This window comes from Enterobacter cloacae complex sp. 2024EL-00711, from assembly GCF_047529885.1.
GTDB lineage: Bacteria > Pseudomonadota > Gammaproteobacteria > Enterobacterales > Enterobacteriaceae > Enterobacter > Enterobacter ludwigii.
In genome coordinates this window covers 115077-340633 of record NZ_JBLIZC010000005.1, presented here as the reverse complement: position 1 = coordinate 340633, position 225557 = coordinate 115077, and the positions used below count along the sequence as shown (strand labels likewise).

Sequence of the window (225557 nt, the reverse complement as noted above, 5' to 3'; positions counted from 1 at the left end):
CAGGAGGGCGTGAATATCATCCCGTCGGCAAAACTGCGTGAAATCGCACAGGGCGAGGCGTAAACTCCCCCGGCTAATAACCTACTACTCTCCGGGGAATGCTATGACTGGTCAGTCTTCATCTCAGGCGGCTTCACCTGTTCAATGGTGGAAGCCCGCGCTCTTCTTTCTCGTGGTCATCATCGGCCTCTGGTATGTGAAATGGCAGCCGTACTACGGTAAAGCCTTCACGGCCGCCGAAACGCACAGTATCGGAAAATCTATTCTCGCTCAGGCTGATTCCAGCCCGCTTCAGGCGGCGTGGGATTACGCCATGATCTATTTCCTTGCCGTCTGGAAAGCCGCGGTACTGGGCGTCCTGCTGGGCTCGCTGATTCAGGTGCTTATCCCGCGTCACTGGCTGGTGAAAACCCTCGGTCAGCCCCGCTTTCAGGGTACGCTGCTGGGGACGTTTTTCTCCCTGCCGGGCATGATGTGCTCGTGCTGTGCAGCGCCTGTGGCCGCCGGGATGCGTCGTCAGCGCGTCTCGATGGGCGGTGCGCTTGCTTTCTGGATGGGGAACCCGTTGTTAAACCCGGCGACGCTGGTGTTTATGGGCTTTGTGCTGGGCTGGCATTTCGCCTTTATTCGTCTGGTGGCCGGGCTGCTGACGGTGCTGGTCGTGGCGACCCTGGTGCAACATCTGGTGAAAGACAAAACCGTAGCGCCTGCGCCAGTTGACGTGGATATCAGCGAACCGCAGGGCGGCTTCTTCGCGCGCTGGGGCAGGGCGCTGTGGCAACTTTTCTGGAGCACCATCCCGGTCTATATCCTGGCGGTTCTGGTGCTGGGCGCGGCGCGCGTCTGGCTGTTCCCGCATGCGGACGGGGCTATCGACAACACGCTGCTGTGGGTCGTTGCAATGGCCGTTGCCGGTTGCCTGTTCGTGATCCCAACGGCCGCTGAAATTCCCATTGTTCAGACCATGATGCTGGCCGGGATGGGCACCGCGCCTGCACTGGCGCTGCTGATTACCCTGCCTGCAATCAGCCTGCCGTCGCTTGTCATGTTGCGTAAGTCCTTCCCGGCGAAAGCGCTGTGGCTGACCGCGGGGCTGGTGGCGCTGAGCGGAGTGATGGTAGGAAGTATTGCACTGGTATAAAAAAAGCCCGGTAGCGTTACCGCTTACCGGGCTTTCTGTCAGACGTTCTGGTTACTTGATGTAGGTGAAGGCGGTGGTGACGTGTTTCACGCCGCTCACCCGGCTGGCGATATCGGCCGCCGCTTTTCCTTCACGGTCGGTGACCAGACCCAGCAGGAACACTTCGCCGTTTTCCGTTGTCACTTTCACGTTTGAGGATTTCACCTGGTCCGAGCCCAGCAGCTGGGAGCGTACTTTGGTGGTGATCCAGGTATCAGACGACGCGGTACCCAGGCTGATTGGCTGCCCCTGACGGATTTCATTGAAGACTTCCGTGGTGCCCTCAACGCCCATTGCGATCTGTTTTGCGCGGCTGGAGAGTTCGGTATTCGGCGACTGGCCCGTCAGCAACACTTTGCCCTGATAGGCCGTGACGTTGATACGCGCTTCTTTCTTGATTTGTTCGTCTTTCGACAGCGCACTGTTGACGCGCAGCTCCAGCGTACCGTCATCGACCTGTGTCCCTACGGAACGCGGGTCGGTTGCCGCTTTAGTACCAACCGCGGCGGTACCCACGACAGCCGCAGCGATACATCCCTGAAGCAGTAATGCAGACATAAGGACTGCGAGGGTCGATAAAGCCTTCATAAGAACTCCTTAATCATCCTGGTGAGGGAAAAGCGTGTTATCGATCAAATCGCATAAGCAGTTCACCGTGAGCATATGCATCTCCTGAATGCGCGCGCTACGGTGAGAGGGAATGCGGATTTCCACATCCTGCGGCCCAAGCAAACCCGCCAGCTCACCACCGTCATAGCCTGTTAAGGCAACGATAGTCATGTCGCGGGTGACGGCGGCTTCAACGGCTTTGACAATGTCCCGGCTGTTGCCGCGCGTGGAGATTGCCAGCAGAACATCTCCGGCATGACCCAGGGCTCGCACCTGCTTTGCGTAAATCTCATCATGCAGACGATCGTTAGCAATCGCTGTTAAGACCACATTATCGGTATTAAGTGCAATGGCGGGTAAACTCGGTCGTTCTGTTTCAAAACGATTGATCATGCTGGCAGCAAAATGCTGTGCGTTGGCGGCTGAAGTGCCATTGCCACAACAGAGGATTTTGTTGCCGTTGAGCAGGGATTGCACCAGCGTCATGGCGGCACGAGAGATAGCGTCCGGAAGGGCTTCCGCCGCTGCAATCTGAGTCTGGATGCTTTCAGTGAAGCACACTTTAATTCTTTCGAGCACGTTATCCCTTTTAAATCTTAATTATGCGTCTTCGCCAAAAGCGTTTTTCAGCCATTCGATCGCATTGCCGGTGAAGGCTACCACATCGAACCGGCAATCCACAGTATCAAAACTCCCATTATGGCGGGCAAGCCACAAGTGGGCAGTCTGTAATAATTTATGTTGTTTGGCGAGCGTCACGCTGGCGGCAGCGCCGCCAAAACGGGAAGACTGTCGGTAGCGAACTTCTACAAACACGATAACCTCACCGTCTTTCATGATGAGGTCGATTTCGCCGCCACGTCCGCGAACGTTAGCGGCGATAAAGTGCAGTCCTTTGCCTTCAAGCCAGCGACGCGCTTTTAATTCCCACGCGTCACCGGTCTCTTTACGGCTTAACTGGCCGGGACGATTTGCCCCTGCTGGTAATTGAGCCATGATAACTTCCTGTTAATCACACAATCCTGAGTGGCCGTCAGATCGCCGGTATTGCCGTTAAGCTCAAAGCCCGGCACCTGACGCATCTGGGTAAAGTGGTTCGCCAGCGCCCAGGCATCGACACCCATGGCATACAGACGTGCCAGAGAGTAGTCGTTGCGGACGGTGCTCAGCGCCTGCTGCATCAGTGCCGGGTTGCTGCCTGCGAGCATGGGAATCTCGCTGTACTGCAGGCCGTCCATCTCCAGACGGAAATCCGGGCCGGCGGTACCTTGCGCGCTGCGTGAACTGGCGTACAGCGTTGCGCCGCTCTGGCTACCGTTACGCATTGCAATCATCGGTTTGATGAAGGCGATTTCCTGCGGGGTGGCAACGATATACGCTGCATCCACTTTACCGCCACCGCTGATCTGCGCGTCGGTGGGTGGCGCAGGGATCGACAGACCGCCAATGGTCACACTCTGCTGCTGCGGCAGGCTTGCGCTGACCGGGCTGCCGTTGAGGGCAATGCCCGCTCCGCCATTGACGCCCGCGCGCAGTTCAGACGCGGAGCCGAATTTCTGCTGCAGCACAATACCGCCGCCCAACTTCTGCCACTCATCGGCAAAAGCATTAGCAACGCGATCCCCCAGCGTACTGCGTGGGATGAGCAACAGCGGAGCCTGTTTACCCTGCTCGTGAATATGACGCGCCGCATCGCGGGCTTCATCTTCCGGCGACAGCGCGAAGTAGCAAATATTGGCACGGTTCTGAACCTGCTCTGGCTGGTTGAGTGCCAGCACGTTCAGCGTGGTATTGCTCTTCATCAACTCTTCGACATTGTTTTTCAGCAGCGGGCCGACAACGATGCTCGCACCATCCTGTTGAACCTGCGCCAGTACCTGGTCAAGTGGCTTCGAACTGGTGTCGTAGATTTTCAGCTCAGCACCCGGGTTCGCGCTGGTGGTGGCCACCGACGGTGTTTGCGCGACAGGTTGTGCCGTTTGTTCTGCGGGCGGTGCAGGCTGAACGTTCTGCGGTTGAGGTTGTTCAGACGCGGTGTCAGTCGCCGGGGCTGCTTGAGTTTCAGCCGGCGCCGGCGTGGCGGGCGGTGCAGGCTGAACGTTCTGCGGTTGAGGTTGTTCAGACGCGGCGTCAGTCGCCGGAGCTGCTTGAGTTTCAGCCGGCGCTGGCGTTGCCGTCGTAGGGGCCGTTACCGGGTTCTGCATCGTTCCCTGTGCCGGCGTCTGCGCGGTGGTCAGGTCACTGGTTTCAGCGGCGGAAGGGCTGACCACGTCGTTCACGTTTGCCGCCTGTGCTGCCTGGGTCGGTACTGCGCTGCCCGTCACTGGCGTCGTGCCGTTTTTCGCGGCTTCAAAACCCTGCTGAATAGTGCGACCGAATACCGCCGCCTGACCGTTTAAGGGCAGAAGGAGTGCAATCTTGCTGGTCGAGGCCGGCTTAAAGTTCTGCACGTTTACCAGCTGCGTCGGCAGCATTTTCGCGCCCGGATTCTGCGGGTAGCGGGTCTGCCAGTCAGTGATACCGGCTTTCAGCATCTTCGGATCGTTGCGGTTGTTAAACCACATCTGCTGCAGATCCAGCCAGCCCTGCAGGACGTTTTCATCTGCATTGATCACCAGTGCACGCGCCTGCTCCTGCGTCATAGAGGCCAGCGCCTGCCACGTGGCATCGATATTTTTCTGCTTATCAGCCCCGCCGAGCAGAGGCTCCTGGGCGATCAGCGCACGGAGCAGCGTCAGGGAAGGGCGGCCCTGTTCAGCGGTAATGCCCGCCTGCCAGAAGCGAGCCTGCTGATTTTTGTCCAGCGCGCTCACGTCGATATCCCCGAGGATCTTTTTCGCGGCATCGTAATCTTTCAGCGCGACTTTCAGCTCGGCAGAGAGCAGGCTCTGCTCACGACGCTGAACATCATTCAGATCTTTTGGCAACTGGTTGAACAATTCGGCAGCCTGCTGGGTTTTCCCCTCTTTCAGCAGTGCACGAATGGCGAGTAATTGCCAGTTGGTCTTGGTATCATTTGAACTCTGCGACATTTGTTGCAGATAAAAGCCAGAGTCAGCCTGAGCAGAACCCTGCAAATGGGCGGTGCTCTGGTCGGGTGCCTGGGTGCCACAGCCTGCAAAGATCAGGGCTGCCAGCAGGAGCGGCACGCTGCGCGTGGCTTTTTTTCGAAGAAACGTTAACGGTACCATACTGTATCCAGTGATTTTTTTTACGCAATGCTCAATATTAAATCGGCAATACGGACGAAACAATGAAACAACACGAAACGGCAGATAATTCTCAAGGCCAGCTCTATATTGTACCTACTCCTATCGGGAATTTATCTGATATTACCCAACGTGCGCTTACCGTATTGCAGGCTGTTGATTTAATTGCCGCTGAAGATACCCGACACACAGGCTTACTGCTCCAGCACTTCGCCATTAGCGCGCGTTTGTTCGCGTTACACGATCACAATGAGCAACAAAAAGCCGAAACGCTGGTGGCGAAGCTGAAAGAGGGGCAGAACATTGCCCTGGTCTCCGATGCGGGTACGCCGCTGATTAACGACCCCGGCTACCATCTGGTGCGTACCTGCCGTGAAGCCGGGATCCGCGTGGTGCCGTTGCCTGGCCCATGTGCGGCTATCGCGGCGCTGAGCGCTGCGGGTCTGCCTTCCGACCGCTTCTGCTATGAAGGTTTCCTGCCTGCCAAATCCAAAGGCCGCCGCGACGTGTTAAAAGCGCTGGAAGCTGAACCGCGCACCCTGATTTTCTACGAATCTACGCATCGCCTGCTGGAAAGCCTGGAAGATATGGTGACCGTCTGGGGGGAAGCCCGCTACGTGGTGCTGGCACGCGAGCTGACCAAAACCTGGGAAACCATTCACGGCGCACCGGTAGGAGAGCTGCTGGCGTGGGTGAAGGAAGACGAAAACCGCCGCAAGGGCGAGATGGTGCTGATTGTCGAAGGACATAAGGCGCAGGAGGACGCATTGCCTGCCGATGCGCTTCGTACACTTGCGCTGTTGCAGGCTGAACTGCCGCTCAAGAAAGCGGCTGCGCTGGCGGCAGAGATCCACGGCGTGAAGAAAAACGCACTGTATAAGTATGCGCTGGAGCAGCAGGGGTAATATATCGGCCCGGCAATCACGCCGGGCCAGTTTATTTTACTTCGCGGGAATGGCCTCGTACACCAGCGTTTCCAGCGGCTGCAGCGTAATCACCACGGCCTTTTGATACTCTCCTGGTGCGCTTGTGTTACTGCCGTACACGGCGTTCAGACTGAACTGCGCCATGCCCCCTGTTGGGATTTCAAAGTCTTTTGCCAAATCCAGATAATAGCTTTGCGGCTTATCTGACGGGTTTCGCAAGCCCAGAATGGCTTTGTCTTTGCTCCAGGAGGCCCAGCCGTAAACCTCAAGCGCCGTCGGGTCACCACCGATCCAATGCGTATCCACCAGCACGCTGGCGTTATTTCGCGCCCATTTTGCTGCCTGCGCCAGGGTGTCCCATTTCACCTTATTCAGCATTGATGGCGTGATATATAACTCCTGCAGTTGCGTCCCTGTGGCGAAGTAGCTCCAGACCTGATCGGCAAAATCGCTGTCCGTTTGCACCTTCTCCAGTCCGTAATAGGCATTTTCCGCGCTAACTATCCCGTGGTACATCAGCGAGTTCAGCGGGAACAGTGGGCCTTTACGCACAATAGAGCGGTATGTTTCAGCATCGCGGTAGGTCATCCACTGCTGTACCGGCGTGCCGGGGCCGTAAAGGTTGATGTCATCCCCCTGACGCCAGATGGAGTCGGCATAGAACAGCCAGGACGGGCTGGCGTCGGTACCGGTCGTCAGGTTGATAAACAGATTGGGGTTTGCGCTGCGCATGTTATGCAGCAGGGCGATAGACGCATCAAAATCGGACGCGAACTGGCTACCAGTAATATGTGAGTTGGCGTTGCCCATCCCGTCGAGCTTAAACGAGGTGATATGTTCGTTTTTAATCAGCTTGATGATCTGCTCATTGAAGTTTTTGAAGTAGCGCGGGCCCGAGAGAGCCAGCTTTCCGTCTACCGTTTCAAAGCCGTACTCTTTGGCGTGGGAGACGCGAATATCGCGCGGCTTATTATAACCTCCCCACGGTGAGAGCCACAGCCCGACGGAGCTGTGCAGACTGTCCGCTTTTTCCCTGACCTTACCAAAGCCGTGGCTGAAGGCCGGGCCAAACAGCCAGCGTCCGGTACGATCGTCCCAGCCATCGTCCAGCAGGAACGCATCCAGCGCCACGCCGCGTCCGGTGAAAAATTCTTTATTCCACTCATCCATCCGCCCCAGCACATCCTGTTCGGTGTAGGGGTTAAAGAAGCCGATATCCATCCAGCTGTTATAGTGCAGATAGGGTTTGTACGCCCGTGGACGCACGGCGTCGATAAACTGGTTTACGCTACGGCGCAGCTGGCTGGTTTCTGGGAACGTACCAAAGTAGGTGGTAAAGCTGACCGGCGCGTCAGGCTGAACCGGCGTTTTCAGCTCCACGTTCAGATTGGTCGTCGCTTCATAGGCATACGTATTCACGATTGGCTTATCCGGCAGGATAAAGAACGAATCAGCAATAATGGGCGAGCTGTTGATGGCGCCATCAACGTACGGCGCCTGAGACTGCTTTTTCGTCGGGAAGAAGGTGATTTTCGCCACCTCTCGCGGCTGGCCGACGGCCGCAATGGTGTAATCAATACTGGCATATTTTCCCTTCACCAGATTCAGCTTCACCGTCACGTTAAAATCCGGACGGGTGAAATCAATGACAATCGCGTTGTCCTGTTTTTCTACATGCTTAATTGTAAAGTCTGCGGTATGAATTTTGGTCTCATCCGGCAGGGTCAGAAAGAACAGCTCCTGCGGCGTGAGCGGATGGTTAGCCGTTTTGTCTTTCACTACCACCGTTGAACTGGCGTCATCAAACGAGAGGGCAATGGAGTCGTTATCGAGCGCGTATTGGGCTGCCGCCGCGCCATGAGAAACACACAAGGCAAGCATCGAGAGTGTGAGCACTTTTTTCATCAGGGTAAGATCCTTATTAGTAATGCTTCAGCATTCGGGTGATGGACTGCTCCAGCCAGAAGCGCTGGGTGCCGAAATTAATGCGCAGGTAGTGTTCGCCGTTTTGGACGTAGTGGCTGCCATCTTCGAGGACGACGCCAGCCTGATGGGCGAAATGTCGGGTCAATTCAGTGGCGCTACGTTCATCTGCGCTGACGTCAACCCAGGCCAGATACGATGATTCCGGGTTCATCATTTTCCAGGCCGGGAAGTGGGTCTGGATGGCCTCTGCCAGATAGCCAGCGTTACGGCGCAGATAACCGTTCAGCGCGTCGAGCCACGGCAAACCATGCTGGTAGGCAAGAATAATTCCCCATATCCCGAATATATTGGGTGAGGTGATGGCGTTCTTCTCAAGCTGGTGGCGAAAGCGCTGGCGCAGGGTGGCATCCGGAATGATGGCGTAGGAGGTTTTCAGCCCGCCAAGGTTGAACGCTTTATTCGGGGAGGTCAGCAGGATCAGATTGTCCTGTGCCGCGCAGCCGGATGCCAGACAGCTGACGAAATGACCGTCCAGAATATGTTCGGCGTGGACCTCATCAACCACCAGAAGGGTGCCGTAGCGTTGACAGAGGTCTGAAACCTGGCGTATCTCATCGGCGTGCCAGATCCTGCCGGAAGGGTTATGCGGCGAGCAGAAGAACCACAGTTTTGGACGGTACGTTCTGAGCTGTTCTTCCACCAGATTAAAATCAAGCTGGTAGCGATTTTCCCTCACGCACAGCGGGTCTGCCAGTATCGCTACCCCCTGACGCTGGGCGGCCATGGCAAACGGATCGTACACCGGTGTGTTCATCATCACCGCGTCGCCAGGTTTACAAAACGCCTGAACCGTATAATGCAGCGTGGAGACGGTACCGTACGTCAGCGTGATCCACGATTTATCGACGTCAACCTGATGTCGTTCGCGCTGGAAGGCGATAACCGCATCGTAAAATTCGTCAAAGCACCAGGTGTAGCCGAAGGTGCCATGCTCCACGATGCGCTGGAAACCTTCTGTCACGGCAGGTGGGGAGGTGAAATCCATATCGGCAATCCACAGCGGGATAAAGCCTTCAGGCACATCACCAAAGCGCGAGCGGACAAAGGCGTGATCCCATTTTCGACACCGGTCGCTTTTACGCTCAATGATTTCGTCAAAATTAAACACCACAACCCCCTGTTAAATTAAGGCTTCAATGCCGGTTTTTACGCTTTGCACCTGCGGGCCTATGATCACCTGGACGCTGTGCGCATCCAGCACCACAACCGACAATGCACCGGCCTCTTTTAACGCCTGCTGGTCGATGAGACTCATGTCTTTCACCACCAGACGCAGCCGGGTAATGCAATTATCAAGCGACTCGATGTTCTCTTTACCGCCGAGCGCATGCAGGATAAGCCCATGATCGTATTTCGATTTTCCGCGTGCCCGGGTATTGGCCCCGACGGCCTGCTGTGCACCCTGGGTGTCCACTTCACGGCCCGGCGTTTTAATATCGTGTTTGAGGATGTACCAGCGGAAGACGAAGAAGTAGAGGGCAAACCAGGCAATGCCTACCGGGAATACCAGATACCATTTGGTCGACATCCCTTGCATGACCCCGAAGATAAGCAGGTCCAGAATGCCGCCGTCGGTGTTGCCGATGGTCACCCCCAGCAGAGCCATGACCATCAGGGCCAGGCCCGACATCACAATATGGAAGGCGTAAAGGGCAGGAGCGATAAACAGGAACAGGAATTCAATTGGCTCGGAGATCCCGGTGACGACGGAGACCAGCACGCCGGAGAGCAGCAGGCCTTTAATCACCGGGCGGTTTTCCGGGCGGGCCGTGCGATAGATGGCGTATGCCACCGCCGGTAAGCCGAAGATAAAGGTCGGCATAAAGCCCTGCGACAGGAACGCGGTAACGTGCGGGCTGAACGGCAGACCCGCTTTCAGTTCGGCGTAGAAAATGTTCAGCGCCCCGGCGACTTCATGACCATTGACCATTTCAATACCGCCCGCGGGCGTAAAGCGCACCATCGCCAGCAAAATATGGTGCAGGCCAAAGGGTTTGAGCAGTAGTACCCCCACGCCGTAGAGGAACGGGCCGAACACGCTGGTGCTCTGGATAATATGGCCAATCCCGGTAATGCCCAGCGCAACGTACTCCCACAGCAGGGGAATAAACAGCCCCACCAGTGAGAGGGTGAGGGCGGTGATAATCGGCACAAAACGAATGCCGCTAAAGAAGGCGAACGCGTCATGTAAAACGGTGTCCTGAAAACGCTCGTGCAGGAAAAAGGTAATGACCCCAACCACGATACCGCCCAGCACACCCATCTCCAGGGTTTGAATGCCCAGCACCATCGATTGCCCGACTTGTCTCATGGAGGCGGCATCGGCAAGCTGGTGGGTCGCAATCAGGTAATAATTGATGCTCATGTTCATCAGCATATAGCCAACAAACCCGGCAAAAGCGCCCACTGCTTTGTTGCGTCTGGCCAGCCCCATTGGGATCGCCATGGCAAACATGAGGGGAAGATAGGTAAAGGCGAAGCCGCCAACCATGGCAATAAAGCCAAAGGTGAGCTGAGTTAATTCGCCGCCCAGAAAGGGGAAACTTTTGAGGGTGGAGGGGCTGGTAACAGAACTACCGATACCCAGCAATAACCCCATAAAGGCCAGAAGGGAGACCGGGAACATAAAGGTCTTTCCCAGGCTCTGAAAAAACTCCCACGCTTTCGATTTAAACGACTTTTCCTGTGTCATGTAGGGACTCCTCGGAATTATTTATCGTAATGGAAGGCGCTGTCTGGCTTAAGGACGCGCCTTCATATTTGCGAGGCTTATAGTTATTTTTGAGATACTGATGTTCTATGCGATGAGATCAGGCTTCCGCCGTGAGCAGCAATCGGTTCGCCGAGCCGCACACGGTGATTTTGCTTCTGACCACGTCTTTCATGGCATCCATGCCAACCCGCATGTAGAAACGCGGATCGTTGCCCTGCGGGTTCTCAGCAAACCAGGCCTTAACGGCGCCAGAGAACGCAATTTTTAGCTCGGTTGCCACGTTCACTTTGCAGACGCCCAGCTCTATGGTGCGGCGAACATCGTCATCCGGCACATCACTCGCCCCGTGCAGCACCAGCGGTACGCTCACCACGTCGCGGATTTCAGCCAGCCGCCGGAAGTCGATTTTTGGCCGTTTGGTATAAAGACCGTGAGCGGTTCCGATGGCCACGGCCAGGCTGTCGACGCCGGTCAATGCAACGAAGCGTTTCGCTTCCTGCGGGTCGGTCAGAAACGCGCTTTCAGCGTCCACGCTCATGTCATCTTCCACGCCGCCCAGGCGGCCCAGTTCGGCTTCAACGCTGCAATCGTTGAGGTGGCAGAAGTCGACCACTGATTTCACCAGCTTTACGTTTTGCTCAAACGGATAGTGGCTGCCGTCGATCATCGCGCTGCGCACACCCGCGTTAACTTTGCGACGAATGTCGTCGAGCGATTCGTGATGATCGAGGTGCAGCGCCAGCGGCATGTCGTAAGTGGTGGAGTACGCGCTGCACAGGGCGTAGATCTCTTCCAGGGCAATGTGCTTAAAGGTGCCCGGCGTGCCCGCGAGGATCACCGGCGATCGCATTTCACTACACACTTCGAGGATCGCCTGGATCGTCTCCGCGTTATGGATATTGAACGCCGGTACGGCGTAGCCTTTCGCCTGGGCGTCCAGCAGAAGATATTTTGTCGAAATAATACTCATGATCGGATCCTCTTAAGCCTGCCACGGATGAATAACGACGCCCTGCACGACACGGTTAACCGTGCCGCTGGCGGACGGTGTATCCGGGGTATTGCCCACACGAAGTGACTGGGACAGGGCAAAGACCTGGGCGTACATCAGGAAGCAGAAGGCCTGCTCCATATCGATAAACGTGCGGGCAGGGGGCAGCAGGATATGCGGGCCAGCCTCAACGACCGGATCGGTTTCGGCGGCAATGGCCACCACGCGCATGGCCTGACGATCGCGGCGCAGCTCAGCAAGCAGATCCAGATCGTACTGCCGCGTATAGGGGTGGCTGGAGACAAACACCACCACCAGTGTTTCGCGATCCACCAGCGATTTAGGGCCATGACGGAAACCGGTTGGGGAATCGTAGAACGCCGCCAGCTTGCCTGCCGTCAGCTCCAGCACCTTCAGCGCCGATTCACGAGCGGCCCCCTGCAGCCCCCCGCTTCCCAGATAGACGATCCTTTTCCACGGATCGTTGCCAAAGACGCTCTGGCTGAAATCGCCCAGTGACGTGAGGATCGTCTGGCAGCGATCGGCCACATCGCGGAAGGTGTGGCTGTTGATCGTTTCCGGGGCGAAGACTGCCAGGCAGCTTGCCATCATGGTGGTAATGCTGCTGGTCATCGCGAACCCGCGATCGTGTGTTTCGGCAGGCATCAGCAGCGCATATGCGTTATCGCTGTTTACCGCGGTCTGATAAAGGCTTCCCGCCTCATTACAGGTGATCGACAGGTGGTAGCACTCCGGCACACACTGGTTTGCCAGTTCAACGGCGGCTACGCTTTCCGGACTATTGCCGGAACGGGCAAACGACACCAGCAGCAGCGGGTGTGCGGCGCTCAGGTAGTCCATCGGATTCGTGACCAGATCGGTCGTCGGTACGGCGGTAATGTTTTTCCCGGTGTGGCTGGCGAGCCAGGGCGCAATGATGTCGCCGATAAAGGCCGAGGTGCCTGCCCCCGTCAACACGATCCGTAGCTCGTGCTTGCGCAGCAGCGGCGCCAGGAAGTTATCGATCGACGCGCGCAGGTTATCGATATTGTTGAGTGAGCGGATCCAGCTGGCAGGTTGCTGGCGGATCTCTTCTTCGGTCCATGTGCCGGTGGTGGCGGTAGTGTTGGTTTCTGACATAACTCAGTCCTTAGTCGTGTGAATTCCACATCAGACGCTGGCAAACGTGTCGCTATCTTTCGTTTCGTTTCACTTGTTCACTTAAGCAGTTAAATAAAATCTATAGAAAAGAAATCGAAAGTTCAATGAAAGAAAAGAAATAAAACGAAAAGTGTGATCGGCAAAGAAAAGGCAATGATTAAGGAAAGGAAAAGAAAGACCTTGCGATCGCTTGCCGCAAGGCCCAATAACGAGATAATGAAAGGTCTAAAGGGGGAGAGCCAAACCCTGGATCCAGATCTGCTGAAGGTGGAAACCTTCATCCAGCGCAATCATATTGGCACGCTTGCCCGGTTTTAATGAACCGAGCTGGTGATCAATACCCAGCAAGCGGGCAGGGTGCAGCGAGGCCATATGGATCGCATCCGCTGGCGTTATTCCCGTTTGCGCCACCATATTGCGCACGGCGGCATCGAGAGACAGCGTACTGCCTGCAAGCCCACCGGAAGCGGTGCGTACCACCCCACCGTGCATGTTGACCTCGTCGCCACATAGCCTGTAACGTCCGTCGGGCATCCCTGCGGCCTGCATGGCATCGGTAATCAGAACGATTCGCTCTTTGGCACAGCAGGTGCACAGCCGCAAAGCACCCGGGTGAACGTGATGCCCGTCGGCAATCAGTTCCAGCCATGCCCGCGTGTCCGTCAAGCCTGCACCGACCATACCGGGTTCACGATGATGGAGCCCGGTCATGCCGTTATAACAGTGCACCAGCCCATCAGCGCCCGCCTCGAAAGCGGCAAGCGTTTGATCGTACGTCGCGGCGCTGTGGCCCAGCATGACCCGTATCCCACGCTGCTTAAGGTGGCGAATGGCCTGCAACGCACCGGGTTTCTCAGGTGCCAGAGCGACAACCCTGAGGGTGTGTTGCGATACTTCAATCAGCGAGTCCAGTTCGCTGACATCCAGCTCACGAAACAGCGCCGGCGGATGTGCCCCTTTGTTCTGTGGCGTAAAGTAGGGACCTTCAAGATAACTGCCCAGTATCTGCGCGCCAGGCCCCCCGGACATGCAGCGCCGGGCGATGCGTGCGAGCGCCCGGTGGACAGTCTCCAGCGGTGCGGTGACGGTCGTCGGTAAAAAAGCCCCTGTGCCTTCACGCGCTTTATGCATCGCCAGCGTGTCCAGCACCTCTGGGGCATCATCCATCACGTCCACACCCGCGCCACCGTGAACGTGGGTATCGATATACGCCGGGCAAAGCTGGTCGGCATCCCGGGCATGCACGCCAGCTGGGATCGGCTCGATGGCGGTGATAATTCCGCTCTCCATGCGTAGCTGGTGATCCTCCAGCCAGCCCTGCTCGGTCAGCAGACGACGCGCGCGCAGCACCTGACTCATATCCCTTCCTCAGCGGGGGCTTCCTCACGACAGCGCCCCAGCTCATCCACCAGGCTGGTCAGGCCGCGATGCCCGCATTCCAGGGCCTGCAGACGAAAGGCTTCGCTGCTTAACCCGTCGCGCTCCAGTACCATCTCAAGTAACAGCTGCAGGTTTGTACCGGTAATCACTTCGCTGCCGGGTCTTTTCATGGCGAGCGTTGATGCCACCCGAAACGGCGTCCCCCCGAGCAGATCGGTGAGAAACACAATATCGTGCTGCCCGTCCAGTTCACTGACTGCCTGTTCAAGCTGCGCGGTCAGCCGCGCGGTGGTGGAGCTTTCAGGAAAATCGATGGCGATAAACTGCGGCTGCTCGCCGAGGATTTGCTTCATCGCCTGTTCAAGCCCGCTGGCAAACCCGCCGTGACCCGTCAAAATAATGCCTAACATTGCGACCTCTTTGCTTTACAGGAAGTGACAGAACTTACCGACAACCCCCAGCACCACGGTGATACCGATCAGGCGCAGTGGGGTCCAGCCGCGACGAACCAGCCAGAACATGGTCAGGGTATAGACCAGCGGCAGGAAAGCGGGCATCAGTTTGTCGATAACGTCGGCTTGCAGCTTGACCACCGCATCCCCGGCCTTGATTTCAAGCGTGGTGTTGAGACGTACGTAGGTTGCCACCAGCGCGCCAATGACCGTCATCCCCACGATGGAGGCCGCGTGGCCGACCTTTTTGGTATTGGCTTTAATCAGCGGGATGGCAGCCACACCCATCCGGTAGGCGTAATGTGCCAGGCCAAAACGCAGGCCAAGATGCACTACGTTAAACAGCACAATAAAGACCACCGCACCCAGTATGGAGCCTTGCAGGGCAAGGCTTGCGCCGATCCCGCCGCAAATTGGCAATAGCGTAAGCCAGAACATGGCATCGCCAATGCCGCCAAGCGGTGCCCCCACGGCGATCTTGGTGCTCTGGATACTGTTGACATCCTGCTTGGAGCGCTCCATCGCCAGGATGATGCCAATGACAAATGTCACCAGAAATGGATGCGTATTGAAGAAGCCCATATGGCCTTTCATGGCGCGGGCCAGATCCCGCTTGTTGGTATGGATCTTTTTCAGCGCGGGCAGCAGGCCATACAGCCAGCCGGAAGCCTGCATACGTTCATAGTTAAACGAGGCCTGCAGCAGCATCGAACGCCAGGCGACACGGTTAATATCCTTTTTCGTCAGCTCGGCACCAATATGTTGATCTTCATAGACGTTTTCATTCACGCCCGTGAGCAGCGTCTCTTCGTGTTCAGAAACGCCAGGCAGCGTAGTTTGATTAGATGCCATCTTCGAATTCCTCTTTCTGGGCTGCAGGTGTCGCCGGTTCAGGCGATTTACGCATCAGGTCAATCAGCGCCATTGCCAGCGCGGCCGCGGCAATCGCCAGCACCGGCAGTTTCAACCAGGCTGCGGCAACAAAGCCGATGATAAAGTAAGGGATATAGACGTTTTTCATCATGATTTTCAGCAATACGGCGAAGCCAATTGCGGGCATGATGCCGCCGGCGACGCCGAGGCCGTCAATCAGACGTTCCGGCAGCACATCAATGGCGGTTTTCGCGTGTTCAGCGCCAAAGTAGATCGGCAGGAAGGCACACAGAAAATAGAAGATACCGAGCGCCAGCAGTGCCAGATAGTTGACCCTTTCGATGCCGTTCGTGTCCGCATTGGCTGCCATGCGGTCACAGCGGGACATCACCCCGGACATGACGGAGAACAGGAAAGTGATCCCCATCTGTACCGCAACCGCAAACGGGACTGCGACCCCAACGGCGACATCCGGCTTCACACCGGTGCTGATCGCGAAAGTAGTGCCGACAATCGTGCCAATAATGACGTTTGGCGGTTGCGCGCCGGCCAGCGGAGCCAGCCCCATCCAGACCAGCTCCAGCGTACCGCCAGTTAAAATACCGGTGTGCAGATCGCCCAGAATGAGGCCAACCAGCGGGCCGAGCACCACCGGGCGGTGCATGTGTGTTAACCCGTTAAACATATCCAGGCCCGCGATAAAGGCGAGAATGCCCAGCGCGAATGCCTGCAAGAGACTAATTTCCATTGTGAATCCCTCAGAGCAGTTTAAAGAGATCCAAAGCAGTCTCAGTCGGAACACCCTGAACGAAGCATTCCACTCCGGCGGCTTTCAGGCCGTTAAATGCGGCGATATCGTTCGCATCGACAGAGACCGTTTTGGCAATTTGTTTTTTGCCACTGGCGTAATGCAGGTTTCCTACGTTGATACGGGTGATGGGCACGCCGCCTTCGACCAGCGTCAGAAAATCCGCGGGTGATTTGCAGACCAGCAGAATTTTCTGGCGCTCGGCAGCGCGATGAATGTTGTCGATCACTTTTTGCAGCGACCAGAAACGCACGGCGATCCCTTCTGCGAGCACCATCTCCATCAGATTTTGTTGAACCGGATCCTCAGCGACTTCATCATTAGCGACCAGCACCAGGTTGGCCCCCGCAAACCCAACCCATTGCACACCTACCTGACCGTGGATCAGGCGTTCATCGATGCGGCATAAAACAATGTTTGGCATAGCGCTTTCCTCTTTTTAATTATGCGTTTTGAGTCGTTACGCCTTCGCAGGCGGCATGGTACTGCTGGAGTATGTCCTGAATGTGGTCGAGGATGAGGTCCCGTGGTGTCGACTTGAGAGCACCCTCGCGAACTTTGCTGTACTGCAACGGCAGGTACTGGCTGATCAGCGGCAGCGGGATCGGTTCGTCTGCCAGGTTGCGTACCAGTCGCGCAAAGGCTTCGTCAATCTGGCTGTCCGGCCAGTAATAGCGCACCCGATCGGAGTAGCTATACCCGCGTGCCAGGCGTCGCGCATTGCCATCACCGTGATAATGGCTTTGCCAGTATTCGGGGCGATCGAGCATCACGTTTTCCAGGACATGACGCAGGCCCGAACAGGCTTTTGCAGGCAGCAACTCTTCTTCAATGGCGGCCAGCGAGAACAACGCTTCACGCAGGGCAAAGGTCAGTGCCGGGCCAACTTTGAGGATGGCGAAGTGATCTTTCACCAGCTGGCGCAGCGCCTGCGGTGTCTGGTAGTCGGTAGAGTGCGCTTCAAATATCAGCGTGTCGTAAGCTTCAACCATATGGCTCAGGGCGACGGCGTTTTGCGGTTGATAGTCACACACGTGTGCGTGGTCAAACTCAACGCCAGGCTGAACCACCAGGCCAATAATGCGTGGCCAGATGTCGCTTAACCCTTCTTTCTCGAACGCGTGGCGGTGAGCTTCAAGGGTGGCACGCGCGGCTTCAGGGGTCGTGACGGCAAGCTCGGTGAGCGTTTCATGCGCGCCGCCCGGAACCGGCACTTCCGTACCGATGACATAGACCAGGTCAGCGACATCAGCGTGCGCCAGGCTGGTTTTCTCCGCAATTTTCGCCAGGCGCGCCGCGCGCTCGGCAACGATGGCGTCGGTTAACGGTACTGGATCGTCTTCGCAGGACATGCTGCAGTCGAGGTGGATCTTTTTAAACCCGGCGGCGACATAGCTTCTGATCAGATCTTCGGCATTCGCCATCGCCTGCCGGGCAGGCAGGTTTTGCCAGCGGTTTGGCCCTAAATGATCGCCGCCGAGGATCAGTTGCGATGTCGGGAAACCAAGGGATTCCGCGAGCTTACAGACGAACCCGTGAAAATCGGCGGGCGTCATACCGGTGTAACCGCCAAATTGATCCACCTGATTAGAGGTGGCTTCAATCAGCAGCGGCGTGTGATGCAGTTGGGCGTAACGAATTGCGGCTTCAAGTACCAGTGGATGTGCGGAACAAACGGCATAAATCCCGTTCGCATTCCCCCGTTTATGTTGTTCCACCATTTCTGTCAGATGTTTCACTTTCCTCTCCATTTCGGATGGTGATGGTTTTCATCTTTCGTTTTGTTTCATTTAATCCTGCATCATGGTGGTATAAAAATAAAACGAAAGATAATAGTTTTCCGATCTGTTTCACAAAAGAAACATAATGAAAGGTTTCAGCGACGAGAGAGTGCGCTGACTGGAAGCAGGCAGGGCTTGCATTCCCATAAAAGAAAGGCGTTAATAGACAAAACGAAATGAAACGAAAGACCATTTATTAAGGAGCTCGCATGAGCAGCACCGATTCATCCGCGGAGAAGCGCGTCACCGGCACCAGTGAAAGGCGAGAGCAGATCATTCAGCGGTTGCGGGCACAGGGAAGCGTGCAGGTTAACGATCTTTCTCATTTATATGGCGTTTCCACGGTGACGATCCGTAACGACCTGGCGTTTCTTGAGAAGCAGGGCATTGCCGTTCGTGCTTATGGCGGAGCGCTGATTTGTGAAGGCAATGCGCCTGGCACTGAACCCTCCGTGGAGGACAAAAGTTCGCTCAATACTGCAGTTAAGCGCAGTATCGCGCAGGCGGCCGCCGCGCTGGTGAAGCCGGGTCATCGCATCATTCTGGATTCCGGGACCACGACGTTTGAAATCGCCCGTATGCTGCGTCAGCACACGGATGTGATTGCCATGACCAACGGAATGAACGTGGCGAATGCATTACTGGAAGCGGAAGGGGTGGAGCTGCTGATGACCGGTGGGCACTTGCGCCGCCAGTCGCAATCCTTTTACGGCGATCAGGCTGAGCAGTCCTTACAGAATTACCACTTTGATCTGCTTTTTCTGGGGGTCGACGCCATCGACCTCGATCGCGGCGTCAGTACCCACAATGAAGATGAAGCCCGACTGAACCGACGGATGTGCGAGGTGGCAGAACGTATTATCGTGGTCACTGACTCCAGCAAATTTAACCGTTCGAGCCTGCATAAAATCATCGATACCCAGAGAATCGATATGATTATCGTCGATGAAGGGATTCCGCCTGAGAGCCTGGAAGGGTTGCGTAAGAGTGGGATAGATGTGGTGTTGGTGAAGGGATAAGTTGCCCCCTCTCTTCGGGAGAGGGGGAAAACGGTCACGTCACCGGTGCCGGGTTAAACACCGCCAGCTGGTTATGTAATCCCCATTGATCGGAGAACGTCTTCTTACGGCCGCTTGCCACGTCCAGAATGAAGTGGAACAGCTTCCAGCCGACATCCTCGATACTCTCTTCGCCAGTGGCAATGGTGCCCGCGTTGATGTCCATTAGGTCATACCAGCGGTTTGCCAGCTCGGTACGGGTGGCCATTTTAATCACCGGTACCGCCATCAGCCCGTACGGCGTGCCGCGCCCGGTGGTAAAGACCTGTACCGTAATGCCGGACGCCACCTGCTGTGTGCCACAGACGAAGTCGCTGGCAGGGGTCGCGGCGTAAATCAGGCCGCGTCTGGTGGGGCGCTGGCCCGGGGAGAGCACTTCAACTATGGCGCTCTGGCCGGATTTGGCAATCGAGCCGAGGGCTTTTTCCACCACGTTCGCCAGACCGCCTTTTTTATTGCCCGGAGAGGGGTTGGCGCTGCGATCGGTTTGTCCCATGTCGAGATAGTTATCGTACCAGGCCATCTCCTCAAGCAGGCGTTTGCCCACCTCTTCATTGATGGCGCGTGGGGTGAGCAGATGGATGGCATCACGCACTTCGGTCACTTCGGAGAACATCACCGTGGCGCCACAACGGACAAACAGATCCGAGGCATAGCCCACCGCCGGGTTCGCCGTGACGCCTGAAAACGCATCGCTGCCGCCGCACTGAGTGCCTATCACCAGCTCTGACGCCGGGCAGGTCTCGCGCTGGCGCTGGTTCAGTTTTTCCAGATGGCGCTCCGCCACCTGAAGGATATCGTCAACCATTGAACGGAATCCGACGTGATGCGCATCCTGTAAACGAACAATGCTGGCCTCGTCGACCGGAATGGCATTCACATCTTCGGTGCCCTGCAGCAGACGCTCTGGCTGCAGCTTTTCGCAACCGAGACCAATGACCATCACTTCACCACCGAAATTCGGGTTCAGGGCGATGTTATGGATGGTACGAATCGGTACCACGGCCGCCGGAGCATTGATGGCCACGCCGCAGCCGTACAGATGGTTCAGACCTACCACGCCGTCGACATTCGGGTATTTCGGCAGCAGGTCGCGCTCAATGATTTTCACCACGTAATCCACCACGCCTGCCACACAGTGCACGCTGGTGGTGATACCGAGTAGATTCTTGGTGCCTACGCTGCCGTCCGCATTCCTGTACCCTTCGAATGTGTACCCTTCCAGTGGGGGCAGTGGCTCAGGAACCCGGGTGGCCAGGGGGAGCGTGTTCAGCGGCGGCGCTTCGGGTAGCTCAACCAGCGACTCCTCAATCCAGCTCCCCTGAGGAATAGCGCGAACCGCATACCCGATAACTTCGCCATACCGCACGATTTCACCGTGGGCCGGGATATCCACCAGAGCGACTTTATGCCCCTGCGGAATATGTTCAGTCAGCTCCAGCCCATCCGGGAAACGAGTGCCCGCTTTTAGACCGTTGTCGTTAACAATTATCGCCACATTATCCGTGTCGTGAACTTTGATATAGAACGCCGTCGGCGACGCTTGTCGAATTTCAATGTCGGCCATTGTTCAATATTCTCCAGCAAAATGTCTGATAGTAAATGCAGCCAGGGGATTTTTATTTTCTTATCGCAGAAATAAAGACGCGGCTTGAGTCAATAAAGAATGTCAGGAGACGAGATATCAAAATGTGATCCCGATCGCTCCTTAAACCCGGCGAAGATGCCACCCGGCCAGCAATGCCTGATTCTGTGCATCAGCGCCCATCGCGTTGTGCATATGCTCAAAATATTATCAAAATACGTCGCAATGCTTGAGCATTAAAACAATGTGCTGCCGTGACGTGAAGATTATACTGAATGACGATTTTATAACGCCTAAATTATGTCAGGAAATAAATATAACGCTGACGCTGCGTCTGAAAATATAAATATGAACCTGAATAAGACTGCGGAATTAAAAAGGTAAACGCGATGAATAATGATATCTTCCCGAATAAGTTTAAAGCGGCCCTCGCGGCGCACCAGATCCAGATTGGTTGCTGGTCCGCGCTGGCAAGCCCCATCAGCACCGAAGTACTGGGCCTGGCCGGTTTCGACTGGCTGGTGCTGGACGGCGAACATGCGCCGAACGATATCAGCACCTTTATTCCGCAGTTAATGGCGCTCAAAGGGAGCCATAGCGCGCCGGTGGTTCGCGTCCCGACCAACGAGCCGGTAATCATCAAACGTCTGCTGGATATTGGGTTCTACAACTTCCTGATCCCGTTTGTGGAAACGGAAGAGCAGGCGGTGCAGGCCGTGGCGTCAACACGTTATCCGCCGGAAGGGATCCGCGGGGTCTCCGTTTCCCATCGTGCCAACATGTTTGGCACCGTCCCGGACTACTTCACACAGTCCAACAGCAACATCACCATCCTGGTACAGATTGAGAGCCAGCAGGGGGTCGATAACGTCGACGCTATCGCTGCCACCGACGGTGTGGATGGCATCTTCGTTGGCCCAAGCGATCTTGCTGCGGCATTCGGCCATCTGGGCAATGCGGGTCATCCGGAGGTGCAGCGCGCTATTCAGCACATCTTTGCCCGTGCCAACGCGCACGGCAAACCGTGCGGCATTCTGGCGCCGGTTGAGGCTGATGCCCGCCGCTATCTGGAGTGGGGCGCGACCTTCGTTGCCGTCGGTAGCGACCTTGGCGTATTCCGCTCGGCCACGCAGAAGTTAGCGGACGCCTTTAAAAAATAACCATCATTGAGGAAACGAATTATGACGCTGAAAGTGGGTTTTATTGGCCTTGGGATCATGGGTAAACCCATGAGTAAAAACCTCATCAAAGCAGGTTACTCCCTGGTGGTTGCAGACCATAATCCGCAAGCCGTGGCCGAGGTGATTGCCGCAGGCGCAGAAACCGCAGCACACGCCAAAGCGATTGCTGAGCAGTGTGATGTCATTATCACCATGCTGCCAAACTCCCCGCATGTGAAAGAGGTGGCCCTGGGGGAGAACGGCATCATTGACGGTGCCAAACCCGGCCTGGTGGTGATTGACATGAGTTCTATCGCGCCGCTGGCAAGCCGTGAAATCAGTGAGGCGCTAAACGCGAAGGGCGTCGATATGCTGGATGCCCCGGTCAGCGGCGGAGAGCCCAAAGCCATCGACGGCACCCTGTCGGTGATGGTTGGCGGCGACAAAGCTGTTTTCGATAAATACTACGACCTGATGAAAGCCATGGCGGGATCCGTGGTGCATACCGGCGATATCGGGGCGGGTAACGTCACCAAGCTGGCAAACCAGGTGATTGTGGCGCTGAACATTGCCGCAATGTCGGAAGCGCTGACGCTGGCCACCAAAGCGGGCGTTAACCCAGATCTGGTGTATCAGGCAATCCGTGGCGGCCTGGCGGGCAGCACCGTGCTGGATGCTAAAGCGCCCATGGTGATGGATCGTAACTTCAAGCCTGGTTTTAGAATCGACCTGCACATTAAAGATCTGGCGAATGCCCTGGATACCTCCCACGGCGTGGGCGCGCAGCTGCCGCTGACCGCCGCCGTCATGGAGATGATGCAGGCCCTGCGCGCGGATGGTCTGGGCACTGCCGACCACAGCGCGATTGCGTGCTACTACGAAAAACTGGCGAAGGTGGAAGTCTCTCGCTAATAAAAACGGACGCGGGAACGCGTCCGCTATTTTTGCCGAGTGCGGTAACAGGCGACAACTATGAAAATCGTAATCGCGCCAGATTCCTGGAAAGAAAGCCTTTCTGCCTCCGGGGTTGCTCAGGCGATTGAAAAAGGATTTCGGGAAATTTTCCCCGATGCACTTTATGTTTCGGTGCCGGTTGCTGACGGCGGGGAAGGTACGGTTGACGCGATGATCGCCGCCACCCAGGGCACAGAACAGTATGCTAGGGTCACGGGCCCGTTGGGTGAACAGGTAAACGCCCGCTGGGGCATGTCCGGCGATGGCAGCACGGCATTTATTGAGATGGCCGCCGCCAGCGGTCTGGCACTGGTCCCGGCCACCCAACGTAACCCGCTCGTCACCACGTCCCGGGGTACCGGGGAGCTTATTCTCAGCGCGCTGGATAAAGGTGCCCGACATATCATTATCGGCATTGGCGGCAGTGCCACCAACGACGGCGGCGCCGGAATGATGCAGGCGCTGGGGGCCACGCTCCGCGATGCCAACGGTACTGAAATGGGTTATGGCGGCGGCAGCCTGATGGCGCTCAACAGCGTCGATCTCTCCGGCCTCGACGCCAGGCTAAAAGATTGCACAATCCACGTCGCATGCGACGTCACGAATCCGCTGGTTGGCGAGAGAGGCGCTTCCCGTATCTTTGGCCCGCAAAAAGGGGCGACAGAGGAGATGATCCTCACTCTCGACGCTAACCTCAGCCACTATGCCGATGTGATAAAAAAATCTCTGCGAATTGACGTGAAGCAGGTTCCCGGTGCGGGTGCCGCGGGAGGCATGGGGGCGGCCCTGATGGCCTTCCTCGGCGCGGAACTGAAGAGCGGTATTGAGATTGTCACCCAGGCACTTAACCTCGAAGAACATATTCACGACTGCACGCTGGTACTGACGGGCGAAGGGCGCATTGACAGCCAGAGCATTCAGGGCAAAGTGCCCGTCGGTATCGCCCGTATCGCCAAAAAATACCATAAGCCGGTGATCGGCATTGCCGGCAGTCTGTCCCGGGATGTGGGGGTCGTGCATCAGTATGGCATCGACGCGGTATTCAGCGTGCTGAGCTGCGTCGAGTCGCTGGAAGAGGCTTACCGTGGGGCGTTTGACAATATTTACCGCGCCTCGCGCAATATCGCCGCCACTTTGCAGATAGGGATGCACACCCAAGGGTGACAGCAGGGCACAAACCCTCTATACTGCGCGCCGAAGCTGACCAGACAGTCGCCGCTTCGTCGTCGTCCCCTTTCGGGGGGAGACGGGCGGAGGGGAGGAAAGTCCGGGCTCCATAGGGCAGGGTGCCAGGTAACGCCTGGGGGGGAAACCCACGACCAGTGCAACAGAGAGCAAACCGCCGATGGCCCGCGCAAGCGGGATCAGGTAAGGGTGAAAGGGTGCGGTAAGAGCGCACCGCGCGGCTGGCAACAGTCCGTGGCACGGTAAACTCCACCCGGAGCAAGGCCAAATAGGGGTTCACATGGTACGGCCCGTACTGAACCCGGGTAGGCTGCTTGAGCCAGTGAGCGATTGCTGGCCTAGATGAATGACTGTCCACGACAGAACCCGGCTTATCGGTCAGCTTCAACTTCTTACAAAACCCCGCTACGGCGGGGTTTTTGCTATCTGCACTAAATGAGATGAATGACTGTCCACTCCGCTTTCTATGAAAGAACGCGGCTTATCGGTCAGCTTCAACTTCTTACAAAACCCCGCTTCGGCGGGGTTTTTGCTATCTGCGCTAAACGAGATGAATGACTGTCCACTCCGCTTTCTATGAAAGAACGCGGCTTATCGGCCAGCTTCAACTTCTTACAAAACCCCGCTTCGGCGGGCTTTTTTTTATCGGCCTTAGAAATTGCAAGCAAGTGCCACCCGATGCATCGCTCAAACGACATCAATTATCATATTTGCGACATTAAGCACATTTCACTGCTTTCACCCCTTCAGCCTCTTTTTCACATCTGCTGGCGATCGTAATCACAAAATTTCGCGCTAAATAATCCTGATTCTGCAGTATTGTTAATTTGTTATGAATGTTGCTTTTATGATCGTGAATGTTTTCTTATTTGATATATGTATATTGAATTCAAAAACATTTAGCTCATGAATGTGTGATGCATTCCACTGTTTCCCGAAAGTCAGCAAAATCACCCCAGACAAATTTGATAAATTGAAAGAATGTTTTAAACGAATTACGGTTATTTATTAATCTTTAATTGCCTGAAAGATAGTCTTTATCGATTTTTTTAACGCCGAAAAATTTACCTGTGTTATCGCCATAAAATAAATTTATTACTGCTCTTTTTGTTGATCAATATCAGCGTTATGGCGTATTTATTTTAATGTAACTTATTGATAGTAAGGTGTTTTAAAGGGTTGTCGTTATGCTGATTAAGGGTGTGAAAAAGCAAATTGTGAGTAACAGCACATACCCCCGTCAGCCATATTGAGTAGAATCCACCCCGTCATAGGGAAATAAGCGCAGAATATTATGAACACTATTATTCTACCGAAAACACAGCACCTCGTGGTATTTCAGGAAGTCATTAAAAGTGGCTCCATTGGTTCTGCTGCAAGACAACTGGGCCTGACGCAACCTGCCGTCAGCAAAATTATCAGCGATATCGAATCTTACTTCGGCGTTGAAGTCATGGTGCGCAAAAACACCGGCGTTAAACTAACTGCGGCAGGCCAGGTATTACTCTCGTACTCTGAGTCGATCACCCGTGAGATGAAAAACATGGTGAGCGAGATTAACAGCCTCAGTTTCAGTACCGTCATGGATGTCTCATTTGGTTACCCGTCGCTCATTGGCTTCACCTTCCTGTCCGAAATGATCAAAAAATTCAAGGAAGTGTTCCCGAAAGCGCGTGTCTCGATGTACGAAGCTCAGCTGTCCTCTTTCCTGCCGGCCATTCGCGACGGTCGGCTGGATTTTGCCATCGGCACCTTAAGTGATGAAATGCTGCTGCAGGATCTTCATGTCGAGCCGCTGTTTGAGTCTGAGTTTGTCCTGGTGGCCAACAAATCACGAACGTGCACCGGCTCGACTACACTGGCATCACTCACGGATGAACAGTGGGTGATGCCGCAAACCGATATGGGCTACTACAAAGAACTTCTGACCACCCTGCAAGACAATCACATCAGCATTGAAAACATCGTCCAGACCGATTCCGTCGTGACCATTTATAACCTTGTCCTGAATGCCGATTACCTGACGGTTATTCCCCGCGACATGATTGCGCCATTCGGTTCCGACCAGTTTATTGTACTGCCGGTGGAAGATGAATTACCCATAGCGCGTTATGCCGCGGTGTGGTCAAAAAATTACAGAATTAAGAAATCGGCGTCAGTATTAGTCGAACTGGCAAAACAATACGCGTCACTGACCAGTGAAAGACGACGATGATTAAATAACCCTCTGATAACGCGTTAACCTTTTTAAAAACACCCAGAGCTTATTTTATCCGTGCTCTGATACCCTGACTTTGCCTGAAGAAAATGAATTATTATAACGAGGATATTATGCATATTACCTACGATCTCCCGGTGACCATTGAAGATATTCAGGACGCCAGAAAACGACTGGCAGGCAAAATATATAAAACCGGCATGCCGCGCTCAAATTATCTCAGCGAACGCTGTAAAGGTGAGATATTCCTGAAGTTTGAAAATATGCAGCGTACTGGCTCCTTCAAGATCCGCGGTGCGTTTAATAAATTAAGTTCGCTGACCGAAGCTGAAAAACGTAAAGGTGTCGTTGCCTGTTCTGCAGGCAACCACGCGCAGGGCGTGTCGCTCTCCTGTGCAATGCTCGGTATCGACGGCAAAGTGGTCATGCCGATGGGCGCGCCGAAATCTAAAGTCGCCGCCACCCGTGACTACTCGGCTGAAGTGGTGCTGCACGGCGAAAACTTCAACGACACCATCGCCAAAGTCAGCGAAATCGTGGAGTTGGAAGGGCGCATTTTTATCCCGCCGTATGACGATCCGAAAGTGATTGCCGGCCAGGGCACCATTGGCCTGGAAATTCTCGAAGATTTGTATGATGTGGATAACGTGATTGTACCCATCGGCGGTGGCGGTTTAATTGCCGGGATTGCAACGGCCATTAAATCCATTAACCCGACCATTAATATTATCGGCGTGCAGTCTGAAAACGTACATGGAATGGCCGCATCGTATCAGGCAGGAGAAATCATTAACCACCGCGTTACCGGTACATTAGCCGACGGATGTGATGTGTCTCGCCCGGGTAAATTAACCTTCGAGATTGTTCGTGAATTAGTCGATGACATTGTGCTGGTCAGCGAAGACGATATTCGTAACAGCATGATTGCCCTCATTCAGCGAAATAAAGTGGTTACAGAAGGTGCTGGCGCACTGGCCTGTGCGGCGTTATTAAGCGGCAAGCTTGATCACTATATTCAGGGTCGTAAAACCGTCTGCATTATTTCCGGCGGCAATATCGATCTCTCCCGCGTATCCCAAATTACCGGCTTCGTTGACGCATAAAGGATGACCTATGAGCAACACAGAAAGCATTATCGTTGGCCAGACAAAAACGTCCTCCTGGCGTAAGTCTGATACCACCTGGACGCTTGGCCTGTTTGGAACCGCCATTGGCGCAGGTGTGCTGTTCTTCCCGATTCGCGCAGGCTTCGGCGGCTTGATTCCTATCCTGCTGATGCTGGTTCTCGCTTTCCCGATTGCGTTTTATTGCCACCGGGCGCTGGCGCGCCTGTGTCTGTCCGGCAGTAACGTATCTGGCAACATCACCGAAACGGTGGAAGAGCATTTTGGTAAGACCGGTGGGGTGGTGATCACGTTCCTCTACTTCTTCGCCATTTGCCCGCTGCTGTGGATTTACGGCGTCACCATTACGAACACCTTTATGACCTTCTGGGAAAACCAGCTCCAGCTGCCCGCGCTTAACCGCGGCGTGGTGGCGCTGTTCCTGCTGCTGCTGATGGCCTTTGTTATCTGGTTTGGTAAAGACCTGATGGTGAAGGTGATGAGCTTCCTGGTGTTCCCGTTTATCGCCAGCCTGGTGCTGATTTCCCTGTCGTTGATCCCTTACTGGAACTCGTCGGTGATTGACCAGGTCAATCTGAGCGATATCGCGTTTACCGGGCATGACGGCATTCTGGTGACGGTCTGGCTGGGGATCTCCATCATGGTCTTCTCCTTCAACTTCTCGCCCATCGTCTCCTCGTTTGTGGTCTCGAAACGTGAAGAGTACGAACCCGAGTTCGGTAAAGCGTTTACCGAGCAGAAATGTTCCAAAATCATCGGTCGCGCCAGCTTGCTGATGGTCGCGGTGGTGATGTTCTTCGCCTTTAGCTGCCTGTTCACGCTCTCGCCGCAGAACATGGCCGATGCCAAAGCGCAGAATATTCCCGTGCTCTCTTACCTGGCGAACCACTTTGCGACCATGTCAGGCACTAAATCAACGTTTGCCACGGTGCTGGAATACGGTGCCTCCATCATTGCGCTGGTCGCTATCTTCAAATCTTTCTTCGGCCACTATCTGGGCACGCTGGAAGGGCTGAACGGCCTGATCCTGAAGTTCGGTTATAAGGGCGATAAGAAGAAAGTCTCCGTAGGCAAACTGAACACCATCAGCATGGTATTCATCATGGGGTCGACCTGGGTCGTTGCCTATGCTAACCCGAACATTCTCGACCTTATCGAAGCCATGGGGGCGCCAATCATCGCCTCTCTGCTGTGCCTGTTGCCGATGTATGCCATTCGTAAAGCGCCGGCAATGGCGAAATATAAGGGCAGACCCGAGAACATCTTCGTCACGGTTGTGGGCCTGCTGACCATCCTGAACATCGTCTACAAACTGTTCTAAACCCTGGCTCAGGAAGAGCGGAGTAACACCATGATTGAGTTTCCGGTTGTATTGGTTATTAACTGCGGATCGTCCTCTGTTAAGTTTTCAGTACTCGATGCCAGTAGCTGTGATGCCCTGATGACGGGCATTGCAGACGGGATTAACACTGAAAAAGCCTTTATTTCCGTGAACGGGGGTGAGCCAGCCAGACTGGCTCACCATGACTACGAAGGGGCGCTGGCAGCCATCGCCCTGGAGCTGGAGAAGCGTGACCTGATGAGCAGCGTGGCCCTGATTGGCCATCGTATTGCGCACGGCGGCGACCTCTTCAGCGAGTCGACCCTTATCACGGAACAGGTTATTGAGCAGATCCGCCAGGTTTCCTCGCTGGCGCCGCTGCATAACTACGCCAACTTAAGCGGCGTCGAGGCAGCCGAACGCCTGTTTCCGGGCATACAGCAGGTGGCGGTGTTTGACACCAGCTTCCACCAGACGCTGGCCCCGCAGGCCTATCTGTACGGGCTGCCGTATCGCTATTTTGAAGAGCTTGGCGTGCGGCGCTATGGCTTCCACGGGACGTCCCACCGCTACGTTGCCGGGCAGGCGCATGCCTTGCTCGGGATTTCGCCTGAGGACAGCGGGCTGGTGATTGCCCATCTCGGCAACGGGGCATCCATCTGCGCGGTACGCAATGGTGAGAGCGTGGATACCTCCATGGGCATGACGCCGCTGGAAGGGCTGATCATGGGGACCCGCTGTGGCGACGTTGATTTCGGCGCGATGGCCTGGATAGCCCAACAGACCGGACAGTCATTTGAGGATCTGGAACGCGTCGTCAATAAAGAGTCCGGCCTGCTGGGGATCTCGGGAATATCCTCCGATCTGCGAGCCCTCGAAAAGGCCTGGCATGAGGGACATCAGCGGGCACAGCTGGCGATCCAGACCTTTGTTCACCGTATCGCACGGCATATTGCCGGGCACGCGGCATCGTTACACCGCCTGGACGGTGTGGTGTTCACCGGCGGGATTGGTGAGAACTCCAGACTGATCCGCACGCTGGTGGCGGAACACCTGGCCGTCTTTGGCATCACCCTCGATGAAGCCAAAAATGCCCTGCCGTGCAGCGCAGGTGAGCGTGTGATCACTACCGATTCGTCCCGCGTGGCCTGCGCGGTGATCCCAACCAACGAAGAAAAAATGATCGCGCTGGATGCCCTCCGTCTTGGGAAGGTCACTCCGGCTGCGGCTTATGCCTGACAGAGCGAGAAATTCATGAAAGTAGCAATCGATACGCGCGTTGCCCCTTACAGCGACGCATGGGCCGGGTTTCGCGGTGAAGAATGGAAAGACACCGTCAACGTGCGCGATTTTATTCAGCATAACTATACCCCTTATGAAGGCGACGAAACTTTCCTCGCGCAGGCGACGCCAGCAACGACGGCGCTCTGGGAGAAGGTAATGGTGGGTATTCGTCAGGAAAATGCCACCCATGCGCCGGTGGATTTTGACACCAACATTGCCACCACCATCACGGCCCACGGACCGGGCTATATTGACCAGCAGCTGGAGACGATCGTCGGCCTGCAAACCGATAAGCCGCTCAAACGTGCGCTGCATCCGTACGGCGGGATCAATATGATCCGCAGTTCATTCGAAGCCTATGGCCGTGAGATGGATCCGCAGTTCGAATATCTCTTTACCGAACTGCGCAAAACCCATAATCAGGGGGTCTTTGACGTTTACTCCCCCGAGATGATGCGCTGTCGTAAATCAGGCGTGCTGACCGGGCTACCGGACGGCTACGGACGCGGGCGCATCATCGGCGATTACCGTCGCGTGGCGCTGTACGGCATCCGCTATCTGGTGCACGAGCGTGAGCGCCAGTTCTCGGATCTGCAGGGCAAACTCGAACGGGGTGAAGATCTGGAGGCGACGATCCGCCTGCGTGAAGAGCTGGCGGAACACAAACGCGCACTGCTGCAGATCCAGCAGATGGCAGCGAACTATGGCTTCGATATTTCTCGCCCGGCGATGAATGCGCAGGAAGCGGTACAGTGGGTTTACTTTGCCTATCTGGCCGCAGTGAAATCCCAGAACGGCGGGGCGATGTCGCTGGGACGCACGGCCTCGTTCCTGGATATTTATATCGAACGCGATATCGAGGCGGGTCGCCTGAGTGAGATCCAGGCGCAGGAACTGGTCGATCATTTCATCATGAAGATCCGCATGGTGCGCTTCCTGCGTACTCCGGAGTTCGATACGCTCTTCTCCGGCGATCCTGTCTGGGCCACCGAAGTGATTGGCGGAATGGGGCTGGATGGTCGCACGCTGGTCACCAAAAACAGCTTCCGTTACCTGCATACCCTGCACACGATGGGACCTGCACCGGAGCCAAACCTGACGATCCTGTGGTCCGAACAACTGCCCGTCGCATTCAAGAAGTACGCTGCACAGATGTCGATCGACACCTCGTCGCTGCAGTATGAGAACGACGACCTGATGCGCGTGGATTTCAACAGCGACGACTACGCCATTGCCTGCTGCGTCAGCCCGATGGTGATCGGCAAGCAAATGCAGTTCTTTGGCGCCCGCGCTAACCTGGCGAAAACGCTGCTGTATGCGATCAACGGCGGGGTGGATGAGAAGCTGAAGATCCAGGTCGGGCCGAAAACCGCGCCGCTGCTGGATGAGGTGCTGGATTACGACACCGTGATGGCGAGCCTGGAGCACTTTATGGACTGGCTGGCGGTGCAGTACATTAGCGCGCTGAATCTCATTCATTACATGCACGATAAGTACAGCTACGAAGCCTCGCTGATGGCGCTGCACGACCGGGACGTTTACCGCACCATGGCCTGCGGTATCGCCGGGTTGTCGGTGGCGGCGGACTCGCTGTCCGCCATCAAATATGCCACGGTAAAACCCGTACGCGACCATACCGGCCTGGCGGTCGATTTTGTGATTGAAGGGGACTACCCGCAGTACGGTAACAATGATGACCGCGTGGACAGCATTGCCTGTGACCTGGTGGAACGCTTTATGAAGAAAATTCAGGCGCTGCCGACCTACCGCAACGCGGTGCCGACCCAGTCGATCCTGACCATTACGTCGAATGTGGTCTACGGCCAGAAAACCGGCAATACGCCGGACGGACGCCGCGGCGGTACGCCATTCGCACCGGGCGCGAACCCGATGCACGGACGAGACAGGAAAGGGGCGGTGGCCTCGTTAACCTCCGTCGCTAAGCTGCCGTTCACCTATGCGAAAGACGGGATCTCTTACACCTTCTCCATCGTGCCTCAGGCGCTGGGCAAGGATGAGAGGGTGCGCAAAACCAACCTTGTCGGGCTGCTGGACGGGTATTTCCACCACGAAGCGGCCATTGAGGGGGGACAGCACCTCAACGTTAACGTCATGAACCGGGAGATGCTGATGGAGGCGATTGAGCACCCGGAGAACTATCCCAACCTGACCATTCGTGTCTCAGGGTATGCGGTGCGCTTTAATGCGCTGACGCGCGAGCAGCAGCAGGACGTGATCTCAAGGACGTTTACCCAGGCACTGTGATCGTCGTCTGAAACAGGCCCCCTTTGGTTAAGGGGGCTTTTTTGTCCGCGGAACATACAAAAATGTTTATATAATTACTCACACATCTTCATCCGCTTCTGAAAAACAATGCGCCTGCTTTTCCCCTGAAACAGTATGTAAGGACAGTAAGATGATGAAAATGACCCGTATCACCCTGGTTGCTGCCTCGCTGGTGGCGTGCAGTTTTGCCGCACAGGCCGCTGACGTTGAAGCTGCCCCCTCTCCGGCGCAGGATCCGCTGGTGCAACACCTCAAGCTGAGCAACGATCAGATTAAGAAGGTCGACGCGCTGCATCAGACGCTGGAACAAAATGTCAGCAAGATCCCGATGACCGGCGTGAAAGACGGTGCGCTGATCGAGATGTTCCAGACCGGGAAATGGGATGAAAGCACGGTGAAAAACCAGCTTGCCGCGTTCAGTAAAATTGAAGAGCAGACCCGCTATTACCGCGTCAAATACTACTTTGATGTCAGCCAGGTTCTGACAGCGGAGCAGCGTAAACAGGTGAAAACCGATATGGCGAACGCGCTGGCTAACTGATGACACACCCGCGCATGTCGCGGGTTTTTTATTTCTTGATCGGCGTCACTTTTAGAAAATTACCTCCATTATTCCTCATCTAAGAGTATTTCTTTCTCTCGCTTGCGAAAAGCCTTATAAATATTGTGACTTTTTTCTCCCGCTCTCCACGTATGATTTGTCCATTCCAATAACACACACCTGCAGCAGTCTGGCTCATTATCGCTGGTGGTCAGAATCCCATAAAAACAACTGGTTACCCTACAAAATAAGCGAGTGCCTTATGGATACGGCAACAAACAGCAGTGTGATTGTGAACGATTCACCCGCGGCAAAGCGGGCAGGGATGAGTGAAAGCGAGTGGCAGGAGGCCATTAAATTCGACAGCACCGATACGGGTTGGGTCATCATGAGTATCGGAATGGCCATCGGCGCGGGGATTGTTTTTCTCCCGGTACAGGTGGGGCTGATGGGACTGTGGGTGTTTCTGCTTTCGTCAGTGATTGGCTATCCGGCCATGTACCTGTTTCAGCGGCTGTTTATTAACACGCTGGCAGAATCGCCGGAGTGCAAAGATTATCCAAGCGTCATCAGCGGCTACCTCGGTAAGAACTGGGGCATTTTATTAGGTGCGCTCTATTTCGTGATGCTGGTTATCTGGATGTTCGTCTACTCCACCGCCATCACCAACGACAGTGCTTCCTATTTACACACCTTCGGCGTGACGGAGGGGCTGCTCTCTGAAAATCCGTTCTACGGTCTGTTCCTGATCTGCATCCTGGTGGCGATCTCCTCCCGTGGCGAGAAACTGCTGTTTAAAGTCTCTAGCCTGATGGTGCTGACCAAGTTATTTGTGGTGGCGGCGCTCGGGTTGTCGATGATTGGCCTCTGGCATTTAGCCAACGTGGGCATGCTGCCACCCGTGGGGCTACTCATTAAAAACGCGATTATCACGTTGCCGTTTACCTTAACGTCGATTCTGTTTATTCAGACATTAAGCCCGATGGTGATCTCCTATCGTTCACGCGAAAAATCGGTTGAAGTGGCGCGCCATAAAGCGCTGCGGGCGATGAACATCGCCTTCGCGATCCTCTTCGTGACGGTCTTTTTCTACGCGGTCTCGTTCACCCTGGCAATGGGGCATGATGAGGCGGTCAAAGCCTACGAACAGAATATTTCCGCACTGGCAATTGCCGCGCAGTTTATCAGTGGCGACGGTGCCGGCTGGGTCAAAATTGTCAGCGTTATCCTGAATATTTTTGCCGTCATGACCGCGTTCTTCGGCGTGTACCTGGGCTTTCGTGAAGCGACGCAGGGCATTGTGATGAACATTCTGCGCCGCAAAATGCTGGCAGAGAAAATCAACGAAAACACCGTACAGCGCGGCATCATGCTGTTTGCCATTCTGCTGGCATGGAGCGCGATTGTGTTAAACGCGCCGGTACTGAGCTTCACCTCTATTTGCAGCCCAATCTTCGGCATGGTGGGGTGTTTGATTCCGGCGTGGCTGGTCTACAAAGTGCCGGCGCTGCACAAATATAAAGGCGTGTCGCTAGTGATCATTATCATCACCGGTCTGCTGCTGTGTGTTTCTCCTTTCCTCGCGTTTTCTTAAGGGCAAACAAGGTCGTAACGATGTCAGAGCAAACTCAATCTTTATGGAATCAATTTATTCGGGCGGTGCAGGAGGAAGTTAAACCTGCACTGGGGTGTACCGAGCCGATCTCTCTGGCGCTGGCTTGTGCGATGGCCGCGGAGCTTCTGCCGGGTGACGTCACACAGATTGAGGCGTGGGTTTCACCGAATCTGATGAAAAATGGCCTTGGCGTGACGGTACCTGGCACCGGGATGGTCGGGTTGCCGATTGCGGCGGCACTGGGGGCCATTGGCGGCAACGCGCACGCCGGGCTGGAGGTACTGAAAGATGCCACTGCCGATGCGCTGGTGCGTGCCAAAGCGCTGCTGGACGCTGGCCAGGTGCAGGTCAAGCTGCAGGAGCCGTGCGATGACATCCTCTACTCCCGCGCCTGCGTTCACGCCGGACAGGCCTCGGCGATGGTGACCATCGCCGGTGGGCATACGCGGGTGGTGGAGATTGTCTGTCAGGGCGAAACCCGCTTTACGCTTGATTCTCAACCCGACGAGAGGAATGACGACCCGCTGGCGGTACTTTCAAACGCCACGCTATCGCAGATCCTTGAGTTTGTGGAGCAGGTGCCGTTTGACGCGATCCGCTTTATCCTGGCTGCCGGACAATTAAATGATGCGCTCTCCCGTGAAGGTTTAAGCGGAAAATGGGGGCTGCACATTGGCGCGACGCTCAATAAGCAGCGCGCTCGCGGATGGATAGCGCAGGATCTGGGCTCGGATATTGTCATTCGCACCAGCGCGGCCTCGGACGCCCGAATGGGCGGGGCGACGCTGCCGGCAATGAGCAATTCCGGATCGGGCAACCAGGGGATCACGGCCACCATGCCGGTTGTGGTGGTGGCGGAACATGTCCAGGCGGATGATGAACGTCTTGCCCGGGCGCTGATGCTTTCACACCTTTCGGCTATTTATATCCACGCCCAGCTTCCGCGCCTGTCGGCGCTGTGTGCGGCTACCACGGCGGCGATGGGGGCGGCGGCAGGCATGGCCTGGCTGATGGGCGGAAGCTATCAGACGCTCTCAATGGCAATCAGCAGCATGATTGGCGATGTCAGCGGGATGATCTGCGATGGCGCGTCCAACAGTTGTGCCATGAAGGTCTCAACCAGCGTCGGCAGTGCCTGGAAAGCGGTGATGATGGCGCTGGATGATTCGGCTGTAACGGGCAATGAAGGGATTGTGGCGCACGATGTGGAGCAGTCGATCGCGAACCTGTGTTCGCTGGCGTGCCGCGCCATGCAGGCGACGGACCGGCAGATTATTGAGATTATGGCACGTAAAGTGTAACGGTTTCCTCTCTCCCCGCCGGGGAGAGAGGATTATCGGGTGTTAAACCGGTAAATCAATTAACAGCGCGCGCAGCGGCGAATCAGCAACCAGCGTGATATTCGCTTCGTCGCGAATAAACGCCCCGTCACCGCAGGTGAGCGCTTCTTTCTCTTCCGTATGCGTCACCGCATGCACCGTACCGTGAATCGATTGCAGATAGGCGCGCGGACCATGAAGCTGGAAGCTCGCCTGTTCCCCTTTCTTCAGTTCGATATGGTGCAGCCACACCTGCTGGCGCAACTGCAGGCTGCCTTGACTGCCGTCCGGGGAGGCTATCAGCTGCTGCCTGTCGCCCGTCAAATCTAACTTCTGTACCAGCGGGTTTTCCCGCTCAGGGCAGGCATCCAGCCACAGCTGCATACGGGTCAGCGTTTTATCTTTGCTGAGGTTATGCTCGCTGTAACTGATGCCCGGCTGCGTTGAGATTAATAATGCTTCGCCGGCCTTCGCCTGGACATGATTGCCCTCGCTGTCGCGGTATTCTGCTTCGCCTTCCAGGATCAGGTTCAGGATATCGACTTTCGGGTACGTACGCGGCTGGAAGGACGCGCCTGGGGCGAGCACTTCCTGATTCAATACGCGCAATGAAGCGTAACCGAGCAGTTTAGGGTCAAAGTAGTGTCCAAAGGAAAAGGTGTAGCGGGCCTGCAGCCAACCGAAATCGGCTTGTCCGCACTGTTTAGCTGTTCTTGTCGTAATCATAAACTTGACCTCTCTTTACACTAAACAATGGTAAAGGTATGGACGCTTCATTGTTAGCCAGATATTCTGCCCGGTATGTTCAAATTTCCTGAATGAGAACGAGATGGCTAAAGAGAGAGCATTGACGCTTGAGGCGCTTCGCGTCATGGACGCAATTGATCGGCGTGGCAGTTTTGCCGCGGCGGCAGATGAACTGGGGCGCGTTCCGTCTGCGCTCAGCTATACCATGCAGAAGCTGGAGGAAGAGCTGGACGTGGTGCTCTTTGACCGCTCCGGTCATCGAACAAAATTCACTAACGTCGGACGGATGCTGCTGGAGCGTGGTCGCGTCCTGCTGGAAGCGGCGGACAAGCTGACGACGGACGCCGAAGCGCTGGCGCGCGGCTGGGAAACTCATCTGACGCTGGTGACGGAAGCGCTGGTGCCCACCGAGGCGCTGTTCCCGCTGGTGAACCGGCTGGCCGACAAAGCAAACACCCAGTTATCGATCATCACCGAGGTGCTGGCCGGGGCCTGGGAGCGACTGGAGACGGGCAGGGCGGATATCGTCATTGCCCCGGATATGCACTTCCGTTCCTCATCTGAAATCAACTCCCGCAAGCTCTACAGCGTGATGAACGTCTATGTCGCCGCACCGGATCACCCGATTCACCAGGAGCCGGAGCCGCTCTCGGAAGTGACGCGGGTGAAATACCGCGGGGTTGCGGTCGCAGATACCGCGCGCGAGCGTCCGGTGTTAACGGTGCAGTTGCTGGATAAACAACCGCGTCTGACCGTCACGTCGCTTGAAGACAAACGCCAGGCATTGCTGGCAGGCCTGGGCGTGGCAACGATGCCGTATCCGTTTGTCGAAAAAGATATTGCAGAAGGGCGGCTACGCGTGGTCAGCCCGGAGTACACCAGCGAAGTGGACATCATTATGGCGTGGCGGCGCGACAGCATGGGTGAGGCCAAATCGTGGTGCCTGCGCGAAATACCCAAGCTCTTTGCCCATCACAACAAATAAAAAATCGAGCCCGGTACGCGAAACGCCACCGGGCTTTGTTTTATGCGTTGAGTTTTGGATCGGGCCCGAAGCGGTTTTCGCCCGGCGTGCCGGCCTGACAGTTGAAGACCAGAATGACCAGCCAGCCCACAATCGGGATCAGCAGCAGCAGTAACCACCAGGCTGAACGATCGGTATCGTGTAGCCGTCGGAACAGTACGGCCCATGAGGGAAGCAGGACCAGCAGGCCGTAAATCGTGGTGAGAACACCTTCACCGCCGGCTCGTTCCCAGCCGAGAATTTTATCGATAATACCCAGCACCATGATGAGGATGAAGTTCACCAGAACGAACATCCAGTACTCTTTACGGCGAGCGCGGCCACCAAATCCAATGTAGTTGCGCAGTACTTTTAAATACCAGTCCATTTTCCTTGCCTCATTAGTCAGTCAATCACTTGTTTTTTAAGCGATCGAGGTAAGGATAGATGGAGATTGTGAATTAAAAAAGGGCATCAATTGATGCCCTTGATATTTATCCGAAACGCACGTCGCGACCATGCGGTTCATCCAGGTCCTGCCACGGACCCACAGAGATAATACCCGTCGGGTTGATGGTCTTATGGCTGCGGAAATAGTGGGTGCGGATATGGTTGAAATCGACCGTTTTAGCAATGCCCGGCATCTGATAAATATCGCGCAGGAAACCGTACAGGTTCAGGTAATCGCTGATGCGGTGTTTATCACACTTGAAGTGGGTGACATACACAGGATCAAAGCGAACCAGCGTTGTCCACAGACGAATGTCTGCTTCCGTCAGGCGGTCGCCCGTCAGGTAGCGATGCTGGCCGAGGATCTGCTCAAGACGCTCCAGCGATTCAAACACTTTTCCCACTGCGTCGTCATACGCTTCCTGGCTGGTGGCAAAGCCGGCCTTGTAGACACCGTTATTCACGTTGTCGTAAATCCAGCTGTTCAGCTCATCAATCTTATCGCGCAGCTCAACCGGATAGTAATCCCCGGCGCGGGCCCCGTGGGCATCAAACGCGGTGTTGAACATGCGGATGATCTCTGCGGACTCATTGCTGACAATGGTCTGGTTTTTCTTGTCCCACAGCACGGGTACAGTCACGCGTCCGGTGTAGTGCGGATCGGCGCGCAGATAGAGCTGATAGAGAAAATCGTGGTGGTAGAGGTCATCACCGGTGGCGGCCGGGAAATCACTGTCAAACGTCCAGCCGTTTTCCAGCATCAGGGGGTTGACCACCGAAACCGGAATTAAGGATTCGAGTCCTTTCAGCTTGCGCACAATCAGCGTGCGGTGCGCCCACGGGCAGGCCAGAGAAACATAGAGATGATAACGGTCTTTCTCAGCCGCAAAGCCGCCTTCGCCGCTTGGGCCCGGTGCGCCATCGGCGGTTAGCCAGTTACGGAAGGCCGAAACAGAGCGCTTGAAGCGTCCCCCGGTGGATTTGGTGTCATACCAGACATCCTGCCAGACGCCGTCTACGAGTTGTCCCATTTTTTACTCCTCCGTCAATAAGCAAAAGCGAGGAGATATCTCCTCGCTTTGTGTTCATTCAGTATAGCGTGCTTACCACTTCTTATTCAGAACGCGGTCGATGCTGTATGCGCCTGGGCCAGTGATGGCCAGCAGCAGGAAGCCACCCGCGATGGTCAGGTTTTTCATGAACATCAGAGAGTTCACGCCTTCCGCAAAGTTGCTGTGGAAGATGAACGCCGTCAGCAGGGTGAAGCCTGCGGTAAACAGTGCCGTGGTGCGGGTCAGGAAGCCGAACAGTACCGCCAGGCCGCCGCCGAACTCAAGGAGAATAGTCAGTGGCAGCAGGAACCCGGGAACACCCATGGCTTCCATGTATTGCTGCGTGCCCGCATAACCGGTGATTTTGCCCCAGCCTGCGGTGATAAACAGAACCGGCATCAGAATACGCGCTACCAGAACACCAACATCTTCTAATTTTTTCATTTTACTCTCCAGGAAACCACATCAGCGGCTGAACTTTATTTGTGTGCAAATTCGGGTAGATACCGCGTCTTTGCTGTCGATGGAGAGGAGTGTAAACGGGGCAGATGGGAATTGTTAGCAAGGAAAACTGTCAATCTTCTTCAAAGATATTGAGTAACGGGGGAGGGGGAAAGTGTGCCGGGTAAGCGAAACGCTACCCGGCATAAGAACTAACGCAGCTGTTGTTGACGAATCGTCGCTTTCACCAGACGCCAGGCGCTCCAGGCACCAAAGCCGCGGCGGGCCCAGCGGATCAGCATATTTGGATGACGAACCGTCCAGATAGCCATCACGCTGCTTCCGACCAGCGCCCATGAGCGCAGGCTCAGGAAGGTATTCCAGCCCCGGTCAAAACGACGCGTCGCGTCAACCCAGTCGCGACGACTGGCAGACAAATCCAGCCGTTGCTGCTGGATCTGACTGAGCAGGAATGCTTTTCGCTTCTGACGTTCGGCTTTATCGCTCACGGCTTGTCATCCTCCAGCAGGGCGCGATCGTTGGCCAGTTCCTGGCGCGTATGGCGCAGGAAAGTGGATTTGCGTGCTTTACGCATCGTCCATATGCCGCCAATCAATGCCGCAACCAGCAGAACAACGGTGGTGGCAATCATCGCGTTGAGTCGATATTGCGGGTCAATGGCCCAGATGATTAACACCATCAGGCTCATCAGACCAAACGCGGCGAAGAGCATGGTAAGCCCGAGCATCAGCAGCATCTGGAAAAGGTTCGCTTTCTCCTCTTCCAGTTCAACCACTGCCAGCCGGACGCGCGTTTCGGCAATCCCGACCAGCGTCGTCAGAATACGCTGGCCGATGCCGAGGACGTTGTTAGCAGGCCCTTGTGCGTGACGAGGATCTTCCATATTAACGACGCGTCAGCAGGACACCCAGTACCACACCTACCGCGGCACCAATCCCTACACCCGTCCACGGATTATCGCGAACATATTCGTCCGCGCGAGCTGCCGCTTCGCGGGTCTGTTTCGCCAGTGCATCACCGGTTTCACCCAGGCGATAACGGCTCTCTTTCAGCGCCTGCTCAGCTTTGCTGCGCAGTTTGCTGACCTCTTCTTTTGACTTATCTGCAGAGGAGTTCAGCACCTCTTCCAGGGTATCGGCCAGGGATTTCAGTTCAGCGCGCAGATTTTCAGACGTCGTATCTTTTGACATGATTCTCTCCTGTTGAGATTTCCGTTAACTCAATAATCGCGAGCTTCCAGCGCTTTCAGGTCGTCCTGCGCTTCTTTCAACTTCTTCTCGCGCTTAGCAATTTTTTCCGCATCCCCTTTCTCTTTCGCTTCCTGCAGGTCGTGACGGCGCTCGGCTATCTCGTCCTTCTGTTCAGCGATTTTTTTCTGGTGATCGGCACGTAGCTTGCTGTCAGAACAGTTCGCTTTCACTTCGCTCAGCGCTTTTTTGAGACCCTCAACACGATGCTGATTGTTATGCTTTTCGGCATAACTGATCTCACGCTGAATATCCTGTTCTTTCTCCTGACAGAGAGAGTTGGCGAAGGACGCTGTGCTTAAAGAAAAAAGGGCCAGAGCCAGAGTAATGCGGAATTTCATTATCGAAACCTTCCATTGTGTTGCGGCGTGAGCCGCTATCCAGAGTCAAGCGGAGTACATACATGGGGTGCTCCGCGTACTTAAGCATAGTAAGTAAACGGGGGATTCACCAAAGTGAGTGAAAAGATTCGGAATCCTGGTAATTATCCAAATCTATGCGACGAATCGCGAATCAGTGACAGCCAGGCTGCAGGCTGGTTGTCATCTTCCTGCTGGGCAATGATATAACCGTGCGGCAGCGTACGGTCGAGCACCACTTTCGCGGCGGCACTCTGCGCGCGGGAATCAAACTTAATCAGTAAAACATCGTCCTGCGGGGTGATGCTCTTAAAGCGGATGCCGTTGGCATCAAGATGATGCCACACCGAAAAACCGTCAGGCACGCTGACACCCTGACTCACCGGGCGAATGGCCAGCGTCGATTCCTGATGCGAAAGCGTCGTCCAGGCCAGGAACATGAGGCTGAGCAACCCCAGGGCAATCATGGCCACGGCAAAACGGCGCACGGCAAGCGGTGAGATAACCATCGTTAACCTCTGGCTCCGTATTTCTTCTTCCACAGCACCACCAGCGAACCGACCAGACCAAAGACCAGCAGAACCACCGGTAACAGCATCAGGCAGGACATGAGCTGATCTTCATATTTCATGAAGACCGGCGTTTTGCCCAGCGCATAGCCCAGCGTGGTCAGGATCAGAACCCACAGCAGGCCGCTCATCCAGTTGAAGAACTGGAAACGGGTGCTGCTTAATCCGGAAAGACCCGCAATGGTAGGCAGCAGGGTGCGTACAAAGGCGATGAAGCGGCCAATCAGGAGCGCGGAAAGCCCGTGCTTATGGAAAAGATGGTGCGCCCGCTGGTGATAATGCGCAGGAAGGTGGGAGAGCCAGTTCTGCACCAGACGCGTATTGCCCAGCCATCGTCCCTGGATATAGCTCACCCAGCAGCCAAGGCTGGCGGCGATGGTCAGTAATAAAATGGTTTGCGGAAAGGCCATTGCCCCTTTGGCACACAGCACGCCGACGAGCACCAGTAAGCTGTCGCCAGGTAAAAAGGCGGCAGGCAGTAAACCGTTCTCAAGGAACAGAATCATAAATAAGACGAAGTAGAGCATGCCAATCATGGAAGGGTTGGCCAGCGTTTCAAAATCCTGCGCCCAGAGGGCATGCAGTAGTTGGGTCAAAAGTTCCATTCAGTGTTCCTGGAAATCGGTTAACGTCACGCCTGTTATCCGGGACAAACAGCACGGCGACATTGTTGTGATTTCATTATGGTCGCTCGCGGACACATTGAGGTGTGGCCAACACTGTTCCCTGTTAATTGGCTGGTTAGCAAGCACTAACTTACAAAATAACGAATTGAATCCAATTGTAACAAAGCCCAAGGTTCTGCGTCACAGAATTTGCAGGGGTGAGATGATTTTGGCGTAAGCCATGGAGGGGAGCGAGGGGATTTACAAAGGCTGACACTATATATGTTTTGCTTACCCACCTCTCCCAGAAGGCGCAGCGAAGCGCCTGCCAGCGAAAAGGTAAACTATTTTGCCGCACTGGCTGCCGTATCGAGATGAACGACAGGATTATCGGCAAAAAGATAGCGGTCAGCGTTAAATTCGAAGTCATCGCTGGTTTCATTGAACAGCATCTGCTTGGTGTTTTCCAGGTGCTGCCACATCGCCAGTTTTGCCGCATGGGGATCTTTGCGAATCAGCGCTTTAAGGATCTGATCGTGATCGTCGCACCAGTTATCCACGGTGCGGGAATCGATGTGATCGTGCAGTTTTTTCCAGTACGGGTTGTGAACGCGCTGAGTCCACATTTTTTCCACGATTGCCGCCAGCGCCGTGTTTTGCGTTGCCAGCGCGACCTGAACGTGGAACTGCAGATCCCACTCTGAATCACGGAAACATTTTTCCTTGCGCGCGTTTTCCTGGATTTCCATCAGCTTCATGATGTCCTGCTTGGTCACCTGGGTCGCTGCAAATTCCGCAATATTGCTTTCGATAAGCTGGCGCGCCTGGAGCAGTTCAAACGGACCGTAGCTGGCGAATTCGAGACTTTCGTCGGCGACCGGGGAGTGTTTCGGCTGATTAGAAATCACGTGAATGCCGGAGCCTTTGCGAACTTCAACGTAGCCTTCCACTTCCAGCATGATAATCGCTTCACGCACCACGGTGCGGCTTACGCTTTTTTCATCAGCGATAAAGCGCTCTGCGGGGAGTTTATCACCGACAAGGTAGACACCTTGCTCGATGCGATCTTTCAGCTCGGCAGCAAGTTGTTGATATAAACGACGTGGTTCGGTGATTTCCATATGCGCTCCAGGCAGGGTACGGCGGATTATTTGTTATACCACTTTTGCGTGCCAGTCTCCAGATTTTGCCATGAAAAAAGCCGCCCGGAGGCGGCTTCTGTGACAGCAGGAGGGGCGCTAACTTTGCGTTGCCGGTCCCCCCAGGGACTCTTTTAGCACCTCTTCTGCCGACTTACTTTTCAGCACCGTCCAGATAACCACTGCACCCATCAGGTCGAAGATAGCCAGTACGGCAAACAGCGGGCTGAAGCCGATAGTGTCCGCCAGCGCACCCACCACCAGAGCAAACAGGGTGCTTGCTGTCCAGGCAGCCATACCGGTCAGGCCGTTAGCGGTAGCCACTTCGTTACGCCCGAAGACGTCAGAAGAGAGCGTAATCAGCGCACCGGACAGTGACTGGTGAGCAAAACCACCGACGCACAGCAGGGCGATTGCCACATACGGGCTGGTGAAGAGGCCGATCATGCCCGGGCCAATCATCAGCACTGCGCCCATCGTCACGACCATTTTACGGGAAACGATCAGGTTCACGCCAAACCAGCGCTGGAACAGCGGTGGCAGATAACCGCCAACGATACAGCCGAGATCGGCAAACAGCATTGGCATCCACGCGAACATCGCAATCTCTTTCAGGTTAAAGCCATAGACCTTAAACATGAACAGCGGGATCCAGGCGTTGAAGGTCCCCCAGGCGGGTTCGGCGAGGAAGCGCGGCAGGGCGATACCCCAGAACTGACGGGTACCCAGAATCTGCCAGACCGTCATTTTTTTGCCGTTGTTGGTCTGATGCTGAGCTTCCTGACCCCCAATGATGTATTCGCGTTCGTCTTCAGACAGTTTTTTCTGATCGCGCGGGTGTTTATAGAAAATCAGCCACGCCATGGCCCACGCAAAGCTCAGTACACCAGAGATAATGAACGCCATCTGCCAGCTGTGCATCACGATAGCCCACACCACCAGCGGTGGTGCAATCATCGCACCGATGGAAGAACCGACGTTGAAATAGCCGACGGCAATAGAACGCTCTTTCGCCGGGAACCACTCAGAGCTGGCTTTCAGCCCGGCCGGGATCATTGCCGCTTCCGCCGCACCTACCGCACCACGTGCCAGCGCCAGACCGCCCCAGCTGCCTGCCAGCGCCGTGGCGCCGCAGAAAATAGCCCAGGCGATGGCGAAGAAGGCGTAGCCGATTTTGGTCCCGAGAATATCCAGAACATAGCCTGCGACAGGCTGCATGATGGTGTAAGCCGCGGAATAAGCAGCAATGATGTAGGAATATTGCTGAGTGGAGATATGCAGCTCTTCCATCAACGTCGGGGCTGCGGCTGCCACGGTGTTACGTGTCAGGTAGCCCAGCACGGTGCCTAACGTCACCAGTGCGATCATATACCAACGTAACCCTTTAATTTTACGCATCTAAAACCTCATCGTTATGTTAATTCCGTGCCTTGCACGGCAACCTCTCGACCGTGTCCGGGAGCGGTTGTGTAACGGGAGGGGCTTAACCGGGAGATGTCCCGGAACGGCCCGAACCTTGCCATAAGTAAGCGTGCATAAGTCGGTATCCGTACCGTTAAAACCGATGTTTTCACACCGGGAATGCATTCCGTCGGCTTAGTGTTTGCGACGGCGAAAAGATAACTTGTCATACAACTTTAAAAGGTGAGTGACATCACAAATGCATGATTATTTGTAGGGACATTATGTGTTACGGATAAAGCCAGTTCTGGCGCGGCCTGGCGAAGGGTTTACCTCATTTGAGGTAATTAATTTGTCTGCGTTTATTGATCTAACTCACGAAAAAATGTTCTGTCTCTGGAAATTGGTGTGATAACTTTGCAGCATCTGAGCATAAGCTTTCTGACGCTCTCGTTACGAGGAAGACGATAATGACACCGTTTATGACCGAAGATTTTCTGTTAGATACCGAATTTGCTCGCCGCCTGTACCACGACTACGCCAAAGACCAGCCAATTTTCGACTACCACTGCCATTTACCGCCGCAGCAGGTTGCCGAAAATTACCGTTTCAAAAACCTGTATGACATCTGGCTGAAAGGTGACCATTACAAATGGCGTGCGATGCGCACCAACGGCGTGGCGGAGCACCTGTGTACCGGTGATGCAAGCGACCGCGAGAAGTTTGACGCCTGGGCGGCGACCGTTCCGCACACCATCGGCAACCCGTTATATCACTGGACGCACCTTGAGCTGCGCCGTCCGTTCGGCATCACCGGAAAGCTGCTCTCCCCGGCTACCGCCGATGAAATCTGGGATCGGTGCAATGAATTACTGGCGCAGGATACCTTCTCCGCCCGCGGCATCATGAAGCAGATGAACGTGAAGATGGTGGGGACCACTGACGATCCGATTGACTCCCTGGAACATCACGCGGTGGTCGCCCGCGATACCTCGTTTGATATTAAAGTGCTGCCAAGCTGGCGTCCGGATAAAGCCTTTAATATCGAACAGGCGACGTTCAATGATTACATGGCGAAGCTGGCGGAAGTGTCTGACACCGACATTCGTCGTTTTGCAGACCTGCAGAGCGCGCTGACCAAACGTCTGGACCACTTCGCGGCACACGGCTGTAAAGTCTCTGACCACGCGCTGGATGTGGTGATGTTTGCGGAATCAAATGAAGCTGAGCTTGATAGCATTCTGGCACGTCGCCTGTCCGGTGAATCCCTGAGCGAGCACGAAGTGGCACAGTTCAAAACGGCGGTGCTGGTCTTCCTCGGTGCGGAATATGCTCGTCGCGGTTGGGTGCAGCAATACCACATTGGTGCCCTGCGCAATAACAACCAGCGTCAGTTTAAACTGCTGGGCGCGGACGTGGGCTTCGACTCCATCAACGATCGCCCGCTTGCGGAAGAACTCTCTAAGCTGCTGAGCAAACAGAACGAGCAAAATCTGCTGCCAAAAACCATCCTCTACTGCCTGAACCCGCGCGATAACGAAGTGCTGGGTACCATGATCGGTAACTTCCAGGGTGAAGGTATGCCAGGCAAGATGCAGTTCGGTTCCGGCTGGTGGTTCAATGACCAGAAAGACGGGATGGAGCGTCAAATGACGCAGCTGGCGCAGCTGGGTCTGTTAAGCCGCTTTGTGGGCATGCTGACCGACAGCCGTAGCTTCCTTTCTTACACGCGCCACGAATATTTCCGCCGCATTCTGTGCCAGATGATTGGCCGCTGGGTGACCGCGGGTGAGGCCCCTGCCGATATTCAGCTGCTGGGCGAAATGGTGAGAAACATCTGCTTTAACAATGCGCGCGACTACTTCGCCATTGAACTGAACTAAGGCCGTTTGAGGTTGATATGCAATACATCAAAATCCATTCGCTGGATAACGTTGCCGTCGCGCTGGCGGATCTGGCCGAAGGTGAAGTTGTCACCGTTGATAACCAGACGGTAACCCTGCGTCAGGCGGTGACTCGCGGGCATAAGTTTGCCGTGAAGCCGATCGCCCAAGGAGACAACGTTGTTAAATACGGTCTCCCGATTGGTCATGCGCTGGCGGATATTGCGCCGGGTGAGCATATTCATTCCCACAACACCCGCACCAATCTGAGCGATCTGGACGAGTACAGCTATCAACCTGATTTAGCGGCGGAAGAAGCGCAGGCGGCGGATCGCGAGGTACAGATCTACCGCCGGGCGAACGGTGAAGTGGGGATCCGCAACGAGCTGTGGATCCTTCCCACCGTCGGCTGCGTGAATGGGATCGCGCGTCAAATCCAGACACGTTTCCTGAAAGAGACCCACGACGCCGAAGGTACGGACGGTGTGCACCTGTTCAGCCACACCTACGGCTGTTCTCAGCTTGGCGACGACCACATCAACACCCGCACCATGCTGCAAAACATGGTCCGCCACCCGAACGCGGGCGCGGTGCTGGTGATTGGTCTGGGCTGCGAGAACAATCAGGTGGATGCGTTTCGCGACACGCTGGGTGAGTTTGACCCCGAGCGCGTGCACTTTATGGTGTGTCAGCACCAGGATGATGAAGTGGAAGCGGGCATTGAGCACCTTCACCAGCTGTATGAGGTGATGCGTCACGACAGGCGTGAGCCGGGCAAGCTGAGTGAGCTGAAGTTTGGCCTGGAGTGCGGCGGGTCTGATGGCCTGTCCGGGATCACCGCGAACCCGATGCTGGGCCGCTTCTCAGATTATGTGATCGCCAACGGCGGTACGACGGTGCTGACAGAAGTGCCGGAAATGTTCGGCGCTGAACGTATTCTGATGAGCCACTGTCGCGACGAAGAGACGTTTGAGAAGACCGTCACGATGGTGAACGACTTCAAACAGTACTTTATCGCCCACAACCAGCCGATTTATGAAAACCCGTCTCCGGGTAACAAAGCGGGCGGGATCACCACGCTTGAAGAGAAGTCTCTCGGTTGCACGCAAAAAGCGGGGGCCAGCCCGGTAGTTGATGTTCTGCGCTACGGTGAACGTCTGAAAACGCACGGTCTGAATTTGCTCAGCGCACCGGGTAACGATGCGGTTGCGACCAGCGCGCTGGCCGGCGCCGGCTGTCACATGGTGCTGTTCAGCACCGGGCGCGGGACACCGTACGGTGGCTTTGTGCCGACGGTCAAAATCGCGACCAACAGCGAGCTGGCAGCGAAGAAAAAACACTGGATCGACTTTGATGCAGGCCAGTTAATCCACGGCAAAGGGATGCCGCAGTTGCTGACGGAATTCGTGGATACCATTGTGGAGTTTGCCAACGGCAGACAGACCTGTAACGAGAAGAATGACTTCCGCGAACTGGCGATCTTCAAGAGTGGCGTGACGCTGTAAGTGTAGTGCGGTTGATGCCCTCACCGCTGTGGAGAGGGTCAAATACTAAAACGGCAACCTTCGGTTGCCGTTTTGCTTTACGTTTTGTCACCGGGTTTTTGTTTACCCGCGTAACGCGTTCTTCGCTAAACGCGCGTCTTCCGCCTGGCATGCCGCTGCGGTGAACAGCACGTCCGTTGAGGAGTTCAGTGCGGTTTCGCAGGAGTCCTGCAATACACCGATGATAAAGCCGACGGCCACTACCTGCATGGCAATCTCATTCGGGATACCGAACATATTGCACGCCAGTGGGATCAGCAGCAGCGAACCACCCGCCACACCCGATGCACCACACGCACACAGCGACGCCACCACGCTCAGCAACAGCGCCGTGGGCAGATCGACCGGAATGCCCAGCGTATGCACAGCCGCCAGCGTCAGCACGGTAATGGTAATTGCCGCACCCGCCATATTCACGGTCGCACCCAGCGGGATGGAAACCGAGTAGGTGTCGCGATCCAGATTCAGCTTCTCCGCCAGCGCCATGTTAACCGGAATGTTTGCCGCAGAGCTGCGGGTGAAGAACGCATACACACCGCTCTCGCGCAGGCAGGTTAACACCAGCGGATACGGGTTACGGCGGATCTGCCAGAACACCAGCAGCGGGTTAATTACCAGCGCAACCAGCAGCATGCAACCAATCAGTACCACCAGCAACTGCGCATAGCCCAGCAGTGCGCCAAAGCCGGTGGTCGCCAGCGTGGAAGAGACCAGACCGAAGATCCCGATTGGCGCAAAGCGAATCACAATTTTGACCATAAAGGTCACGGCGTTCGACACGTCGTTGACCAGGTTTTTCGTTGTTTCGTTGCCGTGACGCAGGGCAAAACCAAGACCGATCGCCCAGACCAGGATGCCGATGTAGTTAGCGTTCATCAGTGCCGTAATCGGGTTAGAGACCATGCTCATCAGCAGGCCGCGCAGCACTTCCACAATACCGGATGGCGGGGTGATATCACCCGCAGCGCTGGTCAGGTGCAGCGAGGACGGGAACAGGAAGCTGAAAACGACGGCTGTTAAGGCTGCAGAGAAGGTGCCCAGCAGATACAGGAACAAGATAGGGCGAATGTTGGTTTTTTGTCCGTGTTGATGATTGGCAATTGACGCCATGACCAGCATCAGCACCAGCACCGGTGCCACGGCTTTCAGTGCGCCAACGAAAATGGTGCCAAGCAGCCCCGTCGCTTCCGCAGCCGGTTTTGACACCATTGCCAGCAGAATCCCCAGTACCAGCCCTACCAGAATTTGTTTAACGAGACTGCCTTGCGCCAGGCGCGCAAAGAGACCAGTTGATTGTGTGCTCATAAAAATTCCTAAGTGAAATTGCGTTCCATCCTTTATGTGCTCTAAGTCACATTTATGTCCGGATGTAAGAAAATGTTTGCCTGGTTGAGTATAGGGAAACCGGATGCGGAGGGAAGCGTAAAATGCTGCATTTTACGTGTTGCGTCATAGTTTTTAACTATTCATTTACAAAAGTGTGCTGACCCTCTCCCTGGGGGAAAGAGGGCCAGCGTAAAGGCAGCAGGAAGGACCGTAATTACTCCACCTGTTGCTTCTTATCGTGCTGATGATTAACCCAGGTATTGATAAGCAACGTCACGATCAGAATGCCAAACACCACACCGAGCGAGATAGCGATAGGGATGTGGTAGAAATCGACAATCAGCATCTTGATACCGATAAACACCAGGATCACCGACAGACCATATTTCAGCATTGAGAAGCGCTCAGCCGCGCCTGCCAGCAGGAAGTACATGGCACGCAGACCGAGGATGGCGAACAGGTTAGATGTCAGCACAATGAACGGGTCAGTGGTGACCGCGAAGATAGCCGGAATGCTGTCTACCGCGAAAATCACATCGCTCAGCTCAACCAGAATCAGCACCAGCAGCAGCGGCGTGGCAAAAAGCAGGCCGTTCTTACGCACGAAGAAGTGCTCGCTCTCGATCTTGTCGGTCATGCGCAGATGACCACGGATCCACTTCACCAGCGGACGGTCGCCAATGGCGGAGCCATCTTCTTTTGCCAGCGCCATTTTGATCCCGGTGAACAGCAGGAATGCGCCGAAGACATACAGCAGCCATTCGAACTGCGTAATCAGCCAGCTTCCGGCGAAGATCATAATCGTACGCAGGATAATCGCACCCAGCACGCCGTACACCAGCACGCGACGCTGCAGGGCCGCAGGCACGGCAAAGTAGCTGAACAGCATCAGCCAGACGAAGACGTTATCGACCGCCAGGGCTTTTTCAATCAGATAGCCGGTGAGGAACGCGAGCGCCTGAGGATCGGCAACCGCGCGGCCTTCCGTTGAGGCCAGGTACCACCAGAAGGCAGCACAGAAGAGCAGGGAGAGGGTGACCCACACCAGTGACCAGGCCGCAGCCTGTTTCATGGTCATGCCATGTGCGCCGCGACGCCCCTGCAAAAAGAGGTCGATCGCCAGCATGATGAGCACGACAACCGCGAATCCGCCCCACAACATGGGAGTGCCGACAGAATGCATACTATTTTCCTTACACATAAAAAACAAAAACGGCCATGGTCAGAAGACGATAGCCGTTAGCTTTTTATGCATAGACCTCGCCTTCCGGCAAGGTCTCACTTACAACCAAAAAGACGGGCTTTTTGGTTGCCCGGCGACCGGATGCGGTTTTGCACGCATCGTAATGACGATCCACCGGCAAGGAAGTTACTCCCCTTTGCAGGTAACAAAATATGTCAGACCAGTGATTTCGTCAATGGTCTGCACCGTTTCATTACACAGCTTTACGCGATAGCTTCTGCGCCCACGCCATCTGCAGGGAAGACCACGCCGGTTTGACGGCGGATCTCGGTTTGCAGTTTCGCCGTGGTGCGGCTGACCGCCAGCCCAGGGTGATTCACTTCGTTGTCTTCCACCAGACGGGCGAAGACCTCTGCCTCATAGAGCATAGTGTTAATATGCTGAGGCTGCGTCAGCTCCTGCGCTTTGCCGCCGCGTGGGACAATGCTCAGCTTCTGACACTCGGAAATCTTCTCGATAACCAGTGAGCCCGCTTCGCCCTGAATTTCGCTGGGCAGAACGGAATCGCTCACCTTGGAGTGCTGCAGCGTAACGCTGAAATCACCGTAATCCAGCACCACGATGCCGTGCGCATCCACACCGCTTTCCAGCAGGCTGGCCGTGGCGGTGACGCCGTGCGGCTCGCCCCACAGCGCCACGGCAGAGGCCAGACAGTAAAAACCGATGTCCATAATCGAGCCGTTAGAGAAGGCCGGGTTAAAGGTGTTCGGGTTTTCACCGTCCAGATAACGCTGATAGCGCGACGAGTACTGGCAGTAATTAATAAACGCTTTACGCACTTTGCCAATCTTCGGCAGAGACTGCTGTAACAGCAGGAAGTTTGGCAGGCTGGCGGTTTTGAACGCTTCGAACAGTACCACCTGATTGTCGCGGGCAAGCTGAATCGCGGCTTCCACTTCCTGAATGTTCGAGGCCAGCGGCTTCTCGCAAATCACATGTTTTTTATGGCTAAGAAACAGCGACGTTTGCGGAAAGTGCAGGGAGTTTGGGCTGGCGATGTAGACCGCGTCAATGGCGTCACTTTGCGCCATCTCATCGAGCGACGTGAACAGATGTTCAACCAGATAGTCGTTCGCGAAACTCTGCGCCTGCTCCAGGCTGCGGGAATAGACTGCGGTGAGCTTAAATTTGCCGGTTTCATGGGCGGCGTCGACGAACTGGCGGGTGATCCAGTTCGTGCCAATAACTGCGAAACGTATCATAAACGTTTACGTACTCCGTAGCAGGGAACCTTTAGCCACTGTAGCACGTGATTATTGCAAAACCAGTGCGCTACTGCGCATTACTCTTTAACGATAAATGCGTAAGCCATAAACGGGTATCGAACTCCAGCTGGTGGTACTGCGGCTCCATATGGCAGCACAGGGAGTAGAAGGCCTTGTCGTGCTCTTTTTCCTTCAGGTGTGCCAGCTCATGCACCACGATCATCCGCAAGAACGCTTCCGGCGCGTGACGAAACACGGTAGCAACGCGGATCTCCGCTTTCGCTTTGAGCTTGCCGCCCTGAACACGGGAAACGGCAGTGTGCAGGCCGAGCGCGTTTTTCAGCACATGGATCTTGTTGTCGTACATCACCTTATTGATGGGTGGCGCGCTCTTCAGATAGGTGTTTTTCAGATCCTGGGTATACTGCCAGAGCGCCTTATCGGTCGCGAAGTCATGTGTACCCGGATAGCGTTTTTCCAGCACCGCGCCCAGCTTTTGCTCGGCAATTAAGCTGCGAACCTGAGAAAGTAAGTTCTCCGGGTAGCCCTGGAGATAAGTTAGTTGGTTCATCAACGCCCCAATTTGACAATAAAACGGGTATACTCACGCACCCTTTTCAGGGATAACGCCGAAATTTTACCATTCAGGAGGGCCGATGAGCCACTTAGACAACGGTTTCCGTTCACTCAACCTAAAACGTTTCCCGGAAACGGACGACGTTAACCCGCTTCAGGCGTGGGAAGCGGCGGATGAATATCTGCTGCAACAGTTGGATGACACTGAAATCAGCGGCCCGGTTTTGATCCTGAATGACGCGTTTGGCGCGCTGGCCTGTGCTCTGGCAGCACACACGCCTTACAGCATCGGTGATTCCTACTTGAGCGAGCTGGCGACGCGGGAAAACCTGCGCCACAACGACATCGACGAATCCAGCGTTAAGTTCCTCGACAGCACCGCGGACTACCCGCAGGCGCCGGGCGTGGTGCTGATCAAAGTGCCGAAAACAATGGCGCTGCTGGAACAACAATTGCGCGCACTGCGCAACGTCGTAACCCCACAAACGCGTATTATCGCGGGGGCCAAGGCGCGTGATATCCATACCTCAACGCTGGAACTGTTCGAGAAAGTGCTCGGCCCAACCACCACGACGCTGGCCTGGAAAAAAGCGCGCCTCATTAACTGTACTTTCAGTGCCCCCGAACTGGACGACGCGCCAGAAACCCTGAGCTGGACGCTGGAAGGCACTGACTGGACAATCCACAACCACGCGAACGTCTTCTCCCGCACCGGCCTTGATATCGGGGCGCGTTTCTTTATTGAAAATCTGCCGGATAACCTGGAAGGCGAAATCGTCGATCTGGGCTGTGGTAACGGTGTGATTGGCCTGACGCTGCTGGCGAAGAACCCTGAAGCGAGCGTTGTATTTAGTGATGAGTCGCCGATGGCGGTGGCCTCCAGTCGTCTGAACGTTGAAACCAACATGCCGGACGCGCTGGATCGCTGCGAGTTTATGATTAATAACGCGCTGTCGGGCGTTGAGCCGTTCCGCTTTAATGCCGTGTTCTGTAATCCCCCGTTCCACCAGAAACACGCCCTGACGGATAACGTCGCCTGGGAGATGTTCCACCATGCACGCCGCTGCCTGAAAATTAACGGCGAGCTGTATATCGTGGCGAACCGTCACCTGGACTACTTCCACAAGCTGAAGAAGATCTTCGGTAACTGCACCACGGTTGCCACCAACAACAAGTTCGTGGTGCTGAAATCCGTCAAGCTGGGTCGCCGCCGCTAACGCGGGGCGCTGAGTTTACACCGGCCTGCCTCGCGTGCAGGCCCGGTGAGCGTTGCGTCACTCAGAGACTCAAGGCCAGCGTTGTGCCCTGCGCAATGGCGCGTCGCGCATCCAGCTCCATCGCCACGTCGCATCCGCCGATCTGGTGTACCGTTTTTCCCGCCTCACGCAGCGGATCCACCAGATCGCGCTTCGGCTCCTGACCCGCACACAAAATCACATGATCCACCTGCAGCAGCTGCGGCTCACCGCCGATCAGCACGTGCAGCCCCGCGTCATCGATCTTCTGATAGCTCACCGACGGTATCATCTTCACCCCGCGAGAGAGCAGGGTTGCGCGATGGATCCAGCCCGTGGTTTTGCCCAGGCCTTCACCGGGTTTGCTGGCTTTACGCTGCAGCATGACGATCTGACGCGGGCTTTTCGGCAGCTGTGGTCCTTCCGGCCGCAAGCCGCCGGACTGGTTAAGGCTGGTGTCGATACCCCATTCCACGCAGAAGTCGGCAATGTTCTGGCTGGTGGGTTCGCCGGGCTGACTTAAGTACATCGCGGTATCGAATCCGATCCCGCCGCAGCCGATGATCGCCACTTTTGCCCCCACCGGCGCTTTGTCACGCAAAACGTCCAGATAGCTCAGGACTTTCGGATGATCGATGCCCTCGATCGCAGGCCTGCGTGGTGCGATCCCGCTCGCCAGGATCACCTCATCGTAATCCATTACATCCGCCGGATTTACAAACTGGTTGAGGCGCAGATCCACGCCCGTCAGGTCGATCATTCGGCGGTAATAGCGCAGGGTTTCGTAAAATTCTTCTTTGCCCGGGATCTGTTTGGCGATATTGAACTGCCCGCCAATCTCAGCGGCGGCATCGAACAACGTCACGCTGTGGCCGCGCGAGGCGGCATTCACCGCAAACGCCAGACCCGCCGGGCCGGCACCGACCACGGCCAGGCTTTTTTTATGCACCGCCGGGAAAATCGGCATTTTGGTTTCGTGGCAGGCGCGGGGGTTGACCAGACACGAAGTGACCTTGCCAACAAAAATCTGATCCAGACAGGCCTGATTACAGCCGATGCAGGTGTTAATCTCATCTGCACGCCCGCTCTGCGCTTTGGAAAGCAGCTCGGCATCTGCAAGGAACGGACGTGCCATGGAGACCATGTCGGCATCCCCGGCGGCGATCACATTTTCCGCCACCTGCGGGTCGTTAATGCGGTTAGTGGTCACCAGCGGGACAGACACTTTCCCTTTCAGCTTGCGCGTGACCCAGCTGAACGCCGCGCGTGGCACCGGCGTGGCGATGGTCGGAATACGCGCCTCGTGCCAGCCGATACCGGTATTGATGATGGTCGCGCCGGCGGCTTCAATCGCCTGCGCCAGCTGCACGGTTTCGTCGAACGTCCCGCCGCCTTCCACCAGGTCGAGCATCGACAGGCGGTAGATAATAATAAAATCCGCCCCGGCACGTTCACGCACGGCGCGCACCACTTCCACTGCAAAGCGCATGCGGCGCGCGTAGTCGCCACCCCACTCATCGTCGCGCTGGTTAGTGCGGGCCGCGAGGAATTCGTTGATCAGGTAGCCTTCCGAGCCCATCACCTCAACACCGTCATAGCCCGCTTCACGCGCCAGTGCCGCACAGCGGGCGAAGTCGTCAATCAGCGTCAGGATCTCATCGTGGCTGAGGGCATGGGGCGTAAAGCGGTTAATCGGGGCCTGAATGGCCGACGGTGCGACCAGATTCGGTTGATAGCTGTAACGCCCGGTGTGCAGGATCTGCAGGGCAATTTTCCCGCCCTCCCGGTGAACGGCGTCAGTGACCACGCGATGATGCGGCAGCTGGCTGGCGTCGTTCAGCACCGCACCGCCTTCCATCCCCACGCCAGAAGGCGCAGGGGCCACCCCGCCGGTAACAATCAGCGCCACCCCGTGACGTGCACGCTCGGCATAGAAGGCCGCCAGACGTTCGGCCCCGTCCGGATGTTCTTCAAGCCCGGTATGCATTGAGCCCATCAGCACGCGGTTTTTAAGGGTGGTGAACCCCAGATCGAGGGGGGCAAATAACGACGGGTAGTGGCTCATAGTCTCTTCCAGTGTAAAATTATTGTTATGTGGTCGGATGAGTTACTAATTTAGCCAGCGATGAGTAAAAGGGAAAAGGGGAATGCGGCGATTGTGATGGGATTCAAATATTGGTGTGGCCTGATGCCCTCTCCCTGAGGGAGAGGGGGCGTTATAGCTCTCAGGGAGAGGGGGCACGTACTAAGCCCGGTGCCTGCCACATCGATGTCGTCAGTCCGCTGTCCACCAGCCCAAGCTGGTCGGCATAAACGGCCTGCCACTTCTGCATCATACCGTCATACAGCTCCCGGTGCGCCGGGTTCGGCGTGAACTCGCGGCTCCATTTCACCAGCCGTTCGCCTGTCGCCGCCATATCCGAAAACAGCCCGGCTCCCGTTCCGGCAGCAATCGCACAGCCCAGCGCTGTCGCCTCTTTCACTTGCGGGACGCGCACCGGCAGACCGGTCACGTCGCTTAAAATCTGGCTCCACAACGCACCTTTCGAGCCACCGCCTGCAAACACCAGACCGTCGAACGTTACCCCTGAGAACCGTGAGATCTGCGTCAGGTTACACGCCGAGACAATCGCCGCGTTCTCTTCCAGCGCACGGAACAGCGTGGCTTTGTTGCATTTTTCCGGGTCGATGGAGAGGTTAATAAACGACGGCGCGGCGTGATACCACTGCTTGAAGTGCATAGCATCTGAGAAGATCGGCATCACACCGTGTGAACCGGCAGGCACGCGGCTGGCCATCTCCTCAAGCAGGGAGTAAGTGTCCATTCCCATCCGCTCCGCGATGAGTTTCTCTTCCGCGCAGAAGGCGTCACGGAACCAGCGCATGGTCAGGCCGGTAAAGAAGCTGATCGACTCCGCCTGCGCCATGCCGGGGATCACATGCGGATTCACGCGGATGTTCATCTCCGGGTCGGTGCGTACCTGCGGCAGGTTGACCACCTGCTGCCAGAAGGTACCACCCAGCACGGCCGTTTGCCCGGCCCGCACGACGCCTAACCCAAGACAGCCAAGCTGCACGTCGCCACCGCCCATCACCACCGGCGTGCCTTCGCGCAGGCCGCTCTGCTGTGCGGCATCTTTGGTGATCGCACCGAGCACGGTGCCGGTCTCCTTCACCGGAGAGAGGATATCGGCACGCAGCCCGGCCATGTCGAGCAGCGCCGGACGCCAGTCGCGGGAGAAGAGATCCAGCATACCGGTAGTCCCGGCATTGGACGGATCAACGGCCAGCTCGCCGGACAGTTTTGCCGCCAGCCAGTCGCTTATCATGGTGATCGTGGCGGCTTTGCGGTAGATGTCCGGACGATGGTGCGCCAGCCACAGCAGGCGCGGCATGGCGCTCAGGGCCAGGGTCTGGCCGGAGACGTCATACACTTCGGATTCAAAACGGTAGTCGTGAATCTCTTTGAGTTCGGCTACCTCGCGGCTGGCGCGGGCATCGACGTTGGCGCACGCCCAGATGGCGTCGCCGTTGCGGTCATACAGCACGATCCCCTCGCGCATTGAGCAGCAGGCCACGGACTGGATATCCGCTGCGCTCAGGCGGGCGCGCTCCAGCGCCTGATGAATACACTGGCAGGTGAGCCGCCAGTTAATGTCGAGATCAAACTCCATCGAGCCCGGCACATTCTCCACGCTCAGGTGTTTCCACTCGGCCTGGCCAACGGCAACCTGGTTGCCCTGCAAATCGAAAATTACGGCGCGAACGCTGCCTGTCCCTGCATCTAACGCTAAAAGGTAACTCATGAGCATGCCTCGTGTCAGGCGCAGGACAGGCTCTTAGCTCGCCAGAGCCAGCACCGCGCGGGCTGTCGTCTCCTCCGTCACCAGGCCATTAATACGGCGGCCTTTGAGTGCGGCATAAATCGCATCGGCTTTCTCTTCACCTCCGGCCACGCCAACGATGGTGGGCAACTGCGCCAGTTCATCGAGCGTGACGCCCAGCAATTCCCGGTGGATCTCCAGCTCGTGCACGCATTCCCCTTCGGCGTTCAGGAAATAGCCGAGGATATCGCCTACCGCCCCTTTGCGGGCGTACATCAGCTGTTCACCTTCGCTGATATAGCCGGAGCGCAATATGGTGGCGTCCCGGCGCTGGTTCACCGAACCAATGCCTACCACCGCCACATCGGCCGCGGCGGCGGCGAGGATCACGTCCCGCACGCTGGATTCACGTTTTAAGATCCCGGCCACTTCGGCGGAGGAAACGCGAAGCGGGGCGGGGATCATGCTGACGCTGCAGGCGGCATCAAGCTGACCGATGCCCGTCATATACGGCCCAACGCCGCCGGAGAGCGTCACCAGGCGGATCTGCTGCGAGCTGATAAAACCGCTTAAGTGCTGCAGGCTGCTCATGGTGGTTTCACCAAATCCCACCGCCAGCAGCTGGCCGGGCTCCAGCACGCCCATCAGCGATTGCGCTGCGCCAATGCCCAGCCGGACATTCATGGGCGGGGTATTCAGGGCCGGCAACACGCGAACCAGCTTGAGCCCGAAGCGCTGCTGCAGCTCGGTTTCCAGCGCCAGACACCCTTCATAGCGGGAGTTGATCTGCACGCGGATCACCCCGGACTGGCGTCCTTTCTCCAGCAGACGCGAGATCTTCAGGCGCGGCAGTCCGAGCCGCTCGCCGATGTCGTTCTGGGTTAATCCGTCGTGGTAGTAGCACCAGGCGACGCGGGCAACCAGTTCTTCTTCCGCCAGCGCCAGCCCGGCAAAACGACCTTCTTCCGCAGTGCGTTTATCGCTCATAATTGAACTCTTATAAAAATTTAGATCATATGTTCGTGATCGCGCAGAAAGAAAGTGTGAACCACGCGACAAAACAGATCTTTTAGATTGATTTGTGTCTGTGTGGATCTTAATCGATAAATTTGTGATCCCTGCACGGTTCTAAATATAGTTCACCGTCTACGCTTTTGAACATTATTAAATCTAAAAATCATTTGTTCAATAGCGGAGCGATAATGACGCCACTTATCGAAGCACGTGATATCAGCAAGCAGTTCTCCGGCGTACCGGTCCTGAAAGGTATTCATTTCACGCTGCTTGCGGGTCAGGTGCATGCGCTGATGGGCGGTAACGGCGCGGGAAAATCGACGCTGATGAAAATCATCGCCGGGGTGGAAACGCCGGACAGCGGTGAACTTTCGGTTGACGGCCACGCGTTTGCGCGGCTTTCGCCCGCGCAGGCCCACAGGCTGGGGATTTATCTGGTGCCGCAGGAACCCCTGCTTTTCCCCAATCTGACGGTGCGGGAAAACATCCTTTTCCGCCTGCCGCGTGAGGCCGGTATGGGGGTACGGCTGGCGGAGAAACTCCAGCAGCTGCAGTGTCAGCTCAATCTTGATGCCACCGCCAGCACCCTTGAAGTGGCGGATCAACAGATGGTGGAGATCCTACGTGGCCTGATGCGTAACGCGAAGATCCTGATCCTTGATGAACCCACGGCGTCGCTCACCCCGGGGGAAACCGAACGGCTGTTCCGCCAGATCCGCGCGTTGCAGGCGCTGGGCGTCGGCATTGTTTTTATCTCGCACAAATTACCGGAGATCCGCCAGCTGGCGAGCCACGTCTCGGTAATGCGCGACGGCGCGATCGTGCTCAGCGGTGAAACTGCACAGTTCGACGATAACGCCCTGATTGCGGCCATGACGCCGGTGAGCCGCGAAAAAGGATTAAGTGATGCGCAAAAACTGTGGCTGGCACTGCCGGGCAATCGCCGCACGCAGCCGCAGGATTTCCCGGTGCTGCGGGTGGAAGAGCTTACCGGTGAGGGGTTTATCGATCTCAGCATGGAAATCTATGCCGGGGAAATAGTTGGCCTCGCCGGGCTGGTCGGCTCCGGGCGCACCGAGTTTGCGGAAACGCTGTATGGGCTGCGCCCGGTGCGCGGCGGGCGAGTCTGGCTGGAAAATCAGGAAATAACCGGCGAACCCGTGGCGGCACGGCTGGAGAAAGGGCTGGTCTACCTGCCAGAGGACCGACAGGTTTCCGGCTTGTTCCTGGATGCGCCGATTCGCTGGAACACCGTGGCGCTGAATGAGCCCTCGGTCTGGCAGCAGCGCAAACGGGAGTCGGCGGTGGTGGAGCGCTATCACCGGGCGCTGGGGATCAAGCTTAACCATGCGGATCAAACCGTGCGCACGCTCTCCGGCGGCAACCAGCAGAAGGTGTTGCTGGCGCGCTGTCTGGAGGCGAATCCGCTGCTGTTGATCGTCGATGAACCGACACGCGGAGTGGATGTGTCGGCGCGGGCTGATATCTATCAGCTCATCAAAAGCGTGGCGGCGCAGAACGTGGCGGTGCTGATGATCTCAAGCGATCTGGATGAGTTCCCCGGGCTTGCCGATCGCGTGCTGGTGATGCACCAGGGCGTGCTCAGCGGCGAGTTGTCCCGGCACGCGGTCAGTCTCGACAGAATGATGGCGCTGGCATTCGGAGGGCAGTCATGAAGACCTTACTGAAAAATCGCGAACTGAGTGCGTTCATCGCCATTCTGGCGTTGTTCGCGGTGCTGGTGGGGCTCAATCCGGCCTATTTCAGCCTGCAAACGCTGGGGATGATCTTCGCCAGTTCGCAAATCCTGATCCTGCTGGCGCTCGGCGCCGCGCTGGTGATGTTGACCCGCAATATTGATGTTTCCGTCGGCTCTACCGTCGGGCTGTCTGCCATTGCCGTGGGGGTGGCTCTGAACAGCGGCTACACCCTGCCGGTATCGATCCTCTTTGCGCTGTCGATTGGCGCACTGGCGGGAGCATTTAACGGTTTTCTGGTGGTGGGGCTGCGTATTCCGGCAATTGTGGCCACCCTCGGCACGCTGGGTCTCTATCGCGGGGCGATGCTGCTGTGGACGGGAGGAAAGTGGATTGAAGGGCTACCGCCGAGCCTGAAATCGCTCTCTGAACCTGCCGCTATGGGTATTTCACCGCTCGGAATGGGCGTGGTGTTTTTAGCCGCGGTCGGCGCATGGACGTTGTCGCGCACCGCCTTCGGACGCGATTTCTACGCCGTGGGCGACAACCTTGCCGCCGCACGCCAGCTGGGCGTGGCGGTGAACCGCACGCGAATGATCGCTTTTACGCTGAACGGCATGCTGGCCGCGTGTGCGGGGATTGTCTTCGCTTCGCAGATTGGCTTTGTACCAAACCAGACCGGCAGCGGGCTGGAGATGAAAGCCATTGCCGCCTGCGTACTCGGGGGGATCTCTCTGCTGGGCGGTACCGGGACGCTTATTGGCGCCTTACTGGGGGCTTTTTTCCTGACTCAAATCGACACCGTGCTGGTGCTGTTCAGGCTGCCCGCGTGGTGGAATGACTTTATCGCCGGGCTGGTGTTGCTCGGTGTGCTGGTGCTCGACGGGCGCTTGCGCCAGGCGCTGGCCCGGCATCAACGGGCACTTAAGTACAGCCGCTTCCAGCCCGGTAACAAAGGGGGGAAGCATGTCACCCCGTTTACGAAACACAAAAAAGAGGTGGCGTAAATGAAGCTTAACTGGGAAAGCGCGCTGCTGATATTACTGGTGCTGGAAATCCTGCTCTTTGGGGCCATCAATCCGCGCATGCTCGATATCAACATGCTGCTGTTCAGCACCAGTGATTTTATCTGCATTGGCATTGTGGCGCTGCCGCTCACCCTGGTGATCATCAGCGGCGGCATTGATATTTCTCTCGGTTCGACCATCGGCCTGTGTGCCATCGCGTTGGGGGTGATGATGCAGGCGGGCTGGCCGATGGCGCTGGCCATACCGTTGACGCTGCTGCTCGGCCTGCTGTGCGGTCTGGTCAACGCTGCGCTGATCCACTACACCGGCATCAGCCCGCTGGTTATCACCCTCGGCACGCTCTATCTCTACGGCGGCGGCGCACTGCTGCTCTCCGGCATGGCGGGGGCGACCGGTTACGAAGGTATCGGTGGCTTCCCGGACAGCTTTACCGCGTTCGCTAATCTCACGTTCCTGGGGTTGCCAATCCCGCTGGTGCTGTTCGCCGTGATTACCGTCTTCTTCTGGCTGATTACCCATCGCGGACGCTTTGGCCGCCATCTGTTTTTGATTGGACAGAACCCGCGCGCGGCGCGCTATGCGGCGCTCTCGGTCAACGGGATGCCCTACGCCCTGTATGGCCTGGTGGGCGTCGCTTCGGCCATTGCTGCGCTGGTAATGGTCTCCTATTTCGGTTCGGCGCGTTCGGATTTGGGACGCGATTTACTGATGCCTGCACTGACCGCAGCGGTCCTCGGGGGCGCCAATATCTATGGCGGTTCGGGGTCGGTAATCGGTACGGCCCTGGCGGCGTTGCTGGTGGGGTATCTGCAGCAGGGTTTACAGATGGTCGGCATCCCCAACCAGGTGTCGAGCGCGCTGTCAGGGGCGCTGTTGGTTGTGGTGGTGATGGGACGTTCACTGAGTTTGCACCGTGAATGGGTGCGCTCTCTCCTCACAAAACATACCCGGAGCGTAAGATGAAAACAAAACTGATAGTCCTGGCGATGGCACTCAGCTTCGCGTCGGCACAGGCCGCGGACCGCATCGCCTTTATCCCCAAGCTGGTGGGCGTTGGCTTCTTTACCAGCGGCGGCAATGGCGCGAAAGAGGCGGGTAAAGATCTCGGCGTGGACGTCACCTACGACGGCCCGACCGAGCCCAGCGTCTCAGGCCAGGTGCAGCTCATCAATAACTTCGTTAATCAGGGCTATAACGCCATTATCGTTTCGGCGGTGTCGCCGGATGGCCTCTGCCCGGCGCTGAAGCGCGCGATGCAGCGTGGCGTCAAAGTACTGACCTGGGACTCCGACACCAAACCGGAATGCCGCAGCATCTACATCAACCAGGGCACCCCGGCGCAGCTCGGCGGCCTGCTGGTCGACATGGCCGGTAAACAGGTCACCAAACCGAATGCCAAAGTGGCGTTCTTTTACTCCAGCCCGACCGTTACCGACCAGAACCAGTGGGTGAAAGAGGCGAAGGCCAAAATCGAGAAAGATCATCCGCAGTGGCAGGTCGTGACCACGCAGTTTGGCTATAACGATGCCACCAAATCGCTACAAACCGCCGAGGGGATCTTAAAAGCGTATCCGGATCTGGATGCGATCATCGCTCCGGATGCCAACGCCCTGCCGGCGGCGGCGCAGGCGGCGGAAAACCTGAAGCGAGAAGGGGTGGCGATTGTCGGCTTCAGCACGCCTAACGTGATGCGTCCGTACGTAGAGCGCGGCACGGTGAAAGCCTTCGGCCTGTGGGATGTGGTGCAACAGGGCAAAATTGCGGTCAATGTCGCCGATCGGTTGTTGAAAAAAGGCGATCTTAACGTTGGCGACAGCGTGGACGTGAAAGATATCGGTACGCTGAAGGTCGAGCCGAACAGCGTGCAGGGCTACCAGTATGAAGCGAAGGGCAACGGCATTGTGCTGCTGCCGGAGCGGGTGGTGTTTACCAAAGAGAACATCAACAAATACGATTTCTGACGGGGGAGCAAATGGCTGATTTAGACGACATCAAAGACGGCAAAGATTTTGGCATCGGCACACCGCAGCAGAACGTGCCGTTTACCCTGAAGGGGTGCGGCTCGCTGGACTGGGGAATGCAGTCCAGGCTGGCGCGCATCTTCAACCCAAAAAGCAACCGCACGGTGATGCTGGCCTTTGATCACGGCTATTTCCAGGGACCGACGACCGGCCTTGAGCGTATCGATCTCTCTATCGCCCCGCTGTTTGGGGAAACCGACGTGCTGATGTGCACCCGCGGTATTTTGCGCAGCCAGGTGCCTGTCGCCACCAATAAACCCGTCGTGTTGCGCGCCTCCGGCGGCAATTCGATTTTAGGGGAACTTTCCAACGAGTGCGTGGCGGTGGCGATGGAAGATGCGCTGCGCCTGAACGTCTGCGCGGTGGCGGCGCAGGTGTACATCGGCAGTGAATTTGAACATCAGTCGATCAACAACATCATCAAACTGGTGGATGCCGGTGCGCGCTATGGCATGCCGACCCTGGCGGTAACGGGCGTTGGCAAAGAGATGGCGCGCGACGCGCGGTATTTCTCGCTTGCCAGCCGTATCGCGGCCGAGATGGGGGCGCAGTTCGTCAAAACCTATTATGTCGACGAAGGGTTTGAAAAAGTAACCGCCAGCTGCCCGGTGCCGATCGTGATTGCAGGAGGCAAAAAGCTGCCGGAGCACGACGCGCTGGAGATGTGCTGGCGGGCGATTGACCAGGGGGCGTCCGGGGTGGACATGGGCCGCAATATCTTCCAGTCCAGCGCCCCGCTGGCCATGCTGAAAGCGGTTAAAAAAGTGGTACATGAGAACATGAGCGCGCGGGACGCGTTCCAGTTCTGGCAGGAAGAGAAACAGGGAGAAGCAAAATGAACGTGACATTAGTGGAAATCAACATCAAACCCGAGCGGGTCGATGAGTTTCTGGAGGTGTTTCGCGCTAACCACGAAGGGGCGATTCAGGAGCCGGGCAATCTGCGCTTTGATGTTTTACAGGATCCGCGCGTGAAAACCCGGTTCTTTATCTACGAGGCCTACAAGGATGAAGAGGCGGTGCTGGCGCACAAGAAAACCCCGCACTATCTGGCCTGCGTGGATAAGCTTGAGGACCTGATGTCAGAGCCGCGCAAAAAACGCAGTTTTGTCGGGTTGTTGCCGGCGTAACAGACCGCCGGGTAGCGCTTACGCTAGCCCGGCGATGCTCAGGCGAGGGCCAGTTCCGCCAGGATCGCCGCCAGCGTTTCGCGCGGTTTCCCGCTCAGCGACGCAAGCGGGAACGGCAGTGCAGGCGCGGCCACTTTCCCTGACATTTCTGCTGCTGCGGCCATCACCCGCAAACTGCCGTACTGGCGGAACAGCGCCCACAGCGGTGCCAGCCGGTCAGAGGCTGCGGTGTCTTTGGCTCGTGCAATCGCCAGTGCCGTCTGCGGATACAGCCCTGCGATAACCGAATACCAGACATCAAACCCGGCCTGCAGGGCTGACGCCGCCCGCCAGTCGCCGCTGATGCCCAGGGTGACGTTTTCAGGAAGACGGGCGCGCATGTGGGCGATATCGTACGGTATGCGCCCGAGCTTGACGGATTTGACGTTCGGTAGCGCCGCCACGGCATACAGCAAATCGTCGTTAAACTCGAACCCGGTGGTGGCCGGGTTGTCGTAAATGCACAGCGGAACAGAGATCCGGTGGGTCACCGTCTCATACAGGGTAAACACTTCCTCTGCCGTCAGGCGCTGGTACGACACGGGGGCCAGTAACACCCCGCGGGCGCCGGCACTTTGCGCCTCATCCGCCAGACGGAGAATATCGTCGAGGCGAAGCGCGCCAATACTTACGCTCACCGGAATGTTGTCGGCATGCGCCACGGCGCAACGGGTGATATGCGTGCGCTCTTCAGGCATCAGATACGCGTAACTGCCCGTCGAACCGAGGATCCCCAGCGAATCGACACCGGCATCCACCAGCGGGCGCAGCAACTGCACAAACGCCTGCTCATCAAATTTCCCCTCTAGCAATGGCGTCAGAGGGAATGCGCTTAACCCGTGAAACATCCGCTTATCCTTTTAGAGTTCAATCAGTTGAAGGTGAGCAGTGGAGCCCGGCATCAGCCGCTGCAGGTTGCTGACTAACTCATCGCCAGCCTCCTGCAACGCCGATAACGGCATCGACGGCAGACTTTCGAGAATAAACCACATGTGTTGCGCCTGGCTATCGAGACGTGTACGCACGCCCTGGCGCCAGTTCCAGCGACGGCAGGTGACGCCGATATCATCGCGCCAGATAACTTCGCCCGCATCCGGGTATTCGATAACCGGCTGGCCCTCTTTCAGGGTATCAAACGGTTCATTACCTTCGGCAAGCGTCAGACGCGGTGCGCCTGCATAAGCGGCAAGGTTCTCACCCCCGACGGGAATGGCGTAACGAATGCTGATGGCATTGTAAATATCGACCACTGGATCGAGCGGGGGCAGCGCGCCCTCTTTCAGCACTCGCTTACGCAGGGCCGATGCCGAGCAGGGCGTGCGTTTCGGTTTCGTACCAAACGCTCTGAACACGTCATCCCAGGCGCTGAGGTGCGCTTCCGCCCAGGCGACATCATCAGTGAGGACCTGCTGGCAGGCCTGTGCCAGCGCGGCAGAGGCCACGTCCGGCTGGGTTATCGGGGCGGCTTCAACCAGAATGCTCAGCGCCCGAAAGCCGGGGGCAATCCCGGTAAGACGCGGGTCTATTGACGGCGTAACGAGAGACATAAATAATCCTGTATTGACTGTTTTATACTATGGTAGTGACCAATGACTGATAAAGTCAATATAATGACCGATTCGGGTGCCGATATCGCCCAGGTAAGCCTGGCCGTCGCCACCCGCATTCGCAACTGGCGCAAAGAGAAAAAACTGTCGCTGGATGAGCTTTCACGCCGCGCCAGCGTCAGCAAAGGCATGCTGGTGGAGATTGAAAAAGGGGCGGCGAATCCCAGCATTGCCATTCTCTGCAAGCTGGCTGCCGCGCTGGGCGTTTCGGTGGCGGATATCGTTAACGTCTCCAGCGAGCCGCGGGTGCACGTCATAGAAGAAGCGGCGATCCCGGTTCTGTGGCAGGGCCCACAGGGCGGATATGCCCGGCTGCTCGCGGGCACGTCTGGCCCGGATATGATTGAACTCTGGCAGTGGGTGATGCATCCGGGGGAGCGTTTTACCTCACCGGGGCATCCGGCGGGAACGTTTGAGCTGCTGCATGTCACTGAGGGTGGATTGACCCTGACGGTGGAAGAGACGGTGACGCAGGTGGCGGCAGGCGCTTCGGCGGTGGCGAAAACGGAAGCGGCACACGGCTACGCGAATGAGGGCGAAAATGTGTTGCGGTTTACCATGACGGTGGCGGAGTTTCACCGCTAAAAACGCCCCCTCCGTCAGGAGGGGGAGGGGATATCACGCTTCTTCCACGCTTACCCGCAGGGCTGCCAGCGCTTTACGCGCCGCTTTCAGCACCTGCTCACACTGTTCAACCGTCAGCGTCAGCGGCGGTTCAATGCGAATGGTCTTCGAGTTGTTGAGCGTTCCGGCAACCAGGACCCGCTGGCGGAACATCTCGCTCGCGAAGCTGTAGCCGATTTCGTTGTCGACAAACTCAATGGCCATCAGCAACCCTTTACCCCGCGCATCCTGCACCAGATCCGGATATTCCCGGCCCAGCTGGCGGAAACCGTCCAGCAGCATATCGCCTTTCTGTTCCGCCTGTGCAGGCAGGTTTTGATCCAGCAGCACGTTGATGGTCGCCAGCGCGGCCGCGCAGGCCAGCGGGTTACCGCCAAACGTAGTGGTGTGCAGGAACGGGTTATCGAACAGCACCGAGAAGACCTCTTCGGTCGCCACCGTCGCGCCAATCGGCATCACGCCGCCGCCCAGCGCTTTTGCCAGACAGAGAATGTCCGGCTGGACGTTCTCATGCTCGCAGGCAAACATCTTGCCCGTACGCCCCATCCCGGTTTGGACTTCGTCGAGGATCAGCAGTGCGCCAAACTCATCGCACAACTGACGCACGGCAGGCAGATAGCCCTGCGGGGGCAGGATCACGCCGCCCTCACCCTGAATAGGCTCCAGGATCACCGCTGCCACGTCGTCGCCGGTTTTACGGCATTCGCTCAGCATGGTGCGCATAGCGCTAATGTCACCAAACGGCACGTGGCGGAAGCCCGGCAGCAGCGGCATAAACGGTTTGCGGAAGGTGTATTTGGCGGTAGCCGACAGTGCGCCCAGGGATTTTCCGTGGAACGCGCCGCTGGTGGCGATAAACGTGAATTTGCCGCGCGGCGACTGGTACGCTTTGGCGAGTTTAATCGCCGCTTCGACCGATTCCGTGCCGCTGTTGCTAAAGAAGCTGTACTTCAGTTTGCCGGGCGTTAAGGCCGCGAGCGTTTTCGCGAGCATAGCGCGAAGCGGATCGAGCAGTTCCTGGCTATGGAGAGGTTGTTTCGCAAGTTGATTCTGTACGGCGGAAACCACAACTGGATTACGGTGCCCCACGTTGAAAATTCCAAAACCACCCAGGCAATCTATAAACTCCTGTCCCTGGGTGTCGACAAGCGTATTAAGACTTCCCGCTTGCCACTCTACGGCTCCGTAATCCCCGCCGGCGGTAACAGATTTGCGATACTCCAAAAACCCTGGATTGACATGCTCTTTAAAGTAATCGATGACCTCTCGGTTAAGTTGTTTCATCTCCTCATGATCAAGCGTTCGCTTCTCAATGAGATTCAGTGCGTGCGCGGTACAGGCAAGAGCCGAGGCGCTGGAAGGTAACCTGTTCAAAATGTGCTCCCGGGGATCGCGTATCACATGATACTGGATTAAGTATTGCAGGGTTTACGCCACTTCAGATGCCTTAACGAAAATCAGGATAAACACCAGGTTAACATTGTGTTGCGCAAAATTTAATCATGCCGATATAACCGATACGGGATTTAGCGGTACGGCGGAAAAGGCCTGGGAAGGTGCGATTTAGAGGCCATTGCACTTATAGGGTGCAGACGCTGCGACTTAAGTGGGCGTTAACGCGTCATACTCTGCAGGTAATTTCTCTACGAAAGTATTTGAAATCAATGAATTATAAAATCTCACAAAAAGTGCGGTTTAAGTGAAATCTGCGATCTCTATCAACTTTAACAACTAAAGATAAATTCTTTACCGCCGAAAAAACATTAATCCACAAAATTAACATTCAAATAACCTGCAAGGGATGCTCACGATGTCCGCTCCAACCTTTGTCACCCAGAATGAATATCCTCTGGACGATGACACCACCTTAATGTCGACCACCGATATCCACAGTTACCTGACCCACGCCAACGACACCTTTGTGCAGGTGAGTGGCTATCAGCTTGATGAGCTGATAGGCCAGCCGCACAATCTGGTGCGCCACCCCGATATGCCAAAAGCGGCGTTTGCCGATATGTGGTACACCCTGCAAAAGGGCGAGCCGTGGAGCGGCATTGTCAAAAACCGACGTAAAAATGGCGACCACTACTGGGTGCGCGCCAATGCGGTGCCGATGGTGCGTCACGGGCAGGTGACGGGCTATATGTCGATTCGTACCAAAGCCACGGCAGAAGAGATTGCTGGCGTGGAGCCGCTCTATCGGGCTCTGAATGACGGGCGCTGCAAGAAACGTATACATAAAGGACTGGTGGTAAGGAAAGGCTGGCTGGGGAAACTTCCGGCTATGCCGCTGCGCTGGCGTGTGCGCAGCGTGATGGCGGGGCTGTTTGCGGTGCTGGCTGCCACGCTGGTGGCCACCTCAGCGGGTGCATACTCGCTGGCTGCCGCCGCGGTAGTCATGTTGCTGGGCACGCTGCTGTTCGAGCAGCAGATTGTTCGTCCGATCGAAAACGTGGCGCGTCAGGCGCTGAAAGTCGCCACCGGCGAGCGCAACAGCGTGCAGCACCTGAACCGCAGCGACGAGCTGGGGTTGACCCTGCGTGCGGTAGGGCAACTGGGGCTGATGTGCCGCTGGTTGATTAACGATGTTTCAAGCCAGGTGGTGAGCGTGCGTGATGGCAGCGACAGGCTGGCAAAGGGGAATGAAGATCTGAACGATCGGACGCGTCAGACCGTGGCCAATGTGCAGCAGACCGTGGCGACAATGAACCAGATGGCCGCCTCCGTGCAGAGTAATTCAGAAACCGCCGCCGAAGTGGACAAGCTGTCAGTGGCCGCCAGCAGCGCGGCGACCAAAGGCGGAAACGCGATGCAGACGGTGGTGAAAACCATGGATGACATCGCGGATAGCACGCAGCGGATTGGCTCGATTACCTCCCTTATTAACGACATCGCGTTTCAGACCAATATTCTGGCGCTGAATGCGGCGGTGGAGGCGGCAAGAGCCGGTGAGCAGGGGAAAGGCTTTGCGGTTGTCGCCGGCGAAGTGCGCCATCTCGCCAGCCGTAGCGCCAGTGCAGCCAACGATATTCGCAAGCTGATTGATGCCAGCGCCAGCAAGGTGCAGTCCGGCTCTGATCAGGTTCATGCCGCCGGCCGTACAATGGATGATATCGTCGAGCAGGTGAAAAACGTGACGCAGCTTATCGCGCAGATCAGCCACTCGACCTCTGAACAGGCTACCGGCTTGTCAGAGCTCACCCGTGCGGTGGCCGAGCTGGACAGCATCACGCAGAAAAATGCCGATCTGGTTGAGGAAAGTGCCCACATATCCGCAATGGTGAAGCATCGCGCCGGGCGTCTTAAGGATGCGGTAACCGTGCTCCATTGAGCCAGTAAGGTTCCAGAAAGCCGTTTATTTCATCAGGAATAAGCGGCTTTATTTTTTCTGAATGTAATTATTAATGTCTTTTGTTGTTAACTTTATATTAAATAACTAAAGAAAGCACATCAGATATTTACCCCAGCCTAAGTCCGTTTTCCCCGATGCTATTTTGAAAATGCCTCATCAGAGGGTGGTGTAACGATCGATTTACGGATATTAATAGCCTACACCTATCCATTGTTGTGGTTATGAAATAAAAAAACGATCAAAGTCATAAAGTTAGCGGTTTCGTTACCGATAACGGTGATCGTCTGAGAAATAATCACATCGATGGAGAAAATATGTTCTTACATGACGTAAAGATCGGCACGAAATTATTTCTGGCGTTTGGATTCTTTATTGTCCTGATGGTGGTCAGTGCGAGTTTATCCTTGCTAAGCCTGAACCGGGCGAACAACGGAATGCAATCCATCATTACCCGTGATTATCCGACCACGGTAAAAGCGAACCAGTTAATCGACAACTTCCAGGAATTTATTGGCACTCAGCAGCTGATGTTACTGGATGAACAGGGAACGTATACAGCGCAGTCACAGCAGCGTCTTAAAGCGATCAGCGAACAGATTACGGTGATCCTCGGCGAGCTGAATACTGCGCTGCAGGATCCTGAATCACAGCGGGTTCTTGCTGAGATACGCGGCGTGCGTCAGCAGTATCTGGACTCGCGTTATCGCATTTTGCAGGCGGTGCAGAATAACGATAGGGCGGGCGCTATTCAGGAGATGATGACCAACACCCTGAAGCTACAGCAGGCCTATAAAGCCAACGTGCAGGCGTTGATCGCGATTCAGAACCAGGAAATGCAAAGCGCAGGAGTGCAGGTCGAGGGCGATTTCAAATCGAATCGCCTGCTGCTGATCCTGATCACGCTCTTTAGCGTCGCGACCGGCAGCCTGATTGGCTGGTTTATCGTGCGCTCAATCACGCGTCCGCTGGGCCAGGCGGTGGATTTTGCAAAAGCCATTGCTGAAGGCGATCTGACCGGCAGCATCACGCCGCACGGTAAAGACGAAACCGGCCTGCTGCTGCATGCGCTGATGGAGATGAAAACGCGTCTGCTGGGCATTGTGCAGCAGGTCCAGACCGGTTCGGAGAATATCTCGAGTGCCGCCGCGCAGATTGTCGCGGGGAACCAGGATCTTGCCGCGCGCACCGAAGAGCAGGCCAGCTCTGTTGAACAGACCGCCGCCTCGATGGAGCAGATCACGGCGACGGTAAAAAACACCGCCTCACACACCGGAGAAGCAACTCACCTCTCGGCGGACGCTGCCATGGTGGTCAAAAACAACGGCGAGATGATGAAGCAGGTCACCAGCAAAATGCGCCTGATTAACGATACTTCTAACCGGATGTCCGACATCATCGACCTGATCGATGCCATCGCTTTCCAGACCAACATTCTGGCGCTGAACGCGGCGGTGGAAGCGGCACGTGCGGGCGAGCACGGTCGTGGTTTTGCGGTGGTGGCGGGCGAAGTGCGTCAGCTTGCGCAGAAGAGTGCGTCATCTGCCAGTGAAATTCGTCAGCTGATCGAAAGTTCTACCAGCCAGACGCAGGACGGGATGAACCTGGTCGAGAAAGCGAGCGAGTTGATTAACGGTATGGTCGGCAACGTGGAAGAGATGGACGTCATTCTGCGTGAGATCCGCCAGGCCAGCCATGAGCAGACGGAAGGGATCTCGCAGATTAACAGCGCGATTGGCCTGATTGATGCCACCACGCAGCAGAACTCCGCCCTGGTGGAGGAGTCTGTCGCGGCAGCAGCGTCCCTGAACGAACAGGCGATGCACCTGAAAGACCTTGTCCGCGTCTTCCGCGTGAGCGATCGCGTACTGGCTTAATCCAGCTGGGAGATCTCCAGCGCTGCGCGGTCGATCACGCCGATGATCTGCTTAAGCTGCGCATCGCTGAGTTCGCCCTGGTTCACCTTCAGGTCTAACACCGCTTTGAAGTTATCCAGAGCCCGCTTCATTTGCGGGGTTTTTCTCAGCTGGAAGCCGACGGAGCGCGCTTTAATACGCGCCTGAATTTGCGCCAGCTGCTCCTGATTTTCATCCAGCCACTGCTGACCGGCCACGGTAATCGCAATTCTCTTGCGGCCATTCTCTTCTTCGGTGATGGTGATATAGGTCTGATCCTGAAGGTAATCGAGGGTTGGGTAGATAACGCCAGGGCTTGGGGTGTAGTTCCTCTGCGTCATGTTCTCGATCGCCTTGATCAACTCGTAGCCATGGCTCGCGTTGCGGGTCAGGATATCCAGTATCACCAGACGCAGATCGCCGTGACCAAAAAAGCGTGGTCGGCGTCCGCCGCCGTCGTGTTCGTTTCGCATACTCATCCCTTCAAATTGATATATCTAAACTATATCTTAGATATATTCAGATGCAATCTAAAAGATCTTGCATTCTTTCTGATTAGCAATCATTATCATTTAAAATTAATTTAGATATATCGTATTCACCTGAGAAGGGTCTCACCATGACATCCACCCGTTACCCACAACGTGTTCGTAATGATCTCCGTTTTCGCAAGCTGGACGTGCTTCGCGTTGAGCGTGTCAGCGCAGGTTTCCAGCGCATTGTTTTAGGCGGCGAGGCGCTGGAGGGCTTTAGCTCTCGCGGTTTCGACGACCACACAAAAGTGTTTTTCCCGGCCCCGGGGGCGACCTTTGTACCACCGGTTGTTACCGATGAAGGTATCGACTGGGGCGACGGTGTGCGTCCGCAGGCGCGAGACTATACACCCCTGTACGATGCCGAACGGCATGAGCTGGTGCTCGATTTCTTCATACACGATGGCGGCGTTGCAAGTCACTGGGCGACAGAGGCAAAAGTGGGTGACACGCTCACGATTGGTGGCCCGCGCGGTTCGCTGGTTGTGCCGGAAGATTATGCCTGGCAACTGTACGTGTGCGATGAATCCGGCATGCCCGCGCTGCGTCGTCGCCTGGAAAGCATCGCAACACTGCCGGTTCGCCCGGACATTCATGCGGTGGTGACGGTCCGAGATGCGTCGTATCAGGACTATCTGGCCCATCTGACCGCGTTCAACATCACCTGGGTTGTCGGCCACAGCGAACAGGCGGTGGCCGAGCGTCTGGCGGCGTTGACGGTGCCTGCGGAAGATTATTTTATCTGGCTGACCGGGGAAGGGAAGGTGGTGAAAAACCTGAGCCGTCAGTTTGAAACCGACGCAATCGACCAGCAGCTGGTGCGTGCCAGTGCATACTGGCACGCTAAATAATCAGGCTGCGGACTCCAGCTGCGCTTCGCTCACCTGATGTTCGAGCGAGGCGCGAACGTCGTGCAGCGCCTTCTCCTGCTGGGCAAAGTAGGCTTCCATATTGCTTAGCGACGAGACCAGCAGCCAGGACTCCTCTTTCTCCAGCTCCGCCAGCTCGTTCACTAACGTGTCAATCTGCTCGCGAACCTGCGCCATTTTTTTGCGGATACGTTCCAGATCGTTCAGCCTGTCGCTGGCCATCAGCGGCTCAAAGCCCTGCTGCAGACGTGCCACCAGCGAACGAATGGCTTTAACGTCACCACGCTGTTTGGCCTGGTTGAGTTGCACCATCATCGCGTTGGCTTCTTCTTTCAGATCGTCAGCGACCAGGTCCGGATGGCAGAGCTTGCTCGCCTGACGCCAGAGACGCTTCAGTTCGTTCTGATCTTCCTCGGAGAGGTTCTTACCTTTACGCAGACGCATTTCGGCATCGTGATGCTGCTCGCGGTATTTCTCGTACTCTTCATTGGCCTCGTCGCGCGCCTGACGTGCAGGCTCTTCTTCGCGCGTTAAGCCACTCTCCAGTTCCAGCGCTTCGGCCAGCAGGTTAGCAATCAGATTGCTTTGCTGCTGCAGTTGCTTACGCGCCTCGGCGGCCTGTACGGAATCCGCAGGCAGATCGCGCCAGCGCTGGGTCAGTATCGCCAGCACTTCCACCGCCTGCGCCATATAGCGCTGGCAGCGACGGTAGTCTTCCTCACGTCGACGCGCCTCCGCCTGCTGACGTCGCAGGTTCAGCTCCGCCAGCGTTTTACGCAGGGCGAGGATCTGCTGCATCAGAGGTCCGAGGCGTGAGAAATAGAGATCGTTGAATTCATCGAGCTGTTGCACGCGGGCATTGCGACGGTCAATCAAATCCCTGAGGCGCTCTTCCAGCGCTTTCAGCTCCATCTTGCTGGCCGCCACCTGCGGGTCACGCCATTGCGTCATGGCGCGCTGGCCCTGTAGCCAGGCAGCGATCGCCGCCATGGCAACGGTATAGTTTTTCTGCTCAAGCGCCGCGACGATTGCCTGTAGCTCATCGTCAAACGCTTCATTTTTCAGCCGTGTCAGCTGGCTCTGGATGATGTCGTCGTCTTCCAGCTCAATCGCATTTTTTATGATTTCTAGCCGTTTGATCGGTGTGCTCATGATGCCTTTCGCTTTGGCGCTTAAGTATTTGAGTTAAGGTTAATTGTTGTAAACGCTACAGGAAATAATACACACGGATGATGATCGGCGCGATGGGGGATTTCTTTAGTTTTTAGGGTTTGTGAAGAAGAGTGGCACGAACAGGAAGCCGAAAGGCTGGCGGGGGAGCGTTGGCCCCGGTTCTTGTTCTGCCAGTCCTGAAGGAATACCTAAGGCTGAATGCCCTGCATAGCGAAATCGAATGATGCCATACGTACCATACGACCCGCCATCAGTTCACCTCGCTGTAGATGCCCACCACACGGCCCAGTGTTTTTATCTCATCGATACCGCATTCAAAGGGGACTTTGCCGCCCGCGACGTGGAGTTTTTTCCCCGGCAGCAGGGTTAAATCACGAAGACTGATAGTGCCTTCAATCTCAACCAGCCATAGCCCGTCGGTTAATGACGCCCCTTTTTCAACAAAGTGGAGCTTTGCCTCAGACCGGACTGCGATACCGCGAGTGAGCGGTTTGCTAAAGAGATGTGAATCGATACTCAAAGTGGAATTTTCTTCCAGCTGACCATCACTGAGAGTGAATGTAACAACAGCAACGGGATCGCCAGGTGCAGGGTTACCTTCAAACTGAGCACCTTGTCCGGTCATCAACCAGCGCAGGCTGGCCCCTGTGTCCAGTGCACATTGTACCGCGAAGTCGTAGGAGATGGTGCCGCGCGCGTAGCGGTTCTGAAGGGAACTGGCGGCAATATTGAAGTGCCGGGCCAGCTGGATTTTTTGGGTAAAACCATATACCTGACAGATTCTATCGAGTAACTCTTCATTATTCACTTGAGAATCTAAAATCAAAATATATTCCTTTGGGTATTTACTAATGCTCAATTGGGTATTAGTATCAATGCGAATTCGGGCAATCAGCGGCAGACGTTGGCAAACAGAGGCTAATGATTGCAGACATTATCAAAATGGGAATCATGCAACATGGCTTCTGAAATCGCAATCATCAAAGTGCCAGCCCTGTCGTTAGGCTGGCGCAGTTCGCTGCGCTGGAAAGCGGCGTAACGCGTAGGCCAATCCCGTTTTCAACCCGTTACGGGTGAGTAATTCACACAGTGTGAATCAACGCGAGGGACGTTATGGCAATAGAAGCGACACGTGCAACGGTCCCACTCAAGGTGGGGGCACGTCTTTCCGGGCTTAATCACGTGGCCGAACTGCGTGCCAGGTACTGGGGCGATAACGAGAAAGCGCTGGCGCGGTTTTTGGCCGAGATGCGTGATAAGCGCGATCCCTGTTTTGAAGAGAATAACAGGGCGCTGGCCGCCATCTTTTTCCTGGCTAAATTACCCGCCGCCCGTCACGAATGCGGTATCAATGAGCTGACGACTGAGGAGAAAAGAGCGCTTATCGGAGCCATGAATCATTTCCGTGCAGTCGTGAGTTTATTTCCTGAACGGCTGACCATGCCGCTTTAATCCACCCCAAAACGTAATGGCGTAAACCCGCCGGGCATTTTATTGCCTGAATTAAGGAGAATGAGTGATGCGAAATAGCGAAAACCGCACTTTTCTGAACGGGCGCGAGGAACTCCAGCACCTGCTGGTGCAGGCGAAGATGGAGGAGCGCAGGGCACTCGCACTCGCCGTCTCCCTGCGGCTGGAGGCTTTAGCCAGTCACATCTATAAGACCGGAATGTGTGGCGAAGACGCAGCGGAACTGCTGTGTCACGAGGCTGCCCGTTACGAACGCGAATCCCAGGAGCTGCACTGATGGCCGATTTTATCGATCTGGCGCAGGAGCGTGAGCTTGAAGATCGCGAACGTCATATTAATAGCGCCCGCCAGCGATGCGCATCGCCCTCGCGTTTTACCTGCGAGGAGTGCGACATCCCCATCCCTGAGGCGCGGCGAAAGGCGTTACCTGGAGTGGCCTTATGCGTCACCTGCCAGGAGATAACGGAGCTGAAAAACAAACATTTCCGGAGAGGATAAGTTGGTGATGTCATTTGCTTATCCGTGGAATGAACCCCGATCGGCTATTGCCAGCCCCTACCTGACTCACCCCCAATTACAGCGTCGCGACCGTCTGTTCGCGGCGCTGCAGCAAGCCAGAAAAGCGCTCGCTCTGCAGCCTGACTGCGTGCGTTTTGGCGTCTGGCGCACGGTTGATGCTCTTGAACTCCATCAGGGCAGCCTGCGAGCCAATGCCTTTTTGATTCGGTTCTGCAACAGGGTATTACCACGTCTGCAGCAGGTCTCGGCACGGTATGCCTGTTCAGGTGTTGACCGTAACGTCTCCACCGCCGTTTTTGGTGGGCACTTCGACACGCCGCTTTCGCAATATCTTGCATCGCGGATGGTTACGCTGATTGCCCGCTTCAACCGTCTCCCGGATATGTCCCGCGCCGATATTGATTTGCTGGCCGCTGACATCGCTGGCTTTATTCGTTCCGAGCTGGCGAATATCAATGACGCTGGCCTCGGCGAATTTCAAACCCTTCATGTCTGGTATCAGCGCGCTGGATTAATCACCCGCCAGTTCAATGTACTGCCTCCTCACTGGGAGCGCGTGTCGAAGATACTCTTTAACAAAGAGGACATTGCGCCAGCGGTGATCCGCATGTTTTCCGAAGACTGGTGGCGTGGACGACTGCGTCGCATGGCGGCCGCCTGGCGTGAGCATGTGCAGATTGCACTCGGAAACGTCAGCAAAAAGAAGTCTGCCTATGCGAGTAAACGCTGCATCACTGACTGGCGTGAACAGAAGCGGCGCACGCGTGAATTTCTTAAAGGTCTGGAACTGGAGGATGAAGAGGGCAACCGTATAAGCCTGATTGCCAGGCACGATGGCTCGGTGGCCAATCCCGCGATACGTCGCTGCGAACTGATGACCCGCATTCGCGGGTTTGAAAATATCTGCCATGAGCTTGGCTATGTGGGCGAGTTCTATACCTTAACCGCGCCGTCGAAATATCACGCCACCCTGAACACCGGCTATCGTAACGGTAAATGGAACGGGGCGAGCCCTGCGGATACACAAAGCTACCTGACAAAACTGTGGGCGCGGATCCGGGCAAAACTCCACCGGCAGGCGATTCGTCTGTTTGGCATCCGCGTTGCTGAACCCCACCATGACGGTACGCCTCACTGGCACATGCTGATGTTCATGCTGCCCGAAAACGTTGAGCGCGTTCGCCGCATTATGGAGGAATACACACAGGAGGAAGACGCTTTTGAACTGCAAAGCGATAACGCCAGAAAAGCTCGCTTTCACGCTGAAGCTATAGACCCGCAAAAGGGCAGTGCCACCGGTTATATCGCTAAATACATCTCCAAGAATATCGACGGCTATGCCCTTGATGGCGAGACAGATCACGAAAGCGGCGAGTTGCTTAAAGTGACTGCATCTGCTGTTTCGGCCTGGGCGGCGCGCTGGCATATCCGTCAGTTTCAGTTTATCGGCGGTGCACCGGTGACCGTCTACCGTGAGCTGCGCCGTTTGACTGATACGCAGGCCGCACACGGTCTGAGCGTAGAATTTGCGGCAGCGCATGACGCCGCGGACGCCGGAGACTGGGCAGGATACGTCAATGCACAGGGAGGACCGTTTGTTCGTCGGGATGCGTATCAGGTGCGCACGCTGTATGAGCCCCGTGCCGAATACAATCAGTACGGCGAAGAACGAGTCTGTATTCGCGGCGTTTACGACACCGCACTCGGCCCGGGCTCGCCGATTTTGACCCGGCTCGCGCAGTGGAAAATTGTGCCGAAGCGTGCCGTTGATTTGGCCGTTGACCTTAACGGCACCGCTGCGCGTTCTTGGAGTTCTGTCAATAACTGTACGGTGCGCGACGTCTCTCAACCCCTCAGCCGGCGTGCGAGACGCGCGTTAGCCGCACGCATAACCCTCCCCAGACCGGTTGCAAAGACTCCCTTTGTCTATGACAAGGATCCGCAGAACGGAGTGGCAGAGAGAGTGATTGATGAGATACGGCTCGCCACCGGAATAACGATCAGCCGGGGGGAAGCCCTGCATCTTATGGCGGGGGGCATTAGCCGTTTTAACGACAAATGGTGCCGGGGATCTGCAGACGGATCGCTATTTCCTGCGGCACCGTCTTATCAGCAAAAGGCCCGGAAAATCCTTGAACGTATAAGGTATTTAACGCATCTGATAAGCAAAGGGATTCGCTAATCTTCATCGATATCATGTACATACCTCGCATGGTTCTGATTTTTTGCTTCACTCTTTTTATGAATACATGCTACTGTATGTTTATACAGTATCTCGTGGTGGAGGTTGTGTGGACAGAGAGTTGAACGAGCAAGTCATGATTGAACGCGTCGAGATGATTGCGCGGCTGACGACAGAAGGAACGTGTCAGGAAAGAGATCGTGAAATTGCCCTGAATTTGATCGCTGAGATTGCGAGAGGAAATTTAATCAGGAACAACGCGTTTACCGTGGTTTTCTCGGCATCACCCGTTCCGGACAGAATCAAAAAAGAGGCCAGCGTGCGGGTGAACATTACCCTGGATAAGGATCAGCTTATTGGTCCGTCCGTCGTGGAGGCGTTTCAGGATGAATTAACCCGCAGGATAAGATCCGTGTTTCCGTCAACGCTGGTTACCGTCAAAAAAGGATCCATGACCGGCGTGGAGTTGCAGGGGATTGAAAGAGAGGCCGATCGCGAAGCGCTGGACAATATCCTCCGGGAAGTCTGGGAAGACGAGAGCTGGCGCTAGGTCCTCTGCCATCTCGCGGGCAGTCTGTTGTGTCCGCGATTGTCCATCCTGCAGCGATAGCAAAAAGGGCGCCAGCGCTGGAAACTCAACGGTACCTGGAAATCCGGATGTTGGGAGCGTCTGATGAAAATCTATGCAATGCAGGGGGACACGCTTGATGCCATCTGTGCCCGTTATTATGGGCGCACGGCAGGGGTGGTTGAAACCGTTCTGAACGCCAATTCTGGCCTCGCGGAGTTGGGGGTCATCTTACCTCATGGCACGCCGATAGACATGCCAGAGGTTGATAGCGCACCGACTAAAGAATCAGTGAACCTATGGGACTGAGTCTTGAGAAAATCACCACGTTTATCGCCTACTGGCTGGCCGTAGCGCTGGCCTGGTTCGGGGCGATGTCTCCTGAAAAAGTCGCGCTATACGTGGGAAGCCTCTGCGCCATTTTTACCGCGCTGACGAATTACTGGTTTAAGCGGAAAACCTATCGCTATCTGACCTCTCTTGGACTCGATAAGAAGAGTATTCGTGAACTCAATCATTAAGCGTTGCAGCGCCGCGGGCGTACTTGCCCTGGCGGTGCTGATGCCTGACTTCCGGTTACTGAACACCTCACCGGAGGGGTTGGCGCTCATTGCTGATCTCGAAGGGTGTCGCCTGTCGCCTTATCGTTGCAGTGCGGGCGTATGGACATCAGGCATTGGCCATACGTCAGGCGTCGTGCCGGGACGGGAAATTACAGAGCGTGAGGCGGCAGCGAACCTTGTTGCCGACGTGATGAACGTTGAAAGACGGCTGGCGGTATGCGCACCGGTGGAGATGCCGCCCCGTGTCTATGATGCGCTGGTGAGTTTTGCCTTTAACGTTGGAACAGGGGCTGCCTGCCGTTCCACGCTGGTGTCATTCATTAAGCGTAAACAGTGGCCGCAGGCGTGCAATCAGCTTACCCGCTGGGTGTACGTCAATGGGGTCAAAAATGCCGGACTGGAAAACCGTCGAGCTCGTGAGAAGGCCTGGTGCCTGAAGGGGAAGCCATGAAACCTCTTCTGCTGGTACTGGCCGTTCTGCTGGCCATCACGCTGTGGTTTCGTCATGACAACGTGAACCTGTCCCGCTCTCTTGCTAAAGCCAACCAGATCGCCCGCGATCAAAAAAACACTATCAACACGCTGCTTCAGCAGTTATCCGAAGCACAGCGGATTGCCAGGTCGAACGAGGATGCGCAGGTCAGGCTCCGCGAGGACCTTGCTGCCGTCGGCGAGGAGATGGCACGACGCGAAGCGGCTATCGGGAAATGGGTAAATGGAAATGAAGAGTTACGCCGCTGGTATAACGCTCAGCTGCCTGATGCTGTGCGCAGGTTGCACACCCGCGCCGCCTGCGCCTCCGCAGCACATTGTTTACAACGCCTGCCCGAAGGTGAACGCCTGTCCGATGCCGGGAAGTGAGCCCATCACCAACGGCGATCTCAGTGCTGATATTCGTCGGCTTGAGCATGCCCTTATCGCCTGCGCGCTGCAGGTCGAAACCATAAAAGACTGTCAGGATAAACTCGATGCACAAACTCAACAGCCTGCGTCAGGCATTAATTGACGCCGTTCCTCAACTGAACGCTCACCCTGATCATCTGCAGATGTCGGTGGGGAGCGGAATTATTGACGCCCGCCTCGCGTCCTCGCTCTCCTTTGAAAAAAAGTATGAACTGCAAGCGAATATCAGTAGTTTCGGCGGCGACAGCGAGGGGGTCTTCGTTCCGGTACTGGCCTGGCTGCGTGAAAACCAGCCAGATATTTTTACCCTCGATGACGGGCGAAAAAACGGGTTTCTCTTTGGCGTCACCATCAACGACGATGGTACGGCGAATATCAGCTTTAGCCTGCAGCTCACCGAGCGCATTCTTGTTTCGCAGGAGCAGGGAACGTTGCATGCCACCTATTCCCCGGAGCCGCCGTTACCAGAGCCCGTCACACGTCCGCTGGAGCTGTACATCAACGGTGAACTGGTCAGCCAGTGGAAAGCGTAAGTTCACCGCGCTGATGGCTGTCCAGCCATCAGCGTGAACGATTGTTGTTTCATCCTGCATAAAACCCCGTCTCGTTGCTGCCGATCCCCCTGAAGGGCATTCTCTTCTCATGAATACACTCACTTCCATGCACGGTATCGCTCGCGCGATCCGTAACCTGATTCGTATCGGTGTTGTCACCGATGTTGACCTCAACAGAGGGCTCTGCCGCGTCCAGTCCGGAGGGATGAAAACCACCTGGCTGAACTGGCTGACCTGTCGCGCCGGCCGTTCGCGCGTGTGGTGGGCACCGTCCGAGGGAGAACAAGTGCTGCTGCTGGCCATCGGCGGTGAGCTTGATACCGCCTTCGTGCTGCCAGGTATCTTTTCCGATGACCACCCGGCGCCGTCAGGTTCCCCTGACGCACTCCACGTCTCGTTCCCTGATGGGGCGGTTATCGAGTACGAGCCCGGGAGCGGAGCACTCATGGCCGCAGGCATTAAAACGGCTGACATCACAGCCTCTGAATCACTCACCGCCACCGTACCGGTGGTCCTGGTGAAGTCTGAGACGCGCATCACCCTGGATACACCTGAGGTGGTGTGTACCAACAAGCTAATTACCGCCTCTCTTGAAGTGCAGAAGGGCGGGGTAATGGCCGGCAATATTGAGCATTCCGGCGGTAAATTCACCTCCAATGGGGTGCAGGTGGACAACCATGCTCACGGCAGTGTGCAAAGCGGCGGAAGCTGGACTAAGGGGACGCAATGACGGAGCGCTACAGGGGAATGAACAGTCAGACCGGGCTCAGCATTTCAGAGGCTGAACATATCAGACAAAGCGTGCGGGACATTCTGGTCACGCCGATTGGCTCGCGGGTGATGCGCCGCGAGTACGGTTCACTGCTGGCGGCAATGATCGACAGGCCGCAGAGTCCGGCGCTGCGCCTGCAAATCATGGCCGCATGTTACTCCGCTATCCAGAAATGGGAGCCGCGGATCAGCCTGACGGCCATCACTTTCGAACGTTCGGAGAATGACGGGACGCTGTATGTCGATCTCACCGGCACCCGCCAGACCTCCGGACATTCCTTTTCTATCACTATTTCATTGAGTTAAACGCTATGGCTATTGTTGATCTGAGCCAACTCGCCGCGCCGGATGTCGTGGAGGAGGTGGATTACGAAACGCTGCTGGCAGAACGAAAGGCCACTTTTGTCTCGCTCTATCCCGAAGAAGAGCAGGAGGCAATTGCACGAACGCTGACGCTTGAGTCGGAACCGATTGTGAAACTGCTGCAGGAGAATGCGTATCGGGAAGTTATCTGGCGCCAGCGCGTTAACGAGGCCGCGCGTGCGGTCATGCTGGCCTACGCCACCGGTAGCGATCTCGACCAGCTTGGGGCTAACGCTAACCTTGCGCGTCTGGTGATAACGCCTGCCGACGACACGACGTTTCCGCCCACGCCGGCAGTGATGGAGTCTGACACCGACTTTCGTTTGCGCATCCAGCAAGCCCCGGAAGGGCTGAGCGTGGCGGGATCGACGGGGGCTTATCAGTTCCATGGCCGCAGCGCGGATGGCCGGGTGGCGGACATCTCTGTCATCAGTCCTCAGCCTGCGAACGTTACCGTCTCCGTGCTGTCCCGGGAGAATAACGGCGTGGCGTCTGAAGAGCTGCTGGCCATTGTGCGCAACGCGCTGAACGATGAGGACGTCAGGCCCGTTGCCGATCGTGTGACCGTTCAGTCCGCCAGCATTGTCGACTACAACATTGCGGCTTCTCTTTTTCTCTTCCCAGGTCCCGAAAGCGAGCCAGTGCTCAATGCGGCAAGGGCCCGGCTGCAGGCCTATATAACGGCACAGCACCGGCTCGGGCGGGATATTCGTAAGTCCGCCATTTACGCTGCACTGCATGTTGAGGGTGTACAACGCGTCGAACTGACCGCGCCTGCGACCGATATTGTGCTTGATGAAACCCAGGCCTCATGGTGCAGCCAGTACAGCGTAACCGTTGGGGGAAACGATGAGTAATGCCCGATTGTTACCGGTGGGGTCGTCGCCGCTTGAGGTCGCGGCGGCGCGCGCCTGTGCCGACATTGAGAATACCCCCGTCCCGCTTCGTCACCTCTGGAATGCCGACACCTGTCCGGCAAATCTGTTGCCCTGGCTGGCGTGGGCGTTTTCGGTTGACCGCTGGGATGAAAACTGGCCGGAGGCTACCAAGCGCGATGTTATCCGCAATGCATGGTTTATCCATGCACACAAAGGAACGATTGGCGCAGTACGCCGCGTGGTGGAGCCACTTGGCTATCTGATCAACGTGACGGAGTGGTGGCAAACCAACGACCCGGCAGGCACGTTTCGCCTGGACATTGGCGTGCTGGAAACCGGCATCACCGAAGAAATGTATTACGAAATGGAGCGGCTTATTGCTGATGCAAAGCCTGCCAGCCGACATCTTATCGGCCTCAATATCATTCAGGACGTTCCGGGCTATCTCTATACCGGTGCCCTGAGCTATGACGGCGACATCATCACGGTTTACCCCGGATAAGTGAGAGCACAATGACAGTGAAGTATAAAACGGTTATCACCAAAGCCGGCGCCGAAAAACTGGCTGCCGCAACCGTCCCGAACGGGAAGAAAGTGAATTTTACGGCGATGGCGGTGGGTGATGGCGGCGGCACGTTGCCGATGCCGGATGCCAGTCAGACCAGGCTTGTGAATGAAGTCTGGCGTCATGCCTTGAATAAAATCAGTCAGGACAACAAAAAGCGGAACTATGTGATCGCAGAACTCCTCATTCCTCCCGAAACAGGCGGTTTCTGGATGCGAGAAATGGGGCTTTATGATGACACCGGGACGCTAATTGCTGTCGGGAACATGGCTGAAAGTTACAAGCCATTGTTGGATGAAGGCTCAGGTCGCGCGCAGACTGTGAGGATGGTGATCATGGTCAGCGATATCGCCTCGGTCGAGCTCTCAATAGATACTTCTATGGTCATGGCGACGCAGGAGTATGTAGACGAGAAGCTTGAAGAGCATGAACAATCCCGCCGTCATCCGGATGCCACGACCAAGGATAAAGGCTTTACACAACTCAGCAGTTCGACCGACAGTACGTCTGAGGCACTCGCCGCAACACCGAAAGCGGTCAAGGCCGCCTATGATCTTGCAGCCGGGAAATACACGGCTCAGGACGCCACTACAGGACAAAAGGGTATTGTTCAACTCAGTAGCACAATTGATAGTGTATCCGAGTCTCTTGCAGCAACACCTAAGGCTGTGAAAATAGTTGGCGATGACCTCTCAAAACTAAAAAGCAGCCTGGGTACGGCAGCAACCAAAAACATACAGGAAGCTCCAGACGATATTACTCCAGGTCGGGTGCTGGTAAATGGTGGTGCAGTTGCTATCAGAGGAGTGTCTGCGAGAGCCAGCACGGGACTTTCAAATGCCGATGCTCTGCCATCCAATTCAGTTAGCTTTTGTTATTCGAATGCAACAAATTCACCAGGTTATGAGGCAACTATCCTCGATATTGGCGGGCTTGGCGGTTATCGGGTGCAGTATGCTGCATCTTATGGTGATGGTGGTAAACAGCTTAAATTCCGCTCCCTTAATGGCGATAACAATGTCTGGGGGGGCTGGACAAAGGTCATCACTAATCATGGCGGAAGTGTTTCGTACTTGTCAGATGCAACTTATTACCAGACGAATCCCACAGGTTGGTACGGCTCTGGCGCTTTTGCTGATCAGTATCAAAACAATGCTGCACCATTTTTGATGCCAAAAGGATATCAATCTCCTAACGGTACTTCTATTTATCTACCGATAATTAAGGGCTTTTCGGAAACTGTCGGTCATGGTTATGGAACAGCGATAAGTTTTGGCGTTTATCGCACTGGCACCAACGCTTTTGGAGCGGCGATTATCAATTTAACTGGCGATGCCAGGAATAGTGTTAATTTTCTGTTTGATATTAACGGTAATTTTGATGCCCCAGGGCAAGTTACTAGCGGTGGCAATATTGTTGCCGGGCAGGGTTTATTTGAATCAGGCGGAGCGGTACGAGTTTACTCGTCAAATAACCCACCTCCACAACAGGATTTAAGTCCTTATGCAAGGCAAGACTGGACGTTGCAATACTTTGTTCGAGATGTAGCAATGGGGGCAGAAGGGTCATTCATAATTATGCAAAACGGTTGGCAACGGGTTCCGGCTGGATGCGCAATGACTGGATGGAATGCAGAAGGTCAAAACCCCGGCGGGGATACTATTTTTTATCGTCCGATTCAAAAATACATGTCTAATATTGGATGGATTACGGTAGGTCATACAGCATGATTACACTTAAAAATTTCGTTCAATATGAACCAGAATATAAAGAATTTTTGTTTAATGCTATATTTATTCAATCAGAGGAGGGGCTGGACTGGTATTACCATATGTCACGTTTTCAGCCTGATACACTGAAGATTTGCTTTGACAAAAATAATATTATTCGCTCTTTCAGTCATCAGGTTGATCGCCTCTTTCCTCTGGGGATGTCTGTTTCGGAAGTCGAACCAACAGAAGTGCCAGAAGGGCTGAATATACACGGTGACTGGGTGTGGAATGGCACTAAAATTATTCCACGTCAGTTGACAAGGGAGGAATTAATTCAACAGGCGGAAACCAGAAGAAGTGAATTGCTTGCCGAAGCTTCGGATACTATCGCCCCCCTTCAGGACGCTTCAGAACTCGGCATTGCAACAGACGAGGAAGCTGCCACGCTGTTGCTCTGGAAGCACTATCGGGTGATGCTAAACCGGCTGGATCTCAGCACTTCACCAGAAATTGAATGGCCAGAACGCCCTGCCTGACCCCAAACCCTCCATCCGGAGGGTTTTTCGTTTGTTGTGTAATCCTTTCTCCAACCCCAATACGTCGCATCAATCGTGCGCTCCACAGACAATAGCCTCACCACTAAACGAAGGAGTTAAACGGATGGGCGACTATCATCACGGCGTGGAAGTCATCGAAATCAACGATGGCACCCGCACCATTTCCACCGTCTCGACGGCAATCATCGGCATGGTCTGTACGGCCAGCGATGCGGACGACAAGACATTTCCTTTAAACGAGCCTGTGCTCATTACCAACGTGCAAACCGCGATTGCGAAAGCCGGGAAAATGGGGACGTTGTCCGCTTCCCTGCAGGCGATTGCCGATCAGTGTAAACCGGTTGTTGTTGTTGTACGTGTCGCTGAAGGCACCGCTGATACCGCTGAGGAAGCACAGAAAGAGACTATCTCTAATATCATCGGTACAACCGATGAAAACGGTAAATATACCGGTCTGAAAGCGCTCCTTACCGCGAAAACGGTCACTGGCGTTAAGCCACGTATTCTCGGTGTTCCGGGGCTGGATTCGCAGGAAGTGGCGACCGCGCTGGCCGCCATGTGCCAGAGCCTGCGCGCGTTTGGCTATGTTAGCGCATGGGGTTGTAAAACCATTTCAGCCGCTATCGATTACCGCAAAAACTTCAGTCAGCGCGAGCTGATGGTGATTCACCCTGATTTTCTGGCGTGGGATACCACCACCAACACGACGACCCACGCCTGGGCCACTGCACGTGCTCTCGGCCTGCGCGCCAAAATCGACCAGACGATTGGCTGGCACAAAACCCTGTCCAACATCGGCGTTAACGGTGTCACAGGTGTAAGCGCCTCCGTGTCCTGGGATCTGCAGGAACAAGCGACCGATGCGAACCTGCTTAACCAGGCCGGCGTCACCACGCTTATTCGTAACGACGGCTTCAAATTCTGGGGCAACCGTACCTGTTCAGACGATCCGCTCTTCGTCTTTGAAAACTACACCCGTACCGCGCAGGTGTTGGCCGATACCATGGCCGAAGCACACGCATGGGCAATGGATAAACCCATTACGCCAACGCTCATCCGCGACATCGTTTCCGGTATCAATGCCAAATTCCGTGAGCTGAAAACCAACGGCTATATCGTTGATGGCACTTGCTGGTATGACCCGGAATCAAATGATGCATCGACCCTGAAAGCGGGGAAATTGTACATCGATTACGACTACACCCCTGTCCCGCCGCTGGAGAACCTGACCCTGCGCCAGCGCATCACCGATACCTATCTGGCAGACCTGTCCGATTCGGTTAACAGCTAAGGAGCTGAAGCATGGCGTTACCACGCAAACTTAAATATCTGAACATGTTCAACGATGGCCTGAGTTATATGGGCGTTGTTGAGTCTGTCACCTTACCGAAGCTCACCCGCAAACTGGAGAAGTATCGCGGCGGCGGTATGCCGGGCTCGGTCTCTGTCGACCTCGGCCTGGACGATGATGCCCTGGCGCTTGAGTGGACCATTGGCGGTCTGCCGGACGTCGCGCTGTGGGCACAGTATGCCTCTCCGGGCGCGGACAGCGTGCCTCTGCGCTTTACCGGCTCCTTCCAGCGTGACGACACGGGCGAAATCTCCGCCGTCGAAATCGTCATGCGAGGCCGTCATAAAGAGTTTGATGGTGGTGAAAACAAGCAGGGCGAGAGCGGCACCACCAAGATGTCCACCGAGTGCGCTTACTACCAGCTGACCATCGATGGCAAAGAGATCATCGAAATTGACATCATCAACATGGTGCTGAAAGTCGACGGCGTCGATCGTCTGGCGGAACACCGTAAGGCGATTGGCCTGTAAACCTTTAACCGGCCGGGACTGCCGGCCGGTAAGTTAACTTTCTGAAGAGTAACCAAATGGAAAATATCAACGAGACCGTCATTAACGAAAGCGAAAACCCGAACACCATTACGCTCGACACCCCCGTTCTGCGCGGCGAGCAAAAAATCGAAAAGGTCACCGTCGCAAAACCCAACGCGGGGACCCTGCGTGGGGTATCGCTGGCGTCGCTGGCACAATCTGACGTCGATGCGCTGATTAAAGTGCTGCCGCGAATGACCTCTCCGGCCCTGACCGAGCATGAGATTGCGCGTCTGGATGCTTCCGATCTGCTCTCTTTTGCGGGCAAGGTGATCGGTTTTTTGTCACCGGCTTCGGCTCGCTAAAATTTCCCGAAAACCTGTCGGTCGATGATCTGATGGCGGATATCGCGGTGATCTTTCACTGGCCGCCGTCAGAGCTGTACTCGCTGAGCATGACCGAACTCCTTATATGGCGCGAAAAGGCGCTGCAGCGAAGCGGAAACTACCATGAGTAATAATGTCAGACTTCAGGAGTTGCTTAAGGCAGTCGACCGGGCAAGCCGACCGCTTAACGCTATCCAGAACGCCAGTCTCTCTCTCGCGGCCAGTATCCGCGATTCTGAGGCGGCGTTGCGCGCGCTTGATGAACAGGCGGGCCGCATTAACGGCTTCAGAAAAGCCAACGAACAGCTCGCCGTGACGGGGCAGTCTCTTGCCCGGGCGAAACAGCAGACCGCGGAGCTGGCGCTCCAGCTCAAAAACACCCAGAACCCAACCCGTGACCAGGCGGATGCGCTGGCGGCAGCCCGCCAATCTGCCGCCGCGCTTAAGCTTGAGTACAACAATTTACGCCAGTCAGTGCAGCGCCAGCGCGGTGAGCTGGCGCAGGCAGGGATTAATACGCGCACGCTGTCGTCAGATGAGCGTCGTTTAAGACAGGGTATCAGCGAAAAAACGCTACAACTAAATCGACATAAAGAGGCGCTTGCCAGGGTCAATCAGCAACAGGAGCGGCTTAATACCGTCCAGAACCGCTACGAGTCTGGCAAACGTGTTGCCGCGGGTGTGCAGCAGTTTGTTAATGCGAGCGCAGGAATGGCAAAGGCGGGCTTTAATCAGACGTCCCGCTTTATTGCCCCAGGCATCCGTTTTGAAAAGCAGATGTCTGCCATACAGGCAAGCCTGGGTCTGCAGAAGGGGGATACCAGGCTGGAGGTCATTCGTCAGCAGGCACGGGATGTCAGCGTCAGTACAGGAACCTCTACAGATGTTGTCACCCGGGCGCAGGGCGAGCTGGCCCGATCAGGCTATGACGCCGACGGGGTGGTGGCCGCCACTGTGCCGACGGTCAACCTCAGCCTCGCAGGGAATATTGATGCCGCAAAAGCGGTCGACATCATCCGCAGCACGCAGGCCTCGTTTAACCTGGCGAATACGGATGTTGAACGCGTTGCAGATGTCCTTACCCGCGGTTTCACTGCGTCAAATACCAGTCTCACCGAACTGAGTACCGCCGTTGCATCCGCCGCACCTGCCGCCGGAGAAGCCGGCGCCAGCCTTGAGGAGACCACCGCGCTGCTTGGTATTCTGATGGAAAAGGGGATGAAAGGGGCCGATGCCGGCGCAGAGGTTAGCGCCATGTTGAGCCGCCTGCAGACGCCGGATGGGCAGCGTTCTGCAGCGCTGAATGAACTGAAGGTGCAAACCCGGGATGGTGAGGGTAATCCACTGCCGACAGAGAATATCCTCAAGGCGATCTCTGCCTCATTCGAAAACAGCAAAATCGGTGCGGCTCAACAAACGGAATACCTGAAGGCCATTTTCGGTGCGGATGCGATGCAAGGCGCAGGTGTACTGGTTTCAGCGGCTGGGAATGGAACACTGGATAACAAGCGCCAGACACTCCAGGGCGCGAGGGGGAGCACCGCGCTGACAGCCTCGGTTCAGGGCGATAACCTCGAGGGTGATATCAGCAAGTTCCAGGCTGCATTAAACGGCCTGAAGATTGATGTCTTTGATAAGGCCGATGGTGCCCTGCGCACGCTGATCTCAACCGCGACCGGATGGCTTAGTACGCTCTCTCTCTGGGTCAACGCTAACCCTGCACTGACGCAAGCCCTGGTCAGAGTGGTTATGGGCGCACAAGCCTTTGCCGGTGTCCTGGGCACGCTAGGTATGGTGGTCGCCCCCATTGTGTCAGGCCTGAATCTGGTGATAACCGCTGCCGGGATGCTGGGCACGGTATTCAGCGTAGTGGGGGGGAGCATCATGACGGTGCTGGGCGCCCTGAGCTGGCCCGTTATTGCTCTCGGAGCGGCAATTGCCGCCGGCGCTTTACTGATTCTTAAATACTGGGAGCCCATTAGCGCCTTCTTTGGCGGGGTGATTGAGGGGCTTTCTGCGGCCTTCGCGCCGCTGGGCGAGCTGTTCTCTCCGCTGTTACAGGCCTTTGGTTTCATTTCAGAAAAACTGGGCGGGATCTGGCAGTGGTTCATCGATCTGATTGCGCCGATTAAGGCGACGCAGGAAACGCTCGACAGCTGCAAAAATGTCGGCGTGGCGTTCGGTCAGGCGCTGGGAGATGCGCTAATGGCGCCGCTAAATCTCTTTAACAGCCTGCGCGGCAAGGCCAGCTGGCTGCTGGAGAAACTCGGCGTCATAAAAAAAGAGTCGGGCAATATCGACTCGGCTGTACCGAAAGAAGGCACCTCCTCTGCTGACGCCGGCAGTGCCTGGGACCCGGCGTCACCTGTTTACAGCGGCTTCATGGGATACCAGCCGATGGCAGCAGCGGGAGGACGTTCTTACATCGATCAGAGTAAAAGTGAATACAACTTCACGCTGCAGGGGAGCGCAGCCTCCGGAACGGATCTGACTCGTCAAATCCGGGAGGCTATAGAGAGCAGTGAGCAGGAAAAAGCGAGACGGCAGCAATCCAGCTTTATGTATGGTTAAGGAGAGAGAAAATGTTAATGGTGCTGGGTCTGTTTGTCTTTGAACGACGAACCTTACCGTATCAGTCAATGGTATTTACAAAAGACTACCGCTGGGCATCCAATGAACGCATCGGGAAACCCAAAGCCTGGCAGTACCTTGGCGAAGGTGAGACATCCTTTAACCTTTCCGGATTACTTTACCCGGAGCTCACGGGAGGGCGGCTTTCTCTCAAGGCAGTTGAGCTGATGGCGAATGAAGGGCGGGCATGGCCGTTGATAGACGGTACCGGCATCATTCACGGCATGTTTATCATTGAGAAAGTCACGCATACGCATTCGGATTTTTACAGCGATGGCACTGCCCGGAAAATTGATTTTACCCTGGTACTGAAACGCGTGGATGAATCGCTGATGACGACGTTTGGCGACCTGAGAACGCAGGCCTCAGAGCTGGTGGAAAGCGCACGTAATAGCATTGGAGGGCTGGTGGGATGATCACCGAAATGAATATCCGGGCGGGTGGGAAAATCGCCCCTGATTTTATGCTTAAGCTTGACGAGCGCGATATCACGCAAAATTTCAGCCATCGTCTTATTAGTTTGACCATGACCGACAAACGTGGGCTGGAAGCCGATCAGCTGGATATTCTACTGGATGATTCCGACGGGTTGTTAGACCTGCCTGCCCGGGGGGCAAGACTGTCCTTATGGCTGGGATGGGAAGGAACACCGCTCCAGCCGAAAGGGGACTTTACGATAGATGCGATTGAATTCCGGGGCACGCCGGACACGCTGACCATCCGGGGATGCAGCGCAGATTTTCGTGGGAAGCTCAACGTGCGGCGCGAACAGTCGTGGCATGACACGACAATCGGCGCGATAGTCAACACCATAGCTCTGCGTAACCAGTTTACCGCCAGCGTCGGGGCGGGACTTGCATCCATCGCCATTTCTCATATCGATCAGTCTCAGGAGACTGACGCGGCATTTCTCTCCCGCCTGGCCGAACGTAATGGTGCATTTGTTTCAATCAAAGCCGGGAAGGTTATTTTTATGAAAGCGGGCCATGCCGTGACGGCCAGTGGCACACCGCTTCCCTTAATGATGATTGAGCGTGGGGATGGCGATCGGCACCTTTTTTCCGTCGCTGACCGTGAAAATTATTCCGGCGTGACGGCAAAATGGCTGCAAACGCGTGACCCGAAACAACAAAATACTCAATTGAGTATTGCTCGTCAGCCCGGGGGACAGCCGACAGAAGGACTACAGCATCCGGATGCCGCTGCACCGGTAGCGGGAGCAGGAGGCAAGGCAGAGAAGCCGCAAGAGAGGCTGGTGGGATCGGCGGAAAACGTTTTTGAGCTCACCACGGTTTATGCCTCTGAAGAGCAGGCGCTCAGGGCTGCGGAGGCGAAGTGGCGCGCGCTTCAGCGGGGTACCGTGAATTTTTCCATCCAGCTGGCGCTGGGACGCGCCGATCTGTATCCCGAAACACCTGTGCTGGTCAACGGCTTTAAACGGGTCATTGACGAGCAGGCGTGGATTATCAACGAGGTGGTTCATACCCTCAGCGAAAGTGGATTTACCACGCAACTTAAGCTTGAGCTGAACGTCGCTGATGAAAAATTTTCCATCAAAAATGAGTAATGCATTTGCTATTGATTTCTTTTTGGGTATTATTAATTCACAAATTGTGAATTATGTGGAGGGGTACATGTTTCATTGTCCTAAGTGCAAGCATTCCGCGCATGCGCGTACCAGTCGCTATTTAAGTGAAAATACCAAAGAGCGCTATCACCAGTGCACCAATGTGGACTGCAGCTGTACGTTCGTGACGATGGAGTCCGTGGAGCGTCTGATTGCGACACCTGGCGCCGCTGAACGTGTCCGAACGGCTTCGCAGACCCACGGTTAGCGACTGCGCCACCGGCTCAAAAAAACCAATAAAAAAGCCACTCAATCGAGTGGCTTAATCATTTGATTCTACAGCTAAATTTGGTGGCCCCTGCTGGACTTGAACCAGCGACCAAGCGATTATGAGTCGCCTGCTCTAACCACTGAGCTAAGGGGCCGTGGCGGTGAATTATAGAGGAACTCCCTTCAGCAATCCAGCCATTCACACCTGCCTGCTGTTTTTATAAACAATGCATAATCAATCCTTTATACTTCCATAAGGATGTATCAATGGGAGTAGAGATGATCAACGATATTCTGGCCCCGGGCTTGCGGGTGGTGTTTTGCGGGATTAACCCTGGGAAGTCCTCGGCGCACACCGGTTTTCACTTTGCCCATCCGGGGAATCGCTTCTGGAAGGTTATCTATCAGGCCGGGTTTACCGACAGGCTACTGAAGCCTGAAGAGGAGCAACACCTGCTGGATACGCGCTGCGGGATAACCATGCTGGTCGAGCGGCCCACGGTACAGGCGAGTGAGGTGAACCTGCATGAACTGCGCAGCGGTGGGCGGGAGCTGATTAAGAAGATTGAAGATTATCAGCCGGCAGCGCTGGCCATCCTGGGCAAGCAGGCTTACGAACAGGCGTTCAGTCAGCGCGGTGCGCAGTGGGGCAAACAGGCCGTCACCATTGGCGTCACGCAGGTGTGGGTGCTGCCGAACCCGAGCGGGCTTAACAGAGCAACGCTGGATAAGCTGGTGGAGGCGTATCGGGAACTGGATGAGGCCCTGGTTGTGCGTGGGCTGTAAGGCGGTGTTTCCTTGTTCCTGAGGGGCGGAGAAAATGCAAAAAAAAAGCTCCCCAAAGGGAGCTTTTTCACTGACAGGATCGATTAATCGTCCAGGAAGCTACGCAGTACTTCAGAGCGGCTTGGATGGCGCAGTTTACGCAGCGCCTTCGCTTCAATCTGACGGATACGTTCGCGGGTAACGTCGAACTGTTTACCCACTTCTTCCAGCGTATGGTCGGTGTTCATATCGATACCGAAACGCATACGCAGCACTTTTGCTTCACGGGCGGTCAGGCCAGCCAGAACGTCGTGCGTTGCAGCACGCAGGCTCTCGGTCGTCGCAGAGTCCAGCGGCAGCTCGAGGGTGGTATCCTCGATGAAATCACCCAGATGCGAATCTTCATCATCACCGATTGGTGTTTCCATGGAGATTGGCTCTTTGGCGATCTTCAGCACTTTACGGATCTTGTCTTCCGGCATCAGCATGCGCTCAGCCAGCTCTTCCGGCGTTGGCTCGCGGCCCATCTCCTGCAGCATCTGGCGGGAGATACGGTTGAGCTTGTTGATGGTCTCAATCATATGCACCGGAATACGGATGGTGCGCGCCTGATCCGCGATAGAGCGGGTGATAGCCTGACGGATCCACCAGGTAGCATAGGTGGAGAACTTATAACCACGACGGTATTCAAACTTATCAACCGCTTTCATCAGACCGATGTTGCCTTCCTGAATCAGATCCAGGAACTGCAGGCCACGGTTGGTGTACTTCTTGGCGATAGAGATAACCAGACGCAGGTTCGCTTCAACCATCTCTTTCTTCGCACGGCGGGCTTTCGCTTCACCGATGGACATACGACGGTTGATGTCTTTAACCTGCTCAATGGTCAGGCCGGTCTCTTCTTCAATCTGATGCAGTTTCTGCAGGCCGCGGAACACATCTTCTTTCACGTCATGCAGTTTTTCAGACCACGGCTTGTTCATCGCGATAGCCGCGTTGAACCAGGTTTCGCTGGTTTCGTTGCCGGTGAAGAGGGTGATGAAGTTCTTCTTCGGCATTTTGCACTGCTCAACGCACAGTTTCATGATGATGCGTTCCTGGGTACGTACGCGATCCATCATCACGCGCATGCTGTTAACCAGGTAGTCGAACTGTTTAGGCACCAGACGGAACTGTTTGAAGACTTCAGACAGTTTCAGGATCTCTTCCTGTGCGGCTGCGTGGCTGCGACCTTTTGCTTTGATGGTGTCACGCGTGACTTCGTACTGGGTACGCAGCTCGGCAAACTTCTCGCGCGCCAGTTCCGGGTCGATGCTGTTGTCATCATCGGCGGTATCGTCGTCGGCATCTTCCTCATCTTCGTCTTCGTCATCATCCATCTCTTCCTGAGACAGTTCAGAACCCACGTGAGTGGCGGTCGGTGCCATATCTTCTTCAGCGTTCGGGTCGACAAAACCGGTGATCAGGTCAGACAGGCGCGCTTCTTCCGCTTCAACACGATCGTACTGCTCCAGCAGATAGGTGATCGCTTCAGGGTATTCGGCAACAGAGCACTGAACCTGGTTGATCCCGTCTTCGATGCGTTTGGCGATGTCAATTTCGCCTTCGCGGGTCAACAGTTCAACGGTACCCATTTCGCGCATGTACATGCGGACCGGGTCAGTGGTACGCCCGATTTCAGATTCCACGCTGGACAGGACCTGTGCAGCAGCTTCTTCCGCATCTTCGTCAGTGTTGTTGGAGGTTTCAGCCAGCAACAGATCATCGGCATCAGGTGCTTCTTCCATCACCTGAATACCCATGTCATTGATCATTTGGATGATGTCTTCGATTTGATCTGAATCGACGATATCTTCCGGCAGATGGTCATTGACCTCGGCATAGGTCAGATAGCCTTGCTCCTTACCGCGTTGGACAAGAAGTTTCAGCTGTGACTGCGGGTTTTGCTCCATAAGACGGTATCCACACTTAATTCGTTTGATTGGTGTCGGCGATGGGGCTGCCAACCTTTAAAGCGAGGGCGTACTTATATTTGTGCCGCTGCCTCTCAGTGCGGCTGCCGGGGGCTTCCCGATCGATATTCGGCACTTAAGCCGTTGAATTCATTTTTTTGCCAGCTCCTGGTTCAGCATCCAGAGTTCCCGGCGTTCTTCGCTGCTTAAGCCGTGTGTGCGCTCGCGAGCTATCAACTCTTCCTGGCGCAGCTCAAGCATCGAATCAAACATATGGTTGAGTGAGTCGGTGAACGTTTTTTCTGCAATGTCCTTATCTGCTATATCGTCCCACATCGACAGTTTTTCAAGGGTAGCAGCCTCTTTTGTGCCGCGATAATGTTCTAAAAGTTGTCCGGTGGTCAGACCTGGCTGAGACAAACAAGTGTTGACCAATTCTGAAAATAAGCCAAGCCCGGGCAATTTTTCGTGGTTCAAACCCGCCAGCGATGGCACTTGCGGAGCAAGTTCGGGGTTTTGAACCAGTAACCCTATCAGTATACGCATGGTTGTGCGTTTTAGCTGAGGCGCGGGACGAACCGCACCGTTTTCAGACTGTTTAGGCATTAAACGTTCAAGCTGACTGTCATCCAGAATGCCGAGCTTGTTGCCTAGCTCCTGACGCAGATAGATGCGCAGCGTTTCGCCGGGCACCTGACTGATTAACGGCAGCGCCAGCGTGCTGAGTTGCGCGCGCCCGTCAGGGGTACTCAAATCGACCTGCGGCATCAGGCTGTTAAACAAAAACGTGGAGAGCGGCTGAGCCTGCTCCATCCGCGCTTCAAACGCCGCTTTGCCCTCTTTACGCACCAGCGTATCCGGGTCTTCACCGTCGGGCAGGAACATAAAGCGTAACTGACGCCCGTCGGTCATATAAGGCAGTGCGGTTTCCAGCGCACGCCAGGCGGCGTCGCGCCCTGCACGGTCACCGTCGTAACAGCAGATGACATTGTTAGTCACCCTGTACAGCAGCTGAATGTGATCGGCTGTGGTCGAGGTGCCCAGAGATGCAACCGCATAGTTGATGTCGTACTGCGCCAGCGCGACGACATCCATATAGCCTTCGACGACCAGAAGGCGCGGAGGTTCCGCGTTATCCTTCAGCGCCTCATAAAGACCGTAAAGCTGGCGGCCTTTATGAAAAATATCGGTCTCCGGGGAGTTGAGGTACTTCGGCAGGGCATCACCCAGCACGCGACCACCAAAACCAATCACCCGGCCACGCTTGTCGCGGATCGGGAACATCACCCGTTCGCGGAAGCGGTCGTAGCTTCGTCCCTGGTCATTGGTGACCAGCATGCCGGCATCGATAAGAGACTTACGATCTTCGCTATTGCCGCCAAAACGCTTTAACACGTTGTCCCAGCCGGGCGGGGCGTAACCAATAGCGAAACGCGCAATCACATCGTCACTCAGTCCGCGCGCTGTCAGGTACTGACGCGCAGGCTCAGCAGCAGCGTGCTTAAGAGACTGTTGATAAAACGAGTTCAGACCATCCATCAGTTGGTACAGCGTTTGCCGTTGATGGCGCTCGATCTGGCTTGGCCCACTGCCTGCTTCATACGGCACTTCAAGGTTGTGCATCGCCGCCAGCTCTTCGACGGTTTCAACGAACTCGAGCTTGTCGTAGTTCATTAAAAAATCGACAGCATTACCGTGAGCACCACAGCCGAAGCAATGGTAAAACTGCTTTTCACCGTTTACGGTGAAGGAGGGGGTTTTTTCGTTATGGAAAGGACAGCACGCATGGTAGTTCTTGCCCTGCTTTTTCAGCTTTACCCGCGCGTCGATGAGATCGACGATATCGGTTCTGGCTAGCAGGTCATTGATGAATACGCGTGGGATTCGTCCGGCCATATGCCCCAAAAATTTTAGTAACTCATAAACGAAAACAAGCCGCGCATTCCTTCCGGAAGCACGGCCTTACGACTACAACTCTGTCTGTCATTGAGGGCTGAGGCCCTCAATTGATTAGTACAGACGAGTACGGCGTGCGTTTTCGCGAGCCAGTTTCTTCGCGTGACGTTTCACAGCAGAAGCTTTAGCGCGCTTACGTTCGGTCGTTGGTTTTTCATAGAACTCACGACGACGAACTTCAGCCAGAACACCTGCTTTCTCGCATGAACGTTTGAAGCGACGCAGTGCAACGTCGAACGGCTCGTTTTCACGTACTTTAATTACCGGCATGTAACTCTCACCTTTGATAAATTCGGTTTGCCGCTGGCATCAACGCCAGCTTATTTCAAAATGGTGCGGAATTTTACTGCAAATGCTGCTGCTTTGTAAAGCACCGACGCGTTTTTGAAAGGGACTTTAATAAGGGTGAGGAGTATACACGAGGCTTCTTCCTGGGGCGAACAAAGTTTTACATCAATCCGCATTGGCCCTACACTGCGCGGTATTGAAACGAGGTAAAACAAGTCATGCGTGTACTGGGTATTGAAACATCCTGCGATGAGACCGGCATCGCCATTTACGACGACGAAAAAGGGCTTCTTGCCAACCAACTGTATAGTCAGGTGAAATTACACGCTGACTACGGCGGCGTCGTGCCTGAACTGGCTTCTCGTGACCACGTGCGTAAAACGGTTCCCCTGATTCAGGCGGCGCTGAAAGAAGCCGGGTTGAGCTCTACTGATATTGATGCTGTAGCGTATACCGCAGGCCCGGGCCTGGTGGGTGCGCTGCTGGTCGGCGCAACGGTGGGCCGTTCGCTGGCATTCGCGTGGGATGTGCCGGCCATTCCGGTTCACCATATGGAAGGGCATCTTCTGGCGCCGATGCTGGAAGATAATCCGCCTGCGTTTCCTTTTGTGGCGCTGCTGGTTTCAGGTGGCCATACCCAGCTGATTAGCGTAACGGGGATTGGCAAGTATGAACTGCTCGGCGAGTCCATTGACGACGCAGCCGGTGAGGCCTTCGACAAAACGGCCAAACTGCTGGGTCTGGATTATCCTGGCGGTCCGATGCTCTCGAAAATGGCATCGCAGGGCACGGAAGGGCGTTTCGTCTTCCCGCGTCCGATGACTGACCGTCCAGGGCTGGATTTCAGCTTTTCTGGTCTGAAAACCTTCGCGGCCAATACCATTCGCAATAACGACGATAGCGAGCAGACCCGTGCTGATATCGCCCGTGCGTTCGAAGACGCGGTGGTTGATACCCTGATGATCAAATGCAAACGCGCACTGGAAAAGACCGGCTTTAAGCGTCTGGTGATGGCCGGGGGCGTCAGCGCCAACCGCACGTTGCGTGCAAAACTCGCGCAGATGATGCAAAAGCGTGGTGGGGAAGTATTTTATGCCCGTCCGGAATTCTGTACCGATAACGGGGCGATGATCGCCTACGCGGGCATGGTACGTCTGAACGCTGGCGCGACCGCCGATCTGAGCGTCTCTGTACGTCCACGCTGGCCGCTGGCGGAGTTGCCGGAGGCCTAATGCCTAACCCTCTCCCGCCAGGGAGAGGGGATTTATACGGTTACACCCGCAACATCCCTTTCTCTTCCAGAAATGTCACGATCGTCGCCAGTCCGTCGCCCGCCTTCAGATTGGTGAAGGTCCACGGGCGCTCGCCGCGCATGCGGTTGGTGTCACGCTCCATCACCTCCAGTGAGGCCCCCACATAGGGTGCCAGGTCGGTTTTGTTGATCACCAGAAAATCGGATTTGGTTATCCCTGGGCCGCCCTTACGCGGGATCTTCTCCCCTTCAGCGACGTCAATCACATAGATTGTCAGGTCAGCTAGCTCCGGGCTGAAGGTGGCGCTCAGGTTGTCACCGCCGCTTTCAACGAAGATCAGGTCCAGATTGCCGAACTTTTCGCTTAACGCTTCCACTGCCGCCAGGTTCATTGAGGCATCTTCGCGGATTGCGGTATGCGGGCAGCCGCCCGTCTCCACGCCCACGATGCGCTCTGGCTCAAGGGCACCCGCTTCGGTGAGAATGCGCTGGTCCTCTTTGGTGTAGATATCGTTGGTCACCACTGCCAGGTGATAGGTGTCGCGCATTGCTTTGCAGAGTGCTTCCAGTAACGCGGTTTTGCCCGACCCCACCGGGCCGCCCACGCCCACGCGCAGGGGATGTTTGTAATCAGCCATGTTGTCTCCTCAGGAACGGAATAATCGTGAATATTGTGTTTCGTGGCGCGCAGAGGCGATGGCCGACAGCGGCGTTGCCGCACCCAGCGCGTCGTCGCCACGCAAAAATGCCGGTTCAAGCCCGGCGGCAAAGTGGTCGCTCAGGTCGATAATCAGCTGCTGCGCCGCCTGTTGCCCGAACGGCACCAGCTTGACGCCCGCCATGACCGCGCTCTCAATCCAGCTGTAGCCCAGGCTCAGGGCCAGCTCATGGGCGCTAATGCCCCAGCGTACTCCGAGCCACGCCATGCCGCTGAGCTGGCTTTGCATAAACAGCGTCCGCCACTCTGCCGGACAGTCCGGTTCCCAGCTTTTGATTAGGCGCGTAAAGGCCGCCCCGCGGTTGCGTTCCTCTTCACGCAGTTCACGCGTTTCCCGGCAGGCGAGAAGGTAGGCCGTCCAGCGTGTTGCCGTCGCCAAATCGTTTTGCTCGCACGCTTGGTAAAGTCGGGAAAACAGCGGCAGATCGACATAGAAAAAGCTCTGCTCCATCTGCAGGATCTGCCAGTTTTTGAACGCCTCAGCATCGGGGACCCAGCCTGCTTCTACGGCCCACTCCAGCCCCTGCGACCAGGTGAATGACCCGACCGGAAGGCTGCTGCTGGAGAGCTGCATCAGGCGCAGCCGCTGGCGGACGTGCTCCATCAGCCCATCAGCGCCAGCAGCGCAGAGACAATCAGCCCGCCACCAAAGGTTTTACGTAACCCGTCGTGACGGCGCAGCAGCAACCCGGCGGCGAAGCTGGCGCACAGCACCGTGGCACTGGCAAACATAAAGCCGCTGGTGAAGAGCCAGAAGTTGTGGCCAGACATCTCTACCCCGTGCGCCCAGCCGTGGAACATAGCCAGCGCCGGCACGGCCAACAGCAGGCGATTTTCGGTTTTAAACATCATCGCGCCGCAGACCGCCAGCGAGGCGATAATCAGCATTTCCATGCCGCTAAAGCCGCCAAGCAGGCTGCCTGCAACGGCCCCGGCCAGCATCATGCTGAGAGTGGCAAGGGGCAGCAGCAGCTTGCGCCCGCTCAGGGCCGAAAGTACGCCCGCACCGGTTAGCATCAGCAGATGATCAAGACCCGTCAGCGGATGGAAAAAACCGGCCTGAAAGCTGTCTGTGCCGTGTCCGGGATGCGCCAGGGCAGGAAGAGAAAAGGCCAGCAGTAACAGAGGTAAAAACGTACGCATGATGAATCCTTAATGTGAATGAGCGTGAGAGTGACTATGGCTGTGGGCATCGCTGGTATACGCCCCTGCTTCCGGTTCAAACGGGAGGGTGGCAAATGTCACCTCGAGCCCGAACTGGCGCAGCATGTCATCGAGCACATGATCGTGGTGGTAGCGCAGCTCGCCGGGCATGATCTGCAGCGGCACGTGGCGGTTGCCGAGGTGGTAGCAGGCGCGGGCGAGCAGGAACGGATCGTCGCAGCGCACCACGGAGACCGATTCCGGCGCGGCGATCACCTCGATCACCTCGCTGCCGTCGTCAGTGGTCAGCAGATCTCCCCCGCGCAGCAGCAGGCCGCGCGGCAGCATCAGCCCGGCTTCGCGACCGTCATTCAGCGTCACGCGGGCACGGCTTTTTACCCGGACATCAATCGGCAGCGTGACGCTGGCGGTTATCGGATGGGCATGGTCAAGGCGTTGGGTCAGGTAGATCATCGTCACTCCTTAAAACAGGAAATAGCGTTGGGCCATCGGCAGAACGTCTGCCGGCTCGCTGGTAATGAGCTCGCCATCAACGCGAACCTCGTAAGTTTGTGCATCAACGGTGATGTTGGGCTGCAGGCTGTTGTGGATCATGTCGGCCTTTTTCACCGTGCGGCAGCCTTTTACGACGGCTATGCCGCTCTGCAGGCTGAGCTGGTGCGAAATGCCCTTCGCATCGGCAGCCTGGGAAACAAACGTCAGCCGTGTCGCATGGCGTGCGGCACCCAGCGTGCCAAACATCGGGCGGTAATGGACCGGTTGCGGCGTTGGGATAGAGGCGTTGATATCCCCCATCGGCGCGCAGGCGATCATCCCGCCTTTCACAATGGTGGCGGGTTTGACGCCAAAGAACGCGGGGGACCAGACCACTAAATCCGCCATTTTCCCGGCCTCAATCGAGCCCACTTCATGGGCAATCCCGTGGGTCAGCGCCGGGTTAATGGTGTATTTGGCGATATAGCGTTTCACGCGGTAGTTATCGTTGTTCCCGGTCTCTTCCGGCAGTGCGCCGCGCTGAACCTTCATACGGTGCGCCACCTGCCAGGTACGAATAATCACTTCGCCGACGCGACCCATTGCCTGGGAGTCGGACGAGGTCAGCGAGAAGGCACCGATATCGTGAAGGACATCTTCCGCAGCGATGGTCTCCCGGCGAATGCGTGATTCAGCAAAGGCGACGTCCTCGGCGATATCCGGGTCGAGGTGGTGACACACCATCAGCATGTCGAGATGCTCGTCGATGGTATTCACCGTGTAGGGCAGCGTCGGGTTAGTGGAGGAGGGCAGAATATTCGGGTGCGCGCAGGCAGTAATAATATCCGGTGCATGTCCGCCGCCCGCCCCTTCCGTATGGAAGGTGTGAATGGTCCGTCCGCCGATAGCCGCCAGCGTGTCCTCAACAAAACCGGATTCGTTCAGCGTGTCGCTGTGCAGCGCCACCTGAATATCCATCTCCTCCGCCACCGCCAGTGAGCAGTTGATGGCGGCCGGCGTCGCGCCCCAGTCTTCGTGGATCTTCAGCCCGATGGCACCCGCTGCGATCTGCTCGCGCAGGGCATCAGGGTTGGAACCGTTACCTTTGCCAAGCAGGCCGATATTCACCGGTAGTGTATCGGCCGCCTGCAACATTCGTGCGATATACCAGGGCCCCGGCGTACAGGTCGTGGCGTTGGTGCCTGCCGCAGGGCCCGTGCCCCCGCCAATCATGGTGGTGACGCCAGAGACCAGCGCCTCTTCCGCCTGCTGCGGGCAGATCCAGTGGATGTGCGTGTCGATCCCGCCGGCGGTGACAATTTTCCCTTCGGCGGCGATCACTTCTGTCGCTGCGCCAATCGGGATCGTGACCCCGGGCTGTATATCCGGATTACCGGCTTTACCCACGGCAAAGATCCGCCCGTTTTTTACGCCAATATCGGCTTTAACGATCCCCCAGTGATCGATAATCAGCGCGTTAGTCAGCACCAGATCCACGCAGCCGTCGGATGTCATCTGCCCCTGACCCATACCGTCGCGGATCACCTTCCCGCCGCCGAATTTGACCTCTTCGCCGTAGACCGTGAGATCGTTTTCCACTTCTATCCACAGCTCACTGTCGGCCAGACGCACTTTATCGCCAGTGGTGGGGCCGAACATATCGGCGTAGGCCTGGCGTGAAATTTCAGCCATTTTTCACCTCTCCCATCACCTCGCCGCGAAAGCCGAAAATACGCTGCGCGCCGCTGACCTGAACCAGCGTCACCTCGCGCTTCTGTCCGGGTTCGAAACGCACGGCGGTGCCTGCCGGAATATTCAGCCGATAGCCTTTGGTGGCTTCCCGGTCGAATTTCAGCGCCGGGTTAATCTCATAAAAGTGGTAGTGCGATCCCACCTGGATCGGCCTGTCGCCATGGTTTTCGACGATCACGTTTTGCGTGTCTCGCCCAACGTTGATCGCAATGTTTCCGGATTGGATCTGGTATTCGCCTGGGATCATCACGCGCTCCTTATACGATCGGGTTATGGACGGTGACGAGCTTTGATCCGTCCGGGAACGTCGCTTCCACCTGAATGTCGGGGATCATCTCCGGTACGCCTTCCATCACCTGGTCGCGCGTCAGGACGTGACGGCCCGCTTCCATCAGTGAGGCGACGGTTTCGCCATCGCGGGCGCCTTCCATAATAAACGCGCTGATCAGCGCGACTGATTCCGGGTAATTCAGTTTTACCCCGCGCGCAAGGCGGCGTTCGGCAACCAGCGCAGCGGTAAACAGCAACAGCTTGTCTTTTTCTCTGGGGGTCAGTTCCATAACGTTTCCCTTATGTCTGCCAGATACGCGGCGAACAGGCGGTTTTGGGGGTTAAAAGCGGGCGAAGCGACTGCCAGATATCGCGCATCACCCGCTGGCAAATCAGGTTGTCGTGGGAGAGAAAACGCACCGACAGCAGATCGTCTGTGAGCGTTGCCCCGGCAAAGTGGCTCAGCGGCGTCAGCAGCTCGCGCACCGTTTCGAGGTGCGCTTCCCTGGCCGGAAAGAACAGCAGCGTGCCGACCCACGGGAGACCTGCAACGGGCGTGAGATCGCCATTGCTGAGGTGCTGACGTTCAATCAGCCGTGGCTCATCGTCGACCCAGATCTCAAGGCGGCTTTCCAGCGTGCCGTGGCTGAAGGTTTCGCCGATCACCGGGCGACCCAGACAGTACAATTCCCACGCCAGTAGCGTACTGGAAGCCTTCAGATGAAAAACGGAACGCAGGGCGGCATTCGCACCGGGAAAGATAATGGTGTCCTGCGGCAGCCACTCCAGCGTAGCCTCATCATCGAGCCAGAAGTGCTGATTGAGACAGGCCTGCGGACCGCTGCTGCGATAGAACTTGCTCGCGCCGGGCATGGTGATCAGCGCATGGCTTTTCGCGTCCAGATGCACCGAAATATCCAGCGTATCGCCGCCGACTATCCCGCCTGGCGGGTGCAGCAAATACAGGTGGCAGGTGTCGCCTTCGGGATAAAAAGGCCGCTGTACGGTGAGGGGCCCGAAGTGATGAGCAGCGTGCAGGAGGGTTTTCTCAGGGGTGTAACAAAACTGCAGGGCAAGCGATGCCTGCCAGCCTTTGTAAGAATTATCAGTGACCTGAGCTGCTAACATGCTGCATCCATCTGCTCATCATCGGGAGACGTTTCAGTATGCCCTGGCAGAAATGAAGGCTGTCATATGAGTCGCTTATGGATAAAAAAACCGGCTCAAGGAGCCGGTTGAGAAGGTTATCGGTAATCCTCTGCATCCACATCATAGCCGGACGGCTCCCAGCGGATCGCCAGCAGCGAAGCCAGCCCGATAAACGGTGCCAGGGCGATCACCCAGAACACGGCGGTATCAAGAGAGGCCACCAGCAGCGGGAACAGGAACAGCGAGAGCGTAGAACTGCTGCGCATCAGCGTCTGGTTAAGGCCCACGCCCACGCCGCGCAGAGAGGTGGGATAGCTCAGGGACGCAAACGTCATGGTATGGGCGCCGGGCCCAAAGCCCTGACCGAACAGGAACAGCGCCAGCATCGCGACGGCGATAATGCCTTCCGATACGCCTTCCGGACGACCAATCAGCGCCAGCCCCAGCAGAGCAACAAGCTGACAGGCGTAGCCCGCCAGTGACATCCGCCACGCGCCGAAGCGCGGAACATAGCGCACTGCCAACAATCCGCCGACGAAGGCAAACAGCAGGTTTAGCACCAGCGAGATCAGAATAGTGGTCAGCATCGACTGCACAAAGAAGCTGGAGATAATGACCGGCAGACCAAATGCGACGGCGTTATAGGCGAAAGACGACACCACCGAGAGCAGGGTAGCGAGCGTGGTACGTCGCAAATAGACGCCACGGAACAGGTGCAGATAGTTTGCCCACTTCGCCTTGTTGACCACCGGTGCCGGTTGGTTAAGCGCATCCTGCGGCACGTGGGCGTTGATGTTATACGATTGCCGCAAGATAGCGGCCGCCTCTTTCAGGTTGCCCTGATTCGCCGCCCAGACCGGGGACTCGCTCATGTAGCGGCTACGAATGGCGATAATCACCAGCGCAGGCACCGCGCCAAACCCCAGGATTAAGCGCCACAGCCAGTCGCTGTGACTTTCTGGCAGTACGGCGTAGAAGAATAACACCAACAGGTAAGAGATGCTGATTGCGGCATACCAGGTTGGGCACCACATTGCCACGCTGGAGGCCTTGTTTCCGGGGCCTTTGAGCCTGGCGAACTCGCTAAGAAACGCCATCGCCACCGGCAGATCGATCCCCACGCCGAGGCCCATCACAAAGCGTGCGCCCGCCAGCGCATATTCGTTCGGTGCCAGTGCACAGGCGATGGCCGCTACCACGAAGAACAGCATGTCGGCCATAAAGACGCGGTAGCGTCCGATCTTGTCCGTGAGATAGCCACCCAGTAGCGCCCCGACAATCGCACCAAAGGTAATGGCCGAGGCCACCATGCCGGTACCGGCGGGGGTGAGATTAAATTCGCGGGTGATGTCTTTGATGCCGAACGCCAGCGCACCAAGGTCGTACGCATCGAGGAAAATACCGCCCAGCGCGATACCGACTACGATGCGGGCGTTGGCCCGACCCTGAGAACCGCCGTTGACCAGACGTGAAACGTCAGAGGCGTTACGTACCCACTTGATGTTGCCATCAGGCGAATGTCCTGCCGTTGAAAGGGGAGTTGTGTCTGTAATGTCTGCCATTTTCTTTTTGTGTGGTTGTGTTGTGTCATTAACAGTTACCACAGGCAGAGGGTGACCAAAATCACATTTGGTTATAAGGCATAACTAACCCCTTACGGGGCGTCTTTTTTCTTTCTCTTGAGCTTCGACCAGATTTTGGTCTCCTGGCGACGCCACAGGCGCTGAATATTATCGTGATGACGCAGCAGGATGAGGCAGGAGAGCATCGACACCGGGAAGGTAAACTGCGGTTTGAACCACCAGACATAGAATGGCGCAATCAGCGCGCTGACGATGGCGCCCAGTGACGAGTAACCGCTCAGAAGAATGGTCAGTAGCCAGGTGCCGGCCATTACGCCGGTTAAGTCCCAGCCGATAGGGGCAATAGCACCAAAGGCGGTGGCGACGCCTTTACCGCCTTTAAAACCAAAGAATACAGGCCAGATATGGCCAACACAGGCGGCGATAGCAATGAGCCCCAGCCAGAACGGCGTTACGCCCAGCGCATACGCTCCCCAGACGGGTAACATTCCTTTCAGAACATCAAAAATCAATACCGCTACGGCTGCTCCCTTGCCGCCAATTCGTAGTACATTGGTCGCCCCCGGATTCCCGGAACCACTTTCGCGCGGGTCAGGTAACCCGGCAATGCGGCAGACCAGAATGGCGCTGGAGATTGAGCCGCAAAGGTAGGCGAGGAGGATCATTCCAGGCGCGATTGCACTCATAACGCTGTTCCGTTTTGAAAATGTATCTGTATTCTCAGCATCTGTGGATAATACGCATAATTCGCCGGAAGTGGTATCCGGTTTAGCCAAAAAGCAGGCAGGTCGTGATGGATATTGTATTTATAGAGCAACTTTCGGTAATCACCACTATTGGTGTTTACGACTGGGAACAGACCATTGAGCAGAAACTCGTGTTCGATATCGAAATGGGCTGGGATAACCGCAAGTCAGCAAAAAGCGACGACGTGAATGACTGTCTGAGCTACGCCGATATCAGTGAAACGGTCGTGGGCCACGTCGAAGGGCAACGTTTTGCGCTGGTGGAGCGTGTGGCAGAAGAGGTGGCTGAGCTGCTGCTGAGCAAGTTCAACGCACCGTGGGTACGCATCAAGTTGAGCAAACCGGGCGCCGTGGCGCGTGCCGCTAACGTCGGCGTGATCATTGAGCGTGGCACAAATCTGAAAGGGAAGATTTAACGTCATAATAGCTAAACCATTTTAGGTTATACCGGTCTTAAAGCTGTATCTTTCACGGTTGTCCGCGTGGGACACCGTTTTTTTTATATCTTTTTAGGGGTTTATAGATGAGCGATATGCACTCGCTGCTGGTGGCGGCAATACTGGGTGTGGTCGAAGGATTGACGGAGTTTTTGCCGGTTTCCAGTACGGGCCATATGATTATCGTTGGCCATCTGCTGGGCTTTGAAGGCGATACCGCAAAGACGTTTGAAGTTGTCATTCAGTTGGGGTCTATTCTGGCGGTCGTTGTGATGTTCTGGCGTCGTCTGTTCGGGCTTATCGGTATCCACTTTGGCCGTCTTCCTCAGCGCGAGGGTGAAAGCAAAGGTCGCCTGACGCTTATCCATATTCTGCTTGGCATGGTTCCGGCAGTGGTTCTGGGCCTGGTTTTCCACGACACCATTAAATCGCTGTTTAACCCGATTAACGTCATGTATGCGCTGGTCGTCGGCGGTTTCCTGCTGATCGCGGCAGAACTGCTGAAGCCGAAAACGCCACGCGCGGAAGGTCTGGATGACATGACCTACCGTCAGGCGTTTATCATTGGTTGTTTCCAGTGTCTGGCGCTGTGGCCGGGCTTTTCACGCTCAGGCGCGACCATCTCTGGCGGGATGCTGATGGGCGTTAGCCGCTATGCTGCGTCGGAGTTCTCGTTCCTGCTGGCGGTGCCGATGATGATGGGCGCGACCGCACTCGACGTCTATAAAAGCATTGGCTTCCTCACCACGGGTGACATTCCGATGTTCGCCGTGGGCTTTGTCACCGCCTTTATCGTGGCGCTGATCGCCATCAAAACCTTCCTGCAGTTGATTAAACGTATCTCGTTTATTCCGTTCGCGATCTATCGCTTTATCGTGGCGGCTGCGGTTTACGTGGTCTTCTTCTGACCGACGGCCCTCAGTCTTTAGGCTGAGGGCAATGCTTTTCCTTCCAGTCCGTCACCGCCTGAATTCGACGTTTCGTCAGCTCTTCCCGGATTTCCGATCCCTTGAAGCCCGCCTCGACAACCGCTTTAGTCGGTACCGCTTTTGCCACTTCCCACGCTGCGCGTAACAGCCGCCCCTGCGGATAATCGCAGGCTTCAAAACCGGTGCGGCCACGTACGTCGGCTTCGCTGGTCAACGCGATCTGCTCGACGCGCTGGGGTTTGCGCCATGCGTCGATGTTATCAAACAGCTTAACGATGGTGGCCGGTTTGAGGATCGGGAAGGTGTGGATCAGGTCGTGAAATTCCGCCACCAGTCTGGCGAGATCGCGAATCTCATTGGGTACCCGCAGGCGCTGGCAAAGTCCTTCGACCAGCTTCACCCCGGCAGGACCGTGGCCATGGTGGCGCGGCCACATGGCTTTTGGCGTTAATCCTTTGCCGAGATCGTGGCACAGCGTAGAAAAACGCACATCCACCTCGGGGCTGAGCATGGCAGCCATACTCAGGGTCATCAGGGTATGCACGCCGGTATCGATTTCCGGGTGCCATTTCGCCGGGGCGGGCACGCCGAACAGCGCGTCAATTTCCGGGAACAGCACTTTCAGTGCGCCACAGTCACGCAGCACCTGGAAAAAGACCTGCGGGTTGCGGGTAGTAAGGGCGTTTTCCGTCTCTTTCCAGACGCGCTCTGGCGTGAGGTGGGCCAGTTCGCCCGCCTCGGTCATGGCGGTCATCAATGCCAGGGTCTCATCGGCAATGCGGAAGCTCAGATGCGCGTAACGCGCCGCAAAGCGCGCCACGCGCAGCACGCGGAGCGGATCTTCAGAAAACGCCGGGGAGATGTGACGCAGCAGTCGATTACGCAGATCGTCCTGACCGCCATACGCGTCAATAATCTGGCCGTCTTCGTCCTGCGCCAGCGCGTTGATGGTGAGATCGCGACGCAGGAGATCTTGCTCCAGCGTGACGTCCGGTGCGGCATAGCAGGTGAAGCCGGTATAACCCGAACCGGATTTCCGTTCGGTACGCGCCAGGGCGTACTCCTCACGACTTTGCGGGTGCAGAAACACGGGAAAATCGCGGCCTACCTGCTGGTAGCCCGCGTTAAGCATTTCTTCAGGTGTGGCTCCCACCACCACCCAGTCTTTATCTTTGACCGGCAGACCTAACAACGCATCACGTACCGCACCACCGACCAGATAACTCTTCACGCCCTGTACTCCCGTTTTCTCTTTTCGCAAGATAATACGTAAGTCTGGCAGAGAAGACGAATTAGTTCATCCAGCGGTCTTTACGCTTACGGCTTGGGATCAGGTGAGGAAGCACCAGACCCAGCACCAGGCCAACGCCCAGCACACCGCCACCGTACATAAACCACTGCATGATGATGGTACGTTGTTTGTCATCAAGTTGCAGATTGGCGGCGTTCACCTTCTTCTGCGCGACAATCAGCTCGTTTTTCAGTTTCTGATTCTCATCTTTCAGACCGTTAATCACGCTGTCGCTCTGGGCCACCTTCTGCTGCATTTCCGCGGTACGCTGGTTCCAGGTACCGTCGATATTGTTCAGCTTGTCGGTCAGCGTTTTCACCTGATTTTCCAGATCCGGCACGCGGGTGCGCAGGCTTGGCACCGCGCTCAGCTCTTTCAGTGGGATCCAGGACGTGCGGCCGGTACTGTCGCGAACCTGACCATAATTGGTCTCCGCGTTGGTCTGTAACAGCGTCACTTCCTCGCCGGCATTGACCGTACCCACGAGGCGATAATTATCTCCAGGGCCACTGCGTACCCAGGTGTTCAGTTCGTCAGAAACGTAACGCTTCTCTTCAGCGTGCACGGCGGTTGCGGCGCTAAAAGCGAGGAAAGTAAGTCCAATCAGGCGTAATTTAAGCATCATTAGTCGTTATTTTCATAAATAGTGGAACGATAGTAGTGGCAACAGTGTCTCTACGCAAAGCATTCGTCAGCAATCAGAATCATCTGTGTCACGACCCTAAACATTTACGCCCGTCAAATTGCTCATTGCGTGGCAATTTGGCGCAAAATACTATGTACTGACAAACAAATGGCGAGGAAGTTCGCCCTCATTGACGCGTCTGTGACGCCTGCAAAAGTACAAGGCTATGGCTCAAGAAATCGAATTAAAATTTATCGTCGAAAAAGACAGCGTTGACGCACTCCGTCAGCATCTGCAGACCCTTTCCGGCGAACACCATGAACCGGTACAACTGCTTAATATTTATTACGAAACGCCAGACAACTGGCTGCGCCGCCATGATATGGGACTGCGCATCCGTGGCGCGAACGGGCGCTACGAGATGACGATGAAAATCGCTGGCCGCGTGGTCGGCGGTTTGCATCAGCGCCCGGAATACAATATCGACATCAATCAGCCAGAACTTGAGCTGGATCGTTTCCCGGCAGAAGTCTGGCCGGACGGCGTGCTGCCAGAAACCTTATCCGCCGAGGTGAAACCGCTGTTTAGCACCGATTTCTGGCGTGAAAAATGGCTGGTAACGGAAGGGAAAAGCCGCATTGAAATCGCCCTCGATCAGGGTGAGGTAAAAGCGGGTGAGCTTCAGGAGCCGATTTGCGAGCTGGAGCTCGAACTGCTGGAGGGTGAAGTCCAGGACGTACTGAAGCTGGCGCGTAAGCTGGTAAGCCAGCCGGGCCTGCGTCAGGGCAGCCTGAGCAAAGCGGCGCGGGGGTATCATCTGGCCGCCGGGAATGCGCCGCGCCTGCTGAAAGAGACGACTATTTTGCACGTGCCACCGAAAGCCAGCGTTGAGCAGGGCATGGAGGCGGCACTGGAGCTGGCGCTCTCACAGTGGCTTTATCATGAAGAGCTGTGGGTGCGTAATGTGAAAAACGCAAAAGCGCACGTGTTAGCGGCGATGAGCCTTGTGCGTCATACCCTGGCGCTGTTCGGCGGCATCGTACCTCGTAAAGCGAGCGCTCACTTACGTGACCTGCTGACCCAGACCGAAGCGCTGCTGCTCTCTGACGTATCCGCACAAACGGCGCTCTACAGCCCGCAAAACGCCGCCGCCAGGCTGGCGCTGACCGAGTTTCTGGTGACGCGCAGCTGGCGTGCCTTCCTGGATGCAAAAGCGCAGGCCAAAATTGAAGATAACTTCAAACGTTTCGCGGATATCCATCTTTCACGCCACGCGGCGGAGCTTAAAACCACCTTTGCGTATCCGCTGGGAGACCAGTATGGCGATCAGCTGATCCGCCTGTCGCGCAATATCGACAGCATGCTGCTGCTGTCGGGTGCCTATGACGGCCCTAAAGCGCAGGCCTGGCTGGAGAACTGGCAGGGGCTGAAACATGCTATCGAAACCCGTCAGCACATTGAGATTGAGCATTTCCGTAATGAAGCCATTTCGCAGGAGCCGTTCTGGCTGCACAGCGGAAAACGTTAACTCTGGCAAGGAACCCTATAATGCCGCTTTCTTCGCAGTTACAGCAGCAGTGGCAGACCGTTTGCGAACGTCTGCCTGAGTCATTACCGGCGTCATCGTTAAGCGAGCAGGCCAGGAGCGTGCTCACCTTCAGTGATTTTGTGCAGGAAAGTATCACCGCTTACCCGGACTGGCTGGGGGCGCTTGAGAGCACCCCGCCACAGGCAGACGAGTGGCGGCATTATGCGGGCTGGTTGCAAACCGCACTTGAAGAGGTCGCGGATGAAGCGACACTGATGCGCGTCCTGCGCCAGTTCCGCCGCCGGGTGATGGTGCGTATTGCCTGGGCTCAGGCGCTGGAGCTGGTCAGCGAAGAAAGTACCCTGCAGCAGCTGAGCGAGCTGGCACAGACGCTGATTGTTGCCGCACGGGACTGGCTCTATGCCGCCTGCTGTAAAGAATGGGGCACGCCGTGCAATGAGGATGGGGTTCCTCAGCCACTCTTGATTCTGGGCATGGGCAAGCTCGGGGGCTGCGAACTGAATTTCTCCTCGGATATCGACCTGATTTTTGCCTGGCCGGAGAACGGCTCCACACGCGGGGGCCGCCGTGAACTGGACAATGCGCAGTTCTTTACCCGTCTCGGGCAACGTCTGATTAAAGCGCTGGATCAACCTACCCAGGATGGTTTTGTCTATCGCGTGGATATGCGCCTGCGCCCGTTTGGCGACAGCGGTCCGCTGGTGCTGAGCTTTGCGGCACTGGAAGATTATTACCAGGAGCAGGGGCGCGACTGGGAGCGTTACGCGATGGTCAAAGCGCGGATCATGGGAGACAGCGACGATGCCTACGCCAACGAGCTGCGCGCCATGCTGCGCCCGTTCGTGTTCCGTCGCTATATCGACTTTAGCGTTATTCAGTCGCTGCGCAACATGAAAGGAATGATCGCCCGTGAAGTGCGCCGCCGGGGTCTGAAGGACAACATCAAGCTCGGCGCGGGCGGCATTCGCGAAATCGAATTTATCGTTCAGGTCTTCCAGCTGATCCGCGGCGGACGTGAGCCTTCACTGCAATCCCGTTCGCTGCTGCCGACGCTGTCAGCCATAGAGCAACTGCATCTGCTGCCGGAAGGCGACGCGCAGATCCTGCGTGAGGCCTATCTGTTCCTGCGCCGCCTGGAAAACCTGCTGCAAAGCATCAATGACGAGCAGACCCAGACTTTACCAGGCGATGACCTGAACCGGGCGCGGCTGGCCTGGGGGATGCACGTCGACGACTGGTCAACGTTGACCGGGCAACTGGATGCGCATATGGCCGGTGTGCGCCGTGTCTTTAACGCGCTGATTGGTGACGATGAAAGTGAATCGCAGGACGATACGCTCTCTGAACACTGGCGCGAATTGTGGCAGGACGCGCTGCAGGAAGATGACACCACGCCGGTGCTGGCGCACCTGAGCGACGACGATCGCCATCGTGTGGTGGCGTTAATTGCTGATTTCCGTCTCGAACTGAATAAACGAGCCATTGGTCCGCGCGGTCGTCAGGTGCTGGATCATCTGATGCCGCACCTGCTGAGCAATGTCTGCTCGCGTGCGGATGCGCCGGTACCGCTGTCGCGCATGATGCCGCTGCTGAGCGGCATCATCACCCGTACGACCTATCTTGAGTTGCTGAGCGAGTTCCCGGGCGCGCTCAAGCATCTGATTACGCTTTGCGCCGCCTCGCCGATGGTGGCCAACAAGCTGGCGCGGTATCCGCTGTTGCTGGATGAGCTGCTGGATCCCAATACGCTCTACCAGCCGACGGCAACGGACGCCTACCGTGACGAGCTGCGTCAGTATCTGCTGCGCGTACCGGAAGAGGACGAAGAGCAACAGCTGGAGGCGCTGCGTCAGTTTAAGCAGGCGCAAATGCTGCGCGTGGCGGCGGCAGATATCGCCGGAACGCTGCCAGTGATGAAAGTGAGCGATCACTTAACCTGGCTTGCGGAAGCGATCATTGATGCGGTGGTGCATCAGGCATGGATTCAGATGGTGGCGCGCTACGGCCAGCCGAAACACCTTGCTGACCGCGAAGGCCGCGGTTTTGCCGTTGTGGGTTACGGTAAGCTCGGCGGATGGGAACTGGGGTACAGCTCGGATCTCGATTTAATCTTCCTGCATGACTGTCCGGCAGACGTCATGACCGATGGCGAGCGTGAAATCGACGGGCGTCAGTTCTACCTGCGTCTGGCCCAGCGCATTATGCATCTGTTCAGCACCCGCACGTCATCCGGCATTTTATATGAAGTGGATGCGCGTCTGCGTCCTTCCGGCGCGGCCGGCATGCTGGTGACCTCAACGGAATCCTTCGCTGAGTACCAGAAGAATGAAGCCTGGACGTGGGAACATCAGGCGCTGGTGCGTGCCCGCGTGGTGTACGGCGATCCGTCGCTGAAAACGCAGTTTGATGCCATTCGTCGGGAGATTATGACGACCCCGCGTGACGGCAGCACGCTCCAGACCGACGTGCGTGAGATGCGCGAGAAAATGCGCGCGCACCTGGGCAATAAGCATCGCGATCGCTTTGATATTAAAGCGGATGAGGGCGGCATTACCGATATTGAATTTATTACGCAATATCTGGTGCTACGCCATGCGCACGCTAAACCGAAGCTGACCCGCTGGTCTGATAATGTGCGTATTCTGGAACTGCTGGCGCAAAACGACATTATGGATGAGCAGGAGGCGCAGGCCTTAACGCGCGCCTATACCACGCTGCGCGACGAGCTGCACCACCTGGCCTTACAGGAGCAGCCTGGCCACGTCGCGCTGGACTGTTTCGCCACTGAACGCGCGCAGGTCACCGCCAGCTGGCAGAAGTGGCTGGTGGAACCGTGCGTAACAAAACAAGTGTGATATTATCGCGCGCAAATTGTGAATCTTTCTGGAGTCAGGAATGAAAGTAACACTGCCAGAGTTTGAACGTGCTGGAGTTATGGTTGTCGGGGATGTCATGCTGGATCGCTACTGGTACGGGCCGACCAGCCGCATCTCTCCGGAAGCACCGGTACCGGTAGTTAAGGTCGACACCATTGAAGAGCGTCCTGGCGGCGCGGCAAACGTGGCGATGAACATTGCCTCTTTGGGCGCGCAGTCGCGTCTGGTTGGCTTAACCGGCATTGATGATGCGGCGCGTGCGCTGAGCAAGTCGCTGGCGGACGTGAATGTGAAGTGCGACTTCGTTTCGGTTCCGACACACCCGACGATCACCAAACTGCGCGTTCTGTCGCGTAACCAGCAGCTGATCCGCCTCGACTTCGAGGAAGGCTTTGAGGGCGTTGATCCTGAGCCGTTGCACGAGCGCATTAACCAGGCGCTGAGCACTATCGGCGCGCTGGTGCTGTCCGACTACGCCAAAGGTGCGCTGGCAAGCGTACAGCAGATGATTCAGCTCGCGCGTAAAGCCAATGTGCCCGTGCTGATCGACCCGAAAGGTACTGACTTTGAGCGCTATCGCGGCGCAACGCTGCTGACGCCAAACCTCTCTGAGTTTGAAGCGGTGGCGGGCAAATGTAAGACGGAAGAAGAGCTCGTTGAGCGCGGCATGAAGATCATTGTTGACTTCGAACTCTCCGCACTGCTGGTGACCCGCTCCGAGCAGGGGATGACGCTGCTACAGCCTGGCAAAGCGCCGCTGCATATGCCGACCCAGGCGCAGGAAGTGTATGACGTGACCGGTGCTGGCGACACGGTCATTGGCGTTCTGGCGGCGACGCTGGCGGCAGGGAACTCTCTGGAAGAAGCGTGCTACTTCGCTAATGCTGCGGCAGGCGTGGTCGTCGGCAAGCTGGGAACTTCCACCGTTTCGCCGATCGAACTGGAAAACGCGGTGCGTGGTCGTGCCGATACCGGTTTTGGCGTGATGAGCGAAGATGAGCTGAAAGTGGCCGTTGCCGCCGCCCGTAAACGCGGTGAAAAAGTGGTGATGACCAACGGCGTGTTCGACATCCTGCATGCCGGTCATGTCTCTTATCTGGCCAATGCGCGTAAGTTGGGCGACCGTCTGATTGTGGCGGTGAACAGCGATGCGTCGACGAAACGTCTTAAAGGTGAAACGCGTCCGGTGAACCCGCTGGAGCAGCGCATGATCGTGCTGGGTGCACTGGAAGCGGTGGACTGGGTGGTGTCGTTTGAAGAAGATACCCCGCAGCGCCTGATTGCCGGTATTTTGCCGGATCTGCTGGTGAAAGGCGGCGATTACAAACCGGATCAAATCGCAGGCAGCGAAGAGGTCTGGGCTAATGGCGGTGAAGTGATGGTGCTCAACTTTGAGGACGGGTGCTCAACCACCAACATCATCAAGAAGATCCAGAAAGACAGCAAATAAAGTCAGCCAATAAAAAACGGGCCATCTGGCCCGTTTTTTTCACCCTCTCTTTGCAGGAGAGGGTATCTTCGCAAACAGCCCGTTATACGCGGCTGTTATTCTGCTTCATCAACCGGTGGAATGGCCGGTGCCGGTTTTACTTCCGCTGGCGTATTGCGGTTTTCCAGCTCGTTCAGACGCTGCTCCAGCAGGGCCAGCTTCTCGCGGGTACGCAGCAGAACCTGCGTCTGCACGTCAAACTCTTCGCGGCTGACTAAATCAAGGCGAACCAACTGCGCCTGCAGCGTCTGGCGGATTTTCTTCTCTACGTCATCCCCAAACTCACGAATGCCTTTTGGCATAGACTCATGAACCTGACGCGCAATTTGCTCAATTTTCTTCGGGTCAATCATTGTGGCTTCCCTTGATAAGACGGTGTTAATGAACATTGTAGCGCGTCATGCCCCAGGATAAAGGAGATTTTATGTCTGCGCATTGCCCAGGGTAATCAATCGCGTTATAGTTATCTCGCTTATTCTCAGGGCGGGGCGAAATTCCCCACCGGCGGTAAATCAGCGTAACGCTGAAAGCCCGCGAGCGCTTTGGGTCACCACTCAAAGGACAGCAGATCCGGTGTAATTCCGGGGCCGACGGTTAGAGTCCGGATGGGAGAGAGTAACGATCAAGTCGGGCCTGGCCCGCTCACGTTATCTTTTTGCCGCTAATACGGCGCTCCTAAGACTGCCCTGATTCTGGTAACCATAATGTTAATGAGGTTTTTTTACCATGAATCAGACGCTACTTTCCTCTTTTGGCACTTCTATTGAACGTGTTGAACATGCACTGGATGCACTGCGCGAAGGCCGCGGCGTGATGGTGCTTGACGATGAAAACCGTGAAAATGAAGGCGACATGATTTTCGCCGCCGAAAACATGACCGTTGAGCAGATGGCGCTGACCATCCGTCACGGTAGCGGCATCGTGTGCCTGTGTATCAACGAAGACCGTCGTAAGCAGCTCGACCTGCCCATGATGGTTGAAAACAACACCAGCGCCTTTGGAACCGGTTTTACCGTGACCATCGAAGCGGCACATGGCGTGACCACCGGCGTGTCAGCGGCTGACCGTCTGACCACCGTACGTGCCGCGATTGCCGATGATGCGAAGCCATCAGACCTGCATCGTCCAGGCCACGTCTTCCCGTTGCGTGCGCAGGCCGGCGGTGTATTGACCCGTGGCGGTCACACCGAAGCGACCATTGACCTCGTGACCCTGGCAGGCTTTAAACCTGCGGGCGTACTGTGTGAACTCACCAACGACGATGGCACCATGGCACGTGCGCCGGAGTGCATCACCTTTGCCCGTCTGCATAATATGCCCGTGGTGACGATTGAAGATCTGGTGGAGTATCGCCAGGCGCACGCGCGCAAAGCCAGCTGAAAGGGCTGATGTGAAAAAGCCGGGGAAACCCGGCTTTTTTGTTGTGAGACGTTAATGCGCTATTGTCTTAGCCGATCCCTGCTGTTTGCAGCAGCACCAGGCTTAAGCCCATCACCGACATGCCGCACAGCACGCCATAGCTCGGGTTATTATTCGGATCGATCTCTTTCGCCAGCGGCATCAGCTCATCCACGGAGAGCGCCACCATTATCCCGGCCACGGCGGCCATGATAGCGGCCATCACCACAGGCGAGACCAGGCTGCCCAGAATCAACCACGCCAGCACGCCGCCGAGAATTTCGGCCATCCCCGAGATCCCCGCCCAGAACACCGCGGTCCGTTTCGAGCCGGTGGCGGCATAAACCGGCCCGGCCACCGCCAGTCCTTCAGGAATATTGTGCAAAGCGACCGCCAGGGCGATACCAAAGCCCATCTCCAGATTGCTGCTGGCGGTGACATAGGTTGCCACGCCTTCCGGGAAGTTGTGCAGGCTTATGCCGAGCGTTAACAGAATGGCCGTGCGCTTAATATTGCGCGGCATCGGGGTCACGCTTTTTTGCATTAAATCCTGCGGATGCGCGTGCGGCAGCATGCGGTCGAGGGCAAAGTAGCCAAGCAGGCCGAATACAAACATGCCATACCCCAGCACCGGAGACATGCCTTCGGTGCCCAGTGCGGCAGGGAGCATCTCCATCAGAGAGATGAGCAGCATGATCCCGGCAGCAAAGCCCAATGAGAAGGCCAGCACGCGGTTAGACGGCTTTTGACCAAGCACACCGAGAATGGCACCGATGAACGTTGCGGCGCCCGCCAGTATAGTCAGGATCAAGGGGACTGACATGCATTGCTCCTTATGATAATGATTATCATTAATATTAATGGTTCATTTCGGTCAAAGCGAGAGGCGAAACCCTGCTTTACACATTCCTTACATTCAAATTTCCTGATGATGATCTTCACGCTTATCTGCGTTCATCCGGGCGAGATTGCGCGTAATGTAGAACCATTAAATTGACACCTTCTGTAAGGATATCACCATGACTTCTTCCCGTATGCCAGCACTGTTTTTAGGCCACGGTAGCCCAATGAACGTTCTGGAAGACAACGTCTATACCCGAGTATGGCGTCATCTGGGCGAGACGCTACCGCGTCCGAAAGCGATTGTGGTGGTGTCTGCGCACTGGTTTACCCGGGGCACGGGCGTGACCGCCATGGAAACGCCAAAAACCATTCATGATTTCGGCGGCTTCCCGCAGGCGTTGTACGACACGCACTATCCGGCACCCGGCTCGCCAGCGCTGGCCCGACAGCTGGTGGAATTACTCGCGCCTGTGCCTGTGGCGTTGGATAACGAAGCCTGGGGCTTTGACCATGGCTCGTGGGGCGTACTGATAAAGATGTATCCCGAGGCAGACATCCCAATGGTGCAGTTGAGTATCGACAGCACTAAACCGGCGGCCTGGCACCTGGAGATGGGGCGAAAACTGGCGACCTTACGCGACGAGGGCATCATGCTGATCGCAAGCGGCAACGTGGTACACAACCTGCGTACAGCGCGCTGGCACGGTGAGAACACGCCATACCCGTGGGCGACATCTTTTAACGATTACGTGAAAGCAAATCTGACCTGGCAAGGGCCGGTTGAGGAGCATCCGCTGGTGAACTATCTGGATCACGAAGGCGGTTCACTCTCTAACCCGACGCCGGAACATTTCCTGCCGTTGCTGTATGTACTGGGCGCGTGGGATGGTCAGGAGCCGATCAGCATACCGGTCGATGGCATTGAGATGGGAAGCTTAAGTATGTTGTCGGTGCAGATTGGATAACGTATGCGTGCCTTTCCCAAAGAGAAAGGGCCGGGGTGAGGGCTTCCGCTCGCACCCCGGCACACCCGATCACTCGACGAAAATGTGCGGATAGAACCGTGACAGATCCTGCGTGATCAGCGCGCGATCTTCGCGGATGCCAATCCCGGCTGGCTGATCGTTGATGAGCCAGCTGCCAATCAGGGTATAGCTGTCACCAAACTTCGGCAGTTGATAAAACGCCTGGACGATCATTCCTTCCTCGCCGTAAGGCCCTTCAACGGCTTCCAGCGTTTTGCCATCTTCAATAATCGACACGTTCGCCCCTTCGCGGGAGAAGATCGGTTTAACGACGTATTTCTCCATCGGCGGGTGATCGTCTTCTGCAAAGTAAGCCGGCAGCAGGTTCGGATGGTTCGGGAACATCTCCCACAGCATCGGCAGCAGGGCTTTGTTGGAGATAATGCTCTTCCATGCCGGCTCCAGCCAGCGCACGCCGGCGTCTTCCAGCTTGGTGGAGAACATTTCACGCAGCATGTATTCCCACGGGTAGAGCTTGAACAGGTTGCTTATCACCTGATCCTGCAGGTCAGTAAACTGACCTTTCTCACCCAGGCCGATATCTTCGATATAGAGAAACTCGGTCGCCACTTCAGCTTCGGCCGCGCAGTCCTGCAGATATTGCACCGTGCCACGGTCTTCTTCCGTGTCGCGGCAGCAGGCAAGGTGCAGCAGATTAAAACCATGCTGTTCGCGCAGTTCGGCGAAACGCTCAATCAGCTTTTCCTGCAGGCTGTTGAACTGGTCGCTGCCTTGCGGCAGGTTGCCGGCATTGGCCTGGTCTTCCAGCCAGATCCACTGGAAGAACGCCGCTTCGTACAGCGAGGTTGGCGTATCAGCATTGTTTTCCAGAAGCTTAGGATCGCCCACGCCGTCCCACGCCAGATCCAGACGTGAGTAAAGCGAAGGCTGGTGGGTTTTCCACGACTGGCGGACGAAACTCCAGGTGTGCTTCGGAATGCGGAACTTCGCCATCAGCGCGTCGCTGTCGATGACTTTATCCACCACTTTCAGGCACATCTGGTGCAGCTCGGCGGTCACCTCTTCCAGTTTCTCAACCTGGGCAAGCGTGAGCTTGTAGTAAGCGTCTTCACACCAGTATGGCTCGCCGTACATGGTGTGGAAGTTAAAACCGTATTCGGTCGCTTTTTCGCGCCAGTCCGGGCGCTCGGTGATACTGACTCGTTCCATGATCAGCCGCCCATTGAGCGAGTGGACGTGCCTGACGCGCTACGCTGCATGCTGGTCTGTTTCGCCACAGACTCACCGAACCCGCCACGGGTAATGGTGCTGGTGGTCGCGGGTTTCGGAGCCATCGCCGTTTTCGGTACGGTTACGGAGCGGCCAGGGGTGGCTGCGCCATAGCCTTTGCCGCTGGCATCGGTATATTGACCATAAGCCGGGCTGGCCGGGTTTTTCGAGCTAAACAGCGGCTGCTGCTGGTAACCCGCACCGCCACTCATCAGGCGGCCCATCATGTAACCTGCCATCAGCGGCATCCAGAAACTGCCGCTGGACTGGGCCTGTGCCTGGTTTTCAGGGGCTGTGCCTGCCTGAGCCGGTGCCTGCTGACACTGACCTTCACCGAACTCTGCCACGCAGTCTTCACGTGAAGCATATTTCGGCGCAGTACGTTCCGCCTCTTTCAGGGCGTTGGTATATGCCGTTTTACACTCTGCGGCGTTGCCGGTTGCAGCAGAACAGTCGTCCGCGTTTTGATAAAGCGAAACTGTTTCATCGCTTTTCTCACAGCCTGCCAGCATAAAGACTGCCGTGACGGCCAGCGCAACAGGGGTGAGATGACGCGCGTTCCAGCTTTTGCGGAACGAAGCGTGATTGATAGATTTTGTCCGTTTCATCGTTGTCTTCCTGGACCCAGTGGTAATAACGCTCAGGATAGAGGATGAGTGGTTGAAAATGAAGCGATGATGGCCGGAATGAGGGGGATCTTTACGTTGGCTTACGTTCAGGTGTGATTTGCGTACGCCCTCTCCCGAAAGGAGAGGGGTATAGCGAAGGCATCAGGCCGCAATGGGCCCGATGACATGCTTAATTGCGGAACGGATTGTTACCGCTGCTGGCGGGGGCAGTCGTACGTGCGGCAGCTGGCTGCGCGGCAGGTGCAGCACCGTTACCGTTGAAGTTATCAACGGCGGCAACCTGCTCAGGGTTCTCTGGCGCAACATTTTCCGGAGAAGTAGAGACAGGTTTACCCAGGGTGCTGTTCAGCATCTGCAGATCCTGCTCGTTCAACGTACCCAGCGCCTGTTTGATGTTCAGCTGGTTAATCAGGTACTGGTAACGAGCGCTGGAGAGCTGCTGTTTCGCGTTGTACAGCGTGGTGGTTGCGTCCAGGACGTCAACGATGGTACGCGTACCCACGGAGTAACCCGCTTCCATGGCATCAAGAGAGCTCTGCGCAGACACAACGGCCTGTTTGTAGGCGTTGATGCTGCTGATAGAGGCATTCACGTTGTTGAAGGACGAACGAACGGTCTGTACCACGTTGCGGTGGGCACTTTCCAGCTGTTCGCTCGCGCCAACAAAGTTGTACTGCGCCTGTTTCACCTGAGAGGTCACCTGGCCGCCCTGGTACAGTGGCAGCGAGAAGTTCAGACCCACTTTGTTCTGACCCATGTTGCTGTCGTCGTACTGGGACGTGTTCGTTTTAGAACCACTGTAAGTGGTATCAGACACGCCGGTAGACGCGCTCAGGCTCAGGGTCGGCAGGTGGCCGTCCTGTGCCTGACGGATTTGCTCGCGGGCCAAATCCTGGCTCAGACGCGCCTGCAGTAACGTCAGGTTGCGGTTTTCCGCTTCTTTCAGCAGGGCGTTAACGGCCTGCGGTTTATCCGTTTTGAAGCTGTCGACGTTCAAAGACGCCAGCTCAGGGTAGTAATTCCCGGTAACCTGACGCAGGGATTCCAGCGCGTTATCGAGGTTGTTACGTGCGGTCACTTCGTTGGCCAGGACGCTATCGTATTGTGAACGGGCGTTCTGAACGTCAGTGATTGCCACCAGACCCACATTGAAACGCTGGGTGGTTTGATCTAACTGGCGGTAAATCGCCTGTTTCTGCGCTTCGGTGTAGGAGAGCGAGTCAATTGCGCTCAGCACGTTGAAGTATGCGGTGGCGGTGTTCAGAATCAGCGTCTGCTGATCGGTCTGATACGTCACATCCTGGATGCCCGCGCTCTTTTCCTGCAGGGTCAGGGCGCGCCATTTGGACATATCAAACAGCGTCTGTGTTAATTGCAGTGAGGCGCTGGTAGCATTGGAGTTAACGCCATTGGCGTCGCGGAAACCGTTGCTGTAGGTATAATCTGCACCTAAACCTAACTGTGGCAGCAATGGGCTACGCGCTTCGTTAATCTTTTCAAACGCAGCATCACGATCGGCCGCTGATTTACGTAAATCAGGGTTGCCCAGACGTGCCTGCTGGTAGACCTGTAACAGGTTTTCCGCCTGGCTCATTGCACTGAAGCCCGTCAGGCTCAGGCCGATAAGGATGGGGAGCAATTTCTTCATTTGCATTCCTTGTTGTGAAGCAGTATTAGCGCTGATCTAATTAAAAAATAATTGCCGATTCTAACAGAATCTTCCATACCAAAAGGTTGGCGTTACGTGCCATCTGGCGGTAATTTGCACCAATCTACCATATAGCCTTACAAACGGCAGCCAAACAGCCTTGAAATTCATAATTTCATCACCATTGCTACCAGGACTCGACTCATGCAAAAACCAGAAAACTTGCCCGTGACATTCGCGAAAAACGATGTAGAAATTATTGCACGAGAAACGCTTTATAGCGGTTTTTTTTCAATGGAACTTTACCGTTTCAGGCATCGCCTGTTTAACGGCGAAATGAGCGGTGAAATCAGACGCGAAATTTTTGAGCGCGGGCATGCGGCAGTCTTGCTACCCTTTGACCCAGTGCGTGATGAAGTCGTGCTGGTGGAGCAGATCCGTATTGCCGCGTATGACGTCAGCGCCAGCCCCTGGCTGCTGGAGATGGTGGCCGGCATGATTGAAGAGGGCGAATCGGTCGAAGATGTTGCCCGCCGCGAGGCGCTGGAAGAGGCGGGGCTGGTGGTTGGCCGGACAAAACCGGTGCTGAGCTATCTGGCAAGCCCAGGCGGCACCAGCGAGCGCTTGTCCATTATGGTGGGCGAAGTGGACGCCACGACGGCGGAAGGGATCCACGGTCTGGCAGATGAAAACGAAGATATTCGGGTTCATGTGGTGAGTCGGGAGCAGGCTTATCAGTGGGTAGAAGAGGGGAAAATCGACAACGCAGCGTCTGTCATCGCTCTGCAATGGCTGCAACTGCATTATCAGACTTTACGAAACGAGTGGAAAAAATGAAGCGTTATACACCTGACTTCCCAGAAATGATGCGCCTGTGCGAAACCAATTTCGCACAATTGCGCCGCCTGCTGCCGAAAAACGACGCACCCGGCGAAACGGTGAGCTATCAGGTGAGCAACGCGCAGTATCGATTAACGATAACAGAATCAACGCGCTACACTACGCTTGTCGAAATTGAACAAACGGCGCCCAGCATTAGCTACTGGAGCCTGCCGTCGATGACGGTGCGCCTTTACCATGACGCGATGGTCGCTGAAGTGTGTTCAAGCCAGCAGATCTTTCGCTTCAAAGCGCGGTATGATTATCCGAATAAAAAGTTGCATCAACGCGACGAAAAGCATCAAATTAACCAGTTTTTAGCCGACTGGCTAAGATATTGTTTAGCACATGGAGCAATGGCGATTCCGGTTTGTTAGCGTCATAAACCTACCTAAGGACACCATTTGGAAAGCCTGTTGAACCTGACTGTTGCTGGTGGGGCACCAGTCAGGATATTACAAATCACCGATACCCACCTTTTTGCCGAAAAGCATGAAACTCTGCTTGGGGTGAATACCTGGGAGAGCTATCAGGCGGTACTTAGCGCCATTCACGCTGAAAATCGCCCATGCGATCTGATTGTCGCGACGGGCGATCTGGCGCAGGACCAATCCTCCGCGGCCTACCAGCATTTCGCTGAAGGCATCGCGAGTTTTAGCGTGCCTTGCGTCTGGCTACCGGGAAACCACGATTTCCAGCCTGCCATGTACAGCTCGCTGCAGGATGCGGGGATCTCTCCGGCAAAATGTGTTTTTGTGGGTGACCACTGGCAGATCCTGCTGCTGGACAGCCAGGTCTTTGGCGTCCCACACGGTGAGTTAAGCGACTTTCAACTCGACTGGCTTGAGACCAAACTGTCTGCCGAACCTGAACGTCATACGCTGCTGTTGCTGCATCATCATCCTTTGCCGGCGGGCTGTAGCTGGCTTGATCAACACAGCCTGCGCAACTCTGCCGCGCTGGACAGAGTGTTGGCGAAATTCCCGCGGGTGCAGAATCTCCTGTGCGGACACATTCATCAGGAGCAGGATCTCGACTGGAATGGCCGCCGACTGCTGGCCACGCCCTCGACCTGCGTTCAGTTCAAGCCGCATTGCGCAAACTTTACCCTGGACACCATTGCACCGGGCTGGCGCTGGCTCGAACTGCATCCCGATGGCCTGCTCACCACGGAAGTCTGCCGTTTAACCGGCGCAAAATTCCGCCCGGACACCGCTTCAGAAGGCTATTGATGTCTACGCTCCTCTATCTGCACGGATTCAACAGTTCGCCGCGCTCCGCGAAAGCGACGCAGTTTCGCCAGTGGCTGAGCGAACATCACCCGCACGTTGAGATGATTATCCCTCAACTGCCGCCTTACCCGGCGGAAGCCGCAGAAATGCTGGAATCGGTTGTGATGGAACACGGCGGCGAATCGTTCGGCGTGGTCGGTTCTTCGCTGGGCGGATATTACGCCACCTGGCTCTCGCAATGTTTTATGCTGCCTGCGGTGGTGGTTAACCCGGCGGTTCGGCCATTTGAGCTGCTGCGGGACTTTCTCGGGCAAAACGAGAACCCCTACACCGGCCAACAATATGTGCTAGAGTCACGCCATATTTACGATCTCAAAGTTATGCAGGTAGACCCGCTTGAAGCGCCCGATCTTATCTGGTTGCTGCAACAGACGGGTGATGAAGTGCTGGATTACCGCCAGGCAGTGGCGTATTACGCATCCTGCCGCCAGACTATAGAAGAAGGCGGAAACCATGCTTTCACGGGCTTTGAGAATCATTTCACCCAGATTGTCGATTTTCTTGGACTGCACAGCCACTGACAATCAATGCGAACTGCTAGTTTAAATCATGACGCAAACCTATAACGCTGATGCCATTGAGGTACTCACCGGGCTTGAGCCGGTTCGCCGCCGCCCTGGGATGTACACCGATACGACACGCCCAAACCATCTGGGCCAGGAAGTTATTGATAACAGTGTGGATGAAGCGCTGGCTGGCCATGCCAAACGCGTTGACGTCATCCTCCATGCCGATCAGTCGCTGGAAGTCATCGACGACGGACGCGGCATGCCGGTGGACATCCACCCGGAAGAGGGTGTGCCAGCCGTTGAGCTGATCCTCTGTCGTCTTCATGCGGGCGGTAAGTTCTCCAACAAAAACTACCAGTTCTCGGGTGGTTTGCACGGCGTGGGGATCTCCGTGGTTAACGCCCTGTCCAGACGCGTGGAAGTCAACGTCCGCCGCGACGGTCAGGTGTATAACATCGCCTTTGAAAACGGCGAGAAGGTGCAGGATCTGCAGGTCGTCGGCACGTGCGGCAAGCGCAATACCGGAACCAGCGTCCACTTCTGGCCTGACGAAAGCTTCTTCGACAGTCCTCGTTTCTCTGTTTCACGCCTGACGCACCTGCTGAAAGCCAAAGCGGTACTGTGCCCTGGCGTGGAAATTACCTTTAAAGATAACGTCAACAACACCGAACAGACCTGGCGCTATGAAGACGGTCTGAACGACTATCTGTGCGAAGCCGTTAACGGCCTGCCAACCCTGCCGGAAAAACCGTTTGTCGGTAATTTCACCGGTGATACGGAAGCGGTGGACTGGGCGCTGTTGTGGCTGCCGGAAGGCGGCGAGCTGCTGACCGAAAGCTACGTCAACCTGATCCCGACCATGCTTGGCGGTACGCACGTCAACGGTCTGCGTCAGGGGTTGCTGGATGCAATGCGCGAGTTCTGCGAATACCGCAACATTCTGCCCCGCGGCGTGAAGCTGTCGGCGGAAGATATCTGGGATCGCTGCGCCTACGTCCTGTCGGTGAAGATGCAGGATCCGCAGTTCGCCGGTCAGACCAAAGAACGTTTGTCCTCACGTCAGTGTGCGGCGTTCGTCTCCGGCGTGGTCAAAGATGCTTTCACCCTGTGGCTGAACCAGAACGTGCAGGCCGCCGAGATGCTGGCAGAAATGGCCATTTCCAGCGCCCAGCGTCGTCTGCGTGCCGCCAAGAAGGTGGTGCGTAAAAAACTGACCAGTGGCCCGGCGCTTCCGGGCAAGCTGGCGGACTGTACCGCGCAGGATCTGAACCGCACCGAGCTGTTCCTCGTGGAAGGGGACTCGGCAGGGGGCTCTGCCAAGCAGGCGCGCGATCGTGAATATCAGGCGATCATGCCGCTCAAGGGTAAGATCCTGAACACCTGGGAAGTGTCGTCGGATGAAGTGCTGGCCTCGCAGGAAGTGCATGATATCTCCGTTGCGATCGGCATCGATCCGGACAGCGACGATCTGAGCCAGCTGCGCTACGGTAAGATCTGTATCCTCGCGGATGCGGACTCCGATGGTCTGCACATCGCTACTCTTCTGTGCGCGCTGTTTGTGAAGCACTTCAGGACGCTGGTGAAAAACGGTCACGTCCACGTGGCGCTGCCGCCGCTCTACCGTATCGACCTCGGCAAAGAGGTTTACTACGCGCTGACGGAAGAGGAAAAAGCGGGCGTACTGGAACAGCTCAAGCGTAAGAAGGGCAAACCGAACGTGCAGCGCTTTAAAGGGCTGGGCGAGATGAACCCGATGCAGTTGCGCGAAACCACGCTGGATCCAAACACCCGCCGCCTGGTGCAATTGACCATCAGCGACGAAGACGAACAGCAAACCAACGCCATGATGGATATGCTGCTTGCTAAGAAGCGTTCGGAAGACCGACGCAACTGGCTGCAGGAAAAAGGCGATATGGCGGATATTGAGGCCTGATGCCCTCTCTTTACCCCTCTCCCACCGGGAGAGGGGATGGAACGAAGGCCCGGTAGGCGCTAGCGCCACCGGGCTTTTTTACATCAAAATTCCATCTTCACCGTAAACTGCACTTCACGTGGATCGCCTGGCTGGTTGCCGAGGTTATTGGTCGCAATCGACGAGGTGTAGTAGGTCTTATCAAACAGGTTCTTCACGTTGACCTGCAGCGTCACCGGATACTGTAGCTTCATTTTATAGGCCGCAAAGGCATCAGCAACTACGTACCCTGGCAAATAATAATCCGCACCGTTGGTCGCGGAGCGACGGCTCACGCCGTGTCCACCGCCGCCGATTGTCAGGGTATTCCCGCCGATGACGTTGTGAATATCGTACGTCAGGAACAGCGAACCGGTATGGCGCGGCACGTTTGGCAGCGGTTTGCCGGCATAATCCGGGTCTTCCAGCACTTTCGCGTCGGTGTAGCCATAGCTGGCAATAATATTGGTGTTCTCGGTCAGAGAGCCTGCCAGATCCACTTCCACGCCCTGCGAGCGCACGCGGCCAGCGGTTTTAGCAATGTTTTCACCCGCCACGCTTTCGGTGTACAGCACGTTGCGCTTGTGGATATCAAACAACGCGATGTTGGCGGTAATGCCGTTGAACAGGTCAAATTTAGCGCCGACTTCGTAGGCATTGGACGTTTCTGGCGGCAGGTCGCCAATGTAGCTCGCGATGGACGATTGCGGCATAAACGTCTGGGCGTAGTTAGCAAACAGCGAGACGGATGGCGTGAGCTTGTAGACCAGCCCCAGCTTTGGCGTCCACTGCTCGTCGCGGCTGTCGGTATTGACGTTGAACGGCCGGCCCTTGCCCGCGTACTGGGTGTAATACTGATAACGCAGCCCGGCGACGGCAATCCATTTATCCGTCAGGTACAGGGCGTCCTGAGCATAAGCGGAGTAACTCTCCTGTTTGAGCGTCTGATCGCTGTCCGCGGCGGAAACGGTCGTACACTTGCTCAGATTGCCGTAAGACGGATGGTAAATATTGAAATCTTTTACATTCTTACAGCGAATCATATCCGTGCGCAGCAGGTCGTAATTCTCATACGACACGCCGGTCAGGATCTCATTGTAAAAGCCCGCGATATCCACGTTCCCCTGCAGGTCTGCACGGGTGGAATGCATGCGCTGCGTTGATCCTTGCGTCGCATCCACACGACGGGTCAGGTTGCCGGTTTTCGCGTCATAGGCCATCACCCGCGCCTGGTTATCGCTGTATTTATCCTGGCTGTAGCTGTAATCGAACTTCGCCGTCCACTGGCTGTTAAGGCGGTATTCCGCGTTGAGCTGCGCCAGATCGGACTGGCCATCGGTAATGTTGAACGGCTCGTCAAAGCGGGTTTTACGGTCAACATTCACCGGCTGTTTGGTCGTGAGATCGAAGATCGTACCGCGATCGAACGGCGTCTTATAATCACGATGTGAATAGAGCACGGTCACGGTGGCGTCATCGCCAAACCAGGTCAGCGAGGGCGCGATAAAGGTGCTGCGCGCCTTGCCGAAACTTCGCCAGTAATCTTCGTCCTGGTACTCGCCCGTCAGGCGGTAAGCCAGGCGCGTTCCTTCAATGGGACCTGTGACATCGAGCTGGCCGGTACCGCCGCCAAAACTTGAGGAGGTGCCCGAGATCGAACCGCCAAACTGTTTTTCCGGACGTCGGGTGACCACATTGATAAGCCCTCCCGGATCGAGGATGCCGTACAGCGTTGAGGCCGGTCCCTTGAGGACTTCCACACGCTCGGTGGCTGCGTTAAAGCTGCGCGGCAGCACGGTGCGCAGGCCGTTGGTCATGATTGAGCCGTCGCGGTTCGCGCCAAATCCACGGCGTACAAACGCATCCTGCGTGCCGCCCAGCGTGTTGGTCTGCACCACGTTACTGACGTTATAGAGGGCTTCATCCAGCGTGGTAGCGTGCTGATCTTCCAGCACTTTATCGCTGACAGTATTTACCACCTGCGGGATATCCAGCATCGGCATATTGGTCAGTGTGGCGGTGGAGGTGTTCAGCGGCTGATAGCCGTTGGTGGCATCGGCCACGGCATTAGGATCGGCGGTGACGGTAAGCGTTTCGCCGTCCTGAGCCGCGGTGTTGTCTGCTGCCTGCACCAGCGGCGCCATAAACAGCAGTGAAAAGAGCGCGCGCCCTTTTACCCCAGAGAGTGAAGGAGTGAACGTAGCCATTACATCTGTTTTCCCGAAATATCCCGCGAATGAAGCTTCACGGAAGAATGTGTGAGTCATTGCCCTTTACGGTCTGCTCGTTAGCCATCGCTGGCATCGAACATGTAATTGAGAATCATTCAATCATGCGCTGATGTAGTAGTAAATGGAAAAAAGCAAAAATCGACTACAGCTTTACGCCCCCTCTGATACTTAGCGTGGTAAGTAATTAACTTGTTGAAAATAAATTAATTAATTCGTTTAGCGGTTTTCCCGTTCCTGCACGATAACCCTGGGTTTTTAAGGGTGTTTCTTCTCTTGACTACTACATGGCGCAGCGGCAAACTCTCAAAAGAGAATGAGTTTTATTTTTATTTGTTAGTTTTTTATTAAGTTGGCGTTCACGTGGCTCACAACACGAATAAGTCAGGGCTGGTTCTTGAGAACCTCTCTGCTGGCTATCAGAAAAAAATCATCGTCGATGAGATCTCGCTTGCGATCCCCCCACAGAAAATAACCGTTCTGGTGGGCGCGAACGGCTGTGGAAAATCCACGCTACTGAGCACGATCGCACGTTTGCTGCAACCGCTCGGGGGAGCTGCGCTGCTGGATGGCAAAGCCATTCATCAACAGCCAACCAAAGCGGTCGCCCGTCAGCTGGGCATTCTGCCGCAGTCACCGCTGTTGCCGGAAGGGTTAACCGTGTTTGAGCTGGTTTCGCGCGGGCGTTTCCCCTGGCAAAATTTTATGCGCCAGTGGAGTGACGAAGACGAGCAGGCCGTGGAAGAGGCACTGCGCCTGACCGGTACGGCGGAGTTTGCCCATTTGCCGGTGGAAAGCCTTTCCGGCGGCCAGCGTCAGCGCTGCTGGATTGCGATGGCGCTGGCGCAGCAAACGCCCTATATCCTGCTCGACGAGCCGACAACGTTTCTTGACCTCCGCTATCAGGTGGAAATCCTTGAACTGCTGCATACGCTGACCCGCCAGCACGGGCGCACCGTCGTGGTGGTGCTGCACGATCTTAACTTCGCGGTGAACTACGGTGATTCCCTGGTCTTTTTACGCCAGGGGAAAGTAGAGGGTGTGCTTCACGAGGGCGATACCTGTACGCCGGAACTGATCAAAGCGGTGTTTGAGGTTGACGTACATATGTCAGTTAATCCGCTCACTGGCAAACCGTTCTTCATGCCGTTTCGCCAGGTCGCAGAAAAATCATGATGCGAACGTCACTGGCTTTTCTGCTCTTTGCGCTGCTGCTGGTGATGGGCGCAATTGCACACCTGGGCACGGGCGCGCGCGTTATTTCTCCCCTGACGGTCGTGCAAGCTTTTGTCGATTTCGACCCGCGCAATTTCGACCATAACATCATTATCAGGCTGCGCCTGTTACGCCTCCTTGCGGCCATGCTTACCGGCGCTGCACTTGGCGTGGCAGGCGTCTTGCTGCAGTCCGTTATCCGTAACCCGCTGGGTGAGCCACATATTCTGGGGCTGAATGCCGGCGCCGCGCTGGCCGTCGTGCTGACAAGCGCACTCGGGTTCACCCTGCCGTTTGGTCGCCCGCTGATTGCCGCCGCCGGCGCCGCCGCGCTGTTTCTGCTGGTACTGATGCTCTCCTCTTCGGGACGCACCGGGTTGACGCCGATGAAAGTCACCTTGTGCGGGGTGGCGATGTCGGCGTTCGCCTCCTCGATTACCGCCACGGTCCTGATCCTCGATGAGCAGACGCTTCTCGCCTTACGCACCTGGCTGGCGGGGGATTTGGCCGGAATAACAGAAAGAATGCTTCGCAGCGCTTCGTGGGCCGCTGGCGCGGGTTTCGCCCTTGCGCTCTGGCTGTCGCCGTCACTCAATATGCTGGCACTGGGGGACCGGATGGCCCAGGGGCTTGGCGTATCGCTTCTCAGGACACGCCTGTTCGCGCTGCTGGCAATCGCGCTGCTGTGCGGCGCGGCAGTCTCCGTTGCCGGACCGATTGGTTTTATTGGCCTCGTGGTGCCGCAGCTGATACGGCGTCTGGTGACGGTGGATCTGCGCGTGATGGTGCCGCTTTCAGCCCTGTGTGGAGGGTTGGTTTTGCTACTGGCGGATCTCGCCGCCCGCACGCTGTTTACCCCTTATGAACTGGCGACCGGCATTATGACCGCGCTGGTCGGTGCTCCCGTCTTTATCTTTATGGCCTCGAGGGCGTTCAAATGAGCCGGGCCGGACTGCGCGCGTTGCGTATAGGCACTTTTTCTACGCTGGTACGCCCGAGGGCGCTGGCCTGCCTTGCGCTGATTTCGCTCGCGGCCTTTATCCTGCTCGGGTTTGGCCTGACGCACGGCTCGCTGCCGATCCCGACGTCGGCCATCGGACGGGCGCTGCTGTATCCGCAAAATCTGGAGGCGGATACGCGCTACATCGTGATGGATATCCGTCTGCCGCGTCTGCTGATGGCGGTGTTATGCGGTGCCATGCTCGGCATGGCGGGGGCAGCGATGCAGTCTGTCACCCGTAATGGCCTTGCCGACCCGGGGCTTATCGGCGTGAAAGAGGGATGTAGCGCGGCGGTGCTGGTGCTGATTTTTCAGTTCCCGGCGCTCAGCCTAGCCTGGCGACCGCTGGCGGGAATGGCGGGGGGCATACTCACCGCGCTGCTGGTGGTGGCGCTGGCGCGCGATATTTCGCGGCCGCGATTTATCCTGACGGGGATCGGCGTTTCCTGGGCGTTTGCCGCGGCAATGGGGGTCTTTATGACCACCGCCGACGTGCGTGACGTGCAGACGGCGATGCTGTGGCTGGCGGGAAGCCTGCATGCAGCAAACTGGACGCTGGTAGGCATTGCGGCAGCCTGGACGCTGCCGGCATTTGTGCTATTGCTGTTGACCGCGCGCGCCGCAGACGTGGCCCTGATGGGCAACCCCACCGCAACGGGGCTTGGCGTACACACCTCACGGCTGGCGCTGCTGCGCGTGCTTGCCCCGGTGGTGCTGACCGCGGCCTGCGTCTCGTGCGTGGGCAGTATCGGTTTTGTGGGACTGATTGCGCCACATATGGCACGCCTGCTGCTGCGCGGCGGACAAACCGCGCTGCTGGCGGGAAGTGCCGTGCTGGGGGCGTTGCTGGTTCTGCTGGCAGATAACGTCGGACGTCTGGCTTTCCTGCCGCTGCAGCTGCCGGCAGGCGTAGTCATTTCATTGATTGGCGGACCGTTTTTCCTGCTGCTGCTCTGGCAGCGACGGGACAGATTTTAGGGGATGGTGATGCGTATACTTTTTTCGATGTTGTTGCTGGTGGGGTTTGCCGTGAGTGCGGCGGAGCCAACACAGACGTTTACCGACGATCTGAACCGCAAGGTGACTGTGCCCCTTCACCCGAAGCGGATTGTCTCGTTGCACGATCTGGATATCACCATTCCGCTGATTGAGCTCGGCGTGCCGCCAGTGGCAAGCCACGGGCGCACGCGGCCGGACGGTAGCCATTTTCTGCGCGCCAGCGGCATGCTGACGGGCGTTGATTTTGATAACGCCGACATCAAATTTATCGGCTCCGCGGATATCGACATCGAGGCCATCGCCGCTGCAAAGCCGGATTTAATCATCACCGAACCGACCCGTAACACGCCGGTTGAACAGCTGGAGAAAATTGCCCCGACGGTGAGTATCGATCATCTCGATGGCGGCGCGCCGGAGATCTACCGCAAGCTGGCACAGCTCACGGGCACCGAAGCCCGGTTGAAGATCCTTGAACGTCGCTATCAGGAGCAGATTAACGCCCTGAAAGCGACCATCGACACCCGCAACATCACCGTGTCGGTGATACAGGCCAACCAGGGCAAAATCAACGCCATGCACAGCTACCACTCGCTGGGGCGCGTGCTGCGCGACGCAGGATTCACATTCCCGCCGCTGATTGAGTCCATCCCTGACGGCGGTCGAATTGACGTCAGCGCCGAACGTCTGCCCGAGCTGGATGCAGATTTTGTCTTTGCCACCTGGCGCGGGGATACCGGCGGCAAACCGCAGGATGAGCTGGCAGCGATGGATGCCGTGATGCCTGGCTGGTGTCAGTTCCTCAATGCCTGTCGCACCGGCCACTACATACTGATCTCCCGTGAAGAGGCCATCTCGAACTCCTTTGCCTCCTTAGGCCTGATGGCCGCCCAGGTGCAGTCGCAGATTGCCGGTCGACCGCTGCCGGAGGCGTCACAGTGATCAGAAAAGACAAAGCCCGGGTTGATGTCTATGGCGACCGCTTTCGCTCGCGGGGGCACCAGCTCACGCCGCGCCTGCTGCAGGTTGCGCGTTACATCAATGAAAACCGCGAAGCGGTGATGGAGCAGACGGCGATGGAGATTGCTGCGTTGCTGAAAACCTCGGACGCTACGGTGGTTCGCGCCATTCAGGCTCTTGGCTTTGCCGGGCTGCGTGACCTGAAGCAGACTCTGGAGCAGTGGTTTGGGCCGGTGGTCTCCTCCAGCGAAAAAATGTCCACTACGGTGAATACGCTCACCAGCGACGTGAACGCGAGCATCGATTTTGTGCTGGAAGGGCATCAGCATACCTGTGACGTGCTGTCCGAGCCGCACAACCGCTACGCAATGGCGCAGGCGGTGTCGTTGCTGGCGCAGGCACGTCAGGTCGCGATCTTTGGGATTGGGGCTTCCGGCATTCTGGCCGAGTACACTTCCCGGCTGTTCAGCCGTATCGGCCTGCCCGCTATTGCACTCAACCGCACCGGCATTGGTCTGGCAGAGCAGTTGATAGCCTTACAGCGCGGCGACGTGCTGGTGATGATGGCGCAAAAATCGGCCCACCGGGAAGGACAAACCACGCTGCGTGAAGCGAAACGGCTGGGTATTCCCACGATATTGCTGACCAATGCTACGGACTCGCGCTTCAGCAAAGAGGCCAGCGTGGTGATCCACGTTCCGCGCGGCGGTGAAAAGGGCAAAATTCCGCTCCACGGCACGGTGCTGCTGTGTCTGGAGATGATCATTTTGTCTGTAGCGTCAACGGAGCCCCAGCGCACCATCAGGTCGATGAAGCGCATTAACGAATTTCATCGCGGGTTAAAACCGGGCAAGAAGAGCGGGTGAGGGGATCACGCCGCGCCATGATTTTTCCGGTACTGCAGCGGCGTCTCGCCAATCCCTTTTTTAAAGGCGCTGATAAACCACGTCACGTCGGAAAATCCCACCCGCGCGGCAATCTCACGCACGCTGGCATTGCTGTGCAGCAAGTACTCGCAGGCTTTTCGCAGCCGTAGCGTATTCAGATAGTCGTGGATCTTCTCGCCTGTTTCCGCATGAAATTTTCGCGATACATAGCTGCGTGATTTTCCCAGCTCAGCCGCCAGCGCATCCAGGCGAAATTTCTCCCGATAGTGCTCATCCAGCCAGAACATCACCTGGCTTGCCACGCCCTGACTGCTCCCCGGGGCACCGTCGTTATCATCTGGCAGCATGGCAAACAGGCTAATCAACAGCCCGGCAATGTTTTCGCTGTTCAGCGGCGGCTGATAACAGCCAAGAAGATAATCGATATGCTTCTGGCAATGCGCCAGGTCAGCGACCCAGGCCTCGCCGCCACGACGAGACAGCTTCTGCAGACGCTGCTGAGCCTGCGGAAAATCACGCAGGGTTTTCAGTACGGCATGCTGGTCGAGATGAATAATGGTGCGCCTGTAAAGGGCTTCTGCCTTCTCGTCCACCATCACCTTATGCAGGGTAAACGGTGGGAAGAAAAACAGCCGCCCGGGGCGCATGGTGTAATGACGGTTATCGACAATCGCCACGCCAAAGCCTTCTTCCACATAGAGAATTTCCAGACACTGATGCCAGTGGTGATAGCGCACCGTATTGGCGAACAGGCGGCTAAACGACACCACGGTGTCATTTAAGGTAATCAGCTCCAGATGATCGGATGTTGGCGTGTCGCGCATAGTGCAATAAAACTCAACTTTTTCCCGTCAGAATCTCTTTATAAACCACCTTTTTAAATTTTCTTAACTGCGGGTTTATTCATCGCTCTTAGCTGTGACATGGCTAACATTTCTGCCCCGTGTGGATTCACTATGCTTTGCCGCAGTTGATTACGAGGGTGAGCGTATGTGGGCGGCAAATAAAGAAAAATCAAATCCGTTGTCTTCACGCCAGGATATCGTGGCGTCATTGAATACTCTGTTGAGTGCGCTGGATAAGGCGTTTGCGCCGGGCAGTTCACGATTTTCGCTGGGTGAAACCTGTGCGCACTACAGCACGGATATCGCGCAGATGGAGGGACTCTCACGTGCGCTATGGGGGCTGTTTCCGCTGCTGGCATCCGGCGATGCCAGCCCCTTTTGCGAAAAATACCTTACCGCGATCAAACTTGGCACCGATCCGCACAGTGACGGTTATTGGGGCGAAACCGGCCCCTACGATCAGCGTCTGGTCGAAATGGCGGCCTACGGTCTGGGGCTTGCCCTGCTGGGGGATAAACTCACCGCGCACTTTACCAGGCGCGAGGTCATGAACCTGCACGCATGGCTCAACCAGATCGCCCATGCGCAAATGCCGGACAGCAACTGGAACTACTTTGCCATTATGGTGCAGCTCGGTTTTAAGCGCGCCGGGCTGCCGTATGACCAGACGGCGATTGACCGACGGTTTGCGATGATGGAGGCCTATTACCTGGGCGATGGCTGGTATTCCGACGGGCCGGGGCGGCCGAAAGACTATTACATCTCGATGGCATTCCATTTCTACGGCCTGATTTACGCCACCCTGAGTGGTGACGAGGAGAGGGCGCAGGTGCTGCGAGCACGTTCGCGCCTGTTCGCCGAAGACTTTATCTACTGGTCAGCCGCCGACGGTGCCTCGGTACCGTTTGGTCGCAGCCTGACCTATCGCTTTGCAATGGTCGCCTTCTGGAGTGCCGTCGCCTTTTCCGGTCTGGAGGTGTTCACGCCGGGGATTGTGAAGGGCATCGTGCTGCGCCATCTGCGCTGGTGGCAGCAACAGCCCATCACCGATCGGGACGGCATTCTGACCCTCGGTTTTGCTTATCCGAACCTGGCGATGTGTGAGGACTATAACGCCCCCGGCTCGCCATACTGGGCGCTGAAAACCTACCTGATTCTGGCGATGCCGGAGGACCATCCGTTCTGGCAGGCTGAAGAGCAGCCGCTGCCCGCGCTTGCGGAAAAACGCGTCATCCCGCATGCACAGCAGATCCTGATGCATGCCGGTCAGTCGCAGCACGTCACTATGCTTACCGCCGGGCAGCTTGAGCTGAATAACTACGTGAATACGGAAGCCAAATACACCAAATTTGCCTACTCCAGCCGCTTTGGTTTCACGATTGAGCGCGGACGGTTTGGCCTGAAACATGCCGCCTGCGACTCCATGCTGCTGCTGGCAGACGGGGATAACTATTTCCGCGGTCGCCGCGAATGTGAAGCGGTGCGGGTCACTGAAGATTATCTCTACTCACGCTGGTCTCCGTGGCATGACGTCCATATCGAGACCTGGCAAGTGCCGTTTGGTGAGTGGCACCTGCGCCTGCACCGTATCAACAGCGCCCGTCGACTGAATACGGCGGAGGGCGGTTTTGCGGTGATGAACACCGAACCGCAGATCCGTGAGAACGGATGCTGGCTTGTCGCCGGTAACGGCACCAGCGTGCTGGTCGATCTCTCTCCGGTGGTTAACCGTGAACCGGACAGCATCGTCACACCGCCGAACAGCAGCATTATGTTCCCGGAATGCGCTGCCATTCCGCTGTTGAAAACCACGCTTGCGCAGGGGGAGAGCTGGCTCTGTTGTGCCGCCGTCGCCGGCGAAAGCCAGCCGGTTATGGCAGTCCCACAACTGAATATCAGCGAGAACCGGGTTGTTATCCGCGAGCCCGGCAGTGAGCGACAGCTGTCGTTCTCATTATAAAAACTCTGACCCTACACGTCGGCGAGGATGATATGAAAAAGACCGCTACAACAAACAGAACTGAATATTACAAAATCAGCAGTTTTATATTTCTCTATTTCTTTACCTGGTCTGCCAGTATTGGCCTGCTGGCTATCTGGTTAGGCCAGAAAGCGAACCTCAGTGGTTCGGTGATTGGTACCGTATTTGCGGTGAACGGGATTTTCTCCGTCATTCTGAAGCCCATCTATGGCTATATTCTCGATAAGATCGGCATGAGCAAATACCTGCTCTATTTTGTGGTGGCAATGTCTGCCCTGATGGCGCCGTTCTTTATTTATGTTTATCAGCCGCTGTTAATGTCCAACACGCTGCTGGGGATTATTATTGGCGCACTCTATTTAAGCTTTGCCTGGTATGCGGGCGTGGCGGCGTGCGAATCCTATTCTGACCGGTTTAGCCGTTTAAACGGTATGGAGTTTGGTCAGATCCGGATGTGGGGCTCCCTTGGCTGGGCAGTGGCGTCCTCCTTCTCCGGCCTGCTGTTTAATCTCTCCCCAGCGTATAACTTTATTATGGGCAGCGTGGCATCGGTGGTGATGCTGATTGTCCTGTTGAGCCTGAAAGTGAACACTAACTCCGCACATGCCGGCGAAGTGCTGACGAAAGAGAAAATTGCCCCGTCAGACGTTTACGCGCTGCTGCGTAACCGTAAATTCTGGGCCTTCTGTCTGTACGTGGCCGGTGTGGCGTGGATGATGTTTATCGCCGAGCAGCAGTTTTCGCGCTATTTCGTGACCTTCTTTGATGATATTCACCAGGGCAATGCGGTGTTTGGTTATCTGGGGACCGTGCAGTCGGGAATGGAGTTTGTCATGTATATGGTGATCCCGCTGCTGGTGAACGCTATTGGCGCCAAACGTGGGCTGTTAATTGTCGGGCTGGTGGTCGGTGCGCGTCTGATTATTTCCGGTCTGTGTGATTCACATCTGTTAATTTCCATTCTTAAGCCGCTGTACGGTCTGGAAATTTGTCTGCTGCTGGTCTCCGTCTTTAAGTATATTGCCGAACATTTCGATAAGCGCGTTAACGCCACCATGTATTTGCTGGGATATCAGGCGATGCTGTACGTCGGCAATGTCGTGGTCTCGTCGCCTGCCGGCTATATGTATGACCGCATTGGTTTCGAGAACACCTATATCATCATGGGCGCCACGGCGCTGATCTTCACGTTTATTTCTGCCTTTACGTTATCTGCCTGCCAGAGTAAATGGTGCGGCCCCCGCGCGCTGAACGTAGCAGAACCCTCATCACGATAATTAAGCCGTCAAAGAAGGAACCGAAAAATATGTTAAGTCGTATCGCAGAGGAACGCCTGCCCGCTATCCCCGTGCCCGTTGATTCGCGCGTATTCCGCGATGAACTGAGTTCAGCACGCGACCATATCCTTGCGCTGATTAGCCGCCATTTAACGGCGTTTGGTGAGCAGTTCCCGGCGGAAACCTGCCAGCAGGGTTTTTATCCGCTGACCGACAACGTGGAGTGGACCACCAGCTTCTGGACCGGGCAGCTGTGGCTGGCGTGGGAGATGAGCGGCGAAGCGAAATTCCGCGCGATGGCGGAAAAACATGTGCGCTCGTTTGGCCTGCGTATCGCCGGGCGCCACGACACTAACACCCACGATCTGGGCTTTTTGTATACGCTCTCCTGCGTGGCGGCCTGGCGACTGACCGGTAACCGTGAGGCGCGTGGCTTCTCGCTGCTGGCGGCGGAGGCGCTGCTGGAGCGCTTCCACGAGAAGGCAAAGATTATTCAGGCGTGGGGCGATCTGGCTGACCCGGAACAGGCCGGGCGGATGATTATCGACTGCAATATGAACCTGCCACTGCTCTACTGGGCGAGCGAACAGACGGGCGATCCGCGCTTTGCCGATGCCGCCAAAGCGCACGTGATGCAGGCAGCGAGGTACCTTATCCGTGAAGATGCCTCAACGTTCCACACCTACTATATGGATGTGCACACCGGCGCGCCGCGCTACGGCAATACTCAGCAAGGCTATGCCGATGACTCCTGCTGGTCGCGCGGGCAGGCGTGGGGAATTTACGGCTTCTTGTTGAGCTACATCTATACCGGTGATGCGACGATGATTGCCCTGTCGAAACGGCTGGCGAACTACTTCCTCAACCGTCTGCCGGAAGATTACGTCTGCCACTGGGATCTGGCGCTGGTCGGCACGGATGCGCTACGCGACGCGTCCTCGGCGGCGATTGCGGTATGTGGCCTGCTGGAGCTGGTGAAGCACCTGCCGGTGACCGATCCGGATCGCGAGCGGTATTCTGAATGGGCAAAAGGAATGATGTCGTCACTGACGAAACACTACCTGATGGGCAAAGACGAGAAGGGCACTGGGCTGCTGAAGCACTCCGTTTATCATCTGGCAAGCAATAAAGGCGTGGACGAGTGCGCGAGCTGGGGAGACTACTTCTACGTGGAGGCGTTAGTCAGGTTTACCCAAAGCTGGAAGTTGTACTGGTAATATGCCTCCCTGACCCTCTCCCGGAAGGGGGAGGGCAGGAATCAGGAACAGGGTAAACTTACACCCCTTGCTCCAGAATGCGGATATGCGTTTCCAGCACATCGCCCTTCACCGCGTCGCTCCACGCTTTCATGTGCGCGGTCTGCAGGTGGGCTTCAAGATGGGCCACGGTTTCCCACTGCTCAATCATAATGATCGAGTCTGGGGCAGTAGCCTGGAAGCTGGCGGTGGTGGTGGCGTCGACCATCGGCGCGTAGCCGTGGCAGCCTTCTTCCTTCAGTACGGTGGGGATAATTTTCACGAACTCATCCAGCACCGCCTGGCGGTGATGTTGGCCTGGACGAGTACGGATTTCAGCAATAACAGTAAGCATGGTTAACTCCTTCTAATTCCAGGTTACCAGTTAAGCAAAAATTTCCGCGAGATGCTTGCGATATTCTGCGATATAGCGCGGGACGTCAGGCATTTTGATGACGTCGTTAACGATAAAGGTTGGCAGCGGCGTCATTCCGAGGAACTGGTTAGCTTTGTGGAACGGCAGATATGCGCCGTCAACGCCCACCCCTTCGAAGAACTGATCTTTCTCGGTGAACGCTTCCAGCGGTGCGTTCCAGGTCAGGGACAGCATATATTTTTTGCCCTGAATCAGGCCGCCAGAACCGTATTTTTTGGATGCGTCGGAGCGGGTGCGACCGTCGCTGGCGTACAGTGCGCCATGGCCTTCGGTGAAGACATCATCCATGTATTTTTTCACGGTCCAGGGGGCACCCATCCACCAGCCAGGCATCTGCCAGATAATCACGTCAGCCCACAGGAAGTTCTGCACTTCCGCGTTGACATCGTAATCGCTGTCCGCGCGCACGACCTTAACATCATGCCCGGCGTCGCGCAGAAAACCGTCCGCGACCTCAGTCAGGGTGTCATTCAGCTGGCCTTTAGAGTGCGCAAATTCTTTTGCACCGTTGATAATCAGAATGTTGCTCATGAGGTGTCCTCGAAGATGAAAGTATGGCGAGGATTTTACGCGCGCGAGCGATGCGGTTAAATGAGCAAAATGTGCAAAGTCTTTTGCATTAAACGCAATAATCCCTTACCAGCTGACCTTCACTTCGAAGCCGCCTTCTGCCGCATTGCCCAGCGCGACGCGCATACCATGCAGGGCGGCAATGCGCCTGACGATAGATAACCCCAGGCCGCTACCCGTTGCATCCTGTCCCGGTGGGCGATAAAAACGCTCACCAATACGCGCCAGCGCATCGGTGGAAACGCCGGGGCCGGTGTCACGCACGGTAAAACGCCGGGTGTCCAGCGTGACGTCCACCACGCTGCCATGCGGGCTATAACGCACGGCGTTGTCCAGCAGGTTACGCACCAGCAGGCTCAGCAGCAGCGGCTGGCCCTGACGTGTGACCTGCGGGGCATGAATGTTCAGGCGAATATCAATCCCGGCCTGCTGTGCCGGATGCCAGATATCCAGCACCGCCGACTGCAGGAGATCGGCCATCACGATCGGTTCGATATCGTCGAGGTTATCCAGCGAGTCCAGACGCGACAGCGTAAGGAGCTGATCCACCAGCCGGGATGCGCGATCGATACCCGCATGCAGCTGCGCCAGCGCTTTTTGCTGCGCCTGCGGATCGTCCTGATACAGTTGCGCCACGTCGGTTTGCACCTTCAGGGCCGCGAGAGGGCTGCGTAGCTCGTGCGCGGCATCTGAGGTAAAACGACGCTCGCGAGTCATCATCTCCTGGGTTCGCGTGAACAGATGGTTCAGCGAGTCGAGCAGCGGGCGCACCTCAGTGGGAACCCCCTGAGTCGGGAGCGCGTCGGTGGCATCCGGTGAGCGGGAGCGCAGGGTCTGCGCCAGTTTTTTTAACGGTTTCAGTTCACGGCTCAGCAGAACGATCAGCAACAACAGCATCAGGGGCAGCGCCACCAGCCACGGGGTCAACTGGGAGCTGACCACATCTACCGCCATCTCCTGGCGATACTCCCACTCCTGGCCGACCACCACGCGGTACTTCCCGTCGGGTGAGGTGAGCCATAAAAAACGCCACTCGTCGTTGTCGCCCTGTAGCCGTCCATTATCAAACCCGTCACGGCGATAGTGGTACGGAATGTCCCGCCCGTTTTCGCCGTCATTTAACATCATCTTGCCGTCGGTGGCGTAGATGGCGAAGGCCAGCGCGTCGTCATCCAGACGACCGTGCTTCGCTTTTTTGGGGATCTCACGCATCCGTTCGGGGGCCCGGATCTCATCCAGATCCATGGTCAACAGCCGTTTGGCAAACAGCATCTGCTGCGTATCGAACAGCTTATCCAGCGTGTGGGTGGTCTGCTGCCAGGCGACCAGGCTTGCGGCAAACCACGCCGTCAGCGACAGCACTAAAAAGAGGAGCGTCAGGCGCAGCTTCAGGCTCAGGCGTTGGGTCAGTTTCATGCGTCACCCAGGGTATAGCCGATACCGTGCACGGTGCGGATAAATTCGCTGCCCAGTTTACGACGAAGATGGTGGACGTGGACTTCAACGGCGTTGCTGGAGACGTCGTCGTCCCAGGTGTAGAGCTTTTCCTCGATCAGCTTGCGCGGCAGCACGCGGCCCGCGTTACGCATCAGCAGCTCCAGCAGGGCGAACTCTTTCGGCTTGAGCGTCAGCGTTTCGCCGTCCAGCGTGGCCACGAGACTGGTGGGATCGAGCGTGACCTTTCCATGGTGCAACTCGCTGCGGGTCTGGCCGTGGCTTCGGCGCACCAGCGCCTCAAGGCGGGCAGCCACTTCGATCAGTGCAAAGGGCTTGCACAGGTAATCATCCGCCCCCAGACGCAGCCCTTCGACACGCTGGTTCAACGCATCCCGCGCCGTCAGAATCAATACCGGCTCGCGGCGTCCGCTTTCGCGCCAGGCGCGCAGAATATCCAGTCCGTCGATTTCCGGCAGCGTCAGATCCAGCACTACGGCATCATACGGTGCAGAATGAAGCGCGGTCTGGCCGGTTTTTCCGTCGGTGAACCAGTCCACGCTAAAGCCCATTTTGCTTAACCCCGCTTTGATGCCATCGCCGATCAGCTTGTCGTCTTCAACCAGTAAAATGCGCATGTTCCCTCCTTGATAACGTCAGTAAACCCTCTGCATCAGCCTGCTGTACAGTAATAATAAATAAATTTTTCCCTTAAGAAGTTGTTAAGGTTTACCCTGTTAAATGGACTGCGAAACCACATTAAAGGGAGAGTTAATATGAAAAAATTCGCTGCGATTGCCGCCATCATGATGATGACCACTGCCCCTGTTTTTGCTGCACAGGGCGGATTTAACGGCCCCTCTGCCGCACAAACCCAGGCCCAGACGCAGGCGGGCGGTTTTGTCGATAATGACGCGAACCTCACCACCGCGGTGAAAGTGAAGGACATGAAGGACGACAGCTGGGTGAAGCTGCGCGGGAACATCACTCAGCGCCTGTCTGATGACCGCTACACCTTCCGCGATGAGACCGGTACGGTTAACGTGGAGATTGACCACAAGCGCTGGAACGGCGTGACCGTAACCCCGCAGGATAAGGTGGAAATTCAGGGTAAAGTCGATAAAGAGTGGAACGATTTTGAAATCGACGTGAAGCAGGTTATCAAACTGAACAAATAACCCCGAAAGGGCCGCGGATGCGGCCCTTTTTCTTTGTGACTCAACACGCCAGATAAGGTAGTATCTGCGGCAATATTGCCTGAAACCTTTCGGTTTCTGAGTTGAGGAATCACACATAATGAGCGATATGGCAGAGCGCCTCGCGCTACATGAATTCACGGAAAACGCCTACCTGAACTACTCCATGTACGTCATCATGGACAGGGCGTTGCCGTTTATCGGGGATGGCCTGAAGCCCGTTCAGCGCCGCATCGTCTATGCGATGTCCGAGCTGGGGCTGAATGCGACCGCCAAGTTCAAAAAATCCGCCCGTACCGTCGGTGACGTACTGGGTAAATACCATCCGCACGGCGACAGCGCCTGTTATGAAGCGATGGTGCTGATGGCACAGCCGTTCTCTTACCGTTATCCGCTGGTGGATGGTCAGGGGAACTGGGGCGCGCCGGACGATCCGAAATCCTTCGCAGCGATGCGTTATACCGAATCCCGTCTCTCCCGCTACGCTGAAGTGCTGCTGGGCGAGTTGGGTCAGGGAACCGTGGACTGGGTGCCAAACTTCGACGGTACGATGCAGGAGCCGAAAATGCTGCCTGCGCGTCTGCCGAACATCCTGCTGAACGGCACTACCGGTATCGCGGTGGGTATGGCGACGGACATTCCGCCGCACAACCTGCGTGAAGTGGCGAAAGCCGCCATCACCCTGATTGAACAGCCGAAAACCACGCTGGACGATCTGCTGGATATCGTGCAGGGGCCGGACTACCCGACCGAGGCCGAAATCATCACCTCGCGCGCGGAAATCCGCAAAATCTACCAGAACGGCCGCGGCTCCGTGCGCATGCGTGCGGTGTGGACCAAAGAGGACGGCGCAGTGGTCATCACCGCGCTGCCGCACCAGGTCTCCGGCGCGAAAGTGCTGGAACAGATTGCCTCCCAGATGCGCAATAAAAAGCTGCCGATGGTGGATGACCTGCGCGACGAATCCGACCACGAAAACCCGACGCGTCTGGTGATCGTGCCGCGTTCCAACCGCGTGGACATGGAGCAGGTGATGAACCACCTGTTTGCCACCACCGATCTGGAAAAAAGCTACCGCATCAACCTGAACATGATCGGCCTCGACGGTCGTCCGGCAGTGAAAAATCTGCTGGAGATCCTGAGCGAATGGCTGACGTTCCGCCGCGATACCGTTCGCCGCCGTCTGAACTATCGACTGGAAAAAGTGCTTAAACGCCTGCACATCCTTGAAGGTTTGCTGGTGGCGTTCCTCAATATCGACGAAGTTATTGAGATTATCCGTACCGAGGACGAGCCGAAGCCGGCGCTGATGTCGCGCTTTGGCATCAGTGAAACCCAGGCCGAAGCAATCCTTGAGCTGAAACTGCGTCATCTCGCCAAACTCGAAGAGATGAAGATCCGCGGTGAGCAGAACGAACTGGAAAAAGAGCGCGATCAGCTGCAGGCGATCCTCGCGTCCGAACGCAAGATGAACAACCTGCTCAAGAAAGAGCTGCAGGCTGACGCCGATGCATTCGGTGACGACCGTCGTTCTCCGCTGCATGAGCGCGAAGAAGCGAAGGCGATGAATGAGCACGACATGCAGCCATCAGAGCCGGTCACCATTGTGCTGTCTCAGAGCGGCTGGGTGCGCAGTGCTAAAGGTCACGATATCGACGCGCCAGGGTTGAGCTACAAGGCGGGCGATAGCTTTAAAGCGGCCGTGAAAGGTAAGAGCAACCAGCCGGTCGCCTTTATCGACTCGACGGGGCGCAGCTACGCCATCGACCCGATCACGCTGCCTTCTGCCCGCGGACAGGGCGAACCGCTTACCGGTAAGCTGACGCTGCCGCCGGGTGCGACGGTTGACCATATGCTGATGGAAGCCGATGACCAGAAATTGCTGCTGGCGTCTGACGCGGGGTACGGCTTTATCTGTACCTTTAACGATCTTGTTTCCCGCAACCGTGCCGGTAAGGCGCTGATCAGCCTGCCTGACAACGCGCATGTGATGCCGCCGCTGGTGGTGGAAAACGACAGCGATATGCTGCTGGCGATCACTGCCGCCGGACGTATGCTGATGTTCCCGGTCAGCGACCTGCCGGAATTGTCAAAAGGCAAGGGCAACAAGATCATCAGCATCCCGTCAGCGGAAGCGGCGAAAGGGGTAGATGGTCTGGCGCACCTCTTTATTCTGCCGCCGCAGAGCACGCTGACCATTCATGTCGGCAAACGTAAAATCAAGCTTCGTCCGGAAGAGTTGCAGAAAGTGGTGGGCGAGCGCGGTCGACGCGGCTCGCTGATGCGCGGCCTGCAGCGTATTGACCGCGTGGAGATTGACTCTCCTGCGCGCAGTACCGCGGGCGACAGCGAAGAGTAACGCCGTTATCTCCCCCTCTGTTCCGGAGGGGGAATTTCAATAAAATTTCCCGTAAAATCGTTGTTAATTCGTGCGTTGCGATTAACAATACGCGCTCGTAATAAAGTCCTTACCTGGCCACAGGTGAAGTATAATTGTCAGCTGTCAGGGCTTCAGAGGTCGCTATGCTATTCATTGTTCGTTTAATTCTTACCATTATTTACTGCATTCTGGTCTGTATTTTCGGCTCTATTTATTGCCTGTTCAGTCCGCGTAATCCGAAACATGTCGCCACCTTCGGCCATATGTTCGGCCGCCTTGCGCCGCTGTTTGGCCTGAAGGTTGAAAAACGCCTGCCGGAAGGGGCTGAGAACTTCGGTAACGCCATCTTTATCGCTAACCATCAGAACAACTACGATATGGTGACGGCCTCCAACATTGTTCTGCCACCGACCGTGACCGTGGGCAAAAAGAGCCTGCTGTGGATCCCTTTTTTCGGCCAGCTGTACTGGCTGACCGGTAACCTGCTGATTGACCGTAACAACCGCGCGAAAGCGCACAGCACTATTGCTGAAGTGGTTAATCACTTCAAAAAGCGCAGGATCTCAATCTGGATGTTCCCGGAAGGGACGCGCAGCCGTGGCCGTGGCCTGCTGCCGTTCAAAACCGGTGCGTTTCATGCTGCAATTGCGGCAGGTGTTCCAATTATTCCTGTGTGTGTTTCCAATACTTCTAATAAGATTAATCTTAACCGCCTGAATAACGGGCTGGTGATTGTCGAAATGCTGCCGCCGGTGGATACCAGCAAATACGGTAAAGATCAGGTTCGCGAGCTGGCAGCACACTGCCGTGAACTGATGGCTCAGCATATTGCGCTGCTCGACAAAGAAGTCGCAGAGAGAGAAGCCGCCGGTAAGAAGTAAGCCGGCGTTAAAAGGGAAAACGAATTCCCGCGTTGTTAGTCGTTTCAGATGGAGCTTATATGTCATTCAGTCGGCGTCAGTTTATTCAGGCTTCCGGGATCGCCCTTTGTGCGGGTGCGCTGCCGCTGACAGCCAACGCCGCCGGGCAGCAACAGCCGCTGCCCATTCCGCCGTTAATAGAATCCCGTCGTGGGCAGCCGCTTTTCCTGACGCTACAGCGCAGCCACTGGTCCTTTACCCAGGGCACGCGTGCGCCGGTGTGGGGCATTAACGGGCGTTACCTTGGGCCGACCATACGCGTGTGGAATGGCGATGACGTTAAGCTGATCTACAGTAACCGTACGACAGAAAATGTCGCCATGACCATCAGTGGCTTACAGGTGCCTGGCCCGCTGCTTGGCGGCGCGGCACGCATGATGTCGCCTAACGCTGACTGGGCGCCCGTTCTGCCGATTCGTCAGAGCGCGGCGACGCTCTGGTATCATGCCAATACCCCTAACCGCACGGCCCAGCAGGTGTATAACGGCCTGGCCGGTATGTGGCTGGTGGAAGATGAAATCAGTAAATCCCTGCCAATCCCGAACCACTATGGCGTGGATGATTTTCCGGTCATTATTCAGGACAAACGGCTGGATAATTTCGGCACGCCGGAATACAGCGAGCCGGGCAGCGGTGGCTTCGTTGGCGATACGCTGCTGGTTAACGGCGCGCAAAGTCCGTATGTCGAAGTGTCGCGCGGATGGGTACGTCTGCGTCTGCTGAATGCCTCTAACTCGCGCCGCTACCAGCTGCAAATGAGCGATGGTCGCGCGCTACACGTCATCTCCGGCGACCAGGGCTTTTTACCGGCCCCGGTTTCCGTGAAGCAGCTGGCGCTGTCGCCAGGCGAACGCCGCGAAATCCTTATTGATATGACCAACGGTGATGAGGTGTCGATCACCTGTGGCGAAGCGGCCAGCATTGTGGACCGCATTCGCGGTTTCTTTGAGCCGTCGAGTATCCTGGTCTCCACCCTGGTGCTGACCCTGCGTCCTACCGGCCTGCTGCCGTTGGTGACCGACAGCCTGCCGATGCGCCTGCTACCGCAGGAGATCATGAGCGGTTCGCCGGTGCACAGCCGCGATATCAGCCTGGGCGACGATCCGGGGATCAACGGCACGCTGTGGGACGTTAACCGTATCGATATTACCGCGCAGCAGGGTACCTGGGAGCGCTGGACGGTTCGCTCGGACATGCCGCAGTCGTTCCATATCGAAGGGGTGAGTTTCCTGATCCGCAACGTCAATGGCGCGATGCCGTTCCCTGAAGACAGGGGCTGGAAGGATACCGTCTGGGTGGATGGGCAGGTTGAACTGCTGGTCTACTACGGACAGCCTTCGTGGCCGCACTTCCCGTTCCTGTTCCACAGCCAGACGCTGGAGATGATGGACAGGGGATCCGTCGGCCAGATGCTGGTCAACCCGGCACCCTAAACCACGATACGATTCCCGGTTCGCCGGGAATTTTTATGCCCGCCAGAAAAAGCGTGAGCACAGGATCAGTACCGGATAAATTTCCAGACGCCCCATAATCATCGCCGCACACATCAACAGCTTGGCCTCGTCTTTTAACGTCCCGAAGGTTGATGCCGTTTCGCCGAACCCCAGCCCCATATTGTTAATGCAGGCCGCAACGGTGGCAAATGACGTGAACAGATCGTATCCCAGCAGATTCAGCGCCCAGACGAAAAAGCCCGTTATCATCACGTAGAGAAAAAAGAAGCTCCAGACCGAGCGCAGAACGCGTTCATTCACGACGCTTTTGCCGACCTTAATACTCAGCAGCGCGCGCGGATGCGCGAGTTGATTCATCTCCTGAATACACTGCTTAAACATGATGAGAAAACGCAGCGCTTTGATCCCGCCGCAGGTAGAGCCGACGCAGCCGCCAAAAAAGCTGGCGCTCAGCAGCAGGAAAATGGTGTGGGGAGGCCAGTGAGCGTAATCGGCCGTCGAAAGACCGTTGTCGGTCATCATGGAGCTGGCCAGAAAGAAGGCATGTACCAGGCTGTCGGTACTGTTGTACATCCCCGCGTGCCACACCTGCCAGGCGGTGATGGCGATAATGACGGTGGCGGCACCGAGAAAGAATTTCACCTCCGGGCTGCGCCGAATCGGTTTCAGCGTGCGGCGCGCGATGACGACATACCAGAGGGTAAAGTTAAACGCGGAAAGCAGTGAAAAAGCCCCGGCGACAAGCTCAATCGCGTGGCTGTCGTAAAACCCGATGCTCTCACTTCGGGTTGAAAACCCACCCAATGAGACGGTGGAAAGCCCGTGACAGACGGCGTCAAAAAAGGGCATGCCCGCCAGCCAGTACGCCAGCGTGCAGACCAGTCCCAGCGCCAGATAGGTTACCCACAGCGTACGCGCGGTATCGGCGAGTCGGGGCGTCAGGCGCTCCTCCTTAAACGGCCCAGGCATTTCCGACTGATATAGCTTCATGCCACCGATACCGAGCAGCGGCAGGACCGCGACGGCCAGTACGATGACCCCTAATCCGCCAATGAAATTGAGCTGAGCGCGGTAATAAAGGTACGACTTCGGCAGGGCACTGACGTCCCCAATCACCGTCGCCCCGGTGGTGGTGATCCCTGAGACCCCTTCAAAGAGCGCATCGGAAAAGGAGAGTTGCAGACCGTCATCCATCCATAACGGCATGGCGCTAATCAATGAAAACAGCAGCCAGAACAGAACGATAATCACGAAACCGTCACGGGTGCGCAGCTGTATACCGGAATGACGTGTTGCCCGCCAGGTGAGTCCGCCAAGGGTGAAAAAGGTCAAAAAGGTGGTTAAAAAAGCAAAGTAGGTTCGCTCTTTATTCAGCAGGGCGATAACCATCGGCGGCAGCATGGACAGGCTGTACAGAAGAACCAGAAAACCGCAGAGGTGAAGCACAACCCGCAGCTGGGACACATGTAACGAATCGTTGAACTTCACAAAGAAACTCCGTGCCAGAATGCATCCCGGTAACTGATTACCGCAAGATATAGTGGATATTATGATCCAAAATTAACAGTGCGCTGTATTTTAACGGCTTCCAGGATTTTCTGTTTACTTCTTGCATCCTTTTCTTCAAATCCGGCGGACTAACAGCGTATAATCCCGCTCCTTTTGTCTATTTTTTCTTCGGAAGCACTATGAGCGCAATTTCCCTGATCCAGCCGGATCGTGACCTCTTCTCCTGGCCCCAGTACTGGGCGGCCTGCTTTGGACCGGCGCCGTTCCTGCCGATGTCCCGGGAAGAGATGGACCAACTGGGCTGGGACAGCTGCGATATCATTCTGGTGACGGGCGATGCCTATGTCGACCACCCGAGCTTTGGCATGGCTATCTGTGGCCGTATGCTTGAGGCGCAGGGCTTCCGTGTGGGGATCATCGCCCAGCCTGACTGGAACAGCAAAGACGACTTTATGCGTCTGGGGAAACCCAACCTGTTCTTCGGCGTGACCGCAGGCAACATGGACTCGATGATCAACCGCTATACCGCCGACCGTAAGCTGCGTCATGACGATGCCTACACGCCGGATAACGTCGCGGGTAAACGTCCTGACCGCGCGACGCTGGTCTACACCCAACGCTGCAAAGAAGCCTGGAAAGACGTGCCGGTTATCCTGGGCGGCATCGAGGCGAGTCTGCGCCGTACCGCGCACTACGACTACTGGTCAGACACCGTGCGCCGTTCGGTGCTGGTGGATTCCAAAGCCGATATGCTGATTTACGGTAACGGTGAACGTCCGCTGGTGGAAGTGGCGCACCGTCTCTCACAGGGTGAGCCGGTGAGCAGCATCCGCGACGTGCGCAACACCGCGATCATGGTGAAAGAGGCGCTGCCGGGCTGGAGCGGGGTGGATTCCCGTATCATTGATATGCCGGGTAAAATCGACCCGATCCCGCACCCGTACGGCGACGATCTGCCGTGTGCGGATAACAAACCGGTAGAGCCAAAGAAAGCTGAAACGAAAGCTATTGTTGTTCAGCCGCCGCGCCCGAAACCGTGGGAAAAAACCTACGTGCTGCTGCCTTCCTTTGAGAAGGTCAAAGCCGATAAAGTGCTCTACGCGCATGCGTCCCGTATTTTGCACCACGAAACCAACCCGGGCTGCGCGCGTGCGCTGATGCAAAAGCACGGCGAGCGCTTTATCTGGATCAACCCGCCGGCCATCCCGCTTTCCACCGAAGAGATGGACAGCGTCTTCGCGCTGCCGTACAAACGCGTGCCGCATCCGGCATACGGCGAGAGCCGAATCCCGGCGTATGAGATGATCCGTTTCTCAATAAACATCATGCGCGGCTGCTTCGGCGGCTGCTCCTTCTGTTCCATTACCGAGCATGAAGGGCGCATTATTCAGAGTCGCTCCGAAGATTCGATCATCAATGAGATCGAAGCCATTCGCGATACCGTGCCTGGCTTCACCGGGGTGATCTCCGATCTGGGCGGCCCGACTGCGAACATGTACATGCTGCGCTGTAAGTCACCGCGCGCGGAACAGACCTGCCGTCGTCTGTCGTGCGTGTACCCGGATATCTGTCAGCACATGGATACCAACCATGAACCGACGATCAACCTTTATCGTCGTGCGCGTGACCTGAAAGGGATCAAGAAGATCCTGATCGCCTCCGGGGTGCGTTACGATATCGCCGTGGAAGATCCGCGCTACATCAAAGAGCTGGCGACGCATCACGTGGGTGGCTACCTGAAGATTGCCCCTGAGCATACCGAAGAAGGCCCGCTGTCCAAGATGATGAAGCCGGGTATGGGCAGCTACGATCGCTTTAAAGAGCTGTTTGACACCTACTCGAAGCAGGCGGGTAAAGAGCAGTATCTGATCCCATACTTCATCTCCGCGCATCCTGGCACGCGCGATGAGGACATGGTGAACCTGGCGCTGTGGCTGAAACAGCGTCGCTTCCGTCTGGATCAGGTGCAGAACTTCTATCCGTCACCGCTGGCGAACTCAACAACCATGTATTACACCGGCAAGAACCCGCTGGGTAAAATTGGCTATAAGAGTGAAGATGTGGTGGTGCCGAAAGGGGACAAACAGCGCCGTCTGCATAAAGCACTGCTGCGCTACCACGATCCGGCTAACTGGCCGCTGATCCGTCAGGCGCTGGAAGATATGGGTAAAAAGCATCTGATCGGCTCGCGCCGCGACTGCCTGGTGCCTGCGCCTACGCTTGACGAGATGCGTGAAGCGCGCCGCCAGAACCGCTATACGCGCCCGGCATTGACCAAGCACACGCCGATTGTGCATCAGCGTTCAAACGGTAACGCCAGTGCGAAGAAACCCGTGAAACGTAAAGCGTAAAAAATAAAAACCCCGGCGAGCCGGGGTTTTTTTATTCACCCGCCAAACTGATCGGGATCCGGGCCTAAACGCTTGCCCTTGTCCAGCTTCGCAATTTCACTCAGTTCATCTTTATCCAGGCGGAAATCCCAGACGTCGAAGTTCTCAGCGATACGCGATGGCGTGACCGATTTCGGGATCACCACCAGGCCGTTGTCCAGATGCCAGCGAATAACGATTTGCGCCGGCGTCTTGCCGTATTTATCCGCGAGATCGCGAATAATTTTCTGGTCGAACACCCCTTCACCGCCCTGTGCCAGCGGGCTCCAGGACTCGGTCTGGATCTTGTGCGTGGCGTTCCAGGCGTGAAGCTGACGCTGCTGCATCAGCGGGTGCAGCTCAATCTGGTTGATAACCGGCGCGACACCCGTCTCGTCAATCAGGCGCTGCAGGTGGTGAACCTGGAAATTACACACGCCGATGCTTTTCACCAGCCCTGCCTGCTGCAGCTCAATCATCCCTTTCCAGGCGTCAACATAGTGATCGATAGCCGGGACTGGCCAGTGCATCAGATAGAGATCGACGAAATCGAGCTGGAGTTTGTCCAGACTCTCCTGCAAGGCTTCGCGGGGGCGTTTTTGATCGTCGTTCCACAGTTTGGTGGTAATGAAAAGGTCGTCGCGGGGCATGCCAGCGCTGGCCAGTGCCTTACCCACGCCGTCCTCATTTTTGTACGCGGCGGCGGTATCAATCGACCGATAGCCGACTTCCAGTGCTTTATGAATGGCGGAGACGACCTCGTCGTTACCGGCTTTCCATACACCTAGCCCCAGTTGGGGCATCACGTTGCCATCCTGCAGCTTGATTACGGTTTGGTTTGCCATTTTTCCTCCTTCAGGTGCTCATCGTCGGAGGGAACCCCCGACGATGTGATGTGCATTAAGTCTGGACGAAATGTCAAAAAACGAAAGGCGGGATGTCAAAAACGCTTAGCGTGCCGCTTCGTAGATACGACGGCTCACTTCCAGCGTAATGTCGCCGTGCTCGCCCAACTGGGTCATACCGTGTTCTTCAAGTTTCGCCAGCAGGGCAGGGATGGAGCTGCCATCCAGACCATAGCCGGACAGACGCGTTGGCACGCCCAGACCTTCAAAGAAGCTGCGGGTTGCTTCGATAGCCGCGTCGATACGCGCATCGTCAGAACCTTCGGTGATGTTCCACACGCGCTCAGCGTACTGCAGCAGTTTGGCGCGTTTGGTATCACGTTTTTCGTTCCACAGTGCAGGCAGGACGACGGCCAGCGTTTGCGCGTGATCCAGACCGTGCATGGCCGTCAGTTCGTGGCCCAGCATATGGGTTGCCCAGTCCTGCGGCACACCGGCACCGATCAGACCGTTCAGCGCCTGGGTTGCCGCCCACATCACGTTGGCGCGCACATCGTAGTTTTCCGGCTCTTTCAGCGCTTTCGGGCCGTCTTCAATCAGCGTCAGCAGAATGCCTTCCGCGAAGCGATCCTGAATTTTGGCATCCACCGGGTAGGTAACGTACTGCTCAACGGTGTGCACAAACGCATCGACCACACCGTTCGCGACCTGACGTGCAGGCAGGGTGTAGGTGTAAACCGGATCGAGGATGGCGAATACAGGTTGAACGTGATCGTTCATAAAGGCCTGCTTATCACCCGTGGTTTTACGGGAGATAACGGCACCTTTGTTGGATTCAGAACCGGTCGCAGGCAGGGTCAGCACGGAACCCATTGGGATCGCGCTTTTGATATCGCTGCCGCGGGTTTCCAGAATGTGCCACGGGTCAATACCGTCCGCGTAGTGCGCCGCAGCGGCGATGAATTTGGTGCCGTCCAGAACGGAGCCGCCGCCGACTGCCAGCAGGAAGGTGACTTTTTCATCACGGGCGATCTTGACCGCGTTCATCAGTGTTTCATAAGACGGATTAGGCTCGATACCGCCGAACTCACGCACGTCCAGACCTTCCAGCGCGCTGTAAACCTGATCCAGTACGCCGGTTTTTTTCACGCTGCCGCCACCGTAGGTGATCAGTACGCGGGCGTCAGCGGGGATCTGTGCGCGCAGGTCGGCGATAGCGCCTTTACCAAACAGAATGCGGGTTGGGGTGTGGAGATTAAAATTATTCATTGCTCGTTCCCTTATGTGGGTGAAAAACCGTGGTGGCGCTGAAGGCTACCTGATGCTGCACATTGTGGCCGTCCGGGGCTATCCTCTCAATGCACATTCCTGCCGATGTCTTGCCCATTTCTACAGAGCGCTGGAGAAAACACGGTAAACTGCGCACACTGTTAACGTCGGAAACCGTAGCCGGAGTAACGTAAAATGAACCGTGAAGCGATCTGCCTCCAGCTTACTGCGCAGATTAAAAGACTGATTGATAAAGAAAATGGCGTCGGTGACATGTTGCCTGACATTCGTCTTCTGTATGGGACGCAGCCAGGGACACGCACACCGGTCATGTACCAGCCGGGCATCGTTTTTCTCTTTTCAGGCCATAAAATTGGCTATATCAATGAGCGCGTGTTCCGGTATGACACCAATGAATATCTGCTGCTCACAGTACCTTTACCCTTCGAATGTGAAACTTTCGCGACAGAAGCGGTACCGCTGGCGGGCATTCGTTTAAATGTCGATATCCTTCAGCTGCAGGAGCTGCTGATGGAGATTGGCGAGGACGCATTGTTCCGGCCGTCGATGCCCGCGAGCGGGATTAACTCCGCGACGTTATCCGAGGAGATCCTTTGCGCCATTGAGCGTCTGCTCGACGTTATGGAACGGCCACTGGATGCACGCATCCTGGGCAAACAGATTATCCGCGAAATTCTTTACCATGTGCTGCTGGGGCCGGGCGGTGGGGCATTACTCGCGCTGGTCAGCCGCCAGACGCACTTCAGCCTGATTAGCCGCGTGCTCAAGCGTATCGAAAGCCAGTACACGGAAAACCTGAGCGTTGACCAGCTGGCGGCGGAAGCAAACATGAGCGTCTCGGCGTTTCATCATAATTTTAAGTCGGTGACCAGCACCTCGCCGCTGCAGTATCTCAAAACCTATCGGCTGCATAAGGCTCGTATGCTGATGATCCACGATGGCATGAAGGCCAGCGCGGCGGCGATGCGGGTGGGCTATGAAAGTGCGTCGCAGTTTAGTCGGGAGTTTAAGCGTTACTTCGGCGTCACGCCGGGGGAAGATGCGTCGCGCATCAGAATGATGCAGGGGACCTGAGGGGAGAGTCCAGCCGGGTAAGCGTAACGTCACCCGGCTTTTTTATATCACGCGCTGCAGTATTTCTTCTTAATCACGACCGCAATCGTCCCGAGCAGTCCCGCGACCAGCAGGAAAAGCGGGAGAATCATCAGGAAGGTCATTACCTGGTCTTCGTGGTGTTTCACAAAGGGGATCATATTCAGCGCGTAGCCAAGCGTGGTCACCACGCCTACCCACAGCAGGGCGCTCAACCAGTTGAAGAACTGGAAGCGGCGGTTTGACAGCCCGGAAATGCCTGCCATGGTCGGCAGCAGCGTGCGAACAAACGCCAGAAAACGCCCGGCCAGCAGCGCCAGCAGACCGTGGCGGTCAAACATGCAGGTCGCACGTTGATGATATTTATGCGGTAACTGCGCCAGCCAGCCTTTCACGACGCGCGTATTGCCGAGCCAGCGGCCCTGCAGATAGCTCAGCCAGCAACCGAGGCTGGCAGCGGAGGTAAGTATGACCATCGTCGGCGTGAAGTCCATGACGCCTTTACCGATTAACGCCCCGGCCAGTAAAAGCAGGCTGTCACCGGGTAAAAATGAGGCTGGCAGTAATCCATTTTCCAGAAACAGGGTTGCGAACATCACGAAATAGACGATACCTACAACGTGAGGGTCCGCCAGCGCGGCAAAATCGTGTTGCCAGAGCGCCGCAATAATATCTTGAATAACAGCCATGGACTTTCCTGTGGAACAGCAGATGCAGATATAGCGCTATTGTACTCCCTAATTCGCCCGTGGGGTTTGATCGCGGGCGCAACTAATGCAGACTTTTCTGGTGGCAGTGTTCACAAAAGCGTCCAGGGAGTACATTTTCAGCATGCACTCTACACGATACGTTCAAACCCTGCCGCTAAATCCGCAATTAAATCGTCAACATCTTCTAAACCAATATGCAGTCGGATCAGCGTGCCGCTGAAATCCACTTCTCCACCGGGGCGCAGGGCCGCAATTTGCTCCGGCTGGTTAGGCAGGATCAGGGATTCAAACCCGCCCCAGGAGTAAGCCATGCTGAAAAGGGTAAAATGATCCAGGTAGTTCGCCAGTTCGTCGTTACTGAGCCGTTTTTTAAGAACAAATGAGAACAACCCGCTACTGCCCGTAAAGTCACGTTGCCAGAATTCATGGCCTTTGCTGCCCGGAAGCGCCGGATGGTTAACGCGTTCGACCTGCGGGTGCCGGGCCAGCCATTCGGCCACCTTCAGGCTGCTTTCATGGTGCTGACGCAGGCGCACTCCCAGCGTACGGATACCGCGGCTGGTCATGTAGGCCGTATCCGCATCCACCATCTGGCCCATCAGGTAGGCATTCTCCCGAAGTTGATCCCAGCAGCGCGCGTTGGATACCGCAGTACCGATCATGCCATCAGAGTGGCCAATCAGATATTTGGTCGCTGCCTGAATAGAGATATCAATGTCGAATTCCAGCGCCCTGAACAGCACGCCCGCCGCCCAGGTGTTGTCGATCATGATGATTGCCTCGGGGGCTTTGCTGCGCACTGCTTTCACAATAGCCGGGACGTCGTGCACTTCCATGGTGATAGAGCCTGGGGATTCCAGAAACACAATGCGCGTGTTCGGCTGGATAAGTTCAGCGATACCTTCGCCAATTAGCGGATCGAACCAGCCGGTGGTCACGCCGAGCTTGCTGAGGATTTTGGTGCAAAAATCCTGGCTTGGTTCATAAGCGGTATTGGTCATCAGGATATGGTCGCCCTGTTCCACAAACGCCAGAATGGTATTGGCGACTGCCGCCGCACCACAGGGGAACAGGGCGCAGCCCACGCCGCCTTCCAGTTCGCACATGGCTTCCTGAAGTGAAAAATGGGTTAGCGTGCCACGACGGCCATAGAACAGCCCGCCTTTGGCGCGGTTGCGCGTGGCGATTTTTTTATCCTCGACGGTATCAAATACCAGTGAGGAGGCGCGTTGAATCACGCTGTTGACCGATCCCTGAGTGTATTTTTTGCTGCGTCCTGCCTGTACCAGCGTGGTATCAAGATGCTTCTTTGTCATGTTCGCTAACCCTGTTTTTATACGTCTGGACGTCCAGACTACCACGATTGTAAAAATCTGCACCCGGGGGCTTATCGAATAAGCAGAAAATATTAGCAATAATACGCATAAGAAATTTTTACTGCGTAAGCGCAAGGAAAGTGAACGAAAATTACGGCAGTATGTAAATACTAATGAGAACTACTATCAATTCGACGACGTTTTGATATTATTACGGTCAGATTTTGTGATTTGCGTCCTGGAGATACAGAGTGGGTAATAATTTGATGCAGACGGATCTCTCCGTCTGGGGCATGTATCATCATGCTGACATCGTGGTTAAGATTGTGATGATCGGCCTGGTTCTGGCGTCCGTGATCACCTGGGCTATCTTCTTCAGTAAGAGCGTCGAACTGCTGTCGCAGAAGCGTCGCCTCAAGCGGGAACAACAACAACTGGCTGAAGCCCGCTCCCTGGATCAGGCCTTAGACATGACCTCATCCTTCCATGGAAAAAGCCTGACCACCCTGTTAGTCAACGAAGCACAGAACGAGCTGGAACTCTCCGCAGGCAGTGAAGATAACGAAGGCATTAAAGAACGTACCGGCTTCCGCCTGGAGCGTCGCGTTGCTGCCGTTGGCCGCCATATGGGCCGCGGTAACGGTTATCTGGCCACTATCGGGGCGATCTCACCGTTCATCGGTCTGTTCGGTACGGTCTGGGGCATCATGAACAGCTTTATCGGCATTGCGCAGACGCAGACCACCAACCTGGCGGTGGTTGCGCCAGGGATTGCCGAAGCGCTGCTGGCGACCGCAATCGGTCTGGTCGCGGCTATTCCTGCGGTCGTCATCTATAACATCTTCGCGCGTATGATTGGCAACTATAAAGCCACGCTCGGTGACGTCGCCGCGCAGGTGCTGTTGCTGCAAAGCCGCGATCTTGACCTCAATGCCAGCTCCGTTAAACCGGTGCATGCGGCGTCTAAACTGCGCGTAGGTTGATTGTATGGCGATGCGTCTTAACGAAAATCTGGACGATAACGGCGAAATGCATGAAATCAACGTGACGCCGTTTATCGACGTCATGCTGGTTCTGCTGATTATCTTCATGGTGGCTGCGCCGCTGGCGACGGTCGACGTGAAGGTGAATCTGCCAGCCTCTTCCAGCCAGCCGCAGCCGCGTCCTGAGAAACCTGTCTATTTGTCGGTGAAAGCGGATAAATCGATGTTCCTCGGCAACGACCCGGTGACGGATCAGTCTGTTATCCCGGCGCTGGATCAGCTCACCGGCGGCAAGAAAGACACCACGGTTTTCTTCCGCGCGGATAAAACCGTCGATTACGAAACCATGATGAAGGTAATGGACACGCTGCATCAGGCGGGTTATCTCAAGATTGGGCTGGTCGGCGAAGAGAAAGCGGCCGCGAAATAACAAAGAAGCTGGCGAAAGCCGGCTTTTTTTATGCGTGTCGGGCGATCAGTTTTTTGTCTCAGTGGACGCAGGCGCAGGCGCGTGGGACGCCAGCGCGTCTTCATCAAGCGCAACGCAGGTGACGTTTGACGTGCGGTACTCGCCGTCGGACAGTTTGCGCGTCAGACGCAGAGTGGCCACTTCTCTGGCGAGCAGATACTGATAATTGGCCTCCAGACGCCCGAGAAGCTTCTCTTTCAGCTCAGGCCGCTGTTCGATGAGGGTATTCATCACCGCGCCGTATATCTCTTCCTTCACCTGCAGAGGATAAATCTCGCGGCGATTATGCCATTTCAGGCGTACCAGCGTCGCCGGGATCGATACCAGGTCCTGAGTTATTCGCGTCATCTCGGCATTTTTTGTGTTTCGCAGTGCATCGAGATTTTGCTTTAAGATAAATTCATCACTTTTTTTGTTATCTAAAGCCAAATAAACGTCGTTATCTTTAATTTCTTTCACGTTACTCTTCCCCCAGGTTATAAAAAATAGGGTTGTTGGTTTCACGCGTAATTAGATTAAGCCAAATTTCATTGCCGGCTTCGTTTATTTCTTTGGTTTTTTCCGCGATTATTTGACTTAGTTTCTGGGCATCTATTTCACCTTCGGCCTGCAGGTCATTCAGCAGGTGGACAAAGGCTTCTATTTTAACGGCGCGAAATAACCGGTCCTTTATATGACGGTCGTGCTCTTCCAGTAACATATTACGGGATTTACCGGTGCGAGAAACGCCTATTAATATGTCAGACTCGTAATCAGAGAGCTTTCTTTTCCCCTGAGTGAAATTAGCCTCTTTTTCTGCTTCCGTCGTTTGCTGTTCCACAGGCGCAATGTGGTACTTAGCCGGGACGAGGTAGTCGGGCAGCATTTTAATTTCCTTTAATTACAACAGGGTGGGGTTGGTAAAGGCGTGAGATTCGTTGACAATATCATGAGGCAATTTTAAAATCAAAAAAAATGGAGCCTACCCATGAACAGCATTTTTTTTACGGTCATCACATTACTATTACTGACCGCTGGTGTTCTTTTATTGATGCAGGAGTTCAATAAAACGCAAGTGTCGAAAGACGCCAGTGAACCTCCGCTACCTGAACTGATGACAAAAGAGGAAGGTGAAGACCATTTCTCCGTATTGATGAACTCGGTTACACCGGTTTGGTACTGGCGGGTGAACCATGAATATATCGACTTTTTGCACGCGACAATTAAGCGAATGAAAATGTCGGAAATTAATGACACGCCTGGGTTGTTTGAAGCGCAGCGCCGCTGCAGCGACCTGAATTCCGCAGTGTATAAATATTATGACAATATCAAAAAGCGTTGCCTTAACGGTGAGAAGGTCTCCTGTTCCGATCTGGACGTATTAAACCTGCGCCAGTGTTTTCGTGAGTTCAGCCTGGAGGCGTATCCGGAACTGGTGGTGCTGGTCTGGCCGGAGTATGCGCGCCCGGACGTCAATCCTGACAATGTCTGAACGTACAACGAGTGAGTTGTTGCAAACAGTCAGCGCCGTTGAGATATACTGGGCGCTGGTTTCGTTTGCAGACAGGACTTTATGGAACGCTTCTTTGAAAACGCGATGTACGCCTCTCGCTGGATACTGGCACCCGTCTATTTTGGCCTTTCGCTGGCGCTGATTGCGCTGACGATTAAGTTTTTCCAGGAAATCTTGCATGTTCTGCCGAACATCTTTTCCATTGCCGAAGCAGATTTGATTCTGGTTCTGCTCTCGCTGGTGGATATGACGCTGGTGGGCGGATTACTGGTGATGGTGATGTTCTCCGGCTATGAGAACTTTGTCTCTCAGCTCGATATCGACGAGCGCAAAGAGAAGCTCAACTGGCTGGGCAAAATGGATGCCTCGTCGCTGAAGAATAAAGTGGCCGCGTCGATTGTGGCGATCTCATCTATCCACCTGCTACGCGTATTCATGGACGCCAAGAATGTCCCGGACAACAAACTGATGTGGTATGTGATTATCCATCTGACGTTTGTGCTGTCTGCGTTCGTGATGGGGTATCTGGATAAGATCAGTAAGAAGTAATTTCCCCCCCCTCTTCCCAGGGGAGAGGGGGGGCGTGAGTGCGACAGACCGCGCTATTTATCCGACGATGCCTGCCACAAATTCAATTCCCCATCCGCAACATGCTGGTCAATCCTTTTCAGCTCATCGTCGCTAAAGCGCAGGTTATTCAGGGCCTGCACGTTCTCTTCGATCTGCTCCGGACGGCTCGCACCAATCAGTACGGATGTCACGCGTTCATCCTTCAGCAGCCAGCTCAGCGCCATTTGCGCCATCGTCTGACCACGGGCCTGTGCCATCTCATTCAGTAAACGCAGGCTGTTCAGGTTGGCTTCAGTCAGCATGTTTTCCGTCAGACCGCGCACCTTCTTGCCTTCACGCTGCATACGAGAATCTTCAGGAATACCGTTCAGGTATTTTCCGGTCAGCAAACCCTGCGCCAGCGGCGTAAACGCAATGCAACCCGCCCCGTTTTTCTCAAGCGTATCCAGCAGGCCGGTGTGATCGACCCAGCGGTTGAGCAGGTTGTAAGATGGCTGGTGGATAAGCAGCGGGATCTTCCACTCACGTAACAGGTCCGCCATTTTCTGGGTGCGCTCTGTGGAGTAGGAGGAGATACCAACATACAGCGCTTTACCGCTCTGCACGGCCTGGGCCAGCGCAGCGGCGGTCTCTTCCATCGGCGTATTTTCATCCACGCGGTGAGAATAGAAAATATCCACATACTCCAGCCCCATGCGCTTGAGGCTCTGATCGAGGCTGGCGAGCAGGTATTTGCGCGACCCGCCCGACCCATACGGCCCCGGCCACATGTCATAGCCTGCTTTGGTTGAGATGATCAGTTCATCACGATACGCGGCAAAATCTTCCCGCAGCAGACGACCCATGTTTTCTTCCGCGCTTCCCGCCGGCGGGCCGTAGTTGTTGGCAAGATCGAAATGGGTAATGCCGAGGTCGAAGGCTTTATGCAACAGCGCCCGCTGAGAGTCGAGAGGCTGTACGTGGCCGAAACTATGCCACAGACCAAGCGACAGTGCCGGCAGGCGCAGGCCGCTTTTTCCGCAGTAGCGGTACTGCATATTTTCGTAGCGGGCGGGGTAAGGGTGCCAGGACATGATGTCTCCTTTCTTGTCGATGAATTTTCGAAACAACGTTTTCATTCTGTGCTTATCAAATCACAAATCCTGTTGATAAGCGATGACATGCCTGACCGCCGGGAATGATTAACTTCTGCTGTGCTACCAGTGAAGTCGTGCTAATCAAAAATAATCACAAAAGGTTATAATTTCCGCTTTCTCTGCCGATAACGAAAGTAGTACTCGCCTCTGGGCGAATTCACCCTCACGGCAAGGAAGACTTATGAATATGTTGCGTAATTTCACGATCCGTTTCGTCATGCTGACGATTCTCGGGATCTTTTGTTTAATGTGGGCGGGCGTGGGGCTTTACAGCACCTGGTCTCTGTCACGGGTATCAGAGGGCAATGAGGTGGATCGCCAGCTGGTCAAACAGATGACCATACTCAGTCAGGGTAACGATCAGTATTTTCGCTTTGTAACCCGGTTGAGTCGCGCGATGGAAGTGAAAGCCGCGGGTGGCACACCGGACCTGGCCCCTGCCCAGCAGGCGCTGGACAATATGGGGAAGAAACTGGCTGAGATGAAGGCAATCTCACCAGGACCGATGGATGAGCAAGTTTCAGCTCAGGTGATCGGTAGCTGGCAGGCTTTGCTTGAGCAGGGCGTAACGCCGCAAATGCAGCAGGCGAAGCAGTCCTCTCTGGAGGGCTACCGTCAGCAGGCGAATAACATCACCCCTCCGCTGAGTCGTGCGTTTGGTGCTGCTGCGGAGAACTTTAACAACGCGGCCGCCCGGGCACTCGACAGCACCCGAGTCGTCGTAGACAGCCTGACCAGCATGACCCGCACGGTGATTATCACCGCCACGATTATTGGCCTGTTAATCCTGCTCTTCACCGACCGTTACCTGGTGGCGATGCTGGTAAAACCGCTGGCTCGCATTCGCCAGCAGTTCCGCCAGATTGCCCAGGGCGATCTCAGTCAACCGATTGAACCGTTCGGTCGCAACTGCGTGGGGCAACTGGTTCCCCTGCTGAGCGCGATGCAGGATAGCCTGCGAGAAGCGGTGAGCTCTATTCGCTCCGGCAGCGAGAATATCTGGCGCGGCGCGACGGAGATCTCCAGCGGTAATAACGATCTCTCGTCCCGTACCGAAGAGCAGGCCGCCGCACTGGAAGAGACGGCGGCCAGCATGGAACAGCTGACCGCCACCGTGAAGCTGAATGCGGAAAGCGCGCGTCAGGCCAGCCAGCTGGCGGATGTGGCGTCAACAACGGCCAGCCGCGGCGGCTCGCTGGTGGAAGAGGTGGTGACCACCATGAGCGGTATTTCTGAGAGCTCGAAGAAGATTGCTGAAATCACCAATGTGATCAACAGCATTGCCTTCCAGACCAATATCCTGGCGCTCAACGCTGCCGTGGAAGCGGCGCGTGCGGGCGAGCAGGGACGTGGGTTTGCCGTCGTGGCCGGCGAGGTGCGTAACCTGGCAAGCCGCAGCGCCAACGCGGCAAAAGAAATTGAGGGATTGATTACCGATTCCGTTTCCCGCGTAGAGCAGGGCGCAAAGCTGGTGGGCGACACGGGCACCACCATGGATGCCATTTTGCGTGATGTGACGGAAGTGACGACCATCATGAAGCAAATCGCGTCTGCGTCTGAGGAGCAAAGTAAGGGGATTTCGCAGGTGGGTATTGCTATCACGCAAATGGATGGCGTGACACAGCAAAACGCCTCGCTTGTGGAAGAGGTCTCGGCAGCGGCCTCCGCGCTTGAACGTCAGACCGAAGAGCTTCAGCGGTCGGTGCAGAAATTCCGCCTCTCGGCATAAACACTGCTAAAAGGCCGCCGTGTGCGGCCTTTTTTTCGATTAAATGCAGGCGAGCCAAACGGAGCGCCGCCCGCCGCTTATCAGTGGGTGGCTTCACCAATCAGTGCGCCAGAGCCGGCACCGACGGCGGCCCCTTTCAGTACGCTGTTGCCTGTTACCGCTGCAGCACCTGCGCCCACCACGGCGCCCACCGCGCCGCCTTTACGCGCAGCTTTACCTTTGTCGCCGTTTTTGAACATCGCACCGGTACCCGCGCCAACGACCGCACCGCCTACCGTGGATTTCAAATCTTTGCCCGTGGCTGCGCCAATTGCTGCACCGGCCACTGCACCGGCGGCGGTTTTATCTATCGTCATACCAGAAGTGGAAAAGATCAGGGTGCTGATAATCAGCGCTGTTTTCATCAATTTCATAACAAATCCTTTGTGACTGCTGTCGGTTGAGTCCGCTTTTCTCGTCATCTGACCTGAGAAAAACGTCCGCATAGTGCCAGTAATACCGGCTCAACCCTTAAGCAAATCATGCCCCTGGCAGGGATCCCTGTTGCCGGGCGGTGGTCCGCCCGGCAGAGAATTACGCCTGACGCTTGTCTTCCGTATTGGTCTCGAAGTCGCTCGCCGCGTGGCGTTCGTGGAGCTGCTCGTTGAGCTCGCCGCTGGTGCGGTTAACGATACGCCCGCGCTTCACGGCAGGGCGGTGTGCCACATCTTTCGCCCAGCGCTGAACGTTGGTGTACTTCTCAGCGTCGAGGAACTCGGCGGCGTTATACACGCTACCCAGCGCCACACAGCCGAACCACGGCCAGACCGCCATATCGGCGATGGTGTACTCTTCACCGGCCACGTAGCGGCTACGCGCCAGCTGTTTATCCAGCACGTCGAACAGGCGTTTGGCTTCCATCGTGAAGCGGTCAATCGCGTACTCAATCTTCACCGGTGCGTAGTTATAGAAGTGGCCGAAACCGCCGCCGAGGAACGGGGCCGCGCCCTGCAGCCAGAACAGCCAGTTCAGGGTTTCCGTACGTCCCGCCGGATCTTTTGGCAGGAAATGGCCGAACTTCTCTGCCAGATAGAGCAGGATGCTGCCGGATTCAAATACGCGCGTGGGCGGTGTCGTGGAGTGGTCACGCAGCGCCGGTATTTTCGAGTTCGGGTTCACTTCAACAAAGCCGCTGGAGAACTGGTCGCCTTCACCAATGCGAATCAACCATGCATCGTACTCGGCACCCGTCACGCCAAGCGCCAGAAGCTCTTCCAGCATGATGGTCACTTTCTGCCCGTTTGGTGTGCCCAGAGAATAGAGCTGCAGCGGATGCGAACCCACGGGTAACTCTTTCTCATGCGTCGCACCGGAGATAGGACGGTTAATATTGGCGAACGCGCCGCCGCCGTTCTTTTTCCATTCCCACACTTTGGGTGGCTGATAGGTATTTTCGTCTGACATGTTGGCCTGCCTTTTTTGTGATGTGTTGAGGGAGTGTAGCAGGAGTTCATGGGAGGGTTTAGCGAACTGAGCGCAATACATTTCTCCTTCGCGCCACACTACACAGACAGCGGAACGGGTGTATGATAAATCCCACCTCTGTCAGGTTAATTACAACGTGCAGACGACGACAACCCTTTCAACATTGCCGCCTGCCCGTCTTAGGTTGGATACATGCGTAAAGGAAAGTTAAGCAGTGACGCGCCATTCGGGACGTTATTAGGTTATGCGCCGGGTGGCGTGGCGATTTACTCTTCAAACTACGGCAGTCTCGATCCGCGTCGTTATCCGGAAGACGCGGATTTTCGCAGCTATATTGGCAATGAATACATGGGCCACAAGTGGCAGTGTGTTGAGTTCGCCCGCCGTTTTCTGTTCCTCAATTATGGATGTGTTTTCACCGACGTCGGTATGGCGTGGGAGATCTTCTCTCTGCGCTTTTTGCGCCAGGTCGTGAACGATAACATCCTGCCGCTTCAGGCCTTTGCCAATGGGTCGAAACGCGCGCCGCAGGCCGGGGCGTTGCTTATCTGGCAAAAGGGCGGGGAGTTTCATGAGACCGGCCACGTTGCCGTGATCGCGCAACTGTTGGACGATAAGGTGCGCATTGCCGAGCAGAACGTTATTCACTCCCCGCTCCCGCTCGGGCAGCAGTGGACGCGCGAGCTGCGAATGACCGTTGAGAACGGTACTTACACGCTGCATGACACCTTTAACGATACCGAAATTCTCGGCTGGATGATCCAGACGGACGACACGGAGCACAGCATCCCGCAGCCGGAACTCGACGGTGAACTGCTCAAAATCAGCGGTGCGCGGCTGAAGAATAAACGTCAGTTTGACGGGAAATGGCTCAACGAAAACGACGCCCTGCAGCAGGCATATGTCCGCGCAAACGGCCACTTTATCAATAAAGATCCCTGCCAGTATTTTACCATCACCGAAAGTGCCGAGCAGGAGCTGATCAAAGCGACCAATGAACTGCACCTGATGTACCTGCACGCGACCGACAAAGTGCTGAAGGACGATAACTTACTGGCGCTTTTTGACATCCCTAAAATCCTCTGGCCGCGTCTGCGCCTCTCATGGCAGTGGCGTCGTCACCATATGATCACCGGTCGTATGGATTTCTGTATGGATGAGCGTGGCATCAAGGTTTACGAGTACAACGCCGATTCTGCCTCCTGCCACACGGAAGGGGGATTAATCCTCGAAGAGTGGGTGAAGAACGGTTATCGCGGTAACGGCCACAATCCGGCGGAAGGTTTGCTGGAAGAACTTACCGGCGCGTGGAAGCACAGCCATGCGCGTCCGTTCGTGCACATCATGCAGGACAATGACGTCGAAGAGGATTATCACGCGCTCTTTATTCAGCGCTCTCTGCTGCAGGCCGGGTTTGAAACCAAAATTCTGCATGGGCTTAACGCTCTCAGCTGGGATGCGGCCGGGCAACTGATTGACGACGAAGGCCGTCACGTTAACTGCGTGTGGAAAACCTGGGCGTGGGAGACGGCGATAGAGCAGATCCGCGAGGTGAGCGAAACCGAATACGCCGCCGTGCCGATCCGCACAGGGCATCCGGCGGGTGACGTACGGCTGATTGACGTCCTGCTGCGTCCGGAAGTGCTGGTGTTCGAACCGCTGTGGACGGTTATTCCCGGCAACAAGGCGATCCTCCCGGTGCTCTGGCAGCTGTTCCCGAATCACCGTTATCTGCTCGATACCGATTTCGAGGTTAACGACCTGCTGAAACAAACCGGTTACGCCATCAAACCGATTGCCGGACGCTGCGGCAGCAATATCGATCTGATTAGCGCCGGGGATGAAGTGCTGGATAAATCGAGCGGCAAGTTTGTCGATCGCAAAAATATCTACCAGCAGCTGTGGTGCCTGCCGAAGGTGGATGGCAAGCATATCCAGGTCTGTACGTTTACCGTGGGCGGTAACTACGGCGGCACCTGTCTGCGCGGGGATGATTCGCTGGTGGTGAAGAAAGAGAGCGACATCGAACCGTTGATTGTGGTGAAAGACAAGTAAGCCGTTCCGGCTGTCAACACACACCCGCAAGTGTTCCTTGCGGGTGTTTTTCGTTTTCCGGCGGCTCAGGGATGCTCGTCGTGCTGCTGACTTATCTTCAGGTCAATGATGCGGCCGATCTGGTCATGATAGACCGTCAGCAAATTGTACTGACTCATCTCTGAAATGATTTGTGGGGGAACGTTAAAGCTTCTCGCCAGCTCATCGTGACGCCAGGCATCGGGACGCCGCCGCCTTACCTGGGCGCGACGACGATTGTACTGATACCACAGAATGAGCAACCAGCCGTTAAGCGCGGCGATCAGCAAATAGATCAGCACCGTATTAAACGAGGCAATAATAATGCCCCAGCGGTAGTTGCTCTCCTCGGTTACCTGCATCCACAGATTGGCATAGAGGAAAAACAGAAAACCTCCCCATGCCAGCAGCGTCAGCACCGCATCAAAAAGACGGGGCAATAGCCGATGTTCAGTCAGAATTAGCGTATTTTCGTTCATTGAATGCTTCCTTTTCCCCGGTCCGGACTGATCCAGCGCGCACGTGCACGCTGGCGTTTAAGCATGACTTTTGGAAAGGCGACGAGGGTGGTGAACAGACCAATCATCCAGTACACCATCGGGAACCAGATCACCCAGAAAAGCGAACTCGCCACGTTTCTTTCATAGCGTCGCTCGATATACAAACTGACGAGGAATTGCATCAGACACATGACCCCCAGAAGCAACCCGGTAAATTCAGGAGGAAACAGACTCTCGACGGTCAGGTTTGTGGGTAACGTAATGATATGGCTGACAATGAAAAGCAACACGGTCACCGCATAGGCGAATGCCCACAGCGTTGACAACGCGTACTCTAAAAACAGCGGCCACATGCGATGATGTTCCCAGCGCACGATCTTGCGAAGGTTAACCAGAAAGACCTCTGCACCGCCCTGAGCCCAGCGTAAACGCTGTTTCCACAGACCTTTTAACGTCTCTGGCATCAGGATCCAGCACAGCGCCCGCGGCTCAAAAAAGATATCCCAGTGTCGAAGCTGAAGCTTCCAGCTGATGTCGATATCTTCGGTGATCATATCCGGGCTCCAGTACCCCACATCTGCCAGCGCCTGTCGGCGAAAGGCCGCAATAACCCCGGAGACGGTAAAGACCCTGCCGTAGATCCGCTGCGTCCGTTTGATGAGACCAATAATCGATGAGAACTCGCCTACCTGAATACGGCCAATCAGCGTTGATCGTGTGCGAATACGCGGATTCCCGGTGACGGCCCCGACGTGGGGATACTTAATCAGCGGCTCTACCAGATAGGCTGCGGTATCACGATCGAGCAGGGCGTCGCCATCAATACAGACCAGCAGATCGCCGCGTGCCGCCGCCGCGCCGGCCTTAAGCGCCACCGCCTTCCCCTGGTTTTCTGCGAGGTGAATGACGCGCAGGCGCGGCTGTTCGTGCGCCAGCTGCTGCAGCACCTCTGCGGTGTTGTCAGAAGAACCATCGTTGATCGCGATAACTTCGATATGGGGGTAGCGCTGATCCAGCGCGGCGCTAATGGTCTCCCGGGCATTTCTTTCCTCGTTGAAACACGGGATCAGGATTGAAATTAACGGATCGCCGTCTAACGTGGGAGCAGGCGTCTGCTTATCCCATGACCAGTGCCGTTCAAGCTGAAACCAGAAATAGAGCCCCCCGGTTATCCAGAGCACGGACATGAACAGTGGCCAGAAGAAGACAAAATCCAGAATCAGTTCTCCGGTAAAGAGGGCTGCCACGCCCAGAGGCAACCCGAATACCAGGCATAAAATAGAGAATGCGATAATGCGATCAGTCATTGTCAGGGTACCAGTACGAAGAGAATTCAGGCCTGATGCGTGAAATATCAGGTTGGTTGTTGATGAAATCGTCGGGGTAGTAACCATAATTTTTGATGCCGTTCAGCTGGAGTACGCGCATCCACTGCGCCAGACGCGTGTCGGGCACGGCACGTTGAGGTTTCTGCTCCCAGTCCCGGGCCTGTAGCTCGAAAATGGTTTTATTGAGCGCTCCGGGCCGTGCGGCAACGGCGGCGATCAACCGCGTGAGCCAGGCATCGCTTTCCTCTGCCGGAACGGATTCCATCAGCGGCATAGCCATCGGAACCGTCCAGTCGTAGGTCATCAGAAAATCATCCAGATTTTGTGCAAACCACGCTTCGCTCTCGGGCTGCAGGATGGGCAGGGCGAACATATTCCGCGCGGTTTTAATCTGCGGGCCGCGTATGTTTTTCACCGCCTGGCTAAGGCTGCGGGTAAAGCCGATGAGCGTCTGACTTTTAAAGCGACTCCAGGCGTGAAGGGCGGCCGGATCGTGTTGCATCGCGGCGATGCTGCGGTTATTCCAGGCGCGCAGGGCATCCGGGCCGGCATCTTCAAAGTCTGTCAGTACCGCATCGTCGTGAAATAAGATCCCATTGAAGCTGGCGTAGCGGGCAAGATCTTCATAGATTTCCGTGACCTGCTGACGAACCTCGGGGTTCCACGGGGAGAGGCGGATGTAGGGGTCGGTAGCCTCGTGCAATTGGCCCGTTTGACGATCCCAGCGCTGTACCCGCGGGAGTGCGGGTGAGAGATCGAAAGAGAGCACCGGCATCCACGCATAGACTTTTACGCCTGCACGGGTTTGCAGCTGCCAGGCGACAAAATTAAACAGATCGGCGCGCACCGGAAGCCGGCTGTTAGGGAAGTAGAGCGCTTTGATCGTGCCATCGCCCAGCGGATCGGAAAACGCCTGCAGGAAAACATGACTGATTTTCATGTCGTAAACCCGCTGGACAAGTTTGTTGATATTGTTGGTTTGCTGGGCCGGATCGGGATCGTAGACATAATCGAGATCGACATGCATGACGCGCACGGGATCGGCCTCCTGAATCTGGCTGACCGTGCTGGCAAAGGATTTGAGCGAGGGATTTCCGGAAATCAAAAGACGCGGAATATTGCCGAGATCGCGCACATCCGCCAGCCCATCCTCAAGGGTAAAGGCCAGTTGATAACCCTGCTTTCTGGCGATGGCGAGCGATGTGCCGTTCGCGGCGCCATAGGGCCAGACCCAGGCGCGGGGCGCTTTTCCCGTCACCCGCGTAATTTTATCGGTAACTTTGCGCACGTCATCAGCGATCCGCTGGTTGAACTGCCGATCGGTTTCATAACGCCCCGTCGCTTTATCGTAAAAGCGGTTGGCGATGGCGGGTTCACGGCTTCCCTGTGGGTTAGCCGGTATGCCGTAATGCGAAGCCCAGGTATGCGAGCCAATCTCAACCAGCGGAGACTGGCTTAGCTCCCGCACCATATCCCAGGTTGCAAAGCGCTCGCGGGGCGTCATCAGTCCGCCGAAATTGACCTGCTGATTCGCTGGCGTATCTACCCAACTGCCCACCGGTGCCCACAGCGCAGGGACGTTCCAGGCCTGAAGGAGTGGCCAGACGCGGGTGTAGAAACTGCTGTAGCCATCATCAAAACTGAGTAAATAGGCTCTGGGCGGCAGCGTTTTTTTGCCCTCATGCGCATCCAGAATATCCTGCACGCTAATGGCGTGATAACCGTGATGCACAAGCCAGCCGATCTGCTCGTTTAGGGCGCTGGTACGAACGGACAGGTAGCGCTGATCGGCTGCATCATCTTCAACGTCATGGTAGGCCAGAACCAGAAAATGGTTTTTTGGCCAGGGTTTACTTGCCTCAGGCTGTGGCCGTTCCTGGGGGGATATAAACGAGAGGGCCTGAGCGCAGACGCTCGCGCTGAGGCATAACCAGCCGATAATTATCAGGCTAACAGAAAAACGTTTGTTCAGCATATTCATCCTTAAAAGCGTAAATTCGCATCAAACGTGACGGAGAGATTGCTTTCTCGTTTACCGTCGAAAGGGCGCTTGTCCCAGTTCAGCATCACGCCGCTATCAATGACGTTGTTCCATTGAATGCGCTGCCCGTAACCCAGCAGGGCGATGGCGCCAGCGGGCTGATTTTTCTGCCAGTATTCCCCACCGCCGAGAACGACCTGCTGGCTCCAGAGCGTGTCGTAATGGCGGTACATCTGATGATCGACGGACAGGGCCGCCGTTACGGAGAGATCCCGCTCCGGGTTGTAATAGAGCGTGTCTCGCAGGGTGTTGGTACTCGCTGATATACCCGGTTCGAGATCCAGCATCAGGGTGGGTGTCTGCCACAGCCGCTCTTTACCCGTAAGGGCGAACTCCTGGCGGCGGTTATGGTCGGAAAAGTGGCTGGCAGAGGCGTTAAACTGGTACTCACGGCGTTCGTTTTGATACCAGCGGACCCAGCCTTCTCCCCGGTTTGCGCTGACGCCATTACGCAGTGCCCGTAAAGGCGTCGTGCGTGAAAGACGTTCAAGGTTTCCACCCACCTGCCAGCTATCGTTCAGGCTGTACGCCGCCGAGAGGCGAGCACCGGGCTTGTTTGCACCGTGATAATGGTTACCGGAGAGTTCTGCTTCGACCAGAAGGTCGCGAGGCCGCCATTCGACGCCGGCAAACAGGTGGCGGCTGCTGCCTTTGCCTTCGTCGAAATTGCCCTGCGCAAATCGGGTTCCACCAAACAGCCGCCAGTTATCCGCGACGGGCGGACCGTAGAGCGTGGCATCCCAGCTCAGATCGTGTGTGCCGCTGACGGGGTTATCAGAGTGCAGTCCTTTGCCCGCGTTCAGACGCAGTTCGGACAGATGATGGACGTCTCTGAGCCTGTCCAGACGTCGGGCGCTCCCGTCGACAGGCGCGCGGGCGATAACGTCATCGGCCAGTAAATCCATCTGTCGCCACTCCTGCAGATCCATTGCGACGTAGGCCTGCTGCCGTTCCAGCTCGATATTGGATGGCTCCAGCGTCTCGGCCATTTTGAGCTTTTTCTCCGCCGCCCGCGGCAGACCCCGCGCCTGAAGTAAGGTGGCGTAATCAATCTGTAATCCCTGATTTCCCGGCGCTGACGCAGCCAGACGTTGCGCCAGCTTTTCGGCTTGCGGAAGGGCATTGGTCATCAGCAAATAGTTAAAGGTGAGCGACTGCCCGATGAGCCATTGATCGTTGGGTTGCGGGGTTGGCGAACCGAAATCGTAGCGGGTCCAGGGCGTGTTACGGGTTATTCGCTCAACATACTGGCGAGCGGCCTGATACTCCCCGGTATCCAGCCAGGCGTAGAAGAGCGCATGATCGTCGTCCTGCGGATCCGGCGCATAGTCCGGATAACGTTTGAGAAGCGAGAGGGCGGCATCGGCATTTTTCTCCTCCAGATACGCGGAGATAACCCAGCCAATTGCCCAGGTCGGCACGGGATGCTGAGCCGACGTTAATGCCTGATATTCCCTGATGACCTGTTGATAATTACCGTGGGCGTGAAGCGCGCCAAGCCGATCGACACGGGCCCGGATAACGTCCTCCGCTGCCTGAGGTTCGTTTTGCCAGCGGGACAGCAGTTCGTCATAGCGGTTCAGCGCCGCTTGCGCGAGCTGCAAACGCTCTGTTTCAGTACGGGCAGGCACATCGGCGAGGCGTACCATTTCGGCGGCGGCGTTGAGTGCCAGGCGGCGACGTTGCGCGGGGGGCAGTGTCACCGTTTGTGAAAGCCGCAGGGCAGGCGTGTCGGCCCGGTTGTCTGTTAACGCATCAATCAACTCAGTACGAAGGGCGTCATCCGCTGGCGCACTATTCAACGCACGGATGTCTGCCAAAAGCCGCTCCTGGTTTTTCCCCTGGCGTGAATAGACATAAGAGAGCGTCTGGAGGTGAGCCAGAGAGGGCTTTTCCGCCACCCGTTGCCGGGCTTCCTGCAGAGCCAGTGTATCCATGCGGGCGTCGGCGAGGGTTTTGATGTAGCCGATGCGATAATCGTCGTTATCCGGTGCAAGGTTACACGCCTCCTTCCAGAGCATTAACGCAGGTTGCCACGCCTTTTGGTTTCGCCTTGCCTGAGCAGCAGCAGCCACGCCACGGGCAGGAAGAGGCATATAAACCTTGTAACGCAGCCAGACCTGAATAACGTCGTCATCACGACCCGCCCAGGACGCCACCTGCAACCAGTCCGCAACCTGCTCAGGCGTCAGGGCATGTTGCTGCTGATAACGCTGAAGATATTGCAGAAAAGGTGCGTAATTACCGTTACGCGCCTGCTGAATCTGTTGTACATATACTGATTCTGCTGCCTGAACCAGAAAGGGGAAAAGTAATAACAGAAACAATAAAGCGGGAGTGCGGTAAAAGAATAACGTATTGAAGCGAAGTGATCTTTCCATATCTATTTGCCATTTGTTTATCATAAATCCATTGCATAACACGGCTGCCTTTAAGTACGGGGTTAAAGGCCATAAATGAGAACGTTTAATCTGAATGCAGTTACGTTATGGGGTACTTACTTAAAGGTAATTATGGGTCCTTATGGTCAGGGCTAAGTGGCTGGTAATGTACACCCGATATGTTGGCAGATAAATATGTTGAAAAGCAGGGTGGTTGTTTTGAGATAATTCTGTAATGAGCTGTCCTAAACGATTATTTTGAAATGAATTTATATTTATAACTTTATGATTTTATTGATTTTTATTTATATTGTGACAAATTTGTTTATATTTTTAATGTGCCTTATTGGTGTGAATTAAAGTACTTTCCGGTGCATGTTTGGGAAGTTTCATGACAAAAATTCTTAATATCCATAAAAGTGACTTTTCTGAGATTGTTTTTTACTTATAATTAATGGCAGCCATTGAATGATAGTCTATGGGAAGGCGTATCAATGAATGTGCGAATTGAGGGTCAATCAAAGCCAGAATACATTTATCGTTAATATAAAAGCGCTATAAAACGAAGGCGGACTTCTTTCCGAAGGGTCGTTCTTGCTTTAATCTAAAAGGGATGGTTAGTGGCAACTTCAATAGTGTTAGTGACACAGGATCGCTACCTTGTCAGGGGGATGAGGATATTTTTTCCGGATATAATCCTGCTGGACTCCATTGACAGAAAGATATTTGATAACGGCGCAGATGAATATTCTGTATTGATTGATAGCCGTGCACCGCTGCGTTTATATGATTACCTGATACGCCATCCGGCCAGAACGAAAAAAACAATCTGCTGCGTTATGCTCGATATGCGGCATCGCGAGGAGAATCTGCTCAGCATGAAGTTGTTCATGAACACGTCGCTCACGGCACCCGATATGGCGTCGTTATTCAACCTGGTGCTCAACATGAAGGGCAAACGTCTGACAACAAAGTGGCTGCTGAACTTACGGCTGAGCACGCATGAAGCCATTATGCTGCGGTTGCTCAGGGCTGGCATGGCGATGGAAGAGGTGGCACAGGAACTGAATACGTCGATTAAAAGCCTCTACCGTAAACGGACCGCGCTCTCAGAACGGCTGGGGGCAGAGAACTTCAACGAGGCTTGTTTGTTTATCTTTAAAAATAAACTGCTGGATTCGGATGGGAACGATCCCTAGCTTTGCTTTACCCCAAAAGCAAAAACCCGCCACGAGGGCGGGTTTTCTGAAGAGTGGTGCCCGGACTCGGAATCGAACCAAGGACACGGGGATTTTCAATCCCCTGCTCTACCGACTGAGCTATCCGGGCAACGGGGCGCATTAAACCTGATATGCCCTCTGCCGTCAACGAAATTTGTTGTTTTCGTAACGGACTGCACACTCTCTCACCAGTTCGCCGTAAACTTAAGCAAAAAAGTGCGTCCAGAGCGCGGATAGCGGCATCGCAATCAACAACGCGGGCAGCATATTCACCACCGCAAACATCTTTATTCCGCATATCCGCAGCCCTGTCGCCAGCAGCAGCAGGCCACCGACGGCGGTGAAGTCGGCCATCATTGCCGGCGTGGTGAGAGGAAGGATCAGTGTGGCGCAGGTAGCGAGGGCCAGCTGGATAAGCAGCATGGGCACGCAAATCGCGGCGACGGCGATGCCGAGGGTCGTGGCGAAAATGGTGGCCGTGAAGAAATCAAGAAACGCCTTCGCAATCAATATGCTGGGGTCGCCAGTCATGCCTTCCTGCATTGAACCGAAAATGCCTGTGCCGCTGGCGCAAAAAAGAATAATTATCGCGACGTAGTTCTGAATAAACGACTCGTGAGTGCCGTTTTTCGCCTTGCCCGGGTGGGCAATCAGGTTTTTGGCTTTGCTGACCGCACTGTTAATACCCTTTTCCAGATAGCAGAACTCGCCAATGAGCGCGCCGAGCAGGGTAGCAAGCACCATCACCGGCAGGTTGGCGCACTTGATCACCAGTAAAATGCCGATACCTAACGAGGCCAGGCCGAATATTGAGGGCATGGAAGAGCGAATACGCTCCGGCAACCGCTGACTTAATACGGCGCCAAGTACGCCGCCCAGTAATACGGCACCGGCATTGATAAAGGGTCCGATAACCACCGTGAACTCCTGTTAGTTAATCATGGGTATTGCAGGATTATGACACGCCAGGGGCCTGTTAAGCTTAGGTTTAGGCGGGTTAACACATACTGATTGCTTCTTGCACCTCAAAATAAAAGGTGACATGATTGCGCGAAATTTCTCCTTCCTGTGTACGGAGCCGCCAATGATGATGTTGTCTGTCGCTGCGCGAACGCTCACCCGTATCGATATTATCTACTCCTGTCTCACCGTTCGGTGAGGGTAACTGCACTTATGAAAACCATGAAAATCGCCGTCAGCCGCGAGCTGGTCTCTACTGTGTCTACGCACCGCGAAAAGGTGACGCTGGATAACACTGATTTTACGGATGTGGCGGCAGTCGTCATTACCCCCGCGGAAAGTTGCAGCGGCATTCTGGCATTGCTTAAACGCACGGGCTTTCAGCTTCCGGTGTTTATTTACTCGCAAGAGCCGTCAGACGTTCCTGATGGCGCAACGGCAGTGATATCAGGTAAAGCTCAGGAGTTTCTGGAACTGGAGACGGCGGCCAGCCGGTATGAAGAGAATCTGTTGCCGCCATTTTTTGACACCCTGAGCCAGTACGTGGCGATGGGCAACAGTACTTTTGCCTGTCCGGGACACCAGCACGGTGCATTTTTTAAAAAACACCCTGCGGGACGGCAGTTCTATGAATTCTTCGGTGAGAACGTATTTCGCGCCGATATGTGCAATGCCGATGTGAAACTGGGCGATCTGCTGATCCACGAAGGCTCCGCCAAGCATGCCCAGAAGTTCGCAGCAAAAGTCTTTAATGCTGATAAAACCTACTTTGTGCTGAACGGCACTTCCGCTGCAAATAAGGTGGTCACCAATGCGCTGCTGACCCGCGGCGACCTGGTGCTGTTCGATCGCAACAACCATAAGTCCAACCACCACGGTGCGCTGATCCAGGCGGGTGCTACGCCGGTTTATCTCGAAGCAGCGCGTAACCCGTTTGGTTTTATTGGCGGGATTGACGCGCAGTGTTTTGACGACGCGTACCTGCGAAATCAGATCCGTGAAGTTGCGCCGGAAAAGGCCATGGAGAAACGCCCGTTTCGTCTGGCGATCATTCAGCTTGGTACCTACGATGGCACGATCTACAACGCCCGTCAGGTGATCGACAAGATCGGCCATCTTTGTGACTACATCCTGTTTGATTCGGCCTGGGTGGGCTACGAGCAGTTTATTCCGATGATGGCGGAAACCTCTCCGCTGTTACTGGATCTGAACGAGAACGATCCGGGCATTTTCGTGACGCAGTCGGTGCATAAACAGCAGGCCGGGTTCTCGCAGACTTCGCAGATCCATAAAAAGGATAATCACATTCGCGGCCAGGCGCGTTTCTGTCCGCACAAGCGCCTCAACAATGCGTTCATGCTCCATGCCTCGACCAGTCCGTTCTATCCGCTGTTTGCAGCTCTTGATGTGAACGCGAAAATCCATGAAGGGGAGAGCGGGCGCCGGCTTTGGGCGGAGTGTGTTGAGCTGGGCATTGAGGCCCGCAAGGCGATCATTGCCAACTGCCATATGATCAAACCGTTTATTCCGCCGATGGTGGCCGGGCGTCCGTGGCAGGATCATCCCACTCACGCCATCGCCAGCGAGCGCCGCTTCTTCAGCTTTGAGCCGGGGGCTAAATGGCACGGGTTTGAAGGCTATGCCAGCGAGCAGTATTTCGTCGATCCGTGCAAGCTGCTGCTGACCACGCCGGGTATTGATGCGGAAACCGGGGAATATACCGAGTTCGGCATTCCGGCGACCATTCTTGCGCACTACCTGCGTGAAAACGGCATTGTGCCGGAGAAGTGCGATCTCAACTCGATCCTCTTCCTGCTGACGCCTGCCGAAAGCAGTGAGAAGCTGGCGCAGCTGGTGGCAATGCTGGGTCAGTTTGAACAGCATATTGAAGACGATACGCCGCTTGCTGACGTCCTGCCAACCATCTACCAGAAATACCCGGTACGGTATCGCGATTACACCCTTCGCCAGCTCTGCCAGGAGATGCACGATCTCTACGTGAGCTTTGACGTGAAAGATCTGCAGAAGGCAATGTTCCGTAAAGAGAGTCTGCCAGAACGGGCGATGAATCCGCAGGATGCGAATCAGGCGTATATTCGCGGGAACGTGGAGTTGGTGCGCATCCGTGATGCCGGCGGACGCATTGCCGCCGAGGGCGCGCTGCCGTATCCCCCAGGCGTACTGTGCGTGGTGCCGGGTGAAATCTGGGGTGGGGCGGTACAGCGTTACTTCCTGGCGCTGGAGGAGGGCATCAACCTGCTGCCAGGTTTCTCGCCGGAACTGCAGGGCGTTTACAGCGAAAAGGATCCCGACGGGATTAAGCGACTGTACGGGTATGTATTGTCATAGTCGCCGTCATCCGTAATACTGGCCCTCTCCCCTAAAGAGAGGGTCAGGGCTCACACCGCACTTCTCTTATACATCCTCCGCGGATGCCCAATCTTCCCGTACAACATCTCTACGCTCAGAAACCCCGCCTCCACGCAGTGCTCCAGATAGCGTCGGGTGGTGGTTTTACTTAATCCTGTCTCCTGCACGACCTCGTCGACGGAAAAACAGTGTGTCGCCTTGTCGTTAAACAACGTCTGCACCCGTGCCAACGTATTCTCCTCAATGCCTTTGCTGCCGTTATCCAGACGGTAGTTTTTCGCCTGCAGCTGGTAGAGCGAGTCGACGTTCTGCTGGTCGACAATCTTCCAGACCCGCTGTTGTTCGGCAAACTGCACAAAGCGTTCAAGCGACTGGCTGAGGCGTTTCCAGGAGACCGGCTTCAGGATGTAATCAAAGGCGCCATTCCGGATGGCCTGGCTGCAGGTGTCCATGTCGCTGGCAGCAGTAATGAAAATCACCGAACAGTTGGCGCGGGTGAGCATGGGGTCATTGATCAGTGTGATCCCTTTACCGTCCGGCAAATAGTTATCCAGCAGCATAAGCTGCGGCTGCTTGCTTTCAAGCTGGACCTGGGCGGCAGCGAGAGACGAGGCGATCCCTACCAGCCTCAGGCGCGGATGTTTACCGATAAGTTCCGCGTGCAGTTGCGCCAGTTCGTTCTCGTCTTCAACAATCAATACGTCGATAAGTTCATGTTGCATAGTCGGTATCTTCCAGTTGCTGGGCGGGACGCCGGGCGGGAATAAACAGTGAGAAAATGGCGCCGCGCGGGGTGTTATCGGCAATTTCTATCGCGCCGCCAGCCTGCGTAACATAGCTTTCGATCAGATACAGGCCAATCCCGTGATCGCCGCGTGTTTTGGTGGTGATGCCGCGTTCAAATATCCTGTCACGGATCTCCGGTTTGATGCCAACGCCCTGGTCGGCCACTTCGATAATCAGCTCCTGCTCGCTCAGTTTGATCAGCACTTCGACCGGTGCATGGGGGAGCGGTGAGCGCTGCGTCGCTTCGATGGCGTTATCCAGCAGGTTGCCGATGATTGAGATCAGCTCTTCTTCAGCCAGCGACGGGAACGGCCTGTCCAGCCGGCAGGCCGGGTCAAAACTGAGCTCGACCCCTTTCTCCCGCGCGCGGGCGGCTTTACCCAGCAGCAGGCCACACAGGGTCGGGGAGCTGAAGCGGGAAGAGATAAAGTCCAGCAGCTCCTGAGCGTGTTCCGACTGCGCCTGAATATAGCCAATCGCCTCTTCATAGCGGCCCATGTGCAGCAGGCCGGACAGAGTGGTCATGCGGTTCAACTGCTCATGACGCATGATGCGCAGGTTATCGACATAGCGTTTAACCTGGCTGAGCTGGGCGCTAAGCGAGTCTATTTCATTCCGATCGCGGAAAGTGATCACCCAGCCCTGCAGCGAATCCTCAAGCATGATACGCACCCGGCTGGCAATCACCGTGAGGGTGTTAAAACGGCAAATTTCATCATGGGTATCTTTCGCCAGCATCGTCTGCGTTGAGAAGAACGGGACAGGGTCGATAACCTGGCTAATCAGCTGCCCGCGCAGTTCACGGGCTGGCTGGCTCAGGCCAAGCAGCTTGCGCGCCGCCTGGTTGATCACCTCAATGCGCAGCTCATCATCAATGGCGATCACCCCTTCATAGATAGACTCCATCATCGCCTTTTGCTGGCGCACCAGCAGGCCGATTTCCCGTGGCTCCAGGGAGAAGATCTGCTTCTTGATACTGCGGGTAAAGAACCAGGAGAAGATAAAGAGCGCAATCAACAGCAGCACGGCGGCCAGCAGAATATTGACCACTTTGCTGACGGTAATGGTATCAAGGTAGCTGGTGAGATAACCCACCGAGACAATCCCCACCACTTGCCCCGCATCGTTGAAGATGGGCGCTTTGCTGCGCAGCGAAATACCCAACCCCCCTTTGCGGATGGTGGTGGTGCTTTTTCCCTGCAGGACCTCCTCATTGTCTCCACCGATAAGCGTCTTGCCCACTCTGTCGGCAAAGACCGAATGAAAAAGATGCAGACCTTTATTATCCCCAATCACAATAAAGCTGGCATCACTGTGAGCGGCAATTTTCTGCATAAAATCATGGATGGCTTTGATATCTTTTTGTTCAACCTCATCACGTAATGAGGGAATAAGTGCGATCTCTTCCGCCTGTATTTTGGCACGTGCGCTCATTTCCTGATAAAGCTGCTTGCCGACATCGACGTAATAATATCCGCCCAGTAACGCAAAAAGTACTGAGAAAAAGGCGACCAGCGAAATAAACAGCTTAATCTGAAACGATACTTTCATAACTATCACGCGAGGTAGCAGCAAAGATTGCCAATATATCATCTTTTTTCGCGCGGATGCCCGGTTTGCCGAAAACTTGTGATCCCTTGCACAGCAGGCCCTGTAAAAGAATTTTCCGAATAGCCTATGCGCCTGAAGCCGTCTGGAGAAATGTTATTTGATTGTTCGTTTTAGAAAAGAAACCATAAAAACCACGGCAATAAATAAGGCGTAAATCACATTAAATAAAAGAAACCATTAAAACCATAGCTGCCATAAAAACTTCGCTTTTAATATGCCATCCCTCACATAAAGTAAGCCTTTGTGACTCTAAGCTGAACGCACAAAATAACTAAGGGGCTTATTATGAGCACAACTGACGATTCTTTCTCTGTTACCCACGACCCGATTGATATTCAGCGACCATCACTCAAAGAGCGCTGGTGGCATATTATGGATACGTGGAAAATCGGAATTATCCCTCTGCCACTGTTTGTCCTGGCCGGCGCGCTGATTGCCATTGATTGCCTCGGCGGCAAACTGCCCAGCGATATCGTGGTGATGGTCGCCACGCTCGCGTTCTTCGGTTTTGCCTGCGGTGAGTTTGGCAAGCGCCTGCCGATTGTCGGTAAACTCGGTGCGGCGGCGATTTGCGCCACCTTTATTCCTTCGGCACTGGTCTATTACGGTCTGCTGCCGGATGTGGTGGTAGAGTCCACCACGAAGTTCTACAAATCCACCAACATTCTGTATCTCTACATCTGCTGCATCATTGTCGGCAGCATCATGAGCATGAACCGCACCGTGCTGATTCAGGGCTTCCTGCGCATTTTCTTCCCGATGCTGTGCGGCGAAATTGTCGGCATGATTGTTGGCATGGGCGTAGGGATAGCGCTGGGCCTTGAGCCATTCCAGATCTTCTTCTTTATCATTCTGCCGATTATGGCGGGCGGTGTTGGGGAAGGGGCGATCCCGCTCTCCATCGGCTATGCCACCCTGCTGCATATGGACCAGGGCGTGGCGCTCGGTCGCGTTCTGCCTATGGTTATGCTCGGCGGCCTGACGGCAATCATCATCTCCGGCTGCCTCAATCAGCTCGGTAAACGTTACCCGCACCTGACCGGCGAAGGCCAGCTGATGCCTAACCGTGCGAATACCGATGAAACCACCGCACAGCCTGCGTTCTCCGGTAAAGCAGACGTCACAACGATCGCTTCTGGCGCACTGCTGGCCGTTCTGCTCTACATGCTGGGGATGCTCGGCCACAAGCTGATTGGCCTGCCTGCGCCGGTTGGCATGCTGTTTATGGCGGTGCTGGTCAAGCTTTGTAATGGTGCTTCTCCACGTCTGCTGGAAGGCTCTCAGGTGGTGTATAAATTCTTCCAGACGTCAGTAACCTACCCCATTCTCTTCGCCGTGGGCGTGGCCATTACCCCCTGGCATGAGCTGGTCGCCGCATTCACGCTGACCAACCTGCTGGTGATTGTCAGCACCGTCTCCGCGCTGGTGGCGACCGGTTTCTTCGTGGGCAAAAAGATTGGCATGCACCCGATTGATGTCGCCATCGTCTCCTGCTGCCAGAGCGGTCAGGGCGGTACCGGTGACGTGGCGATTCTGACCGCAGGCAACCGTATGAGCCTGATGCCCTTCGCCCAGATTGCTACCCGTATCGGCGGTGCGATTAACGTCTCCATCTCTCTGCTGATACTGGGCAACTTCCTCGTTTAAGTCTTCAGGAAAGAACAATGAAACTCGCAAGCTTTTTATACCAGGGAACACGCAGCTACGGCATCGTTCAGGCCGAAGGTGTGATTGATTTAGGTCGCCGTCTCGGCGACCGCTACAGCGACCTCAAAGCGCTGCTGCAGGGCAACGGGCTGGCTGAGGCCACCCGTTATCTCAACGACGCCGTGGATGTCCCTCTGAATGCCATCACCTTCTTACCGGTGATTGAGCAGCCGGAAAAAATCCTCTGCGTGGGCATGAACTACGCCGACAAACGCAAAGAGTTTGACCAGCACAACCCGGCGCCGACGCTGTTTGTCCGCTTCCCGGATTCGCAGACCGGCCACAACGAACCGGTGCTGAAGCCGCGTCACTCCAGTGAATTCGACTACGAAGGAGAGCTGGCGGTCATCATCGGCAAAGCCGGAGAGAACATCAGCCGTGATGAGGCGCTGCGCCATGTGGCAGGTTACAGCTGCTATATGGACGGCTCCGCCCGCGACTGGCAGCACACCTGGTTTACGGCAGGCAAGAACTGGCGTCAGACCGGAGCGTTTGGCCCGTGGATGGCGACAGCTGATGAGATCCCGGACCCGCACCAGCTGGCGATCCGCACCTGGCTTAACGGCCGTATGGTGCAGGAAGACAACACCAGCAGCATGATCCACAAGGTCGCGGAGCTTATCGAATACATCAGCACCTTTACCCGCCTCAGCCCGGGCGATGTGATCATCACCGGCTCCCCTGGCGGCGTGGGCAAAAAGCGCAACCCGCCGCTGTTCATGAAAGAGGGCGATCGCATTGAGGTGGAGATCGAGCATATCGGTCATCTGAGCAATGTGATCATGGAAGCGCCCGCCACCGGGCTTGCGGCAGCACACTGAGTAAAACGGCATGAACAGTCAACCCACTATCGATTTTCGCCACACCCTTGTGGCGAAACACCCGGAACGCTTAAGCCAGATCCGTTACCTGCTGGCAGACAGCGGCCTTGGCCTGGACAACGACATCACGCTGTTTGTCGAAGCCTGGTCCGGCACGCAGCTGGTGGGTTGTGCCGGGCTTGCCGCTAACGTCATCAAGTGCGTGGCGGTAAACGAGCAGCTTCGTGGGGAGAACCTCAGCGCACGGTTGCTGGCAGAGGTGGAAAACGCGGCGCTGGAGCGCGGCCATTTTCACCTCTTCCTCTGCACCCGTCCGTGCAACAAGGAGCGCTTTGGCCGCAGCGGCTTCTGGCCGATTGCCCAGAGCGGGAACAACGCGGTGCTGATGGAGAACACCCCGCAGGGGATCCAGCGCTACTGCCGCGCGCTCAAGTGTCAGCGCAAGGCCGGGAAGAAGATTGGCGCGATCGTGATGAATGCGAATCCGTTTACCCTCGGCCACCGGCATCTGGTCGAGCAGGCCGCGGGGCAGTGCGATGCGCTGCATCTGTTTGTGGTGCGCGAGGATGCCTCGTTCTTCCCGTTCAGCGCCCGGCTAGAGATGGTACGGGCGGGCGTGGCGCATCTGCCGAACGTGATTGTGCATGAAGGATCGCAGTACATCATCTCCCGCGCCACGTTCCCGGCCTACTTCCTGAAAGAGACCGGCAAAGTACAGCAGGCGTGGAGCGAAATCGATGTGCTGATCTTCCGGGACTTCATCGCCCCGGCGCTGGGTATTACGCATCGCTTTATCGGTTCGGAGCCGTTTTGCGATATCACCCGTCAATACAACCAGACGCTGCACGACCTGCTGGCCTCGCAGATTGACGTGGTGGAAATGCCGCGCATCAAGGTCACCGGCAACGCTATTTCCGCGTCGGAAGTCCGCCGCTTGCTTAAGACACAGCAGTTTTCCCGGATCCGGGAGATTGTCCCGGACTCCACCTTCGCGCACCTCGAAACGCATTACCGTGCGAGTGCGGAAGTCGCATAACTATCAGGAATTTATCATGAAAATTGTAAGGGAGGCGCTGGCCGGTACGCAGGAGTCCAGCGACCTGATGGTAAAAATTGCCCCCGCTCAGGGTGAGCTGGAAATTATCATCCACAGTGAAGTGATTAAGCAGTTTGGCGAACATATTCGCCAGGTCGTTAACGACACATTGCGCGCCATGAACGTGCACCAGGGATTAATTATTGTTGAAGACAAAGGGGCGCTGGACTGTGTGATCCGCGCCCGCCTGCAAAGCGCGCTCCTGCGCGCGGCCGATGAGCCGACACTCAACTGGGAAGCGCTGAAATGAGCAAACTCCGCCGCAGTATGCTGTTCCTGCCGGGCGCAAACGCCGCCATGCTCTCTACGGCATTTATCTACCGCCCGGACTCCATCATGTTTGACCTTGAAGACGCCGTCGCCCTGCGCGAGAAGGATACCGCGCGCATGCTGGTGTTTCATGCCCTGCAGCACCCGATGTATCAGGATATCGAAACCGTGGTGCGCATTAACCCGCTGAGCACGCCGTTTGGCTTGCTGGATCTGGAAGCCGCCGTGCGGGCAGGGGTGGACGTGATTCGATTGCCGAAAACCGACACCCCAGAGGATATCGATGAGCTGGAAGGGCATCTGGCGCGTATCGAGCGTGAATGCGGGCGCGAGCCGGGCTCGACCCGCGTCATGGCGGCTATTGAATCGGCGATTGGAGTGATTAACGCCGTGGCCATTGCCCGCAGTTCTCCGCGCTTAATTGGGATCGCGCTGGCCGCCTTTGACTATGTGATGGACATGCAGACGGAACGCGGGGATGGCACTGAGCTATTTTATGCCCGCTGTGCCGTGCTGCACGCCGCCCGCGCCGCGGGTATCGACGCTTTCGACGTGGTGTGGTCGGACGTTAACGATGAAGCTGGCTTCCTGCGCGAGGTCGATTTGATCCGCAAGATGGGCTTTAACGGTAAATCGCTGATTAACCCACGTCAGATTGACCTGTTACATAACGCCTATGCCCCAACCCAGCAGGAAGTGGATCACGCGAAACGGGTGATTGAAGCGGCAGAAGAGGGGGAGCGTAACGGCCTGGGCGTCGTGTCGCTCAACGGCAAAATGGTCGATGCCCCTATTATTAACCACGCGCAGATGGTGCTGGAACGCGCGGCGGCCTCCGGCGTGCGTCGTTAAGGATTACACAATGAATCAGACAGAACTTCTCCATGTGAATTTCCCCCATCTGCGGGACTTAAAACCGTTTGAGGCCGCCCACAGCGCAACGCCATGGCTGAACAGCCCTGACGAAAAACACACCCGTAAGCTCTGTGCTTCGGTCGAAGAGGCGGTGTTACGCAGCGGGTTACAGGACGGGATGACCGTCTCCTTCCACCATGCGTTTCGCGAAGGCGACCGGGTGATCAATACCGTCGTGGCGCTGCTTGCGCGTATGGGCTTTAAAAACCTGACGCTGGCTTCCAGCTCGCTGATGACCTGTAACGACGCGCTGATCGAACACATCGAAAGCGGTGTTATCACCCGGATTTATACCTCCGGTATGCGGGGCAAGCTGGCGGACGCTATCTCACACGGGTTGATGGCCGAGCCGGTACAAATTCACTCCCACGGCGGGCGCGTGAAGCTGTTGCAGGACGGTGAGCTGAATATCGACGTGGCGTTTCTTGGCGTGCCGTGCAGCGATGAATTTGGCAACGCCAACGGCACGCACGGGAAATCGTGCTGCGGCTCGCTTGGCTATGCAATGGTGGATGCGCATTTCGCCCGTAAGGTGGTGCTGCTGACCGAAGCGCTGGTGCCGTTCCCGAATATGCCCGCCAGCCTGGTGCAGGATCAGGTGGATTACATTGTGCAGGTGGAGAGCGTGGGTGACCCGGCGAAAATCAGCGTCGGTGCGGCTCGCGTGACCAGTAATCCGCGTGAGCTGATGATTGCCCGCTACGCGGCGGATGTGATTGAACATTCAGGCTATTTCAAACCCGGTTTTTCCATGCAGACCGGCTCCGGTGCGGCGGCTACCGCCTGTACCCGCTTTATGGAGGAGAAAATGGAGCGCAGCGGCGTGAAGGCGCGCTTCGCGCTCGGGGGCATTACCGGCAGCCTGGTGGATCTGCACGAGAAAGGCCTGATCGAAAAGCTGCTTGATACCCAGTGTTTCGACGGCCAGGCCGCGGCCTCGCTGGCACGAAATCCGAATCATGTGGAGATCTCCACCAACGTTTATGCCAACCCCGGCAGCAAGGCAGCAAGCTGCGACCAGCTTGATGTGGTGATCCTCAGCGCCCTGGAAATTGACGTCGATTTTAACGTCAATGTTATTACCGGCTCTGACGGCGTAATGCGTGGGGCATCCGGCGGACATTGTGATGTGGCCGCGGCGGCGAACCTGACCATCGTGGTCGCCCCCCTGCTGCGTAGCCGTATTCCAACCGTCGTGAAGCGGGTGACCACCCGGCTGACGCCCGGGGAGAGCATCGACGTGCTGGTTACCGATCACGGCATCGCGGTTAACCCGGCACGCCCGGAAATCCGCGAACGACTGCTTGCCGCAGGTCTCAACGTTGTCGATATCAACGCGCTTTTCGAGCGGGCGATATCACTGACCGGCGTACCAAAACCCATTGAGTTTACCGACAAAATCGTCGGTGTGATCCGCTACCGCGACGGCAACGTCATCGACACCGTTCGACAGGTGAAGGAGTAATGATGACTGTAGCGACACCCGTGCGGGCGGGTGTCAGCCTGGAGGAGCTGCTGGCGGCGAAAGAGCGCCGTGCAGCACGCCAGACTGACTGGCTCACGCACTATCAACAACCGGTGATTTCTCTCACGCTCGTCACCCCCGGGGAGATCAAAGACAGCCTGCGCTATCGCAATACGATGGGCGTGGCATTGCAGATGTGCGACCAGCTGCTGTGGGAAAACCGCTGGCAGGTGCTGGACCGCCAGGTGCTGTGGCTGCCCACCGGGCCAGAAGCAATCTGGTGCGTGGCGCATCCGGCGGCGGAAATCAAAGCGCACTGTACGGATCTGGAGCAGACTCACCCGCTCGGCAGGCTGTGGGATTTGGATGTGATCTGCCCGGCACAGGGGCATGTGGGGCGCCAGTCTTTAGGGGCACACCTCCGGCGCTGTCTGGTATGTGATGAGCCTGCCCACGCCTGTTCCCGTTCGCGTAAGCATCCTGTAGAGCAGGTGGTGGCTCGCGTGGAGAAGATGATCGATGACTGGTTTGCTCGCGACTAACCCGCAGCCATGCGATGTGCCAGGGCTCGCCGAAGAGGCGTTATGGCAGGAGCTGGCGTTGACGCCCAAGCCGGGTCTGGTGGATAAGCTCAACAACGGTGCACACCGCGATATGGACCATGCGCTGTTTGCCCGCAGTATTGCGGCCATCACCCCGTGGTTTGCGCGCTTTGCAGAGCTGGGTCATACCCATGCGGATAAACCCGCGGCGGAACAAATACGGATCATTCGCCCGATGGGCATTGCCTGTGAACAGGCAATGTACGCTGCAACATGCGGGGTGAACACGCATAAAGGCGGCATTTTTGCCCTCGGTTTGCTGTGCTTTGCCGCCGGACGTGTGAAACACGCCACGGCTGAGAGCCTCTGTAGTGAGGTGAGTCACCTCTGTCGCGGGCTGGTGGCGCGTGAGCTGGCGGCGCGCAGTGGACAGGCGACGGCAGGGGAGCGGCAGTTTCAGCAGTATGGTTTAACCGGCGCGCGGGGCGAAGCGGAAAGCGGTTTTGCTACGGTGCGTGCAGCGCTGGCGCAATGGAACGGGCACGCGCTGCATGACCTGCTGCTGCGCCTGATGGCGATGAATCAGGACAGTAACCTGGTGTCGCGCGGTGGTATGGAAGGGCTGCGCTATGTGCAGGGTTATGCGCGGGCATTACTGACGCGTGGCTGGGATCGTGATGCATTAATACAGATGGACAATGCGCTCATTGAACGGAATTTAAGCCCGGGGGGCAGTGCGGATTTATTGTCGGTAGGATGGGTGCTGGCGAAATTACCCCTCTCCTGAAAGGAGAGGGGATCATCATTAATGCGCGATAGGCTGCGCAGCGTGCGGTTCGCGTACGTGCTTGTACTTGAACAGTGCGATAAACGCGAAGAACAGTACCAACGAGTACGCGGCGAAGATAAGCCACACGGGCTGCCAGTTGGTGATGCCGTTAGTGGTGTACATCTCAACCACTTTACCGCTCACCACACCGCCCAGAATACAGCCGAAGCCGTTGGTCATCATCAGGAACATACCCTGAGCACTGGCGCGGATTTCAGGTTTCACCTCTTTTTCCACAAACACCGAACCAGAGATGTTGAAGAAGTCGAAGGCGCAGCCGTAAACAATCATCGACAGAACCAGCAGCACGGTACCGAACGGGCTTGGGTCGCCGTAGGCAAACAGACCGAAGCGCAACATCCATGCAGCGATACTGATCAGCATGACGTTCTTGATGCCGTAGCGGCTCAGGAAGAACGGGATGGTCAGGATGAACAGCGTCTCAGAGATCTGAGAGATGGACATCATCACTGACGCATGTTCAACGATAAAGCTGCCAGAGAACAGCGGGTTATTGTCGAAGCTGTGCAGGAAGGTGTTGCCGAACATGTTGGTGATCTGCAGTTCCGCACCCAGCAGCATGGAGAAGATAAAGAAGATCGCCATGCGTTTGTTTTTAAACAGCGCAAAGGCGTCCAGACCGAGCATGGTGCTCCAGCTTTGGTTTTTCTGCTGGTTAGACACCGGAATATGCGGCAGGGTCAGGGTGAACAGCGCCAGCACCACGGAGAGTGCCGCCCCGATGTAGAGCTGCATATGGCTCAGTTCGAAGCCTGCGAAGCTCACGCCCCACATTGCCATGATAAAGCCGATGGTGCCCCAGATACGGATTGGCGGGAAATCGGTGACGATTTCCATACCGGCAGATTTCAGGCGGTAGTAGGAGATGGTGTTGATCAGGCCAAGCGTTGGCATGTAGGCCAGCGAGTTAAACAGGATCACCATGAACATCGCCCCCGGCGTGGTGACCTGGGCTGCCATAAACAGCGTCCCCGCACCCACCAGATGGCAAAGCATGTACAGCCATTTCGCACTTAACCATTTATCCGCCACGATACCCAGCAGCGTTGGCATAAAGACAGCCGCAATACCGAGCGAGCTGTAGACGGCACCGATAGACGCACCATCGAACTTGAGCGTCACAAACATATAGGAGCCGAGTGTAGTCAGCCAGCTACCCCACAGGCAGAACTGCAGAAACGACAATATTTTAAGCTGCAGCTTAAGGTTCATGTTACTTTCCTCACAAGTGAGCGGGAGATATGTTGTTATAGGAACATTCAGGGTTGTTATTTGATGCAATTCTATCAGCAGGCGAGGTTATGTTTTGTTACCTCCCGCAAAAAAATGCAATCCACATTAATTTGCAGTTTGGATTGTGATGCAAATAACATTTTCGTATGGGTGGGAGCGGGGAGGGCGCGGTCTGATGTCCTCACCTGGCCCTCTCCCACAGGAAGAGGGCAGAGTAAAGGGTTTAGCGTCGACGGTAGTTTTTTTGCGCCGTGTTCACTTTATACAGATAACGACGGGATTCCGCAGACGGGTGTCGGGTGGTGAGCGTGGAATAGACATCTCCCGGCGCCATACTGTTGATGATATTCGCCGCCTGCACTTTGTCACTCGAGAAGACGCGCAGGACGCTGCCCGCTCCGCCGTTATACGCGGTGATCACCGCATAGCGACGTGATGTCGGGTTATCAATCCCGCCCAGGTAGACATTGTTGAGCATCGCCAGGTAGGCGGTACCGGTATCAATGTTGCTTTGCGGATCGAACAGATAACTGCGGCTCGGCGTACCGGATTTACCCTGAGCGCGGAAGACGTCTTTACCTGCGCTGTGCTGCACGACCTGCATCAGTCCCAGCGCGTCGGAACGGCTTACCGCGTACGGGTTAAACGACGATTCGGTCTGCATGATCGCCAGGATAAGCGACTCATCCACGCCGTACTTACGCGAGGCCTGACGTACCATGCCAATGTACTTATGCGCACGTTTGTCGAGGTGGTTCGGCACGAGGTTGATGGTGACGCTGTAGATGATCTTCAGGCCGTTAGAGCGGCTTTTCAGGCGTGTCTGCAGCAGATAATCGGCAAATTTTGTGGCACGCCCTTCCCAGCGAATGGCCTGTCCGGTCTGATCGACAACCTGGCCGTACAGGAACGGTTCTTTGGAGATGGTGATGTCATCGGCGTCGGAGTAGAGATCGATTGAGCCTGGATCATCACCCATCAGTAAGGTTTTCACGATCGCCTGACGTAACCGTGCGGCAGGTTCGGTGCCTGCGATGGTTTCAACCGTGATAGTCCCCTCATCAAAGTTGATGTGGCTACGGGTCTGATAGGCGTCGGTGTACTTAACGTAGTCCTTAGGTCCGGCAATAAGAACTTCGTTAAATCCCCATATATTTTCGATGTTATGGGCAAACTGCCCCATCAAAATGTCAAAACCGTTGGTGTCCTTTATCCAGGCTTCGTTGTAATCATCGCCTTTTTTGGAAGAACAAGAGACAAGCAACGGCGCAACAAGGGCTAGCGCTAAAAATTTTTTCATCATTCCGGGAGTGCGTGTTGTGTTTGCTTGTACGGCGGAGTTGCCCCCGCACGCTGTTATTGTTCCGGCGGCGTATAGCCTTCGATGTGGACGTCTTTGCCTTCGAACAGGAAGTTCACCATCTCCTGTTCAAGCAGTTTGCGGTGCTCCGGGTTCATCATGCTGAGTTTCTTCTCGTTGATCAGCATGGTCTGTTTTTTCTGCCACTGTCCCCAGGCTTCTTTGGAAATTTCGTTATAGATGCGCTTACCCAGTTCGCCCGGATAAAGCTGGAAATCCTGGCCTTCAGCGTCACGCTGCAGGAAAGTACAAAAAATAGTTCTGGCCATACTCATTCCTCTGTTGGTGGCTGATGCTAAACCATTGCACCGGCACGTAATTGCTGTAACAGGCGCTCCACGGGAGCCGCCAGCCCGACTGATGGCGGTTGCGCTAAGTTATACCAGAGAGCCGTTCCTTCATCCATGCAGGCAGTGATTGAGGACACGGGAAGCCACATCGGTACAATATCCAGATGGAAATGGCTAAAGGTATGACGAAACGCGGTCAGCTGCGTCAGGTTATCGGCAGCGATGCCGCGCTGTTTAAGCCATTCCCGTAACAATTCTTCATCTTCAAACTGTGGGAAGCAGTATAGACCACCCCACAGGCCGCTCGGCGGCCGCTGCGCCAGAAAGACGCCATCGCCATGCTGCATCAACAGCATGTAGCCGGTGCGCTCTGGCAGCGTCTGCTTTGGCTTTTTGCCCGGATACTGCGCCCATGCGTGGTTCGCATAAGCCACGCAGAGATTATTGACCGGGCAAAGTTCGCATTTCGGTTTTGATCGCGTGCAGACCATGGCCCCCAGGTCCATCATCGCCTGGTTAAAGCGCTCCACGCCTTTTGCCGGGGTAACCGCTTCGCTGATCTCCCACAGCCGTTTTTCGACCTCTTTTTTTCCCGGCCAGCCGTCAACGGCATAGCATCGTGCGAGGACGCGCTTCACGTTGCCGTCGAGGATCGGGAAATGCTTGCCTAAAGACAGGGAGAGGATCGCGCCTGCGGTTGAACGTCCGACGCCGGGCAAATCGGCCACTTCATCGAAGGTTTCCGGAAATGTGCCGTGGTGTCGGGTCGCCACCTGCTGCGCGGCTTTATGCAAATTGCGCGCACGGGCGTAGTAACCGAGACCGGTCCACAAATGCAGCACCTCGTCTAAGGGCGCATTGGCCAGGTCGGTCACCGTTGGGAAACGTGCCATAAAGCGCTCGAAGTAAGGAATCACCGTGGCGACCTGCGTTTGTTGCAACATCACTTCGGAGAGCCATACTTTGTAAGGCGTTTTTTCAATTTGCCAGGGCAGGGTTTTACGCCCGTATTTGTCGTACCAGTCCAGCACCTGGGCTGAAAATTGAGAGGCTTGCATGGTCATCGATTCGCATAATCAGGGACGCCGATTGCAGCACAGCGTCAATCTGCTGTAAACCGGATCTTTCCCATGCTTGCATAGAAGCCTTAACTTTGGATAATGCCCGTTTCCCGAACATTCTCACAAGCAGACAACTCTTTTATGAAAAACGACGTCATTTCACCGGAATTTGATGAAAACGGTCGCCCGCTGCGCCGTATTCGCAGCTTTGTCCGCCGTCAGGGTCGCCTGACCAAAGGGCAGCAACATGCGCTGGACAACTACTGGCCGGTGATGGGCGTTGAGTTCAGCGAGCAGCCTCTGGACTTTACCGAGCTGTTTGGCCGCGACGCGCCGGTAACACTGGAGATTGGCTTCGGTATGGGGTCTTCACTGGTTACCATGGCCCACGCGCGCCCGGAGCAAAATTTCCTCGGTATTGAGGTGCACTCGCCAGGCGTAGGCGCATGTCTGGCAACGGCTCATGAAGAGGGCGTTGAGAACCTGCGCGTTATGTGTCACGACGCGGTTGAAGTGCTGCACAAAATGATTCCTGACAATTCTTTGACCATGGTTCAGCTCTTTTTCCCTGACCCGTGGCACAAAGCACGGCATAATAAACGCCGTATCGTTCAGGCGCCGTTTGCTGAGCTGGTAAAAAGTAAGCTGAAACTGGGCGGTGTCTTCCATATGGCGACCGACTGGGAACCTTATGCGGAACATATGCTGGAAGTCATGTCGTCTCTGGACGGGTATAAAAACCAGTCTGCAAGCAACGACTATGTACCGCGTCCGGATTCACGTCCGGTGACAAAATTTGAACAGCGTGGCCATCGTCTTGGTCACGGCGTATGGGACTTAATGTTCGAGAGGGTGAAATAATGGCAAAGAATCGTAGCCGTCGTCTGCGTAAAAAAATGCACATCGAAGAATTCCAGGAAGTGGGCTTCTCCGTTGCGTGGCGTTTCCCGGAAGGCACCAGCGTAGACCAGATCGATCAGGACGTAGATGCGTTCATTAATGAAGTGATCGAGCCAAACAAGCTGGCCTTTGATGGTAGCGGTTACCTGGCATGGGAGGGTCTGATCTGCACCCAGGAAGTCGGTAAATGCACCGAAGAACATCAGGCGCTTGTGCGCAAATGGCTTGAAGACCACAAACTGGAAGATGTCCGCGTCAGCGAACTTTTTGATGTTTGGTGGGACTAATTAAGCAGTAAGGGGCCAGCATTAGCTGGCCCATTTTGTCTGAGGGAGTGTTTAAGATGCGCAAAACGTTGCTGGCTGTTGCCTTAATGGCAACCGGATTCACCGCTCATGCGGAGTATAAATGTAGCGTCACCCCGCGTGATGACGTGGTGTTAAGCCCGCAAACCGTGCAGGTCAAAGGCGAGAACGGTCATCTGGTGATTACGCCGGACGGGAACGTCACATTTAACGGTAAACAGTACAACCTGACCCCCGCTCAGCGTGAGCAGGCGAAAGACTACCAGGCCGATTTGCGTACCGCGCTGCCGTGGATTGATGAAGGTGCCCTGACGCGCGTAGAGAAGAGCCGCGTCGCGCTGGATAAGATCATCACCAAAGAGGTGGGAGAGAGCAGTAACATGCGCACCCGCCTGACGAAGCTCGACAAACAGCTGAAAGAGCAGATGAACCGCATTATTGAGCATCGCGCCGACGGCCTGACGTTCCATTACAAGGCAATCGATCAGGTTCGTGCCGACGGTCAGCAGCTGGTGAACCAGGCAATGGGTGGCATCCTGCAGGACAGCATTAACGAGATGGGGGCTAAAGCGGTGCTGAAAGGCGGCGGTAACCCACTGCAGGGCGTGCTCGGTAGCCTGGGTGGGCTGCAGACCTCGATTCAGAACGAGTGGAAGAACCAGGAAGACGATTTCCAGCAGTTCGGCAAAGACGTCTGTAAGCGCGTGGTGTCGCTGGAAGATAGCCGCAAGGCGCTGGTGGGAACGCTGAAGTAATTTCCCCTCACCCTAACCCTCTCCCCAAAGGGGCGAGGGGATGGTTTGCGCCCTCTCCCTTTCAGAGAGAGGGCCGGGGTGAGGGTTGCAGCATTTGCAGTGTTTCAAGGATCTTTTCTAACACCGCCTCTTCGTTATTCCAGAGTTCGTTGTTCCAAAATCGAATGACATACCAGCCTTTCTCGTTAAGCCAGCACGTTCTTTGACGATCGTATTCCTGCTTTTCATCATGTTGCCTGCCATCCAGTTCAATAGCCAGATGAGCCGCACAGCAGGCGAAATCCAGAATGTAGTGATCTACAGGATGTGGTCGACGAAATTTATAATTTTCGAAGCGGCGGCTGCGCAGTAGATACCAAAGCCGTCTTTCTTCTTTTGTCAGCTCCCGTCTGAGCTGTTTTGCATAAGTACGAGTAATATCCATCCCCACACTCTGCCAGCCTTTTCCTCAGCCGGCAGAATGGGGTGCAAAATCCTGAATCAGCCTTCAGGAATCTTCTGCGAGGAACAACTCAAGCAGGGAGTTTAAAAACAGTTTGCCGTGCTCGGTGATCTGCCAGTAATCCTCACACTCGGTGAGATATCCCTGCGCCAGCGCCTCGTCAATCTGCGGACGAATCGTGGCTTCCGGCAATCCGGTATAACGCGCAAACTCCGCACGTGGTGCGGGTTCCAGCAAGCGGAAGCGGTTCATAAAGAACTCAAACGGTTTATCCGCCGCCTCAACATCATGCTGACGTTCAAGGTAGCGGCCTTCCATGTAACCACGCGGATGACGTGTTTTGGCGGTACGCAGGATGCGCCCGTCAGGGAAGGTCACTTTACCGTGTGCGCCACAGCCAATCCCCAGATAATCACCAAAGCGCCAGTAGTTCAGGTTGTGCTGACACTGGTAACCCGGCTTCGCGTATGCGGAGGTTTCGTATTGCTGATAACCTGCCGCGGTCAAAAGCTGATGACCTTGCTCAAAGATATCCCACAGGGCGTCATCATCCGGCAGCACCGGCGGACGGGAACCAAACAGCGTGTTTGGCTCAATAGTCAGCTGATACCAGGAGAGATGCGGTGGGTTAAGCGCGATCGCCTGACGCAGATCGTCCAGCGCTTCCTCCAGCGACTGGTCCGGCAGGCCGTGCATCAAATCCAGGTTAAAGCTGCGCAGGCCTAAGCCAGTGGCCAGGTTTGCCGCGCGCTTTGCCTCTTCCGGGCCGTGAATGCGTCCCAGACGTTTCAGCTTCGGCTCGCTAAAGCTCTGTACACCGATCGAGATGCGGTTCACGCCTGCACGTTGATAATCGACAAAACGGTCGGCTTCAACGGTGCCGGGGTTGGCTTCCATTGTTATTTCAGCATCCGTGGCCAGGTTCAGGCGCGCACGCACGCCGTCCAGCAGCGTTTGCATCGCCGGGCCAGAAAGCAGGCTCGGCGTACCGCCACCAATGAAAATGGTCTTAACTTCACGTCCCTGTGCGTAAGGTACATCGGCATCCAGGTCGGCCAGCAGATGCGCAACGTAGTCATCATGCGGCACTTCACCTTTTAGCGCGTGCGAGTTGAAATCGCAGTACGGGCATTTCTGCACGCACCACGGGATGTGAATATAAAGACTCAGAGGTGGCAAATTAGCCATTACGCAGTGCTTCCAGTAACAGTTTCAGGGCGCGTCCACGGTGGGAAATCGCGCTTTTCTCTTCGCGGGACAGTTCCGCAGCGGTTTTGCCCTCAGACGGGACAAAGAAAATCGGGTCGTAGCCAAAGCCACCACTGCCTGCCGCTTCACGGGTAATCACCCCCGGCCAGCTGCCGTGGCAGACGACTGGTGTAGGGTCTTCGGCATGACGCAGATAGACCAGTACGCAGTGGAACTGAGCCTGGCGTTTATCATCTGGCACGTCTTTCAACGCGACAAGCAGCTTTTCCAGATTCTGCTGGTCGGTGGCATCGACGCCTGAATAGCGTGCGGAGTAGATACCCGGCGCACCGCCAAGGGCATCTACCGCCAGACCGGAGTCGTCGGCAATCGCGGGCAAACCGGTAATTTGTGCGGCATGGCGCGCTTTCAGGATCGCGTTTTCGATAAACGTCAGCCCTGTCTCTTCGGCGGAATCCACACCCAGTTCGGTCTGTGCAACGACATCCAGTCCAAAATCATTTAATAGCGAGGCCAGCTCGCGCACTTTACCGGCGTTACCGGTAGCGAGAACAACTTTCTGCATGGTTTAATCCTGCTCTGTCAGCGCCGCGACTTCCGTCGGGATAGATTGCGGGTTGAGAATTTTTACCTGTTTATGCCGCCCAAGTTCACCTTTCTCGATGATCACCTGGCTTTTGGCGACACGAAACTGTTTTGCCAGATATTTGGTCAGATGCGCATTCGCCTGGCCATCAACCGGTGGGGCAGTGATGGCGACTTTTAGCTCGTCGCCATGCAGTCCAACAATACTGTCACGGCTGGCTTTAGGCTGAATATACAGCCGTAAAACCAGCCCGTCAGCGCAAGTGCTCACTGCACTCATAGCGCCATCCACAGCCCCGGCAGCAGCATATCGCCCGTGGACTGTAACAGCTCAGCGATCCCCATATTCACGACGTACAGCAGCAGAACCAGGATCATCGGAGAGAAATCGATGCCGCCCATAGACGGAAGCAGGTTACGGATTGGACGCAGCAGCGGCTCAGCCAGCTGAATTAACGCGTACTCCACCGGACTACGGCCCTGGCTTACCCAGCTCATGATCGCCATGACCAGCAGCACCCAGAAGATCAGCAGACCGACGGTTTTTATCAGGATCAGAACGGCGGCAATCCAGATTATCGGCTGGAAGGTGATAACCATAAACAGCACAATCGCTTTGATAACGCTCAGAATAAACGCGACCAGCAGAGAAGCACTGTCAATGGGGCCCATCGCCGGAATGACGCGACGCAGCGGTCCTACGATAGGTTGCGTGATTTTCACGACAAACTGCGAGAACGGATTGTAAAAATCACAGCGGGCCCACTGCATCCAGACGCGCAGTAACAGCGCCATCGTATACAGCTCAATGACCGTTGAAAGCAGGAAAGTCAACGTCTTCATGGCGTTCCTCAGGTTTCCTTATTATTGGGTGTAATCGCGCGCACCGAAAATTGCCGTGCCGATGCGCACCATAGTGCTGCCTGCCGCGATGGCGGCTTCCATATCATCCGACATGCCCAGAGAAAGCGTGTCTACCGTTTCATAGCGCGCTTTAAGCGCCTCAAATGCTACAGCCATTTGCTGTGCCACGGCAAACTGCCTTTCATAACTTGACTCCGGTGCCGGGATGGCCATTAACCCGCGCAGGGTTAAGCGCGGCAGTGCCGCGACGTCTGCTGCCAGCGCATCCAGTTCTTCCAGCGCAATACCGGACTTGCTGTTTTCGTCACTGATGTTGACCTGAATCAGCACATTCAGCGGCGGTAACGCTTCAGGGCGCTGGTCGTTCAGGCGCGAAGCAATACGCAAACGGTCAATGGTATGGCACCAGTCGAAATGTTCAGCGACCAGACGGCTTTTGTTCGACTGCAAGGGGCCAATAAAGTGCCATTGCAGATCCGTCTTCCCCTGTTCCTGGAAGAAGCGAATTTTATCCACGCCCTCCTGCACGTAGTTTTCACCAAACGCATGCTGACCCGCCTCAATCGCATCTGCGATGGCGCTCGCAGGCTTGGTTTTACTCACTGCAAGTAACGTAATTTCTTCTGAAGCACGGCCGCAACGTGTTGCTGCAGCTGAGATTTTGTCCCGGACCTGTGCCAGGTTGTGCGCAATGTCGTTCATTTTCCGAGGAGTATTGTATGGATGTGGAAGAAATTGTGGCCCTTAGTGTAAAGCATAATGTCTCCGATCTACACCTGTGCAGTGATTCACCACCGCGCTGGCGCAGATCAGGTCGTCTTGAACCCGCACCGTTTCCGCCGCCCGAAGTCGATACGCTATTAAAAGCGTGGCTCAACGATGAACAGCAGGGAACGTGGTGGGCGAACGGGCAGGTGGATTTTGCCGTCACCCTGGCGGGCAACCAGCGCCTGCGCGGAAGCGCGTTTAAACAGACAAGCGGCGTCTCAATGACGCTGCGGCTGTTGCCCGGGGTCTGCCCGCAACTCTCCGCGTTGGGGGTGCCCCGGGTTGTTCCTGAGCTGTTATCCAGTGACAACGGGTTGATCCTGGTCACCGGGGCAACCGGCAGCGGTAAGTCCACTACGCTGGCAGCGATGGTGGATTTTCTTAATCACCATACTGACGGGCATATTCTGACGCTCGAAGACCCGGTGGAGTTTCTGTACCAGAGCGAACGGTGCCTGATCCAGCAGCGCGAGATTGGCCAACACAGCCCGTCATTTGCCGACGCGCTGCGCGGGGCGTTACGCCAGGATCCTGATGTCATACTGCTGGGTGAGCTGCGCGACAGTGAAACAATCCGCCTCGCGCTGACGGCGGCGGAAACCGGACATCTGGTGCTCGCGACACTGCATACCCGCGGGGCAGCGCAGGCGATTGAGCGGCTGGTCGATACGTTTCCGGCGCAGGAGAAAGATCCGGTGCGCAATCAGCTGGCCGGCAGCCTGCGGGCGGTGCTGGCGCAAAAGCTCCTCCCTGATGCGCAGGGCGGGCGCGTGGCGCTTTATGAGCTGCTGGTGAATACTCCGGCGGCGGCGAATCTCATTCGCGAAGGAAAAACGTGGCAATTGCCCGGTATTATTCAAACCGGCCAGCAGGCGGGGATGCAGAACTTTGACCAGAGCCTGGCTGAAAGACGGGCGCAGGGGCAACTCCAGGCCCCGGCGCTCAATAACCCTGTTCGAAATAGCTTTCGAGAATGATGACAGCAGAAGCGGAGTCAACGCTGCCTTTGTTGAGAGCCCTGAAGCCGCCGTGTTCAAAAAGACCTGCACGTGCTTCAACGGTGCTCAGACGCTCGTCGTGGAGCTTCACGGAGACGCCAAAGCGGCCATGGATTTTATTGGCGAACTTACGCGCTCGGGCGGTAAGCGGTTGTTCAGTGCCATCCATGTTCAGCGGTAATCCAACGATGACGTCATCCGGCTGCCACTCTTTTAGCAGGCGCTCGATAAGGTTCCAGTCCGGTGTGCCGTCACTGGCCTTCAGGGCCGTGAGCGGGCGTGCGGTACCCGTGATTCGCTGACCCACGGCGACGCCTATGCTTTTGGTGCCAAAATCGAAGGCCAGAAGTGTTCCGCTCATCAGGCATGCCCCGCTACGCCAGGCATAGTCAGGATATCAATGCCGATCAGTTTCGCGGCGTCACGCCAGCGATCGGCAATAGGGGTTTTAAACAGAATGTTCATGTCCGCAGGCGCGGTCAGCCAGGCGTTATCGAGGATCTCTTGCTCAAGCTGGCCTTTCTCCCAGGAGGAGTAGCCCAGGGCCACCAGCACTTCCGACGGCTGCTCAGCGGTACCCAGCGTTTCGAGCACGTCGCGAGAGGTTGTAATGACGGTGTTGTCAGAGATGCGAATACTGGAAGAGAAGACCGGCGGCGTATGCAGGATAAAACCGCGATCCTCTGCGAGTGGCCCGCCCAGCATCACCGGTTTATCAAGCCTGATTTCTGGCAGACGCTCTTCAGCCGAAATTTTCAGCTTGTCCAGAATCCCTTCAACCTGCAGGTTTTCCAGCGGTTTGTTGATGATAATGCCCATCGCGCCGTCTTCATTGTATTCACAAATATAAACCACGGCGCGGCGAAAAATCGGATCCTGGAGAGCAGGCATGGCAATAAGAAAGTGATGCTGTAAATTCATTGTCAGAGGTACTGTTTCCTGGTTTAAAAAGCGACAGCCCCAGTATGCGGACAAACCGGGGTGCTGTCACTAATAGTATTGAAAGGTTATTTCTGTAAACGTTTCTCGATGGCGTCCATCAGCATGCCGGTGATCGAAATCGGGAATTCCGCTTCGATTTCACGAATACAGGTTGGGCTGGTCACGTTCACTTCGGTCAGGCGATCACCGATGATATCCAGGCCGACAAAAATCAGGCCCTTGGCTTTCAGTGTCGGGCCAACGCGGCGGGCAATTTCCCAGTCGCTTTCACTTAACGGGCGCGGCTCACCGCGGCCACCGGCCGCCAGGTTACCGCGGGTTTCGCCGCCCTGCGGGATACGCGCGAGGCAATACGGCACCGGTTCACCATCCACCACCAGAACGCGTTTATCGCCATCTTTAATGGCCGGGAGGTAGTTTTGTGCCATGCAGTAACGCGTGCCCAGCTCGGTCAGCGTTTCGGCAATCACCCCAATATTCGGGTCGCTCTCCTTCACGCGGAAAATAGATGCGCCACCCATGCCGTCCAGCGGTTTCATGATGATGTCGCCGTGTTTCTGCCAGAACGCTTTCAGCTGTGCCTTGTTGCGGGTCACCAGCGTTTCAGGCGTCAGGTCAGAGAACCATGCAGTGTAGAGCTTCTCGTTACAGTCGCGCAGGCTCTGCGGTTTGTTGACGATCAGCGTTCCTTTCTCTTCCGCGCGCTCAAGGATATAGGTGCAGTAGATGTATTCGGTGTCGAACGGAGGATCTTTACGCATCAGAATGACATTGAGGTCGGCAAGGGCAATATCCTGCTCGGTGCCGAATTCATACCATTTGTCGTAATTCTGCTCGACGTTAACGATGCGGGTGCGTGCGCGGGCTTCACCGTTGATCAGGTAAAGATCGTTCATCTCCATGTAGTGGAGTTCATAGCCGCGACGCTGCGCTTCCAGCAGCATCGCGAAGCTGGAATCTTTCTTGATGTTAATGTTTGCGATGGGATCCATCACGATGCCGAGCTTGATCATTTTCATCTCCGTTAAAAGCCTGAGGGCTCAGGCTTAGCGTTAACCCAGATCGCCAAAACGCACCTGTAGCGCGGTAATGGCTGTGAGTGCCGTTGTCTCAGTACGCAGAACGCGAGGTCCCAACAGAATATCAGTAAACTGGTAACGCGCCGTCATGGCAATTTCGTCAGCGGACAAGCCGCCTTCCGGACCAATCAGCAGGCGAACACGTTCAACGGGTAGCGGCAGCGTATTGATGCTGGCGCTGGCGCGTGGATGGAGATTGAGCTTCAGCCCGCTTTCCTCTTCAGCACACCAGTCCTCCAGATCCATCGCCGGGCGGATCTCCGGAATACGGTTGCGGCCACTCTGTTCACAGGCAGCAATGGCAATTTTCTGCCACTGCTGGATCTTTTTATTCAGACGTTCCGCATCCAGTTTAACGCCACAGCGCTCAGAAAAAAGTGGCGTAATGAGGCTTACACCCAGTTCAATGGATTTCTGGATGGTGAATTCCATCTTTTCTCCGCGCGACATCACCTGTCCCAGGTGTATGTGCAGCGGAGATTCACGGTCATCCACTTCGCCGCGCAATATCGTTACATGCACGCTTTTTTTATCAGCACGCGTAATTTCCGCGTCGAAAACCTGATTAGAACCATCAAACAGCTGAATAGCTTGTCCTGCTCCCATGCGCAGTACGCGACCAACATGGTTGGCGGCATCGTCAGAGAGGGCAATTTCGCGGCCGACGGTAATCAGCTCAGGGTGGTAGATGCGAGGAATGCGCATAGTCAGAAATTCCATATGTCATGCGGTGTAAGCGAATTGCCGCTAGTGTAGGTTAGCTCTTTTGCGCCTGGCAAGCCCGCTGGACGTAAGGGTTGTGATTACCCTGAACTTTCGCGATGCGCGCGTCACGCTGGCATTCCCATTCCGTCACCGGATATTGCTTGTCCCATGCGTTGAACAGCTGCGTCTGCTGGCGGGAAAGGTTGAGGTCGTAACGGTCACGCATATAGAAATAGGTGCGGGCGATACTGCCGCGCGCGCGGGCCGGGGGCTCAGCGACTTTCTCTTTAAAATCAACTTTCATGCCGCACTGGCCGTACTGACCCTCTCCGCCGTTCCACTGGCTGTACATAAAGTTGCCGCGATCGCCATTCACCTCGCCAACCGCGGGTTGCAGGTTGTGCATATCGCTTTCCATCTGGCGATAGACCGGATCTTTGGCGCAATTTTTACGACCGCCCTCCTGCCAGCACTGACGCTGGTGGCCAAACTGCCATGCCGGCACCACGTGTTCCCACTCGATGCGGCTGGCGCGGTTTTCATTCTTACGCACTTTATAGCCGCAGGATTCGAGATCAACGATCCCTTTTTTACCCTGCCAGTTAATCTTACAGCCGCAATAAAAATCACCGGGAACATCCGCGTTGACCTTTACGCCTGCCGTTTTTGCCTGGGAGAAACTGTTAATACCGTCGGCCAGAGCCTGGCCGGAGAGTGCTGTCGCCAGAAAAGCGACCGCGAGAGAAAAATTACGGGACATCTTACACTCCGTGTCAAAACGAGCCCGCAACGTAACGAATGTTGTTCCTGTATGCAATCAGTCAGATCAGGAAAGTTCCTGAAAGTTCAGTTGGTTATTCCGCGACCAGCGGTTCACCACATTTGACGCAACGGTAGGTGGCCTCGCCGCGCACCACGCGATTATGACGGCGAACGGTAAGCTGATGCTGCTGACACTGGCAGCGGTAGGGGAAGGTATTGCGGCGTACCGACTCAAGTTCAAACTGATGGGTTCTGCGTGCCGGAACGCCCAGCACGGCTTCCATCATCCACTTCCACTCTTTGCCGTGGGGTGCCACGCGGCCAAAGTGTTTCCATACCAGCAGGTGCGCCAGCTCGTGTGGCACCACTTCCTCAATAAACGCCTGCTGATTTTCCAGCATCAGCACCGGGTTCAGACGGATCTCATAGGATTCGAGCCACGCCGTACCCGCCGCCGTGCCACGCTGTTGGTAGACGAGTTTCGGCTCAGGGTAATTCCGGCCGAGTTTCAGGTTGGCCTGGGCGAGTTTTTCTCGCAGGCTGCGCATAACGGCTTGCTGAAGGGCGATGGGGAGACGGGGTGCTTTCATAGGGGCAGAGCATAAAGCGCGAAGCGGGGAGGTGCAAGAGGCACCTCCCGCCAGAGAATTAGTCGTGTGCGCCAATCTCGCGCAGTGGACGACCTTTCATCAGGTTACGTTCAATATGTTCCAGTGACACGTGTTTGGTTTCAGGAACCAGCCACAGCGTCAGAACAATAAAGAAGATGTTCAGGCCGGAGTAGACCCAGAAGGTGTTCGCGTTGCCCAGCGTATTGAGCATGGTCAGGAACGTCGCACCGACAATCATGTTGGCAATCCAGTTGGTCGCGGTGGAGCAGGTGATACCGAAATCACGCCCTTTCAGCGGCTGGATTTCAGAGCACAGCACCCAAATCAGCGGACCGGCGCTCATCGCAAACCCGACGATAAACATCAGCAGCATCCCCACAGCGAAATACTGGGCGGTTGGAGAGTGAATCCCCACGTGCATCATCGTGCCGAGAACACCCATACCGGCGGCCATCACCAGGAAGCCCAGCGTCAGGGTTGGCTTACGGCCCCAGCGGTCCACCAGACCGATAGCGATAAAGGTCGCCAGAACGTTGGTCAACCCAACGATGACGGTCCCCCACATCTGCTCGGTGGTGTTGGTATACCCCGCCAGTTCAAAGATTTTTGGCGCGTAGTACATGATGACGTTCATCCCGGTGAACTGCTGCATCACCTGCAGGAGCACGCCCAGGAATACCGCACGACGGAAGTTGCTGTTCTCTTTAAACAGCGCCCAGCCTGACTGTTTTACCTTCAGGCTCTCGCGGATCTCTTCCAGTTCGTTTTTCGCTTCCGCGCTGGTATCGCGCAATCGCAGCAGCACGCGTTCGGCATCGACGAAACGACGCTTCGCTGCAAACCAGCGTGGGCTGTCCGGCAGGAAGAAAACGCCAATCAGCAGCAGAATGGCAGGGATAATGATCACGCCAAGCATCCAGCGCCATGCGCCGCTGTAGCTGAAGGCGGTATCGGAAAGGTAAGCCCCGAGGATGCCGATGGTGATCATCAGCTGGTACATCGAAATCATACTGCCACGGATTTTCTCGGGTGCGATTTCAGAGAGATAGAGTGGGGCGGTATACGATGCCACACCCACGGCCAGACCAAGCAGCACGCGAGAAAGCAGCAATACCTCAACGTTTGGAGCCGCTGCTGAGAAGAGCGAACCGGCAACAAACAGGATTGCACCGATCATCAGGCTCTTTTTGCGGCCCAGCCTGAAAGAGAGCCAGCCGCTGCCCACGGCACCCACGGCCGCACCAAACATCATGGAACTTACTACCCACTCCTGGGTGTGAGCGCTTATCTGGAACTCTTCAGTGATAAAGGGTAACGCACCGGCAATCACGCCAATGTCCAGGCCAAAAAGTAATCCTGCCAGGGCGGCGAGGAAGCAGACGAAAAATGTCATCGCCTTATTGGACGTACGCCCCTGTTTTTTATTGTCAGGCATTATGCCCTCCAGTTGGGTTATCAGTTTTATCGATGTTAAGGGTAAGTGAGCAACCCGGATAAATATGTGAGATAAATCACATTGGTGTAATCGGTTACACTGGTGTGTAACCGTAAATAAAATTAAAGCTTTGAAAATATAGAGGTAAATTAGTTGATGCGCATCGCGTTTGAATGAATTTCAGACTTAACTGAAAGGAAATGTAACAGCATAAGACATGCGATCATGCAAAGAGATTATTCTGAAAGCGAGGTATATCGGGTGGGGTGTAATCGGTTTCACGCAAAGCGCAATGTCAGGCTATCTGGCTGACAAAAGCAAAAGGCCAGCACGAGGCTGGCCTTTTTTAACATTCGCTGTCAGTTGATTATTTCAGACCGGCAGCTTCACGCAGCAGAGCGGCTTTGTCGGTTTTTTCCCATGGGAAATGTTCACGACCAAAGTGACCGTATGCAGCGGTTTCTTTGTAGATTGGGTGCAGCAGATCCAGCATCTGAATCAGACCGTATGGGCGCAGGTCGAAGAACTCGCGCACCAGCAGCGTCAGTTGCTCGGATGGCACTTTCTCGGTACCAAAGGTTTCAACCATGATGGAGGTCGGTTCAGCCACGCCGATAGCGTAGGAAACCTGAATCTCACAGCGGTCAGCCAGGCCAGCAGCAACGATGTTTTTCGCAACATAACGCGCAGCGTACGCAGCAGAACGGTCAACTTTAGACGGGTCTTTACCGGAGAAGGCACCGCCACCGTGACGCGCCATGCCGCCGTAGGTATCAACGATGATTTTACGGCCAGTCAGACCGCAGTCACCCATTGGGCCGCCGATAACAAAGCGTCCGGTTGGGTTGATGAAGTATTTGGTTGCGGAGCTCAGCCATTCAGTTGGCAGAACCGGCTTGATGATCTCTTCCATCACTGCTTCCTGCAGGGATTTCTGGTCGATCTCTTCGGAATGCTGAGTAGACAGAACGACCGCGTCAATACCGACGATTTTGCCGTCGTCGTACTGGAAGGTCACCTGGCTTTTCGCATCAGGACGCAGCCATGGCAGGGTGCCATTCTTGCGCACTTCAGCCTGACGCTGCACCAGACGGTGTGCGTAGGTCACTGGCGCTGGCATCAGCACGTCAGTTTCGTTGGTTGCATAACCAAACATCAGGCCCTGGTCGCCCGCGCCCTGTTCCAGCGGATCGGCACGGTCAACGCCCTGGTTGATGTCCGGAGACTGTTTGCCAATTGCGCTCAGTACCGCGCAAGAGTTGGCATCAAAGCCCATATCAGAATGGACATAACCGATCTCACGAACCGTGTTACGGGTGATCTCTTCGATATCCACCCATGCGCTGGTGGTGATCTCACCGCCAACCAGAACCATGCCGGTTTTGACGTAGGTTTCACACGCGACGCGCGCTTTTGGATCCTGCGTCAGGATCGCATCAAGCACCGCATCGGAGATTTGGTCAGCAATTTTATCTGGATGTCCTTCTGATACGGACTCGGACGTAAACAGGTGTTTTGCCATGTTTTATTTCACCTAAAAGGAATTTGTTTAGCTCAAGCTGCTGTGTGGGATAGCCAAAGGAGATAATTCTACCAAGGCCTGCAGGTTAATGACACTGGCAGTCTGAGTGTTAATCAGTATGGATGGATTAACATCTGGATGGCTATTTTAGGTCAGTTCTTCGCCCGATTTCCAGTTTTTTTTGACTAACCTCTCACTGAGTTGAATTCGCTGCTGGAAATTTTTCCTGACGGCGCTGGCAACCCGCGCATTTATCTTTTGCAATTTACCCCTGTTCTCGGTATAAAACGCGGCGCGCGGCTCATACCAATAAGCGCTCGATGAACTCATCGTGTCGCCACTTCCAGCCGGGTTAAGCAGTGAACTTTTAGCTTTGGCTTGTGGTCCGTTTCAGCAGGAGCGGCCGTGGAGGTGATACGAGATAATGAACCAGTGTTTTCCGCTAATTCAGCGCAGCCGTTCTGGCGCGTATTTGATTCCCGCAACCCGCATTTCTAATCTGCAAACCTGCCGATGTTATACCCATCTCGGGGCTTCTCAGGATTCCAGAGCCGGTCACGCTTTGTGAAAACTGAACAAGGGCGCTCTTGTTAAGACAAGAGTTTTCTCGTGGTTTCGCCGAACGTTGTCATAATTAAGTTCGGACACGTGTTTACAATGATATGAATATGAAACCGGTCGCACGGTCTGGTTTTCAGCATAGTCTGCTGGGAAATGGATCCGTTTATGGGTTGTTATCGCCGTATAACGCTGCGATAGTAGTCAACTGTTTTACACTTAATACAAAGAGTTGAGGTTCGCTATGTCTGACGACATGTCTTCGCTTTCGCCTTCGTCAGCGGGCGAACAGGGTGTACTACGTTCCATGCAGGAGGTTGCGATGAGCTCCCAGGAAGCCAGCAAGATGCTGCGCACTTACAATATTGCCTGGTGGGGCAATAACTACTACGACGTCAACGAACTGGGCCATATCAGCGTTTGCCCGGATCCTGACGTTCCTGAAGCGCGCGTGGATCTCGCCAAACTGGTGAAAGCACGCGAGGCGCAGGGCCAGCGTTTGCCTGCACTGTTCTGCTTCCCGCAGATCCTGCAACATCGTCTGCGTTCCATTAACGCCGCGTTTAAACGCGCGCGTGAATCTTACGGCTATAAAGGCGATTACTTCCTGGTTTACCCTATCAAGGTGAACCAGCACCGCCGCGTGATTGAATCCCTGATCCACTCCGGTGAACCGCTGGGCCTGGAAGCGGGTTCCAAAGCGGAGCTGATGGCCGTGCTGGCACATGCTGGCATGACCCGTTCGGTGATCGTCTGCAACGGTTATAAAGACCGTGAATACATTCGTCTGGCGCTGATTGGCGAAAAGATGGGCCACAAAGTCTATCTGGTTATCGAGAAGATGACAGAGATCGCTATCGTGCTGGAAGAGGCAGAGCGTCTGAACGTTATCCCGCGTCTGGGCGTGCGTGCGCGTCTGGCGTCGCAGGGTTCCGGTAAATGGCAGTCCTCAGGCGGCGAAAAATCCAAATTTGGTCTCGCGGCGACCCAGGTTCTGCAGCTGGTTGAGATTCTGCGTGAGCGTGGTCGTCTGGACAGCATTCAGCTGTTGCACTTCCACCTCGGCTCGCAGATGGCCAACATTCGCGACATCGCCACCGGCGTACGCGAATCAGCACGTTTTTACGTTGAGCTGCACAAGCTTGGCGTAAACATTCAGTGCTTCGACGTGGGCGGTGGTCTGGGCGTGGATTATGAAGGTACCCGCTCGCAGTCCGACTGTTCCGTGAACTACGGCCTGAACGAATATGCCAATAACATCATCTGGGCGATTGGCGATGCCTGTGAAGAGCACGGCCTGCCGCACCCAACTGTGATCACCGAGTCTGGTCGCGCGGTTACCGCACACCACACCGTGCTGGTATCGAACATTATCGGCGTTGAACGCAGTGAAATTTCCGAGGTAACCCCGCCGGCTGAGGACGCGCCTCGTGCGCTGCAAAGCATGTGGGAGACCTGGCAGGAGATGCACGAGCCGGGTACCCGCCGTTCGCTGCGCGAGTGGCTGCACGACAGCCAGATGGACCTGCATGATATTCATGTGGGGTATTCATCGGGCACGTTCAGCCTGCAGGAACGCGCATGGGCAGAGCAGCTTTATCTGAACATGTGCCACGACGTACAGCAGCAGCTGGACCCGAGCAACCGTGCCCACCGTCCGATTATTGACGAACTGCAGGAGCGCATGGCGGACAAAATGTACGTCAACTTCTCGCTGTTCCAGTCGATGCCGGATGCCTGGGGTATCGATCAGCTGTTCCCGGTTCTGCCGCTGGAAGGGCTGAACCACGCCCCGGAACGTCGTGCGGTGCTGCTGGACATCACCTGCGACTCCGACGGTGCTATCGATCACTACGTCGACGGCGACGGTATCGCGACCACGATGCCTATGCCAGAGTACGATCCGGAGAACCCGCCGATGCTGGGCTTCTTCATGGTCGGTGCTTATCAGGAGATCCTCGGCAACATGCATAACCTGTTCGGTGACACCGAAGCGGTTGACGTGTTTGTCTTCCCTGACGGCAGCGTAGAAGTTGAGCTGTCCGACGAAGGGGACACCGTGGCGGATATGCTCGAATACGTTCAGCTGGATCCGAAAAAGCTGCTGACCCAGTTCCGTGACCAGGTGAAAAATACCGGTCTGGACGACGCGCTGCAGCAGCAGTTCCTGGAAGAGTTTGAAGCGGGTCTTTACGGATACACTTATCTGGAAGACGAGTAAGTAAACCTGCCTCTCTCTGTTGGAGAGGGGCGGGGTGAGGGCAAGGGGCAATACCCTCGCCTATACTCACTTGAACCCGTATGAATTAGCGGCGATAATTCGCCCCAATAAGCGATTTACGAATCAATCCCTTCCTCGTCGGGTTTAACGACGCGGAGGGGATTTTTTTTCATCTGTTTTTAATGTATCGACTTTAAAGAGGTCAGGACATGAGCACTTTAGGCCATCAGTACGATAACTCTCTGGTATCTAACGCGTTTGGTTTTTTACGTCTCCCGATGAACTTCCAGCCGTACGACAGTGACGCTGACTGGGTGATCACCGGCGTGCCGTTTGATATGGCCACGTCAGGCCGTGCTGGTGGCCGTCATGGTCCGGCAGCTATTCGTCAGGTCTCCACTAACCTGGCCTGGGAGCACAACCGCTTCCCGTGGAACTTCGACATGCGCGAGCGCCTGAACGTGGTTGACTGCGGTGACCTGGTGTACGCCTTTGGCGACGCGCGCGAGATGAGTGAAAAACTGCAGGCCCATGCCGAAAAACTGCTGGCTGCCGGTAAACGCATGCTCTCCTTCGGGGGTGACCACTTCGTCACGCTGCCGCTGCTGCGTGCTCACGCGAAGCACTTCGGTAAGATGGCGCTGGTGCATTTTGATGCCCATACCGACACCTACGCGAACGGCTGTGAATTCGACCATGGCACCATGTTCTTCACCGCGCCAAACGAAGGTCTGATCGACCCAAACCACTCTGTGCAGATCGGTATCCGTACCGAGTTTGATAAAGACAACGGCTTCACCGTGCTGGATGCCGGCCAGGTGAACGATCGCGGCGTGGATGACATCATCGCTCAGGTAAAACAGATTGTCGGCGATATGCCGGTTTACCTGACCTTCGATATCGACTGTCTGGATCCGGCGTTTGCCCCGGGCACCGGCACGCCGGTGATCGGCGGCCTGACCTCTGACCGCGCCATCAAACTGGTGCGCGGCCTGAAGGATCTGAACATCGTGGGTATGGACGTGGTGGAAGTGGCTCCGGCTTACGACCAGTCAGAGATCACTGCTCTGGCAGCGGCCACCCTCGCGCTGGAAATGCTCTACATCCAGGCCGCGAAAAAAGGCGAATAAGCCTTACGCCCGGATTGCTGCTGCGCGACGCATGCGCAGCAGCAACATGCCTCCTGCCAGCAGGGTGATAACCTGCGAGACGACCAGCACCGAAAACCCTGAGCTGACTGAACCCACCGATTTCATCACCATCCCCATCAGCAGCGGAATAAACGCCGCGCAAATATTCCCAATCCCGTTGATGATCCCGTAGGCACTGCCAACGGCTTCCCGCGCCGCATGATGCTGGATAACCGCCGGAATGGCGGCCCCCTGAAGTCCCCAGAAAATATTGGCCGAGAGCATAAACAGCGCCAGCCAGCCGGGCTGGTGGCTCAGCATCAGCATGACGACGGAACTCGCCGTTAAGATCCCGCCCACCACAAACAGCAGCGGTGCCTGGTCCGGGCGCATTTTATCGAGCAGCACACCGCCCAGAAACTTTGAGCCAAGACTCAGCAGGAAGGGGATAGCCGCGAGAAAGCCGGTCGCGTGCAGGGAGAAGTGGTGTTCATCGCGCAGCCAGGCCGGAAGCCAGGCGCTGCTGCCCCAGAGATAACTCAGCGTGGCGATTTCAACCAGCAGGATCCAGCCCAGAAGCGGCGTCTGCCAGGCAAGCGTAAAGGTCTGCACAAACCCGGACGTTCGGCGCTTTTCCGTATGTTGAGGGGCCGGCAGGAAACGCCAGATTAACCCCCCACCCAGCGCCAGATTGATCGCCGCGAGGGCATAAAATGAGCCCGCCCAGCCAAGGTGTGCCATCAGCCAGGTGATCAGCGGAAAGCCTACCGCCAGCCCCAGTGAAACGCCCAGCGCGGTAACGGCGTTGGGCTTACCAATTTCCCCGGCGCTAAAGTTATCGCTGATAAAGCGTGTTTTCAGTGAAAAGAGTGGGCCTTCGGCAATGCCTAAAATCAGGCGGGCGATGAGCATGCCCATCAGCGACCCCAGCAGTGGCGAGATGGCGCAGACCACGGCCCATATCGCAATGCTGGTTAACAATCCCTGTCGATAATGTAATTTGCTTTCGATAACTGGGGTCAATAGTAAAGCAGAAAAACCATAACCCAGCAAAAAGCAGGTCATGAGCATTCCTTGTAACATTCTGTTTTCATTTAGCTGAAAATGTTCGGCAAATTCAGGGTTTAAAATCAACACCGAGATATTTACGCGGTCAACGTAGGAAATAATAATGAGCACCAGGAGTGCCAACGTGCCTTGCCATCTTGCCGTCATTTAATCCGCCTTAATCGTGCTGTCTGTTTATATTTTTTATGAACGTTATTGTCACGTAACTAAAATGGTTCACCTGTGAAACTCTTTGTTTTAATGAGATAAATTAAATTAAAGTTTCACAGGTGAAACGCCATAGGTATGTGCGCATATAATTTTTAAGGAATAAAAAGAAAAGAAGTCAATCTCTATTTTAAAAAATAAAAGATCATCAAAAAAATGTATTCATTCACGCCTGAATAATGAAAATTTCATATCGCTGCATTTTTTCGTGATCGCTTGCACACTTAGCTAATTAAACCTCGACTGATTAACAAATTCGTCACATTCGCGCTTGACGAAACATTCATCGCTTTTATATTGACCGTATTAAATAAGAAACAGAGTTTCATATATGAAACAAAAGCCTGGAGGATCGTGATGAGCTGGATAGGCGTATGTGACGCAGAACAAGTACAGGAAGATTTCCCTTTTAGCGGTAACGTCGAGGGCAAAGAGATCGGCGTTTATTTGATTGATGGCGAATATTACGCGCTGGAAGACGTATGCCCGCACGCTTACGCGCTGCTGAGTCAGGGTTTCGTCGAGGACGGTAAAGTGGAATGTCCGCTGCATGAGGCGGTTTTCGATGTCAAAACCGGCCAGTGCCTGCACGGCCCCGGCGGACGTAACCTCAATCGTTACCCGGTTCGGGTATTTGAAAACCAGATCCAGATTACCTTCGTCGAGGAGACAGTGGCATGAGCGAAAGTCTGAACTTCAACCCGGCGCTGCCGGAAAGCCGTCAGTTTACCCCTCCGGCTGAGGGCGGTAACGGCGCCATCCATAAGCCCGGTGATTACCAGAACCTGATCTGGCAGACCCGCAGCCGCGTACCGGAAAACTGGGAAATCACGCTTATCTCCACGCTGGAAGACCTTTTCGAACAGGGCGCGGAAACCGTGCCGGAACTGGTCAACGGGCTGAACGCGGTACGTATGCACGATCAGCAGGGCGAGCCATGGAGTGATGCCAGCTTCCAGGCTTTCTTACAGGTTAACGGCTACTGAGGGCAATGCGATGACGACTACCGTACAAAACTATCTTGATAAAGGTCTGCGCGGCCTCTGGTACCCGGTGCTGGCGAGCTGGGAAGTTCAGTCTGCGCCCGTGGGGATCACCCGTCTGGGCGAACAGATTGTGGTCTGGCGCAACAAAGATGGACAGGTGCAGGCGCTGGAAGATCGCTGTCCGCACCGTGGCGCGCGTCTGTCGATGGGCTGGAATCTGGGCGATCGTATCGCCTGCTGGTATCACGGCGTGGAAGTGGCGGGCAACGGCGAAGTGAAGGATGTGCCTGCGGTGGATAAATGTCCGCTGGTCGGCCAGCAGTGTGTGCGCAGCTACAACGTGCAGGAAGTGCACGGAGCCATCTTCCTTTGGTTTGGCGTTACCGCCGATCAGCAACCCGACGAACTGAGCTTCCCGGACGAACTGGCTGACACCGACGCCTACAGCAATTTTCTCTGCACCGCCGCGTGGAAATGCAATTACCAGTACGCACTGGAAAACGTGATGGACCCGATGCACGGCACCTATCTGCACTCTTCGTCGCACTCTATGGCGGAAGGGGATCGCAAAGCGGATATGGTTCTGCAGCCAACGAAAACCGGGTTTATCTTCGAGAAAAAAGGCCAGAGCGGCGTCAACTTCGACTGGGTTGAGCTGGGCAACAGCGGCACCTACTGGATGCGTTTGTCCATTCCTTATAAGAAGCGTTTCGGGCCGGGCGGTCACTTCTTCATTGTTGGCATGGTGGTGCCGGAAGATAACGATAACTGCCGCGTCTTCTTCTGGCGTATCCGCCGCGTGCAGGGCTGGCAGCGCGATATGTGGCGTTTCATGTACCGTAACCGTCTGGAAAAACTGCACTGGGAAGTCCTTGAGCAGGACCGCGTGGTGCTGGAGAGCATGGCGCCAGATGCACGGGAACATGAATACCTTTACCAGCATGATGTGGGCCTTTCGCGCCTGCGCCGCATGATGCAAAAAGCGGCGAAAGAGCAGCTGGCGGCGCGTGAAGCTCAGCAGGGAGCCGCCTGATGAATGGGCTGCTGAACGGGAAACGCATCGTGGTAACCGGTGCCGCGCGTGGGCTGGGCTTTCATTTCGCGAAAGCCTGCGCAGAGCAGGGCGCAGCGGTGGTGATGTGCGACATCCTTCAGGGCGAGCTGGCTGAAAGCGCGCATGGCTTAAGTGAGAAGGGCTATGCGATTGAATCACACGTTATCGATCTGGCCGATCCGCTCTCCATTTCGCGGGTGTTCAGCACCATTGGCGAACAGGGACCGATCGACGGTCTGGTCAATAACGCGGCGATGGCGACCGGGGTCGGCGGCAAGGACATGCTTGATTACGATCCGGATCTGTGGGACCGGGTGATGAGCGTTAACGTTAAAGGCACCTGGCTGGTTACCCGGGATGCGGTACCGCTGCTGCGCGAAGGGGCAGCCATTGTCAATGTGGCTTCCGATACCGCGCTGTGGGGCGCGCCGCGCCTGATGGCCTACGTGGCCAGCAAGGGCGCCGTGATTGCCATGACCCGTTCAATGGCACGTGAGCTGGGTGAAAAACGCATTCGTATTAACGCCATCGCCCCGGGCTTAACCCGCGTCGAAGCGACGGAATATGTCCCTGCAGAGCGGCATCAGCTTTACGAAAACGGCCGGGCGCTCACCGGGGCGCAGCAGCCGGAAGACGTCACCGGCAGCGTGGTCTGGCTGTTAAGCGATCTGTCGCGGTTTATCACCGGACAGCTGATTCCGGTCAACGGCGGTTTTGTCTTTAACTGAGGTAAAGCAACTATGGCAAGCGATCACGAAGTGAAGTACCTGGTGCCCGGGCTGGAGCGAGGCTTACAGCTGCTGCTGGCCTTTGGCGAGCAGCACCGTGAACTGACCTTTGCCGAGCTGCACAGGCTGGTCGATATGCCGAAAGCCACCGCCTACCGCGTGGTACAAACGCTGGAATACATGGGTTTTCTGGAGCGCAACACGCGAACCAATACCTTCTCACTTGGCATGAACGTCCTGCGTCTGGGCTTTGAATACATCGCCTCACTGGATGTGGCGCAGGTCGGTCAGCCGGTCATCGAGCAGCTGCGTGACGTCAGCCAGTGCAGCAGTCATCTGGCGATCCGCGACGGGCGCGACATCATCTATATCGCCCGCGTCAGCGCCGCCGGTTCTCGCATCAATCAGGTGAGCATTGGTACCCGTTTGCCGGTGCACTGCACGTCGCTGGGTCGCATGCTGCTGACCGATATTTCGCGAGCCGATTTCGAACAGCTGTTCCCGCACGAACGTCTGCCGGGCAACACGCCGGGCCAGATCCACGACCGCGAAGCGTTGTGGCAGATGGTGCAGCAGGACAAAGCACGCGGCTATGTGATCGGCGAATCCTTCTTCCGTCATGGCATCTCCTCCATCGTTTATCCGGTGTATGACCGCAGCGGAAGGGTGGCGGCCGTGGTGAGCATTCTGGTGCCTTCGGAGGAGATCCCGCAGACCGATCGCGAGCGCCTGCAAAACGATGTCCGCATGGCGGCGGATAAAATTTCTGGCTTCTTAGGGTATTTGTCACAGGCCAGTTAAATCATCAGGTTAACGCCAGGCGCTTCATTGCGTCGGGCATGTTTTACGCCCAATCTGGGCCAGACGAGGCAACGAACGATGTGTATAACCGGAATTGAAAAGCTGGAATTTGGCGTCGAAAACCTGACGCACTGCGCCAAATTTATGCGTGATTTTGGCCTGACGGGCGATGCCAGCGGCCAGCGTTTTACTACCCTGAGCGGCGCGCGCGTGGAGCTAAATCCTGTCGACAGCCCTGACCTGCCACCAGCGTTTGAAGCAGGAAATACGTTGCGCCGGATGACCTGGGCAGTCGCCACCCGGGACGATCTGGAGGCGCTGCGCCCGAAGCTTGAGAAGCAGCCCGGTTTTCGTGAGGTGGGCGACGCGCTGGAGTGCCGCGATCCGAACGGCATGACCCTGCGCGTACAGGTCAGCCATCAGGTGCCGGTGGAGCTGAACGTCGAGCCGATTAACCAGTGGGGCGATGCCCGCCGTATCGACACGCCAAGCCCGGTCTACGATCGCGCCCAGCCTATTAATGTAGGCCACGTGGTGTTCTTCGTGGAGGAGCTGGCGGCGGTGGAGACGTTCTACCGTGAGGTGCTTGGGTTCCAGGTGTCTGACCGCTACATCAACCGTGCGGTGTTCCTGCGCTGTGGCGTGCGCGGCGGGCATCACAACCTGTTCCTTCTTCAGTTGCCTAACCGTAAGCGGGGTCTGAACCACGTGGCCTTTACCGTACGCGACATTCACGAGGTGATCGGCGGTGGGATAGCGATGAACAAAAACGCCTGGAGCACCTTTATTGGCCCGGGGCGTCATCCGGTCTCCTCGGCCTATTTCTGGTACGTCAACAGCCCAACCGGCGGGGCGTTTGAATACTACACCAACGATGATTACCTCACCGAAAACTGGCAGCCGCGCGAGCTGGAACATTCGCTGGTGTCGTTCACCGAGTGGGCGGTTGAGGGTGGGATTGACCACGACACTCGCCGTCAGCAGAAAAAGCCGGAGGCGGTATGACCTCGCGCATTGTCATTATTGGCGGCGGTCAGGCAGGTGGCTGGGCGGCGAAAACCCTGCGTGACGAAGGCTTCGACGGCGAGATTTGCGTCGTGGCGGAAGAGGCGTGGGATTTCTACGAACGCCCGCCGCTGTCCAAGGCTGCGTTACTGGAGCCGGACGCGCCGCTACCGCGTCTCTTTCCTGAAGCGGCGCAACAGGCATTGAACCTGACATGGTGCCGGCCGGTGCGCGCGGAATCTCTCGATCGTCACGCGAAAACGGTGCGCTTAAGCAACGGTGAATGCCTTAGTTACAACATTCTTTTAATCGCTACCGGTGGTCGGGCGCGTCTGCCGGGCGACGCGTGGGCGGCCCACCCGCAGGTCTATACCCTGCGCCACTGGCAGGACGCACAGCGGCTGAAGGCGCGCCTGGCAGAGAGTCAAAACCTGGCGATTATCGGCGGAGGCTGGATTGGCCTGGAGATTGCGGCCTCCGCGCGTAAATGTGGCGTCGCCGTGACGCTGTTTGAGCAGCAGCCCGCGCTGTGCATGCGTTCGGTGAGCGCCGAGGTATCGCAGCAGCTGGAAACACTTCACCGCGAACAGGGCGTGGATATCCGCACCGGCTGCGGAGCGCTGGAGCTGGAAGATAACAATGGTCTGCCGGTCATTCACTGTGACGGCAAGCGTGAAACCTTTGATGCCGTGGTCGTCGGGATCGGTGTTGATCTCAATCTGGAGCTGGCGCGCGATGCGGGTCTGCAGACTGAGCGCGGGATCGTGGTGGACGCTCAGGGGCGAACGTCGGATCCGTTTATTTTTGCTGCCGGTGATGTGGCCCAGCACCATCACTATGGGCTGTGCATTCAGTCGTGGGCCTTTGCCCAGAATCAGGCGGTTGCCACGGCAAAGGCCATGCTCATTCCCGATGCCCCCGGCTATGACGACGCGCCGTGGTTGTGGTCGGATCAATACCAGCACAACATTCAGATCCTCGGTATTCCGCAGGCCGGCTGCACAACCCTTGCCCGGGATAATGCGCTGTTTTTCTCACTGGATGAAAACGGACGGCTGATCCAGCTGGTGGCGTTCAACGATGCGCGTACCGTCAAGCTGGCGAAGCGCTGGATGGCTGCCGGAAGGGATCTGTCCGATGTGCCGCTGGCTGACCCGACTTTTTCACTGATGTCATTGCGATAGCTAACCCGCACCCGTAGGGGGAGACATGACCACATTTGAGACTAACACCGCGCCGGTTGAGGCAAGCGGTGAGGGCACCCGCACGCCCGAAAAAGCGGTGCGCTGGGCCATCCCGCTGTCATTGCTGGCCTGCGTACTGCTGGCATTTTTCGACAAAATCAGCATTGCGGCGCTCTTTTCCGACAGCCATTTTCAGCAGGCGATGGGCATTGATTTTGACACCACGCGCCTCGGCATTCTGATGAGCGCCTTTCTGCTGAGCTACGGCTTCTCATCGGTCTTTTTAAGCGGACTGGGGGACAAGATTGCACCGCTTCGCCTGCTCACCGGCATGATGGTGGTGTGGTGCGTGCTGATGGTGGCCATGGGGTTTACCCATAACTACACGGTCATGATCGTCCTGCGCATTTTGCTGGGCGTGGCAGAAGGGCCGCTGTTTCCGCTGGCGTTTGCCATTGTGCGGCATAACTTCCCACAGCATCTGCAGGCGCGAGCCACCATGTTGTGGCTGCTGGGTACCCCGGTAGGCGCGGCGATTGGCTTCCCTCTTTCTATCTGGCTGCTGAATGCCTTCGGCTGGCAGAGCACCTTCTTTGTGATGGCGATGCTCACCGTGCCGGTGCTGGTGTTCGTGCGCATCGGTCTGCGCGGGATCCGTCTGGGTGCCAAACCGGCTGCGGATCGCGAATCACAGGATGAACGACGTGCCGCGCGGCGCGAGCTGTTTGTCAGCCCGCACTTCTGGATTATCTGCATCTTTAACATCGCGTTTCTCACCTACCTGTGGGGAATCAATGGCTGGCTGCCGGGTTACCTGATTAAAGGGAAAGGCATTCATCTTGAACACGCGGGCTGGCTGTCGTCGATGCCGTTTATTGCCATGCTGGCGGGTGAGGTGATTGGCGCATGGCTTTCTGACCGGGTCGATAAACGCGCGGTGGCCTGCTTTATCTCGATGGCTGGCGCGGGGTTAGGCCTGACGGCGGTCATGCATCTTGATACTCCGCTGGCCGTTATCGCGGCGATGAGCTTTAGCACCTTTATGTGGGGCACCGGTGCGCCGAACATTTTCGCACTGCTGGCGAAGGCTACCCATCCCCGGGTGAGCGCGACGGCGGGCGGTATTTTCAACGGGCTGGGAAACTTTGCGGGCGCGCTGTCGCCGGCGGTGATGGGCGCGTTGATCGCCTTCACCCACAGCATGGATTCCGGGCTGATTTTTCTGGCGGTGATGGCGGCGGTGGGCTGCGTCCTGTTACTGCCGCTGCTGAGACGTTACTGAGGAGAGTGTCATGACTGATTCAACCGTAACTGCAAAACCAGGCATTAAACCTGACCATCTGACCATGGAAGAGTGGGTCGAGTCGCGCATTGCGCGCTTTGAAGGGCGTAAATATGACTGGAACGCGCTGAAGTTCCAGGCCGATTTCGATCCTAAATACCGCCGTGCGCAGATGCGCTACATCGGTACCGGGGCGACGGGCGTGGCAAGCGATACCAATACCGTGCCGGCTGAGCACTTTACCTTCTCCACCATGGTGCTGCCGTCGAAGTGCGAGGGGCCATTGCATCTGCATGACGACGTGGAAGAGGTGTTCTTCATGCTTAAAGGGCAGATCACGCTGATGATCCAGGACGGCGATCACTACACCGAAACCGTGCTGCGCGAACGCGATCTGATCTCCGTTCCGCCGGGCATCTATCGCGGTCTGTTCAATCATGGTGAAGAAGAGGCGCTGATGTGCGTGATGCTCGGCACCAACAAGCCGGAAATTCCGACCTATCCGGCCGATCACCCGCTGTCGAAAGTGAAGCGGAACTAAGGGGGCGCGATGACGGGCTTTCGTGAACAGGGAAGCGGCATCCCGCTGATGCTGCTCCACGGCATCAGCTCCGGCGCTGCCTCCTGGCATAAACAGATGGCGCTGAACGGTTTTCGCGTGCTGGCGTGGGACATGCCCGGTTATGGCGAAAGCCCGATGCTGGTGGTTGAGCGCGCCAACGCGGGGGATTACGCCGACGCGCTGGCGGCCATGCTGGACCGCGCGGGCGTCTGGCAGGTCGTTCTGGTCGGGCATTCGCTTGGGGCGCTGGTGGCAAGCGCCTTTGCGGCGAAGTATCCCGAACGCGTGCTGCATCTGGTACTGGCCGATGCCGCGCAGGGTTACGGCCAGGCCGAGCCGGCGCAGCGCGAGCAGGTCTGGCGTAACCGGGAGCAGCAGATGGCGCTTGGGGGCGAGATCCTGGCGCAAACCCGGGCCGCTAAATTATTACGCCCGGGCGCGCGTGAGGACGATATTGCCACCGTTGCGGCGGGCATGCGCAAACTGCGCCCGGAAGGCTACCTCGCTGCCGCATGGATGCTGGCACATGACGATATTCACGGCTGGCTGAAGCGTTACGCCGGTGACTTTGAAGTCTGGTGCGGTGAGCAGGACGCCATTACCCAGCCTGAGCTGGTTCAGGGGCTGGCGCTACGTTACGGCATGCCGTTTACCGCGATTCCCCTGGCCGGGCACGCCAGCTATCTCGATAACGACGCGTTTTTTAATCAACAGCTTTTACGTATCAACGAAGAGGTGCGCGATGAATGCACAAATTGACGGGCGCGTAGCGGTAGTCACCGGCGGTTCTTCTGGCATTGGTTTTGAAACACTGCGCTTGCTGCTGGGCGAGGGGGCAAAAGTGGCGTTCTGTGGCCGCGACCCGGACCGGCTTGCCAGCGCGCATGCGTCGCTGCAAAACGAATTCCCTGATGGCGAGATTTTCTCTCACCGCTGCGACGTGCTGGATGCAGACCAGGTTCAGACCTTTGCCCAGGCCGTTAAGTCCCGCTTTGGCGGGACAGACTTGCTGATTAATAACGCCGGACAGGGGTATGTGGCGCACTTCAATGACACCCCGCGCGAGGCCTGGCTGCATGAAGCCGAACTGAAACTGTTTGGGGTGATTAACCCCGTACAGGCTTTTCAGCTGCAGCTGGAGCAATCGGATATTGCCTCCATTACCTGCGTGAACTCGCTGCTGGCGCTGCAGCCAGAGGAACACATGATTGCCACCTCCGCAGCACGTGCCGCGCTGCTCAATATGACGCTCACGCTCTCGAAAGAGCTGGTGAGTAAGGGCATCCGCGTGAATTCCATTTTGCTTGGCATGGTGGAATCCGGCCAGTGGCGGCGTCGCTTTGAGAACCGGGCGGATAAAAGTCAGAGTTGGCCGCAGTGGACGGCGGATATTGCCCGCAAACGCGGCATTCCGATGGCGCGTCTCGGTAAGCCGCAGGAGCCTGCGCAGGCTCTGCTGTTCCTCGCGTCGCCGCTGGCTTCGTTTACCACCGGTGCGGCGCTGGACGTTTCCGGCGGCTTCTGCCGTCATCTGTAAGGACACATCATGAAAAAAATCATGTTAATCGGCTACGGTGCCATGGCGCAGGCGGTCATTGAGCGTCTGCCCGAGCAGGTGGCCATCGGCTGGATCGTGGCGCGCGAGACGCATCATGCCGCGATTCGCCAGCAGTTTGGCGATGCGGTGGTGGCACTGACCTCGCCCGCATTATGTACGGATACTCCCGATCTGGTGCTGGAATGTGCCAGCCAGCAGGCGGTGGCGCAGTACGGGGAAGCGATTTTACGCCGTGGATGGCATCTGGCGGTGATCTCCACCGGAGCGCTGGCAGACAGCGCGCTGGAACAGCGTCTGCTTAACGCAGGCGGAAAGCTGACGTTGCTCTCCGGGGCGGTGGCGGGCATTGATGGCCTGGCGGCGGCAAAAGAGGGCGGGCTTGAGAAGGTGACCTACCAGTCGCGTAAAAGCCCGGCCAGCTGGCGCGGCAGCTATGCCGAGCAGCTTATCGATCTTAACGCCGTGTCCGAGGCGCAGATCTTCTTTGAAGGCAGCGCACGCGAAGCGGCACGACTGTTTCCGGCCAACGCCAACGTGGCGGCGACCGTGGCACTTGGCGGCGTGGGGATGGATGACACCCGCGTGCAACTGATGGTTGACCCGGCCACTCAACGCAATACCCACACGCTGCACGTCGAAGGGATGTTTGGCGAGTTCCATCTGGAGCTGAGCGGGCTACCGCTTGCCAGCAACCCCAAAACCTCCACCCTGGCGGCACTCAGCGCGGTTCGCGCCTGCCGTGAACTGACGCAGCGCTGAGGAGCGACGATGGACGATCTTAACATTTTCATTGGCGGCAACTGGCGGCGTGGCGGCGGTAACCTGATGCAGAGCCATTTCCCGGCAGACGGTGCGGTGAACGCCACGCTCCACGCGGCAAGCCTGGACGATCTGCAGGAGGCTATCGACGCCGGAGAGCGCGCGTGGCGCGATCCGGCCTGGCGTAACAGCCTGCCGCATGCGCGTGCAAAGATCCTGCATAAGGTGGCGGATCTGATCGAATCCCGCGTCGATGAACTGGCCCGCATGCAGAGTCGCGACAACGGTAAACCGCTGGCGGAAGCGCAGGGGCTGGTGATGAGCGCGGCAGGCACGGCGCGTTATTTTGCCGCCGCCTGCGAGCTGCTGGAAGGTGAATTGCCGACCCCACGCCAGCCTGATGTGCTTACCCTCAGCCGATATGAACCGCTCGGCGTGGTGGCGGCTATCACGCCCTGGAATTCCCCCATTGCCAGCGAAATGCAGAAAGTGGCGCCGGCCATTGCTGCCGGTAACGCGGTGGTTCTCAAACCAGCCGAAGCCACCCCGCTGATGGCGCTGGAGCTGGCGCGTATTTTTGAGCAGGCAGGCTTACCCGCCGGGCTGCTGAGCGTGCTGCCGGGCAAAGGCTCGGTGATTGGCGATGCGCTGGCGCGTCACCCGAAAGTGCGAAAAATCTCCTTTACCGGTGGCACCACCACGGGCCGTCATCTGGCGCACGTGGCGGCGGAAAAATTGATCCCGGCCTCGCTGGAACTGGGCGGTAAATCCCCGACCATCGTACTGGAAGATGCCGACGTTGAGCTGGCTGCGCGCGGGATCTGCTACGGCATTTTCAGCTCGGCGGGTCAGGCCTGTATTGCCGGTTCGCGGCTCTTTATCCATGAGCGCCTTTACACCCCACTGATGGCGAGGCTGCTCGAGTTAACGCGCGGCCTGCGGGTCGGGCATCCCTTTACCGACGGCACCCATGTGGGACCGCTGATTAACGACGCGCACCGCAAGAGCGTGCAGGCTTACGTTGAACTGGCAAAGCGTGAAGGGGGCCGCGTCCTGTGTGGCGGGGAGATCCCTGCCGATCCACTGCTGGCAAACGGCAGTTACTTCCAGCCCACCATCATCGAAGGCCTGAGCAACAGCGCGCGCGCCTGTCAGGAGGAGATCTTCGGCCCGGTGCTGGTGGCGATGCCCTTTAGCGATGAAGCCGCGTTGATCCGTGAGGCGAATGACTCCGTTTATGGCCTTGCCGCCGGGATCTGGACGCGGGATACCGGGCGCGCCCTGCGCCTGAGCGAGCAGCTTGAAGCGGGCACGGTGTGGATAAACACCTACAAAGTGTTTGCGATTTCGACCCCGTTCGGGGGCTTTAAAGAGAGCGGTCTGGGCCGCGAAAAGGGCATTCAGGGGCTGAAAGCCTGGATGCAGCAAAAGAGCATTTATCTGGCGACGGGTAACAGCGTCAACCACTGGTGCGACTGAGAAAGGGTGAGTAATGAGCGAAATGATAACCGTCGGCGACGCCATCGCCAGAACGCTGGAGCAGTATCAGGTTGAGGCCATCTACGGCGTCATCTCCATCCACAATTTACCCATCGCCGATGCGGTAGGGCAGCGCGGGAATATTCGCTTTGTGCCCGCACGTGGCGAAGCGGGGTCGGTCACCATGGCCGATGCCCACGGCCGTTTTTCCGGGCTCGGTGTGGCGCTGACCAGTACCGGCGCCGGGGCGGGTAACGCCGTCGGCGCGCTGGTGGAAGCCATGAATGCCTGCACGCCGCTGCTGCATATCACGGGCCAGGTGGAAAAAGCCTGGCTGGATGCCGACACCGGCTTTATCCACGAAACCCGCGACCAGCTGACCTTCCTGAAGGCCAGCTCAAAACGGGCATACCGCATCAGCAACGCAAACCAGGCGATAGCGATCCTTCACAAGGCCATTCAGGAGGCGCAAACTCCGCCGTGCGGGCCGGTCTCCGTGGAGATCCCGATTGATATTCAGGGGGCGAAAATCCCCGTGTCGCTGATCACCGCTCCGGTGAAACCGACGTCGGTTTCCGCGGTTGATACGGCAGTGGTCGACACGCTGTGGGCGCAGCTTAAACAGGCCAGACAGCCGCTGCTGTGGCTGGGTGGCGGAGCGCTCGGTAGCGCTGATGCGGTAAAAAAACTGGCGGATGCGGGAGTGACGGTTATCTCCAGCACCCACGCGCGCGGCGTGCTGCCGGACAGCCATCGCGCCAGCCTGCGGGCGTTTCATAACTCGCCGTCAGTTGAGGCGTTGATCGCCCAGTGCGACTTTACGCTGGTCGCTGGCTCACGCCTGCGCAGCAACGAAACCCGCTCGTGGACGCTTGAATTACCGCATCCCCGCGTCCAGATTGATATCGACCCCGCGGCGGCGAGCCGCAACTATCTGATGGACACAACCCTTGTGGCCGACTGCGCGGCGCTGTTAACCGCGCTGGCGGCTAAAGCGCAGGGGCGTGAATGGGGCGATGCGCAGTGGGATACGCAGGTGCAGCAGGCGCTGGCGAAAGCTGTTGCGGGGCTGCGTGAGCAGTGCGGTGCTTATGCGAAGCTCAACGACGCCATCGAGAACGCGCTGCCGCAAGATGGCCTGCTGGTTCGTGATATCACCGTTTCCGGAAGCCTGTGGGGCAGCCGTTTGTTCCGCGCCAATGGACCGCTGATGAACATTCACTCGCTGGCAGGCGCCATCGGCATGGGGCTACCGATGGCGATTGGCACGGCGATTGCCAACCCGCAACGCAAAGTGGTGGGGCTGGTGGGCGATGGTGGCGTAAGCCTGAATCTGGGCGAGATGGCAACGCTGGCGCAGGAGAAGGCCAACGTGACGCTGCTGGTGATGAACGACGGCGGTTACGGCGTCATGCGCGGCATTCAGGATAAGTATTTCGGCGGGCGTCAGTATTATAACGAGCTGCATACCCCGGACTTTACGCAGCTGGCGCATGCGATGGGGTTACAGGCGTGGAGCGTCGAACGGGCGGAGGATTTTGACGCGGTGATGACCGAAGCGCTTGCCATGCCAGGACCGTCGGTAGTGGAAGTGCGGATGGGACAGATTGGCGCGCTGAAGTTTGCCGGGCCGCCGCAGAAGACGTTGTACTAAGCGTGTTTACCCTCACTCCAGCCCTCTCCCTTAGGGAGAAGGGCGGGTGAGGGGTTTAATCAGAACACGTTAAACGGGTATTCCACGTACGCGCGGATCTCATCCCCGCCCACGTTATAGTCGCTGGCGTTGCTGGACACGCGCAGGACGGAGTAACGGAGTTTCAGTTTCAGATCTTTAGCCGGGCCGTCCTGCACCTGATACTGGATCTGGTTAAACCACTCATGCTCTTTACCGTTGCTGGTTTCAGAGGTCTTGATGTTGTCGCCACGCACGTAAGCTGTGGTCCAGCTCAGGCCTGGTAAGCCCAGACCGCCGAAGTCCAGCGCGTAAGAAGCCTGCCAGGAGCGCTCGTCTTCGCCGTTGAAATCAGACCAGTAGGAGTTCGCCAGCCAGATGGTATTGCCGCCGTCACCTACGCCACCCTGATCGCGATAGCTGCCATAGTGATAGCCGGTGCTGCCGCTGCTCTGCTGATACGCCACCTTGAAGGTATGAATATCCCAGATGTAGCTTGCCGCCAGGCTCCAGATGCTATTGCTGCGTCCGGTATCAAGGCTGTCTGCGTAGCGCTGATCCAGGCGTGAGTTATAGCCGTTGAAATCGAGCACCAGCTGTTGCCCGGTGCTGAACGGCTGTTTGAAGTTCATTCCCAGGTACTGCTTGTTCATCACCTCTTCCACATGAGAGGCATACAGCGCACCGCTGAACTGGTCGTTGAACTGGTAGCTCGCACCGCCGAAGGAGAGGCTCTTCAGGCCACTGTCGTGGCGGTCGTCACTTTTGCGCTGCTCATCGGTGAAGTAACCGGCGTTCACTTCCAGACCCGCGATCTCTTTTGAGGTCAGCATGGTGCCGGTAAAGCTTTCAAACAGCAGACGGGAATTGTCGGCATTCACAATCGGTAATTCCGGACGCTGGTTACCGTAGCTCAGCACGGTATTGGAAATACGCATTTTTGCTGTGGCGCCAAATTTCGCCAGATCGGATTTAGCCCGGCCATCGTCTTCCTGTTTAAAGAAGTCAATGCCGCCCGCGCCGCTCTTTCCACGACC

General features: G+C 56.1%; 224 protein-coding genes, 2 tRNA genes, 1 other RNA gene and 1 riboswitch (2 of these 228 cut by a window edge). Of the genes, 120 read left to right on the top strand and 107 right to left on the bottom strand.

The window, feature by feature from the left end; all coding sequences use genetic code 11:
* Nucleotides 1-63: the 3' end of an NAD(P)H-binding protein gene (locus ACMVME_RS16355; RefSeq protein ID WP_020883547.1), read on the top strand. It extends 582 nt beyond the left edge of the window; 63 of the gene's 645 nt are visible here — the last part of the coding sequence; the start codon falls outside the window, past its left edge; the stop codon is at nt 61-63.
* A gap of 40 nt (nt 64-103) precedes the next feature.
* Complete coding sequence (locus ACMVME_RS16350) at nt 104-1141, top strand: permease (protein WP_251858911.1); 1038 nt, start codon at nt 104-106, stop codon at nt 1139-1141.
* Nucleotides 1142-1192: 51 nt separating this feature from the next.
* Here ACMVME_RS16350 and dolP read toward each other — a convergent pair whose 3' ends face one another.
* From dolP to ACMVME_RS16330, 4 genes are read right to left on the bottom strand one after another with little or no spacing between them, the layout of a single operon-like run.
* Nucleotides 1193-1768 carry a division/outer membrane stress-associated lipid-binding lipoprotein gene (gene dolP / locus ACMVME_RS16345; RefSeq protein ID WP_014171764.1) on the bottom strand — a complete coding sequence of 192 codons (576 nt, stop codon included), beginning with the start codon at nt 1766-1768 and terminating at the stop codon, nt 1193-1195.
* A gap of 9 nt (nt 1769-1777) precedes the next feature.
* Entirely contained in the window at nt 1778-2368 is a 591-nt protein-coding gene (diaA, locus tag ACMVME_RS16340) for a DnaA initiator-associating protein DiaA (protein WP_003861754.1), read from the bottom strand.
* Between the two features lie 21 nt (nt 2369-2389).
* Nucleotides 2390-2785, bottom strand: a complete 396-nt coding sequence (locus ACMVME_RS16335) for a YraN family protein (protein ID WP_251858912.1) — start codon at nt 2783-2785, stop codon at nt 2390-2392.
* Nucleotides 2743-4980 carry a penicillin-binding protein activator gene (locus tag ACMVME_RS16330; protein ID WP_251858913.1) on the bottom strand — a complete coding sequence of 746 codons (2238 nt, stop codon included), beginning with the start codon at nt 4978-4980 and terminating at the stop codon, nt 2743-2745. Before ACMVME_RS16330 ends, ACMVME_RS16335 begins: the two co-directional genes overlap by 43 nt.
* 62 nt (nt 4981-5042) lie before the next feature.
* Here ACMVME_RS16330 and rsmI point away from each other — a divergent pair, with 62 nt between their 5' ends.
* A complete protein-coding gene (gene rsmI, locus ACMVME_RS16325; RefSeq protein WP_014171761.1) occupies nt 5043-5903 on the top strand; it encodes a 16S rRNA (cytidine(1402)-2'-O)-methyltransferase in 861 nt (286 codons plus the stop codon).
* A gap of 36 nt (nt 5904-5939) precedes the next feature.
* Here rsmI and ACMVME_RS16320 read toward each other — a convergent pair whose 3' ends face one another.
* From ACMVME_RS16320 to kbaZ, 11 genes are all read right to left on the bottom strand, one after another.
* Nucleotides 5940-7829, bottom strand: a complete 1890-nt coding sequence (locus ACMVME_RS16320) for an enterotoxin (protein ID WP_251858914.1) — start codon at nt 7827-7829, stop codon at nt 5940-5942.
* A gap of 16 nt (nt 7830-7845) precedes the next feature.
* The gene (locus ACMVME_RS16315; RefSeq protein WP_251858915.1) at nt 7846-9018 is read right to left on the bottom strand and encodes a MalY/PatB family protein; all 1173 of its coding nucleotides are present in this window, start codon (nt 9016-9018) and stop codon (nt 7846-7848) included.
* Nucleotides 9019-9030: 12 nt separating this feature from the next.
* Nucleotides 9031-10602: a maltose/glucose-specific PTS transporter subunit IIBC gene (malX, locus tag ACMVME_RS16310; protein ID WP_251858916.1), complete on the bottom strand. Its 1572-nt coding sequence runs from the start codon at nt 10600-10602 to the stop codon at nt 9031-9033.
* Between the two features lie 118 nt (nt 10603-10720).
* Nucleotides 10721-11593 (bottom strand): tagatose-bisphosphate aldolase subunit KbaY, encoded by an 873-nt coding sequence (gene kbaY / locus ACMVME_RS16305; RefSeq protein WP_020883554.1) that lies wholly within the window; start codon nt 11591-11593, stop codon nt 10721-10723.
* A gap of 12 nt (nt 11594-11605) precedes the next feature.
* The gene (locus ACMVME_RS16300) at nt 11606-12754 is read right to left on the bottom strand and encodes an SIS domain-containing protein (protein WP_251858917.1); all 1149 of its coding nucleotides are present in this window, start codon (nt 12752-12754) and stop codon (nt 11606-11608) included.
* Between the two features lie 246 nt (nt 12755-13000).
* Nucleotides 13001-14134: an N-acetylglucosamine-6-phosphate deacetylase gene (gene nagA / locus ACMVME_RS16295; protein ID WP_068795045.1), complete on the bottom strand. Its 1134-nt coding sequence runs from the start codon at nt 14132-14134 to the stop codon at nt 13001-13003.
* A complete protein-coding gene (agaF, locus tag ACMVME_RS16290; protein ID WP_020883557.1) occupies nt 14131-14565 on the bottom strand; it encodes a PTS galactosamine/N-acetylgalactosamine transporter subunit IIA in 435 nt (144 codons plus the stop codon). The genes nagA and agaF overlap by 4 nt, the downstream gene beginning before the upstream one ends.
* Nucleotides 14566-14580: 15 nt before the next feature.
* Nucleotides 14581-15459 (bottom strand): PTS N-acetylgalactosamine transporter subunit IID, encoded by an 879-nt coding sequence (gene agaE / locus ACMVME_RS16285; protein WP_020883558.1) that lies wholly within the window; start codon nt 15457-15459, stop codon nt 14581-14583.
* Nucleotides 15449-16228, bottom strand: coding sequence for a PTS N-acetylgalactosamine transporter subunit IIC (agaW, locus tag ACMVME_RS16280; RefSeq protein ID WP_020883559.1), 780 nt, complete (start codon nt 16226-16228; stop codon nt 15449-15451). The genes agaE and agaW overlap by 11 nt, the downstream gene beginning before the upstream one ends.
* 10 nt (nt 16229-16238) lie before the next feature.
* Nucleotides 16239-16712: a PTS N-acetylgalactosamine transporter subunit IIB gene (agaV, locus tag ACMVME_RS16275; protein WP_014171751.1), complete on the bottom strand. Its 474-nt coding sequence runs from the start codon at nt 16710-16712 to the stop codon at nt 16239-16241.
* 19 nt (nt 16713-16731) lie between these two features.
* On the bottom strand, nt 16732-18027 hold the full coding sequence (gene kbaZ, locus ACMVME_RS16270) for a tagatose-bisphosphate aldolase subunit KbaZ (protein WP_020883560.1): 1296 nt from the start codon (nt 18025-18027) through the stop codon (nt 16732-16734).
* 251 nt (nt 18028-18278) lie between these two features.
* On the opposite strand from kbaZ, the gene ACMVME_RS16265 reads away from it, so the two are divergent.
* A complete protein-coding gene (locus tag ACMVME_RS16265; RefSeq protein WP_020883561.1) occupies nt 18279-19088 on the top strand; it encodes a DeoR family transcriptional regulator in 810 nt (269 codons plus the stop codon).
* Between the two features lie 34 nt (nt 19089-19122).
* Here ACMVME_RS16265 and garD read toward each other — a convergent pair whose 3' ends face one another.
* Nucleotides 19123-20694, bottom strand: coding sequence for a galactarate dehydratase (garD, locus tag ACMVME_RS16260; RefSeq protein ID WP_014171748.1), 1572 nt, complete (start codon nt 20692-20694; stop codon nt 19123-19125).
* Between the two features lie 407 nt (nt 20695-21101).
* On the opposite strand from garD, the gene garL reads away from it, so the two are divergent.
* The 12 genes from garL to ACMVME_RS16200 all read left to right on the top strand — a co-directional run bounded on the left by garL (nt 21102) and on the right by ACMVME_RS16200 (nt 35701).
* Nucleotides 21102-21872, top strand: a complete 771-nt coding sequence (gene garL / locus ACMVME_RS16255; RefSeq protein ID WP_040018767.1) for a 2-dehydro-3-deoxyglucarate aldolase — start codon at nt 21102-21104, stop codon at nt 21870-21872.
* Between the two features lie 21 nt (nt 21873-21893).
* Entirely contained in the window at nt 21894-22784 is an 891-nt protein-coding gene (gene garR / locus ACMVME_RS16250) for a 2-hydroxy-3-oxopropionate reductase (RefSeq protein ID WP_040018768.1), read from the top strand.
* A gap of 60 nt (nt 22785-22844) precedes the next feature.
* Nucleotides 22845-23990, top strand: a complete 1146-nt coding sequence (gene garK, locus ACMVME_RS16245) for a glycerate 2-kinase (RefSeq protein WP_040018769.1) — start codon at nt 22845-22847, stop codon at nt 23988-23990.
* 32 nt (nt 23991-24022) lie between these two features.
* Nucleotides 24023-24401, top strand: an RNA gene (gene rnpB / locus ACMVME_RS16240) — RNase P RNA component class A.
* A gap of 904 nt (nt 24402-25305) precedes the next feature.
* Nucleotides 25306-26226: a transcriptional regulator TdcA gene (tdcA, locus tag ACMVME_RS16235; RefSeq protein WP_014171743.1), complete on the top strand. Its 921-nt coding sequence runs from the start codon at nt 25306-25308 to the stop codon at nt 26224-26226.
* 116 nt (nt 26227-26342) lie between these two features.
* The gene (gene tdcB, locus ACMVME_RS16230) at nt 26343-27332 is read left to right on the top strand and encodes a bifunctional threonine ammonia-lyase/L-serine ammonia-lyase TdcB (RefSeq protein ID WP_032679736.1); all 990 of its coding nucleotides are present in this window, start codon (nt 26343-26345) and stop codon (nt 27330-27332) included.
* A 10-nt stretch (nt 27333-27342) separates the two neighbouring features.
* Nucleotides 27343-28674: a threonine/serine transporter TdcC gene (gene tdcC / locus ACMVME_RS16225; RefSeq protein ID WP_014171741.1), complete on the top strand. Its 1332-nt coding sequence runs from the start codon at nt 27343-27345 to the stop codon at nt 28672-28674.
* A 30-nt stretch (nt 28675-28704) separates the two neighbouring features.
* Entirely contained in the window at nt 28705-29913 is a 1209-nt protein-coding gene (gene tdcD / locus ACMVME_RS16220; protein ID WP_410388478.1) for a propionate kinase, read from the top strand.
* A gap of 15 nt (nt 29914-29928) precedes the next feature.
* Nucleotides 29929-32223, top strand: coding sequence for a formate C-acetyltransferase (pflB, locus tag ACMVME_RS16215; protein ID WP_068795044.1), 2295 nt, complete (start codon nt 29929-29931; stop codon nt 32221-32223).
* A 151-nt stretch (nt 32224-32374) separates the two neighbouring features.
* Complete coding sequence (locus ACMVME_RS16210; RefSeq protein WP_414743458.1) at nt 32375-32785, top strand: Spy/CpxP family protein refolding chaperone; 411 nt, start codon at nt 32375-32377, stop codon at nt 32783-32785.
* A gap of 262 nt (nt 32786-33047) precedes the next feature.
* The gene (locus ACMVME_RS16205; protein ID WP_068795043.1) at nt 33048-34379 is read left to right on the top strand and encodes an amino acid permease; all 1332 of its coding nucleotides are present in this window, start codon (nt 33048-33050) and stop codon (nt 34377-34379) included.
* 20 nt (nt 34380-34399) lie between these two features.
* Nucleotides 34400-35701 (top strand): serine dehydratase subunit alpha family protein, encoded by a 1302-nt coding sequence (locus ACMVME_RS16200; RefSeq protein ID WP_020883571.1) that lies wholly within the window; start codon nt 34400-34402, stop codon nt 35699-35701.
* A gap of 42 nt (nt 35702-35743) precedes the next feature.
* On the opposite strand, the gene ACMVME_RS16195 is transcribed toward ACMVME_RS16200, so the two are convergent.
* Entirely contained in the window at nt 35744-36445 is a 702-nt protein-coding gene (locus ACMVME_RS16195; RefSeq protein WP_014171735.1) for a pirin family protein, read from the bottom strand.
* Between the two features lie 103 nt (nt 36446-36548).
* Here ACMVME_RS16195 and ACMVME_RS16190 point away from each other — a divergent pair, with 103 nt between their 5' ends.
* A complete protein-coding gene (locus ACMVME_RS16190) occupies nt 36549-37451 on the top strand; it encodes a LysR family transcriptional regulator (protein WP_014171734.1) in 903 nt (300 codons plus the stop codon).
* A 40-nt stretch (nt 37452-37491) separates the two neighbouring features.
* Here the strand turns inward: ACMVME_RS16190 and ACMVME_RS16185 are convergent, their stop codons facing one another.
* The 11 genes from ACMVME_RS16185 to ACMVME_RS16135 all read right to left on the bottom strand — a co-directional run bounded on the left by ACMVME_RS16185 (nt 37492) and on the right by ACMVME_RS16135 (nt 44750).
* Nucleotides 37492-37857 (bottom strand): DUF805 domain-containing protein, encoded by a 366-nt coding sequence (locus ACMVME_RS16185; RefSeq protein WP_014171733.1) that lies wholly within the window; start codon nt 37855-37857, stop codon nt 37492-37494.
* A gap of 106 nt (nt 37858-37963) precedes the next feature.
* Nucleotides 37964-38950 (bottom strand): glutathione S-transferase family protein, encoded by a 987-nt coding sequence (locus ACMVME_RS16180; protein ID WP_044866060.1) that lies wholly within the window; start codon nt 38948-38950, stop codon nt 37964-37966.
* Between the two features lie 72 nt (nt 38951-39022).
* Entirely contained in the window at nt 39023-39415 is a 393-nt protein-coding gene (locus tag ACMVME_RS16175; RefSeq protein WP_006178691.1) for a DoxX family protein, read from the bottom strand.
* Between the two features lie 209 nt (nt 39416-39624).
* Nucleotides 39625-39921 carry a YqjK-like family protein gene (locus ACMVME_RS16170; protein ID WP_020883574.1) on the bottom strand — a complete coding sequence of 99 codons (297 nt, stop codon included), beginning with the start codon at nt 39919-39921 and terminating at the stop codon, nt 39625-39627.
* Nucleotides 39918-40316, bottom strand: coding sequence for a phage holin family protein (locus ACMVME_RS16165; protein ID WP_013098867.1), 399 nt, complete (start codon nt 40314-40316; stop codon nt 39918-39920). Before ACMVME_RS16165 ends, ACMVME_RS16170 begins: the two co-directional genes overlap by 4 nt.
* 1 nt (nt 40317) lies before the next feature.
* Nucleotides 40318-40623: a DUF883 family protein gene (locus ACMVME_RS16160; RefSeq protein WP_003862645.1), complete on the bottom strand. Its 306-nt coding sequence runs from the start codon at nt 40621-40623 to the stop codon at nt 40318-40320.
* Nucleotides 40624-40652: 29 nt separating this feature from the next.
* Nucleotides 40653-41021 carry a DUF1090 domain-containing protein gene (locus ACMVME_RS16155; protein ID WP_014171729.1) on the bottom strand — a complete coding sequence of 123 codons (369 nt, stop codon included), beginning with the start codon at nt 41019-41021 and terminating at the stop codon, nt 40653-40655.
* A 143-nt stretch (nt 41022-41164) separates the two neighbouring features.
* Nucleotides 41165-41548 carry an EnvZ/OmpR regulon moderator MzrA gene (gene mzrA / locus ACMVME_RS16150; protein ID WP_020883575.1) on the bottom strand — a complete coding sequence of 128 codons (384 nt, stop codon included), beginning with the start codon at nt 41546-41548 and terminating at the stop codon, nt 41165-41167.
* Between the two features lie 2 nt (nt 41549-41550).
* Nucleotides 41551-42213, bottom strand: a complete 663-nt coding sequence (gene yqjA / locus ACMVME_RS16145) for a DedA family general envelope maintenance protein YqjA (protein WP_014171727.1) — start codon at nt 42211-42213, stop codon at nt 41551-41553.
* A 344-nt stretch (nt 42214-42557) separates the two neighbouring features.
* Nucleotides 42558-43334, bottom strand: coding sequence for a transcriptional regulator ExuR (gene exuR / locus ACMVME_RS16140; protein ID WP_014171726.1), 777 nt, complete (start codon nt 43332-43334; stop codon nt 42558-42560).
* A gap of 117 nt (nt 43335-43451) precedes the next feature.
* Nucleotides 43452-44750, bottom strand: coding sequence for an MFS transporter (locus ACMVME_RS16135; protein ID WP_014171725.1), 1299 nt, complete (start codon nt 44748-44750; stop codon nt 43452-43454).
* A gap of 473 nt (nt 44751-45223) precedes the next feature.
* Between ACMVME_RS16135 and uxaC the strand changes: the two genes are divergently transcribed.
* Together uxaC and ACMVME_RS16125 are read left to right on the top strand one after the other, a co-directional pair.
* Nucleotides 45224-46636, top strand: coding sequence for a glucuronate isomerase (gene uxaC, locus ACMVME_RS16130; RefSeq protein WP_063925609.1), 1413 nt, complete (start codon nt 45224-45226; stop codon nt 46634-46636).
* Nucleotides 46637-46653: 17 nt separating this feature from the next.
* The gene (locus tag ACMVME_RS16125) at nt 46654-48141 is read left to right on the top strand and encodes a UxaA family hydrolase (RefSeq protein ID WP_014171723.1); all 1488 of its coding nucleotides are present in this window, start codon (nt 46654-46656) and stop codon (nt 48139-48141) included.
* A gap of 102 nt (nt 48142-48243) precedes the next feature.
* Here ACMVME_RS16125 and sstT read toward each other — a convergent pair whose 3' ends face one another.
* The 4 genes from sstT to ACMVME_RS16105 form a co-directional block, all read right to left on the bottom strand.
* Nucleotides 48244-49485, bottom strand: coding sequence for a serine/threonine transporter SstT (gene sstT / locus ACMVME_RS16120; RefSeq protein WP_014171722.1), 1242 nt, complete (start codon nt 49483-49485; stop codon nt 48244-48246).
* Between the two features lie 235 nt (nt 49486-49720).
* Complete coding sequence (locus tag ACMVME_RS16115; protein ID WP_068795042.1) at nt 49721-50689, bottom strand: TerC family protein; 969 nt, start codon at nt 50687-50689, stop codon at nt 49721-49723.
* 263 nt (nt 50690-50952) lie between these two features.
* Nucleotides 50953-51951 (bottom strand): Gfo/Idh/MocA family protein, encoded by a 999-nt coding sequence (locus tag ACMVME_RS16110; protein ID WP_014171720.1) that lies wholly within the window; start codon nt 51949-51951, stop codon nt 50953-50955.
* A 70-nt stretch (nt 51952-52021) separates the two neighbouring features.
* Nucleotides 52022-52525, bottom strand: a complete 504-nt coding sequence (locus tag ACMVME_RS16105) for a YgjP-like metallopeptidase domain-containing protein (protein ID WP_025202954.1) — start codon at nt 52523-52525, stop codon at nt 52022-52024.
* A gap of 85 nt (nt 52526-52610) precedes the next feature.
* On the opposite strand from ACMVME_RS16105, the gene rlmG reads away from it, so the two are divergent.
* A complete protein-coding gene (gene rlmG, locus ACMVME_RS16100) occupies nt 52611-53747 on the top strand; it encodes a 23S rRNA (guanine(1835)-N(2))-methyltransferase RlmG (RefSeq protein WP_068795041.1) in 1137 nt (378 codons plus the stop codon).
* 61 nt (nt 53748-53808) lie between these two features.
* Here the strand turns inward: rlmG and ACMVME_RS16095 are convergent, their stop codons facing one another.
* The 3 genes from ACMVME_RS16095 to lsrR form a co-directional block, all read right to left on the bottom strand.
* Nucleotides 53809-55830, bottom strand: a complete 2022-nt coding sequence (locus ACMVME_RS16095) for an NADPH-dependent 2,4-dienoyl-CoA reductase (protein ID WP_068795040.1) — start codon at nt 55828-55830, stop codon at nt 53809-53811.
* Between the two features lie 160 nt (nt 55831-55990).
* Nucleotides 55991-57571 (bottom strand): autoinducer-2 kinase, encoded by a 1581-nt coding sequence (gene lsrK / locus ACMVME_RS16090; protein WP_020883580.1) that lies wholly within the window; start codon nt 57569-57571, stop codon nt 55991-55993.
* A 33-nt stretch (nt 57572-57604) separates the two neighbouring features.
* A complete protein-coding gene (lsrR, locus tag ACMVME_RS16085) occupies nt 57605-58576 on the bottom strand; it encodes a transcriptional regulator LsrR (protein WP_020883581.1) in 972 nt (323 codons plus the stop codon).
* A gap of 215 nt (nt 58577-58791) precedes the next feature.
* Here lsrR and lsrA point away from each other — a divergent pair, with 215 nt between their 5' ends.
* The 6 genes from lsrA to lsrG are packed head-to-tail and all read left to right on the top strand — an operon-like array spanning nt 58792 to nt 64478.
* Nucleotides 58792-60279 (top strand): autoinducer 2 ABC transporter ATP-binding protein LsrA, encoded by a 1488-nt coding sequence (gene lsrA / locus ACMVME_RS16080; RefSeq protein ID WP_068795039.1) that lies wholly within the window; start codon nt 58792-58794, stop codon nt 60277-60279.
* Nucleotides 60276-61307: an autoinducer 2 ABC transporter permease LsrC gene (gene lsrC / locus ACMVME_RS16075; RefSeq protein WP_020883583.1), complete on the top strand. Its 1032-nt coding sequence runs from the start codon at nt 60276-60278 to the stop codon at nt 61305-61307. Before lsrA ends, lsrC begins: the two co-directional genes overlap by 4 nt.
* A complete protein-coding gene (lsrD, locus tag ACMVME_RS16070; RefSeq protein WP_014171712.1) occupies nt 61308-62291 on the top strand; it encodes an autoinducer 2 ABC transporter permease LsrD in 984 nt (327 codons plus the stop codon). It begins immediately after the preceding gene.
* Complete coding sequence (gene lsrB / locus ACMVME_RS16065; protein WP_025202959.1) at nt 62288-63289, top strand: autoinducer 2 ABC transporter substrate-binding protein LsrB; 1002 nt, start codon at nt 62288-62290, stop codon at nt 63287-63289. The genes lsrD and lsrB overlap by 4 nt, the downstream gene beginning before the upstream one ends.
* 11 nt (nt 63290-63300) lie before the next feature.
* Nucleotides 63301-64188, top strand: a complete 888-nt coding sequence (gene lsrF / locus ACMVME_RS16060; protein ID WP_014171710.1) for a 3-hydroxy-5-phosphonooxypentane-2,4-dione thiolase — start codon at nt 63301-63303, stop codon at nt 64186-64188.
* A complete protein-coding gene (gene lsrG / locus ACMVME_RS16055; RefSeq protein ID WP_020883586.1) occupies nt 64185-64478 on the top strand; it encodes a (4S)-4-hydroxy-5-phosphonooxypentane-2,3-dione isomerase in 294 nt (97 codons plus the stop codon). The genes lsrF and lsrG overlap by 4 nt, the downstream gene beginning before the upstream one ends.
* A 38-nt stretch (nt 64479-64516) precedes the next feature.
* On the opposite strand, the gene ACMVME_RS16050 is transcribed toward lsrG, so the two are convergent.
* Both ACMVME_RS16050 and ACMVME_RS16045 read right to left on the bottom strand, forming a co-directional pair.
* Nucleotides 64517-65365, bottom strand: coding sequence for a dihydrodipicolinate synthase family protein (locus ACMVME_RS16050; protein ID WP_068795038.1), 849 nt, complete (start codon nt 65363-65365; stop codon nt 64517-64519).
* A 12-nt stretch (nt 65366-65377) separates the two neighbouring features.
* Complete coding sequence (locus ACMVME_RS16045) at nt 65378-66064, bottom strand: B3/4 domain-containing protein (protein WP_049023887.1); 687 nt, start codon at nt 66062-66064, stop codon at nt 65378-65380.
* A gap of 42 nt (nt 66065-66106) precedes the next feature.
* On the opposite strand from ACMVME_RS16045, the gene ACMVME_RS16040 reads away from it, so the two are divergent.
* Complete coding sequence (locus tag ACMVME_RS16040) at nt 66107-66709, top strand: helix-turn-helix domain-containing protein (RefSeq protein WP_020883589.1); 603 nt, start codon at nt 66107-66109, stop codon at nt 66707-66709.
* A 33-nt stretch (nt 66710-66742) separates the two neighbouring features.
* Here the strand turns inward: ACMVME_RS16040 and ygjG are convergent, their stop codons facing one another.
* A complete protein-coding gene (gene ygjG, locus ACMVME_RS16035; RefSeq protein ID WP_414743457.1) occupies nt 66743-68122 on the bottom strand; it encodes a putrescine aminotransferase in 1380 nt (459 codons plus the stop codon).
* 436 nt (nt 68123-68558) lie between these two features.
* On the opposite strand from ygjG, the gene ACMVME_RS16030 reads away from it, so the two are divergent.
* The gene (locus ACMVME_RS16030; protein WP_068795037.1) at nt 68559-70079 is read left to right on the top strand and encodes a PAS domain-containing methyl-accepting chemotaxis protein; all 1521 of its coding nucleotides are present in this window, start codon (nt 68559-68561) and stop codon (nt 70077-70079) included.
* A 335-nt stretch (nt 70080-70414) separates the two neighbouring features.
* On the top strand, nt 70415-71974 hold the full coding sequence (locus tag ACMVME_RS16025; RefSeq protein ID WP_068795036.1) for a methyl-accepting chemotaxis protein: 1560 nt from the start codon (nt 70415-70417) through the stop codon (nt 71972-71974).
* On the opposite strand, the gene ACMVME_RS16020 is transcribed toward ACMVME_RS16025, so the two are convergent.
* Nucleotides 71971-72465: a PadR family transcriptional regulator gene (locus ACMVME_RS16020; RefSeq protein ID WP_068795035.1), complete on the bottom strand. Its 495-nt coding sequence runs from the start codon at nt 72463-72465 to the stop codon at nt 71971-71973. The two genes, ACMVME_RS16025 and ACMVME_RS16020, sit on opposite strands and share 4 nt — an antisense overlap.
* 146 nt (nt 72466-72611) lie before the next feature.
* Between ACMVME_RS16020 and ACMVME_RS16015 the strand changes: the two genes are divergently transcribed.
* Nucleotides 72612-73376 carry a siderophore-interacting protein gene (locus tag ACMVME_RS16015; RefSeq protein ID WP_020883593.1) on the top strand — a complete coding sequence of 255 codons (765 nt, stop codon included), beginning with the start codon at nt 72612-72614 and terminating at the stop codon, nt 73374-73376.
* On the opposite strand, the gene ACMVME_RS16010 is transcribed toward ACMVME_RS16015, so the two are convergent.
* Both ACMVME_RS16010 and ACMVME_RS16005 read right to left on the bottom strand, forming a co-directional pair.
* Nucleotides 73377-74546, bottom strand: coding sequence for a molecular chaperone DnaJ (locus tag ACMVME_RS16010; protein WP_020883594.1), 1170 nt, complete (start codon nt 74544-74546; stop codon nt 73377-73379).
* A 271-nt stretch (nt 74547-74817) separates the two neighbouring features.
* Complete coding sequence (locus tag ACMVME_RS16005) at nt 74818-75393, bottom strand: phage repressor protein CI (protein WP_025202968.1); 576 nt, start codon at nt 75391-75393, stop codon at nt 74818-74820.
* 287 nt (nt 75394-75680) lie between these two features.
* Between ACMVME_RS16005 and ACMVME_RS16000 the strand changes: the two genes are divergently transcribed.
* From ACMVME_RS16000 to ACMVME_RS15880, 25 genes are all read left to right on the top strand, one after another.
* Entirely contained in the window at nt 75681-76019 is a 339-nt protein-coding gene (locus ACMVME_RS16000) for a DUF5347 domain-containing protein (RefSeq protein ID WP_014171697.1), read from the top strand.
* Nucleotides 76020-76086: 67 nt separating this feature from the next.
* A complete protein-coding gene (locus tag ACMVME_RS15995) occupies nt 76087-76314 on the top strand; it encodes a DUF2732 family protein (protein WP_040018794.1) in 228 nt (75 codons plus the stop codon).
* Complete coding sequence (locus tag ACMVME_RS15990; protein WP_044857473.1) at nt 76314-76535, top strand: TraR/DksA family transcriptional regulator; 222 nt, start codon at nt 76314-76316, stop codon at nt 76533-76535. The genes ACMVME_RS15995 and ACMVME_RS15990 overlap by 1 nt, the downstream gene beginning before the upstream one ends.
* A 7-nt stretch (nt 76536-76542) precedes the next feature.
* Nucleotides 76543-78738, top strand: a complete 2196-nt coding sequence (locus ACMVME_RS15985) for a replication endonuclease (protein WP_068795034.1) — start codon at nt 76543-76545, stop codon at nt 78736-78738.
* A 109-nt stretch (nt 78739-78847) separates the two neighbouring features.
* On the top strand, nt 78848-79288 hold the full coding sequence (locus ACMVME_RS15980; protein WP_020883599.1) for a DinI-like family protein: 441 nt from the start codon (nt 78848-78850) through the stop codon (nt 79286-79288).
* Between the two features lie 123 nt (nt 79289-79411).
* Nucleotides 79412-79615, top strand: a complete 204-nt coding sequence (locus ACMVME_RS15975; RefSeq protein WP_020883600.1) for a tail protein X — start codon at nt 79412-79414, stop codon at nt 79613-79615.
* Nucleotides 79606-79827, top strand: a complete 222-nt coding sequence (locus ACMVME_RS15970; protein ID WP_014171693.1) for an HP1 family phage holin — start codon at nt 79606-79608, stop codon at nt 79825-79827. Before ACMVME_RS15975 ends, ACMVME_RS15970 begins: the two co-directional genes overlap by 10 nt.
* Nucleotides 79811-80320, top strand: coding sequence for a lysozyme (locus ACMVME_RS15965; protein WP_014171692.1), 510 nt, complete (start codon nt 79811-79813; stop codon nt 80318-80320). The genes ACMVME_RS15970 and ACMVME_RS15965 overlap by 17 nt, the downstream gene beginning before the upstream one ends.
* Nucleotides 80317-80730 (top strand): Rz-like lysis system protein LysB, encoded by a 414-nt coding sequence (lysB, locus tag ACMVME_RS15960; protein WP_068795033.1) that lies wholly within the window; start codon nt 80317-80319, stop codon nt 80728-80730. Before ACMVME_RS15965 ends, lysB begins: the two co-directional genes overlap by 4 nt.
* On the top strand, nt 80630-80875 hold the full coding sequence (gene lysC / locus ACMVME_RS15955) for an Rz1-like lysis system protein LysC (RefSeq protein ID WP_251858920.1): 246 nt from the start codon (nt 80630-80632) through the stop codon (nt 80873-80875). The genes lysB and lysC overlap by 101 nt, the downstream gene beginning before the upstream one ends.
* Nucleotides 80838-81305: a phage tail protein gene (locus ACMVME_RS15950; RefSeq protein WP_068795032.1), complete on the top strand. Its 468-nt coding sequence runs from the start codon at nt 80838-80840 to the stop codon at nt 81303-81305. The genes lysC and ACMVME_RS15950 overlap by 38 nt, the downstream gene beginning before the upstream one ends.
* Nucleotides 81306-81414: 109 nt before the next feature.
* Nucleotides 81415-82056 (top strand): phage baseplate assembly protein V, encoded by a 642-nt coding sequence (locus ACMVME_RS15945; RefSeq protein WP_032678996.1) that lies wholly within the window; start codon nt 81415-81417, stop codon nt 82054-82056.
* Complete coding sequence (locus tag ACMVME_RS15940; protein WP_047956125.1) at nt 82053-82403, top strand: GPW/gp25 family protein; 351 nt, start codon at nt 82053-82055, stop codon at nt 82401-82403. Before ACMVME_RS15945 ends, ACMVME_RS15940 begins: the two co-directional genes overlap by 4 nt.
* 5 nt (nt 82404-82408) lie before the next feature.
* Nucleotides 82409-83317 carry a baseplate assembly protein gene (locus tag ACMVME_RS15935; protein ID WP_068795031.1) on the top strand — a complete coding sequence of 303 codons (909 nt, stop codon included), beginning with the start codon at nt 82409-82411 and terminating at the stop codon, nt 83315-83317.
* Nucleotides 83310-83840, top strand: coding sequence for a phage tail protein I (locus ACMVME_RS15930; RefSeq protein ID WP_040018803.1), 531 nt, complete (start codon nt 83310-83312; stop codon nt 83838-83840). Before ACMVME_RS15935 ends, ACMVME_RS15930 begins: the two co-directional genes overlap by 8 nt.
* A gap of 11 nt (nt 83841-83851) precedes the next feature.
* On the top strand, nt 83852-85633 hold the full coding sequence (locus ACMVME_RS15925) for a phage tail protein (protein WP_251858921.1): 1782 nt from the start codon (nt 83852-83854) through the stop codon (nt 85631-85633).
* The gene (locus ACMVME_RS15920; RefSeq protein WP_020883609.1) at nt 85630-86151 is read left to right on the top strand and encodes a tail fiber assembly protein; all 522 of its coding nucleotides are present in this window, start codon (nt 85630-85632) and stop codon (nt 86149-86151) included. The genes ACMVME_RS15925 and ACMVME_RS15920 overlap by 4 nt, the downstream gene beginning before the upstream one ends.
* A gap of 124 nt (nt 86152-86275) precedes the next feature.
* On the top strand, nt 86276-87463 hold the full coding sequence (locus ACMVME_RS15915) for a phage tail sheath protein (RefSeq protein WP_025202978.1): 1188 nt from the start codon (nt 86276-86278) through the stop codon (nt 87461-87463).
* 11 nt (nt 87464-87474) lie between these two features.
* Nucleotides 87475-87993: a phage major tail tube protein gene (locus tag ACMVME_RS15910; RefSeq protein ID WP_014171681.1), complete on the top strand. Its 519-nt coding sequence runs from the start codon at nt 87475-87477 to the stop codon at nt 87991-87993.
* Between the two features lie 56 nt (nt 87994-88049).
* Nucleotides 88050-88358, top strand: a complete 309-nt coding sequence (locus tag ACMVME_RS15905) for a phage tail assembly protein (RefSeq protein WP_014171680.1) — start codon at nt 88050-88052, stop codon at nt 88356-88358.
* A gap of 32 nt (nt 88359-88390) precedes the next feature.
* Nucleotides 88391-88510 (top strand): GpE family phage tail protein, encoded by a 120-nt coding sequence (locus ACMVME_RS15900; RefSeq protein WP_014171679.1) that lies wholly within the window; start codon nt 88391-88393, stop codon nt 88508-88510.
* Nucleotides 88503-90950, top strand: a complete 2448-nt coding sequence (locus ACMVME_RS15895; RefSeq protein WP_068795030.1) for a phage tail tape measure protein — start codon at nt 88503-88505, stop codon at nt 90948-90950. The genes ACMVME_RS15900 and ACMVME_RS15895 overlap by 8 nt, the downstream gene beginning before the upstream one ends.
* An 11-nt stretch (nt 90951-90961) precedes the next feature.
* A complete protein-coding gene (locus ACMVME_RS15890) occupies nt 90962-91426 on the top strand; it encodes a phage tail protein (protein ID WP_014171677.1) in 465 nt (154 codons plus the stop codon).
* Nucleotides 91423-92577, top strand: a complete 1155-nt coding sequence (locus tag ACMVME_RS15885; protein ID WP_068795029.1) for a phage late control D family protein — start codon at nt 91423-91425, stop codon at nt 92575-92577. Before ACMVME_RS15890 ends, ACMVME_RS15885 begins: the two co-directional genes overlap by 4 nt.
* A gap of 67 nt (nt 92578-92644) precedes the next feature.
* The gene (locus tag ACMVME_RS15880; protein WP_025202983.1) at nt 92645-92845 is read left to right on the top strand and encodes an ogr/Delta-like zinc finger family protein; all 201 of its coding nucleotides are present in this window, start codon (nt 92645-92647) and stop codon (nt 92843-92845) included.
* An 81-nt stretch (nt 92846-92926) separates the two neighbouring features.
* On the opposite strand, the gene ACMVME_RS15875 is transcribed toward ACMVME_RS15880, so the two are convergent.
* Nucleotides 92927-93002: transfer RNA gene (locus ACMVME_RS15875), tRNA-Ile, on the bottom strand.
* 124 nt (nt 93003-93126) lie between these two features.
* Between ACMVME_RS15875 and mug the strand changes: the two genes are divergently transcribed.
* Nucleotides 93127-93633, top strand: a complete 507-nt coding sequence (mug, locus tag ACMVME_RS15870) for a G/U mismatch-specific DNA glycosylase (RefSeq protein ID WP_068795028.1) — start codon at nt 93127-93129, stop codon at nt 93631-93633.
* Nucleotides 93634-93716: 83 nt separating this feature from the next.
* On the opposite strand, the gene rpoD is transcribed toward mug, so the two are convergent.
* The 3 genes from rpoD to rpsU form a co-directional block, all read right to left on the bottom strand.
* Nucleotides 93717-95564, bottom strand: a complete 1848-nt coding sequence (rpoD, locus tag ACMVME_RS15865; protein WP_020883616.1) for an RNA polymerase sigma factor RpoD — start codon at nt 95562-95564, stop codon at nt 93717-93719.
* A 150-nt stretch (nt 95565-95714) separates the two neighbouring features.
* Nucleotides 95715-97460, bottom strand: coding sequence for a DNA primase (gene dnaG / locus ACMVME_RS15860; protein ID WP_025202985.1), 1746 nt, complete (start codon nt 97458-97460; stop codon nt 95715-95717).
* A 114-nt stretch (nt 97461-97574) separates the two neighbouring features.
* A complete protein-coding gene (gene rpsU, locus ACMVME_RS15855; protein ID WP_001144069.1) occupies nt 97575-97790 on the bottom strand; it encodes a 30S ribosomal protein S21 in 216 nt (71 codons plus the stop codon).
* Between the two features lie 236 nt (nt 97791-98026).
* Here rpsU and tsaD point away from each other — a divergent pair, with 236 nt between their 5' ends.
* Nucleotides 98027-99040, top strand: a complete 1014-nt coding sequence (tsaD, locus tag ACMVME_RS15850; RefSeq protein WP_020883618.1) for a tRNA (adenosine(37)-N6)-threonylcarbamoyltransferase complex transferase subunit TsaD — start codon at nt 98027-98029, stop codon at nt 99038-99040.
* A gap of 40 nt (nt 99041-99080) precedes the next feature.
* Here the strand turns inward: tsaD and ureG are convergent, their stop codons facing one another.
* From ureG to plsY, 10 genes are all read right to left on the bottom strand, one after another.
* On the bottom strand, nt 99081-99698 hold the full coding sequence (ureG, locus tag ACMVME_RS15845; protein ID WP_014171666.1) for an urease accessory protein UreG: 618 nt from the start codon (nt 99696-99698) through the stop codon (nt 99081-99083).
* A gap of 9 nt (nt 99699-99707) precedes the next feature.
* Nucleotides 99708-100382 carry an urease accessory protein UreF gene (locus ACMVME_RS15840; RefSeq protein ID WP_068795027.1) on the bottom strand — a complete coding sequence of 225 codons (675 nt, stop codon included), beginning with the start codon at nt 100380-100382 and terminating at the stop codon, nt 99708-99710.
* Nucleotides 100382-100921, bottom strand: a complete 540-nt coding sequence (locus ACMVME_RS15835) for a HupE/UreJ family protein (RefSeq protein ID WP_014171664.1) — start codon at nt 100919-100921, stop codon at nt 100382-100384. Before ACMVME_RS15835 ends, ACMVME_RS15840 begins: the two co-directional genes overlap by 1 nt.
* Before the next feature lie 9 nt (nt 100922-100930).
* Nucleotides 100931-101395 (bottom strand): urease accessory protein UreE, encoded by a 465-nt coding sequence (ureE, locus tag ACMVME_RS15830; RefSeq protein ID WP_185791337.1) that lies wholly within the window; start codon nt 101393-101395, stop codon nt 100931-100933.
* 9 nt (nt 101396-101404) lie between these two features.
* Complete coding sequence (ureC, locus tag ACMVME_RS15825; RefSeq protein ID WP_068795025.1) at nt 101405-103108, bottom strand: urease subunit alpha; 1704 nt, start codon at nt 103106-103108, stop codon at nt 101405-101407.
* The gene (locus ACMVME_RS15820) at nt 103101-103415 is read right to left on the bottom strand and encodes an urease subunit beta (protein WP_020883624.1); all 315 of its coding nucleotides are present in this window, start codon (nt 103413-103415) and stop codon (nt 103101-103103) included. Before ACMVME_RS15820 ends, ureC begins: the two co-directional genes overlap by 8 nt.
* Before the next feature lie 10 nt (nt 103416-103425).
* Nucleotides 103426-103728 carry an urease subunit gamma gene (locus ACMVME_RS15815; protein ID WP_003862556.1) on the bottom strand — a complete coding sequence of 101 codons (303 nt, stop codon included), beginning with the start codon at nt 103726-103728 and terminating at the stop codon, nt 103426-103428.
* A 10-nt stretch (nt 103729-103738) separates the two neighbouring features.
* Nucleotides 103739-104566 carry an urease accessory protein UreD gene (locus tag ACMVME_RS15810; protein ID WP_068795024.1) on the bottom strand — a complete coding sequence of 276 codons (828 nt, stop codon included), beginning with the start codon at nt 104564-104566 and terminating at the stop codon, nt 103739-103741.
* A 116-nt stretch (nt 104567-104682) separates the two neighbouring features.
* Nucleotides 104683-106149 (bottom strand): MFS transporter, encoded by a 1467-nt coding sequence (locus ACMVME_RS15805; RefSeq protein WP_068795023.1) that lies wholly within the window; start codon nt 106147-106149, stop codon nt 104683-104685.
* Between the two features lie 92 nt (nt 106150-106241).
* A complete protein-coding gene (gene plsY / locus ACMVME_RS15800; protein ID WP_020883628.1) occupies nt 106242-106856 on the bottom strand; it encodes a glycerol-3-phosphate 1-O-acyltransferase PlsY in 615 nt (204 codons plus the stop codon).
* A gap of 107 nt (nt 106857-106963) precedes the next feature.
* Between plsY and folB the strand changes: the two genes are divergently transcribed.
* Nucleotides 106964-107332 carry a bifunctional dihydroneopterin aldolase/7,8-dihydroneopterin epimerase gene (gene folB, locus ACMVME_RS15795; protein ID WP_020883629.1) on the top strand — a complete coding sequence of 123 codons (369 nt, stop codon included), beginning with the start codon at nt 106964-106966 and terminating at the stop codon, nt 107330-107332.
* A 107-nt stretch (nt 107333-107439) separates the two neighbouring features.
* On the top strand, nt 107440-108261 hold the full coding sequence (gene bacA, locus ACMVME_RS15790) for an undecaprenyl-diphosphate phosphatase (RefSeq protein ID WP_014171656.1): 822 nt from the start codon (nt 107440-107442) through the stop codon (nt 108259-108261).
* A gap of 10 nt (nt 108262-108271) precedes the next feature.
* On the opposite strand, the gene ACMVME_RS15785 is transcribed toward bacA, so the two are convergent.
* Together ACMVME_RS15785 and ACMVME_RS15780 are read right to left on the bottom strand one after the other, a co-directional pair.
* Entirely contained in the window at nt 108272-109513 is a 1242-nt protein-coding gene (locus tag ACMVME_RS15785; protein WP_068795022.1) for a multifunctional CCA addition/repair protein, read from the bottom strand.
* A gap of 61 nt (nt 109514-109574) precedes the next feature.
* Nucleotides 109575-110195, bottom strand: coding sequence for a TIGR04211 family SH3 domain-containing protein (locus ACMVME_RS15780; RefSeq protein WP_025203004.1), 621 nt, complete (start codon nt 110193-110195; stop codon nt 109575-109577).
* Nucleotides 110196-110424: 229 nt separating this feature from the next.
* Here ACMVME_RS15780 and ACMVME_RS15775 point away from each other — a divergent pair, with 229 nt between their 5' ends.
* Genes ACMVME_RS15775 through hldE form a run of 3 tightly spaced genes read left to right on the top strand, consistent with a single transcriptional unit; the run spans nt 110425 to nt 116073 of the window.
* Nucleotides 110425-111726, top strand: a complete 1302-nt coding sequence (locus ACMVME_RS15775; RefSeq protein WP_032678982.1) for an inorganic triphosphatase — start codon at nt 110425-110427, stop codon at nt 111724-111726.
* A 17-nt stretch (nt 111727-111743) separates the two neighbouring features.
* The gene (gene glnE, locus ACMVME_RS15770; RefSeq protein ID WP_139108124.1) at nt 111744-114602 is read left to right on the top strand and encodes a bifunctional [glutamate--ammonia ligase]-adenylyl-L-tyrosine phosphorylase/[glutamate--ammonia-ligase] adenylyltransferase; all 2859 of its coding nucleotides are present in this window, start codon (nt 111744-111746) and stop codon (nt 114600-114602) included.
* A 40-nt stretch (nt 114603-114642) separates the two neighbouring features.
* Nucleotides 114643-116073: a bifunctional D-glycero-beta-D-manno-heptose-7-phosphate kinase/D-glycero-beta-D-manno-heptose 1-phosphate adenylyltransferase HldE gene (hldE, locus tag ACMVME_RS15765; protein WP_068795020.1), complete on the top strand. Its 1431-nt coding sequence runs from the start codon at nt 114643-114645 to the stop codon at nt 116071-116073.
* A 95-nt stretch (nt 116074-116168) separates the two neighbouring features.
* Here hldE and ubiK read toward each other — a convergent pair whose 3' ends face one another.
* Complete coding sequence (gene ubiK / locus ACMVME_RS15760) at nt 116169-116465, bottom strand: ubiquinone biosynthesis accessory factor UbiK (RefSeq protein ID WP_020883634.1); 297 nt, start codon at nt 116463-116465, stop codon at nt 116169-116171.
* Nucleotides 116466-116582: 117 nt separating this feature from the next.
* Nucleotides 116583-116733, top strand: a riboswitch (FMN riboswitch).
* 105 nt (nt 116734-116838) lie between these two features.
* Between ubiK and ribB the strand changes: the two genes are divergently transcribed.
* Nucleotides 116839-117492, top strand: a complete 654-nt coding sequence (ribB, locus tag ACMVME_RS15755; protein ID WP_014171649.1) for a 3,4-dihydroxy-2-butanone-4-phosphate synthase — start codon at nt 116839-116841, stop codon at nt 117490-117492.
* Between the two features lie 67 nt (nt 117493-117559).
* Here ribB and zupT read toward each other — a convergent pair whose 3' ends face one another.
* A complete protein-coding gene (zupT, locus tag ACMVME_RS15750; RefSeq protein WP_014171648.1) occupies nt 117560-118333 on the bottom strand; it encodes a zinc transporter ZupT in 774 nt (257 codons plus the stop codon).
* 196 nt (nt 118334-118529) lie between these two features.
* Between zupT and ygiD the strand changes: the two genes are divergently transcribed.
* Nucleotides 118530-119318, top strand: a complete 789-nt coding sequence (ygiD, locus tag ACMVME_RS15745) for a 4,5-DOPA dioxygenase extradiol (RefSeq protein WP_020883636.1) — start codon at nt 118530-118532, stop codon at nt 119316-119318.
* 69 nt (nt 119319-119387) lie between these two features.
* Here the strand turns inward: ygiD and ACMVME_RS15740 are convergent, their stop codons facing one another.
* The 3 genes from ACMVME_RS15740 to tolC form a co-directional block, all read right to left on the bottom strand.
* Nucleotides 119388-120548, bottom strand: a complete 1161-nt coding sequence (locus ACMVME_RS15740) for a glutathionylspermidine synthase family protein (RefSeq protein ID WP_068795019.1) — start codon at nt 120546-120548, stop codon at nt 119388-119390.
* A gap of 2 nt (nt 120549-120550) precedes the next feature.
* Nucleotides 120551-121216, bottom strand: coding sequence for a DUF1190 family protein (locus ACMVME_RS15735; RefSeq protein ID WP_014171645.1), 666 nt, complete (start codon nt 121214-121216; stop codon nt 120551-120553).
* 190 nt (nt 121217-121406) lie between these two features.
* Nucleotides 121407-122885, bottom strand: coding sequence for an outer membrane channel protein TolC (gene tolC, locus ACMVME_RS15730; protein ID WP_020883637.1), 1479 nt, complete (start codon nt 122883-122885; stop codon nt 121407-121409).
* 204 nt (nt 122886-123089) lie between these two features.
* Between tolC and nudF the strand changes: the two genes are divergently transcribed.
* Genes nudF through parE form a run of 5 tightly spaced genes read left to right on the top strand, consistent with a single transcriptional unit; the run spans nt 123090 to nt 127498 of the window.
* Nucleotides 123090-123722 carry an ADP-ribose diphosphatase gene (gene nudF / locus ACMVME_RS15725; RefSeq protein ID WP_014171643.1) on the top strand — a complete coding sequence of 211 codons (633 nt, stop codon included), beginning with the start codon at nt 123090-123092 and terminating at the stop codon, nt 123720-123722.
* Nucleotides 123719-124141 (top strand): DUF1249 family protein, encoded by a 423-nt coding sequence (locus ACMVME_RS15720; RefSeq protein WP_014833293.1) that lies wholly within the window; start codon nt 123719-123721, stop codon nt 124139-124141. The genes nudF and ACMVME_RS15720 overlap by 4 nt, the downstream gene beginning before the upstream one ends.
* A gap of 27 nt (nt 124142-124168) precedes the next feature.
* Entirely contained in the window at nt 124169-124996 is an 828-nt protein-coding gene (cpdA, locus tag ACMVME_RS15715; RefSeq protein WP_014171641.1) for a 3',5'-cyclic-AMP phosphodiesterase, read from the top strand.
* Complete coding sequence (yqiA, locus tag ACMVME_RS15710) at nt 124996-125577, top strand: esterase YqiA (protein ID WP_025203008.1); 582 nt, start codon at nt 124996-124998, stop codon at nt 125575-125577. Before cpdA ends, yqiA begins: the two co-directional genes overlap by 1 nt.
* A 28-nt stretch (nt 125578-125605) precedes the next feature.
* Nucleotides 125606-127498 (top strand): DNA topoisomerase IV subunit B, encoded by a 1893-nt coding sequence (gene parE / locus ACMVME_RS15705; protein ID WP_020883640.1) that lies wholly within the window; start codon nt 125606-125608, stop codon nt 127496-127498.
* Between the two features lie 83 nt (nt 127499-127581).
* On the opposite strand, the gene ACMVME_RS15700 is transcribed toward parE, so the two are convergent.
* The gene (locus tag ACMVME_RS15700; RefSeq protein ID WP_047355865.1) at nt 127582-129723 is read right to left on the bottom strand and encodes a TonB-dependent siderophore receptor; all 2142 of its coding nucleotides are present in this window, start codon (nt 129721-129723) and stop codon (nt 127582-127584) included.
* Nucleotides 129724-130107: 384 nt separating this feature from the next.
* Here ACMVME_RS15700 and ACMVME_RS15695 point away from each other — a divergent pair, with 384 nt between their 5' ends.
* Genes ACMVME_RS15695 through ACMVME_RS15675 form a run of 5 tightly spaced genes read left to right on the top strand, consistent with a single transcriptional unit; the run spans nt 130108 to nt 134781 of the window.
* Nucleotides 130108-130920: an ABC transporter ATP-binding protein gene (locus tag ACMVME_RS15695; RefSeq protein ID WP_014171637.1), complete on the top strand. Its 813-nt coding sequence runs from the start codon at nt 130108-130110 to the stop codon at nt 130918-130920.
* On the top strand, nt 130917-131900 hold the full coding sequence (locus tag ACMVME_RS15690; protein WP_068795018.1) for a FecCD family ABC transporter permease: 984 nt from the start codon (nt 130917-130919) through the stop codon (nt 131898-131900). The genes ACMVME_RS15695 and ACMVME_RS15690 overlap by 4 nt, the downstream gene beginning before the upstream one ends.
* Complete coding sequence (locus ACMVME_RS15685; protein ID WP_068795017.1) at nt 131897-132937, top strand: FecCD family ABC transporter permease; 1041 nt, start codon at nt 131897-131899, stop codon at nt 132935-132937. Before ACMVME_RS15690 ends, ACMVME_RS15685 begins: the two co-directional genes overlap by 4 nt.
* A gap of 9 nt (nt 132938-132946) precedes the next feature.
* Nucleotides 132947-133897, top strand: a complete 951-nt coding sequence (locus tag ACMVME_RS15680; RefSeq protein ID WP_068795068.1) for an iron-siderophore ABC transporter substrate-binding protein — start codon at nt 132947-132949, stop codon at nt 133895-133897.
* Entirely contained in the window at nt 133894-134781 is an 888-nt protein-coding gene (locus ACMVME_RS15675; protein ID WP_014171632.1) for a MurR/RpiR family transcriptional regulator, read from the top strand. Before ACMVME_RS15680 ends, ACMVME_RS15675 begins: the two co-directional genes overlap by 4 nt.
* Before the next feature lie 5 nt (nt 134782-134786).
* Here ACMVME_RS15675 and ACMVME_RS15670 read toward each other — a convergent pair whose 3' ends face one another.
* Nucleotides 134787-135626 carry an AraC family transcriptional regulator gene (locus ACMVME_RS15670; protein WP_014171631.1) on the bottom strand — a complete coding sequence of 280 codons (840 nt, stop codon included), beginning with the start codon at nt 135624-135626 and terminating at the stop codon, nt 134787-134789.
* A gap of 166 nt (nt 135627-135792) precedes the next feature.
* Between ACMVME_RS15670 and ACMVME_RS15665 the strand changes: the two genes are divergently transcribed.
* From ACMVME_RS15665 to ACMVME_RS15655, 3 genes are read left to right on the top strand one after another with little or no spacing between them, the layout of a single operon-like run.
* Nucleotides 135793-137607, top strand: coding sequence for a DUF2264 domain-containing protein (locus tag ACMVME_RS15665; RefSeq protein ID WP_251858922.1), 1815 nt, complete (start codon nt 135793-135795; stop codon nt 137605-137607).
* Nucleotides 137608-137639: 32 nt separating this feature from the next.
* Nucleotides 137640-138905 (top strand): oligosaccharide MFS transporter, encoded by a 1266-nt coding sequence (locus tag ACMVME_RS15660; RefSeq protein ID WP_223398742.1) that lies wholly within the window; start codon nt 137640-137642, stop codon nt 138903-138905.
* 29 nt (nt 138906-138934) lie between these two features.
* Nucleotides 138935-140122, top strand: coding sequence for a glycoside hydrolase family 88 protein (locus ACMVME_RS15655; protein WP_251858923.1), 1188 nt, complete (start codon nt 138935-138937; stop codon nt 140120-140122).
* Nucleotides 140123-140180: 58 nt separating this feature from the next.
* On the opposite strand, the gene ACMVME_RS15650 is transcribed toward ACMVME_RS15655, so the two are convergent.
* The 4 genes from ACMVME_RS15650 to qseB form a co-directional block, all read right to left on the bottom strand.
* On the bottom strand, nt 140181-140495 hold the full coding sequence (locus tag ACMVME_RS15650; protein ID WP_014171627.1) for a putative quinol monooxygenase: 315 nt from the start codon (nt 140493-140495) through the stop codon (nt 140181-140183).
* Between the two features lie 30 nt (nt 140496-140525).
* Entirely contained in the window at nt 140526-141107 is a 582-nt protein-coding gene (locus tag ACMVME_RS15645) for an NAD(P)H-dependent oxidoreductase (protein ID WP_014171626.1), read from the bottom strand.
* Nucleotides 141108-141212: 105 nt separating this feature from the next.
* Nucleotides 141213-142562, bottom strand: coding sequence for a quorum sensing histidine kinase QseC (qseC, locus tag ACMVME_RS15640; protein ID WP_014171625.1), 1350 nt, complete (start codon nt 142560-142562; stop codon nt 141213-141215).
* Entirely contained in the window at nt 142559-143218 is a 660-nt protein-coding gene (gene qseB, locus ACMVME_RS15635; RefSeq protein WP_025203157.1) for a quorum sensing response regulator transcription factor QseB, read from the bottom strand. Before qseB ends, qseC begins: the two co-directional genes overlap by 4 nt.
* A 138-nt stretch (nt 143219-143356) precedes the next feature.
* Between qseB and ACMVME_RS15630 the strand changes: the two genes are divergently transcribed.
* From ACMVME_RS15630 to ftsP, 4 genes are all read left to right on the top strand, one after another.
* The gene (locus ACMVME_RS15630) at nt 143357-143758 is read left to right on the top strand and encodes a YgiW/YdeI family stress tolerance OB fold protein (RefSeq protein ID WP_020883653.1); all 402 of its coding nucleotides are present in this window, start codon (nt 143357-143359) and stop codon (nt 143756-143758) included.
* A gap of 118 nt (nt 143759-143876) precedes the next feature.
* Nucleotides 143877-146135, top strand: coding sequence for a DNA topoisomerase IV subunit A (gene parC, locus ACMVME_RS15625; protein WP_032678970.1), 2259 nt, complete (start codon nt 143877-143879; stop codon nt 146133-146135).
* A 164-nt stretch (nt 146136-146299) separates the two neighbouring features.
* A complete protein-coding gene (gene plsC / locus ACMVME_RS15620; protein ID WP_020883654.1) occupies nt 146300-147037 on the top strand; it encodes a 1-acylglycerol-3-phosphate O-acyltransferase in 738 nt (245 codons plus the stop codon).
* 59 nt (nt 147038-147096) lie between these two features.
* The gene (ftsP, locus tag ACMVME_RS15615; RefSeq protein ID WP_414743456.1) at nt 147097-148509 is read left to right on the top strand and encodes a cell division protein FtsP; all 1413 of its coding nucleotides are present in this window, start codon (nt 147097-147099) and stop codon (nt 148507-148509) included.
* 33 nt (nt 148510-148542) lie between these two features.
* On the opposite strand, the gene ACMVME_RS15610 is transcribed toward ftsP, so the two are convergent.
* Nucleotides 148543-150018, bottom strand: a complete 1476-nt coding sequence (locus ACMVME_RS15610; RefSeq protein ID WP_251858924.1) for a TrkH family potassium uptake protein — start codon at nt 150016-150018, stop codon at nt 148543-148545.
* A gap of 200 nt (nt 150019-150218) precedes the next feature.
* On the opposite strand from ACMVME_RS15610, the gene ACMVME_RS15605 reads away from it, so the two are divergent.
* Entirely contained in the window at nt 150219-152390 is a 2172-nt protein-coding gene (locus ACMVME_RS15605) for a YgiQ family radical SAM protein (protein ID WP_414743455.1), read from the top strand.
* A 35-nt stretch (nt 152391-152425) separates the two neighbouring features.
* On the opposite strand, the gene dkgA is transcribed toward ACMVME_RS15605, so the two are convergent.
* Both dkgA and yqhD read right to left on the bottom strand, forming a co-directional pair.
* The gene (dkgA, locus tag ACMVME_RS15600) at nt 152426-153253 is read right to left on the bottom strand and encodes a 2,5-didehydrogluconate reductase DkgA (RefSeq protein ID WP_020883657.1); all 828 of its coding nucleotides are present in this window, start codon (nt 153251-153253) and stop codon (nt 152426-152428) included.
* Nucleotides 153254-153358: 105 nt separating this feature from the next.
* Nucleotides 153359-154522, bottom strand: coding sequence for an alcohol dehydrogenase (gene yqhD / locus ACMVME_RS15595; RefSeq protein WP_044857771.1), 1164 nt, complete (start codon nt 154520-154522; stop codon nt 153359-153361).
* Nucleotides 154523-154717: 195 nt separating this feature from the next.
* On the opposite strand from yqhD, the gene ACMVME_RS15590 reads away from it, so the two are divergent.
* Entirely contained in the window at nt 154718-155617 is a 900-nt protein-coding gene (locus ACMVME_RS15590) for an AraC family transcriptional regulator (RefSeq protein WP_020883659.1), read from the top strand.
* A gap of 47 nt (nt 155618-155664) precedes the next feature.
* Here the strand turns inward: ACMVME_RS15590 and yghB are convergent, their stop codons facing one another.
* Together yghB and metC are read right to left on the bottom strand one after the other, a co-directional pair.
* A complete protein-coding gene (yghB, locus tag ACMVME_RS15585; protein WP_014171613.1) occupies nt 155665-156324 on the bottom strand; it encodes a DedA family general envelope maintenance protein YghB in 660 nt (219 codons plus the stop codon).
* A 149-nt stretch (nt 156325-156473) separates the two neighbouring features.
* Nucleotides 156474-157661, bottom strand: coding sequence for a cystathionine beta-lyase (metC, locus tag ACMVME_RS15580; protein ID WP_025203159.1), 1188 nt, complete (start codon nt 157659-157661; stop codon nt 156474-156476).
* Nucleotides 157662-157912: 251 nt separating this feature from the next.
* On the opposite strand from metC, the gene exbB reads away from it, so the two are divergent.
* Entirely contained in the window at nt 157913-158644 is a 732-nt protein-coding gene (gene exbB / locus ACMVME_RS15575; RefSeq protein ID WP_014171611.1) for a tol-pal system-associated acyl-CoA thioesterase, read from the top strand.
* Nucleotides 158645-158648: 4 nt separating this feature from the next.
* Nucleotides 158649-159074 carry a TonB system transport protein ExbD gene (gene exbD / locus ACMVME_RS15570; RefSeq protein WP_014171610.1) on the top strand — a complete coding sequence of 142 codons (426 nt, stop codon included), beginning with the start codon at nt 158649-158651 and terminating at the stop codon, nt 159072-159074.
* A gap of 45 nt (nt 159075-159119) precedes the next feature.
* Here exbD and ACMVME_RS15565 read toward each other — a convergent pair whose 3' ends face one another.
* A complete protein-coding gene (locus ACMVME_RS15565; protein WP_020883661.1) occupies nt 159120-159572 on the bottom strand; it encodes a hypothetical protein in 453 nt (150 codons plus the stop codon).
* A 1-nt stretch (nt 159573) separates the two neighbouring features.
* Entirely contained in the window at nt 159574-159978 is a 405-nt protein-coding gene (locus ACMVME_RS15560; protein WP_020883662.1) for a hypothetical protein, read from the bottom strand.
* A gap of 102 nt (nt 159979-160080) precedes the next feature.
* On the opposite strand from ACMVME_RS15560, the gene ACMVME_RS15555 reads away from it, so the two are divergent.
* Nucleotides 160081-160584 (top strand): ESA_00282 family adhesion-associated protein, encoded by a 504-nt coding sequence (locus ACMVME_RS15555; RefSeq protein ID WP_020883663.1) that lies wholly within the window; start codon nt 160081-160083, stop codon nt 160582-160584.
* Between the two features lie 81 nt (nt 160585-160665).
* Nucleotides 160666-161154, top strand: coding sequence for a TIGR00645 family protein (locus tag ACMVME_RS15550; protein WP_014171606.1), 489 nt, complete (start codon nt 160666-160668; stop codon nt 161152-161154).
* Between the two features lie 53 nt (nt 161155-161207).
* Here the strand turns inward: ACMVME_RS15550 and ACMVME_RS15545 are convergent, their stop codons facing one another.
* Complete coding sequence (locus ACMVME_RS15545) at nt 161208-162248, bottom strand: aldo/keto reductase (protein WP_032680300.1); 1041 nt, start codon at nt 162246-162248, stop codon at nt 161208-161210.
* Between the two features lie 244 nt (nt 162249-162492).
* On the opposite strand from ACMVME_RS15545, the gene ACMVME_RS15540 reads away from it, so the two are divergent.
* Nucleotides 162493-164040, top strand: coding sequence for a methyl-accepting chemotaxis protein (locus tag ACMVME_RS15540; protein ID WP_032678967.1), 1548 nt, complete (start codon nt 162493-162495; stop codon nt 164038-164040).
* Nucleotides 164041-164120: 80 nt separating this feature from the next.
* On the opposite strand, the gene ACMVME_RS15535 is transcribed toward ACMVME_RS15540, so the two are convergent.
* Both ACMVME_RS15535 and yghU read right to left on the bottom strand, forming a co-directional pair.
* Nucleotides 164121-164453, bottom strand: coding sequence for a glycine zipper domain-containing protein (locus ACMVME_RS15535; protein ID WP_068795012.1), 333 nt, complete (start codon nt 164451-164453; stop codon nt 164121-164123).
* A 160-nt stretch (nt 164454-164613) separates the two neighbouring features.
* A complete protein-coding gene (yghU, locus tag ACMVME_RS15530) occupies nt 164614-165483 on the bottom strand; it encodes a glutathione-dependent disulfide-bond oxidoreductase (RefSeq protein WP_020883668.1) in 870 nt (289 codons plus the stop codon).
* Nucleotides 165484-165696: 213 nt separating this feature from the next.
* Here yghU and gss point away from each other — a divergent pair, with 213 nt between their 5' ends.
* Nucleotides 165697-167559, top strand: coding sequence for a bifunctional glutathionylspermidine amidase/synthase (gss, locus tag ACMVME_RS15525; protein WP_025203162.1), 1863 nt, complete (start codon nt 165697-165699; stop codon nt 167557-167559).
* 65 nt (nt 167560-167624) lie between these two features.
* On the opposite strand, the gene pgaD is transcribed toward gss, so the two are convergent.
* From pgaD to pgaA, 4 genes are read right to left on the bottom strand one after another with little or no spacing between them, the layout of a single operon-like run.
* Entirely contained in the window at nt 167625-168056 is a 432-nt protein-coding gene (gene pgaD / locus ACMVME_RS15520) for a poly-beta-1,6-N-acetyl-D-glucosamine biosynthesis protein PgaD (RefSeq protein ID WP_014171599.1), read from the bottom strand.
* Nucleotides 168053-169384, bottom strand: coding sequence for a poly-beta-1,6-N-acetyl-D-glucosamine synthase (pgaC, locus tag ACMVME_RS15515; RefSeq protein ID WP_068795011.1), 1332 nt, complete (start codon nt 169382-169384; stop codon nt 168053-168055). The genes pgaD and pgaC overlap by 4 nt, the downstream gene beginning before the upstream one ends.
* Complete coding sequence (gene pgaB / locus ACMVME_RS15510) at nt 169377-171380, bottom strand: poly-beta-1,6-N-acetyl-D-glucosamine N-deacetylase PgaB (protein ID WP_068795010.1); 2004 nt, start codon at nt 171378-171380, stop codon at nt 169377-169379. Before pgaB ends, pgaC begins: the two co-directional genes overlap by 8 nt.
* Nucleotides 171381-171388: 8 nt before the next feature.
* The gene (gene pgaA, locus ACMVME_RS15505) at nt 171389-173827 is read right to left on the bottom strand and encodes a poly-beta-1,6 N-acetyl-D-glucosamine export porin PgaA (RefSeq protein ID WP_068795009.1); all 2439 of its coding nucleotides are present in this window, start codon (nt 173825-173827) and stop codon (nt 171389-171391) included.
* 671 nt (nt 173828-174498) lie between these two features.
* On the opposite strand from pgaA, the gene ACMVME_RS15500 reads away from it, so the two are divergent.
* The gene (locus ACMVME_RS15500; RefSeq protein WP_044857798.1) at nt 174499-175026 is read left to right on the top strand and encodes a helix-turn-helix transcriptional regulator; all 528 of its coding nucleotides are present in this window, start codon (nt 174499-174501) and stop codon (nt 175024-175026) included.
* A gap of 54 nt (nt 175027-175080) precedes the next feature.
* Here the strand turns inward: ACMVME_RS15500 and ACMVME_RS15495 are convergent.
* Together ACMVME_RS15495 and ACMVME_RS15490 are read right to left on the bottom strand one after the other, a co-directional pair.
* Nucleotides 175081-175156 (bottom strand) — tRNA-Phe (locus tag ACMVME_RS15495).
* Nucleotides 175157-175251: 95 nt separating this feature from the next.
* The gene (locus ACMVME_RS15490; RefSeq protein ID WP_014171594.1) at nt 175252-175965 is read right to left on the bottom strand and encodes a DUF554 domain-containing protein; all 714 of its coding nucleotides are present in this window, start codon (nt 175963-175965) and stop codon (nt 175252-175254) included.
* A 255-nt stretch (nt 175966-176220) separates the two neighbouring features.
* Between ACMVME_RS15490 and ACMVME_RS15485 the strand changes: the two genes are divergently transcribed.
* A complete protein-coding gene (locus ACMVME_RS15485) occupies nt 176221-178356 on the top strand; it encodes an ornithine decarboxylase (protein WP_041162848.1) in 2136 nt (711 codons plus the stop codon).
* Between the two features lie 50 nt (nt 178357-178406).
* Here ACMVME_RS15485 and ACMVME_RS15480 read toward each other — a convergent pair whose 3' ends face one another.
* Entirely contained in the window at nt 178407-179099 is a 693-nt protein-coding gene (locus tag ACMVME_RS15480) for a response regulator (protein ID WP_032680308.1), read from the bottom strand.
* Nucleotides 179089-180714 (bottom strand): sensor histidine kinase, encoded by a 1626-nt coding sequence (locus ACMVME_RS15475; protein ID WP_025203246.1) that lies wholly within the window; start codon nt 180712-180714, stop codon nt 179089-179091. Before ACMVME_RS15475 ends, ACMVME_RS15480 begins: the two co-directional genes overlap by 11 nt.
* 345 nt (nt 180715-181059) lie before the next feature.
* Here ACMVME_RS15475 and ACMVME_RS15470 point away from each other — a divergent pair, with 345 nt between their 5' ends.
* Genes ACMVME_RS15470 through citG form a run of 8 tightly spaced genes read left to right on the top strand, consistent with a single transcriptional unit; the run spans nt 181060 to nt 188377 of the window.
* Nucleotides 181060-182421 (top strand): 2-hydroxycarboxylate transporter family protein, encoded by a 1362-nt coding sequence (locus tag ACMVME_RS15470; protein WP_014171589.1) that lies wholly within the window; start codon nt 181060-181062, stop codon nt 182419-182421.
* Nucleotides 182422-182438: 17 nt separating this feature from the next.
* Nucleotides 182439-183302, top strand: coding sequence for a fumarylacetoacetate hydrolase family protein (locus ACMVME_RS15465; RefSeq protein WP_014171588.1), 864 nt, complete (start codon nt 182439-182441; stop codon nt 183300-183302).
* Nucleotides 183303-183312: 10 nt separating this feature from the next.
* Nucleotides 183313-184338, top strand: a complete 1026-nt coding sequence (gene citC / locus ACMVME_RS15460) for a [citrate (pro-3S)-lyase] ligase (protein WP_014171587.1) — start codon at nt 183313-183315, stop codon at nt 184336-184338.
* Between the two features lie 16 nt (nt 184339-184354).
* Entirely contained in the window at nt 184355-184648 is a 294-nt protein-coding gene (citD, locus tag ACMVME_RS15455) for a citrate lyase acyl carrier protein (protein WP_032680309.1), read from the top strand.
* A complete protein-coding gene (gene citE / locus ACMVME_RS15450) occupies nt 184645-185520 on the top strand; it encodes a citrate (pro-3S)-lyase subunit beta (RefSeq protein ID WP_014171585.1) in 876 nt (291 codons plus the stop codon). Before citD ends, citE begins: the two co-directional genes overlap by 4 nt.
* Nucleotides 185521-185530: 10 nt before the next feature.
* A complete protein-coding gene (gene citF, locus ACMVME_RS15445; protein WP_068795008.1) occupies nt 185531-187048 on the top strand; it encodes a citrate lyase subunit alpha in 1518 nt (505 codons plus the stop codon).
* Between the two features lie 2 nt (nt 187049-187050).
* A complete protein-coding gene (gene citX, locus ACMVME_RS15440) occupies nt 187051-187590 on the top strand; it encodes a citrate lyase holo-[acyl-carrier protein] synthase (protein WP_032680312.1) in 540 nt (179 codons plus the stop codon).
* Nucleotides 187568-188377, top strand: a complete 810-nt coding sequence (gene citG, locus ACMVME_RS15435) for a triphosphoribosyl-dephospho-CoA synthase CitG (RefSeq protein WP_020883684.1) — start codon at nt 187568-187570, stop codon at nt 188375-188377. Before citX ends, citG begins: the two co-directional genes overlap by 23 nt.
* Nucleotides 188378-188395: 18 nt before the next feature.
* Here citG and ACMVME_RS15430 read toward each other — a convergent pair whose 3' ends face one another.
* The 4 genes from ACMVME_RS15430 to mutY form a co-directional block, all read right to left on the bottom strand.
* The gene (locus ACMVME_RS15430) at nt 188396-189652 is read right to left on the bottom strand and encodes a nucleoside permease (RefSeq protein WP_020883685.1); all 1257 of its coding nucleotides are present in this window, start codon (nt 189650-189652) and stop codon (nt 188396-188398) included.
* 244 nt (nt 189653-189896) lie between these two features.
* Nucleotides 189897-190973, bottom strand: a complete 1077-nt coding sequence (gene mltC / locus ACMVME_RS15425) for a membrane-bound lytic murein transglycosylase MltC (protein WP_025203253.1) — start codon at nt 190971-190973, stop codon at nt 189897-189899.
* 56 nt (nt 190974-191029) lie between these two features.
* On the bottom strand, nt 191030-191302 hold the full coding sequence (locus ACMVME_RS15420) for an oxidative damage protection protein (RefSeq protein WP_032678953.1): 273 nt from the start codon (nt 191300-191302) through the stop codon (nt 191030-191032).
* A 26-nt stretch (nt 191303-191328) separates the two neighbouring features.
* Nucleotides 191329-192381, bottom strand: coding sequence for an A/G-specific adenine glycosylase (gene mutY, locus ACMVME_RS15415; protein WP_169809773.1), 1053 nt, complete (start codon nt 192379-192381; stop codon nt 191329-191331).
* A gap of 144 nt (nt 192382-192525) precedes the next feature.
* On the opposite strand from mutY, the gene trmB reads away from it, so the two are divergent.
* Genes trmB through ACMVME_RS15400 form a run of 3 tightly spaced genes read left to right on the top strand, consistent with a single transcriptional unit; the run spans nt 192526 to nt 194344 of the window.
* On the top strand, nt 192526-193245 hold the full coding sequence (gene trmB, locus ACMVME_RS15410) for a tRNA (guanosine(46)-N7)-methyltransferase TrmB (RefSeq protein WP_020883687.1): 720 nt from the start codon (nt 192526-192528) through the stop codon (nt 193243-193245).
* Nucleotides 193245-193571, top strand: coding sequence for a YggL family protein (locus ACMVME_RS15405; RefSeq protein ID WP_020883688.1), 327 nt, complete (start codon nt 193245-193247; stop codon nt 193569-193571). Before trmB ends, ACMVME_RS15405 begins: the two co-directional genes overlap by 1 nt.
* Nucleotides 193572-193627: 56 nt before the next feature.
* Complete coding sequence (locus tag ACMVME_RS15400; RefSeq protein WP_040018846.1) at nt 193628-194344, top strand: DUF2884 domain-containing protein; 717 nt, start codon at nt 193628-193630, stop codon at nt 194342-194344.
* Between the two features lie 61 nt (nt 194345-194405).
* Here ACMVME_RS15400 and ACMVME_RS15395 read toward each other — a convergent pair whose 3' ends face one another.
* From ACMVME_RS15395 to ACMVME_RS15370, 6 genes are all read right to left on the bottom strand, one after another.
* Complete coding sequence (locus ACMVME_RS15395; RefSeq protein WP_068795007.1) at nt 194406-194768, bottom strand: endonuclease domain-containing protein; 363 nt, start codon at nt 194766-194768, stop codon at nt 194406-194408.
* A 63-nt stretch (nt 194769-194831) separates the two neighbouring features.
* Nucleotides 194832-195974 (bottom strand): radical SAM family heme chaperone HemW, encoded by a 1143-nt coding sequence (gene hemW, locus ACMVME_RS15390; RefSeq protein WP_251858925.1) that lies wholly within the window; start codon nt 195972-195974, stop codon nt 194832-194834.
* Complete coding sequence (locus ACMVME_RS15385; RefSeq protein WP_014171572.1) at nt 195967-196560, bottom strand: XTP/dITP diphosphatase; 594 nt, start codon at nt 196558-196560, stop codon at nt 195967-195969. The genes hemW and ACMVME_RS15385 overlap by 8 nt, the downstream gene beginning before the upstream one ends.
* Nucleotides 196561-196563: 3 nt before the next feature.
* Nucleotides 196564-196860 (bottom strand): DUF167 family protein YggU, encoded by a 297-nt coding sequence (gene yggU / locus ACMVME_RS15380; RefSeq protein WP_014885193.1) that lies wholly within the window; start codon nt 196858-196860, stop codon nt 196564-196566.
* Nucleotides 196857-197423 (bottom strand): YggT family protein, encoded by a 567-nt coding sequence (locus ACMVME_RS15375; protein WP_014171570.1) that lies wholly within the window; start codon nt 197421-197423, stop codon nt 196857-196859. The genes yggU and ACMVME_RS15375 overlap by 4 nt, the downstream gene beginning before the upstream one ends.
* A 21-nt stretch (nt 197424-197444) precedes the next feature.
* Complete coding sequence (locus tag ACMVME_RS15370) at nt 197445-198146, bottom strand: YggS family pyridoxal phosphate-dependent enzyme (RefSeq protein WP_014171569.1); 702 nt, start codon at nt 198144-198146, stop codon at nt 197445-197447.
* Nucleotides 198147-198163: 17 nt separating this feature from the next.
* Here ACMVME_RS15370 and ACMVME_RS15365 point away from each other — a divergent pair, with 17 nt between their 5' ends.
* The gene (locus ACMVME_RS15365; RefSeq protein ID WP_032678947.1) at nt 198164-199189 is read left to right on the top strand and encodes a type IV pilus twitching motility protein PilT; all 1026 of its coding nucleotides are present in this window, start codon (nt 198164-198166) and stop codon (nt 199187-199189) included.
* Here the strand turns inward: ACMVME_RS15365 and ruvX are convergent.
* The 9 genes from ruvX to ACMVME_RS15320 all read right to left on the bottom strand — a co-directional run bounded on the left by ruvX (nt 199155) and on the right by ACMVME_RS15320 (nt 206596).
* Entirely contained in the window at nt 199155-199571 is a 417-nt protein-coding gene (gene ruvX / locus ACMVME_RS15360; protein ID WP_014171567.1) for a Holliday junction resolvase RuvX, read from the bottom strand. The genes ACMVME_RS15365 and ruvX overlap by 35 nt on opposite strands.
* The gene (locus ACMVME_RS15355; protein WP_020883695.1) at nt 199571-200131 is read right to left on the bottom strand and encodes a YqgE/AlgH family protein; all 561 of its coding nucleotides are present in this window, start codon (nt 200129-200131) and stop codon (nt 199571-199573) included. The genes ruvX and ACMVME_RS15355 overlap by 1 nt, the downstream gene beginning before the upstream one ends.
* Nucleotides 200132-200217: 86 nt before the next feature.
* Nucleotides 200218-201165 (bottom strand): glutathione synthase, encoded by a 948-nt coding sequence (gene gshB, locus ACMVME_RS15350; protein WP_020883696.1) that lies wholly within the window; start codon nt 201163-201165, stop codon nt 200218-200220.
* A 39-nt stretch (nt 201166-201204) separates the two neighbouring features.
* The gene (rsmE, locus tag ACMVME_RS15345; RefSeq protein WP_020883697.1) at nt 201205-201936 is read right to left on the bottom strand and encodes a 16S rRNA (uracil(1498)-N(3))-methyltransferase; all 732 of its coding nucleotides are present in this window, start codon (nt 201934-201936) and stop codon (nt 201205-201207) included.
* A 52-nt stretch (nt 201937-201988) separates the two neighbouring features.
* Nucleotides 201989-202696, bottom strand: a complete 708-nt coding sequence (gene endA, locus ACMVME_RS15340) for a deoxyribonuclease I (protein ID WP_068795006.1) — start codon at nt 202694-202696, stop codon at nt 201989-201991.
* A 94-nt stretch (nt 202697-202790) separates the two neighbouring features.
* Nucleotides 202791-203288 carry a SprT family zinc-dependent metalloprotease gene (locus ACMVME_RS15335; RefSeq protein WP_032670169.1) on the bottom strand — a complete coding sequence of 166 codons (498 nt, stop codon included), beginning with the start codon at nt 203286-203288 and terminating at the stop codon, nt 202791-202793.
* A gap of 58 nt (nt 203289-203346) precedes the next feature.
* Nucleotides 203347-204744 (bottom strand): galactose/proton symporter, encoded by a 1398-nt coding sequence (gene galP, locus ACMVME_RS15330; protein WP_014171560.1) that lies wholly within the window; start codon nt 204742-204744, stop codon nt 203347-203349.
* Between the two features lie 367 nt (nt 204745-205111).
* Entirely contained in the window at nt 205112-206266 is a 1155-nt protein-coding gene (gene metK / locus ACMVME_RS15325; RefSeq protein WP_014171559.1) for a methionine adenosyltransferase, read from the bottom strand.
* Between the two features lie 147 nt (nt 206267-206413).
* Complete coding sequence (locus ACMVME_RS15320; protein ID WP_025203262.1) at nt 206414-206596, bottom strand: hypothetical protein; 183 nt, start codon at nt 206594-206596, stop codon at nt 206414-206416.
* Nucleotides 206597-206928: 332 nt separating this feature from the next.
* Between ACMVME_RS15320 and yqgB the strand changes: the two genes are divergently transcribed.
* The 3 genes from yqgB (at nt 206929) to speB (ending at nt 210175) form a co-directional block, all read left to right on the top strand.
* Nucleotides 206929-207060, top strand: a complete 132-nt coding sequence (yqgB, locus tag ACMVME_RS15315; RefSeq protein WP_071605459.1) for an acid stress response protein YqgB — start codon at nt 206929-206931, stop codon at nt 207058-207060.
* Between the two features lie 8 nt (nt 207061-207068).
* Entirely contained in the window at nt 207069-209045 is a 1977-nt protein-coding gene (speA, locus tag ACMVME_RS15310; RefSeq protein WP_020883700.1) for a biosynthetic arginine decarboxylase, read from the top strand.
* A 209-nt stretch (nt 209046-209254) separates the two neighbouring features.
* On the top strand, nt 209255-210175 hold the full coding sequence (speB, locus tag ACMVME_RS15305; RefSeq protein ID WP_014071686.1) for an agmatinase: 921 nt from the start codon (nt 209255-209257) through the stop codon (nt 210173-210175).
* A 3-nt stretch (nt 210176-210178) separates the two neighbouring features.
* Here the strand turns inward: speB and ACMVME_RS15300 are convergent, their stop codons facing one another.
* Nucleotides 210179-211390: an MFS transporter gene (locus tag ACMVME_RS15300; RefSeq protein WP_068795005.1), complete on the bottom strand. Its 1212-nt coding sequence runs from the start codon at nt 211388-211390 to the stop codon at nt 210179-210181.
* Between the two features lie 417 nt (nt 211391-211807).
* On the opposite strand from ACMVME_RS15300, the gene ACMVME_RS15295 reads away from it, so the two are divergent.
* From ACMVME_RS15295 to ACMVME_RS15230, 14 genes are all read left to right on the top strand, one after another.
* On the top strand, nt 211808-212131 hold the full coding sequence (locus ACMVME_RS15295; protein ID WP_013098654.1) for a Rieske (2Fe-2S) protein: 324 nt from the start codon (nt 211808-211810) through the stop codon (nt 212129-212131).
* Nucleotides 212128-212436, top strand: coding sequence for a recombinase-like helix-turn-helix domain-containing protein (locus tag ACMVME_RS15290; RefSeq protein WP_014171555.1), 309 nt, complete (start codon nt 212128-212130; stop codon nt 212434-212436). Before ACMVME_RS15295 ends, ACMVME_RS15290 begins: the two co-directional genes overlap by 4 nt.
* 10 nt (nt 212437-212446) lie before the next feature.
* On the top strand, nt 212447-213469 hold the full coding sequence (locus tag ACMVME_RS15285; protein WP_020883703.1) for an aromatic ring-hydroxylating oxygenase subunit alpha: 1023 nt from the start codon (nt 212447-212449) through the stop codon (nt 213467-213469).
* Nucleotides 213469-214218: an SDR family oxidoreductase gene (locus tag ACMVME_RS15280; RefSeq protein ID WP_063156838.1), complete on the top strand. Its 750-nt coding sequence runs from the start codon at nt 213469-213471 to the stop codon at nt 214216-214218. The genes ACMVME_RS15285 and ACMVME_RS15280 overlap by 1 nt, the downstream gene beginning before the upstream one ends.
* Before the next feature lie 12 nt (nt 214219-214230).
* Nucleotides 214231-215019, top strand: coding sequence for an IclR family transcriptional regulator (locus tag ACMVME_RS15275; protein WP_020883705.1), 789 nt, complete (start codon nt 214231-214233; stop codon nt 215017-215019).
* 78 nt (nt 215020-215097) lie between these two features.
* Nucleotides 215098-216024 (top strand): VOC family protein, encoded by a 927-nt coding sequence (locus ACMVME_RS15270; RefSeq protein WP_040018853.1) that lies wholly within the window; start codon nt 215098-215100, stop codon nt 216022-216024.
* The gene (locus ACMVME_RS15265; protein WP_068795004.1) at nt 216021-217208 is read left to right on the top strand and encodes an NAD(P)/FAD-dependent oxidoreductase; all 1188 of its coding nucleotides are present in this window, start codon (nt 216021-216023) and stop codon (nt 217206-217208) included. Before ACMVME_RS15270 ends, ACMVME_RS15265 begins: the two co-directional genes overlap by 4 nt.
* A 25-nt stretch (nt 217209-217233) precedes the next feature.
* Nucleotides 217234-218490, top strand: a complete 1257-nt coding sequence (locus ACMVME_RS15260; RefSeq protein WP_025203265.1) for an MFS transporter — start codon at nt 217234-217236, stop codon at nt 218488-218490.
* Between the two features lie 10 nt (nt 218491-218500).
* On the top strand, nt 218501-219031 hold the full coding sequence (locus ACMVME_RS15255; RefSeq protein ID WP_014171547.1) for a cupin domain-containing protein: 531 nt from the start codon (nt 218501-218503) through the stop codon (nt 219029-219031).
* Nucleotides 219032-219040: 9 nt separating this feature from the next.
* Nucleotides 219041-219811 (top strand): alpha/beta fold hydrolase, encoded by a 771-nt coding sequence (locus ACMVME_RS15250; protein ID WP_020883710.1) that lies wholly within the window; start codon nt 219041-219043, stop codon nt 219809-219811.
* The gene (locus ACMVME_RS15245) at nt 219795-220589 is read left to right on the top strand and encodes an SDR family oxidoreductase (RefSeq protein ID WP_032678938.1); all 795 of its coding nucleotides are present in this window, start codon (nt 219795-219797) and stop codon (nt 220587-220589) included. Before ACMVME_RS15250 ends, ACMVME_RS15245 begins: the two co-directional genes overlap by 17 nt.
* Nucleotides 220590-220598: 9 nt before the next feature.
* Nucleotides 220599-221369: an aspartate dehydrogenase gene (locus ACMVME_RS15240; RefSeq protein WP_020883712.1), complete on the top strand. Its 771-nt coding sequence runs from the start codon at nt 220599-220601 to the stop codon at nt 221367-221369.
* Between the two features lie 9 nt (nt 221370-221378).
* Nucleotides 221379-222848, top strand: coding sequence for an aldehyde dehydrogenase (locus tag ACMVME_RS15235; protein WP_068795003.1), 1470 nt, complete (start codon nt 221379-221381; stop codon nt 222846-222848).
* Between the two features lie 13 nt (nt 222849-222861).
* The gene (locus ACMVME_RS15230; RefSeq protein WP_014171541.1) at nt 222862-224502 is read left to right on the top strand and encodes a thiamine pyrophosphate-binding protein; all 1641 of its coding nucleotides are present in this window, start codon (nt 222862-222864) and stop codon (nt 224500-224502) included.
* 59 nt (nt 224503-224561) lie between these two features.
* Here the strand turns inward: ACMVME_RS15230 and ACMVME_RS15225 are convergent, their stop codons facing one another.
* Nucleotides 224562-225557: the 3' portion of an OprD family outer membrane porin gene (locus ACMVME_RS15225; protein WP_025203270.1), read on the bottom strand. Its footprint extends 273 nt past the window's final position; the window shows 996 of its 1269 coding nt (coding positions 274-1269); its start codon lies beyond the right edge, outside the window; it ends in the stop codon at nt 224562-224564.

Coding starts and splice junctions, on each gene's coding strand:
- ACMVME_RS16135 (WP_014171725.1), bottom strand. CDS start 44,750: ATGCGTAAAATTAAAGGGTTACGTTGGTATATGATCGCACTGGTGACG.
- agaV (WP_014171751.1), bottom strand. CDS start 16,712: ATGCCAAACATTGTTTTATGCCGCATCGATGAACGCCTGATCCACGGT.
- metK (WP_014171559.1), bottom strand. CDS start 206,266: ATGGCAAAACACCTGTTTACGTCCGAGTCCGTATCAGAAGGACATCCA.
- yghU (WP_020883668.1), bottom strand. CDS start 165,483: ATGTCAGACGAAAATACCTATCAGCCACCCAAAGTGTGGGAATGGAAA.
- exuR (WP_014171726.1), bottom strand. CDS start 43,334: ATGGAAATCACCGAACCACGTCGTTTATATCAACAACTTGCTGCCGAG.
- ACMVME_RS15920 (WP_020883609.1), top strand. CDS start 85,630: ATGATTACACTTAAAAATTTCGTTCAATATGAACCAGAATATAAAGAA.
- ACMVME_RS16045 (WP_049023887.1), bottom strand. CDS start 66,064: ATGTCTCTCGTTACGCCGTCAATAGACCCGCGTCTTACCGGGATTGCC.
- garD (WP_014171748.1), bottom strand. CDS start 20,694: ATGGCCGACATTGAAATTCGACAAGCGTCGCCGACGGCGTTCTATATC.
- yqhD (WP_044857771.1), bottom strand. CDS start 154,522: ATGAATAATTTTAATCTCCACACCCCAACCCGCATTCTGTTTGGTAAA.
- agaF (WP_020883557.1), bottom strand. CDS start 14,565: ATGTTAGGCATTATTTTGACGGGTCACGGCGGGTTTGCCAGCGGGCTT.
- lsrD (WP_014171712.1), top strand. CDS start 61,308: ATGAAGCTTAACTGGGAAAGCGCGCTGCTGATATTACTGGTGCTGGAA.
- ACMVME_RS15720 (WP_014833293.1), top strand. CDS start 123,719: ATGAAGCGTTATACACCTGACTTCCCAGAAATGATGCGCCTGTGCGAA.
- ACMVME_RS15475 (WP_025203246.1), bottom strand. CDS start 180,714: ATGAAAGTATCGTTTCAGATTAAGCTGTTTATTTCGCTGGTCGCCTTT.
- ACMVME_RS15265 (WP_068795004.1), top strand. CDS start 216,021: ATGACCTCGCGCATTGTCATTATTGGCGGCGGTCAGGCAGGTGGCTGG.
- ACMVME_RS15840 (WP_068795027.1), bottom strand. CDS start 100,382: ATGGAGCACGTCCGCCAGCGGCTGCGCCTGATGCAGCTCTCCAGCAGC.
- ACMVME_RS15370 (WP_014171569.1), bottom strand. CDS start 198,146: ATGAACGACATTGCGCACAACCTGGCACAGGTCCGGGACAAAATCTCA.
- ACMVME_RS15985 (WP_068795034.1), top strand. CDS start 76,543: ATGTCATTTGCTTATCCGTGGAATGAACCCCGATCGGCTATTGCCAGC.
- ACMVME_RS15690 (WP_068795018.1), top strand. CDS start 130,917: ATGATGCGAACGTCACTGGCTTTTCTGCTCTTTGCGCTGCTGCTGGTG.
- ACMVME_RS15280 (WP_063156838.1), top strand. CDS start 213,469: ATGAATGGGCTGCTGAACGGGAAACGCATCGTGGTAACCGGTGCCGCG.
- rsmE (WP_020883697.1), bottom strand. CDS start 201,936: ATGCGCATTCCTCGCATCTACCACCCTGAGCTGATTACCGTCGGCCGC.
- gshB (WP_020883696.1), bottom strand. CDS start 201,165: ATGATCAAGCTCGGCATCGTGATGGATCCCATCGCAAACATTAACATC.
- pgaB (WP_068795010.1), bottom strand. CDS start 171,380: ATGCTGAACAAACGTTTTTCTGTTAGCCTGATAATTATCGGCTGGTTA.
- mltC (WP_025203253.1), bottom strand. CDS start 190,973: ATGAAAAAATTTTTAGCGCTAGCCCTTGTTGCGCCGTTGCTTGTCTCT.
- ACMVME_RS15930 (WP_040018803.1), top strand. CDS start 83,310: ATGAGTAATGCCCGATTGTTACCGGTGGGGTCGTCGCCGCTTGAGGTC.
- ACMVME_RS15245 (WP_032678938.1), top strand. CDS start 219,795: ATGAATGCACAAATTGACGGGCGCGTAGCGGTAGTCACCGGCGGTTCT.
- ACMVME_RS15545 (WP_032680300.1), bottom strand. CDS start 162,248: ATGTCCTGGCACCCTTACCCCGCCCGCTACGAAAATATGCAGTACCGC.
- ACMVME_RS15480 (WP_032680308.1), bottom strand. CDS start 179,099: ATGCAACATGAACTTATCGACGTATTGATTGTTGAAGACGAGAACGAA.
- folB (WP_020883629.1), top strand. CDS start 106,964: ATGGATATTGTATTTATAGAGCAACTTTCGGTAATCACCACTATTGGT.
- ACMVME_RS16165 (WP_013098867.1), bottom strand. CDS start 40,316: ATGGAAGATCCTCGTCACGCACAAGGGCCTGCTAACAACGTCCTCGGC.
- ACMVME_RS15275 (WP_020883705.1), top strand. CDS start 214,231: ATGGCAAGCGATCACGAAGTGAAGTACCTGGTGCCCGGGCTGGAGCGA.
- pgaC (WP_068795011.1), bottom strand. CDS start 169,384: ATGACTGATCGCATTATCGCATTCTCTATTTTATGCCTGGTATTCGGG.
- ACMVME_RS15935 (WP_068795031.1), top strand. CDS start 82,409: ATGGCTATTGTTGATCTGAGCCAACTCGCCGCGCCGGATGTCGTGGAG.
- ACMVME_RS15365 (WP_032678947.1), top strand. CDS start 198,164: ATGGATGTGGAAGAAATTGTGGCCCTTAGTGTAAAGCATAATGTCTCC.
- ACMVME_RS15400 (WP_040018846.1), top strand. CDS start 193,628: ATGCGCAAAACGTTGCTGGCTGTTGCCTTAATGGCAACCGGATTCACC.
- rlmG (WP_068795041.1), top strand. CDS start 52,611: ATGAGCCACTTAGACAACGGTTTCCGTTCACTCAACCTAAAACGTTTC.
- ACMVME_RS15670 (WP_014171631.1), bottom strand. CDS start 135,626: ATGCGCGACACGCCAACATCCGATCATCTGGAGCTGATTACCTTAAAT.
- ACMVME_RS15735 (WP_014171645.1), bottom strand. CDS start 121,216: ATGAAACGGACAAAATCTATCAATCACGCTTCGTTCCGCAAAAGCTGG.
- ACMVME_RS15485 (WP_041162848.1), top strand. CDS start 176,221: ATGAAAACCATGAAAATCGCCGTCAGCCGCGAGCTGGTCTCTACTGTG.
- ACMVME_RS16195 (WP_014171735.1), bottom strand. CDS start 36,445: ATGATTACGACAAGAACAGCTAAACAGTGCGGACAAGCCGATTTCGGT.
- gss (WP_025203162.1), top strand. CDS start 165,697: ATGCGTAAAGGAAAGTTAAGCAGTGACGCGCCATTCGGGACGTTATTA.
- ACMVME_RS15910 (WP_014171681.1), top strand. CDS start 87,475: ATGGCGTTACCACGCAAACTTAAATATCTGAACATGTTCAACGATGGC.
- metC (WP_025203159.1), bottom strand. CDS start 157,661: ATGACAAAGAAGCATCTTGATACCACGCTGGTACAGGCAGGACGCAGC.
- ACMVME_RS15470 (WP_014171589.1), top strand. CDS start 181,060: ATGAGCACAACTGACGATTCTTTCTCTGTTACCCACGACCCGATTGAT.
- garK (WP_040018769.1), top strand. CDS start 22,845: ATGAAAATCGTAATCGCGCCAGATTCCTGGAAAGAAAGCCTTTCTGCC.
- mug (WP_068795028.1), top strand. CDS start 93,127: ATGATCAACGATATTCTGGCCCCGGGCTTGCGGGTGGTGTTTTGCGGG.
- lsrK (WP_020883580.1), bottom strand. CDS start 57,571: ATGAGTTACCTTTTAGCGTTAGATGCAGGGACAGGCAGCGTTCGCGCC.
- ACMVME_RS15940 (WP_047956125.1), top strand. CDS start 82,053: ATGACGGAGCGCTACAGGGGAATGAACAGTCAGACCGGGCTCAGCATT.
- ygiD (WP_020883636.1), top strand. CDS start 118,530: ATGACTTCTTCCCGTATGCCAGCACTGTTTTTAGGCCACGGTAGCCCA.
- agaW (WP_020883559.1), bottom strand. CDS start 16,228: ATGGAAATTAGTCTCTTGCAGGCATTCGCGCTGGGCATTCTCGCCTTT.
- ACMVME_RS15375 (WP_014171570.1), bottom strand. CDS start 197,423: ATGAAGACGTTGACTTTCCTGCTTTCAACGGTCATTGAGCTGTATACG.
- ACMVME_RS15775 (WP_032678982.1), top strand. CDS start 110,425: ATGGCTCAAGAAATCGAATTAAAATTTATCGTCGAAAAAGACAGCGTT.
- ACMVME_RS15835 (WP_014171664.1), bottom strand. CDS start 100,921: ATGCGTACGTTTTTACCTCTGTTACTGCTGGCCTTTTCTCTTCCTGCC.
- dolP (WP_014171764.1), bottom strand. CDS start 1,768: ATGAAGGCTTTATCGACCCTCGCAGTCCTTATGTCTGCATTACTGCTT.
- nagA (WP_068795045.1), bottom strand. CDS start 14,134: ATGAGTCAGGTGCTGCGCGCGCGTCGTCTGCTGACCGAGCAGGGCTGG.
- yqiA (WP_025203008.1), top strand. CDS start 124,996: ATGTCTACGCTCCTCTATCTGCACGGATTCAACAGTTCGCCGCGCTCC.
- ACMVME_RS16300 (WP_251858917.1), bottom strand. CDS start 12,754: ATGTCAGAAACCAACACTACCGCCACCACCGGCACATGGACCGAAGAA.
- qseC (WP_014171625.1), bottom strand. CDS start 142,562: ATGAAACTGACCCAACGCCTGAGCCTGAAGCTGCGCCTGACGCTCCTC.
- ACMVME_RS15665 (WP_251858922.1), top strand. CDS start 135,793: ATGTGGGCGGCAAATAAAGAAAAATCAAATCCGTTGTCTTCACGCCAG.
- endA (WP_068795006.1), bottom strand. CDS start 202,696: ATGTCCCGTAATTTTTCTCTCGCGGTCGCTTTTCTGGCGACAGCACTC.
- ACMVME_RS15895 (WP_068795030.1), top strand. CDS start 88,503: ATGAGTAATAATGTCAGACTTCAGGAGTTGCTTAAGGCAGTCGACCGG.
- yggU (WP_014885193.1), bottom strand. CDS start 196,860: ATGAGTGCAGTGAGCACTTGCGCTGACGGGCTGGTTTTACGGCTGTAT.
- ACMVME_RS15780 (WP_025203004.1), bottom strand. CDS start 110,195: ATGCTTAAATTACGCCTGATTGGACTTACTTTCCTCGCTTTTAGCGCC.
- ACMVME_RS15355 (WP_020883695.1), bottom strand. CDS start 200,131: ATGAATTTACAGCATCACTTTCTTATTGCCATGCCTGCTCTCCAGGAT.
- ACMVME_RS15945 (WP_032678996.1), top strand. CDS start 81,415: ATGAATACACTCACTTCCATGCACGGTATCGCTCGCGCGATCCGTAAC.
- ACMVME_RS15975 (WP_020883600.1), top strand. CDS start 79,412: ATGAAAATCTATGCAATGCAGGGGGACACGCTTGATGCCATCTGTGCC.
- ACMVME_RS16155 (WP_014171729.1), bottom strand. CDS start 41,021: ATGAAATTCCGCATTACTCTGGCTCTGGCCCTTTTTTCTTTAAGCACA.
- ACMVME_RS15235 (WP_068795003.1), top strand. CDS start 221,379: ATGGACGATCTTAACATTTTCATTGGCGGCAACTGGCGGCGTGGCGGC.
- lsrB (WP_025202959.1), top strand. CDS start 62,288: ATGAAAACAAAACTGATAGTCCTGGCGATGGCACTCAGCTTCGCGTCG.
- ACMVME_RS16190 (WP_014171734.1), top strand. CDS start 36,549: ATGGCTAAAGAGAGAGCATTGACGCTTGAGGCGCTTCGCGTCATGGAC.
- speA (WP_020883700.1), top strand. CDS start 207,069: ATGTCTGACGACATGTCTTCGCTTTCGCCTTCGTCAGCGGGCGAACAG.
- parE (WP_020883640.1), top strand. CDS start 125,606: ATGACGCAAACCTATAACGCTGATGCCATTGAGGTACTCACCGGGCTT.
- ACMVME_RS15560 (WP_020883662.1), bottom strand. CDS start 159,978: ATGCTGCCCGACTACCTCGTCCCGGCTAAGTACCACATTGCGCCTGTG.
- ACMVME_RS15255 (WP_014171547.1), top strand. CDS start 218,501: ATGACTGATTCAACCGTAACTGCAAAACCAGGCATTAAACCTGACCAT.
- mzrA (WP_020883575.1), bottom strand. CDS start 41,548: ATGGTTATCTCACCGCTTGCCGTGCGCCGTTTTGCCGTGGCCATGATT.
- rsmI (WP_014171761.1), top strand. CDS start 5,043: ATGAAACAACACGAAACGGCAGATAATTCTCAAGGCCAGCTCTATATT.
- garL (WP_040018767.1), top strand. CDS start 21,102: ATGAATAATGATATCTTCCCGAATAAGTTTAAAGCGGCCCTCGCGGCG.
- sstT (WP_014171722.1), bottom strand. CDS start 49,485: ATGAGCACACAATCAACTGGTCTCTTTGCGCGCCTGGCGCAAGGCAGT.
- ACMVME_RS15260 (WP_025203265.1), top strand. CDS start 217,234: ATGACCACATTTGAGACTAACACCGCGCCGGTTGAGGCAAGCGGTGAG.
- ACMVME_RS15420 (WP_032678953.1), bottom strand. CDS start 191,302: ATGGCCAGAACTATTTTTTGTACTTTCCTGCAGCGTGACGCTGAAGGC.
- ACMVME_RS16040 (WP_020883589.1), top strand. CDS start 66,107: ATGACTGATAAAGTCAATATAATGACCGATTCGGGTGCCGATATCGCC.
- ACMVME_RS15555 (WP_020883663.1), top strand. CDS start 160,081: ATGAACAGCATTTTTTTTACGGTCATCACATTACTATTACTGACCGCT.
- ACMVME_RS15680 (WP_068795068.1), top strand. CDS start 132,947: ATGCGTATACTTTTTTCGATGTTGTTGCTGGTGGGGTTTGCCGTGAGT.
- ACMVME_RS15890 (WP_014171677.1), top strand. CDS start 90,962: ATGTTAATGGTGCTGGGTCTGTTTGTCTTTGAACGACGAACCTTACCG.
- ACMVME_RS15805 (WP_068795023.1), bottom strand. CDS start 106,149: ATGGCAGACATTACAGACACAACTCCCCTTTCAACGGCAGGACATTCG.
- ACMVME_RS15285 (WP_020883703.1), top strand. CDS start 212,447: ATGACGACTACCGTACAAAACTATCTTGATAAAGGTCTGCGCGGCCTC.
- ACMVME_RS16175 (WP_006178691.1), bottom strand. CDS start 39,415: ATGAAAAAATTAGAAGATGTTGGTGTTCTGGTAGCGCGTATTCTGATG.
- ACMVME_RS16030 (WP_068795037.1), top strand. CDS start 68,559: ATGTCCGCTCCAACCTTTGTCACCCAGAATGAATATCCTCTGGACGAT.
- tdcC (WP_014171741.1), top strand. CDS start 27,343: ATGAGCAACACAGAAAGCATTATCGTTGGCCAGACAAAAACGTCCTCC.
- pgaA (WP_068795009.1), bottom strand. CDS start 173,827: ATGGAAAGATCACTTCGCTTCAATACGTTATTCTTTTACCGCACTCCC.
- ACMVME_RS16205 (WP_068795043.1), top strand. CDS start 33,048: ATGGATACGGCAACAAACAGCAGTGTGATTGTGAACGATTCACCCGCG.
- ACMVME_RS16050 (WP_068795038.1), bottom strand. CDS start 65,365: ATGTTTCACGGGTTAAGCGCATTCCCTCTGACGCCATTGCTAGAGGGG.
- ACMVME_RS16265 (WP_020883561.1), top strand. CDS start 18,279: ATGAGCAGCACCGATTCATCCGCGGAGAAGCGCGTCACCGGCACCAGT.
- agaE (WP_020883558.1), bottom strand. CDS start 15,459: ATGGCATCTAATCAAACTACGCTGCCTGGCGTTTCTGAACACGAAGAG.
- exbD (WP_014171610.1), top strand. CDS start 158,649: ATGGCGATGCGTCTTAACGAAAATCTGGACGATAACGGCGAAATGCAT.
- ACMVME_RS16105 (WP_025202954.1), bottom strand. CDS start 52,525: ATGAACCAACTAACTTATCTCCAGGGCTACCCGGAGAACTTACTTTCT.
- dkgA (WP_020883657.1), bottom strand. CDS start 153,253: ATGGCAAACCAAACCGTAATCAAGCTGCAGGATGGCAACGTGATGCCC.
- ACMVME_RS16020 (WP_068795035.1), bottom strand. CDS start 72,465: ATGCGAAACGAACACGACGGCGGCGGACGCCGACCACGCTTTTTTGGT.
- ACMVME_RS15250 (WP_020883710.1), top strand. CDS start 219,041: ATGACGGGCTTTCGTGAACAGGGAAGCGGCATCCCGCTGATGCTGCTC.
- ACMVME_RS16330 (WP_251858913.1), bottom strand. CDS start 4,980: ATGGTACCGTTAACGTTTCTTCGAAAAAAAGCCACGCGCAGCGTGCCG.
- ACMVME_RS16015 (WP_020883593.1), top strand. CDS start 72,612: ATGACATCCACCCGTTACCCACAACGTGTTCGTAATGATCTCCGTTTT.
- ACMVME_RS16320 (WP_251858914.1), bottom strand. CDS start 7,829: ATGAAAAAAGTGCTCACACTCTCGATGCTTGCCTTGTGTGTTTCTCAT.
- kbaY (WP_020883554.1), bottom strand. CDS start 11,593: ATGAGTATTATTTCGACAAAATATCTTCTGCTGGACGCCCAGGCGAAA.
- ACMVME_RS16010 (WP_020883594.1), bottom strand. CDS start 74,546: ATGAGCACACCGATCAAACGGCTAGAAATCATAAAAAATGCGATTGAG.
- ACMVME_RS15300 (WP_068795005.1), bottom strand. CDS start 211,390: ATGACGGCAAGATGGCAAGGCACGTTGGCACTCCTGGTGCTCATTATT.
- lysB (WP_068795033.1), top strand. CDS start 80,317: ATGAAACCTCTTCTGCTGGTACTGGCCGTTCTGCTGGCCATCACGCTG.
- ACMVME_RS15395 (WP_068795007.1), bottom strand. CDS start 194,768: ATGGATATTACTCGTACTTATGCAAAACAGCTCAGACGGGAGCTGACA.
- tolC (WP_020883637.1), bottom strand. CDS start 122,885: ATGAAGAAATTGCTCCCCATCCTTATCGGCCTGAGCCTGACGGGCTTC.
- ACMVME_RS15645 (WP_014171626.1), bottom strand. CDS start 141,107: ATGAGCAACATTCTGATTATCAACGGTGCAAAAGAATTTGCGCACTCT.
- citG (WP_020883684.1), top strand. CDS start 187,568: ATGACTGGTTTGCTCGCGACTAACCCGCAGCCATGCGATGTGCCAGGG.
- ACMVME_RS16180 (WP_044866060.1), bottom strand. CDS start 38,950: ATGGGACAACTCGTAGACGGCGTCTGGCAGGATGTCTGGTATGACACC.
- ACMVME_RS15685 (WP_068795017.1), top strand. CDS start 131,897: ATGAGCCGGGCCGGACTGCGCGCGTTGCGTATAGGCACTTTTTCTACG.
- ACMVME_RS15915 (WP_025202978.1), top strand. CDS start 86,276: ATGGGCGACTATCATCACGGCGTGGAAGTCATCGAAATCAACGATGGC.
- garR (WP_040018768.1), top strand. CDS start 21,894: ATGACGCTGAAAGTGGGTTTTATTGGCCTTGGGATCATGGGTAAACCC.
- ACMVME_RS16000 (WP_014171697.1), top strand. CDS start 75,681: ATGGCAATAGAAGCGACACGTGCAACGGTCCCACTCAAGGTGGGGGCA.
- zupT (WP_014171648.1), bottom strand. CDS start 118,333: ATGTCAGTCCCCTTGATCCTGACTATACTGGCGGGCGCCGCAACGTTC.
- yqgB (WP_071605459.1), top strand. CDS start 206,929: ATGAATATGAAACCGGTCGCACGGTCTGGTTTTCAGCATAGTCTGCTG.
- ACMVME_RS15885 (WP_068795029.1), top strand. CDS start 91,423: ATGATCACCGAAATGAATATCCGGGCGGGTGGGAAAATCGCCCCTGAT.
- yghB (WP_014171613.1), bottom strand. CDS start 156,324: ATGGCTGTTATTCAAGATATTATTGCGGCGCTCTGGCAACACGATTTT.
- lsrF (WP_014171710.1), top strand. CDS start 63,301: ATGGCTGATTTAGACGACATCAAAGACGGCAAAGATTTTGGCATCGGC.
- ACMVME_RS15335 (WP_032670169.1), bottom strand. CDS start 203,288: ATGAAAGCACCCCGTCTCCCCATCGCCCTTCAGCAAGCCGTTATGCGC.
- citC (WP_014171587.1), top strand. CDS start 183,313: ATGAACAGTCAACCCACTATCGATTTTCGCCACACCCTTGTGGCGAAA.
- ACMVME_RS15995 (WP_040018794.1), top strand. CDS start 76,087: ATGCGAAATAGCGAAAACCGCACTTTTCTGAACGGGCGCGAGGAACTC.
- ACMVME_RS16160 (WP_003862645.1), bottom strand. CDS start 40,623: ATGTCAAAAGATACGACGTCTGAAAATCTGCGCGCTGAACTGAAATCC.
- ACMVME_RS16125 (WP_014171723.1), top strand. CDS start 46,654: ATGCAATACATCAAAATCCATTCGCTGGATAACGTTGCCGTCGCGCTG.
- ACMVME_RS15540 (WP_032678967.1), top strand. CDS start 162,493: ATGAATATGTTGCGTAATTTCACGATCCGTTTCGTCATGCTGACGATT.
- ureG (WP_014171666.1), bottom strand. CDS start 99,698: ATGGCTGATTACAAACATCCCCTGCGCGTGGGCGTGGGCGGCCCGGTG.
- rpsU (WP_001144069.1), bottom strand. CDS start 97,790: ATGCCGGTAATTAAAGTACGTGAAAACGAGCCGTTCGACGTTGCACTG.
- lsrC (WP_020883583.1), top strand. CDS start 60,276: ATGAAGACCTTACTGAAAAATCGCGAACTGAGTGCGTTCATCGCCATT.
- citD (WP_032680309.1), top strand. CDS start 184,355: ATGAAAATTGTAAGGGAGGCGCTGGCCGGTACGCAGGAGTCCAGCGAC.
- ACMVME_RS16110 (WP_014171720.1), bottom strand. CDS start 51,951: ATGATACGTTTCGCAGTTATTGGCACGAACTGGATCACCCGCCAGTTC.
- ftsP (WP_414743456.1), top strand. CDS start 147,097: ATGTCATTCAGTCGGCGTCAGTTTATTCAGGCTTCCGGGATCGCCCTT.
- trmB (WP_020883687.1), top strand. CDS start 192,526: ATGAAAAACGACGTCATTTCACCGGAATTTGATGAAAACGGTCGCCCG.
- hemW (WP_251858925.1), bottom strand. CDS start 195,974: ATGGCTAATTTGCCACCTCTGAGTCTTTATATTCACATCCCGTGGTGC.
- ACMVME_RS16095 (WP_068795040.1), bottom strand. CDS start 55,830: ATGAGCCACTACCCGTCGTTATTTGCCCCCCTCGATCTGGGGTTCACC.
- uxaC (WP_063925609.1), top strand. CDS start 45,224: ATGACACCGTTTATGACCGAAGATTTTCTGTTAGATACCGAATTTGCT.
- ACMVME_RS15990 (WP_044857473.1), top strand. CDS start 76,314: ATGGCCGATTTTATCGATCTGGCGCAGGAGCGTGAGCTTGAAGATCGC.
- ACMVME_RS15740 (WP_068795019.1), bottom strand. CDS start 120,548: ATGGAACGAGTCAGTATCACCGAGCGCCCGGACTGGCGCGAAAAAGCG.
- ACMVME_RS15810 (WP_068795024.1), bottom strand. CDS start 104,566: ATGTTAGCAGCTCAGGTCACTGATAATTCTTACAAAGGCTGGCAGGCA.
- ureC (WP_068795025.1), bottom strand. CDS start 103,108: ATGGCTGAAATTTCACGCCAGGCCTACGCCGATATGTTCGGCCCCACC.
- parC (WP_032678970.1), top strand. CDS start 143,877: ATGAGCGATATGGCAGAGCGCCTCGCGCTACATGAATTCACGGAAAAC.
- ACMVME_RS16350 (WP_251858911.1), top strand. CDS start 104: ATGACTGGTCAGTCTTCATCTCAGGCGGCTTCACCTGTTCAATGGTGG.
- ACMVME_RS15605 (WP_414743455.1), top strand. CDS start 150,219: ATGAGCGCAATTTCCCTGATCCAGCCGGATCGTGACCTCTTCTCCTGG.
- ACMVME_RS15650 (WP_014171627.1), bottom strand. CDS start 140,495: ATGCTTACTGTTATTGCTGAAATCCGTACTCGTCCAGGCCAACATCAC.
- ACMVME_RS15815 (WP_003862556.1), bottom strand. CDS start 103,728: ATGGAACTGACCCCCAGAGAAAAAGACAAGCTGTTGCTGTTTACCGCT.
- ACMVME_RS15550 (WP_014171606.1), top strand. CDS start 160,666: ATGGAACGCTTCTTTGAAAACGCGATGTACGCCTCTCGCTGGATACTG.
- plsC (WP_020883654.1), top strand. CDS start 146,300: ATGCTATTCATTGTTCGTTTAATTCTTACCATTATTTACTGCATTCTG.
- galP (WP_014171560.1), bottom strand. CDS start 204,744: ATGCCTGACAATAAAAAACAGGGGCGTACGTCCAATAAGGCGATGACA.
- ACMVME_RS15295 (WP_013098654.1), top strand. CDS start 211,808: ATGAGCTGGATAGGCGTATGTGACGCAGAACAAGTACAGGAAGATTTC.
- speB (WP_014071686.1), top strand. CDS start 209,255: ATGAGCACTTTAGGCCATCAGTACGATAACTCTCTGGTATCTAACGCG.
- ACMVME_RS15270 (WP_040018853.1), top strand. CDS start 215,098: ATGTGTATAACCGGAATTGAAAAGCTGGAATTTGGCGTCGAAAACCTG.
- ACMVME_RS15320 (WP_025203262.1), bottom strand. CDS start 206,596: ATGAGTTCATCGAGCGCTTATTGGTATGAGCCGCGCGCCGCGTTTTAT.
- ruvX (WP_014171567.1), bottom strand. CDS start 199,571: ATGAGCGGAACACTTCTGGCCTTCGATTTTGGCACCAAAAGCATAGGC.
- ACMVME_RS16025 (WP_068795036.1), top strand. CDS start 70,415: ATGTTCTTACATGACGTAAAGATCGGCACGAAATTATTTCTGGCGTTT.
- tdcA (WP_014171743.1), top strand. CDS start 25,306: ATGAACACTATTATTCTACCGAAAACACAGCACCTCGTGGTATTTCAG.
- citF (WP_068795008.1), top strand. CDS start 185,531: ATGAATCAGACAGAACTTCTCCATGTGAATTTCCCCCATCTGCGGGAC.
- lysC (WP_251858920.1), top strand. CDS start 80,630: ATGCTGTGCGCAGGTTGCACACCCGCGCCGCCTGCGCCTCCGCAGCAC.
- ACMVME_RS15385 (WP_014171572.1), bottom strand. CDS start 196,560: ATGCAGAAAGTTGTTCTCGCTACCGGTAACGCCGGTAAAGTGCGCGAG.
- ACMVME_RS15500 (WP_044857798.1), top strand. CDS start 174,499: ATGAGGATATTTTTTCCGGATATAATCCTGCTGGACTCCATTGACAGA.
- ACMVME_RS15240 (WP_020883712.1), top strand. CDS start 220,599: ATGAAAAAAATCATGTTAATCGGCTACGGTGCCATGGCGCAGGCGGTC.
- ACMVME_RS15405 (WP_020883688.1), top strand. CDS start 193,245: ATGGCAAAGAATCGTAGCCGTCGTCTGCGTAAAAAAATGCACATCGAA.
- lsrG (WP_020883586.1), top strand. CDS start 64,185: ATGAACGTGACATTAGTGGAAATCAACATCAAACCCGAGCGGGTCGAT.
- ACMVME_RS16210 (WP_414743458.1), top strand. CDS start 32,375: ATGATGAAAATGACCCGTATCACCCTGGTTGCTGCCTCGCTGGTGGCG.
- ACMVME_RS15630 (WP_020883653.1), top strand. CDS start 143,357: ATGAAAAAATTCGCTGCGATTGCCGCCATCATGATGATGACCACTGCC.
- ACMVME_RS15590 (WP_020883659.1), top strand. CDS start 154,718: ATGAACCGTGAAGCGATCTGCCTCCAGCTTACTGCGCAGATTAAAAGA.
- ACMVME_RS16115 (WP_068795042.1), bottom strand. CDS start 50,689: ATGCATTCTGTCGGCACTCCCATGTTGTGGGGCGGATTCGCGGTTGTC.
- ACMVME_RS16185 (WP_014171733.1), bottom strand. CDS start 37,857: ATGGACTGGTATTTAAAAGTACTGCGCAACTACATTGGATTTGGTGGC.
- pflB (WP_068795044.1), top strand. CDS start 29,929: ATGAAAGTAGCAATCGATACGCGCGTTGCCCCTTACAGCGACGCATGG.
- rpoD (WP_020883616.1), bottom strand. CDS start 95,564: ATGGAGCAAAACCCGCAGTCACAGCTGAAACTTCTTGTCCAACGCGGT.
- lsrR (WP_020883581.1), bottom strand. CDS start 58,576: ATGAGCGATAAACGCACTGCGGAAGAAGGTCGTTTTGCCGGGCTGGCG.
- ACMVME_RS15950 (WP_068795032.1), top strand. CDS start 80,838: ATGCACAAACTCAACAGCCTGCGTCAGGCATTAATTGACGCCGTTCCT.
- pgaD (WP_014171599.1), bottom strand. CDS start 168,056: ATGAACGAAAATACGCTAATTCTGACTGAACATCGGCTATTGCCCCGT.
- nudF (WP_014171643.1), top strand. CDS start 123,090: ATGCAAAAACCAGAAAACTTGCCCGTGACATTCGCGAAAAACGATGTA.
- citE (WP_014171585.1), top strand. CDS start 184,645: ATGAGCAAACTCCGCCGCAGTATGCTGTTCCTGCCGGGCGCAAACGCC.
- tsaD (WP_020883618.1), top strand. CDS start 98,027: ATGCGTGTACTGGGTATTGAAACATCCTGCGATGAGACCGGCATCGCC.
- hldE (WP_068795020.1), top strand. CDS start 114,643: ATGAAAGTAACACTGCCAGAGTTTGAACGTGCTGGAGTTATGGTTGTC.
- ACMVME_RS15465 (WP_014171588.1), top strand. CDS start 182,439: ATGAAACTCGCAAGCTTTTTATACCAGGGAACACGCAGCTACGGCATC.
- ribB (WP_014171649.1), top strand. CDS start 116,839: ATGAATCAGACGCTACTTTCCTCTTTTGGCACTTCTATTGAACGTGTT.
- ACMVME_RS15700 (WP_047355865.1), bottom strand. CDS start 129,723: ATGGCTACGTTCACTCCTTCACTCTCTGGGGTAAAAGGGCGCGCGCTC.
- tdcD (WP_410388478.1), top strand. CDS start 28,705: ATGATTGAGTTTCCGGTTGTATTGGTTATTAACTGCGGATCGTCCTCT.
- ACMVME_RS15905 (WP_014171680.1), top strand. CDS start 88,050: ATGGAAAATATCAACGAGACCGTCATTAACGAAAGCGAAAACCCGAAC.
- qseB (WP_025203157.1), bottom strand. CDS start 143,218: ATGCGCATTTTACTGGTTGAAGACGACAAGCTGATCGGCGATGGCATC.
- plsY (WP_020883628.1), bottom strand. CDS start 106,856: ATGAGTGCAATCGCGCCTGGAATGATCCTCCTCGCCTACCTTTGCGGC.
- ACMVME_RS15820 (WP_020883624.1), bottom strand. CDS start 103,415: ATGATCCCAGGCGAATACCAGATCCAATCCGGAAACATTGCGATCAAC.
- malX (WP_251858916.1), bottom strand. CDS start 10,602: ATGACACAGGAAAAGTCGTTTAAATCGAAAGCGTGGGAGTTTTTTCAG.
- ACMVME_RS15925 (WP_251858921.1), top strand. CDS start 83,852: ATGACAGTGAAGTATAAAACGGTTATCACCAAAGCCGGCGCCGAAAAA.
- ACMVME_RS15660 (WP_223398742.1), top strand. CDS start 137,640: ATGAAAAAGACCGCTACAACAAACAGAACTGAATATTACAAAATCAGC.
- ureE (WP_185791337.1), bottom strand. CDS start 101,395: ATGATCTACCTGACCCAACGCCTTGACCATGCCCATCCGATAACCGCC.
- mutY (WP_169809773.1), bottom strand. CDS start 192,381: ATGCAAGCCTCTCAATTTTCAGCCCAGGTGCTGGACTGGTACGACAAA.
- ACMVME_RS15290 (WP_014171555.1), top strand. CDS start 212,128: ATGAGCGAAAGTCTGAACTTCAACCCGGCGCTGCCGGAAAGCCGTCAG.
- ACMVME_RS16335 (WP_251858912.1), bottom strand. CDS start 2,785: ATGGCTCAATTACCAGCAGGGGCAAATCGTCCCGGCCAGTTAAGCCGT.
- citX (WP_032680312.1), top strand. CDS start 187,051: ATGACTGTAGCGACACCCGTGCGGGCGGGTGTCAGCCTGGAGGAGCTG.
- lsrA (WP_068795039.1), top strand. CDS start 58,792: ATGACGCCACTTATCGAAGCACGTGATATCAGCAAGCAGTTCTCCGGC.
- tdcB (WP_032679736.1), top strand. CDS start 26,343: ATGCATATTACCTACGATCTCCCGGTGACCATTGAAGATATTCAGGAC.
- ACMVME_RS15655 (WP_251858923.1), top strand. CDS start 138,935: ATGTTAAGTCGTATCGCAGAGGAACGCCTGCCCGCTATCCCCGTGCCC.
- yqjA (WP_014171727.1), bottom strand. CDS start 42,213: ATGGAACTTTTGACCCAACTACTGCATGCCCTCTGGGCGCAGGATTTT.
- dnaG (WP_025202985.1), bottom strand. CDS start 97,460: ATGGCCGGACGAATCCCACGCGTATTCATCAATGACCTGCTAGCCAGA.
- ACMVME_RS15535 (WP_068795012.1), bottom strand. CDS start 164,453: ATGAAATTGATGAAAACAGCGCTGATTATCAGCACCCTGATCTTTTCC.
- ACMVME_RS15970 (WP_014171693.1), top strand. CDS start 79,606: ATGGGACTGAGTCTTGAGAAAATCACCACGTTTATCGCCTACTGGCTG.
- ACMVME_RS16200 (WP_020883571.1), top strand. CDS start 34,400: ATGTCAGAGCAAACTCAATCTTTATGGAATCAATTTATTCGGGCGGTG.
- ubiK (WP_020883634.1), bottom strand. CDS start 116,465: ATGATTGACCCGAAGAAAATTGAGCAAATTGCGCGTCAGGTTCATGAG.
- ACMVME_RS15900 (WP_014171679.1), top strand. CDS start 88,391: ATGGCGGATATCGCGGTGATCTTTCACTGGCCGCCGTCAGAGCTGTAC.
- bacA (WP_014171656.1), top strand. CDS start 107,440: ATGAGCGATATGCACTCGCTGCTGGTGGCGGCAATACTGGGTGTGGTC.
- ACMVME_RS15430 (WP_020883685.1), bottom strand. CDS start 189,652: ATGAACCTTAAGCTGCAGCTTAAAATATTGTCGTTTCTGCAGTTCTGC.
- ACMVME_RS15880 (WP_025202983.1), top strand. CDS start 92,645: ATGTTTCATTGTCCTAAGTGCAAGCATTCCGCGCATGCGCGTACCAGT.
- ACMVME_RS15230 (WP_014171541.1), top strand. CDS start 222,862: ATGAGCGAAATGATAACCGTCGGCGACGCCATCGCCAGAACGCTGGAG.